This is a genomic window from Frondihabitans sp. PAMC 28766 (assembly GCF_001577365.1).
Taxonomy (GTDB): domain Bacteria; phylum Actinomycetota; class Actinomycetes; order Actinomycetales; family Microbacteriaceae; genus Frondihabitans.
This window is the reverse complement of sequence record NZ_CP014513.1, coordinates 3,453,229-3,677,341: the sequence shown is the minus strand read 5'-3', so window position 1 is coordinate 3,677,341 and position 224,113 is coordinate 3,453,229. Positions and strand designations below refer to the sequence as shown.

The following is a 224,113-nucleotide window of genomic DNA, read 5'->3' as shown; positions in this document are numbered from 1 at the left end:
CAGGCGCGAAAGCTCACGCCCCAAACGATCGGCAAGCCGCCTGGGGGACCGAAGAGGTAGACAGTTGGATCGCTGAGACCGCCCCGATCGTCGAAGACGTGGCTGCCGACGTGGACGCCGCGTTCGCGACCATCGGTGCTGGCTCGGAATTGCGATCCCGACTGCGGGCACGCCTCACTGAGCGCTGAATAGCGATGTCGCTGTCCGTTCCAAAAGACCAATCCGCCACGCGACGGTTCGTTGATGAATCGGCTAGCGGAGCTTGGAGACGGTTGCAGCGATCTTCGTTCCGAGGTCGCTGACCGCTAGCGTGTCGTCTGTTCGGGCAGCGACCACAACTGCGCACTCCCGTTCGGGAATCCGGAGGGTCTTGGATTGCCAGCGTTGCCAGCTGCCGCCGTGCGATGCGGCTAGTAGTCCGCCGATGCGTAGAACGCGCACGCCCCATCCATACTCGACGGTCTCGCCTCCGAGGAGATGACCTGTGTGCATCAGCCGTGTGCCGCTCGGATCCTGGTTGAGGTGCCTGAGAAGGCGGCCCACGTCAGCGACCGTAGTCCACCAACCGCCGTCCCCAATGGTGGAGGGTGGTGCGGGCTCGCCCGCAGGAGACAAATGCGCGTGCCTAGACAAGTGGCTGGAATTCATCCCGAGGGGGATGAACACCCGCTCGGTTCCGAGCTGACCGATGGGGATCCCGGCCGCGCGTTCAAGAATGGCAGCCAGGAGGAAGTAGCCGTCGTTGCTGTACTCGAACCGGGTGCCCGGCGGGCTGGTGGGCTCCTTCAGTGCTTTGATCGCGGCCATGACGGATGTGGCGGAACGTGCCTCGGTCCGACTCGAAAGTTCACGTGGTAACCCGGATGTGTGATGAAGAAGCTGTGCGATCGTCGCGCTCTCGGTCCAGCGAGGAAGAGCCGGTAACCAGCTGCGCAGGGAGTCGTCGGAGCGCAGCTCGCCCGCATCCACGGCGATTCCGGCCAAGACTCCCATCACTTGCTTCGTCAACGAGGCGGCGTAAAAAAGACTTTCGGATGATGGGACCGACCCATTCACCCATCGACCGGACGAGGCCGTTTCATGCTCATCTCCGAGCGACACTTCAACGACCACGCCAGCCAAAGTTGCGCGAACACGACGTAGCTCCTCACCAACCACGGACGCGACGTCGCTCACATGCCGAGGCTACGCGTTGACACAAAAAACGAAGTGGCCGCAGGGCGAACCTTCACCGTTCGCGGTGGCGCGCATGAGGCGAAGCGTCCATCATTCGTCACTTGGCCTGACGGCTCGGTGATGGCTAGGGTAAGCATTGCTTACCTAGTAAACGCTGCTTACCGGAGGACGCCATGCCCCACTTTTACTCTGACCACGTCGGCCTTTCGGTCGCCGACCTCGATCGCCTCTCGACCTTCTATGCCGAGGGCCTCGGCCTGACCGAGATCGAAGAAGAGTTCGCGATGCCCGATGTCGGGGTGCGTTCTGTGATCCTGCGATCTCCAGAGGGGTTCAAGCTCGAGCTGATCGAGCGACAGGGATCGACGCCACAGTCGTTCCCCGACCCGTTCACGGGCGCGTCGATTCAGGGTTTCTTCCACTGGGCGCTGAGCGTCGACGACCTTGACGCGGCGTTCGCGACTCTGGTGGCAGCAGGTGCCGCGGCGGTGTCGGAGCCGGCCGACGCCGTGCGGTCAGGGGCCCGCTTCGCCTACGTGCACGATCCCGAGGGCAACCTCATCGAACTGATTCAGCCGGCCTCGGCGTGACGCTACCGTGAAGTCATGAGCTCCGCCGCCCGCCCCGTGGGTCACCACCACGGAGACCTCCGCAACGCCCTCGAGGAGGCCGCCCTCGAGCTCGTGCTCGAACGCGGAGTCCAGGGGTTCACCCTGGCGGAGGCGAGTCGCCGAGCCGGAGTCAGTCGCGGTGCGCCCTACCGGCACTACGCCCATAGGGAAGCGTTGCTCGCCTCCCTCGCCGAACGCTGCTATCGCCTGCAGCACGAACGCTTCTCGACCGCGATGGCGACGGCCGTCGGCGCGGTCGACAAGCTCGCGACCTACGCGGGAGAGTCGGTGCGGTTCGCCGCTGATGAGCGGTCACTCTTCCTCTTCACCTTCGGCGCCGGACTCGACAAAACGGCGTTCCCCTCACTGGCCGAGGCGGGCGATCGCGTCCTCGAACTCTTGAACGGACCGGCGCTGGATCTGAGAGGCGATCCTGTCCTGGCACAGGACCTCGTGATGGCCGTCGGCGCCGTGGCTCACGGCTACGCGACGTTCCACATCGAGGGCGTCCTGCCCGATCGGGAGGACGCCGCCGATCATGCCGAGTCCGCCGCACGCACTCTGAGTAATGCGCCCGAGGGTTGACCGGGGAGTGGACTCCGCCGGGGTCAGTCGTTGCGACTTTGCGGGCCCGACGCCGGGAACCGAGGTCCCCGGCGTCGGGCTCAGAGGGTCTGGTTACAGTGACGCCGTGAGAGGACCAGCCAGGTATTCGGTGGAGTTGCCCGAGCCGTCGAAGACGACGTTCAGAGCGGTCGGAGCGGTCGTGAAGGCGCTCGTCGGCACGTCCCACTCGTAGAGGCCCCCGGCACTCGACGTCAGAGGGCCACTGGAAAGGGCCACCGGAGTCCAATCCCACGCGTTCGTGTCGTTCGTGTTGCGGTAGAGGGCCCCGTTTTCGATCAGGTAGTCGGCGCCGATCCCGTCGACCTGGTAGCCGGTGCCGGCGTTCTGGTCCGTGTCGATGAACACGTTCTGGAAGTTGTAGGCGAGGTTGTACTGGGCCTGGAAGTGCGCGTTCGTCGACGTGAGCGCGGCCGCTGCCCCCGTGATGGGAGTCGGCGACGGGGTGGTCACCGTGACGCCGTTCGATGCCGCGGACGTCGTGCCCGAGTCACCGTGGGCGACGACCGAGAAGGTGTAGGAGGTTCCCGGAGTGAGCTCGCCGAGGTGCACCGACGTGATGTCACCCTGGAGAGACAGCTGAACCGCACCGTTGACGGAGACGTCGTATGACGCGATCGTGTCGTTTCTCGACGTCGAGGCGCCCCAGGCCAGCTGGGTGCCGTTGGCCGACAGATTCGACGAAGTCAGGGTCGAGGGGGCGCTGGGCGTCGCACCCCAGGCTGAGTCCGTCGTCACCGACAGCGCCGGGCTGCTGGCCGAGAGCACACCGTCGTAACCGCGCGCCCGAACCGTGTAGCTGTAGGTGGTCGACGGCGAAAGCCCGTTGTCGGTCCACTGGGTCGCTGACGGCGTGGCGTTGCCGATCTCGCCGACGTCGGTGCCGTCGCGATAGACCTCGTAGCCCGCGACGGAAGGCGATCCCGAGGCCCAGCTGAGGTCGACGCCGGTCGAGTAGGGCGTGTTCGCCGTCGGCTTCGCCGGTGTGGCCGGAACGGTCGTCGCCGTTGCCGCCGTTGCGGCCAGCTCCTGTGCCCAGAGCGTGCCTGTCGGCGCCGTGTCGTACGGGTTCGGCAGGGTGTCGGGCGTGGCGTAGATGTAGCCGGAGTTGTCGATCTTCGACTGGTTCATGACGGCCGTCAGGTTGGTCTGGTCGACGCCGTAGACGATGTTCCAGAACTTGTCGGGGTCGGCGTTGAGTTGCCAGGTCTCAGGGGCCTCAGCCGCGGTCGGGTTCAGGTAGTCGGTGGCCGAACCCTCGAATGACACGATGATGTCGGCCGCCTGCGCGTAGCAGGACGGCACCGAGATTCCGGGGTTGACGACGGTGAGCGAGCCGGGGTGGTTCGTGTGGATGTACTGGTTCAGGTGGGCGTAGAGGTCGGCGTAGGTGTTGCTTCCGGCGGTCGGGCCGCAAGTGTTCATGCCGTCATCCATGAAGATGCCGTCGATGTTCGAGCCGTAGTAGGAATACCAGCGGTTGATGTCCTGCTCGGCTTGGACCGTCCAGGAGGTGGAGTCCGTGTCGCCGAGGACAGTCTGGCGCGCGGGGGTCGACGCGCCGAAGTAGCCGCTGTCGACGTAGCCGAGAACTTTCTCGCCGTGGGCGTGAGCCGCGGCGATGGTGCTCTGCCACGTCGAATCGACCACACTTCCCGGGCCGTTGGCGACGTTGACGACGACGAAGCCGAGTTGAGAGCTCGAAGAATTGATGCTGTTCCACGACGTCGTGTCGCTCGGCGGGATGTAGGCGGGAACCGCGACGTGCTGGGCGAGGTCGGGAACGGTCGTGGCCTGGGCCGCCGAGGCGCCCAGAGTGGATCCGGCCGCAATGAGGGCGGTGAGGCCGATCGCTGCTGCGAGTCGGCGAGGGAGGGACGACATGGGGCTCCTTCAACGTGATCGTGAACGTGACGACCTTTGTCGTCATGTTGCGATCAGTATGATCAGAAATGACGTCTTAAACAACCATTGAGTCAAAAATGAGCAACCACGGCCGTCGGGCTGAGCAGCTGAAGCAGTCGGGCTGTCTCATCGGCAAACGCCGCACGAGCCTCGCGAACGTAGACGCGAGGGTCCACGACATCGCCCCGCAGGGTCAATGTCTGGCGGACCGACTCCGTGAACAGGCCGTTGAGGTGCGTCGAGATGTTGACCTTGGTCAGGCCGCTCCTCACGGCTCCACGAAGTTCGTCGTCCGACAGGCCGGACGAGCCGTGAAGGACGAGCGGCACCGGGACGGCCTCTCGCAGCCGTTCGACGAGTGGTCTGTCGACGGTGGCCACGCGGTCGGTCATGGCGTGGGAGGTGCCCACCGCGACAGCGAGTGCGTCGATGCCGGTCAGAAGTGTGAAGCTTCTCGCCTCGTCGGGGTCGGTGCGGGCTCCCGGCGCGTGGACGCCGTCCTTGCCTCCGATCTCACCGAGCTCGGCCTCGACGGCGATGCCGCTGGCATGGCACAGCTCGACGATCGCCGCCGTCGCAGCGATGTTGTCGGAATACGCGAGGCGTGACCCGTCGTACATCACGCTGTCGACGCCCAAATCGATGCCCTCGCGGATCAGGTCGGTGTCTTCGATGTGGTCGAGATGCACGAAGACGGGGACGGTCGCCGCCTGTGCGAGAGCGAGTGATGCGAGGACGATGGGTGCCAGACTCCCGTGGTAGCGGACGCAGTTCTCGCTGATCTGCAGGATGACGGGCAGCCGGACTCGTTCGGCGGCGGTGACGATCGCCTCGGCGTGCTCGAGGAGGACGACGTTGAAGGCGCCGACGGCGCCGCCTTGCGCTCGTGCGTCGCGAAGGATTTCAGGCAGGGGCGGGTGGGGTGTCATGTTTTCGCTCCGGACAGCTCTAGGTGTGCGATGAACTTCGGGTAGGCGTCGAGATCGATGTCGCCGGCGGTGGGGCGCAGGACGGCTGCGGCGCCGAGCGCGCTGGCGAGTCGCAGGAGATCGACCGTGGCGATGCCGTCGACGAAGCCGACGGCCGTTCCTGCGGTGGCTGCGTCGCCGGCGCCGGTCGGATTGCCTGCAACTCCCGGCACTGCCTCGACGGTGGTCACTTCGGTGGTGGAGTATGCGGTGAGGCCGTCAGCGCCGCGAGAAACGATGACCAACCCGGCTCCGAGATCGAGCAGAACGTGGGCTGCCACTGACTCGTCGTCGTTGCCCGTGGCCTCCCGAAGCTCCGCCGCGTTGGGCTTGACGATGTCAGCCCCTGCTCGCGCCGCTGCGAGGAGCGGCGGCCCGGAGACGTCGACCAGGATCGGAACGCCACGGGCGTGGGCGTCAGCCACCCATTCGGCCACGAGCTCGGAGTCGGCTGTCGCGGGAAGCGACCCCGAGACCACGACGAGGTCTGCGGCCGGCAGATGTTCGCGGACGAGGCCCCTGTAGTCCTCCCACTCTGTGGGCGAAATGGTCGGTCCTGGTTCGGCGAAGACGGTCGGATGCTGGTCGGCATCGACGACGGTCACGGTTGTCCTCGTCGGGGCGGAGATGAGGGACGACGTGTTCGCGATCCCGGAAGCCTCGAGCTCTGACTCGATCCACCGTCCGCCGTCGCCGCCGAGCGGCGACAGCGCAAGGGTCTCTCGCCCGAGGAGGTGCAGCACCCGCGCCACATTCAGGCCCTTTCCGCCGGGTCGCTTCGCGACGTCGAGGACGCGCTGAGTCTCGCCGATCAGTTGATGGCCGACCGTGTACGTGACATCCACGGCCGGGTTCGGAGTGAGTACCAGAATCACAGCCAGAGCCCCCTCTTCATCACCGCGACGGCCGACCCATCCGGCTGCTGAGGCAGGAGGACGGCGTCGGCGGCGGCGCCGACCGCGAAGCCCCGAGCTTCCCTTCCGAGCATGCGGGCGGCCGATTCGCTCGAGAGCCGCACGGCCTCCTGAATCGTCACCCGTGTCTCGCGCAGCACATGGTGGAGGGCATCCAGGATCGTGATCGTGCTCCCCGCCAGAGAGGAGCCGTCGGTGAGCGTGGCAACGCCTCCACTCACTGTCACTTCCGAGCCGGCGATCTCGTAGGGGCCGTCCGCGCATCCTGTGGCCGCCATGGCGTCCGAGACGAGAACCGCCCGCCCGGCGGCCGATTCGAGGGCGAGGCGCAGGATCGGCTCGGCGAGGTGGTGTCCGTCGGCGATGAGTTCGAGCACGGCCCGCCGGTCCGTCAATCCGATGCCGACTGGCCCCGGGCGTCGATGGTGGAGCGGGGGCATGCCATTGAAGAGGTGCGTCATGAGTGTTGCTCCCCGATCCAGGGCGCGCGAGGCCGTCTCCGCATCGCAATCGGTGTGACCGATGGCGACGATGACGCCGTTGGCCACGAGGTGGGTGATGAGCCCGAGGGCACCTGGCAACTCGGGTGCGAGGGTGACGACGGAAATGGCACCGTCTGCTTCTTCCAGGAGGGCGTCCATCTCGGATCGATCAGGCGGGCGCAGAAGGTCGGCGGCATGAGCACCTCTCCGTCTACTCGAAAGGAACGGGCCCTCGAGATGGATCCCGGCGATCTCCTCACGCTTCACGAGGGGAACCAGGCGACCGACGGCGTCGAGCGTGTCAGCGGGAGTGCCCGTGGCGACCGATGCGATCAGCGTCGTGGTGCCTCGTGCCCGATGATGCTGCGTGGCAGTCATCGCATCTTCCGTCGGCGCTCGGGCGAAGTCGGCGCTCAGGGCGCCGTGGCAGTGAAGGTCGACGAATCCGGGGAGGAGGATCCCCTGGATGCGTTCCGCGTTCTCGCCGACGGGGAGCCCGGCACCCCGAGCGACGATGACGCCGTGCCGGATCTCCAGCCAGCCAGGGCTCCAGTCGATTGTCCCGTCGACGATCCGGTCCGCCGCGACGATGCGGCGAGAAGGTGCGCTGTCGGTCATCGGTCGATGTGCTCGAGAAGGTCCTGAGCCAATAACACGGCTCCGGCTGCGGCCGCACCATCGCGGTGGAGGGCTGGCAGGAGCTTCGGGCTCGATCCGCCGGAAAGACGGATGCGGAGGGCCTCGGTCAGGGGCTCGAAGAGAAGAGGGCCCGATTCGGCAAGCCCGCCGCCGAGGACGACGGTGGTGCAGCCGCTGCGGCGAACGATCGACGCGACGGCATCGGCGAGGACCTCGATGCACTCGCCCCACACCGCTGCTGCGCGCGCGTCGCCGGTGCGCACGAGTTCCGCAGCGGCTTGCGCGTTCGGGGCGCCTACGCGTCGAGCGACGGCGGACGCGGATGCGATCTCTTCGACTCGTGACCCGGCGTGCGGCCCGACCTCGATGAGGACCTGTCCGTCTTCGCCCGGCCATTCCTGGCCGGACACGAGAATGCCGTCGACGACGAGGGCGCTGGCCAGGCCGGTTCCGACGGGGACGAAGGCTGTCGTTCCGGTCAACCCGGCGGCTGCTCCCGACCGGCTCTCGGCGAGGGCTCCCGCCCGGACATCCTGTCCGAATGCGATGGCCAGGGGTGACCCGGCTTTCGCCAGATGGTCTCGCACGATGTCACGAAGAGGAAGATCGTGCCAGCCGATGTTGACGGAGAGGACTGCCTCGCCTCGAGCGTCGTCGACGATGCCCGGGACGACGAGACCGATGGCCTCGATCTCACCGCAGCTCCTCGCGGCCTCGGAGGCGATTTCGGCGACGAGCTGTCCCAGTGCGCACCCGTCCGCGTCCTGCTGAGGCGTTGGGTCCCGTCGTTCCCAACGGATGACATCCCCGGAGACGACCCGTGATTTGACGCTGGTGCCACCGACATCGATGCCGAGGACGGCGGACATCAGCTGAGGATCACCGAGCGGGTGAGGGATCGTGGGTTGTCGGGGTCGAGACCACGGGCGAGGGCGAGGGCTACGGCGAAGCGATGGACGACGACGAGACCGGCGAGAGGGTCGAGGTCGTGTTCGACGAAGACCGCGCCGGTGAGGGCTACTTCTTCGGCGAGACCACGAGGCGACGGCCCCAGCGACCAGACGAGGCGACCCGGCTGTGCGATGGCGATGGGGCCGTGTCGGTAGTCCATCGCAGGATACGACTCCGCCCAGAATTGGGCGGCTTCACGTGTCTTGAGCGCTGCCTCGTAGGTCAGCCCGATCGCGGAGCCCCGCCCGATGAACGTGACCTGCTCGGCTGCGAGGAGGTCATCGATCGGAAGGCCGAGGGCAATCTCGGCCTGCTCGGCCAGGGCGTCGACGTCGTGACCGAGGTGCGCCCTCAAGAACGCGAGCGTCGTCGTTGCGAAGCGCGTCTGCACGACGGATCGCTCGTCGGCGAAAGGCAGCGCGATGGTGCTCTGGGCGACTGCCGCGGCGGGGCTGTCGGCGACGGCGGTGATGAGCGTGGTCGTCGAGCCGTTGAGCTCTTCGAGCAGCTGAACGATCTCTGTCGTCGTGCCCGACCGCGAGATCGTGATGACGCGGTCGTAGTCGCGGCCGCGGGGGAACTCCGACCCGGCGAAGGCGTCGGTGACGCCGAGGCCGGCTGACTCGCGAGCGACGGCATAACTCATTGCGATGAACCAGCTGGTGCCGCAACCGACCACGGCCACACGTTCACCGGCCTGCGGCAGTGAGTCGAGGAAGGTGGGGACGAGCCGAGCGGCCGCGCGCCAGGTCTCCGGCTGCGAGGCCAGCTCGCTGGCAACAAAGGTGTCGGACATGAAGGCCTTTCGGGTGATCCTCGATCGAACTGATCGATGCTCGAAAGTGTAGACGATCAATTATGACCAATGTCAAGAAATTCGTGCAAAATCAATCATGACTTGTGGGAGAGACACGACTCTAGGATGGCCAGAGTCAATTCCTGAGTGAAAGGCCGATGATGACGCCCCAGCAAAGACTGAACGCTCTCCTCGAACTCGTGAGCGAACGGGGCAACGTGTCGATCTCCGAGATCAGCAAGAGCCTCGACATCTCGCCCGCGACAGCGAGGAGGGACCTGACGACGCTGGCGGAACAGCGACTGGTCACGCGCACTCACGGTGGGGTGGCCGCGCTCGGGACGGGTTACGAGCTTCCTCTTCAGTACAAGATCGCCCGGCAGGCTGACGCGAAGATCGCGATTGCTCGAGCGGCGGCCGGTCTGGTCATGCCTGGCGACTCCGTGGGGCTCAATGGAGGCACCACGACGACAGAGGTGGCTCGCGAGCTGGGCAAGAGCGAGCGATTCATTCGTTCGGATGGTGACTACGGCGTGACGATCGTGACCAACGCCTTGAACATCGGCTACGAGCTCTCCGTCCGCCCGCACGTGAAGATCGTCGTGACCGGCGGGGTCGCTCGCCGGCAGTCGTACGAGCTCGTCGGCGCCGTCGTCGCCACGACCCTGGCGGAGTTCGCCGTCGACGTCGTGATCCTCGGTGTCGACGGCCTGAGTGGACGTTATGGCGCCACGACGATGCACGAGGGGGAGGCGGAGGTGAGCCGTCGGTTCGCCGAGGTCGGGCGGAAAGTCATCGTCGTCGCCGACTCCACGAAAATGGATCGGATGACCTTTGCGCGCATCTGCCCCCTGGAGAGGATCGACGTCCTGGTCACCGATGTCGCCGTCCCGCCGGCCCTGCAGGCCGATCTCGAATCGGCCGGCGTCGAAATCGTCATCGCTGCGTGAACTCGCCTGATCTCCGTGACGGAGGCGCCGCGTCGGTGACGTGGCGCCTTTTTATTTCGATCGTGTAAAACACTCGCCCGACCCTTTCGGCGACGACCTTGTCGTGATCTATTGTGCATTCATGATCGTTTTGGCAAGCTACTCGTCAAGTTCACGCAAGGAGGCGAGAAGGAAATGACAATCAGTCAGGAGCGCACGCTGCGGGTCGGCGTCGTCGGCTATGGCCAGCGCGCTGTCATCGCCCGTCACGTCGCCAGCAGTGGAGTGGACGCCTCTGTGGTGGCGATCGCCGAGCCATCTGTCGCCGGAGTCGAGCGAGCTCGCCTCGACTGGAGCGGCGCGGTCGACCTCTACGAAAGCCACCAGCAGATGATCGCCGAGGCGCGTCTCGACGCCGTCATCGTCACCAGCCCGGACTGGACTCACGCCGACATCGCCATCGACTTCCTGCACGCCGGCGTGGCCGTCTACCTCGAGAAGCCGCTCGCGACGACCCTGGAAGACGCCGACCGCATCCTTGCGGCGGCCGTGTCCACCAGGACGCCCCTCTACGTCGGCCACAACTTCCGCCACGCCGCAGTCGTCCGGCTCATGAACGAGATCGTCCGGCGCGGTGAGATCGGCGAGGTGAAGGCCGTCTGGTGCCGTCACTTCGTCGGAAACGGCGCCGACTACTACTTCAAGGATTGGCACGCCGACCGGGCCAAGGTCAACTCGCTGCTCCTCCAGAAGGCCAGCCACGACCTGGACGTCATCCACCTGCTCGCCTCCGGCTACACCTCGCGCGTCGTCGGCATGGGGAACCTCGCGGTCTACGGCGACATCGACGATCGCCGCGATCGCTCGGGCGAGGTCATGTCGGACTGGTTCTCGTTCGACAACTGGCCGCCCCGGTCGCAGACCGGGCTCAATCCCGTCGTCGATGTCGAGGACGTCTCGATGGTCATGATGACGCTCGACAACGGGGTGCAGGCCAGCTACGAGCAGTGCCACTTCAGCCCCGACTACTGGCGCAACTACACCGTCATCGGAACGGAAGGGCGTCTCGAGAACTTCGGCGACACCGCCGGCGGTGTCGTCAAGGTCTGGAACCACCGACGCGACTGGGCTGACACCGGCGACCGCGAATACACGATCGGCGGTGTCGCCACCGGCCATGAAGACGCCGACCACCTGACCATGACCGAGTTCCTGCGCCATCTCGCCTTCGGTGAACCGACCGCTCTCTCGCCCTTGGCGGCTCGTCAGGCCGTCGCCGCCGGCGACCTGGCCACTCGCTCGCTGCGGAGCGGATCCCAACCCTTCGACGTCCCCGGCCTGCCGGAAGACGTCCTCGCCTACTTCACCTCTCTCCAGCACTAATCCACCTTCGCGACACCGTCCGGTGCGCGTTCCCGAAAGGACACAGCAATGTCGGTCTTCCCCCAGCAGTCCCGACGCCAGAGGACTCGTCTCCTCCTCGGCGTCGCCGCCGCGGTCGCCGCAGTCACGGCCCTCGCCGGCTGCAGCGCCTCCGCGGGCGGCTCCACCACGAGCTCGTCCTACACGGCTCCGTCCAAGAGCACCAAGGCCAATCTCACCTACGCGGTCTGGGACCAGACGCAGGTCAAGGCCATCGATGCCAACCTCGTCGGCTTCAACAAGGAGTACCCGAACATCAAGGTCACGGTGAACGTGACACCCTTCGCCGACTACTGGACCAAGCTGCAGACCCAGGCGTCGAGCAACTCGCTGCCCGACCTGTTCTGGATGAACGGCCCCAACTTCCAGCTCTACGCATCCAACGGCAAGCTCGCCCCGATCACGAGCGAGGTCAAGGCCGGCGCCATCACGCCGAGCAACTACTCCTCGGCTCTCGATGACCTGTACACCTACAAAGGAACCGAATACGGTGTGCCGAAAGACTTCGACACCATCGGCATGTGGGTGAACACGGCCCTCTTCAAGGAGGCCGGCGTGGCGCTGCCCACCAAGAACTGGACCTGGGCGGAGTTCAGCCAGAAGGCCAACGCGATCTCGACGGCGCTCAAGTCCAAGGGCATCTACGGCATCACTGCGGGCATGGACGGGCAGACGACCTACTACCCGACGATCTTCCAGGCCGGCGGCAGTGTCGTCTCGGCGAACGGCAAATCGTCCGGCTACGGATCAGCCGCCACCGCGAACGGCATCGACTTCTGGACGAACCTCATCAAATCCGGCGCATCGCCCAACACGAAGCAGCTCACCGACACCACCGGCGACCAGTGGTTCACGTCCGGCAAGTCCGCGATGTACCAGGGCGGCTCGTGGGCGCGGTCGGAGCTCGGCGCCTCACCCGTCGCGAAATCCCTCGCCGTGTATCCGCTGCCCACGGGGAAAGTCGCAGCGAACGTCATCCACGGCGTCTCCAACGTCGTCGCTGCCAAGGGCAAGAACGTGGCTGCCGCCCAGGCGCTCCAGGTCTATCTCGCCGGCAAGGCTGCCCAGACGCAGCAGGGCGACCTCGGAGCAGTGATTCCCGCCTACAAGGGAGCCCAGACCGCTTTCGCCAAATCCATGCCCGGCGTCGATCTCCAGGTCTTCCTCAACGAGGTCGCCATCGCGAAACCTCTTCCCGTCTCGAAGAACACCGCGGCCTGGAACACGCTCGAGACCAACGACCTGCCCGGCATCTTCGACGGGACGTCGCCTCTCAAGCCGACCCTCAAGTCGCTGTCCACTCAAATGACCGCCGCACTCGCCAAGGAGTGACACGCCTCGTATGTCCGTGAAAATTGACGATCGTCAGAGCTCAGCCCCGGCCCGCATCGCGCTCTCCGCGCGATCGGGCCGGGGCACCCCCCGAGGGATTCCGCCGGTGAAGCGCCGAAAGCGGTTCGACGGGTGGTGGCCGGTGCTGTTCGTGGCGCCGCTGCTCGCGGGCGTGCTGCTGTTCTACATCTGGCCGATCCTGCAGACCTTCTACTTCTCGTTCACCACGTGGGGAGTCTTCGGAGGAGCGACCTGGAGCGGGTTCGCCAACTACGTCCAGCTGATCACGGACCCGCAGCTCTACGTCTCCCTGCTCAACACCGTCATCTACACGGCCGTCGTCCTGCTCGGGGTGCCGATCGCCGTCTGGCTCGCGAACCTCGTGAACACTCCCGGTCTCCGGTTCGCGCAGCTCTACCGCGTCCTCTTCTTCCTGCCGTACGTCGCCATGCCCGCCGCCATCTCGCTCGTCTGGCGGATCATCTTCAACGGCGACTTCGGCATCCTGAACTACTTCATCGGGCTCGTCGGCATCAAGGGGCCCTACTGGATCAGCTCGCCGGGCTTCGCCCTCGCGGCCGTCTCGATCGTGGGTCTCTGGTCGTCCCTGGGCTTCTCGATGATCATCCTCGGGGCCGGTCTCAAAGACATCCCGCCCGAACTGCACGAGGCGGCCGAACTCGACGGCGCCAGCCCGGCCCGACGATTCCGGTCGATCACGGTGCCGCTGCTCACGCCGAGCATCTTCTTCGTGGTCATCGTCACGACCATCTCGAGCTTCCAGCTGTTCGATCTCTTGTACGCCATGCTCGGCGCGAAGAACCCGGTCATGCCCAAGACCATGTCGCTGGTCTTCTACTTCTACCAGTCGGGATTCATCGACAACGACAAGGGCTTCGCGGCCGCCATCGCCATGTTCATCTTCGTGCTGATCGGCATCATCACCCTGTTCCAGTTCCGCTTCCAACGCAGGTGGGTCTCCAATGACTAGTTCGACGCTCAAGACGCGCCCGTCGCGCCCCGCCCGGTCCCGCTCCGGTGCTCGACGCAACGGGTCGCACGCCTACATCCACGTCGTCCTCGGCGTCGGCGGCTTCATCATGGCGTTCCCTTTTCTGTGGCAGATCATCATGTCGCTGTCGACGAACGCCGAGGTCCAGAGCGTCACGCCGACCTTCTGGCCCGCCCACCTCCAGTGGGGCAACTACGTGGCGGTCTTCGAGCGGTTGCCGTTCTTCGACGAGCTGCGCACCTCCATCGAGGTCACGGTCATCCGCACCCTGGCGCAGATCGTGCTGTGCACCATGGCCGGCTACGCGTTCGCCCGGATGCGATTCGTCGGCAAAGGGCCCATCCTCGCGATCGTCCTGTCGATCCTGCTCGTCCCCTCGCAGGTGTACCTGATCTCGCAGTATCAGATCGTGCAGGGATTCGGCTGGCTGGACACCGTTTTCGGGCTGGTCGCGCCGGGGCTCTTCAGCGCCTTCGGCACGTTCCTCATGCGAACCGCCTTTCTCCGGATGCCTGCGGAGCTCGAAGAAGCGGCCCGCATCGACGGAGCCAACCCGTTCCAAATCTTCTGGCGGATCATGCTGCCCCTCGCCCGCCCCTCGATCAGCGTCCTCGCGATCACGACGGTGCTCTGGTCGTGGAACGAGCTGCTGTGGCCCCTCGTCGTGTCGACCGACTCGTCGAAGATGCCCCTGGCCGCGGGGCTGGCGACCATCGCAGGAGACGTCACGATCAACTACCCCGTGCTGATGGCTGCCAGCCTGATGGCGATGGCCCCGATCCTCATCGTCTTCATCGTGCTCCAACGCCGAGTGATCGACGGGCTCGCTTCTTCCGGTCTGAAATAGCTGAGCCGTCGCTCCGGCGCAGGGCCGCAAAAGTCCTACCAGCATCGCCCGGGCACGAACGACCTTCGGACGCCCTCCGTTCGATCTCACCGGATGATCCGGCTGACGAGGCGTTCCCAGTTGTCGGAGGCGATCTGCCGGCGGTCGGTGTCAGTGAGGGCTGCGGTGTCCAAGAAGTCTCGGGCGGCGAAGTCGGTGGCGCTGTTGAAGGGGTAGTCGGTGGCGTGCATGATCCGGTCGGCTCCGATGACTTCGATGGCCCAGTTCAGATACCGGTGGGAGGCGATCCCGCCCGGGGTGATGTGGACGTTGTTCTGGAAGTACTCCACGAGGGGCCGCTGAAGCTTCGCTGCACCGGTCAGAAGCTGGATGCGGTCGAGGAAGAACAGCACCATCTCGCCCCAGTGCCCGATGATCACCTGCAGGCCGGGAAAGCGGTCGAAGACGCCGGCGATGATCATCCGCAGCACCGCGATGCCGGTCTGGTAGTGCCAGCCGGGCGCCCCGGTGCCGAGCAGCCCGAAGCCGTCGTAGTACGCGTCGAAGGCGCCGGACGCGGGCAGGCTGGGATGAAGGTAGATCGGCACTCGGTGCGCCTCGGCCGCGGCGAAGATATCCCAGTACTTCGGCAGGTCGTGAAACTCGTCGCCTGACAGCGTGTGCAGCAGGATCCCGTCGAGTCCGAGCTTCGAGACGGCCCGCTCGACCTCTGCAGCAGCAGCCGCAGGGTCCGGGGTGGCGAGTGTCGCAAATCCGCGAAACCGGTCGGGATGCTGCCGTACGGCCTGAGCGATGACGTCGTTCGTCGGGCCCTGCAGGGCGACGGCCTCGTCGACGGGGAGGTTCTGCAGCCCGGGCGAGGTCAACGACAGGACCGCCAGGTCGACGCCGGCGATGTCCATGTCGCGAAGGCGTTCGTGGCCGAGGTCCAGCAGCGGCCCGGCGACGTTGCCGCTGACCGTCCAGCGCATGACGGGTTCATCGAGTGTCGGGTCATTCTTGCGCCATGCGGCGAACACGTCGGGGTGGCCATGTGCTCCTCGAGGGCTACGACCCGCGTCACTTCTTCGACTCCAGGCGCGCGGTCTCGGATCCTGCCCCACCGAGCGTCTCGCGGAAGCCGTTCCAGGCGCTCTCGTCGATGCCGAGCGCGTGGCGAAGGAACGCGGCGGCGACGGATCGGAGCAGGATGACACGCTCCGGGTTCTCGTCGGTGGTCTCCTTGACGTCGTAGCCCGGAACGCCGCCCAGGGAGTGCTCACCGCCGATCAGGGTGAGCAGATGCTTCTCGCCGGGGCTGTCGGAGTACGGGTCGGCTGACCAGTCGGGGCCGCGAGTGCTCAGGGGCGAGTCGTCCCGGTCGCCGAGCACGACGAGCGCGGGCGCCTCCATGTGGTCGAAAGTCGGTCTCATGAAAGGGAAGTGCTCGGCGGCGAGCGGGGACAGGTCGGCTCCGCGACCGGCCGTCGCCAGCAGAACACCGGCCTTCACGCGTGGGTCGCGGAGGTCGTCGAGGGCAGAGGTCTCGGGGTCGAGGACTCGCAGGCCCAGCAGGATCCCGGTCGTCTGGCCACCGAAAGAATGCCCGGCCGCCGCGATCCTGCTCCGGTCGACTCGCTCGGGCAGACCCGGGATCGCCTCGAGGGCCTCGTCGAGCTGGTCGAGGGTACGGCTCGCGTCGGCAGCGCGCTGCCGCCAGATGCCCGCGCGGCGCCCGTCGTCGTCAGCCAGGCCGATGCTGCGGGAGTCGAGGTAGGTCGGCTGGAGGACGACGAAGCCGTGCGACGCCCAGTAGTCGGTGAGGGGGCCGTAGCCGGAGAGCGATTCTCCGAACCCGTGAGAGAACAGGATCACCGGCAGACCGGCTCCTGATACGGGTGCCGACAAGCGCAGCGTGAGGTCGACGCCTCGCCCGGGTGAGGCGAGGGTGATGGGTTTCACGGAGACGATGGGGTCATCCTCGGCGGTCAGGTGAGTCGTGAGTGTCATGCGTGTTCCTTCCGGTCATCTACTTGCAGAAGCAACCATATGTCGAGGTACTTGTGGGTGCAAGTTCTTTGGTAGAGTGACCAGATGGCACAGCGCATGCACGGGCTCGACCAATCGCAGTCCGACCTGTGGGTGGCCCTGACCGTCTTCTCGCAGCTCTTCACACCCGCCATGGACGCCCGTCTCCGCGAGGTCGGGCTGACCCTGTTCGAGTACGGTGCGCTGATGTCGCTGTCCGACGCCCCGGATCGTGCGCTGCGGATCACCGAAATGGCAACCCGGACCTATGCTCCGGTGCCGCGCATGTCGAAGGTCGTCGGGCGACTGGAAGAACGTGGACTCGTCGCCCGTGGAGCGTCCTCTGCCGACGGTCGGGCAGCCCTGATGACTCTCACGCCGGCAGGACGGCGCGTCCTGCTCGAGGCAGCCGGCATACAGGCGACCGCGGCGCACGATCTCGTCATCGACAGGATCACGGCCGACAGTGCCAGAACCCTGTCCTCGATCCTCAGCCCGCTCGTCGCCGGCCTCGACCCCGCAGGCCCCCTCTCGAACAGGTGAACAGACCCCTAGTCCAGAGGTCAGAGGGTCGGAGCGCGCTCTCAGCGACGCCATCGGCTCGGGCGGGTGAGGGCGTCATGGAATGAGGACGTCGCCCCGATCGATCCGCGAGGTCGCTCTCTTGAGCACCGCGATGGTCGGGACGACTTCGATGTCGCGGATGCCGTCGATCCGGGCGAGCTCGGTGGTGATGAAGCGGAAGATGTCTTCGTGCCGTGCGCACTCGATGAACACGACAAGGTTTCTCGTGCCTGAGACCGCCGCGGCGAACGCGACCTCGGGAAACGCGGCGAGTGCCCGGCCGGACGCCTCGAGTCGATCGGGTGTCGCCGACATCCAGATCTGGGCGGCGACCTTGTTTTCGAGGATGTGGGGGGCGATGTCCACGTCGAGAACGGCGATGCCGCTCGAGAGGAGTCGGGTGACCCGGCGTGTGACGACGGGTTGAGGGAGCCCTGTCGTCCGGGCGAGGTCGGCGTAGCTGGCTCGGCCGTCGATCTGCAGGCCGTGGAGCAGAGACCAGTCGGAGCGGCTCACGGTTCGCGAATCGCTGCTGGCCGAGAGGTTCGGCGCGGGCTCCGGTGCCAGCCGGCTGGTTCAACGAGGGTTACCGGAACGACGACGACCCGCCCCAGCGTCCCCTGAGCTTCCTCGACGCCCGCGCGCTCACGCAGCGGATGTACGACGCCGGGCAGTTGCTCTGCGGCACCGCCGAACAGGTCCACGACCAGCTTGCCGGGACGGCGAGCCTCTACGGCGAAGGCGACCTCGACTGGCTCATCTCGGAGTCGTGGACCCAGTCCATGCCATTCCCGGATTGGGACGCCGTCCAGCGCTACCAGCTCGAAACATACGCCCAGCAGGTCATGCCGGCCTTCCGGTGACCACCCGGCCCGGCGGACGAATGCGAGTGTTCGTCCGCCTCACCGCAGAGGGTTTCTCGACGGTATTTCGCACTGGGCGCCGCCTCTCCGTGTCAATGTCACACGTTCTCGAGGTGCAGGCGACTGTGACTGCGACGCGACACACGATATAACTGGCAGGACGAGACGGCAGCACTCTGCCCGAGCGGCGAGCAGCCACAACACGAGAGACGAGGGCGTCGATGCCTGTTCTGGAGAAGTTCGACATGACGGGGCGCACGTCGGTCGTCACCGGGTCCACGCGAGGGCTCGGTCGCGCCTTCGCCACGGCGCTCGCCGAGGCAGGATCGAACGTCGTGATCGTCGGCCGGGACGCAGCGGCTGCCGCCTCGGTGCAGGCCGAGCTCGAGGCGCTGGGCGTCGGCGTCCTGACCGTGCTTGCCGACGTGACGAAGCGCCCCGACGTCGAGCGGCTTCTGAGCGCGGCGGTCGAACGGTTCGGGCGAGTCGATGTGCTTGTCAACAACGCGGGCACCTGCATCCACAAGCCGGCCCTCGACGTCACCGACGACGAGTGGCGCGACGTGATGAGCGTCAACCTCGACGGCCTCTGGATCGCCAGTCAGGTGTTCGGGCGGCACATGGTCGAACGGGGCGGCGGGTCGATCGTCAACGTGGGTTCGATGTCGGCGTCCATCGTGAACCGGCCGCAGTGGCAGCCCGCCTACAACGCGTCGAAGGCGGCCGTGCACCATCTCACGCGCAGTCTCGCCGCCGAGTGGGCGCCGTCGCACGTGCGGGTGAACGCCATCGCCCCGGGCTACATGCACACCGACATGGCGCCGATCGACGACCCGCAGTTCTACCGCCACTGGATCGAGGATGCCCCGCAGCAGCGCGCCGGCGAACCCGACGAGCTGGGCCCGGCGATGGTCTTCCTTGCCAGCGACGCCTCCAGCTTCATGACCGGCTCCGTGCTCACCATCGACGGCGGCTACACCGTCTACTAGAGGGGCGAACGGGTGATCTTTCTGAGCTGGGTGGTCTTCGCCGTCGGCGTGTTCCTCCTGGTCGTGACCTGGGTGAGCGTCATCGGGTCGCTGATCGTGCCGCGATCCTTCTCCAGTGCGCTGACGCGCACGACGGCGTCGATGACACGGATGATGTTCCGGGCGGCGACCATGGGGTCGATGCCGTACGTGCGCCGCGACAGGATCCTCGCATGGCAGTCGCCGATGACGATCTTCGTGCGCCTGCTGGTGTGGATGGTGCTGCTCGACGTGTCGTTCACGCTGATGCTCGTGCCGTTCGTCGGCGCCGACGGCTGGCGGGCGGCGAGCGAGGCCGGGTCGGCGATGTTCACCCTCGGCTATGCGGCGCCCAGCAGCGTGGGCAACTCGGTGCTGGTGTACGCCGCCGCCTACACGGGCCTCGTCGTCATCGCGCTTCAGGTGGGATACCTGCCCACTCTCTACGCCGCGTTCAACAAGCGCGAGCGGGCGGTGACGCTCCTGGTCTCGCGAGTCGGCTCGCCGTCGTGGGGCCCCGAGCTGCTGGCCCGCACCCGGTTCGGCATGGCCGCGCAAGACAGCACCGACGAGCTCAGCGACCTCTACCGCGACTGGGAGCGCTGGTCGGCCGAGGTCGCCGAGTCGCACAGTTCGTACCTGTCGCTGCTGTGGTTCCGGTCGCCGGCCCCCTACTCGAACTGGCTGATCTCTCTCGTCAGCGTGATGGACGCGGCGGCCCTCCAGCTCGCCCTCAGCCCGAGCACGGCCCCGGGGATGCGCGCGCGACTGTGCCTTCGGATGGGGTTCACCTGTCTCAACCAGATCGCGCGAGCCGCGGGCATCCCGCACGACGACGATCCTGACCCCGACTCGCCCTCGACGTGACCTACGCGGACTTCGAGGTCGCGGTCGAGCACCTGAAGCAGGTCGACTACCCGATCGAGGTGGCCAGCGAGCAGGCCTGGCCGCACTTCCGCGGGTGGCGGGTCAACTACGAGCAGGTCGCCTACGCGCTCGCCTACGCCATCGACGCGCCGCCTGCGTTGTGGAGCGGCGATCGCCGCTTCCCGTCCGAGCCGATGCCGCCGTCGCGCCCGAGCAACCGCACGGCCTCCGGCGTCACGGCCGACGACCCGCAGATGCTGCGGCGCGGCCGCGGTCACTCGCGAGGCGGCCGCGAGCAGCGCTGAACGCCGGCGTCCGTCCCCGTGGGCGCGCGCCTCGCCGCCGCGATAGGTTCCAGGGGACGAGCCCGGCACCCGAAGCCGGGCGACGAGGAGCAACGATGTCTTCAGCGAGCCCGGCCGCCAGTTCGTTCCGCCCGCGTTCGCGCGGGGTGCCCGTCGTGCTGGGGGCCATCGCCCTCGTGCTGCTGGTGCTCGCCCTGCTGGGGCTGCCGTTGATCCCGCTGCCGAGTCGGAGTGGCAACGATCACCAGTTCGCGACGTTCGGCACCGAGTTCGCGCGCTGGCGGCAGTATCACGGCTGGCGGTACACGTCCGACTCGTGGGTCTACTGGGCCGGGTTCGCCGCCTGCCTGTTCGGCGTCGTCCTCTGGTGGCGGCAGGTGCGCGGCTTCACGAAGCGTTACGCCCTCGTCCTGGTTCCGGCTGCGGCCGTGCTGGCTCTCGGCCCGCTCGTGCAGTCGGCTGTGGGCCTCAAGTCGTCCGACTATGCTTCGCGGGTGGCGTTCGGGGGCAACGTCGCCCTCAGCGCCGTGGTCGTGGTGGGCTTGTTCGTCCTCTTCTACTTCACGGAGCGTCTCCGTCGGTACTTCCGGGCTGCCGGCCGCGCGGGTGGCTCGGTCGGCAGCCGCTGACGGCTGAATCAGCTCGCCTACCGAACCCGCAGCCCGTCGATCGCGTCGAGGTTCCAGTCGATGCCGAGGCCGGGGGTGTCGGAGGGGACTCCGGCGCCCGACTCGATCGCCATGTCGCCGTTCGTGAGGGCGCGCAGCTGCGGGATGTGCTCGAGGTAGAGCGAGTTGGGCACCGCGCAGGTCAGCGCGACGTGCAGCTCCATCAAGAAGTGCGGCGCGACGGCGACGTTGTAGGCCTCGGCGAGGTGGGCGACCTTGAGCCAGGGCGTGATTCCGCCGATCCGCGCGACGTCGGGCTGCAGGATCGAGGCGGCGCCCGCGTGCAGATACTCCTTGAAGTGTCCGATCGAGTACATGCTCTCTCCGACCGCGATCGGGATGCTCGAAGATCTCGCGAGCGAGGCATGCCCCGAGACGTCTTCGGCGGGCAGCGGCTCTTCGAACCACGCCAGCCCGATGTCGTCGAACTGTGCTGCGCGCCGGATCGCCTCGGCCGCGGTGAAGGCCTGGTTGGCGTCGACCATGATGTCGAAGCCCCAGCCGACGGCGTCGCGCACGGCCCGCAGGCGCTCGGCGTCTTCGGCACCGCGCGGCTTGCCGACCTTGATCTTGACGCCGCCGAGGCCGTGGCGCTGCGCGGAGAGAGCGCTCTCGACGAGTTCGTCGCCGCTGAGGTGCAGCCACCCGCCCTCGGTGTCGTAGAGCGGGATCGACTCGCGGGCGCCACCGGCGGCGATCCAGAGGGGCGCGTTGCTGGACTTCGCCTTCACGTCCCAGACGGCCGTGTCGATGGCGGCGAAGGCGAGCGAGCTCACCGCACCCACTGTCGTCGCGCGGGTCGACGAGATCATCGCCCGCCAGACGGCCTCGTGGCGGGAGGCGTCGAGGCCCGTGACGGCGTCCAGCAACACCGTGCGGAGGAGGTCGAGGACGGCGCCGCCTCCGGTGCCGATCGTGTAGCTGTAGCCGAGCCCGGTGGCACCCGATGCCGTCTCGATGCGGACGAAGATCGTCTCCTGCGAGAGGAAGCTCTGCATCGCGTCGGTGCGCACGGTCTCGACCGGGAGGTCGCAGAGCCACGCCTCGGCACGGACGATTGCATCTCGCGACGCGGCCACGCCGGTCACACGGGCTCCAGCTCGATGGCGACGACGTCGACGAGGGCGCCGGTCGGCTCTGGCGCCTCAATGCGCAGCTCTCCAATGCGGGCCTTTTCGTCGGCGACGAATTCGTGCACGTTGCGGTCGGCGGTGAAGCCGAGAGAGGTTTCCGCCCCCAGGAGGCGAACGCCGCGGACGCGCCCGACGGGCACGCCCCGCACGGTGAAGGCCTCGACGGGCCGGGCCACGAGATGCAGGTAGATCGTCTCCGGGCGCCGGGTGACCGGCCCGGAGAACTCGATCGCCAGGTCGGGCTCGACGCCGATCACGCTTTCGCCGTGGCCGGCGATCCACGAGCCGATCTCTTTCAGCCGCACCGTCTCCGGCTCGGGGATCGACCCGTCGCCCCGCGGCCCGACGTTGACGAGCAGGTTGCCGCCGCGGCTCGTCGTCTCGATCAGCATTTCGACGAGGGTGCGCGAGGACTTGTAGGCGGTGTCGGTCGGACGATAGGCCCAGGCGTCGCTCATGGTCATGCAGAGCTCCCACGGGCCGGCCGGGGGTGTGCTCGGCAGCCCCTGCTCGGGCGTCGCGTAGTCGCCGGCGTCGGTCAGCCGGTCGTTGATGATCACGTCCGGCTGCAGTGACTTGATCAGCTGCCGCAACTCGCGGGTGTGCCATTCGTCGGCGGTCCGCTCCCACTCGCCGTCGAACCACAAGAGGTCGACGCGCCCGTAGTCGGTCAGCAGCTCGGTGAGCTGGTCTCGCAGGTAGGTGACGTAGCGCGCCCAGGCCTCGGGCGAGGGGCGGCGGTGACGCTGTGTGGCATCCTGCGGGTCGAACTGGGGCTGATGCTCGGCCGGGTAGGGGCGGTCGGCGTCGGTGAAGGCGGGATAGTCGACGTGGTGCCAGTCGGGCAGGCTGTAATAGACGCCGATGCGAAGGCCTTCGGCGCGGGCTGCGTCGACGAATTCGCGCGTGATGTCGCGGCCGTAGGGGGAGTGCTCGACCGAGAAGTCGGAGAACCGGGTGTGGTACATCGCATAGCCCGAGTGGTGCCGCGCGGTGAAGACCACGTAGCGCGCGCCCGAGGCCCGGATCAGGCGCGCGACGGCTGCCGGGTTCCATCGAGTCGGGTCGAAGGTCGCCGCAGACGAGTGGTACTGCTCGACCGTCACCTCGTCTTCGGGTCGATCCCGGCCGGGGATGATCGACTCTCCGACGATCGGCCACGAGATCTCGATGCCCTGCTGGCTGGCGTGGTCCCAGTGCACGAAGACGCCGAGCCCGGCGCCCGTGAACCAGTCGGCCAGGTCGACGCCATCGCGCACGGAGCCAGTCATCGCGAGACGGCTGCCGTCGCGAACGTGACGACGTGCGGACCGGCGCCGGCCGCGCGCGGCGGCAGCGTCACGACGAGAGAGTCGCCGTCGAGGTTCACGGTCACCGCGGCTCCGTCACTGAGAACGGCGGTCGCAGGATCGAGGAGCGCGGCATCGGCATCCAACCGCACCTCGCCGTCGGCATCGACGATCGCGCGCACCCCCGCATCGGTAGCCGTCCAGCGCACCCACGGCTCGTTGCTCGGCCGCGCGACTGCAGAGTCGACGATCACGGACGAGAAGATCGCGTCGCCGTGCGCGGCGTTCCAGTCGCCGAGGGCCTCTAGGCTGCGGCGCTGGATCGGAGGCACAGTGCCGTCGGCCATCAGGCCGATGTTGAGCAGAAGGTTGCCGCCGCGCGACACGACGTCGACGAAATGGCGGATCAGCTCGTCGCCCGAGAGCGTGGTCGTCTCGTCTTCGAGCTGGTTGTAGCCGAACGAGTAGCCGACGCCTCGGCAGTTCTCCCACGGCTCGTCCGAGCCGGTCGTCGCGCCCATGGCGTACTCGGTGGTGCGGTAGTCCCAGTGGGTGTCGCCCCAGCGGTCGTTGATCATGCCCTCCGGCACGGCAGCGTAGTAGCGCTCGAACAGCCTCACGAGGCTGTGGTCGCCGGGCGGCTTGCCCGCGTCGGGCCAGTCGATGTCGTCCCAGAGCACGTCGGGCGCGAACTTCGTGATCAGGTCGTCGACGTGGGTGAAGGCGTAGCGGGCGTAGGAGTCGTCGACGGGGCGCGACGAGAACATCTCGTCGAGGTCGTCGGGCTTGTCGACGAGCGGTGGCGCCGGGGCGAAGTGCCAGTCGAGGCCGCCCGAGTAGTAGACCCCGAACTTGAGGCCCGCGCGGCGCGTCGCATCGGCGAACTCGGCGACCAGGTCGCGCTTCGGGCCGCGGGCCACCGTGTTGAGGTCGCCCGTCTCGGGCGCGTCCCACAGGGTGATGCCGTCGTGGTGCTTCGTGGTCGGCACGAAGTAGCGGGCGCCGGTGTGCTTGACGAGAGCGAGCACCTCGTCGGCGTCGAAGTTCTCGGCCCTCCAGAGGTCGAGGAGGTCGTAGTAGTCGGCGCCTCCGAAGACCTCCCGGTGGTGCTTCCACGCCGGGCTGCCCTCGATCCTGGAGGTGTTCATGTACCACTCGGCGTAGGGGTTGCGGGCGAACGAGTCGGGCACCTCGTCGGTGCCCATGTCGCCGAGGGGCTCGGCCCAGGCGGCGACCGAGTAGGCGCCCCAGTGAACGAAGATGCCGAGCTTCGCGTCGGTGAACCAGGCGGGGCTCTGGTGCGCGAACTTCTCGTAGGGGGCGGGCCGGACGGAGTCGGGCTTGAACATCGCCATGGAGAGCTGCTTTCGTCGGTGAAATCAGAGGGGTGGGCGCGGCGGGACCAGTCTAGACATACGATCAATCACGCACAAATGAGTCAGGAAGTGCCCGTTCGTGTTCTGCAACAGTCAATTCATCAGTTCAATAATGTGCGGATCGGGACTCCGCCGACACCACTCGCCTCATAGGCCGCCTCGACAGTGGCCATTGTGACGAGCACATCGTCGATGCTCGTGGGCAGATTGGGCACCGACCCCTCGAGGTAGCGCATCAGTGCGCCCATCGAGCCCACGAAGGCGTCGGGGAACCAGGTGCCGTCGAACGGCACGGACTGCCACGACGCCGGATCGTCGGAGTCGCGCTGGATCTCGAGGAGGTCTTCTCGACCCTCGGGGTACGCCATGAGCAACCCCATCTGCGCCCGGAGCGCGCCTTTCGTGCCCTCCCACTTGACGTAGCTCTGCTCGTACTTCTCGCCGAAGTGGTGGTCGTGGTTGGTCGTCACGAGTGCGCGCAGGGGCCGGCCGCCGTAGTGGAAGACGATGGCCGAGCGCGAGTTGGCGTGCGTCTTCTCGGGGTGACGAACGGTGACGGCCGACACGCTGTCGGGGTCGCCGACGAAGCTGCGCACGAGGTCGAGGTAGTGCACGCTGTGCATGTTGATCTCGAGGCGGTCGAGGGCGAGCACGCTGGGGAACATCTCCCACGGGGTGTTCACCTCGACCTGGATCTCGAGGTCGTAGAGCTCGCCGATCTCGCCCGACGCGATCAGCGCTCGGGCCACGGCGACGTAGGGCGCGAAGCGCAGCTGCGTGTTGACTGCCGCGACCAGCGATTTGCGGTGGCAGATCTCGACCACCCGCTCGACGTCGGCCCAGGTGTTGCCCAGCGGCTTCTGGATCAGCACGGCCGCCCCGTCGGGCAGCTGCTCGAGCACCTCGGCGTAGTGCTCGGGCATCAGGGCCAGGTCGAAGACGGCGTCGGTCGGCGCGGCGGCGACGGCGTCGCCGACCGAGCCGAAGACGGCTGCCATGCCGTACTGGTCGGCGAGCCTCTGCGCCCTCGGTACGTCGCGGTCGCAGATCCCGGCCACCGTGAAGCCGGCCTTCGCGTAGGCCGGCAGGTGAGCGTCGCGCACGATCCCTCCGGCCCCCAGGATCACGATGGGGCGCGGATGCCGCGGAGCCTCCAGCGTGTAGACCGGATCGGGCGAGAACTCCGGAGTCGCATACAGGCGGCCCGTCACGGCAGATCACTGCGGCGGGTCGCCTCGAGCACCAGCACACCGTGGATGGCGACCGCGGGCAGCGTGACCTGAATCCTGCCGCCCTCGCCCGTGCTCTCGACGTCGAGGCCGGTGCGCGCGTCGTAGACCCGGGCGACGTCGAGGGGTAGGTCGAGCTCGACCGGAACGCCCGACTGGGGCACCACCTGGTCGAAGTACTCGGTGTGGTCGCGCCCGCGCCGGGTCGCGCCCGCGAAGTTGACGGCGTGCAGGATGAAGCGCTCGCCGTGGGTCGCGGTCTCGGGCTGGTGCGTGAGGCCGAGCTCGAGGCTGGATGGGGCCGACGAGCGCACCAGGCGCTCGGGGTGAACCGAGTCGAGCACGCGGCGGAAGAGCTCGGCGTAGAGCCAGTAGCCGTGGGCGTAATAGCCGCTGGCGACGGGGAAGGCGAAAGCGGCGAGACGGTCGCCCACCAGCACCACCGGCTTGCCGGTCTGGGTGGCGACCGGGCTCTGGTGATGGCTCGTGTAGTGCTCGGGTGAGCGCTGGAAGAGCGGCTCGCCGAGGGTTGCGGCGACCTGCACCGAGTCGCTCGGGGCGTCGCCGCCGAGAGTCCAGCGGTCGGCGCCGTCGTAGAGCGCGAAGTCGTAGCCGTCGACCGTGTCGCCGAAGCCGTCGGCGATACGCAGGTAGGCGGGCGTGAAGGGTGAGGGCTCGCTGTGCGTCACACCCAGGTCGCGCAGCCACGGAGCCTCGTCGAGGGTCGTGCCCGGCACGGCCGAGTGCACGAGCGTGCCACCCGCCTCGACATACGCTTCGAGTTCGGCGGTCACCGCGGGCGTGAGCTCGTCGCCTTCGGCCACGATCACGAGCGGGTAGCGGTCGAGGTCGACCGTGCCCGCCTCGACCACGTCGTACTGCACCCCGAGCTCGCTCAGCATCTTCGCCGCGCCGCTCGCCCCGTCGCTGATCGCGTGTGTGCCGTGCCGCTCGGTGCGGCCGTAGTCGGCGAGCTGCAGCCCGGAGACGACGAGAGCGGCTTCGGCCACACCCACCGCGCCCTCGAGCACGTCGTCGATGGCGGCGAGGCTGCCGTAGGCCGCCCCGATCGTGCGGTAGACGCCCGGCTCGAGCCGCGCCGACGGGGGCGCCTGGTCGCCGATGCAGACCGCCGAGCCCGTCGCGGCGATCCACGCGGTCTCGAGGGTCAGCTGGTTCTCCGACTTGAGGCCGCCGAAGTCGGCCCAGGTGAGGAGGAACCGGCCGGTCATGCCCGTACTCGGGAGGTCGAGCGAGCGCACATAGCGCGCGTTGAGCGGGAAGTAGCCGTAACCCCACTCGCCGCTGGGCAGCGCCTCGATGTCGACGTTGTAGAGATACTCGGCTCTCTCGGCCAGACCCAGCCGCGTCTGATTGTTCTGCTCGAGCTCGACACCCGGCGCCACCTCGTCGACGACCTCTTTCGAGCGCCGCAGCCACATGGTGAGCAGCTCCTGCATGCGCTCGCGCTGGACCCGGATGTCGAAGGGGTCTTTGCCCTCGGCCCGGATGGCCTCCAGGCAGTTGTGGCAGAAGCACTCGACCTCGGGGTTCGGCATCGGCATGTCGTACCAGACCCCGTCCGGTCGGCAGCGCGACAGGATCTCGCGGGTGTGGTCGAGCATCAGCTCGACGTAGTCGTCGTTCGAGAGGCAGAGCGCCGTCCAGTTCGGCGTCTCGTCGAAGGCGGGCAGGTAGGTGTCGCGCTCGCGGCGAAAGCACAGCCACTCGGGGTGGTGCTCGGCCAGGTAGTTGTCCCAGGTGACGCAGTAATACGTGTAGACCTTGATGCCGGCCCGGCGACAGGCCTCGACCTGCTCGCCCATGAGATCGAGGCCCTCGAGCCCCGGGTGCACCGGGCCGTGCTCGGACGGGTAGTAGAAGTAGCCGTGCATGTCTTTGGCGAACACGACGATCGAGTCGATCGACGCCTTCTTCAGCGTCGCGACGAACTCGTCGGGGTCGAACGCGTAGCCGACCCGCGGCTCGAACTGCGAGTTGTGGTAGTCGAGGTGCACCTTGCGGCGAGGCCGCGGGGCGATCGCCTCGAGGTCGGGATGGAGCCACGCGCTTCGTGAGTGAACGCCGGTGGTCACTGGTTCTCCTTCAGGGGTGCTGGTCGCCGAAAGCCGCGGCTGTCGGCCAGGGGTCAGGTCGATCGGGGTGTTCGGTGGAGGGGGCGACGGAGAGCCCGGGTCGAGTCGCGAGCGACGAGCAGCGGCTCAGGATCGGAGATCGTCTCGTCGCGTGCCTCCTGCCCGGACATCGCGCCGAGCAGCGCTTCGAGCCCGGCGCGCCCCAGCTCGTACAGGGGCATGCGCACCGTCGTCAGCGCCGGTGAGGTGTTCTCGGCCGTCCAGGCGTCGTGGATCGCGATCACCGAGAGGTCGTCGGGCACGTTCACGCCGACCTGGCGGGCCTCGGCGAGCAGCCCGATGGCGGCGTTGAGGTTGGCCACGACGACGGCGGTCGGGTGCCGGGGCAACGACCAGAGCTGCTGCAGGGCGGCCCGGCCCTGCACGGCCGTGTAGCCGAGGTCGGTGACCCACTCGTCGCGCGTGTCGATGCCTGCCGCCGCGAGCTCGTCGCGGAAGCCACGCTCGCGGGGGAGCGCGGTGCCGGCGAAGGGCGTGCCACCGACGAAGGCGATGTCGCGGTGCCCCAGGTCGAGAAGGGCGCGGGTCGCGACGCGAGCGCCCTCGCGGTCGGGCAGCGAGACCGACGAGCGGCCCGCGCCCCGGATCGAGTTGATGAAGACGACGGGTGACTCGCTGTCGAGCAGCGCCTCGATCTCGCGCGGGTAGATCTCGTCGCTCGCCTGCAGCAGCATGCCGTCGACGCGGCCCTCGCCGATCAGCTTGGTCAGCGTGGGGCCGCCGGGCTGCATGTCTTCGCTCCGCCCGAGCAGCACGAGGTGGTCGTGCTCGATGCCCGCGTCCTCGACCCCGCGCATCAGCTCGCTGAAGATGGCGTTGGTCAGATCCGGCACCACCATGGCCACGACGTTCGACCGCGAGAACTTCAGGGCGCGCCCCGCGAAGTTCGGGCGGTAGCCGAGCTCGCGTGCCGCCTCCTCGATGCGCTCGCGCGTGGCCTGGCCGACCCGGGCCGAGGGCGCATTGGTCAGCACACGCGAGACGGCCGAGACCGAGACGCCCGCCTTCTCGGCGACGTCGCTCAGGGTCACGGCCATCAGGATCCTGCTCTCTCAGCGACGAGCAGCAGCTCGGCGGCCGCCTCGTCGAGACGCCTGCCGAGCTCGTCGTCGCTCAGCTCCCGCGCCAGCGCCTCGGTCACCCACGGGGCCACGAGATCCTGAAAGGCCAGCCACCCCGTGGTCGACGGGCGCACCCAGGCGCGATCGAGGGTCTCCCACGTGTCGCGGAAGAAGTCGAGGGTGAGGCCGTTGGCACGGTCGTCGTCCCACGCCTCGGCGTTGCCCGGCTGGCCGCCGGCGTCGAAGTACGAGCCCCGCTGGGCTTCGGCGGAGGCCACCCAGAACGCGAAGTCGAGCGCCTCGCGCTCGTGGGGCGTCGCACCGGAGACGGCGATGCCGGCCCCGCCGAGCAGCGAGCCGGCGATACCGTCTGGCCCCGCCGGGGCGTCGTGGTACCGCAGGCGATTGCCGCGAAAGCCCGCGCGGGCGTAGTTGCTGTAGCCGAAGAGCAGCGGCGCGTAGCAGTGCCGATCGGAGTGCGCGAGGGCCTCGGCCACCTCGATAGGGTTCTGGGCGAGACAGTCGGCGGGCACGGCGTCGGCCAGCCGGTGCATCAGGTCGAGAGCCTCGAGCAGCTTCTCGCGGCGCAGGAAGACACCTGGCTCGTCGACCGGCGACGCCCCGTGCGCTCCCGCGATGGTGATGAGGCTGGAGAGAGCGTCGATCGGCTTCGCCGGCCAGAGCACACGCCCCTCGCGAGCCAGCTCGAGCACGCCGTCCCAGTCGTCGGGAGGGCGCGCGATGAGGTCGGGACGCGACGCCGAGACCTGCGCCGCAGCGTCGGTCGCCAGGCCGTACTGGTGGCCGCCCGACGCGTAGCTCGCATGCGATCGACCCACCGACTGCTCGGCGAGCAGCTCGAGATCGTCGTCGTGGTTGCGCCCGTCCAGTGTCATCAGGAGGCCGTCGCGAGCGGCAACAGGGACGTGCGGATGGTCGATCACGAGCAGGTCGTACTCTCGCGCCAGCGTCTCGAGGGGGGCGTCGGCGAAGGCCTGCAGCGACCGCGCGGCCCACTCGATCGTCGTGCCGGGATGCGCCTCGGAGTACACGGCCGAGGCTGCGACGAAGCAGTCGAGGCCGCGGGGGTGCTCCCAGGTGATGCCGCGCAGAGTGCTCACGCGAAGAACTCCTTCGCGACCGCGGCGTCGTGCTGCCCGAGCAGCGGCGCGGCCGACGCGGCCCGGAGCGGCTGCCCGTCGATGCGGATCGGGCTGCGCGTCGTACGCAGTGTCAGTTCTTCGCCGTCGCGCGTGAGCGAAGCGTCGCGGACGATCTCCTGCGTCATGCCGATCGACCGGAAGCCGTCGTGCTCGATCAGCTCGTCGAGCGTGAGAACGGGCGCGCACCAGACGTCGGCGGCATCCAGGATGCCGAGCCAGTGGTCGGTCGTCTCGCCACGGAAGCAGTCTGCCAGAACCGCCTCGATGCGATCCTGTTGCCCCCACCACGCCTCCGGGTCGGTGAGCGCCTCGAGCTCGGGGAGTGCCAGGAGGCCCCCGATGCGGTCGACCGGGTTCATCGCGAGTGCGATGTGGCCGTCCGCCGTCGGGTACGTGCCGTACGGCGCCGATAAGAACGCGTGCGCCGAGTGCGGGCCGCCTCGCCGGACGTGGATGGAGTCGTCGTTGAGCTTCGTCGTGAGCAACTCGAACTGCAGGTCGAGCATGGCCTCCAGCAGGCTCGTCTGAACGAGGCCGCCCCGGCCGGTGCGCTCGCGGCGGAAGAGCAGCGCGGTCACGCCTTCGGCGAGGTGGCAGCTGGTGAGGTGATCGGCGATCGAGAGGCCCATCGGCACGGGGCCGTCGTCGCGTGAGCCATTGAGCCAGGGCAGGCCGGTGACCGCTTGAGCGAGGAGATCCTGCCCGGGGCGGTGCTTCCACGGGCCCTCTTCGCCGAACCCCGAGGCGCTGGCGTAGACGAGCCGCGGGTTGAGGTCTTTCACCGTGGCCCAGTCGAGACCGATCCGCTCCATCACGCCGGGGCGGAAGTTCTGGATGAGCACGTCGGCCTTCTCGACGAGCGAGCGCACCCGTGCGAGGTCGTCGGCGTCCTTGAGGTCGGCGGTCACGCCCTCCTTGTTGCGGTTCATGGCGTGGAACGAGAGCGTGTCGCCGTCGGCCCGGGCGCCGGCGAAGGCCAGGGTGCGGCCGATGTCGCCGGTGACCGGCCGCTCGATCTTGATCACCCGCGCACCCAGGTCGGCGAGACGCATGGCGGCGACCGGGCCGGCGAGGAACTGGCTGAAGTCGAGCACCAGGACGCCTTCGAGGGGCAGGTCGATCTCGGTCGCCATCGTGTCGCCCTTCCGCCTCGTCGTCGGTGCTCGTGGCATCGATGCTACGAAGTCGAGTCGTGATGGTCAATCGTTTGCGCAGAGTTGCCCAGAAAGTGCTCAATCGATTGACTGAGGGGCTCACGCTGGCTAGCTTGGCTGGCACCCGGCAGAAGGAGGCCCCGTGCAGGTTGCAGAGCGACGGTTCGACGACTACGAGGTCGGCGACGAGCGGCGGACGACCGGCCGCACCATCACCGAGGCCGACATCGTGCTGCACGCCGGCCAGACGGGCGACCTCTACCCTCACCACATGGACGCCGAGTGGGCCGCCACCCAGCCGTTCGGTCGCAGGATCGCGCACGGCACGCTCGTCCTGTCGGTGGCCGTCGGCATGACGGCCGGCGACATCAACCCCCGTGCCATGAGCTACGGCTACGACCGGGTGCGGTTCGTCGCCCCCGTGTTCATCGGTGACACGATCACCTCGACCGCCGCGATCACTGCCGTTCGCCCGCATCCGAAGCAGCCCGAGAGGTACGGATTCGTCGACGAGCTCGTCACGACGACCAACCAGCACGGCGAGACGGTCATGGTGCTCACCCACGTGTACCTCGTCGAACGCTGACTCGCGCGACACGCTCGCTTGACTGCTCTCACGGGCCTCCCTACACTCGAGGGCGAAACGTTTCGCCGTGGCGGCGTGCGGGGTCGAGAGGTCGTTCGATGGGGTCCATTCCGGCAGAGCAGTGCGCGAGCGTCGATCCGTCGCGGGTGCCCACGCTCGCCCTGGCATCCGGCGCTCGTATCCCCGCCATCGGCATGGGCACGTTCGGCTCGGACACCTACGGGCCCGACCAGGTGGCCGCAGCGGTCGCCGGCGGCCTGCGGGCGGGTTACCGCCTGATCGACTGCGCGGCCGTCTACGGCAACGAAGCCCAGGTCGGCGCGGTGCTGCAGGATGCACTCCGCGGGGGCCTCGACCGCGACGACCTGTTCGTCATGTCGAAAGTGTGGAACGACGCCCACTCGCCGGAGGACGCTCGGGCCTCGGTGCGACGATCCTTCGCCGACCTGCGGCTCGACCATCTCGACGCCGTGTTCGTGCACTGGCCCTTCCCGAACTCGCATGCGCCGATGGCCGACGCCGACGCCCGGGACCCCCACGCCCGGCCCTACCTGCACGACGAGTTCCTCGCCACCTGGCGGGCTCTCGAGGCGCTCGTCGCCGAAGGGGTCGTCAGGCACCTGGGCGTCTCGAACGTCACCCTGCCGAAGCTCCGGTTGATCCTGCGCGACGTCGAGACCCGGCCCGCGCTCATCGAGATGGAGCTGCACCCCGGCTTCCAGCAGCCCGAGCTCTTCCGGTACGCCGTCGACCAGGGCATCCAGCCCGTCGGCTACTCTCCGCTCGGCTCGCCGTCGCGGCCCGAACGAGACCGCACCGAGGGTGATCTCGTCGACTTGGACCATCCCGTCGTGAGGCGCATCGCCGAGGCGCACGGCATCCACCCCGCTCTCGTCTGCCTGAAGTGGGCCGTCGCCCGGGGGCAGATCCCCATCCCCTTCTCGGTCAAAGAGAGCCAGTATCGGGCCAACCTCGCGGCGGTCGTGGACGATCCACTGACCCCGGCCGAGATCGAGGCCATGCGCTCGGTCGAGCGCAACAACCGACTCATCAAGGGGCAGGTCTTCCTCTGGCCGGGGTCGCGCTCGTGGCTCGATCTCTGGGACGTCGACGGGACGATCCCCGGCTGGCAGGGGTACGAAGCCGATGCGCGGCCCGTTGCGCGCGCCGTCGACGAGGCCGCGGCGCATCCGGCATCCTGAGACGTCATGGCCACCTACAAGGACATCCAGCAGGCCACCGGGCTGTCGCTGTCCACGATCTCGAAGTACTACAACGGCCGCACCGTGCTCGACGAGAACCGCGCGGCGATCGAGGAGGCCGCCGAGAGGCTGGGATTCCGTATCAACGGCTTCGCGCGCAACCTGCGTGCCCGACGGTCGCGCACCGTGGGCGTCCTGCTGCCCGAGCTCGACAACGACTTCCACCTCTCGATCATCGCCGGGGTCGAGCAGGCTCTCGGCGGCGAGGGCGTCAGCGTCCTCGTGTCGTCGAGCCACGCCGGCGGGCGCCCCCGCAACGACGCCGTCGACCTCATGATGAGCAAGATGGTCGACGGCATCATCGCCGTGCCGTCGGCCAACGTCGTCGACGCGCTTCGCGGGGTCGCCGACCGGGGCGTGCCCGTCGTGATGGTCGACTGGGTCGTCGACCGGCTCACGGCCGACGCCGTAGTGCTCGACAACGTCGGGGCAGGGGCCATGGCCGCGCGCCACCTCGCCGACCACGGCCACCGACGGATCGCGATGGTCGGCGGGCTCGAGGATATCTCGACCATGCGCGAGCGGGCGGCCGGGTTCGAGAGCGCTCTCGCCGACCGAGGGCTGTCTCCGGCCGACGTCCTCGTGTCGTCGGGGCCGCTCACCGTTGATTCGGGCCACGCCGCCATGCAGGCCTTCCTGGCCCTGCGCGACCGCCCCACGGCCGTTTTCTGCGCCAACTACGAGCTCACCCTCGGCGCGCTGATCGCTCTCAACGAGTCGGGGCTCCGCATCCCGAACGACATGTCGTTCATCGGCTTCGACAGCACGGAGCTCGCGCAGGTCGCACGCCCGCCGCTCACCGTCGTGATCCAGCCCCTCGAGGCGATCGCCCGGGAGGCAGCCGCCCTCATGAGCGCGCGCCTCAGCGGCGAGCAGAATGACTCCTGGGAGCCCTCCGTGGTCACCCTCCCGGGGAGGCTCGTCATCGGAGGGTCGGTGGCGTCTCTCCACTCGTCGTGATCCGCTGCGCGACGGCGGCGTCGACGCGGGCCTGAGCGATTCCGTAGAAGCTCTGCGCAGTGGTTCCGAGGATCGCCCGTCGTGCGTCCGCGTCGACGTCGGCGAGAATCTGCGACAGCCCCGACCAGACGCGCTGATATCCGCCGTTCGGCACCGAGACCGGCCAGTCGCCTCCGTACATCAGCCGGTCGGCGCCGAACAGCTCGATCGCGCGCTCGACGAACGGCCGCACCTGGTCGACGGTCCAGGCGCCGCCGTCGGCCGTGGCCGAGTACAGCCCCGAGACCTTCGCCGACACCAGCGGGTTGTCGGCCGCCGCGGCGATGAGCGACCACCACGGCTCCCGCTCGGACAGACCGATCGGAGGCTTGTTCAGGTGGTCGACGACCATCCGGAGGCGAGGGTGCCGCTCCGACAGGATCGGGATGATCTCGAGGTGGCGGGGGAGGACGCCGACGAGATCGAACGGCACGTCTGCCTCCTCGAGCAGGCCGAGACTCTCGTCGACGTCCGGGCGGAGCAGCCAGTCGGGGTCGGGCCGATCGTGCACGAGGTTGCGGATGCCGACCACCAGCGGATCCTGGCGCAGCGACTCGAGACGGCGCGCGGCGTTCGCAGGCTCGTGCAGCGGCGCGTACGCGACCACACCGACCACCTCCGGGTGCGCGGCCGCGACCTCGAGCATGTGCGCGGTGTCGCCGGCGTCGTCGTCGGCCTGCACCAGCACTGTCGCATCGATGCCGGCCGCTCGCAGCTCGGGCACGACCGCGTCGAAGTCGATCGTCCGATTCAGACTGTCGGGGGCCGACGTCAACCACGCGTAGGGTGAGCGCGAGAGATCCCAGACGTGCTGGTGCGCGTCGATGACGGCCATCTCAGGCGACCTGGGTGCCCGCCTCGGCGGAGGTCCAGTAGGCGCCGTTCGGAAAGCTGTAGGTCTCGACGCTCTCCTGGAACATCTCGGCGCTGTACCCCGGCGCGGTCGGCAGCACGTAGGCCCCGTTCGCGACGACGCACGGCTCGACGAAGTGCTCGTGGAGGTGGTCGACGTATTCGGTGATCCTGCCCTCGAGGTCGCCCGAGAGAGCGACGTAGTCGACGATCGAGAGGTGCTGCACGAGCTCGCAGAGCCCGACCCCGCCGGCGTGCGGGCACACCGGCACGTCGAACTTCTTGGCCATCAGATAGACGGCCAGGATCTCGTTGATGCTCGCCAGCCGCGCCGAGTCGAGCTGGCAGTAGTCGATCGCCCCCGCCTGGAACATCTGCTTGAAGAGCACCCGGTTCATGCCGTGCTCGCCGGTCGCGACGCCGATGGGCGCGACGGCGCGCCGCACGGCGGCGTGGCCCAGGATGTCGTCGGGGCTCGTCGGCTCCTCGATCCAGAGCGGCTTGAACTCCTTGAGCTTGAGCACCCACTCGATGGCCTCGGGCACGTCCCACACCTGGTTGGCGTCGATCATGATGTTGGCGTCGGGCCCGACCACCTCGCGGGCGATGCGGAGGCGCCGGATGTCGTCGTCGACGTTCGCCCCCACCTTCAGCTTGATGTTCGAGTAGCCTTCGTCGACGGCCTCCTGGGCGAGGCGCCGGAGCTTCTCGTCGGAGTAGCCGAGCCAGCCGGCACTCGTCGTGTAGCAGGGGTAGCCGGTGCGGTCGAGCTGGGCGATGCGCTCGGCACGGGTGGGGGCGAGTTCTTCGAGCATCGAGATCGCCTCCTCGCGCGTGAGCACGTCCGACAGGTAGGTGAGGTCGGCCACGTCGACGAGCTGCTCGGGCGTCATGTCGACCAGGAGGCGCCACAGCGGCTTCCCGGCCCGGCGGGCGGCGAGATCCCAGACGGCGTTCATGACGGCCGCCATCGCCAGGTGCTCGACGCCTTTCTCCGGGCCGAGCCAGCGCAACTGCGAGTCCGACTTGAGACCGCGGTAGACGCCGCCGAGATCGGCCACCATCTCGTCGACGTCGCGACCGACGAGGGGAGCGCCCGCTGCTGGGCGGCGAGCACGCAGATGTCGTTGCCCCGGCCGATCGTGAACGTGAAACCGAACCCAGAGAGGGCCGGATCGTCGGTGTGCAGCACCACGTAGGCCGCCGAGTAGTCGCCGTCCTTGTTCATGGCGTCCGAGCCGTCCATGCTCTTCGAGGTGGGGAACCGCACGTCGTAGACGGTCGCTCCGGTGATCTTCGTCATTTCGTCTCCTTGCTCGCAGGGCGTTCGGCGATGAAGCCCTGGGTGATCAGGTCGTCCCACAGCTCTTGTGGCAGGGGAGCTCGGTAGCGCCCGACGTTGCTCGTCACCTGCGCCGCGTCGCGGGCCCCGAGAACGACCGAGAGCACGGAGGGGTGGCGGAGCGGGAATGCGACGGCCGCCTCGGGAAGGGTTGCGCCGTGCGATTCGGCGATGTCGGCCAGAAGGTGGGCGCGCGAGACGAGGTCTTCCGGCGCGTCTTCGTAGTCGTACTTGGCGTCGGTCGTCGGGCGGTCCGTCGCCAGCAGCCCCGAGTTGTAGACGCCGGCGGCGACGATGCCGACGCCGCGCTCCTCGGCCAGGGGCAGCAGCTCGTCGAGACCGCTCTGGTCGAGGAGCGTGTAGCGGCCGGCCAGCATGACCAGGTCGACATCGGTCTCGCGGATGAACCGAGCCGGCAGCTCGGTCTGGTTCATGCCGACCCCGATGGTGCTGACCACGCCCTGCTCGCGCAGTTCGACGAGGGCCGGCACGGCTTCGAGAGACGCCTCGAGGTAGTGGTCGTCGGGGTCGTGCACGTAGAGGATGTCGATCCGGTCGAGGCCGAGGCGCTCGAGGCTCTCGTCGACCGAGCGAAGGACGCCGTCGCGGCTGAAGCCCCAGACCCGTTTCGTCGTCGCCGGCACGTCGAAGCCCTGCCCGTCTCGACCGGTCGCGCCAGGGTCGGCGGCGAGCAGTCGTCCGACCTTCGTCGACAGGAAGTACTCGTCGCGGGGGTATCGCGCGAGAAGTGCACCCAGGCGCCGCTCACTGAGCCCGACACCGTAGTGCGGTGCCGTGTCGAAGTAGCGGACGCCGCTCTCCCAGGCGGCTTCAACGGCACCTGCGGCCTCCTCGTCGGTCACCTCGGTGTAGAGATTGCCCAGGGGAGCCCCGCCGAAGCCGAGCTCGGTGAGAGCCAGACCGGTTCTCGTCGTGCGAGTCTGCATCGGAGGCCTTTCTTCAGATGACGTGCTTGTTAGTATAGACATATGATCAATCCTGGTGAGAGGCACTCTGTGCGGCGGAAATCGGGGCGAGTTTGACTTGAATTTGCAAATACATCAGTTCTATTCGATCAAAGGGTGATCATGGACGAACACGAGCTTCTTCTCGGGCAACCCCCCGAGAGGTTCCTGACGGGTGACGAGAGCGCCACTCTCGACGACGACGGTGCGGTCTTCGTCGTGCTCGACGACGACCCGACCGGCACGCAGTCCGTCCGCGACCTGCCGGTGCTGACGACGTGGGCCGTCGCCGACTTCACGTGGGCGTTCGAGAGCGGGGCCCGGGCGGTCTACGTGCTGACCAACACGCGCAGCCTCGATCCTGCGGCCGCGGCAGCGCGCGACGCCGAAGTCGTCCGTCACGCCCTGGCGGTCGGCGGCACCCGCCGACTGGCCTTCGTCAGCCGCAGCGATTCGACCCTGCGGGGGCACTTCCCGCTCGAGACCGACGTCATCGCCGAGACGCTGCGACACGAGCGCGGCACGACGGTCGACGGCATCCTGATCGTGCCCGCCTTCCCCGACGCGGGCAGGATCACCGTCGACGGGGTCCACTACGTGCGGGCAGGATCCGAGATGGTCGAGGTGGCAGCGACCGACTACGCCCGCGACGCGACGTTCGGGTACACGCACTCCGATCTGGCCGACTGGGTGGCCGAGAAGTCGGGTGGCCGCTATGCCGCCGGCGCCGTCGTGCGGCTCGGCCTCGGTGTCGTTCGCCACGGCCCGGCGGCTGTCGCCGCCCTTCTGTCGCAGGTCGACGGCGGGTCGCCCGTCGTCGTCGACGCGGTGACCGACGACGACCTTCGCGTGGTGGCGGCCGGGCTCGCTCGCGCGGAGGCCGCCGGCAAGGTGTTCCTCTACCGGGTCGGCCCGCCGTTCGTCCGTGCGCGGATCGGACAGGGCGCGGCCGGGCCCCTGACGGAAGCCCAGCTGGCCGGGCTCAGCACCGACGATCGCGGCGGCCTGATCGTGGTCGGCTCGCATGTCGAGCTCACCACGCGGCAGCTGGCGCGGCTCATCGCGGCGCGCCCCGATCTCACCGCCGTCGAGCTCGATGCGGCGACGGCGGATTCCGACGCGGCCGACTACGCAGCGACCATCTCGGCGAGCGTGGCCGACGCGCTGACCCGCGGTGACGTAGTGCTCTTCACCAGCCGCAGCCTCATCCGCGGCGCCGATGCCGACGAGAGCCTGCGGCTCGCACGCCGGGTCTCCGAGCTCGTCGTGTCGGTCGTTCGAGGCGTCAGTGAGATCACCACGCCGCGGTTCGTGGTCGCGAAGGGCGGCATCACGTCGAGCGATGTGGCCACCGAAGGGCTCGGGATCCGGCGTGCGATCGTGCGCGGATCGCTCCTGCCCGGGCTCGTCTCGCTCTGGCAGCCCGCGGAGGGGCCCGCCCGAGGGGTGCCGTTCGTCGTCTTCGCCGGAAACGTCGGCGACGACGACTCTCTGGCGGTCGTCGTCGACCGCCTCAGCGCTCGGCCGACCGGCCGCGGTGGTCCCGAAGACGAAGAGAAGGAATGACGGAATGAGCGAACACGAATACACGGTCGGGGTCATCGGCCTCGGGGCCATGGGCCTGCCGATGGCGAGCCGCCTCGCCAGCGGGCTGACGGTGCACGGATTCGACATCGCGGAGGATCGGCTGGCGCTCGCCGAGACGCGCGGGATCACGACATTCGCATCCGCTGTGGAATGCTCGCAGGGGGTCGACGCGGTGCTTCTGGCCGTCCGCGACTCCAGCCAGCTCGAAGAGGCCCTGTTCGGCGCCGACGGCATCGTCGAAGCGCTCCCGAGGGGCTGCGTAGTCATCCTGACCAGCACCGTCGGAATGGACGGCATCGTGTCGATCGCCAGCCGCCTCGACGAGAGGGGGGTAAGCCTCGTCGATGCGCCTCTGAGCGGCGGTCCGGTCCGGGCCGGCGAGGGCGATCTCCTGGTCGTCGTCGGGGCGACCCCGTCAGCGGTCGAGCGCTCTCGGCCGGCGCTCGACCTCCTGGCCTCGACGCTGACGATCGTCGGCGACCACCCGGGGGCCGGGCAGGCGTTCAAGACGGTCAACCAGCTGCTCTGCGGCGTGCACATCGCAGCCGCCACCGAGGCGCTCGCCCTCGCCGGTCGCCTCGGCCTCGACGTGCCGAGCGTGCTCGCCACTCTCTCCACCGGGGCTGCCGAGTCGTTCATGCTCGCGAACCGTGGGCCTCGCATGCTCGAGGCCTACGACGACGCCGGCGCCGAGGTGCTGAGCCGCCTCGACATCTTCGTGAAGGATCTGGGGATCGTCACACGGTCGGCCAAGGGCCTGGGGCTGCCGACACCGGTCGCATCGGCCGCCGAGCAGCTGTTCCTGATGGGGGCCGCGGCCGGCCTCGCCACCGCCGACGACTCGGCGGTCATCACGGTCGTCGCCCCGAAAGAATGAGGCCGGCCGAGGTCACCGGAACACCCCGCCGAGAGCGATTCCCTTGGTGATGAAGCGATTGAAGATCAGGTAGATGACTATGACGGGGATCGAGGCGATGCTGAGCCCTGCGAACAGCGGCCCCAGGTCGGATGTGAACTGCCCCTGGAACCCGAGGAGGCCGACGGTGACCGTCTGCGACTGCGGCGACTGCAGCAGGACGACGCCCAGCTGGGCCTCACCCCAGACGTAGATGAGAGCGAGCATGCCGACGGCGGTGATGGCGCCCTTCGAGAGCGGCAGCACGATGCGCAGGTAGGCCGAGAACTCTCCCAGGCCGTCGACCGTCGCCGCCTCGATCAGCTCCTGCGGGAAGTCGGTGAAGAAGGAGTTGAGCACCAGCACCGTCGTCGGCAGCGTGAGCACGCCATAGGCGACGCCGAGAGCAGCCGGGTTGCTCAGGATCGACAGGGCGTTGAAGACCTGGAAGTACGGCACCAGGATCAGCACGAACGGCACGACCTGACCGCCGAGGAAGACGGCGAGGAAAGCCGACCGTGACCGCTGGCTCAGCTTCGTCGCGAAGTAGGCCGCCGTCGTGCCGAACGTGAGGGTGACGAGCAGCGCCACCACGGCAGCGAGCCCCGTGTTGCGGAAGTACGTCACCATGCCGGTCGTGCCGCTCGGGCCCTTCCAGGCGGTGGCGTAGTTGCTCGCGTGGTAGGTCCCGCCGATGCCCAGCGGATAGTTGAACAGCCCCGCGTTGTCGCGGAGCGACGAGACGGCGATGAGCAGGAAGGGCAGCAGGGTGAGCAGGGTCCAGGCGATGAGCAGGATCTGCCCGACGGTGAGCCCCAGGCGTCGCTTCAGCATCAGATCTTCTCCTCTTGCTTCGACCGGCTGAGCCGGATGCTCACGAGGCCGACGACGATGAGGATCGCCCCGCCCATGACGGCCATCGCGCTCGCGAGCCCGAAGTTGACCTGCTGGAAGGCCTCCTTGTAGACGAGCACGGGCAGCACGCTGGTGGCGTACCCGGGCCCGCCCTGCGTCATCGCGAAGATGATCGTGAAGCCGTTGAACTGGAAGATCAACTCGAGGATGGCCGTGACGGCGAGCACCGGCCGGATAAGCGGAAGAGTGATCGAGAAGAACGTCCGGACCGCGCTGGCACCGTCGATCCTGGCCGCCTCGTAGGTCGAGATCGGGATCTGCTCGACCGCCCCGAGCAGCAGGAGGAAGGCGAACCCGACGTTCGCCCAGATGGTGACGAAGATCGTGGGGTAGATCGACAGGTTCTCGCTGGCGAGCCAGGCGTGATTGCTGCCGAGGCCGATGGCGCCGAGGAAGACGTTGACGATTCCGGTGCGCGGCTGGAAGGCCACCGACCAGAAGACACCGGCGGCGGCCACCGGGGCGATGCCGGCAGGAACCAGACCACCCGGTAGAAGGGCGAGCCCTTCATGCGCGAGCTGACCGCGACGGCGAGCAGCGTGGCCAGCACCACGATGCCGACCATGCTCGACAGCGAGTAGATCGCGGTGGTGCCCAGCGAGCCAAGAAAGGGGGTGTTGTTGAAGGCGTCGACGAAGTTGCCGAAGCCGATGAAATCGACTGGCCCGAATCCGCGCCAGTCGGAGAACGCGATCCGGATGCCCTGGATCGCGGGGACGCCCACGAAGCCGACCATCAGGACGACCGCGGGGAGGACGGCGATGGCCAGTGTCGAGCGCTTGCTTCCGACGATGCCCGGTCGGCGGGAGGGCCGGGGGGTGCCCGTGGTCGGGCTCGCCGCTCTCGGTCGCCGAGCGGCGCGTCCGCTGTCGATTGTGGCCACGATGTCTTCCTTTCGGTTGCAGGGGCGACCGGAGGGGGCGGGTCATGTCGCCCGCCCCCGGGGCCGCAGCGGATTGCTAGTTGGCGTTGCCGGAGCGGACGGTCTGGAGCTCGGAGTCGACCGCCTGGCCGATCGCCTGAGCCGAGCCGTTGCCGTTCAGCAGCTCCTGGATCTTCGGGTCGACGAGCTGCTGGCCGAGGCCGCCGGGCACGACCGAGGTCCAGCCGGGCTGACCGCCGTTCTTCGCCTCGTCGGCGAGGATCTCCTGCACCTGGACGGCGGTGCCGCTGAAGGCGCTCTTCGGCACGTTGTTCGTCGCGGGAAGGCTGCCCGAGGCGATCGTCGTCGTCTGGCCCTCGGCCGACATGACCGACTCGAGGAACTGCTTCGCGACGGTCGGGTTCTTGGCGCGGGCCGGGATGGCGTAGGCGTCGCCGTTGTACAGCGAGACCTGCGTCTTCTTCGACGAGTCGATCGGAGGCAGGAGCGCCCAGTCGTAGTCGAAGTTGATGCCGTCCTTCTTGAACGTCGCCGGGCTGTAGCTGCCGTCGAGCACCATGCCGGCGCTCTGCTGCACGAAGTTCGACTCCGACTGCGGCACGGTCTGGCCGAGGTAGCCGGTCTGGAAGACGCCGGCCTTGCCCATCGCCTGGATGCGCGAGATCGAGTCGACGAAGGGGGCGTCGGTGTACTTCGCCGTGATCTTCGTCTTGCTCGACTCCCAGTTCGTCAGGTAGTTCTGCAGCTGGCTGGTCGACGACGCCGTCGGCAGGAAGGCGTCGATCATCCAGCTGGACTGGAAGTTGTCGCCGGGCCCGATCGACAGACCCTGCTTGCCGATCCCCTTGAGCTTGGTGACCATCGACTCCAGGTCGGAGAGCGACGCGATGCGGTGATCGGTCGGGGTGGCGATGCCGGCCTTCTTGAAGAGCGCCTTGTTGTAGTAGACGATGTTGTAGATCGTCGAGTCGATCGAGACGACGTAGGGGGTCCCGTTCGTCTTGAGCGAGTTCGCGAGGGAGTTGCCGTAGAGCTTCTGAAGGTCGGCCTTCTTCCAGACGTCGCTGAGCGAGAGCAGCTGCTTGCCCTGCGTCAGGCGCGAGAACACCTGGGTGTTCGTCGGCACGATCGCGACGTCGGGGGCGTTGCTCGACGTCAGGACCTGCAGGTTCGAGCCCGTCTTCGCGGTCTGCGAGACGGACACGGTCTTCACAGTGTCTCCCGGGTGCTGCTTCTTGAAGACCTTGATGAAGGCGGCGACCTCGGCCTCCTGCCCGGTCTGCACCTGGACGGTGATGCTCTTGGAGGCGGTGCCGTTGCTGCTCGAGCCGGAGCACCCGGTCAAAACGAGTGCTGTGGCGGAGGCGAGGGCCGCTGCTGCGAGCAGCGTCCGCCTCTTGGTGGTGATGTGCATGGTGTTTCCTCTCGGATGGGAGACGTCGGCGGTGACGTCGGTTGTCACGCTGTTGCCGCGTCGACCGCGTAGTCGACGACGACCATGGCGTGGCCGTTCAGGATGGTCGGAGCGATTTTCAGGTAGCCGTCTTCGACCGTGTGGTCGAGCGGGAGGCCGTCCGGTTGCAGGTGGACGGCGGCGATCTCTTGGTCGACGCGCAGGGCGACGTCGACCTCGACGAGGGGGAAGGGATCCTCGACGAGGTCGAGACCCGTGTGGCGCACTTTCGCTGCGCCGCTGATCTCGGCCGACCGTGTCGAGACGAAGCTCGTGAGGTGCAGCACGGCCCGAGAGGGCGTCGTCATGACGCTGGTCTCGAGGTGGACCGGGCCGCCGGCACGGACGAGCGGGCGGGGGAGGAGTCGGTCGACGAGCGCGCGGAGGAGGTCGCGGAAGGCCGGTGCCGCGTCGGTGGCGATCGACGACAGCAGCGGGACGCCGGTGACGATCACGCTGCCGACCTGCACGACGGCGGGCGACGAGAAGACCTCGCCGCTCGACGGCGTGTACGAGTGGCCGCTGAAGTGGTCCCACTCGCGCTCGAAGTAGGGCGTCACGATCTGGCAGAGCACCTCGGCGTCGCCGGTCGGCTCGAGGGTCACGCCGCGCCGGTAGATGACGTGGTCGAAGCCGTTCGACCCGCCGATCGCGGGCGTAGGTCGGAGGAAGACGTGCGAGTACGGCAGGTCGTCGCCGAGCAGCACGCCGAGCGCGGACAGTTCGTCGCGCTCGCCGCTGCCGGAGTCGGCGCCGCGCGAGATCAGGATCGACGCGCCCGCCGCGGCCCGTGCGGCCAGGCTGTCGGCGAGGGGGCCGGTGACGGCCGTGGTCTCGGGCACCACCACGAGCTCGTATCTCGACAGGTCGGCCGAGGGCGGCACGATGTCGAACTGCACCCGCAGCTGCTGAAGCCCTCGGAGCGCCCCGATGCCCGACGGCCCCGGGGTGTCACCGAGTGCCGGGTCGATCACGAGCGCCGCCTCGGTGCGCACCGAGGCGCCCTCGATGAACGGCTCGCACGCCTTCACATGGTGATAGGCGCTGCCGACGAGGTCGTAGATGGCGGGGTTGAGTTCGCCCGAGGGGGCGAGGAGGTCGCCGACGCCCGAGGTCAGGCCCTGCGAGAGGATCTGGCTGGTCTCGTAGTGGAGGGCCGCTTTCGGCTTGAGGCCTCCGTTGTCGCCCCAGCTCATGTGGAACCGGCCGGTGTGGCTGAGGGTCGGTTTGCCCAGGGGGCGCACGAACCGCGCCGTGTACGGGAAGAACGAGTAGCCCCAGCCGCCCGACGGCAGCGCCTCGATCTCGATGTGGCGCAAGAACTTCTCCTCGACGTCGAGAGCGGTCTTCGGCCGGCTGTTGAACCAGACGCCGGAGGCGACCTCCGGGTCGAGGTGCGGCTCGACCATCGCCTGGAAGCGCTGCATGTACTGGTGGGCGACCTGGCGCGCGTAGACGGCCCGGTCGTCGACGGATTCAGGATCCCGCCCGGCATCCTGCATCCCGCGCTTGGCCCACACGGAGGTGCTCGGCTGGTCCCAGCACATGTCGAGGAAGAGCCCGTCGAGAGGGGCGAACCGGTCGATGACCTCCTGCACCTGCTCGGCGAGGAAGTCCTGGTACGGGCTCGACATATCGAGGATCTGCCAGCCGGCGTCGAACGTGCCGTCGGACCATTTGACCTGCTCGAGGCCGTCCATCGCGATCCAGTCGGGGTGGAGGTTCGCCGCGTACTCGTCGCACTGGACGCTGACGTAGATCGGCGCCCGGATGCCGCGCGAGTGGAGGGCCTCGATCTGCTGCTCGAGCAGATCGAGGTCGCGGGCGAGGCCGGGGTGCCGCTCGGGCCGGTCGGTGTCGTAGTAGAGGTGCCCGTGGTGGCACTTCGCGAAGACGGTCACGCTGTCGACGTCAGCACGCGCGAAGGTGTCGGCGAAGGCCTCGGGGTCGAACTTCGCGCCCACGCCGGGCACCTGGGGCCCGGTGTGGAAGTCGAGGTGCACCGTGCGTTTGGGGAAGAACAGTTCTGTCATCACTACCTCAGTCCGATGGTCAGCAGCAGGTTCGCGAAGAGCCGCTGGTCTGCCGTCGCCACAATGAGCCCGACGTCGTCCGAGCGGGCGACGTCGTAGAACGCGAACCGGTCGACGAGGTCGAACGGGACGTCGTCGCCGAGGAGTGAGCGGTAGTCGCTGTGCGCCTCGACGACGGTGCCGTCGCCCGGGCCCATGAGGGTCGCCGATTCGAAGTTGACCGCCCCGAGAAGGGTCGACAGCACCTCGTTCACTGTGAGCACCCCGGGTCGCAGATTCAGGTGGACGAGCTCTGCGCGCGGGTTGCGGACCGTGAGGTACGGGTAGTTGCCGTCGGCCAGCAGGATCTTCGAGCCGTGGCCCGCGGCGCCGAGGGCCGAGAGCAGCGGCGGGTGGAGCAAGTCGTATCTGAGCACATCGTCACCTTTGTCGAAGTCCTGCTGGGAAACGCCGGTCAAAACGTTTCGCCCTGATGCTATGAAGGTCTGAGATCGCTGTCTAGCGGTGGCGACGAAATAGCCGCGTAACGTTTCGCTGTCAACTGGTCAGGAAGAGCTCGACGACGGGCACGGCGACGTCCGGGCGGACGACGGGCAAGGTCAGCGTCAGGGTGCCGGGCGGCTGAGCGCCCATGCCGGTGTGGAATCCGACGGCGTCGGGATCGATCTCCTGCATGAAGACCTCGGACGCGTCGTTCAGCAGCTGGGCGTACTCGACACGGCCGGCGAGGCCGGGCAGGTGGACGTGCTCGAACGGCCACGCGAAGAGGTGCAGGTAGAGGCGGTCTCCGCGCTGCGTGTAGCGTGCGTCAGGCGGCGGCGTGAACGACGAGGCGCCGGCTCCGTAGATCGAGCGCGAATGGAACCTCATCCAGTCGCCGATCTGCGAGAGCGAGTCGACGGCCTCGGCCTCGAAGACGCCGCGGGCGGTCGGGCCGACGTTGAGCAGGAGGTTGCCGTTCTTCGAGACCCCGTCGATCAGCATCCTGACCAGCAGGTCGGGGCTCTTGTAGTTGTCGTTGTCCCGGAAGTAGCCCCAGCTGCCGTTGAGCGTCTGGCACGCCTCCCACAGCACCTCTTCGCCGCCCTCCGTCATCGGGCCGGCCGGCTGGTACTGCTCGGGAGTCACGAAGTCGCCGGGGATGTCGAGGCGGTCGTTGACCAGGATGCCGGGCTGCAGCTCGCGGCACATCGCCAGGAGCTTCTCGGAGTCCCAGTCGTCGCGGCCCTTCGCGCCCCAGACCTCGCCGCGGGGGTCGCCCTTGTACGAGAAGTCGAAGAAGAGGTAGTCGATCCGGCCGTAGTCGGTCAGCAGCTCGCGCACCTGCCCGTGGAGGTATTCGCGGTACTTCGCCATGTCGCGGCCGACGTTCTGCTCTTCGGCATCGGGGTCGTCGCGGTTGGGGTGGCGGCCGTCGACCAGGAAGTCGGGGTGGTGCCAGTCGATCAGCGAGTGGTAGAACCCGACCTTGAGGCCCGCCTTGCGGACCGCATCGACGAACGGGCGGACGAGGTCGCGCCCGGCCATCGTGTTCGTCGACTTGTAGTCGGTCAGCGCGGTGTCCCAGAGGCAGAACCCCTCGTGGTGCTTTGTGGTGAGCACGACGTACTTCATACCGGCGTCCTTGGCGGCCTGCGCCCACGCATCCGGGTCGTAGAGATCGGGTTCGAAGTGGTCGAAGTACTTCTCGTAGTCGCCTGTGGTGATGCGCTCGTAGTTCATGACCCACTCGTGACGGGCGGGCAGGGCATACAGGCCCCAGTGTACGAACATGCCGAAGCGGTCGTGTGTGAACCAGGCCGAGGATTCGGTCGCCATTGATGCGTCTCCTTTGGTTGCGGCCCAATAGTAACCACAGTCATCTGCTCATTCGCCAGAAAAAATGACAAATCAGCCCACAAACTGCCAGAATGACGACAATAGAACTGATGATTGAGAGGTTTTTCTGGTGCGAGTCGCTTTGCATTCGATCATTCGCGAGGGGTCCGAAGCCGACTACGAGAAGACTCACGGCGCCGTGCCCCACGATCTCGTGGAATCCTTCGACCGCGTCGGGATCACCTCCTGGACGATCTGGAGGTCGGGCCGCGACCTCTTCCACGTCGTCGTCGCCGACGACTACGCCGCGGCCGACGCCCGCCTGGCGGACGATCCGGCGAACAGGCGCTGGCAGGCGATGATCGGCCCGTTCGTCGAACGGTTCGTGGAGGGCGAAGATGGAGGGTCCCCGCTGCTCCGGCAGGTGTGGGACTTCGAGACGCAGAAGCAGCACGAAGGAGACGCACGATGAAGTTCGCTCGGTTGGGCGCGAAGGGTCACGAGACGCCCGTCCTCATGACTGACGACGGGGTCTACGACCTCCAGGGCATCACCCCCGACATCGACGGGCGCTTCTTCGCCGGCGGCGGCCCCGCGGCCGTCCGGTCCGCGCTCGAGGCGGGCGAGCTGCCGTTGCTCGAGGGCGCGGAGTCGCTTCGCGTCGGCGCCCCCATCGCACGCCCGAGCGCCGTCATCTGCATCGGCATGAACTACGCGGCGCACGCGGCCGAGTCAGGATCCGAGCCGCCGACCTCGCCCGTCATCTTCTTCAAGACGCCGAACACCGTCGTCGGCCCGAACGACCGTGTCGCCATCCCTCGCGGCAGCACCAAGACCGACTGGGAGGTCGAGCTCGGCGTCGTCATCGGCCGGAACGCGACGTACCTCGGGTCGCCGAGCGACTCCGCCGCGCACATCGCCGGGTTCGTGGCAGCCAACGACGTCTCCGAACGTGAATTCCAGCTCGAGATCTCGGGCGGCCAGTGGTCGAAGGGCAAGTCGGCTCCGGGCTTCAGCCCGACCGGCCCCTGGCTCGTCACGCCTGACGAGGTCTCGCACGAGAACCTGCGCCTGCAGAGCTTCGTCAACGGCGACCCGCGGCAGGATTCGACGACGGCCGACCTCGTCTTCGGCGTCGACCACCTCGTCTGGTACCTCAGCCAGTTCATGGAGCTCGAGGCCGGCGATCTCATCCTGACCGGCACCCCTGCCGGTGTCGCTCTGTCGGGCCGCTTCCCCTACCTCACCTCGGGCGACGTGGTCGAAATCGAGATCGCGGGTCTCGGCCGCGCGCGACAGGAGTTCTTCGATGCGTGACCGCGCACCGGACGGCACGACAGAAAGGCAGTCAGCATGACCAGCGAATTCGACGGGCTCACCGCACTCGTCACCGGCGGGGCATCCGGCATCGGCGCCGCGATCGTCCGCGCCCTCACCGACGGCGGGGCCGACGTGGCGGTTCTCGACCTCAACCCCGAGGGGGCCCAGGCCGGCACCTTCGCCATCGCCACCGACGTCAGCGACGACGCCTCGGTCACGGCCGCTGTCGAGGCCGTCGTCGAGCACTTCGGGCGGCTCGACATCGTCATCAACAACGCGGGCATCGGCGCCCAGGGCACCATCGAGGCCAACTCCGACGAGCAGTGGCACACGGTCTTCGACGTGAACGTCGTGGGCGCCGTCCGGGTGAGCCGCGCCGCTCTGCCGCACCTCCGGCAGTCGCCGGCCGCAGCCATCGTCAACACCTGCTCGATCGCCGCGACGGCGGGCCTGCCCGAGCGCGCTCTCTACAGCGCGACCAAGGGGGCGGTCCTGTCGCTCACACGCGCCATGGCGACGGATCACCTGCGCGAAGGGATCCGGGTCAACTGCGTGAACCCCGGGACGGCGGACACGCCCTGGGTGCAGCGCCTCCTCGACAGCGCCTCCGACCCGGTCGCCGAGCGGGCGGCCCTCGAGGCTCGCCAGCCGCACGGTCGCCTCGTGTCGGCCGACGAGGTCGCGGGGGCAGTGGCCTATCTCGCGAGCCCGCGGTCCCGCTCGACGACCGGCACGAGCATCGCAGTCGACGGCGGCATGCAAGAGCTGCGGCTCCGGCCGGTCGAGGCGCCGTGAGCGCCGAGAGCGAGGCCGTCTCCGAGGCCCCGGAGGGTGCAGCGCCCGCACCGCTGCCGAACCTCCAGTCGCGCACCGACACCGTCGTCGACGGCATCAAAGGCATGATCACGAGCGGTTCGCTGCGGGCCGGATCACGGTTGCCCGTCGAGAAAGACCTGGCGCTCGAACTCGGCGTCTCTCGCAGTTCGCTGCGCGAGGGAGTGCGCGCCCTCGCGAGCATGGGCGTGCTCGAGACCCGGCAGGGCGACGGCACCTACGTCACCTCCCTCGATCCGAGCCTGCTGCTGGCACCGATGAGCTTCCTCGTCGACCTGCAGGACGTGTCCGACATGTCGCACGTGCAGGCGGTGCGCCGGGTGCTCGAGACGGAGGCCGCCGGCCGCGCGGCCATCACTATCGGCGACGAGGCCCTCGACGAGGCCGAGTCGATCCTCGCCTCCGTCGACCCGCTCACCACCACGGGGTCGCCCCCGAGCTACGACGCGTTCATCGAGGCCGACATCGCCTTCCACCGTGTGGTCTCGCACGCGGCGGGCAACCCCGCGCTCGAAGCGCTCATCGAGGCGCTGTCGTCGCGCACCCTGCGGGCTCGCACCTGGCGCGCGATCACCGAGCAGGGTGTTCTGGCGGTCACGCACGGCGAGCACCGGGCGATCCTGCACTCGCTGCGGCTCCACGACCCGGAAGGGGCGCGCCTGCGCATGGGGACGCACCTGCTCGCGGTGCAGGACTTCATGCACGAGCACCCGGGGTCGCCGCCCGTCGGCTGAGCCCGGCGACGCCCTCGGTAACGCGGGGTCGGCGTCACGCGCCCGGCAGCACCCGCGGCTCGATCCGCGTCTCGACCACGCTGCCGTCGGCCGTCCGCTCGACCCGGTAGGCCCCGGCGCCCTCGCGCTCGCTGAGCGCCTCGACGAACTCGGTGCCCTCGTAGAGCAGGCCCACGCCGTTGTCGGTCGCGTACGAGAGCGGCAGCGTGCCATCGCCCACCAGAGAGTGCAGCAGCGGTCGCCGCTGCTCCTCCGCGTCGTAGTGCACCCCGTTGCCGTAGGGCAGCAGCGCGAGCGCGTTGTCGATGCCCCGCAGCTCGGGCCCGAACGAGTCGGTCGGCCCGCCGACGTGCCAGCAGATCGACCCGGCCGAGACGCCCGCGAGCACCACGCCCGCCTCCCACGCCTCGCGCAGGATCACGTCGAGCCCGTGCAGTCGCCACAGGGCGAGCAGGCCCGCGACGGACCCGCCTCCGACCCAGATGACATCCTGCGCCAGAAGGTGTTCGCGGAGGTCGGCGACGTTGGGGTGCGGCATGACGCTCACCACCGACACCTCGGTCGACGTGCCGGCGAACGCCTGCGTGATGTTGAAGCCGTCGTCGGGGCGATCGCCCATGGCCGTGCCGAGGTAGGCGAGGCGGGCGGCGCCCGGGTGGGCCGACAGGGCGATCGCCTCGAGCATCAGCGGGGCGGGGGCCCAATACGTCCACTTGCCGGGTCGGATGCCTCCGGAGGTCGCCAGGATGCGCGGTGTCGTCATCCTCCGATGCTAACGACCGTGCGGGGTGCCGCCCGGCTAGCGGAAGTTGCGCCGCCGCCGGATGTCGCGGATGACGAGGAAGGCGACGAGCGCAATCACGACGGGCCACGCGATCTCGGGGTAGTCGATGAAGAGACGGCGCAGCAGGCTCCAGATCGCGAGGTGCAGGATGATGGAGCTGATGCGACCGCCGCCGAAGCCGCCGAGGTGGCCGAGGCCGATCGCCGTGATGGTGTTCACCCCGTGACTATGCGCCTTCAGGCCGTGAATCCGCCGGTTCTTCGTTCGCAGCAGGCTCGCGCGCGTCGAGTGCCTGCGCCAACCGCCGGAAGAGCGAGCTCACCGCCTCGCGCTCTGCCTCGGGCACGACCCTCTCGAGGACCTCGGCATAGAGAGCGCCGGCTCCGCTGACAGCGGAGCGCCCCTCGGCGGTCAGAGTGAGGCGAGTGCTTCGGCGGTCGGTGGGGTGCGGTCGACGCACGACGTAGCCCGCACCCTCGAGCCGGTCGATGAGAGCGGTCATCGCCCCGGTCGTGATGCCCAGGATCGCGCCGACCTCTTTGGGCGCCATGCCGTTCTTCTCCGAGAGGAAGACGAGCGCCTGGAAGTCGGTCAGCGACACGTTCGCGCGAGCGGCGAAGCTCTCTCGGGCATGGCGGCTGGCGAGCTCGAGGCCCTGCCACGCCAAGAGGACGTCGATGGTGACGGCGTCGAACGGCGACGCGGGGGAGTCGCCACGGGGCGCGGGGTCGGGCATGCGTTCAGCATGGCCGACGGCGCCCCGGGGCGACACCCCCACTACGCGCGAAGGAGAGCGTCGATCAGGCCCCGAACGACCGTGCCCCGGCGAGCAGGCGCTCGAACGCCTGGTTCGCACCCTCGTCGATCGCCTGCCGGGAGGCGTCGGCGTCATACCACTCGACGATCTCTCGCGCGCCGGCCCACCACGGGGTCGTCGCCTTCCAGCCGGGCACGAACGCCTTGACCTTGCTGTTGTCGAACACCACCGAGTGCGCCTTGTCGCCCAGGATGCCGGGGCCCCACTCGGGCGCGACCCGGGCCACGCTCTCGCTGGCCACGTGCACCAGCTTCGGGTCGTCGACACCTGCGGCCGCGGCGAGGGTCGTGTAGATCTGGTTCCACGGCAGGGCCTCGTCCGACGTGATGTGGAAGACGTCGCCGATGGCCGACGGGAGGCCGAGAAGGCCGACGAACGCGCGAGCGAAGTCGGCGTGGTGCGTCAGAGTCCAGAGCGACGTGCCGTCGCCCGGCACGATGACCTCGAGGCCGCGCCGGAAGCGGTCGATGGCAGTCCAGCCACCCGTGATCGGGATCGACGTGCGGTCGTACGTGTGCGACGGCCGGATGATCGTGACCGGGAATCCTGTCGACCGGTAGGCGCCCACCAGCAGGTCTTCGCAGGCGATCTTGTCGCGCGAATACTGCCACCACGGGTTGCGGAGCGGCGACGACTCGCGGATCGGCAGGCTTGCGACGGGCTTCTGGTAGGCCGACGCCGAGCTGATGAAGACGTACTGGCCGGCCCGGCCGGTGAAGAGGTCGATGTCGGCTTGCACCTGGGCGGGCGTGAACGCGACGAAGTCCACGACGACGTCGAACGAGCGGTCGCCGATCGCCGACCGGACGCTCGCGGGGTCGGAGACGTCGCCCGTCAGCACCTCGGCGCCGGCCGGCACGGGCCGGGTGTGCGAGCTGCCCCGGTTGAGCAGCGTGACCTCGTGGCCGAGGTCGATCGCGCGGGCGGCGGCGGCCGAGCTGATGATTCCGGTGCCACCGATGAAGAGCAGTGTCAGGGCGGACATGGTCAACGGCCTCCGGTGAGCTTGCGGCTCCGCTGTGCGACGCCTGCGGTGCCGTAGGGGTACTCGTCGACTCGCGGCGTGCTGGCCTCGTCGAGCTTCGCGACGTCGTCGGCCGACAGCTTCACCGACGACGCACCCAGGTTGTCGACGAGCTGGTCGACGGTGCGGGCGCCCAGGATCACGCTGGTGACGGCCGGCTTGGCGAGCAACCAGGCGATCGCGACCTGCGAGGCCGTGGCGCCGTGATCCTGCGCCGCCTTGGTGACTGCGTCGAGGATCGTCCAGGTGCGCTCGTCGGCGTTGCGGGCCTCCCATGCCTCCATGCCGCGCGTGGGGTTCTCGCCGAGACGGGATGCGCCGGTGGGCGACTCGTCGCGCTTGTACTTGCCGGTGAGCCAGCCGCCGCCGAGGGGCGACCAGGGCAGGAGGCCGATGCTCGCGTCGAGCGAGGCCGGCACGACCTCGTGCTCGATGTCGCGCACGAGCAGGCTGTACTGCGGCTGCAGAGTGACCGGCGGGGCGAGGTGCAGGGCGATCGCGCGGTGCACGGCCTTCGTCAGCTGCCAGCCGAGGTAGTTCGAGAAGCCGTAGTAGCCGATCTTGCCGGCGGTGACGGCGTCGTTCAAGAAGGTGAGCGTCTCGTCGAGGGGCGTGATCGCGTCCCACGCGTGCATCTGGTAGAGGTCGATGTGGTCGACGCCGAGGCGCGTCAGCGACGCGTCGAGGGCGGTGCGGAGGTGGCGGCGCGAGAGGCCGACGTCGTTCGGCCCGTCGCCCATGGGGAATCGGCCCTTCGTCGCGATGACGACCTGCTTCGCCTCCTCGGGGTGGGTGGCGAGCCAGCGGCCGATGATCGTCTCCGAGACGCCTGCCGAGTAGACGTCGGCCGTGTCGATGAAAGTGCCGCCGTGCTCGACGAACGTGTCGAGGATCTGATGAGAAGTGGGTTCGTCGGCCTCGTTGCCGAAGGTCATGGTGCCGAGTGTCAGCTCCGACACGATTGCGCCGCTGTTTCCGAGGGTTCTGTAGTCCATGAGATCAACGCTAGACCCTCTTTCCTATAGGATCGAGGGGTTGACGTCGCCAATGGAGGATTCGTGAACTCACGCACCAACGACCAGAACTGGGACGCTGCCACCTGGACGGCCGACACCTGGCCCATCGCCACCTGCCTCCACGGCTTCGCTCCCGTCGACAAGCAGGGCACAGCCCTCCACGACGCCGCACCCGAGGTGTGGGACGACATGTTCGCCCAGATCGAAGACGTCGGCTTCACCCTTGCCGAGATGGCCGACAGCCACATCCGCCCCGCCGACCTGTCGCCGAGCCGGCGCGACGAGCTGCTCTCGATCGCCGCCTCGCACGGCGTCGGCGTCCCGTCGGTGCATCTGCAGCGCCGCAGCGTGATCCAGCCCGGCCACGAAGACGAGAATCTCGCCTACGCCCACGCCACCATCGACGGCGCGGCCGCGTGGGGAATGCAGGTGTTCTCGACCGGGCTGCACCAGCCGTTCAGCGACGCGCAGCGCCGTGCCCTCTGGTTCTGGACGGCAAAGGGGCCGCAGGATCCCGACAACGCCGACGTCTGGAACCACGCCGTGAAGTCCATCCGCGAGCTCGGCAAGCACGCGTCCGACGTGGGCCTCCCGCTCGCCCTCGAGATGTACGAAGACACGTACCTCGGCACGGCCGAGAGCGCCGTCCGCTTCGTCGAGGCCGTGGGCCTCGACAACGTCGGCCTGAACCCCGACGTGGCGAACCTGATCCGGCTGCACCGCCCGGTCGAGAACTGGCGCGACGTCTTCGCGGCCACGCTGCCCTACGCCAACTACCTCCACGTCAAGAACTACTCGCGAGACGAGGCCGGCGACGGCAGCTGGGCGACGTCGGTGCCGACGAACATGGAGGACGGCCTCATCAACTACCGGCAGGTCTTCCGCGAGGCGATGGACGCGGGCTTCCGCGGCATCATCATGACCGAGCAGTACGGCGGCGACAGCCTCGGCGTCTGTGCGACCAACCAGGGGTACATCCGCGGCCTCCTGCCGAAAGCCCCGCTGCCGGTCGCGTGACCCCGAACACCCCCACCACGAAGGAGAACCCGACGATGAGTCCACTGAAGACAGCCGTGGTCGGCTCCGGCTACATGGGCGGCGGCATCGCGCAGATGCTCGCGCTCTCCGGCGCGCAGGTCGCCCTGGCCGACGTCACCGCAGAGATCGCCGCGAGCAACTATGAGCGACTGATCGCCGAGGCCCGCCAGTTCGTCGCGGACGGCCTCTTCCCCGCCGACGCCGTCGAGCGCATCTCGTCACTCGTGTCGCCCGCCGAATCGGTCGAGGCCGCAGTCGCCGACGCGGACTTCATCGAAGAGGCCGTGCCCGAGAAGATCGCCATCAAGCACGAGACCCTGCGCCGCATCAGCGCGGCGGCTCGGCCGGACGCCGTGATCGGCTCCAACACCTCGACCATCCAGATCGGTGCGCTCGCCGAGGCGGTCGACAAGCCGGAGCGGTTCTTGGGGGTCCACTTCTCGAATCCTGCGCCCTTCATCCCCGGGGTCGAGCTCATCCCGCACCAGGCCACCGCCGAGTCGGCCTTCGCGCTGGCCGAGGGCGTCGTGCAGGCGACGGGCAAGCAGACCGCGCGCGTGAACGACAGCGTCGGCTTCGTGCTCAACCGCCTGCAGTACGCCCTGTTCAGCGAGGCGAGCGAGATCGTCGACGAGGGCATCGCGACCGCGGCTGACGTCGACAGGATCGTCCGCACCACGTTCGGATTCCGACTGCCGGTGTTCGGGCCGTTCGCGATCGCCGACATGGCCGGGCTCGATGTCTACGCGTTCTGCTACGAGTCGCTGCAGACCCGCTGGCCCGAGCGCTTCGCGACACCGCCGTCGCTGGCCGCCCACGTCGAGGCGGGGGAGTTCGGCACGAAGACAGGGTCCGGCTACCTCGACGTGCCCGCCGACAAGACCGCCGAGTTGGTCGCCTACCGCAACCGCGCCTACGTGGCGATGGCGAAGATGCTCGCCGAGCTGGGCCCCGCACCCCTCGGCTGAAGCCGGGTCAGCGCGTCGAGTCGAGCCGCGATCGCTCGCGCACGTTCTCGATGTGCGAGCGCATCGCGTCGGCGGCGGCAGCCGGGCCCACGCCAAGCGCGTCGATGATGGCGCGGTGCTCGACGATGGCGTCGTCGGCGTCGCTGATGCCGGTCTTGAGGGTCTGCCGCATGCGGTGCACCCGGGTCGAGATCGCCTCCGACATGTCGACCAGGAAGGGGTTGCCGGTCGACTCGAAGATGACGTGGTGGAAGTTCCAGTCGTCGGCGAAGTAGGTGCGCAGCAGCTCGACGGGGAGGTCGCCGCGAGCGACGGCCTCGTCGACGGCGGCGGCCGTCTCGGCGTGGCGGGCGAGGGCCTTCTCGAGTCGGGGCACGAGAGCCGACGCGTGAGCGGCGGCCAACTCGGTCGCTCCGCCTTCGAGCAGGGCTCGGGCGTCGAAGAGCGCGTCGAGCTGTTCGGCGGCGAGCGGCGGCGAGACGCGGTAGCCCTTGTTGGCGACGCGGGTCACGAGCCCGGTGCGTTCGAGCTGCACGAGCGCTTCGCGGACGGGTGTCGGTGACACGCCGAGTTCGCGGGCGATGGAGTCGATCGACAGCCTCGCCCCGGGCTCCACGTCAGGGCCGAGCAGCACGTCGAGCACCCGGTCGTAGACGTGGTCGCGGAGGCCCCGGCGCTCGATCGAGCGCACGGCCGCGAGGGGGAAGAGGGGGTCGCTCATGAGGCTCTCAGCCTAGGGACCTCGATGACGAAGCCGCGGACGGCAGACGGATCGCGGGCGAATCGGCCCTGAACACGGGTCGTCAGCGCGCCTCGTAGGCGCGGATCTCCTCGACCTTGTCGTTCGACGCGCTCGATGGGTCGAACTCGTAGGTGAGCCACTCGCGCACGTTGCGCCGCGCGACCTCGAGCCCGACGACGCGCTGGCCCTGACAGAGCACCTGGGCGTCGTTCGACAGGATGCTGCGCTCGACCGAGTAGCTGTCGTGCGCCGTCACCGCGCGGATCCCGGGCACCTTGTTCGCCGAGATGGCCACGCCGAGGCCTGTGCCGCAGAAGAGGATGGCCCGGTCGGCTTCGCCGCGGGCCACGATCTCGGCGGCGGCCGTCGCGACGGTCGGGTAGTTCGTGCCGCCCGACGCATCCACGCCGACGTCGACCACGCTCGCTACGCGGTCGTTCGCCTCGAGATCCTTCTTGATCGCCTCTTTGTAGTCGTAGCCGGCGTCGTCCGAGCCGATCACTATGCGAAAGGTCGTCATGATGTCTCCTTGTCGTGCTGGTTGTCGTGCTGGTTCTCGTGCTGTTCTGAGAGCGTGGCCGCGACGGCAGCCGCGAGGGCTGCGAAAGACACGGCACCAGGATCAGGAGACCCCACCGCCTTCTCGCCGTGCGTCTTGGCGCGCCCGAGCTTCGGCGACAGGGCGGTCGTCGACTCGGCTCCGCGCGCCGCGGCCTCCGCGGCGTCCGCCCACGCCTCGGCGAGCGAGGTGCCTGCACCCACCTGCGCGGCGAGGGTGTCGGCGAACGGCACGAGGGCGTCGATCATGGTCTTGTCGCCGAGCCCGGCGCCGCCGACCCGCATCACCGACAGGCGGCCTTCGTCGACACCGATGGCGACCTGCTCGGCCGTCGGCACCACGGTGTCGGACAGCTGATTCGCGATGCTGCGGAGGATCAGCCCCCACAGGGCACCCGAGGTCCCGCCTGCCCGGTCGGCCCAGGCGGCCGCCGCGCGCTCGAGGAGGGTGCGAGCGCCGGCCCCTGCGGCGAGAGCCTCGCGGGCGGCGTCGAGGGCGGCGTTCGCCCCGCGCTGCATACCGATGCCGTGGTCACCGTCGCCGGCGATCGAGTCGAGGTGGCCCCACTCGGAGGCGGAGTCGGCTGCGATGTCAGCGATCTTCTCGAGGACGGTGGCGAGGCGTGACGCTGCCGCGTGGGAGTCGGTCGATGCCTCGGGCACGGACTCCTGTACGTCGTCACGGCCTTCGGTGGTGGCGGCCGCAGCCGTCTCTGCCACAGGGTGGGCGGCGACCGCGCCGCGACGGAACGCGGGAGTGTCGGTCGGAGCCAGCCAGAGGCGCTCCAGCTCGTCGTCGACCCAGAGCAGCGTCAGCGAGGCCCCGGCCATGTCGAAGCTGGTGCAGAACTCGCCGATCTGCGGATCGACGATGACGAGCCCGCGGTCGCCGAGCAGACCCGCCAGCGACCGGTAGACGACGAAGAGCTCTTCGCTCTTGACCGAGCCCAGCCCGTTGAGGATGGGCACGACTCGGGCGCCGTCGACGCTCACCCCCGCGGGGATCTCGGCGTCGGCCAGCAGGTGCTCGACGAAGAGCCGGGCGAGCCCGTCGGCCGTCGGGATGTCGGTCTCGTCGATGCCCGGCTCGCCGTGAATGCCGAGCCCGATGGCCATGCGCCCCTCGGGCACCGAGAAGAGCGGCTCGTCCGCCCCGGGCAGGGTGCACCCGGTGAAGGCGACGCCCATGGATCGCGTGCGCTCGTTGGCCAGGATCGCGAGGCGTTCGACGTCGTCGAGGCTCTGCCCCTCCTCGGCGGCGGCGCCCGCGACCTTGAAGACGGTGAGGTCGCCGGCGATGCCGCGGCGGGTGTCGCGCTTGTCGGGGGTGGCGCTGAAGATGTCGTCGGTGACGAGCACGGTGCGGCAGTCGATGCCGTCTGCCCGCACCGCCTCCTGCGCCGCCGTGAAGTTGATGACGTCGCCGGCGTAGTTGCCGTAGCTGAGCAGAGTGCCCTTGCCGCGGTCGCTCGCGCGGATGACCGACTCGACCTGGGTGGTCGAGGGCGACGCGAAGAGGTTGCCCATCGCGGCACCGTGAGCGAGGCCCGGCCCGACGAGCCCGGCGAACGCGGGGTAGTGGCCGGAGCCGCCGCCGATCACGAGCGACGGGCCCGCCTCGGGCGAGCGCGTCGTGCGCGTCACGCCGCCGCGCACCTGCCGCACGTAGCCGGGGTTGGCGAGGGCGAACCCGTCGATCATCTCGTCGACGAACCGTTGCGGGTCGTTCCATAGACGTGTCACGTGTGCTCCTCCATTGGACCAGCTGTGTCGTCGAAGATCCTACAGGATCTATGAAGCGGCGCGTCGAGAGGAAACGGCGTCCGGGAGTCAGAACGCCAGCAGGTTCTCCCGGAAGGTGTCGTGCTCGTAGCCGTCGCGGATGAGGCCGCGACGACGCAGCTCGGGGGCCAGCCCGTCGCAGACCTCGGTGATGTTCTTCCGGGTCACCGGGAGGCCGATGAGGAAGCCGTCGCCGCCGACCTCCTGCATGACCTCGTCCATCTTCGCCGCGACCGTCGCCGGCGTGCCGATGAGCTCGACCGAGTTGCTGGTGAGGCGCTGCGCCGGGAGGGCCTCCCGCAGCGTCTTGCCCGTCGCCTGCTTCATGAAGGCGTCGACGACGCTCTGGTGGCCGTTGCTCCTGCCGGTGAGGTCGGGCAGGGGCTCGTCGAGGTCGAACTTCGAGAAGTCGAAGCCGCTCGCGTACGAGAGGGCGGCGAGGTCGACCTTCACGTTCTCGCGGCCGGCCTCGTCCATGCGTGCCTTCTTCTCGTGCGCCTCGGCGTCGGTGTCGGCGAGGATGGGCGAGACGAGGAAGAGCACCTTGGCATCGTCGGCGTCGCGGCCGAACCCGGCGGCCCGGCGGCGGATGTCGTCTCGGTACTCCTTCATCCTGTCGACGCCGGGAGCCGTGGCGATCAGCGTGTCGGCGTTCTTCGCTCCGAGGTCGCGGCCGGCGGGTGACCCGCCGGCCTGGCAGATGACGGGATAGTGCTGCGGCGACGGCACGGTGTTGAGCGGGCCGCGGGTCTTGTAGAACTGCCCCTCGAAGTTGGCGTGACGCACCTTCGACGAATCGGCGAAGACGCCCGAGGCCTCGTCGAGCACGAGCGCGTCGGCGTCCCAGGAGTCCCAGAGCGCCTTGACGGCCTGCACCCACTCGTCGGCCATCTCGTAGCGCAGGTCGTGTTCGAAGTGCTGGTCGTAGCCGTAGTTCTGGGCGGCCGCGTGCGGGCTCGCGGTGACGAGATTGATGCCCACCCGCCCGTGGCTGAGGTGGTCGAGCGTGTTCATCAGCCGGGCCGCGAGGAAGGGCGGGTAGAACGGCGTTGCGGCGGTGGCGATGATGCCGAGCTTCTCGGTGGCCGCCGCGAGCAGCGGCACGAGCGGCATCGGGTCGTGGCGGACGGTGCCGACACGCAGCGCGTGCTCGAACGAGCCGCCCAGGACGTCGGGCAGCACGCTCGAGTCTTCGAGCATCATGTAGTCGAACCCCGCGCGCTCGAGCGAGGTCGCCATGTCGATGAAGAGCTGGGGGTTGGCGACGTCTTTGCCGACGTTGCCCGACCACTGCTGGTTCCACGCGTATGCGCCGAACCCGTAGCCGAGGAACCAAGCCATGTGGAACATGTGTGTCCTGTCCGCCCCACCGCGCGGGGCCGTTGCGAAGAGAAGAAGGGGAGCGACTCAGAACGCGAGGAGGTTCTCGCGCAGGGTCGCGCCCGAGTAGCCGTCGCGGATGGCCCCGCGGCGACGCAGCTCGGGGGCGAGCCCGTCGGCGACCATCGCCATGTTGAAGCGTGTGGTCGGCAGGTAGAAGAGGAATCCGTCGCCGCCGATCTCGTCCATCAAGTCGTCCATCTGCGCTGCGACCGTTGCGGGCGAGCCGACGAGCCCCATGTTGCCGGTCTGGCGGTTGGTCGAGACGACCTCGCGCAGCGTCTGGTCCTCGCGCCCGTCGAAGAGATTCGAGATCGAGGTGTGCTCGCCGTTCTGCTTCGAGAGGTCGATGTCTCTGACCTTCGTGTCGGGGTCGATGCCGCCGAAGTCGATACGCCCGCCGGAGGTGTACGACATGTTCCAGAGGTTGTACTCGACGGCCTTGTCACTGGCCATGGCGAGGCGGGCCGCCTCGGCGTGATCCTGCGCCTCGGAGTCGGTGGCCGCGATCGTCGGGGTCACGATGAACAAGAACTTCACGTCGTCGGGGTTGCGCTCCTCGGCCACGACGCGGGCACGCATGTCTTCGCGGTAGGCACGGGCCTCGGCGGCGGTCTTGACGGCGGCGAGCATCGTGTCGTCGTACTTCGCGGCCAGGGCTCGGCCGGGGCCCGAGCTTCCGGCCGAGCACACCGGCACCAGTCGCTGCGGCCCCGGGATCGTGTTGAGCGGGCCGCGGCTCGTGAAGTACTCGCCCCGGAAGTCGATCGGCTGCACCTTCGTGTGGTCGGCGTAGACGCCCGAGATCGGGTCGGCGATCACCGCGCCCTCCTTCCACGAATCCTGCAGCTGCGTCACCACGTCGATCCACTCCATCGCCATGAGGTAGCGCTCGTCGTGGTCGAGGTGGCGCTCGTAGCCGAAGTTCTGCGCCACGCGATCGGTCACGCTCGTCACGACGTTCATCCCCACTCGCCCGTTCGTGAGGTGGTCGAGCGTGGTGAAGAGCCGTGCCGCGAGATACGGCGGGTACTGGATCGTCGACACCGTCGGGATGATGCCGATGTGCTTGGTCGCCCCGGTCAGGAGGGGCACGAGCGGCATCGGGTCGCTCTTCGGGGCCATGAACGCCCGCCGCAGACTGGTCTCGGCCGACTGCTGGTACGTGTCTTCGACCATCGAGGTGTCTTCGATCAGGATGTAGTCGAACCCTGCGCGCTCGAGACTCGTGGCGAGGTCGATGTAGATGTCGGGCTTCATCCAGTCGGTGACGTTCGAGCCGACCCAGGGGCCGTCGCCGTTGGTGGCGCTCCAGGGCTGAATGCCGTAGCCGTTGCCGAGGAACCATCCGAGGTGGAACATTCAGTGCCTTTCGTGGGGAGGGGTGGTGCTACTTGCCGGAGACGCTGAGCTGCGAATAGTCGATGACGCTGTCCGACCGGAAGACGTAGCCGTCGACGTTGTTCGCGAAGGCGTTCAGCGGCTGCACGTAGTTGATGTAGATCGTCGGCTGCTGGTCTTGCAGCACCTTCTGGGCCGCGTTCCAGTGCTTGCCGGCTGCCGCCTGAGTCGGGTCGCCGGCGTCGTTGCCCGCCGCGATGTCGTTCGTCAGTGTCGAGTCGGTGAAGTCGGGGAAGTTGACGGGCGAGTGCGGCGTGTAGAACAGCGAGAGCACGTAGGGCGGCGACTGGACCACCGCATAGTCGCGCTGCAGGTCGGCCTCGAAGGTCTTCGCCGTGAGCCCGGCCTGGAAGGTGGCCGAGTTGACCGAGTTGATGGTCACATCGAATCCTGCCGCTTTGACCGCCGACTGGATCTGCACGGCCGTCTCGTCGAGGTCGGGCACCGAGTTGTTGACCGTCAGGGTGAAACTGATCGGCGACTTGTAGCCCGCGGCCGCCAGGATCGACTTCGCTTTGGCGACGTCCGTCGTGTTGGCCTTCAGCCCCGACCCGTCGAAGCCCGGATCGGTCGACGAGAGGATCGTCGAGTTCGACGTGGCGCGGCCGGCGTAGACGTTCTTGTTGATCTCGTTGTACGGGATCGCGGCGGCGAGGGCGCGGCGCACGTTGACGTCTTTGAACACGCCCTTGGTCGTCAAAAGGGGCATGTAGACCCACGCGTTCGTCGGCACCGTGAAGATCTGCGCCTCCTTCGCCTTGGCGAGGGCCACCTGGTCGGCCGGGCGAAGCTGCACGGCGATCTGGGCGCTGCCCGACTTCAGCAACTGTGAGCGGGTGCCGGCGTCGGCCACGACCCTCTGCACTATGCGCTTCACTTTCGGCTCGCCGAGCGGGTAGCCGGGGTTGGCGTCGTAGATCATCTGCTCGCCCGGGGTGTAGCTGACGAGCTTGTAGGCGCCGAAGCCGTAGTCGGCGTGGGTGTTCGTCCACTTGACGGCGTACGGGTCGGCGGCCGTGATGTGGCTCTTCAGCGCCTTCAGGTCGTAGATGTTGTAGAGGGCGTTCGAGAGCAGCGACAGCATCGTGTAGCCGTAGCTCGCCTTGGCCACCTTCACCTGCACGGTCGCGTTGTCGACCTTCGTGAACTGCGTCGGCGAGGTGATGAAGGGGGCGCTCGCGAACGGGATGATGCTGGTCGCGGTGCCGAACTTCCGCTTCATCGAGAAGATCACGTCGTCGGCCGTCAAGGCGTTGCCGTCGACGCTCTTCGCCTTCGTGTCGAGATGGAAGGTGTACGTCAGACCGTCGCTCGAGACGTCATAGCTCTTGGCGAGCAGCGGCGTGAACGAGTTGTAGTCCTCGTGGCGGGCCTGGCCGCCCGTGCCCGCGACGTACTTGTTGCGGATGAGGGTCGAACCGGTGTTCGTGAAGAACTCGGCGGCCTCGTAGCCGGTGGCGCTCGTCTCGTACGAGAAGCTCTGCGGCTGGGCTGCCGTGACTATGACGAAGGTCGAGGCCGGGGTGGACGCGCTGCCCGACGAGCTGCAGGCGGCGAGGGCGAAAGTGCCCGCGGTGAGGAGCGCAAGTGCGGCGATGATCCTGCGAGGTTTTCTCATGGCGCAATGCTGGCGGCCGGACGTTTCGACCGATCGCCGAAATCGTGACTCTCCGATTACGCATGCCAGATCGGCTCGGGTTCTCTGAAAAGTGCTGATCAGAGGCGGTGGGTTCGTTTGTAACGCAACCTCGTCACGGTGCCGTCGGAGCGACCGGCCTGCTAATCTCGTGCCACACCTCAGGCGTGCGGGTCACTGATGACGCGAGAAATGTGCGAACGCACACCTCGACGTTCTCCCTGGAGTCGCTATGACTGAAGTGGTCCCCGACCGGCCCCGAGCCCCCGAGCAGCCCCAAGCCCCCGAGCACCCTCGGGCCAAGGGCGGCACTGCCCATGGCCGCCAGCTCTCAGCGCGACGCGTGCGAGACCTGATCAGCCTGTCGATCCGCGAGGGGCACATCAACCCCGACGCCCCGCTCGCCGAGGACGACCTCGTGCGGCTCTTCGATTCGAGCCGGAGCTCGGTGCGGACGGCTCTCACGCAGCTCAGCGACAGCGGCTTCGTCGAGCGCAAGAGGCGGGTCGGCACGACGGTGACGAGCCTCGGCGTGCGAATCCCGCTCACCGACATCCGGGTCAACGGCGGCACGCAGAGCATCGACCTGCGCGTGCACGAAGACCGGCTGGTGCCGAGCTTCCCGCTCGTGCGCGAGCGTCTGCAGATCGACGACGGGACGGTGCGGATGATCGAGAACACCTTCGTGACCGAGGGGGAGGTGTTCGGCCTCCGCACCGCGTACTTCTCGGAGGTCTACGCGAGCGACCCGTGGGCGAAGCACGGGCCGGTGTCGATGTTCGACGTGATGACGGGCTTCTTCGACACGACACCCGGGCGCGTGGAGGTGTCGATCGGCAGCGACAACGCCGACGCACACACGGCCAAGACGCTCGGCATCGCAGAGGGCCGCAGTCTGATCGTGCGCGAGATGACCTACTTCTCGGACGAGGGCGTGCCGATCGAGCTGGTCTTCGACCGGTTCTGCGGCGACCGAGTGCGGCTCGACGCGTCGGTCGCCATCGCCTGACCGGGCGTCGATAGGATCCAACCGTGTGGCAGACCCTCCGCAGAGAGCTCGGCAGGATCCCCGCGTGGTCCAGTCGCCGGGCCGTCCGCGCCGCGATCACGGCCCCGATCGCATTCGGGCTCGCCGGTCTCGTCATGCCGCCCTCGATCGCGCTCTTCGCGGCGTTCGGGTCGGTGATCCAGCTGCTCTTCGTCGAGTTCACCGGCCCCGGGCGGCAGGCGCGCACGGTGCTGTTCACCATCACGACGACAGCGCTCGTCGCGCTCGGCTCGCTCATGTCGACCGACATCGTCGTGGCTGCACTGGGGATCGCGGTGATCGCGTTCTGCATCTCGTTGACGGGCGTCGTCAGCCCCGCGATCGCCACCGGCACGCCGGCGGCGCTGTTCGTGCTGACGCTGGCCGGCACGGTGCCGGCGAGCATCGACACCGCTCTGCCGCGACTCGCGGCGTGGGGGATCGCGTCGGCGGGCGTCATCGTCGCGACCACCGTGATCCTGCCGGCACCCGACATCGACCCGCTGTGGTCGACGGCCATGGGCGCGCTGGACCGCCTTCGACGCGGCGTCCGCGGTGGGCCGACCGCGGATCGTGTCACCCCCCTTCGAACGGCGCTGCTGACCACCCCGCACCAGCCGGGTGCGCTGAGCCGGCGGCAGCGGCGGCTCGTCGGCCTGACGGACCGCGTGCTGCACCTGACCGAGGCGCTCGACCGGGTCGCGGTCGCCGTGTCGGGCAACGACGCCCTGCCCGCCTGGATAGCAGCCCAGCTCGACGCGCTGTCGTCCACTGTCGGCGCCGGCGTTCCGGCGATCGAGGCGCTGCCGCTGCGGTGACCGGGCGTCACCGCACCGTGCACGAGGCCCGGAGGATGGCGACCATCACACCGAACGGCGCGAGGTCGACGGAGGTGACTGCGTCGCCGTCGAGGGTCTCGAGCGAGCCCGAGGGCAGGGCCGGGGTGACTGTGACGGCGGCGTCCGACTGGCTCACGAACCAGACGTAGCGCGTGCCGTCGTCGTGCACCATCTCACTGGCCGAGACGATCGGATCGGGCACCGTGACGTCGCGCCGAACTCCTGCCTCAGTGGCGAGTGCGTCGTACAGCCGCCAGGTCGGTTCGGGGTTGACGAACGGCGCTGCAGAGGCGAAGTACTCGATCGGGTACGTGCCGAGCACCATCCAGCCGTCGCCCACGCGGTTGCGGAGGAACGCGGGCCGGCCGCGCTGGTCGACGGCGAGCACCTCGGCAGTCGTCGGCACGACGGGCAGGTACGCCCGTGAGTTCGCAGTGCCCGCGACCGGGAAGACGAGCTCGTCGCCGACCGAGAGGCCACCGAACGCCGACACCACCGTCACCCGCAGCTCGTCGTCGACGACCGGATCGACCAGGCCGTAGCGGCTCTGCTTCGTCACCCCGAACGTCTCGTCGAGGTCGGGCCACCACGGGCCGCGCTGGGTGCCGTGCTCGCCCAGGAAGACCGACGCGTAGACGGTCGCGCCGGCGGCGGCCAGGCGGCGCAGCTCGACCCACGACGGCGCGAGCAGCTGCTTCGCCGACGGCAGGATGTAGAGCGCGGCGTCGGTCGGGATCCCGTCGAGCTCGCGGGCCACGCCGAGGGGCAGATCGGCCTCGCGGGCGGCGATGTACGCCTGCCGCCCCGTCTCGAAGACGATCGTCGCATCCTGCGGCTGGGTGAACGGGTAGTCGGCTTCCTGGAAGGACGACACCACGAGCACCGCCTCGGCATCGGGCCGGGTGAGCCGGCCGAAACCGACGCGCTCGGACAGCTCGGCGAACCGTTTGACCTCGCGCGCCTGCTCCTTCGGCCGGCCGTCGCGATCGGTGACGCCGAAGTGCATCTCGAACGGGTGGTGCGAGTACGGCTCTGCCTCGACCAGCGCGTCGTAGTCCGTGTTGTTCCAGACGAGCCAGCCGGTCGCGCCGCCGAGCAGGGTGTTGTGAAGCACCTGCCGGTAGTAGTCGGCCGCGTGGGCTTCGCTCACGTAGTCGCTCGTCAGGCCGAACTCCTCCATGATCACGGGTTTGCCGCCGATGTCCAGCAGCTCGGCGATGAAGGCCGCGCCGAGGTTCTGCCTGATCTGGTCGGTCTCCATCCGGTAGACGTGCGGGCCGTGGAAGTCGACGAGAGGTGCGAGGTCGCGCACGCGGAATCCGTTGTCGGTTCCGGTGACCTCGCGGCCCCACGCGCCGTCGCCGATCGAGATCGGCTGCGTCGCGCCGCCCAGCTTCACCGCGTCGATCAGGATCTGCGCCCAGCTGTTCACGGTCTCGAAGTTGTTCGTGCCGATGCCGCGCGACCGCCAATCGCCGTAGATGGGGATCTCGTTGCTCAGCAGCCAGCCGGCGACGGCAAGATGCGACGCGAACCGGCTGGTCAACTCTCTGACGTACCACGCCTGCTTGGCCACGAACCAGACGTCGCTGTAGAGCTCGCGGTCGCCGCGCCACGCCGGGTCCCAGTTCTGGCCGGACATGTGCCCGACGAGGAAGGTCGGGATGGTCGTCATGCCGCGGGCCTCGTGCTGGTCGAGGAAGTCGCGGAAGCGCTCGACGAGCGTCTCGTCGAGGGCGTCGGGGGTCGGCATGAAGTCGTGCCAGTAGAAGAAGCTGCGCGTCACGGTCATGCCGTGATCGCGCATCACGTCGAGCTCGTTGCCGACGACTTCCGGGTCGTAGTCGCGCCACATCCGGGGCCCGCCGACTCGTGACCAGAAGTTGACACCGATCCAGGTGACGGGTTCGCCATCTCGGATCAGCTTCGCCGAGTGCCTCTTCATGTGCGGGTCCTTTCGCCGGTGGAGGTGCCGACGAACAGCTTATCGGAGCCCGAAAAACTTTCTTACAATTTGATTGTAATTTGGTTGAGCCGTCTTTAGACTCAGAAAACGCAGCGCTGCAGAGCCTGAGCGCCGCCACACCGCAGTGTCCCGACTCCAAGGAGAAACAATGTTGTTTCGTAGAAAAACTCTGACGCGATCTCTGGCGGCCCTCGGCGCGCTGGCAGTCGTGGCAGGGGCTCTGACAGGCTGCTCGAGCGGCTCGTCATCGAACACCGGCTCGGCCGACTCCGGCAACATCACCTGGTGGGGCTGGACGCCCGACACCAATGTCGCGGCCCGCGCCATCACGGCGTTCGAGAAGAAGTACCCCAAGATCCACGTCACCTACAAGAAGATCCAGGACCAGACCTTCGGCGCCGCCCTCCGCCCGGCTCTCGCCTCCAACGACGGCCCCGACGTCTTCAACACGCTCGTCGGCGGATCGGGTGCGGCGATCAGCATCTACGGCACGGACGCCGTGAACCTCACCCCGGCCATGGTCAAGCTCCGCGGAGCCGACTGGAAGAAGGGTCTCTACGCCGCGGGCATCAAGGACTTCACCGTCGACGGCCAGCTGAAAGGCGCCCAGGTGGGCAAGGTCGCCGCCGGCATGCTCTGGATCAACAAAGACCTGTTCGACAAGTACAAGCTGAAGCCGCCGACAACCCTCAAGCAGTGGATCTCGGTCTGCAAGACCTTCCGTGCGAACGGCCTCGGCTGCCTCAAGGAGGGCGTCGACACCGCCGGATTCGAGGTCGACACCCTCCACTCGATCGCCGACAGCATTCAGCCCGGCTGGTGGACCAAGGCGACCGACGGCAAGGTGAAGTGGACCTCCGCCACGGGAGTCGAGATGCTGAAGGACTGGAAGGCCCTCGACACCGACGGCATCCTCGACCCCGGCGCTCTCGGCATCCAGCAGTACCCGGACGCCAACAACGCCTTCCTGTCGGGCAAGGCCCCGATGGTGCAGATGGGCACCTGGTACCGCCAGTACACCGAGCAGAGCGACCTCAAGGCCGCACTCTCGGCCGCCGGCGTGCCGAGCAGCACGAAGCTCATCACGATGGTGCCGATCCCGTTCCCGTCGCTGACCAGCGCGAACAACAAGCCCGGCCTCTTCGGCGACCCCGACTACGCGCTGAGCGTCAACAAGAAGTCGAAGCACATCGCCGCAGCGACCACCTTCGCCCTCTGGTTGAGTTCCACCACCGAGGGTCAGCAGATCATCGCCAACAACCTCGACGAGGACCCCGTGCTCTCGAGCGTCTCGGCCGACCTCAGCCAGGTCAAGCTGGTCAACCCGACGGTGCAGACCCCGTATCTGCAGGCCTCGGCCAAGCAGTCGAGCAACGTGACGCAGCCCCGCCTCGCGAACATCTCGGCCGCACTCGACCAGGCGATCGAGGACGCCGCGTCGACAGTGCTCGGCGGGCAGGCGACACCGCAAGCCGCCGCCTCGACACTGCAGGGGGCCTCGGGTCAGTAGTCGATCCGCAGCCCGCGGGGCGCACGCCGAGAGTCGAACACCGGCTCTTGCGCCCCGCGGGCTGCTCCCTGCCCACCCCTGTTCTCCGATCGGAGTTGATCTCTCGTGAACCGCGCCATCCGAACCTCGGGATTCATCTGGATCCTGCCCGCACTGGTCGTCTCAGTCGGCCTCATCTACTACTGCATCATCTACACCGGCTATATCTCGACCCTCAACTGGGACGGCGTCAGCCCCGACAAGATCTCGGTCGGCCTCAAGAACTACGTCATGATCTTCGGCGACCGGGTGTTCTGGAAGGCGATGATCCATACGATCATCTTCTTCGTCGTCACGTTCGTCTTCCAGGTCTTCCTCGGCCTGCTCTTCGCCGTGCTGCTGCACTCGAAGGTCAAGGTCGCCGCCGTCTACAAGGTGGTCGTGTTCTTGCCCGTCGTGCTCGCTCCGGCGACGATGGCCCCGGTCTTCCGGCAGATCTACTCGCCGACAGGTGAGTTCAACACGCTGCTGTCGCACATCGGCCTCGGCTTCCTCCAGCAGCCGTGGCTCGGCCAGTCGTCGACGTCGCTCTCGGTGATCATGTCGATCGCGATCTGGAGCGGCACCGGTATCTCGTTCATCCTCTACTTCGCGGCGATGAGTCAGATCGAGAACGAGATCCTCGAGGCGGCCAGGATCGACGGGGCCGGCAACATCCGCACCATCGTCAGCATCGTCTGGCCGGGGCTGCGTGGCACGACCGTCGCCATCGCGATCCTGACGGCCATCGGGTCGCTCAAGACCTTCGACATCCCCTGGCTGGTCTCGCAGGCCGGCCCGAACTACTCGACCGAGTTCCTCGGCACGTTCATCTACCGCGAGGGCGTCCCGCTGAACGCGGTGGGCTTCGCCGCGGCGCTGAGTGTCATGCTGCTGATCCTCGCCGTCGCCATCGCCATCATCCTGCGCCTCGGTGGGCGCGAGAGAGGAATCGTCGAAGATGTTTGAGACCCGGAGGTGGCCGTCGAAGGTCATCCTGCAGATCGTCATCACCCTGCTCGTCTTGCCGTTCATCTTTCCGCTGATCTCGATGATCCAGGGGTCGCTGGCCGGCACGGGGTGGAACAACTACCGCGTGGTGCTCGGCATCTCGCAGCTGCCGCTGTTCTTCCGCAACAGCGTCATCATCTCGGCCTCGGTCATCGCGATCGTCTACGTCTGCACGATGCTCGCGGCGTTCGCCTTCTCGAAGCTGCACATCCGCGCGAAAGAGGTCTACTTCTGGCTGCTGCTGGCAGCACTCACGCTGCCCGAGGTGGTGCTGCTGGCACCGCTGTTCGCCACGGCGACGGCGATCGGGATCTACGGGACGTACCTCTCGGTGATCCTGCCGCTCGCTGCCCTGCAGATCCCGTTCACCGTGCTGCTCGCCCGCAACTTCATGGACGGCATCCCGAACGAGCTGATCGACGCTGCCCGCGTCGATGGCGCCGACACCTGGAAGGCCTTCCGCTACATCGTGCTGCCGCTGACCTCGCCGATCGCCGCCGCGCTCGTCGTGCTGACGCTGATCGGGTCGTGGAACGACTACCTGCTGCCGCTGGTCTTCCTGCAGGATCCGAACCTCCAGACGATCACGCAGGTGCCCGACTTCTTCATCGGCGAGTTCAACAACGACCAGACGAAGATCCTCGCGGCGGCCGTGCTCACCGCGATCCCCGAGGTCGTCGCGTACCTGCTGCTGCAGCGGTTGTTCGAGCGGGGACTGTCGGCGGGGGCGCTGAAGTAGAGGAGGAAGTATCGTCGAGGAGTGCCACTCGTCCTGAAAGGACACTCCCATGCCCCCATCGTCTTCCCACGGCTTCGATCTGCGGAATGCGGCCGACAGGTTGCGTAACGCATTCAGCACAGTCGCCTCGGCGAGCACGCGCAGTGACGGCCGGGAAGGCGGCGACATCCGCACGGCCGTTCTGGTCGAGCTCGGCGAAGAGCCGATGCACGGCTACCAGATCATCCGTGCGATCGAGACCCGCTCCGGCGGGTTGTGGACGCCGAGTCCCGGCACGGTCTACCCGACTCTCCAGTTGCTCGTCGACGAAGCACTCGTAGTGGCCGAGCAGGTCGGCGAACGAAAGGTCTACACGCTGACAGACGCCGGACGTCGCGCTGCCACAGAGGTTTCCGACGCGGAGCCGCCACGGGAGCAGCCGCGTCGTCAGGGCGTCCAGAGCGCCGTCATCCTCGCCAAGTCGGGCGTCGCGCTCGCCCAAGCGCTGACGCAGATCGCGCAGTCCGGGGCACCTCAGCAGTCCGAGCGCGCGGTCGCCATCGTCGACGAGGCGCGCCGCAAGCTCTACGCGATCCTCGCCGAAGGCTGACAGCATGCCGCAGGCCGGCAGCACGCCTTCCGCACCCCAGACCAGTCGAGCCTCGCGGTCGCGCTACCGGAAGATCGTGCGATTCGCCGCGATCTTCCTGGCGCAGGCCTGGTGGTACGAGCTCGTCCTTCCGCGCATCGGCCTCCGCCGATTCTCGGCTCGAGGAAGGACCGCGAGACTGCAACACCTTGCCCGCCGGTTCCGGGCCCTCGCGGTCGATCTCGGTGGGCTGATGATCAAGGTCGGGCAGTTCCTGTCCGCGCGACTCGACATCCTGCCCCCCGAGATCACGAGTGAACTCGAAGGGCTGCAAGACGAGGTGGCAGCGGAGCCATTCGACAAGATCCGTGCGCAGACCGAGGCCGAGCTGGGGATGCCGCTGAGCCAGGCGTACACCTCGTTCGAACCGACGCCGATCGCAGCGGCATCCCTCGGCCAGGCCCACCGCGCGCGCCTGTCGCCGACCCTTGCCGCGGATCTCGGTTTCGACGACGTCATCGTCAAGGTCCAGCGACCGGGCATCGACGAGATCGTCGCCGTCGACCTCGCTGCGCTGCGCCGAATCGCCGGATGGCTGTCGCACGTTCGCCTCGTATCGAAACGGGCGGACGCACCCGCGCTCGTCGAGGAGTTCGCGGTCACGAGCCTGGAAGAGATCAACTACCTGCACGAGGCCGGGAACGCCGAGCGATTCGCGCGCGATTTCGCCGCCGACCCGCTGGTGGAAGCACCTGTCGTCGTCTGGGAGCGCAGTTCGCTGCGGGCACTGACCCTGTCCGACGTCACTGCGATCAAGATAACGGACGTCGCAGCACTGGCCCGAGCCGGCATCGACCCGGCTGCAGTCGCCGGACAGTTGGCTCGCGTGACGTTCCAGCAGATCTTCGTGTCCGGGTTCTTCCACGCCGACCCGCATCCGGGAAACATCTTCGTCACTCCGACGAGCAACGATTCAGCGTCGGGCGCGGGCGAGAGCTGGCACCTGACTTTCGTCGATTTCGGCATGATGGGCGAGATCTCGGACACGCTCCGCGGGGCCTGCAGAAGTTCATCCTCGCCGCCGTCGGACGAGACAGCCGAGCTCTGGTCGCCTCGCTCGAAGAGCTCGGCGTGCTCTTGACGTCGGCCGACACGGACGAACTCGAACGTGCCATGACCACGCTCTTCGAACGTTTCGGAGGGATGGGGATCGCCGAGATACAAACCATCGACCCGCGCGAGCTGGAGGCGTTCGGCCGCCAGTTCGGAGAGACGATCCGGGGCCTTCCCTTCCAGCTGCCGGAGAGCTTCCTGCTCTTGATTCGCACCATCTCGCTCGTCTCGGGCGTGACGAGCGCCCTCGATCGCGACTTCAACATGTGGGACTCCGTCGAACCCTTTGCGCGCACTCTGCTGAGCTCCAACGGCCGGGATGCCCTTCGCGACCTGCCGCAACAGGCCCTTTCGTACGGTGCCACGATGGCCCGGCTCCCGCAGAGGCTGGACGAGCTCGCAACTCGCCTCGATCGTGGGCAACTCGCCGTTCGCACCCCCGAGGTCGACCGGCGCCTCCGCGCCGTCGAACGTTCGGTGAACCGGCTCGGTTCAGCAATCGTCTTCGCGGCTCTGCTCGTCGGGGGAGTGCTGGCGCACCCGACCGACGAGGTGTTCGGCTGGATTCTCGTGGCAGCCGCCGCTCTTCCGCTGCTGCATCTCGTCGTGACGCTTCGGAGGCGTTAGCGCACAATTCGGCCTCGTGCGACGACGCGCTCGCCCAGGCCGAGCACCTAGCCGAGCAGCGCAACGCCGAAGCCGGCGACGACGGCCCGAACCTCAGCGAGGTAGCGCTGCCCCTGATCGGTGAGGGGGATGGCGGAGTGGCCGATCCAGCCGATCTCGATGTGCTCGTCGACGTCGAGGGGCACAGCGACGATCTCCGGGTCGAGGTCGTCGCTGATGATGCCCGTCGAGATGGTGTAGCCGTTGAGCCCGATCATGAGGTTGAAGATCGTCGCCCGGTCGGACACACGGATCTCGCGCTTGCTCGACAGTGTCGAGAGGATCTCCTCGGCGAAATAGAACGAGTTGTTCGTCCCCTGGTCGAACGTGAGCCGCGGCAGGTCGGCGAGATCGGCCAGGGTCGCGCGATCCTGCGACGCCAGCGGGTTCTTGCGCGAGATGAAGATGTGCGGTTCTGCGACGAAGAGAGGGTGGAACACGAGCCCGGAGTCTCGGAGCAGTTTGTCGATGACGTTCCGGTTGAAGTCGTTCCGGTAGAGGATGCCCAGCTCGCTGCGCAGCGTCCGGACGTCCTCGATGATGTCCCAGGTGCGGGTCTCGCGCAGCGAGAACTCGTATTCGGCCGCCTCGGACGTCTTGACCATCTGGACGAACGCATCGACTGCGAACGAGTAATGCTGCGCCGACACCCCGAGCAGGCGTCGCGACGGCGGCCGACCGAGGTAGCGCTGCTCGAGGAGCGCCGCCTGCTCGACGACCTGCCGTGCATACCCCAGGAACTCCGTCCCGTCGGTGGTGAGCGTGACCCCGCGAGCGGAGCGGAGGAGGAGCGAGCGGCCCACTCGGGTCTCGAGATCTTTCATCGCCGAGGACATGGTCGGCTGGGCGACGAAGAGCAGGTCGGCTGCCGCGGTGATCGATCCTTCCGCGGCCACTTCTATGAAGTAGTGGAGTTGCTGCAGCGTGATGCCGCTCGTCTGCCGGGCCATAGGGAAAGACTATAGGGCGCCATCGAAGCTGCGAATTACTCGATGCCCCCTGTGCTCGGGCACGATGGACACATCGACTTCCACCAGGCCATCGCGGCCCATCAGCCACCGGATTGGCCGCTCATGGCGAACGAGTTCACGTTCAGTATCACCACCACCCGCTTCGACGAAAACTACACGCCGTCCGAGAGCTCGCGCGCCACGACGAACTTCGCCAACCTGGCTCGAGGCGAGCACCGCCAGCAGAACCTCCGCAACGCCCTGACGATGATCGACCGTCGATTCAACGACCTCGCGCACTGGGACAACCCCACCGGAGATCGCTACACCGTCGAACTCGAGATCGTCACCGTCGAGCTGCAGTTCACGGCGGGAGGCGAAGACCAGGAGTTCCCGCTGCTCGAGGTCCTCGATATCCGGATCGTCGACCGGCAGACCGGTGCGCGTCACCAGGGGATCGTCGGCAACAACTTCTCGTCCTACCTGCGCGATTTCGACTTCAGCGTGCGTCTGCCGGAGGTCAACGACGGCGCCACGGGATTCACCGTCCCCGACGACTTCGGCGCTCTGCACGGCCGGCTGTTCCAGCATTTCCTCGACTCCGGCGTGTACCAGGAGCGCTTCCCGACGTCGCCCGTCATCTGCATCAGCGTCTCGACGAGCAAGACCTACCGTCGCACCGAGAACCACCACCCGATCCTCGGTGTCGAGTATCGACAGGACGACTACTCGCTGACCGACGACTACTTCGCGCGCATGGGGTTGACCGTCCGGTACTTCATGCCGCCGGGCAGCGTGGCGCCGCTCGCGTTCTACTTCAAAGGCGACCTGCTGAACGACTACTCCACCCTGCAGCTCATCGGCACCATCAGCACGATGGAGACCTTCCAGAAGATCTATCGACCGGAGATCTACAACGCGAACTCGGCCGCCGCGAGCATCTACCGACCGAGCCTGACCGAGGAGGACTTCTCGCGGACAGGCATCGCCTACGACCGCGAGGAGCGCAACCAGCTCGCGGTCAGGCAGGGCAGGTTCACCGAAGAGCACTTCGTGAAGCCGCACGGCGAGGTGCTGCAGCGCTGGGCCGCCACCTACCCCACCCCCGTCCGATGACCGACGGAGAATCGACGATCATGAACAGCCTCCTCCCCACCTCCATTGTCGGCAGCCTGCCGAAGCCGTCGTGGCTGGCCGAGCCAGGGACTCTCTGGTCTCCCTGGAAGCTGGAGGGGGATGAGTTGGTCGAGGGCAAGCAGGATGCGCTGCGCCTCGCAGTCCACGAGCAGCAGAGGCGCGGCATCGACGTCGTCAGCGACGGCGAACAGACCCGCCAGCACTTCGTCACGACCTTCATCGAGCACCTCGGCGGAGTCGACTTCGAGCGACGCGAGACGGTCCGGATCCGCGACCGCTACGACGCGAGCGTGCCGACCGTCGTCGGGCCCGTGAGCCGCGACAAGCCCGTGTTCGTCGACGACGCGAAGTTCCTGCGTCAGCAGACCGACCAGCCGATCAAGTGGGCTCTGCCGGGCCCGATGACGATGATCGACACCCTCTACGACAACCACTACAAGAGCCGAGAGAAGCTGGCGTGGGAGTTCGCCACGATCCTCAATCAGGAGGCTCGAGAGCTCGAAGCCGCGGGGGTCGACGTCATCCAGTTCGACGAGCCCGCATTCAACGTCTTCCACGACGAGGTGCAGGACTGGGGAGTGGCGGCTCTCGAACGAGCGGCGGAAGGCTTGCGTGCCGAGACCGTCGTGCACATCTGCTACGGCTATGGGATCAAAGCGAACAACGACTGGAAGTCGACGCTCGGGCCGGAGTGGCGCCAGTACGAGAAGTCGTTCCCGCTTCTGCAGCAGTCGATCATCGACACTGTCTCGCTGGAGAGTCACCACTCTCACGTGCCGATGGACCTCATCGAGCTCCTCCGCGGCAAGAAGGTCATGATCGGGGCCATCGACGTGGCAAGCGACACTGTCGAGACGCCCGAGGAGGTCGCCGACACCCTTCGCAAGGCGCTCGAGTTCGTCGACGCCGACAAACTCGTCGCGAGCACGAACTGCGGCATGGCGCCGTTCGTCCGCGACCTCGCGCTCGAGAAGCTGAGCGCGCTGAGCGCGGGTGCGGACATCGTCCGCGCAGAGCTCACTGTCGTTCGGCGCTGACCGCTCGTCGTCGTGAGGCGCTCGACGATCGACTTCCGGACGCCGAGTCGTGCGGTCTCCTGCGAGGTGTCGAAGCCGACTCCGTCGTCGGCGATGACCACGACGAACTCGTCGTGCGCTCAGGATGCCGAGACCTGGCGGGCCACGGGGCCTGGGCCGGCGTGCTGTGCGCTGTTCATGAGGGCCTGAAGGGCGGCTGCGAATTCCCCTTCCCGCTCGAGGCAAGGACGTCCGGGTCCGGACGCGCTTCATCACTGCGACCGCCTGATGGTCAAAGGCGTCGATCATCGCGAGCAACGGTTTCAGGTGCCGAATCGTATAGTCGTCAGGCTCGCGCAGCTCAAGGCCGCCCGTGCGACGGCCATCGGTACGGCCTTCTGCGCCGACATCAGCCCGGAGTGAGGTCAACCCGCGTCGTGTCGTCAGCGCTCGCCGCGGAAGAGTGCAGCAGCGTTGTCGAAGGCGATGGCCCGTGCAGCCGCGGGGTCCAGCTCGCCGAGCACCTGCCTCGTGTACTCGTCGGATGCCCACGGGAAGTCCGTCCCCGATAGCAGGTGCTCGACTCCGACGACGCGGATCGCGTGCTCGATGTCGACGGCGGTCGCATTGTTGCAGTCGTAGTGGATCTTCGCGAGGTAATGGGATATCGGATGCGGCAGATTTCTCGTCTGTCCGTCGTTCGCGATGTACCACTGGTCGTCGGGAAACCTCAGCGACAGTTGCTCGAACCGGCCCAGGCTGGTGAGGATGCCGCCGCCGAGATGTGTGGCGACGATCGTGAGATCGGGATGATTCTCGAGCACACCTGCTTTGACGATGTCGAGCAGTGTCGTTCGCTGGTCGTCGAGGTACCCCGAGAAGGTCGGGATGTTCTTGCGTGGAACAGCCGAAAACTCGACGGGCTCCCACGACGGGTGGATGACGACCGGGATTCCCAGTTCGTCCGCCGCGGCGAAATAGGGCTCGAAGGCCGGATCGCCAAGGAGCACGCCTCCGTAGTTCGACATGAAGATGACGGCGGCGAGGCCGAGCTCATCGATGGCACGGCGCATCGCGCCGACGCCCTTGTCGCTCCAGAGCTGGCCGTCAGGGGCGGTTCCCGCTCGCACGAGCGCCGGAGGGGGCGCGATCGACGCGACTCCGAGCAACTGGGGGTGGTCGGCGACGCGTCCCGCGAGCCAGGTGTTCGTCCGGTCCGCCATTCCAACGAGCTGCTCGGGGGGAAGGTCGGGAAAATCGAGAGTGATGCTCACGATTTGACGCGTGCCACCCTCCAGGGCGGCGATTCTTCTCGCACCCGTCAGGTCGTCGGCCGCCGTCGCGAGAACATCAGAGACGATGATCTCCTTCGTCCCCTCGGAGAGGCCCGGCACCTCCCTGATTCCCGAGGATGCGGTTGCAAGCCCGCGAGGATCGATCGCGTGAGCCTGGACATCGAAGAGGGGCCCCGCGTATCCGGTCATCGGTCGTTCTCCTTGCTGCTGGCCTGCATTTCCGGCGTCTCGAAGGCGAGACGATTGCGCGCCACCCAGTCGGCGAACGTCCGCGGCGATCGACCCGTGACCTGCTCGACCGTGGCCGTCAGCTCCAGTTCGTCGGGCTTCGGGCTGCCCGTGAGAGCCGAGAGGTAGTCGTGCAGGTCGGGCCCCATCTGCGGGCTCGCCGCGCGGAACTGCTCGTCGGTCACCTCGGCGAAGTCGACCCGGCGCCGGATCGCCTCGGCGAGCACCTCGACCTTCTGCCGAGGGCTCAGCCGCTCGGGCCCGGTGAGAGTGAAGGTGGCACCGACGTGCTCGTCGCCAACCAGGGCGACGGCGGCGACGGCGGCGATGTCGATCGGGTCGATGACGGGTATCGCGACGTCTCCGTACGGCGCACGGACCGTACCGGCCTGGACCATCGACTGCCACCAGAGGGCATTTGACGCGAACTGCCCGGGGTGCAGGATCGTCACACCGGGCACGGCGGCGCGAACGAGCGTCTCGTTCTCGCGCAGATGCCGTGCGTAGGCCAACTCCGGACGCGTCCGAGCCGTGATGGACGAGACGAGAACAGCCTTCCGCGTCTGCGACTCCGTCAATGCGCGTCCCAACTCCTTCGCATCGCCGGGAACGACGAGCAGCACCGACTCGACACCGTCGAGCGCTGCGACGAGGCCGGCGTAGTCCGAGGGGGCACCCTGGACCACCTCGACTCCGGTCGGCAGAGCGGCACGCGCAGGATCCCGAGACAGGGCTCTCACCTTCTCTCCCGCCGCGAGCAGGAGGTCGACGACCTCTCGACCGATCGGTGGCACCCGTCACGAGAATCATGCGTACTCCCTAGAATCAGTTATCTGTTTCTAGACTAGCCACCTACGCTGGGAGCATGTCTCAGCAAGCGCTGCTCTCGTCCGGTGATGTCGACGCGGTCCTGCCGTGGAGCCTCATCCGTGCCGCGCGGAAGGTGAGCTACCTCGTGACGGATGCGCTGACGCAGTTCGATCTGAGCCCTGTCGACTTCGGGATCCTGACCCACCTCGACGTGAACGGATCCGCAACGCAGGCCGAGCTGGCGCGGATGATCTACGTGCGACCCCAGAGCATTTGCGCAAGTTCAGAGCGGTGAACTGCGCTGGCAGAAGTATGCAGAAGACTTTGTTGCGAAGCAAGACAAATTACTTTGCGCAAATTGCAGGATCTCGATATGGTGGCCTCATGCCCGTCCCCGACCGACTCTGGAGGTCGTTGCGCGGCTCGCGGGCATAAGCGTCCCGACCGTGTCGAAGGTGCTTCGGGGCGGTACGGATGTCTCCGCCGCGACTCGCCAACATGTGCTCGACGCCGTGGCCCGCACGGGGTACCAGCCGCGTGTTTCAGCCCGGCAGCGCTCGGAGACGACTTCGATGCCGGCCCTGGTAGACCTCGTCCTGACCGCCGTCGACAACGCTTGGGCGACTCGCGCGCTGAGCGGCATCGAGGCCGAGGCGACCGACGCCGGAATCGGCGTGGTCATGACGATCGCGCGCGACACGGACGAATGGATGACGCGGCTGATGCGCCGTCGCTCGGAGGGGGCCGTCATCGTCGGCCTCGGGCCGACCGGGGTGCAGCTCGGCGCTCTGGCGGCCGCCGGCATTCCCGTGGTGCTCGTCGACCCTGTGATCAAGCCGCCCGACGACGTCTCGAGCGTGGGCTCGACGAACTGGGAAGGGGGCGCTCGGCCGGCGAGCACCTCGTCGGCCTCGGGCATCGCCGCATCGGGATCGTCGACGCGGGGCCTGGCACCCTGTACAACGCCGCCCGCGTCGACGGCTTCCGCTCGGCACTCACGAATGCGGGGCTCGACCTGCCGACGTCGAGGATCGTGCACGGAGACTGGTCGCGCGACGCGGCCGGCGAGGCCGTCCTCCCGGTGTTGGCCGGTGCCGACCGCCCGACGGCTCTCTTCGCATGTTCGGAGAGCATGGCGTTCGGCATCTACGACGCGGCCGCGTCGCTCGGCTTACGGATCCCGCAGGATCTCAGCGTGGTCGGCTTCGACGACCTGCCCGAGGCGCAGTGGGCGACGCCGCCGATGACGACCGTGCAGCAGCCGACGGCCGAGATGGGATCGGTGGCACTACGGATCCTGCTGGATCTGATCCGAGACCGGCGGGCTCCGCGTGGTCGACCGCGTGGTGTCACGCGGATCGAGCTCGCCACCCATTTCGTGGTGCGCGGCTCGACCGCGCCGCCGGAAGCCTGAGCGCGGGAGGAGTCAGTCGAGCTCGCAGGCGATGCCGTCTTTGTCGGCGTCGAGCTTCGAGTTCGCGTTGTAGAGGGTGAGGTCGGACTTCGGGGTGCCGGTGATCTTCTTGTCGGTGTTCGCTTTGGCGGTTGCGAACCGCATCGGTTCTCGTCGCAGGGGCATGGTCAGGCATCCGGGCATCCTTGATTAAGTGGGCAGGGTCTCCGTATTATGTGAGCACCCTCCCGTTTCTAGGTGGAACGATACCAACCTCATGAAGGATCCGCCATGACCACTACGAACTCCTCCGCCCGGCCCCAGACTTCTGGCCCCTCGCGTCCTGTGCGCCGGTGGCTGGTCCTGGCCATCTGCTGCATGAGTGTGGGTGTGACCGGAATCAACCTCACCATCGTCAACGTGGCACTGCCCTCGATCGGCCGAGACCTCGACGCGTCGGTCAGCAGCCTGCAGTGGACCGTGTCCGCCTACTCCCTCGTCATGGCGTGCCTCCTGCTGCTGTCCGGCTCGATGGCCGACAGGTTCGGGCGGCGACGCATCTTCCAGCTGGGCCTGGTGCTCTTCGCCGCCGGTTCTCTCCTGTGCGGTCTGGCACCCAGCGTCGGGTGGCTGATCGCATTCGTCAGCGTGCAGGCCGTCGGCGGGTCGATGCTGAACCCGGTCGCCCTGTCGATCGTCGCCAGCGTGTTCACCGACCGCGCCGAGCGTGCCCGTGCCATCGGCGTCTGGGGATCCGTCATCGGCATCACCATCGCGGCCGGCCCCGTCCTCGGTGGCCTCCTGGTCAGCGGACTCGGCTGGCGGTCGGTGTTCTGGATCAGCGTGCCGATCGCGATCATCGCCCTCGTGCTCACCCGAACGTTCGTCCCCGAATCCAAGGCCGCCACGGCACGTCGGTTCGACCCGTTCGGGCAGGTGCTCATCGTCGTGCTCTTCGCGTCGATCATTGCTGCAACGATCGAGGGCCCCCGCCGCGGCTGGAGTGACCCCTGGATCATCGGACTGTTCGCCCTCGCCGTCATGGCCCTCATCGCCCTGCTCGTCGTCGAGCCGCGCCGCTCACAGCCTCTGATCGACCTCCGGTTCTTCCGCAGCCCGCCATTCTCGGGGGCCAATGGCATCTCCGTCCTGATGTCGGCCAGTCTCGGCGGGTTTCTCTTTCTCAGCACGCTCTACCTTCAGGATGTCCGAGGCTTGACCCCGCTTCGTGCCGGGTTGATGATCATCCCTCTCGCCCTCGGCCAAGCCGTCGCCGCCAACCTCTCCGGGCGCATCGTCGCCGCGCGCGGCCCGCGACTTCCTCTCACGGTAGGCGGCGCACTCCTCGCCGCCGGCGGCTTCCTCCTGGTCCCTCTCACACCGCACACCGGCACCGCGTACCTCATCGTCGCCTACGCGGTCTTCGGCCTCGGCGTCGGCATGATCAGCCCCACGATCACCAACATCGCCGTCTCCGGGCTCCCCTCCGACCAGGTCGGCGTCGCCGGTGCAATCGCCGCCAGCGCCCGTCAGTTCGGCTCCTCCATCGGCGTCGCGGTCACCGGATCGCTCGTCGCCAGCACCGGCCCCGGCTTCACCGCCTCCAGTCACGTCGCCTGGGCCATCCTCGGCGGCTGTGGCGTCGCAGCCCTCGCCCTGGGGCTCCTCTCCACCAGCCGATGGGCTATCGGCGCGGCCACCCGAGACGGTCAGCGCGCGGCCGCCCAGGCAAGGTAACCCCCTTCAGCAACGTCGATGTCAGCCGTCCACGCGTCCACGCCGCCGCGGTGACCACGACGCCACCCGTCGGCCGACGCCCTGTGGCGACCCTGGCATCCTCAGTGAGCGCGAAGGCAGACGTTCGCCGCACGCCTTGGCAGATGTGCACGAGGGAACCGCCCGAGTGGGAACCGCTTGCGGGACGGGGCGGTTCGTCCATGGCATCAGGGAGTGCCCCGGAGGAATGCCTCCCCAGAGTGGAGAGGCTTGACGATGACGAACGCCACGAATCCGACGACGAAGACCGGGTGACTTAATTCTTTGGCCCTCGGCTGTCGCAGGCGAAAGGCACGAGGCGCAGCTTTCAAATCCAATGCCCTGTCTTCTTTATGGCCAGGCGCCGCAGGATCAGTATGGTGCCGACGCCTCCCGCGAAAATGAGGCAGCTTATGGCGCCGACAATAGGCCACACCACCACGCCAGGATGCCCCGCTGTATTGATGAAGCAGATAACCCCAAGAACACCGACGACAGCGATAGGAATGCCCGGCGAGATTAGTTTCTCCCAGATCCGCAGCACTTGTTTCGTGTTCACTGCCAGCTCCCATTTCTCTCAAACCACTGCACGCCGTGAGAGCGACCCAGCGGCAATCGTGGCCAATGAAATCTGAAAGCGAGGCTTAGTTCGAGGCCGCTCCCGACATATGATTTGGAAAATGAGCGACGGCCCAGACGGAAACACGGAGCCGCCTGACGCTGTAAGCACGAGTAGAAACGTCCCGAGGTCGCCTTGATAGCGGACCGTCGACGATGAGGCCGCATCACCAGATCCAACGCCGCCCGGGCGCCCGCAAGCCGAACGGCGGATTCTGGCGGTTATTGCAACAGGAGCTTCTCGATCGCTTCGATCGGTTTCTCGAAGGCTAATCGTTTGCGGGGTCGGTCGTTGAGTTCGGCGGCGACCCGGTCGAGGTCTTGCTCGGAGTGGATCGAGAAGTCGCTGCCTTTAGGGAAGTACTGCCGGAGGAGGCCGTTGGTGTTCTCGTTGATGCCACGCTGCCAGGGCGAGTGGGGGTCGCAGAAGAAGATCTTGATGTCGGCGTCGATGGCGGTCTGTTTCCATTCCCGCATCTCGACCCCCTGGTCCCAGGTCAGCGTTCCGCGGAGAGCAGCAGGCAGCGTCTTGATCTTCGCCGTCAGCGCGTCCCGCATCTTCTCAGCCGTGTAGCCGTCGGGCAGATGGACGAGCATGGTGTAGTTCGTCGACCGTTCCACGAGGGTGCCGATCGCGGTCTGGTTTCCCTTGCCGATGATCAGGTCCCCTTCCCAGTGGCCGGGGATGGCGCGGTCGTCGGCGTCCGCGGGCCGCTGGGAGATGTTGATCATGTCCGGGATCCGGTTCTTCCGCTGCCCTGTCTTCCTCGAGGGGTGGCGGAGCCCGCGGCCGGTGCGCAAATACCTGGTCAGCTCCTGCGTCAACGCGCCCCGGGACTGGACGTAGAGGGATTGGTAGATGGTCTCGGGTGACACCCGCATCTCCTCCTGGTCCGGGAACTCCCGTGTCAACCGTCCCGCGATCTGCTCCGGTGAGTACCTCTTCCGAAGGTCCTCCTCCACCTTCGCACGCAGGCGCAGATTCACGTGAAGCTTCGCCGGCTTCGGCCTCGACGCCCTCCGATACGCCAACACGTGAGCGGTCGTTAAACGATAAGGCGACCCTTGAGGGGTGTTCCAAGATAACTCCCGCGACACCGTCGACGTCGACCTCCCGATCACGGCCGCGATCTCACGCAACGACTTCCCCTGCGCCCGCAAGACCGCGATCTCTTCCCGGTCAGCAAACGTCAAACACCGCCCCTTGAGATCCCTGCCCCGCCGGGGTCGCACTCCGCCCGCAGCCATGAGGATCCGCGTTCCCGTCGTCCTATTCACGTCCAACGGCAGGACCGCGTCGGTGATGAAATCACCCGCCTGCATCCTCGCCCAGAACAGCTGGAGCAAATCAGGTCGAACACGAAGTGAATACGTCGCCACAGCACACCATCCATCAGGTGTTGCAACCACCGCAAGAACCCAAGGAACCTTCATCGTTCGCCTCGACCGACGTTCGGCAGGGAACGTCCGCTACGAAAACTTCCGAGGGTGGGCTGGACAGACCGGTGACGAGATCCTTCGTCGTGCCGCAGTCCTTGCATCGAAAGTGATGAAAGACTACTTTCGAAACATGTCTTTCGAGAAGAATGATTCCGCCGCGCCCATCCGTGCAGTTACCGACGCGCGAGCTTTGCGGGCTTTGGCTCATCCGATTCGACTGGCGCTCATCGAGATCCTCTCCATTGACGGGCCGATGACGGCGACCGAGGCGGCCGACAAGGTCGGTGAGTCCCCGAGCACATGTTCGTTCCACCTGCGCCAGCTGGCACAGTTCGGATTCGTCGAGGAAGCGGGCGGAGGGAAGGGGCGCGCTCGGCCTTGGAAGATGACGTCCATCGGCCTGGCCTTCGACCCCGAGGCGGCGGGAAACGAGGCCAAAATCGTGACAGCGACAGTCACTCGTCTTGTCCGGGATCGGCAGCTCGAGCGATACCGGGCGTGGCAGGTGAATCGCGAGAGCTATCCGGTCAAGTGGCGCAAGGCAGCGATCGACAACGAGTTCGCGTTCTGGATGACGGCCGATGAACTGGACGTACTCGGTCAGGAACTCGAGACGCTCTTGACGGATCGATTCCGGGAACGACTCAGTGACCCGAGCAAGCGTCCGGATGGTTCGGTTCCCGTGGAGCTGCTCACCCTCGGGTATCCGATGCGCGGTCTTGAAGGCGGCGACGATAAGTGAGATCGCTCTGGAGTCTGCCGAATGCGCGAAATTTCCTCATCGGTCAAAGCTTTTCTATCCTGGGTGACTCTGCGCTCTGGCTGGCCGCAGGCGTCTGGGTCAAAGTCCTCACAGGGTCCAACGCGGCCGCGGGGCTGACGTTCTTCTTCCTCTCGGTCCCTTCACTCGCATCCCCCCTTGCCGGCATGCTTGTCGACAGGGTCAGGCGGCGGCCACTGCTCATCGTCACGAACGCGGTCACTGGGGTGGCGCTGCTGCCGCTGGTCTTTGTTCATGATGCAGGCGAGGTCTGGGTGATCTGGGTCGTCATGACCCTCTACGGCTGCTCCAATACGGTGCTTGGCTCGGCGCAGTCAGCCCTCTTGACCGTCATCGTGCCCGACGATCTCCTCGCCCACGCCAACGGTGTGCTGCGTACCGTCCGGGAGGGGCTCCGGCTCATCGCGCCTCTCCTGGGTGTGGGACTTTTCACGCTCGTCGGCGGGGGCGTCGTTGCCGTGGTCGACATGGGCACCTTCGCCATCGCCCTCATCTCTCTACTTCTCATCAACACTCACGAGAAAACCCCCGATCCATCGCAACGAGGACACTGGCGAGCCGAGGTCTCCGCCGGATTCCGGTACGTCTGGCACACCGCGATCCTGCGGCAGATTACCGTGTCGACAGGCCTGGTTCTTCTCGTCGTCGGGCTCTTAGAGACCGTCGTGTTCGCCCTCGTCAGTCGAGGGCTCCACGAACCAGCATCCTTCGTGGGCGTAGTCATCACCATCCAAGGCGCCGGCGCCATTCTCGGCGGGCTGACGGCCGCATCTGCCATGAACCGCTGGAACGAGCGCTTCGTCGTGGCCGTGAGCATGCTCGTCCTCGCCATCGGGGTGGGCCTGTGGATCGTGCCCCAGGTCGCCGTCGTGCTGGCCGGCAGCGTCATCGTCGGGGCCGCTCTGCCTTGGCTCGTCGTCGGAACCTCCACCATCGTCCAGCGCCGCACCCCAGAAGCCCTCCAGGGCCGCGTGTTCTCCGCCTTCGATACGGCCACCACGGTGCCGCAGACCATTTCCATCGCCCTAGGTGCCGCACTCGTGAGCGTTATTCCTTACACGACACTGCTCGCGGTCACCGTGGTCGTCACTGGCGTCTCCGGTCTCTGGCTCTTCACCAGACGCGCCGAGGGGGCCGCCGCCTTGAATGCGGCACCGGCCTCGAGAGGAACCTGATCCTGAAGGAAACGGCTCGCGGGAACGCCAACGACGTCCGGAGGGGAACCTCTATCGTTCAGACACAGTCTTCTAGCCCCAGGAGGAATGGCATGACCGATTGGTTGGCGAGCTACACGTTTCCAGATACTTGGAGGGATCTCAGGCACCATGTCTCAAGTCGGGCAGTCGTTGACAGGCTAGAGTCGGAACTTCGGCACGAACTACATGACGAGCACCTCCTTGTCAATAGGACTAGCACCGTCATTTCACTATCTCTCGCCCGAGACGACGTCGTTCTCGCTCTTGATCGGGCGACTGCTGTGATAGTCCACCTCACCTACACGCGCACGCCACCGGAATCTCCGCCTTGGCCGCTAACACAATTAGTTGAGAACGCGGCAGAGCTGGACACGTTGCTTTCGGCGCGAGAATAGCTAGTCGGGACCAACCTCCAGCGTGCATTTTGCTGGAGTCCGCCGAAGGATGAGTAGTCCTTATCGCGTAGATTGGGCTGAGGACCTGCCCTAGTCGGTTATCCGCACCACCGGCACCGGCCTGTTTTGGGAGAGGGAGGTAGCCCGTTCGAGCCGGGCCAGGTCGTGCACAATCTAATGTGCTTCGTGGAGTCCCGATTGGTCAGGCGGTCGGCTTGAATTCATAGAGCCAGATCGTTCGGCCCTCGTGGTCGATCTCGGGCGGCAAATCCGATCTCACGTAGTGCGCATCGTCCTCGTCACCTTCGAAGTCGGGATTCTCGTCCAACGGTTCGAGATCAAGATGGCCCGGCAGGGAAGGGCTTCGGTGAAGCGCTCCATCCCGCGGATCATCTCGAGTCGGAGCCCCCGTAGTCCGAAGCCAGAACTCTTCTGCGTAAGCCATGAACTCAAACTAGTAGAGCGTCGTGTCTAATGTTGTGGGTATAGTCGTCGAAGTTTGGTGCGGGCGTCGGTTGTGGTGAATTGCCAGTCGACTTGTCGCTGGTCGGCGTTGGTGGCGTTTTGCCAGGCGGCGAGTTCGGTGTTGAGCAGGTCGAGGTCGTCGATGCGCCGGGTGAGGCATTGCCGTGTCAGCGCGGAGAGCTCGATCTCGGCGATATTGAGCCAGGAGCCGTGTTTGGGCGTGTAGTGGATCTCCAGGCGGCGGGCGAGCGCGCGGGCCTTGCCGGGTTCGAATGCCTCGTAGAGCGACCCGAGGGTATGGGTGTTGAGGTTGTCCATGACCAGTACGACCCGTTCGGCGTGCGGATAGTCGACGCTCAGGAGCTGGTCGATCTCAGCGGCCCAGTCCACTCGGGTCCGCCTCGGCCTCGCGTCGACACGGCGGCGCCCGGCGAGTGGTTCAACCCAGACGAAGATCGAGCAGGTGCCGTGACGGACATACTCCGAGTCCTCTCGCAGGTCGCGGCCCGGCGCGGCGGGGATCGGGTCGCGGGCGTGGGCGAGCAGCTGGTAGGGCTTCTCATCCATACACACCACCGGTACCGCCGGATCGAACGGGCGATGGTAGACCTCTAGCACGTCCTCCATCCGGGCCACGAACTCGCCGTTGGCGTGCGGGGGGATCGTCCAGCACTTCTTCAGATGAGGACGAAGCCCCCTTTTTTGAGGGTCCGGCCGATCGTGGAATGATCCAGCGGCGGCAGGCCCTCGGTGAGCAGCACGTGTTTCTCCAGCAGCCGCAGCGACCACCGGTCGAAACCTGCCGGGGGCTTCGTGCACGCCAGCGCGATCACCCGCGCCTCAACATCCCCAGTCACCTTCGCGGGCACCGGCGGGCTTGCGCGTTTGCGGCGGCCGATCACCTCCTCGATACGGCCGGCGGACTCCGTGAACCGCTTCGCGACCAGATACACCGTGCCCTCACTGACCCCTGCCCGCTCGGCCACCACCCGACGATCCGGCACCGGGCCGGGTGCCTCGTCCAAAGCCAGCAGAATCCGTGCCCGGGCGATCATCCGTGCCGGATGCGTTCCCCGCGACACCACCCTCGTCAGCTTCACACGATCAGCGGCCATCAACACGACGACATGACCCTTCGGTCTCGGCATGGCAACGACTCCTCCCGATCAAGTATTAATCGGAAACAGCCAACCCCTTCAATACCCAAACAGTTAGAAGCGACACGCTACTAGACGTTGTCTCAAACGGCGATGCTGGCGAATCAGGACTCACTCGCTCACGGAAGCCGGACCTCTCGCGTGCGGCACCGCAGGCGCCCACATGGGAACCTCAATCGCTCCTTCGCGGTCCTAGCCATGGCTTAGTTGAGTTAACTACGCTCAAGTTCATGGTTGCGAAGCACTCTGGAGTCACTCGGCTGCCGCGCTCGTTCACGAGCTGGGCGATCACAGCCTCGCTATCGGACGTCGGCGACAACGCCATGTACTTCGCGCTTGTCTGGGCGGCGACCGCTCACGGAGGCGCATCGGCCGGTCTCGTCGTCAGCGCCATCACGATTCCCCGAACGGTGCTGCTGCTTCTGGGTGGCGTGATGGCTGATCGCACAGGGCCGCGCGCTGTCATGCTCGCCTGCGATGCGGCCTTGTTCACCGCCACGGCCGCTCTGGCTATTGCATCCTGGAGGCTCGGATCGCCGTTGTGGCTGTTGCTCACGGGCGCTTTTGCCGTTGGCGTGGTGACCGCGTTCTATCTGCCCGCTTCGTCATCGATGCCCCGGCGACTGGTGTCGGATTCGCTCGTGCCACGCGCAGTAGCGGTGCGACAGTCTGGTCTACAGCTGGCCGAGCTGTCCGGTGGTCCTCTCGGCGGGGTACTGGCCGCGGGGCTCGGCTTCGCTGCGGCCGCAGGCATCAACGCGTTCAGCTTCGTGCCGGTGCTGGTCGTCATGGTGAAGTCCCGCACGATTCGAGCTGCACCGGCAGCCGAAGGTCCACGACGATCCGTTCCGCGCGAGGTGGCGAGCGGGTTGGCTTTGGCCGTCTCTCAACCCCTCATTCGAGTCGGGCTCCTCTTGTCGGCCGCAGCCGTCATCGTCGTGACGCCCACGGGGTCGGTCCTGATCCCCCTCCTCGTCCGCCAGCAGCACTGGGCCGCTGCCGCTGCCGGGCTGACACTCGGCGCGGAAAGCGTCGGTGGCGTCGTCGTGGCACTCGCTGTCGCTCGGGTCGGAACGTTCAGCCGCCCAGGAGGCGCCGCCGCCGCGGGCCTGGCCGTCGCCGCGGTCGGAGTCGCCCTCCTAGCCGTCTCGCCCTCGCCCGCCGGTGTCGGAGCCGCCCTCGTTCTCGGGGCCGGAGTGGCTCTGTTCACCAGTCACGCGTTCCCTCTGATCCTGACGGGCACACGACCCGATCACCTCTCGCGGGTCCAGTCGCTGCTCAGCATCGTTCAGGCTGTCGTCCTCATTCCTGCTGCACCTCTGATCGGGCTCTCCGCCAACGACGCCGGCGTCGCTTCGACGCTCGTCATCTGCGCCGGAGTTCTGGCCGCCGCCGCCGGCGTTGCCCTGCTCGTCTCGTCCTGGCGTGACAGCCGAGCCGCGTCGGCAAGTGACTCGACCGCCGATTGAAGCTTGCTTTGGATTCGCTCGAGCTGGGGCTCCCGGTCGATCTGCACCCAGACGACAATGAACCCGACACCAACCTCCTCGCCCGATTACTCCATCCAGCGTGAGAGTCAGACGTCAAAGAGGATTTCGGCCGAGACCGCGGACCATTTGAATGAGGTCGTCGACGTTCTGATCGGGTTCACCCGCCCACCGTGGGTCGGACGGGTTCATGGCACCCGATTGCACGCCCTGGCCGTCCCAGAATCCGCCGTTCGACACGGTCACGGCGAACCCCAGCAGGCCTGTGCTGAGCATCCGCTCGACCCGCGGGATCGCGAATTCGTCCACACTGGCATCGCGGAGGACGCCGTACATCTCGTCCATGACCGTGATCGCCTCCGGCGCGACGTACGAACGTTCGAGAACGAGCCGAAAGACACCAGGGCGTACGACCGCGACTTCCAAGAGTGCGCGTGCGATCGAGTGCAGTCGTGTCTCCCAGTCGAGGCTGCGGTCGGGAAGACGGCGGGGATCGTGATCATCGGGCTCGCTGCCGCGGTGACACTGCGGTGCCACTCCCGCCATCTCGAGGCTAGGAATAGGTTCACGAGGTGAGGTCACGCTCTAGCCAGCCCATGCGACTTCGGCGCAGTCGTCGTAACAACTCGATGGCCGGTGCGGGGCAAGCCTTACCCTGACGTCATGCGGCGCACGCCGGGGAACCTTTTCGTGCATTAGCTACTCTGGCCTTATGGCTTTGTTCTGTGGCGGGTCCCTGAAGTTGTTCCAGAGCCGGCTCGCCACGGATGGCTTAGGAAGGTCTCGCCCTCACGGTGGTTCACGTGAGTGATCTGCCGACTGTGTCGGAGGTCCGGTTGGTCCTGTCGCACATGTTGTCTCGGGCGCACTTTGCAGGTGCGGGGGAGTTTCTGGCACAGGTTGAGTTGGTTGAGGGGGTGTCCGGGCAAATCGACTATGTCGATTTGTCTCTCAGTTCGTCTGTTGCCGCTGCACCGGCGCCGTCGAACCCGCTACCGGTTTGTGGGTACGTGAATGACTTAGCGGGAGAACCGCTAGGCGAGCTCCTAATCTGGGTCACGGACGGAAAGCTTGACTGCCTCGAATATGCCGAGTACCTCCACGAATACAAGTCCTGGCCACGCTTGGACCAGGTCGTCGCCGTAAGGACGTCTTAGCGAGCTTGGTTAGCCCGCGTCGATTTCAGGGGACGTCTCCCGGCTGCGACACTTCGTCGCCCGCAGTCGCTGCCGGATGTGGACCTTCACCGTTCATTCTGGCTTGGGACGATCTGTTCCGGCTCACGGCATCGGCACGGTGCTTTCAGCTGCTGCGTAAGTCGGCAAAACTGCCTGACCAGGATGGCATCGGAGCCCCACCACCGAAGTAAAACACGTGAGCTTGGCGGCCCAGCTCTTCTTGAATGGTGCCCGCCAAGCGAGCTCCCAATGCCCGGACGCGCCCGCCGGCTGGAACCCCCATGGCTCCGGGGTGGTCAATGACTCGACCAATGGAGTTGCTCCATGCGGTCGCCGCCAGTGACACGGACGGGGACAGCGGGAGGTCCTCGAACCGCAGGAGCGAACTGCCAATGGTGTAGTCGGCCCGTTTTTCCCACTGGATGACGTCGCCGACTGCGCCGAGCCCGCTTGGTGCCACAAGCACGATCGAGTCACCTGGATCTTCGAGGTATTGCGCTTCGAGAGTGCCGAGGCCGCCACCTCCCGCGCACCAGACGACGCTTTCGTCGCCGATTTCCAGTTGTAGCTCGGCCGCGAGTTCGAATGACCGGGTGACGAGGTGGAGCGGCCAATCTGGGCCGCGAAATCCGTGCTCGTCTTCCGAATCCACACATTCGACGTTCCATCTGTCGAGGCGAATGCGAAGGTCGCTGGAAAGCTCAATATTCGTTGTCTCGACGTGACCGTGCATCCTCCCGGACTCATAGGCCCATAGAGGCAAGTCTCCCTGAGCGACGACCTCGGACATGAGAAGGATTTGAGCGGGAACCGAGATCACGCGCTCACATTACCGAGACTCAATCGACCGAGACAGCGACCCTCCTCGTACGTGCCGGCGACGTTCGCAGGGGCAACCCTCACCGTTTGCTTCCGCCGACGTCCGAGGAGGAACCATGAGCGGGAGCGGCGAGGAGGGCACGGGCGAGGTCGCCGATGCGTCTGCCGCGGTGATCGTCGTCCCTAGCCACGGAAACGACCAAACCACCGGCGCTTCTTAGGTTCAGACGTCACCGGATACCACTCTGCGAGGGAAGCAGACTCCCGCAAATTCGCCTGCAAAACTTCGTCCTCTCGTTCCTGCGCCACAAAGCCCAGGAAGGCCTCGCGGGCAGCCTTGTTCGACGCTGGTGATTGCGACCGAATCGACCTGTCCGCGCGTCCATCGACTTGGAAGTCGACCTCGAACTCCCCACCCAGCTCGTCGGCCACGCGACAAGCCAACCCAAAACCCTCCAAATCAGAATCGGGATCGCTGAGTTGCTTCCCTTTCCACTCTTCAAGGTCGCGAACCAGCTCAGGGGAAAGGGCCGACTCCCCGTAGTCGACCATTCCCGGAAACCAGATGACAGACTCCGCATAGTCCGCGAAGAGACGGACTGTTCCAAGGGGCGGCTCGACGGCGTCCATGGAGAGATGCTAGCTGCCGCCGCCCAGCAGGCGTCGAGGTCGAGAAGCTGCCGAGCCTGGTTGCGGTACTCGTGATGACTCGTGAGGCAAATGCAGATCATCGTCAACTAGACATCGAATGGCATACGGTCGGCATCGAGCCCGAGGCGGCACTTGCCGTCGCCCTCAGTGTGTGAGGCCGATGGTCCAGTCGCCATTGCGGTCCTCCTCATTGCCGGCTGCCCGCTCAGCGAACACAGCCTCAGCCGCCGCGTTGATCGCCGGTCCCGCAGCACGGAAGCGCCGCGGCGACCGAAGGCGCTCGTCGGGGTCGAACTCGACGACGAACCTCGAACCGATCTCGTTCGCGAGGCGCGTCGCCAAACGAATACCCTCGTTCCGGAAGTACGGCATGGACTCGGCATCAACGACGTACAGGTTGGTCTTCGTATGTGAGAGGAAGAACCGCACCCACTCCAGCAACTCTTTGATGAAGGCATCGCTCAGCTTCGAGTCTTCGAGGTCAACGGGACCGGAGAACCAGATCACGTCGCTTTCGTCCTCTGGCGCCAACGAGACCAGGTCTGCCTCGTGAATCTCCTCCTGGCGTCCCATGGCGACAGGTTAGTGCCGACTCAATCCTCGGACTTCGGCCGAGCATGGCCGCCCGCAAGCCGGACCCGCAGCGTGCGCTTGGGATGTCGTCCGGGGAACCCTTTGCGTCACACTTGCCACATGGCATTCGATGAAGTTGTCTATGAGTGGCGCGGCTCGGTAGCCGACCAGGAATTATCGGCTCTTCACGCGGCGGCGTTTGACCACAAACTAGTAGCGTGTCGCTTCTAACTGTTTGGGTATTGAAGGGGTTGGCTGTTTCCGATTAATACTTGATCGGGAGGAGTCGTTGCCATGCCGAGACCGAAGGGTCATGTCGTCGTGTTGATGGCCGCTGATCGTGTGAAGCTGACGAGGGTGGTGTCGCGGGGAACGCATCCGGCACGGATGATCGCCCGGGCACGGATTCTGCTGGCTTTGGACGAGGCACCCGGCCCGGTGCCGGATCGTCGGGTGGTGGCCGAGCGGGCAGGGGTCAGTGAGGGCACGGTGTATCTGGTCGCGAAGCGGTTCACGGAGTCCGCCGGCCGTATCGAGGAGGTGATCGGCCGCCGCAAACGCGCAAGCCCGCCGGTGCCCGCGAAGGTGACTGGGGATGTTGAGGCGCGGGTGATCGCGCTGGCGTGCACGAAGCCCCCGGCAGGTTTCGACCGGTGGTCGCTGCGGCTGCTGGAGAAACACGTGCTGCTCACCGAGGGCCTGCCGCCGCTGGATCATTCCACGATCGGCCGGACCCTCAAAAAAGGGGGCTTCGTCCTCATCTGAAGAAGTGCTGGACGATCCCCCCGCACGCCAACGGCGAGTTCGTGGCCCGGATGGAGGACGTGCTAGAGGTCTACCATCGCCCGTTCGATCCGGCGGTACCGGTGGTGTGTATGGATGAGAAGCCCTACCAGCTGCTCGCCCACGCCCGCGACCCGATCCCCGCCGCGCCGGGCCGCGACCTGCGAGAGGACTCGGAGTATGTCCGTCACGGCACCTGCTCGATCTTCGTCTGGGTTGAACCACTCGCCGGGCGCCGCCGTGTCGACGCGAGGCCGAGGCGGACCCGAGTGGACTGGGCCGCTGAGATCGACCAGCTCCTGAGCGTCGACTATCCGCACGCCGAACGGGTCGTACTGGTCATGGACAACCTCAACACCCATACCCTCGGGTCGCTCTACGAGGCATTCGAACCCGGCAAGGCCCGCGCGCTCGCCCGCCGCCTGGAGATCCACTACACGCCCAAACACGGCTCCTGGCTCAATATCGCCGAGATCGAGCTCTCCGCGCTGACACGGCAATGCCTCACCCGGCGCATCGACGACCTCGACCTGCTCAACACCGAACTCGCCGCCTGGCAAAACGCCACCAACGCCGACCAGCGACAAGTCGACTGGCAATTCACCACAACCGACGCCCGCACCAAACTTCGACGACTATACCCACAACATTAGACACGACGCTCTACTAGTCGTTGAGCCCTGGGGTCACCGCCTCGAGAACCATTCGCTGGGTTGGGTAACCGCTCGTCAGAACGACACTCTTATCGGCTTTGTCAATGTGGTCGGAGACGGAGGCCGACATGCTTTCCTGCTCGATACCTCGGTCGCTCCGGAGCAGCAAGGTAGTGGCATTGGTGGCGCTCTCGTGCGCAAGACGATCACGGCGTGCCAACTGGCCGGCGCGGAGTGGCTGCACGTGGACTTCGAATCAGACCTGGAAGCGTTCTACCTAAGCCTGAATCCACCGATGGACGTTTAGTTGGGGTCGGCGCGTTAAACGGAGAATGCCTTTCTGATCAGGGAAAATAGAGCTTGTTCAGAGTCCTATTCGCCCGATAAGGAAGGCATCTCGCAGGTGCAAGTTTCTCACGCCGCCAGGACTGCTGCTGCGTCATTTGATGACCCGAATCTCGTGTCGACCGCCGGGCTGCTCCCGGTCATGCGCTTGGCCGAGACCGCCGGTCTTCGCAGCCTGGCCGATCAGTGGTTGACGGTTCCGTCGGACAAGGGTGCCAACGCCGGGTTGAAAGTCTCCTCCCTGGTGGCGGGGATGGTTGCCGGTGCGGACTCGATCGATGACATGGCGCTGCTGCGTCACGGTGGCACGGGCAAGCTCTTCACCGCCTGTTATGCGCCGTCGACGTTGGGATCGTTCCTGCGGGAGTTCACGTTCGGGCATGTCCGCCAACTCGACGCCGTCGCCTCCCGGCTCCTCGTGGGCCTCGCCCGGGAAACACCCCTTGTCCCGAAACCCTCCGGCGCAGGCATGGTCTTCGTGGATGTGGACGACACGATCATCGAGGTGCACGGGCATCAGAAGCAGGGCGCCGGGTTCGGATACTCCAAGGTCCGCGGCCTCAACGCACTCCTGGCGACCGTGTCCACCGACACCAGCGCCCCGGTGATCATCACCCAACGGTTGCGGAAGGGCGCGTCCGGATCGCCGCGCGGTGCTGCCCGGATCGTCGCCGACGCCCTGAAAACCGTCACAAGACTCCCCGGGACATCGACGGCCCCGGTGCTGCTGCGGGCGGACTCCGCCTATTACGGCTTCGCGACCATCAACGCGGCCCGGAAAGCGGGAGCGGCGGTGTCGGTCACGGCCCGGCAAGATCCGGCCGTGAAACGCGCGATCGCCACCATCCCGGAGAACGCGTGGACCCCGATCGACTACCCCAACGCGATCATCGATGAGGACACCGGCGCGTTGATCTCCCACGCGGAAGTCGCCGAGGTCCCCTTCACCGCATTCACCTCGAGGGCGAAGAAAGACCACACCCCAGGTCGGCTCGTGGTGCGGCGCATCCCGGAGCTGAACAAGAACAACCTTCAGCATCCGACGCTTTTTGACACGCACCGGTTCCACGCGTTCTTCACCACCAGCGCCCTGGACACGGTGACCGCGGACCAGGTGCACCGCCGGCACGCGATCATCGAGCAGGTCAACGCCGATTTGAAGCATTCCGCCCTGGCGCACCTGCCGTCGGGGATCTTCACCGCGAACGCGGCCTGGCTGGTCCTCGCCGTCATCGCCTTCAACCTCACCCGCGCCGCCGCCACCATCACCGGGCAGGCCCTGGCGAAAGCGACCACCGCCACGATCCGCCGGAAACTGATCACCGTCCCGGGCAGGGTCGCGTCCTCCGGACGCCGCATCCGCCTGCACCTGCCCCATGCCTGGCCCTGGGAGGCCGCCTGGACCGCGCTGTTCGCTCACACGACAGGGCCACCCCGACGCTGATCAACCCCTCCGACCAGCCATCACGGCGCGACTAGGAACCAACAGTGGAACGATCAGGGCAGCAAGGCCCCAGGCTTCACCGCGCCCACCCGCACCCCGACGCTCACCCACCCCGCGACCCCACCCACCCCAGAAACATCGGTGGATTCAGGCTAAGGCAAGACAGCTTTCGCTCGACGGCCGCCGGAATCCTGCACCTGCCTGGCGTCCACTAGCGGGACCTCTCGCGTGCGGCTTCGCAGGCGCCCACATGGGAACCTCTAGCGGACGCTGGCGCTCCTCGACGCTCGAATTCCCACAATGACCCCGCCGACAAGAAGAACAACGCCGAGCGCAGCCACCACGAACTCCAGCCCGGAACCGGGCATCGTCTGCGAAACGGTCGCGTGTTCGTCGGCCCAGGACCCAAGTAGAGCGCCCTGAATATAGGTCAAGACGATCAAGATGAGTCCAACCCCGGCTGTGGTCCAGGCCCACACCTTCATGACATCTCCAGTCGCTCAATGCGTGCCCAGTGGCGGCGAAGCACGTTTGAAGGTTAGAGGCCTGGCAGGCCGCGGTCTTCATCCCGAAGTCGCAATTGCCCAACCACTTACGGGACATGCCGCCTCGCCGCATCAATGGACCCCGGTGACGTCCCCGGGAATGGTGTAAATCTTCGGGCTCTGAGCGTTGCTTCGGCGACGTGAAGAGCCGCCGTGTGATGGTCAATGAGAACCGACTAAAACTCTCACACGAAGGACACCACACGATGGCTCTGGACCAGTCTGCCCTGCTCGACCAGCTCGGCCAATTGAAACTCACCGACGTCACCGACCGAATACGCACCGCGACCGAAACGCTCTACCAAGAGCTGATCGACGCGGAAGCTTCCGCGTTCATCGGCGCGGAACCCTACGAACGCAACTCGGAGCGGACCGCTCTGCGGAACGGCTCGCGACCGAGAACACTCACGACGACGGTCGGGGACCTCTCGTTGAAGATCCCAAAGCTGCGGCAAGGGTCGTTCTTTTCAGCACAGCTGGAACGGCGGCGGCGCATCGATCAAGCTTTGTTCGCCGTCGTCATGGAGGCCGACCTGCATGGCGTCTCGACGAGGAAAATCGACGACCTCGTCAAGGCGCTCGGCGCCGACACCGGGATCTCGAAGTCCGAAGTGTCCCGGATCTGCGCCGACCTCGACCAGGAAGTCGGCGCGTTCCGCGACCGCGATCTCAGCTCGGTCGAGTTCCCGTATGTGTTCCTCGACGCGACTTACTGCAAAGTTCGGGTCGATCACCGGGTCGTGTCCCAAGCCGTCGTCGTCGCCGTCGGAGTCGCCAGTGACGGCCACCGGGAAGTCCTCGGGTTCGACGTCGGTGACCGTGAGAACGAGACTTTCTGGACCACGTTCCTCCGCAGCCTGAAAAGCCGCGGTCTTGCCGGGGTGAAGCTGGTCATCACCGATGCTCACACCTGGTTGAAGAAAGCCATCGGCACCGTTTGCGCACCGGCCGCGGGCTCCGCCACCCCTCGAGGAAGACAGGGCAGCGGAAGAACCGGATCCCGGACATGATCAACATCTCCCAGCGGCCCGCGGACGCCGACGACCGCGCCATCCCCGGCCACTGGGAAGGGGACCTGATCATCGGCAAGGGAAACCAGACCGCGATCGGCACCCTCGTGGAACGGTCGACGAACTACACCATGCTCGTCCATCTGCCCGACGGCTACACGGCTGAGAAGATGCGGGACGCGCTGACGGCGAAGATCAAGACGCTGCCTGCTGCTCTCCGCGGAACGCTGACCTGGGACCAGGGGGTCGAGATGAGGGAATGGAAACAGACCGCCATCGACGCCGACATCAAGATCTTCTTCTGCGACCCCCACTCGCCCTGGCAGCGTGGCATCAACGAGAACACCAACGGCCTTCTCCGGCAGTACTTCCCTAAAGGCAGCGACTTCTCGATCCACTCCGAGCAAGACCTCGACCGGGTCGCCGCCGAACTCAACGACCGACCCCGCAAACGATTAGCCTTCGAGAAACCGATCGAAGCGATCGAGAAGCTCCTGTTGCAATAACCGCCAGAATCCGCCATTCCTTCCGCGGTCACGGCTCTTGTTTCGCCTCGGGTTGCTACCTAGCGGAAATGGGATTGGACGGCTTCGGCTGCGCGCGATGCGAGGGGGTAGCCGGCGTAGCCGGCGAGGACCGTCATGAGCACTTCGAGGGCTTCTTGGTCGATGCCCGCGCGGACGGCCCTCGCGAGGTGCGTCTCGAGTCGATCTCCGTCGACGACGCCCTGCGCCACGAGGGCGGAGATGATGGCGATGCTGCGGTCACGGCCAGACAGTGCCGGGTGCGACCACATGGCTCCGCCGGCGGATTCCATGGCCTCCGTCGCGAACACGGCGCCGACTCGTCGGGCGAACTCAGCGGGAACGTCCGGTTCGGTCAGGCCAAACGTCTCGGCGTACACGCGAGCTCCTCGGCCGAGTCGTGAATCGTGACCGAAGCCCCTGTCAGACACGGGAGGTACCGCGCGCTTCGACGACGAGCGCGGCGACCGCCGTGGGTATCCACTCACGCCCGGCCCATGCCGGGTGGTGCGAGACCATCGCCCCGACGACCGCCGAGGTCACCGTTGCGTCGGAGAGCCCCGCATCCAGGGAGGTGAGAGTCTCCGAGCGGAGTTCGGCCAAAGCGCCGCGAACCTGGGCGAGGAGCTCGACACCCCGGATGTCACCATGTCCGGGAACGACGATCTTCGGGTCGAGGCTGATGAGGGAGTCCATGACGGCGATCCACTTGGAGCCGTTCACGTCGACGTCGTAGGGCGGGAACCAGGGGAAGATTGGGAACTGGTCGGACTCGACCAGGTCACCTGTGAAGAGCACACCGACGTCGGGGACGATCACGACCTGGTCGCCGAGGGTGTGGCCTTGACCGGTGGGCCGGAGTTGGACGATGCGGCCGCCGAGATCGAGGTCATGGACGCCGTCGAAGACGATGTCGGGGGTAGCGGGCACCACTCCCGCGAGCCGTGTGGCGATGACGGGTGACAGCCCGGCGAACATCTGCAGGTAGCCGGCGCTCTTTTTTTCGAGATCGATCGCCTGGGCTCGGTTGACGAGGTAGGTGGCGTGCCCGGTGAAGACCTGGGCGCCGAAGGCGTGCTCGGGATGGAAATGCGTCGTCGTCAGGTAGAGGCGCCGGCCGGCCGCGAACGACATTGCGAAGGCGAGGACGGCGGTCGCGTTCTCGATACCCATTCCCGTGTCGACGACGAGGACGGCGTCGGATCCGCCGATGACCCCGATGTTCGGCACGAGATCCACGCCCCGGTTCTCGATCACCACCAGGTCGGAGGCGATCTCTCGGGCATTCTCGACCCGCACTTCCGGGTCGATGATCGGCGGGGCATCAGCAGAGAAATCGGCGCCGGTGGACGGAGCAGGGGTGGAATCCGACATGGTGTTCCTTTCGTCGGATCCAGTTCAGTCGAGCTGCGCTGTTCCGTCCAACACCGTTTGCGCATCGGCGATACCCGATCGGTATGTCTCGGCCGCCACTGCCGCAAAAGACCGGACGAGCGGATTGCGGTTACCTCGACGCCAGGCCACCACGAAGTCGCTTCGAGTCGCACCCTTGAGGGGGGCCGTTGCCATCCCATCGGGGAGTGCGTGAGGCATCGGCATCAGCCCGATGCTGCCATTCCAGAGGACGGATTGGAGGCACTCGCTCGCCGTTCGGACGACGGGCCCTCGGCCTGCTGCTCCCGCGGCGACGGCGGGTGCTGTCCAGAAGTCACGCCACACCGGGTCGGTGCCGTCGGGGAACCGGAACCACGTCCGACCGGCGAGTTCGCCGGCGCCCACCTCGGCCCGGCCGGCCAGGTCGTCGTCGGATCGGACGACGACGAAAACCGGGTCGGAACGCAGGATGCGCGTGGTGATTCCTGCCGTCTGGAACGGAGTCCGCGTGAGGGCGACGTCCACGACGCCTGCACGCAGGCCCGCTGTCGGGTCCGTGAGATCCTTCTCGCGAATTCGGATGCTCACGTGCGGATGCCTCGAACGAAAGGCATCCGCAAGGGCAGTGTGCTCGGCACTGTCGGCCAGTGACCCGATCGTCAACGAGGCCGGCCCGGTCGCGTCCACGACGCGCTGTCTCACAGCATCCGCCTGCGCAAGGAGTGCCCTCGCCTCATCACGCAGAACATTGCCGGCCGTGGTCAGGGCTACACCGGCGGACGACCGTGAGAACAGTTCGGTGCCGAGGTCCGTTTCCAACTGCTGGATCGCCCGACTCAGCGGCGGCTGCGTCATGTGCGGCCTTGCGGCCGCCCGCCCGAAATTCAGCTCGTCGGCTAGGACGACGAAGTACCGGAGCGTACGAAGTTCCACGGGCGCAGGCTACCCCTCACACCATCTCGCCTGTGAGCGGCAGCAAGCCCAGCTCCCGCAGCCTTTATCGAACAGCCGGATTGCAGGCCCACAGTCGGGGTTCCCCTCCGAACCAATGCGAGGGCGCACGATGAGGGTCCGGCTTACGGACGGTGAGTTGACTTCCTGTCGGACGCGAAGAATGACGGCAGGCCTACTCTCGACCGGGTGTCGACGTGGCGACAATCGGTCGCACCGGAGCGTGCCGGGAAGGAAGCCAGGCTATGGGAGCGAGTGTCTTTGGCTCGTATTGGTGGGTGGCGCTGGTCGTCATCGCGGCCATCGTTGGATTCGCGATCTACAACTCGATTAGGCACAGGGGCCGATGAAGCCCGTGGGCTCCGGGCCGGACAATATGAAGGGCCTTCTGTGAGGGCTGAGTCGAAGGTCGTCCTGGCTCCCCCTCGATTCGCTTTCTCAATTTCGGCGCAGTGATCTTGATCGTTCTCGTCACGGCACTTCTTGCGGTCTATCCACCGTTTCGGCTCGTGCAGACAATTTTGTCCGGTGCCGTAGCTGTCGTGGCACCGACAAGGTGTCCGAAGAGATGGCGACCTGGTCCAACCGGCCCTTGACGGCGTGTCGGCGGCGATCTTCATCGTCCCTGGCCGGGAACACCGGCCATGGGCCCAGCGATCGTGGTGAAGATCCGCGATGGGCAGGTCGCCACTCCCCGGGCGGGAAGACCGCCCGTGGGCCCAGGCCCGTCTATGCCGCGATCGGCGTCTCCCTAGAGGGGAGAAGGACGTCCTGGGCTTGTGGGCCGGGACCGGGGGTGAGGGGGCGAAGTTCTGGATGAGTGTCCTGACGGACATCAAGAACCGTGGCGTCCAGGACACGTTCTTCCTCGTCTGCGACGAGCTGAAAGGGCTGCCGGAGGCGGTGTCGAATGTGTGGCCCCTCGCCACGGTTCACACGTGCATCATTCATCTGATCCGGAACACGTTCCGGCTGACGTCGAAGAAGGACTGGGACGCGCTCAAGAAAGACGTCCGCCCGATCTATACGGCCCCGAATGCTGCCGCGGCCAGGGTGGCGTTGGAGGACTTGACGGAAAAATGGGGCCGGCAGTATGGGGCCATCATCCGGTTGTGGGAGAACGCGTGGGAAGAGTTCGCACCGTTCCTTTCCTATGACATCGAGATTCGCACCGTGATCTGTTCCACGAACGCGATCGAGTCCCTGAACGCCCGCTATCGGCGGGCCGTCAGGGCCAGGGGCCATTTCCCGACCGAGCAAGCCGCGCTCAAGTGTCTGTACTTGGTGACGCGGTCGCTTGACCCGACAGGGGCCGGCAGGACACGCTGGACCGTGAGGTGGAAGCCAGGGTTGAACGCGTTCGCGATCACCTTCGCCGACCGCCGGCCGGCAGCCGAAACCTACTAACCAAAAATGCTGGAAACACTGAAGACGTTACAGACCCGGACGAACCGGTTTGCGTCGTCGCTCGCTAGTGACTCAGCGGCTTGCTTAACGGAGCAGTGCTACGGATAATGGGAGCACCGCTCCGTCTGGGGTGGCTCTCCCTTCAGAAAGTGGACACCCCATGAGTAGCATCAGTTTCATCGGCCTCGGCGGCATGACTCGTGCGATCGCCACCCGGGCCCTAGCGGCCGGCCACCCGGTCGAGCTCGTCGGCCGCGACGCGGCGAAAGCGACAGACCTGGCCGTCACACTAGGCGACGGCGCAACCACCGCACCGTTCGGCGCCGCGCCTGCCGGCGACATTGTTATCCTGGCGGTCCCATTCACCGGAGCTATCGACGTAGTGACGCAGTACGGTGACGCCCTGGCCGACAAGATCGTCATCGACATCTCGAACACGTTCAACGAGGACGCTTCCGGAGTCGTCACCCCGGACGGCACATCCGGGGCTCAGCTCATCGCCCACGCCGCACCGTCAAGCACCCGCATTATCAAAGCGTTCAACACCGTCTTCGGCCACGTCCTCACTTCCGACCGCACGCTGGACGTCCTCTTCGCCGGCGACGATGCGGATGCCAAGGCGACTGTCTCCGCCTTCATCGAAAGCCTTGGCCTTCGCCCGTTCGATGTCGGCGGCCTGGCCATGGCCCGTTGGCTGGAGGCCGCCGGCCCGCTGCTGATGGGTCTGGCACAGAACGGCGCCGGCTTCGACATCGCCCTCCGCGTCGAGCAGGTGGCTTGACCATGCGCATTCTCGTCGCCGGCGGCACCGGCCACTCCGGATCCCACATCATCCCCGAGCTCGTGTCCGCTGGACACGAGGTCATCGGTCTCGCCCGGTCAGACGCTTCCGCGGCCGCCCTTGAAGCACTCGGTGCAACCCCACGCCGCGGCGACATCCTGGACCTCGACGGCCTGAAGGAAGTCGCCGCCGACGCGGACGGCGTGATCCACGTCGCCCACCGGCAGGACCTCTTGCCGACAGGCGGCATGGATGCGGTCGCCGCAGCGGAGATCCCGATCGTGCAGGCCTACGGTGAGGCCTTGGCCGGCACCGGCAAAGCGCTCGTCGTCGCCGGGAGCATCGGTTCGCCCGGGCAGCTGGGCAGGCCCTCGACCGAGCGGGATCCTGCACTCCACGTCAAGGACGAGCACCGCGGCACCCTCCGGGTCCGCAACGACGTTGAGACCGCCGTCATCGACCTCGCCCAGCGCGGTGTCCGGTCGTCGGTCGTGCGGATCGCGAACATCGCGCACGGGACGACTGATGTCGCTGGCTTCTTGCCGATGCTCATCGCCCTCGCGAAGGAACGTGGCTTCGCCGGTTACCCCGGCGACGGGTCGAACCTGTGGACGGCCGTGCACATCCGCGACGTCGCTCCGCTGTTCCGGCTCGCTCTCGAGAAGGGCGATGCCGGCCGGTACTGGCATGCCGTCGAGGACGAGGGCACCCCTTTCCGGAAGATCGCCGAGGCCATCGGCAACCGCCTGGGTGTGCCCGCCGTCAGCATTCCGCTGGATGAGCTGGTACTGCCCGGCCACTTCGGGTTCCTGGCCAACATCGTCACCCAGAGCTACCCCGCCTCGAACCTCATCACACGAGAGACCCTCGGCTGGACCCCGATGATGCCCGGCCTCGTCACCGATCTGGACAAAGGCCACTACCTGCGGGAGGTCCACGTATGACGACCGTTGGGATCATCGGCAGCGGGCAGATCGGTATGACCGTCGCCCGGCTCGCCGTCCGGGCGGGCCACCGGGTGGTGCTCAGCAACTCTCGGGGCCCTGAGACACTGGTCGGAGCGGTCGCTGAGCTGGGCGCGCAGGCGACCGCAGCGGCGAGCGTGGACGCGGCCTCCGCCGCGGATATCGTTGTGATCAGCGTGCCCGTTACCGCGTTCGGGAATCTGCCCGTCGCCGCGCTCGACGGTAAGACGGTCATCGACACCTGCAACTACGGCCCGGAGCGAGACGGACCCATCCCGGAGCTCGACGACGCATCGATCACCTCCAGCACCCTGCTGCAGCAGCGCCTGCCCGGGGCCGCCGTCGTGAAGGCGTTCAACAGCATCTTCCACAAGCACCTGTTCGCACTCGCCCGCCCGGCAGGGGCTGACGACCGATCGGTCATCCCCATCGCGGGTGACTCGGACGCGGCGAAGTCCGCGGTGACCGGTCTCTTTGATTCCATCGGTTACGACACGTTTGATGCGGGTTCTCTGGCCGACAGCTGGCGCCAGGAGACCGGCACGCCCGTGTGGGGAACGCCCTATGGACCGTACTCGGACGAGCAGGGCGCATCCGCCGGTGCGGACGCCATCCGGGCAGCCCTTGCTGCGGCGACTCGATAGTCTTTCGACCTATGCGAGCCGACGCCCAAAGGAACTACGACCGCCTCCTCGAGGTCGCCCGGGAAGTCGTGACCGAGAACGGAGCCGAGGCATCGCTTCGGGACGTCGCTCGACGGGCGGATGTCGGACTCGGCACCCTCTACCGCCACTTCCCCACCCGAGAGGCGCTCCTCGAAGCGCTCCTCCGCGAGGACGTCGATCGACTGACGGCCGAGGCCGTCGACCTCGAAACGTCACGCGCCCCCGACGAGGCGCTCCTCACCTGGCTGCGAGGCTGCGTCGCACTCAACCATGAATACCGGGGCATCTCTGGGCTACTGAGCGCAGCGCTCGAGGACCCAGAATCGGCCCTCTACGACTCGTGTATGGCGCTGCACGACATCGGCGAACGGCTCTTACAGCGGGCCCACACCGCAGGCGTCGCCAGGCCCGACATCGACGGGACCGACCTGTTCGCGCTCGTTGGGGCGCTGGCCTGGCTCTACGACCAGCCCGCCTTCGCACCTCGAGCCGATCACCTCGTCGACTTCATAGCAGGCGCGATCGCACCCTGACGCACTCATGTCTGTCACTATCCGCGTGGGATGAATCCCATGAGTTGCGGGAGCAACTGGTCGCCTCCGTTCGGCTCAACGGCCATGCTGGCGTGCTCGATGGCGCCTGCTTCATTTCGGCCTTGAACACCGAGCACTCGTGAGTCATCACCGGAGAACGGACGTACTGGTCAGGATGCTTCGGACGTCCTCGGAAAATCCATCGATGTCGGTGAGGCCGAACGCAACGCGCTGCAGGATGAATCCGTGGAGGAGCGCCATGACCACTCGGGTGCTGCGGTCGGGATCGAGATCGACGGGCACCGTCCCTTTCGCCTGACCACGCCGGAGGGCGTCGGCCATGCGTGCCCGCACCGATTCGAAACCCTGATTGGCGGTCTCTCGGAGCGAATCGTGGCGAAGCAACTCCGCCCAGGCCTGGACGGCGCAACGGAGCAACTCGTCGGAGGAGACTTGGTTTCCGGCCGCGTCGATGTTGGCGGAGTCATTGACCGGAGCGATCGATGCTGCGACGAGTTCGGCGACACCGACGGATTCTGCCCGGTCGAGGAGTGCAATGACGGGCTCGAAGATCATCCGGAAGGCGTCACCGGCGATCTCCAGGATCATCTCCTCCTTGCTCGCGAAGTAGCGGTAGGCCGCTCCCGTCGAGAGGCCGGCCTCGGCCGCGATGTCGGGCATGGACGTCTGATGGAACCCGTCTCGCGAAAAGCAGCCACGAGCCGCCCCGATGATCACCGCCCGATTCGCGTCACGTCGCTCCTGAGTAATGCGCGGCATGGGCCACCTTCTCCCGTTCCTTACAATGAATGACCATTCGCCTTGACAGATCGGCGAGCCTCACGCAATCATATAAGTGAATAATCGTTCACGGAAGCGATCTGGAGGAAGACGAACCCATGAGCAACCGCAGACTTCGCATCGGTGGCTATCGTTACGAGCACACCGAGGCCCTCTTCGACGGCAGCGTCACGATCGATGGCGTCGACGCCACGTTCGACTCGTCGCCGTTGATCTCGGACACGTTCTTCAAGATGGCCCAGGCTGAGTACGACGTCGCCGAGTACGGATTGACATACTTCCTGCGCAGCTGGGACACCGAGGAGTCCCCCTTCCTGGCTTTGCCCATCTTCCCGAACCGGAACTTCCGGCACTCGGCCATCTACGTCAACGTCGAGGCGGGAATCACCAAGCCCGAGGACCTCGCGGGCAAGACGATCGGCGAGTTCGCTCTCTACGGGCACGACGCCGGGGTCTGGCCGAAGGGCATTCTTTCTGACGAATTCGGCTTCGACCCTGCGTCGTGCAAGTGGGTCATCGGTGGAACCGATTTCCCGATTCCGGCATTTGACTGGATCCCGCAGCCTGTCTCGGAGGGCGTCGACGTCCGCCACGCCGCCGACGGGCAGACCTTGTCCTCGATGCTCGAGTCCGGTGAGATCGACGCGCTGATCTCCGTCGACGTACCCAAGGCCGTTCTTGAAGGGTCGACGAAGATCCGTCGGCTTTTCCCGGACTACGAGGCGGTGGAACGCGACTACTACAGCCGCACCGGCATCTTTCCGATGATGCACGTCATCGCCATCCGCAAGGAGCTCGCCCAGGAGCCTGGTCTCGTTGAAACGATCTACAAGGCCTACACCGCGGCCAAGGATCAGGTCGAGCACCGCTACCGCAGCCACGCCGCGAAGCAACACATGTCGGTGATCACCCCTTGGTTCAGCCAGTTGTTCGACGAGAACCGCGCCCTCCTCGGTGAGGACTGGTGGCCCTACGGTCTCGAGGAGAACCGTAAGGCCGTCGACACGTTCCTCCGATACCACTACGAGCAAGGCTTGTCGAAGACCCTCCTGACCAGCGAGGACATCTTCGTTCCCGCCCTCCATCAGTCATGAACTCACCGGACGCGAAGAGCACGTCGTTACGGCCGAGGGACCACCTATCCGAGGTGGATGCGCGACGGTCACGCACAGTTGGTCGTGTTCGCGTAGGCGAGCGGAATCCTTTTGCCGGGTGTCCCAGACTTGACCCGTCAGGCGCCTCGGCCAGTCGCGGGCGTCAGCGCCGACTACCTCACCCGGATCGAGCAGGGTCGAGAGCGACACCCGTCCGCGCAGATCCTCGACGGCCTCGCGCGCGGGCTCCAGCTGGACGAGGATGCGCGTCGTCACCTGTTCGCTCTCGCTGACCTCGTAGCCCCGGGGCGGGGTCATCGACCCCGCGGCACCGTGTCGCCCGAGCTTCTACAACTGCTCGACGCGTGGCCGGCGACCCCGGCCATGATCCTGACCCCGACTCTCGACGTCCTGGCGCGCAATGCCCTGGCCCGTGCGCTCTACTCCGGGTTCATCGCCGACGACAACCTGTTGCGGATGACGTTCCTCGATCCCGAAGGCCGGCGGTTTTATGTCGACTGGGACCGGGCCGCCGAGGCGTCCGTCGCAAACCTCCGTGCCGCCTCCGTCGCCGATCCCGACGACCCGGCTCTCGTCGCCCTCCTCGACGAACTGACCGCAGGCAGCTCGGACTTCGCCGGCCTGTGGCACTCGGTACGGGGCAAGACGCATGAGGCGAAGGCGTTCCACCACGCCGCCGTCGGCTCGCTGACCCTCTCGTACCAGGCGTTCGACGTCAGCAGCGCCCCGGGCCAGCAACTCGTCGTCTACCAGGCCGAGCCCGGCTCGCCCAGCGCCCACGCCCTCGTGCTTCTCGGAAATATCGATGCCACCAGTCGCGCCGAAGTCACTCACTGAGTACTGCGCTTCGGCCGAATCATCTTCTGAGTACATGCGGTAGAGCCGGTGCAAGCGTTTGCCCGGCGCGTCCGGTGATGGTGTGAATCCATGGAACGTGGCAAGCGGGATTTGGCCTTCGACATGCAGTCGAAGGACGCGCCACCGCTCGACCGGGTCCACGAGTCACCTACACGCTGGTGCATCCGCGGGCCGCGAGGGCCTGCTGACGCCGGTATAGAGCAGCGCGGCCCCATCCGACGAGCTTTGCGGCCTCCTTGGCCGGGCGTCCTTTGCCTTCGCCGCTTCGGCGAGCTTGAGCTTGTCGGACACGACGACGGGATCCGATACAGGCCACCGAACTTGGCTCCGCCCTGCGACCCGGGTTTGCGGGTCAGCCGACGGGCGTCCCCAGCCCGTCCCGCTCGAGGTCAGCGCGGAGCCGGGCCAAGACGGAGGCTGTTGCGGCCAAATCAGACGGCGATGCGGCGGCGCTCAGGATCTGAACGAGTCGTGTTTCGAACGACGCCTCGGCCGCGTCGACCAGCGCGAGCCCTTCGTCGGTCAGGGCCAGGATCGATGAGCGCCGGTTAGCCGGGTTCGGCAGCCGCGTGATGAGCCCGTGCGCCTCGAGGCGGTCCATCCCCTTGCTCACGGCTCCGACGCCAATGGCAAATTCAGCGGCCATGTCGGTCGTGCGAGGGCTGTCGTGGTCGCGAATGAATCGCATGAAGTCCAGTTGCGAGGTGACGATGCCGTGTGCCGCTCGCAATTCGTCGTTGAACTGGTTGTAGAGGCGTACCTCGCAGCGGACGAGGTCGGCGAAGAAGGCCATGGCGACTTCCGTCGCGCCGGGGGATTGTGTTGCCATGGCATGAACTCTACACTGTTGCCACGGCATGAACTGCCTGGGCACGTACCCGGGGAGAACACGAAGGAGATCTCATGACGCGTGAACAACGCCAGGCCATCGACGCGCAGATGCGCCGCTTCACACCACTCTTCAGCAATCGGTCGCTGGACGAGGTGCGAGCCTCGATCGGAGACGCCCGAGCCGGGTTCGCCACCTTCATGAGCACGCTGAAGGTGCCCGACGGCATCCGCACCTCGGAAGTCGAACTCGGGGGAAGCCGCAGCCTCAAGATCGAGCCGACGGGCGAATCTCGACACGGAACGATCCTGTACTTCCACGGCGGCTCGTTCGTCGTCGGCTCGCCCGAAACGCAGCTCGGTCTCACAGCAGAGCTCGTCGTCCGCACCGGCTACACGGCCTACTCCGTCGACTATCGGCTCGCCCCAGAGCACCCGTTCCCCGCTGCCATCGACGACACAACGGCCGCCTACCGAGCCCTTCTCGACGACGGACATGCACCGTCGAGCATCGCGTTCGCCGGCGACTCGGCCGGCGGCGGCCTGACCATCACGACGCTGCTCCGCGCGCGCGAGCTGGGGCTCCCGATGCCGGCAGCAGTCGCCGCTTTCTCGCCGGGCCTCGACAATGAAGGCACGGGAATGAGTAACGAGACCAAGGCCACTCTCGACCCGATCATTACCCGGGAAAGTGTTGCGCCCAACCGCGCGCTCTACCGGGGTGACGCCGACCCGAAACAGCCGCTCCTGTCGCCCGCGGTCTACGCCGACCCGACCGGATTCCCACCCCTGCTATTACAGGTAGGGACGAACGAGGTGCTGCTCGACGACTCCACGCGCATGGCCGAGCTCGCTCGCGACGCGGGAGTTGACGTGATCCTCGATGTCACGGCCGACGTGCCGCACGTGTTCCAGATGTTCGCTGGCTCGTTGGACGAAGCTCATGAGGCACTCGATCGCGCCGGACTGTTCTTGACACAGCGGATAAGGCCCTAGGAACTAAACCCAGGCCGATTCATTTCGACGCCAACGCGAACATCAACCCAGCCACCATCAACACTCTTGCCACCGGCGAGTGGGTCCGCCGAGGTCAGCCGCTTTGTCTCATCGGTGACTCCGGGACAGGCAAAAGCCACCTCCTCATCGGCCTTGGGAAGGCGGCCGCGGAGAAGGGGTTCCGGGTCAAATACACGCTCGCGACCAGGCTCGTGAACGAACTCGTCGAGGCGGCCGATGAGAAGAACCTCGCCCGAACGCTCGCCCGCTACGGGAGAGTCGACCTGCTCATGATCGACGAACTCGGCTACATGGAACTCGACCGCAGAGGCGCCGAACTCCTCTTCCAGGTCCTCACCGAACGGGAAGAGAACAACTCCATCGCGATCGCTTCCAATGAGTCGTTCTCCGGCTGGACGAAAACCTTCACCGACCCGCGTCTTTGCGCCGCGATCGTCGACCGGCTCACGTTCTACGGCACCATCATCGAAACCGGCACCCACTCCTACCGCCTCGCACACAGCCGAGAACAACGTCAACTGTCCGGTTCGAGCCAAGGGTCCGACTGACTCAAAAAAAAGCTCTTGCCAAGGTTCACACGACGATGACATCGTCACCGTTCCAAATCTGGAAGCTCTCGTACTGCACCGAATTGTCGACGGCCTCAAGCGCGCGACTGTCTCCAAACTCTATGCGAATCGCATATTCGTCCAGGCGATAGGCGTTGGTCACAACCATGTCCAGGAGAGCAACAACCTCGGCGGCACCACCCCTGATCTCGTCATAGGACAAAGCGCTTCCATCCTTGTCGATCCGATAGACGGACTCGATGGACAACCACACCTGGTCGTCGAAAAGCAACTGGAGTTGGAACTGAGTGAAAGATACGGACTCAAGCCTCTTGCCGTGAAGGAACGACAAGTCGATGTCGACGGGGACGCCATTCATATCGCGAGCCTAGTTTGCGGCGGGACGTCCTCCCTCTGCAACGAGAGCCGCTACTTCACGGAACCACCACCGCACAACGACTCGGAAGTCCCCTATTTCAAAGGATTGGACCGCTCTCAGTGGGGCCAACTTCCACCGTCATCCCGGCGCCAGAAATCCTTGACATAGACAAACCGGTAGCTCCCAACCAACTCACAAAAGGAACGCCTGAGGCGACCAGCACACGTCCGCAAGGGAAGAGCCACAGGGGGCTCCTTCAGGACACAATGAGCCATGCTGCTGCTGCAGTGATCATTGCGGCGGTGCCCGTGTCCAGGGTGGGTTGTATGACCGGAGCGAAGTTCGGGGAGTGATTGACGGGGATGTCCTCGTTGACGCGCCCGGCCTTTTCGGCCTTTGCGTAGAGGCTGGTATCGGTCCCTCCAATGCCCCAGTACGTGTACGGCACACCGAGCGCGTTCGGGATGTCGCTGAAGTCTTCGCTGGCCGTCTGCTGGCCGAGCGTGATGGCGCGGTCGCCGAATGGCTGCGCGAATGCGTCGGCCACTTTGGCGGTGATGTCGTCGTCGTTGCTGGTCAGCGGGAACCGGTCGAAGTATTCGAATTCGGGTGGTTTCGGGCTGTCCGAGGCTTCGCACTCGGCTTTCACGATTCGCTCGATTGCCGCGATCATCCGCGTCCGTGTGGCGTCGTTGTAGGTGCGGAGGTTGAGTTGCAAGATCGCGTGGTCGGCGATGACGTTGCTCTTGGTCCCCGCGACGAGACTGCCGACGGTCAGAACGGCGGTGTCGGTCGGTGCTACCTCGCGGGAGACGACGATGTTGAGGCGGATCGCTATGAGCGCACCGAGCACGACGGGGTCGATGGTCGCCTGCGGCATCGAACCGTGCCCGCCCCGCCCGTAGACGGTCACGCGGACACTGTCAGCCGCGGAAAGCACAGGCCCGGGCTGGGTGCCGACCTGGCCAGAGGGGAACGCGAGAACATGCTGGGCGAGCGCGACGTCCGGTTGGGGCACGATCCCGGCGAGGTTGTCATCGACCATGCCGCGCGCACCATCACCGGTTTCTTCGGCCGGCTGGAACAGCGCAATCAACGTGCCATGCCAATCAGCGGTGTGGTGGGAGAAAATGTCGGCGGCGCCAAGCAAGCATGTGACGTGCACGTCGTGGCCGCAGGCGTGGGCGACGGGCACTTCGTCGCCCTCATCGTTTGTTGAGGTGACGTCACTGGCGTAGTCCAGTCCGGTCGTTTCGCGAACTGGCAGCGCGTCCATGTCGGCCCGGAGCAGCACCACGGGCCCATCGCCGTTCTCGAGCACACCGACAACACCGGTCCCGCCGATGCCCGACGTCGTGGTGAAGCCCAACGCCTTCAGGCGTTCCGCAATCTTCTCGGACGTGCGATGCTCCTGATGGGAAAGCTCCGGGTGTGAATGCAAGTCACGGTAGAGGTCTTCTTGCCAAGCCCGGGTGTCATCCACCCCGGATAGCAAGTTCTCGATTGCACTCATGCCTTCACCTTCCTCGCCCTGCGACGGCTGTCGCGGCTGACCGCGACAGTAGTCCCGCACGCAAGCAGGAGGCTAGGGCCTCTCACTCATCGGGTCGTGTTTCTTCGTCGCTGTCTCAGGGCTGCCACCGCCGATGTCGTGGCCCCGGGGTACGGGAGCGCCCCACCCGCGTCGAAGGCCGACCATCCGAAAGGCAAAGCAGGCGGCAGCTGCGACCGTGAGAAACGGCCACGCCCCGAGTCCCGCACTCATCAACCCCACAGCGCCGCCGGAGGCAACTGCGGCGGGTACCGCGTACAGCCCCGAGGAGAGCACGGTCGGCACCTGGCCAATCATGACGTCCCGAATCGTGCCGCCACCTACGGCGGTGACGACACCCAGCAGCGTCGCCTGGAGTGGCCCAGCGCCTGCAGCGAGAGCTGTAAGGGCTCCGTTGACCGCGAAGAAGCTCAGCCCGATGGCATCGAACAGGTCAATAGCGCCCGACAACCGTTCCAATCGTCGACCGATCAGGAAGGCAATCAAAGAGCCGGCTGCCGCGGTCGCCAGGTACCGCCAATCAGTGAATGTCGAGGGCGGCAGCCGGCCAAGAAGGACATCGCGGACTATGCCACCGCCGGTGGCGGTTACCAGGCCGAGAACGAGCACTCCCACGATGTCGACACGCACCGTCCGGATCGCCGTCAAGGCCCCATTCAGTGCAAATGCGAACGTGCCGACTAGATCCACGACGAGCAAGACCACTTCCTCTGCGCGCACCAGTCACCTCGAGTCCTTGGCGGTGATGAAAACGACCGCGAGTCATCGTACGACCACCCAAGAAGCAGATTAATCAGTCTTTCCGCTTTCGTTGCCTATGAGGACGTCGACCATCGTTGGCCGAAATGGAGCGCCAAAGGGCAAGTCATGCCGATTGGAGCCGCAACCTCGTTTCTGACTCAACGTTTTTCGGTGCCAGCCATTAGCCGAACCATGGACGGACCTCAGACGTCCGCGGCCGACGTCGCAGCAGCTTCGCAGGGCTGCAGAGCGCCGAGGGGGCGTTTGGCCCGGGCGTTGAGTTCGCACGCTGGGGGGCGGTATCCGCACGTGGGTTCGCGCGGCCCGGGATCCGAGACCGTCGACGCGGCGCACGACAGCGCCCGGCAGATCGGAGCCGGCCCGCGCGAACTGCCGGGCACGGCGCGAACTGCCGGGCACGGACGATCGAGGCGAGGCGAGGCGAGGCGAGGCGAGGCTAGAGGTAGGCGTAGCTGACGAACGCGAGGCGCTTGCCGTCGGGCGACCACGAGGGCACGTTGATCGTGCCCTGGCCACCGAAGAGGCGGGCGAGCGTCGTCACCTCGCCGGTCGCTGTGTCGAGGAGCCGCAGTGCCACGTCCTTGCCGGCCGGGTGGCCGTCGACATCGGCATCGTAGGCCAGGAACGACATCAGCGAACCGTCGGGCGACAGGTGCGGGAACCAGTTGCCCGAGCCGTCGTCGGTGACCTGCTCGAGGGCGGTGCCGTCGGCGTGCATCCGCCAGATCTGCATCAGACCGGTGCGGTCGGAGTTGAAGTAGATCCACTCGCCGTCGGGGGAGTACTCCGGGCCGTCGTCGAGCTTCACCGCCGTGGTCAGGCGCACCTCGTCGCCGCCGCCGGCGGGGATCGTGAAGATGCCGAAGACGCCGTCACGCTGGCCGCAGAAGGCGATCGTCGAGCCGTCGGGCGACCAGCCGTGCCAGTAGGAGGGCGCGCCTTCGGTGAGGAGCGTCGGCGTGCCGCCGCCGATTGGCAGCGTGTAGACCCTCGAGTGGCCGTCGCCCTGCGACTGGTCGCTGATGGCGATGCGGGTGCCGTCGGGCGAGAGGCCGTGGTCGTTGTTGCAGTGGTCGGCGAAGGCGGTGTCGATCGGCGAGACGTCGCCGCCGACGGCAGGGATCGCGAACAGCTTGCCGCCGCTGTTGAAGATCAGGCGGTCGTCGTCGGTCCAGTTCGGCGCCTCCATGTGCGTGTCGAAGACGTGCACGGTGCGGCGGTCGGTCGAAGCGATGTCGATCGTCTCGAGAGTGCTGACGAGAGCGCCGGTCGATTCGACCGGGGCCAGTGTCACCTGCGAGAAGAGCGCGCTCTCGGCGACCCCGCGTGCGTGCGAGCAGACGCCGAGGCCGATGTAGTACGGCTCGTCGAGCTCGAGGCGCACCGATCCGCCCGAGGGCACGCCGTCGACCGTGGCCGAGACGTACTTGCCGCGGCGCTCGATCGCGACGCGCGACGGTGCCGTGACGTTCGACTGCACTTCCTGCGTCGGCACGCCGACCGACGGCCGATACTGCAGGCTGGTCAGACCGTCGCCGTGGACGGCGATGTCCGCGTAGACCGATTGGGGCTCGAGGTTCTGGCGGATCACGAGGCACGCCTTGCGGTGTTCTTCGTGCCCGTCGCCGAGGAAGGCGATGTCGGCTGCGAGCGAGAGGTCGCCCTCGACCTTGCGCCAGACGTAGTGGAAGGCGTCTTCGCCGAACCACATGTTCTGACCGCTGCCGACCACCGTGTACGTGGAGCCGTCGAACGTGACGGAACCCGCCACCCCGACATCCCCGATGTCCTGGTTTGCGTGGAACAGTCCACGTTGAGATGAGTTCACAGAGTCAGCGTAGCACCGGAAAAGAAACTTACTAAGGTATTGTTAGAGAGTTCGATCCGCGTCTTCATGGGAATCCGAGGCGGTGGCGAACTCCCATCACAGCGACAGAGAGGTCACCGATGATCCGCTCCACCCTGACAGACGGCTGGCGCCTGACGCTCGTCGACGGCCCGATCCCCGACGGCCTGTTCCCTGCCGGCTCCGCGCGCACCGTGCCGGCGACCGTGCCAGGCACCGTGCACACCGACCTCCTGGCCGCGGGGCTCATCGCCGACCCGTACATCGACCTGAACGAGCAGGGCGTCCAGTGGATCGGCCGTACCGACGTCCGCTACGATCTCGACCTCGAGATCGACCGGGCAGGCCACGAGCGAGTCGACCTCGTCGCCGAGGGGCTCGACACCATCGCGACGCTCACCCTCGACGGCACCGAGATCGGCCGCACGCGCAATCAGCACCGCTCGTATCGCTTCGATCTGCGATCCGTTCTGGATGCGAACGACCGCGACAGCCGGCAGAGCAAAAGCAGTCACCTCTCGATCGACTTTGCCTCGGCCCTCACCTACGCCGAGCAGGCGCAGGATCGACTCGGGGCGCGCCCGTTCGTCGGCAACGCCTACCCCTACAACGCGATCCGCAAGATGGCCTGCAACTTCGGCTGGGACTGGGGGCCCGTGCTGATCACGGCGGGCATCTGGAAGCCGATCCGGATCGAGGCGTGGTCGACGGCGCGCCTCGCTTCGGTGCGTCCCGTGGTCACCGTCGACGGCGCCGGTCGGATCGACCTGCACGTCGAGCTCGAGCGGACGGGAGCCCACGACGTCGAGATCGACGTGGAGGTCACCGATCCCGCTGGTCGCCGGGTGGCGACCGCACGGAGGACCCTCTCGGCCGACACCGGCACGGTGACACTCGACGTCGCCGACCCCGCACTCTGGTGGCCGCGCGGCCACGGCGACCAGCCCCTCTACGAGGTGACCGCGGTGCTCTCGACAGACGGCGCCGAACTCGACCGCTGGAGCCGCCACATCGGGTTCCGCACCGTCTCGGTCGACCTGACCCCGACGCGATCGGCACCGGCTTCGCCATCACAGTCAATGGCGAGCCGATCTGGATCAAGGGCGCCAACTGGATCCCGGAGGACTGCTTCGTGCCTCGGGTCACGCCGGGCGACTACGCCCGTCGCATCGCCGACGCCACGGACGCCGGCATGAACCTCCTGCGCGTCTGGGGCGGCGGCCTCTACGAGAGCGACGTCTTCTACGACGTCTGCGACCGCGAGGGTCTCCTCGTCTGGCAGGACTTCGCGCTCGCGTGCGCCGCCTACGCGGAGGATCCCGAGATCTGGGACGAGGTCGAGGCCGAGGCGCGCGAGAACGTGACGCGGCTCGCGTCGCATCCTGCGCTCGCCATGTGGAACGGCGGCAACGAGAACGTCGAGGGCTACTGGAACTGGGGCTGGAAGGAGACGATGGGCGAGGGCGAGACCTGGGGCAACGGGTACTACGAAGGGCTGCTGCCCTCGATCCTGCTCGAGCTCGACCCCACGCGCGGCTATGTGCCGTCGAGCCCGTTCAACCCGGCGGTGCCCTCCGCACCGCGCGATCCCGACGACGGAACCGTGCACGAGTGGGAGGTCTGGAACCGGCAGGACTACCGCACCTACCGCGACGCCGTGCCGCGCTTCGTCGCCGAGTTCGGATTTCAGGGCCCGCCGGCGTTCTCGACGATCGAGCGCTCGATCCACGACGACGCGCTGAGCCCGACCTCGCCCGGAATGATGTGGCACCAGAAGGCGGAGGACGGCAACGCGAAGCTGAAGCGCGGGCTCGGCGAGCACCTGCCCGAGCCGGCCGAATTCGACGACTGGCACTTCGCCACTCAGCTCAACCAGGCGCGGGCGATCACGTACGGCATCGAGCACTTCAGGTCGTGGTGGCCGCGCACCACGGGGTCGATCATCTGGCAGCTGAACGACTGCTGGCCGGTCGCCTCGTGGGCCGCGGTGGACGGCGACGGTCGCCGCAAGCCGCTCTGGTTCGCGCTGCGCGACGTGAACGCCGAGCGTCTCGTGACCGTGCAGCCGCGTGACGGCGGGCTCGCGGTGATCCTGTCGAACGACACGAGCGAACGCTGGGCCGAGCCGATCGAGGTCGTGCGCGTCGGGCTCGACGGCGAGACGTTCGCTCGCCAGCTGATCGCGGCCGATGTGGCTCCCCGCTCGAACGAGACCATCGTGCTCGAGGATGCGATCTGGCAGCCGGATGCAGGCCGCTCGGAAGACCAGCTCATCGTGGTCACGGCCCCCTCGGCCCGCCGAGCGCTCTGGTATTTCGTCGAGGACACGGCCCTCGATCTGCCCGAGCCGGACGTCGACTTCACGGTCGACGAAGTCGAGGGCGGCTACGTCGTCACGGCGACCGCGCGGGCCTTCGTGAAAGACCTGACCGTCGACGTCGATCGCCTCGATCCGGCCGCTGTCGTCGACGAGCCCCGCGTGACTCTGCTGCCCGGCGAGTCGGCCACGATCCGCATCACGACGACGATCTCGCTCGGTTCGGCGGGCCTCACTGCGCACCCCGTCGTCAACAGCGTCAACAACTTGCTGAAGACCCGACCGGCCAATAGGCTCAGGTCTTCATGAAGGACATTGGGCTCGTTCTGGTCCAAAGTGCCCGACGAGCCGCCCACGACCCCCTGATCTCGAGTCTGGGCCACGGTCTGGAAGAGACCCTCGTGAAGTCCGACATGCGGCTCGTCACCCGCGTCGTCACCGACGCGAAGGCCGAGGCCCAGGTGTACCGCTCGTGGGCGGCCTCGACCGCCGTCGACGCCATCGTGCTGCTCCGCCTCCAGGGGAAAGACAGCCGAGTCGGCCTGCTCGACGGCCTCGGGCTGCCGTTCGCGGCCATCGCCGACGAAGAGCAGGTGGGCGACTTCTCGGCCGTGGTCGTCGACAACGCGGCCACCATGCGCACGGTGCTCGACCATCTCGTCTCGCGGGGGCACGACGACGTCGCCTACGTGAGCGCCGCCAGCGGTGTTTCGGCCCGATCGTGCGCCTTCACTGCCGAAGCCGAGCGTCGGGGCGTGCGCGGGCGCACGCTCGAGGCCCCGCTCACGCGCGAGGGTGGCGCGCACGCCGCCGCGCAGCTGCTGACCCTCGAGCCGCGACCGACGGCCGTCGTCTTCGACGACGACGTCACGGCGCGCGCCGGCCTCGACCTCCTCGTCTCGCGAGGCATCGACGTGCCGGGCGAGATGGCCGTCGTCGCCTGGAACGACTCGGTGCTCTGTCAGGCCGCGACCCCGCCGCTGACGGCGGTCAGCAACGAATCGCACGCCGTCGGTCAGTTGGCCGCTCGCTGCCTCATCGAGATGAACGAGACCGGCGAGATCACTCAGGTGCGTTCTCCGGCGGCGTTCATCGTCGAGCGGTCGAGCTCGTGAGCCGCGTCATCGGGCCGTCGTCCGAGAACACTCGCAGCGCCGTCCTCGACCTGATCCGGTCGGGCGGCGTCGTCAGCCGGGTCGACCTCGTCGAGGCCTCCGGGCTGACGGCCGCCTCGATCACGCGCATCGTCAAGACCCTGATCGCCGAGGGCATGGTCGTCGAGTCCGGTTTCGGCGACTCGACCGGAGGCAAGCGGCCGACGCTCCTCGAGCTCAACTCCGCCTCGCGCTTCGCCGTCGGGCTCTCGCTCGACGACGCTCGGTTGACGTACGTCGTCACCGACCTCGCCGGCAACCTCGTCGGTCGCCTGGTCTCGAAGGGCATCGGCGGCACGCTGCCCTCGGTCGTGGTCGGCAGGATCCGCGATGAGCTCGAGGTGCTCCTCCGGCAGCTCGACATCGATCGTGGCGACGTCATCGGGGTCGGCGTGGCCGGTGCCGGGCGTCTCGACGCAACCGGTGGCATCCTGCGCTCGTCGCTGAGCGCGACCGATTGGGAGGATTTCGACGTCCAGGAGGCGTTGGAGGCCGCGTCGGGCTTCGGCGTGATCCTCGAGAAGGACTCCGCGTGCGCCGCCCTCGGCGAGTTCTGGGTCGGGCGCATCCCCGCGTCGAAGGATTTCGCGACGCTCTACATGGCGACGGGCATCGGGCTCGGGATCGTCATCGAGGGCAAGGTCTACGGCGGCAGCTCGTCGAACGCCGGCGAGATCGGCCACATGATCCTCGACGTCAACGGCCCCGACTGCTGGTGCGGCTCGCGCGGCTGCCTCGAGATGCTCGCGGCGCCCCTGAGCGTGGTCCGCCACGCCCTGACCGACCCTCAGCTCGTCGAGACGCTCGGGCTGAGCGGTGACCCGTCCGAGCTGCGCCTCGACTTCGCCCTCATCGGGCGGGCTGCGGCCCAGGGCGACGAGGCCTGCGTGGCCCTGATCGAGGAGTCGGCGACGTACCTCGCCAAGGCGCTTGTCTCGATGGCCAACCTGATGGACCTCGACCACCTCTACCTCGCGGGGCCCGGTTTCGCCGACGCCGGCGCGATCTACTACCGCATCGTGCGAGACCACCTCGACCGGCTGACCTTCATGCGCTCGGTCCACTCGGTGCACGTCGAGCTGTCGGAGGTCGGCCTCGAGTCGGCCGCGCTCGGTGCCGCGGCCGTGGCCCTGCAGACGCGGCTGACACCCCACCAGGCGTCGGCCAGCAAGGTGCGCCGGGCCGTCTGATCCTGCGCCGCCCGGTGGTGAGAGGTGGCGGTTCGCATCTTCGTTACAATAAGATACAAAGACGAGCCCTCGACGATGAGAACGGATCACGATGCCCCACGAGCCCGCCGACCAGGCACCCGACTGGATCCGCCCCGTGGGCTCGACCGGCCTCAGCGTCTCGGCGCTCACGCTCGGCGCCGGGCCCCTCGGCAGCATGCCAGAGAACTTCGGCTACGAGGTTGCCGAAGACGCCGCGGTCGAACTCGTCGAGGCCGTGCTGCAGAGCCCCATCCGCGTCATCGACACGGCCAACGGCTACTCGAACGGCCAGAGCGAGACACGGATCGGCCAGGGGATCGCCCGTGCGGGCGGCCTGCCCGGCGACTTCGTCGTGATCACCAAGGTCGACGCCGACGGGGCCGACTATTCGGGCGAGCGCGTGCGCCGATCCGTCGCCGAGAGCAAGGCCCGGCTCGGCCTCGAGACACTGCCGCTCGTGCACTTGCACGACCCCGAATTCCACGACTTCGACATGATGACGGCCCCGGGCGGCGCGGTCGAGACGCTTCTGAACCTCCGCGACGAGGGCGAGATCGAGCACATCGGCCTCGCCGGCGGCGACACGATCGAGATGAGCCGGTACCTCGACCTGGGCATCTTCGAAGTGTGCCTCGTACACAACCGCTGGACGCTCGTGGACCGCAGCGCAACGGCTCTGCTGGCGCAGGCCGCGTCGCTCGGGGTCGCCGTCGTCAATGCGGCCGTCTACGGCGGAGGCATCCTGGCGAACCCGCAGGGCGGATCGACGTCGTACGGGTACCGCCCGGCGACCCCGGCCACGCTCACCGCCATCGGCGAGCTCGACGCCCTCTGCCGGGCCTGGGGCACCGACCTCGCCACCGCCGCCATGCTCTTCTCGCGCCGCGACCCGCGCATCGCCACGACGATCGTCGGCTTCAGCCGCCTCGCACGACTCGACGTGGTGCTCGCATCCGCGGCCACCGTGCTGCCCGAGGACTTCTGGCACGAGGCCGAGCGCCTCCTGCCGGCGCAGTCGAACTGGCTCGATTTCCAGCCGGCCCCGGCCGGCTCCTGAAGAAGAGGACACCATGAGCTTCACACGAGACGCCCTGCCCGCCGACTTCGTCATCGGGTCTGCGACCGCCGCCTATCAGATCGAGGGGTCGCCGACGGCGGGCGGCCGAGGCCCCAGTATCTGGGACGACTTCACCACCGTGCCGGGCGCGATCGCCGACGGCAGCACCGGCGAGCCCGCCGACGACCACTACAACCGTGCCGGCGAAGACATCGCCCTGATGGCGGGCCTCGGGCTCGACGCGTACCGCTTCTCGATCTCGTGGTCGCGCATCCAGCCCGACGGCACGGGGCCCGCGAACGCCGAGGGCGTCGCGTTCTACCGCCGCCTCGCCGAAGAGCTGATCGCCCAGGGCATCACGCCGTACGCGACGCTCTACCACTGGGATCTCCCGAGCGCGCTCGAGGCGAAGGGCGGTTGGCTCGCCCGCGAGACGGCCGACCGATTCGCCGAGTTCGCCCGGGTCACGGTCGAAGCGCTCGGCGACCTCGTCACCCACTGGATCACCCTCAACGAACCCTGGTGCTCGGCCTTCCTTGGCTACGCGTCCGGCGTGCACGCCCCGGGCCGTCGCCTCGGCAGCGAGGCGTCGCATGCGGCGCACCACCTCCTTCTCGGCCACGGCCGGGCTGTGGCTGCGATCCGCGAGGTCGCCCCGACTGCGACCGTGGGCGTCACGCTCAATCTGTACTCGGTGCGGGCGGCGACCGAGAGCGACGCCGACCGTGACGCGGCTCGACGCATCGACGGTCTGCAGAACCGGCTCTTCCTCGATCCTGTGCTTCGCGGCTCGTATCCGCGCGACGTGCTCGACGACCTCGGCGAGACCGCGTGGTTCGACGAGCAGCCGATGACCGATGCGGTCGAGATCGCCGCCGCTGTCGACTTCTTGGGCATCAACTACTACAGCCGGCACACCGTGAGGGCGGGCGCAGGATCCGACGGCTCGCTCGCCGCGGGCGACGCCAGCTCCAACCCCGGCTCGGAGTTCGTCGAGATGGTCGACACCGGCGCCCCGAAGACGCAGATGGGCTGGGAGGTGCACCCCGACGGTCTCCTCGACGTGCTGCGCATGGCGAACGCGCTGGCGCCGTCGATGCCTCTGTACGTCACCGAGAACGGCTCGGCCTACGACGACGCCGTCGTCGATGGGGCCGTCGACGACCTCGACCGCCGGTCCTATCTCGAAGCCCATCTCGCCGTCTGCGCGGCCGCAGTCGACGAGGGGCTGCCCCTCCGCGGCTACTTCGCCTGGAGCCTGATGGACAACTTCGAGTGGGCCTACGGCTACACGCGCCGGTTCGGCCTCGTGTACGTCGACTACGCCACGCAGCAGCGCACGGTCAAGACGAGTGGGCGCTGGCTCGCCGGTCTGCTCGGCGGGAGCCTCGCATGAGCGACCGGGCGGTCCCTGACCAGTCGGTCTCCGTCCGGTCGGTATCGCCGGGAACGGTGCCCGTCGCCACCCGCACGAAGGGCCTACCGACCCCTCCGCTGACGACCTACGCGATCGTCGGCAGCGGCTGGCGCTCGTCCGTCTTCCTGCGCCTCGCCTACGCTCTGCCCGAGAGGTTCCGCGTGACCGGTGTCGTGACCCGGCGTGCCGAGCCAGGAGCCGAGGTCGAGGCCTCCTGGGGCGTCCCCACCTACCGCTCGTTCGACGACCTCCTCGCCGTCGAGCGCCCCGACTTCGTCGTCGTGAGCGTGCCGTGGGCGGTCACGCCCGAGCTGACGCGCGAGCTCGTCGCCCGCGGCATCCCGGTGCTCTCGGAGACGCCGCCCGCCCCGGATCTCGACGGCATGCGGTCGCTCTGGGCGGACGTCGGCGCGAGCCGCCTCGTGCAGATCGCCGAGCAGTACGAGCTGCTGCCGTCGAACGCGGCTCGCCTGACTCTCGCGCGCGACGGCGTCATCGGCACTCCGACGGGGGCGCACGTCAGTTCGACGCACCTTTACCACGCTGTGGCGCTCATGCGGGCGGCCCTCGGGGTGGGCCTCGAGCCGGCCACCGTCGTCTCGCACGCCTTCACCGCGCCGCTGGTCGACCCGATCACCCCGGCGGGGTGGACGCAGGACTCGACGCCGAAAGACGCGCGCTCGATCCTGAGCACGATCGATTTCGGCGCGGGCCGGACGGGCGTCTACGACTTCACCGACAACCAGTGGTGGAACCCGCTGCGGCCCGACCACCTGCGAATCAGGGGGAGTGCCGGCGAGATCGACGACGACGACGTGGTGCGGCTCGCCGACCCCGTGACGCCCGTGATCTCGCGGCTCGAGCGCGCGATGTCGGGGCAGGGCATGAACTACGAGGGGCTAGACCTCACACACGTGTCGTTCGACGGACGCGTGGTCTTCCGCAACGAGTTCGAGGGGGCGCGCCTCATGGACGACGACATCGCCGTCGCCACGCTGCTCGCTCGTATGGGCGCTTGGATCCGCGAGGACGGGGCACCCCCGTATCCGCTGGCGCAGGGCCTCCACGACCACCAGATCGGCCTGGCGATCGACGAAGCCACCGCATCGGGGCTGCCGGTCACGACGACCCGCGAGCCGTGGGCTCTCGCCGACCGGACCGACTCATGAGCCGGGCACTGTTCGACGGCCACTCGCTCGCCGGCTGGCACGCCGTGCCGCGGCTGCCCGTGCCGGTCGCCCCGGGTGGTGTCGAGCCCGATCACGACTCGCCTCGCTATCGGGCTGCGGCAGCGACATCGGGCCGGTGGACGGTCGACGACGGCGCGATCGTCGGCGGGCAAGAACCACCCGGGGGCTTCGGCGGCTACCTCGTCACCGACGACGTGTTCGCCGACTTCGAGTTGACCCTCGAGGTGCGACCCGACTGGCCAGCCGACACCGGCTTCCTGGTGCGCACGACCGACATCGCGTCCCAGGGTCTGCAGGTGCTGGTCGACCACCACAAGTCGGGCAGCATCGGCGGCTTCTACGGCAACGGCGTCAGCGGCTTCCACGCGATCGGGCACGTGCTCGACGTGCACCGCGACGCCGACGGCCGCCCGAACGGTCTTGTCGAGGAAGACCCTGCGACCACCCTCGAGCCGGTCACGCAGGCCAAGATCGACCTGCTCTCGTACCGGGCGACGGCGTCCGACTTCCTCGACGCGTGGCGCTGGGGCGACTGGAACGAGATCCGGTTGCGCTGCGTCGGTGCGACGCCGACGCTCACCAGCTGGGTCAACGGCACGAAGCTCTACGAGGTCGAGACGGCCACGATGTCGTGGCCGGGCTACGACGCCGACCAGGTGGCCGCCCTCCTCGGGCGGGCCGGTCACATCGCCCTCGAGGTGCACGACAACGACGAGCGCATGGGCGACGACCGGTGGGCGCCGGGCGCTGTGGTGCGGTGGCGCGACCTCGTGGTGGACGAGGTCCTGCCCGAGGTCTGACGCTCACACGGCGTCGAGTGCCACCCACCCGTGCCGCCGGCGCAGCTCGTGGCTCACGCGGACGGGACGCGCGGGTCTCTCGGAGGTCAGCCGAGCCGGGGTGGCCGATCTGCGGCTCGCCGGGGTCTCGGACGCTGCCGTCGACGCGTACCTCGCGCGGATCGCCGACGTGGGGGAGGAGTACGCGCAGAGCGTGCTGGCCGTCGAGCAGATGTTCCGCGGCCCCGCAATGCATGTCCGGGCGCTGCGCGAAGCCTCCGGCTCGGCCGCTGCGACGTGGCTGTTCGACTTCGCCTACCGGTCGCCGGTCACGGGCACGGCCGCCCACTGCCAGGACATCCCGTTCGCGTTCGACCTGCTCGACGCGTCAGGCGTGAACGAGCAGTTCGGCGCGAACCCGCCGCAGGCTCTCGCCGACGCGATGCATGCAGCGTGGGTGCGGTTCATCACGACCGGTGCCGTCGACTGGCCGTCCGTCGAGTCGCACGCGTCGGGTGCCCAGGTGTTCGACGTCTCGTCGGCGTACGACCCGGGCGACTACCGGTTCGACTCCGAGGTGGCCGGGGTCTAGCGGCCGGATGCGCCGGCGGGCTCGCCCGCGCGCAGCGGTTCGAGCGTCGCCCCGAGCTCGGAGGCGCGGTTGCAGAGCGCCTGATCGATGGCGTGGAGGTGGCGCGCGACCCCGGTGAGGGCCCGGTAGCGACGGGAGCCGTCGAGGTCGGTGTGGTCTTCGAGCAGGTCGATGACGTCGCCCGCCGGTCGGAGGGTGACCTCGGACATCCTGGTGTCGAGAGCGCCTACGAAGGCGTCGATGTCGGCCCGCACGGCGGCGACGGCCCGGTCGAGCGCCTCGCGCAGGGCGGGTGTGTCGGCTGCGCCCAGAGCACCGTCGGCCAGGCGCATGAGGGCCCGCCCGTGGTACTCGCAGGCCCCCAGGATCACCAGTGTGCGACGGGATCCTGACCGGTTCGACACCCCCGACCAGCCCTGCGTGACCGGCTTGCTCGTCGTGGTCAGCGCCAGGTAGGAGTCGCGGAGCGCTCGTGCGTCGTCGGGGGCGGCCGCGGCCCCGCCGACGGGCCGGGTCGGCATCGAGAGGCGCCGGACGGCGGTGCCGAGCGACGACGACAGTGCCCCCAGGAAGGTGCGGGTGCCCGCACGCATCGCGTCGCGCGTGCTGTTGGGGAAGACGAAGTAGGAGACCAGGATGCCGATCGCGGCGCCGAGGGCCGTCTCTTCGAGTCTCAGCAGCAGCAGGCCGACGCTGAACTCGCCGAGCAGGCCGTAAAGCAGCGCGAGCATGGTCGTGATGCCGAAGATCATCCACACCTGCGACACCTGCATGAAGTAGAAGCCGAGGAACAGGCAGATCACGATCAGCACGATCGACACCACGAAGTTGCCGCTGACGACCCCGGCGATCAGCACGCCGAACACGACGCCGCCGAGCGTGCCGACGACCCTCAGCCAGCCCTTCGACAGGATCTCGCCGCGCGTCGACGTGCCGATGTAGACGACGAACGCCGCGATCGACGCCCAGAACCAGCGGGTCGGCGAGAGCGCCGTGCCCGCGGCGAGGGCCAGTGCCCCGGCGAGCCCGACCTGCACCGCCGTGCGCGCGAGCTGGGGGAGGGCGTCGCGGCGACGCTGCCGCGGTGTCGGCGACGGGTCGTCGGCAGGATCAGCGGGCTCCAGCGCCTCGAGATCGTCGACCGTCTCGGCGGCCTGGGCGGCTTGCGCGGGGTCGCCGTCGGGGCCGCGGGCGACGATGCCCTGCCAGGACGCGAACCCGAAGCTGATGAGGCGGCCCATCGTCTCGAGCCGTTCGTCGCTCTCGGAGACCCCGTCGGGCGACACGTGGGCGCCGTGCCCGGCGACCACCGGGATCGACGAGGTGAACGGCTGTGCCTCGTCGCCCAGGGCTTCGGCGCGCACCTGCTCGCGGCTCATCTGCGCGGGGGCGTGCACGGCACGCCGCAGTCGACGGAGGCGCTGCGAGAGATCGAGACGTTGATCGTCGGTCAGAGTCTTGTCGACGAGCACCCGGCGGACGACGCTGTGCAGACGCTCGAGGGTGAGCTGGAAGTCGAAGATGCGCACGCTGAGCTCGGCGTTGGCGAGGCCGTCCACCAGGGGGTGGTCGGCCGTGCCGAGGGCCTGCTCGGCCCCCGAGGCCGTCGAGCTGCTGGCCGCGAGCCGCGAGGCGACCGAGCGGTGCAGTTTCTCGTCGATGCCTCCGGCGCGGACGCCCTCGTCGACGGCGTCCAGCACCCGCCCGGCTCGCACGCCGAGGGCCCCCAGCATCCGCCGGAGATCGCGGTCGGGGTGCCGCGGACGCAGCAGCCACCGCAGCGCGATCACGACGAGGGCGGCGATGACGATGGCGCCGTAGATCTCGGGCAGTTCGCCCCGATCCACCTTCGTGAAGATCGAGATGAAGTACGTCATGAACGCGATCATCCCGATCGGCACGCCGCGCTGGCCGATCACGCGCACGAAGATCGCGGCCATGGCGACGGCCACGAACACGATGTCGGCCACCAGCGTCACGTCGTTCGTCAGCGACGCGAGGGTGACGCCTATCATCGCCGACGGGATCATCAGCAGGATCGTGACCGCTCGCGGCTTCGCCCTCGGCTCGCGGACGGCGTTGTTGGAGATCATCGTCAGCATGAGCCCGGGGATGATCCCGATGGCCGACAGGTGCGTGATCGCTGCGAGAGCGAACAGGACGATCGCGACGACGATCAGGCACGTGATGGTCGTGGTCGCCGTGCGGAGCCGCGACAGGTCGGGGTCGGACGTCGCGACGACGCGAATGGCGCGCCGGACGGGCCTCGTGACCGTGCGTCGCGCCCGTGCGAGCGAGGACTCGCCGAGGGGTATCGACACCGTCGACGTGTCTAGCGCCATGGCTGCCTCCGTGCCTCGAGATTACCGGTCCCGCCCGCGGTCTGGCTATGTCAGACGCGAGAGGCCGCGACACCGCGGACGAGCAGGTCGGCCAGACGATCCGCCTGCGGTCGCTGAGCCGGTCGCCCGGCCACGACCGCGATGCCGGCCAGCGCGGCGAGCACGTCGTCCGCGCGAGTGCCCGGCACCACCGCGCCCGACGAGCGCCCGGCGCGGAGCAGCAGCTCCACCGCGGCGAGCAACCGGTCGAGGGTGTGCACGCGGCTGTCGACGTCGTTCGAGAGGAGGGCGCGAACGGTGTCGGCCATGCCCGCTTTCGTGCTCATGTAGTCGAGGTAGCGCCCCATCCACGCTCGGGCGGCGTCGAGGGGTGGCATCCGCGCTAGAAGTTCGTCGGCGGCCGCGCAGAGGTAGTCGATCGACTCGCTGTAGGCGGCGATCATCAGGTCGTCCCTCGTCGGGAAGTGCCGGAAGAGCGTCGCGATCCCGACGCCGGCGTCACGCGCGATGGAGTTCAACGTGGCGTCGGCGCCATCGACGGCGAAAGCGCGAGCCGCCGCCTGGAGGATCTTCGCGCGATTCTCCCGGCCATCGGACCGGGGCGCGCGGCGGCTTGTGGGGCGAGCCTCCTGCATCGTGTGACCTCTGTCTTCGGGGATGGTTGCTTAACGGAGTCTACTTCGTTTAGTCTCGATTTTAACGGAGCTTACTCCGTTTAAGACGAAAGAAGGCGTCCGAACGATGAAACGCAGGATCCTGGGCGCGAGCGGCATCTCAGTCAGTGAGATCACGCTCGGCGCGATGATGTTCGGCGCGATGGGCAATCGAGACCACGACGAATCGGTCGGGATCATTCGCACGGCCCTCGACGCGGGCATCAACTTCATCGACACGGCCGACGTCTACTCGGCGGGCGAGTCGGAGGTGATCGTCGGCAAGGCGATCCGCGGGCGGCGGGACGACGTCGTGGTCGCGACGAAGTTCGGCCTCGCGATGGGCGACGATGCCAACCAGAGCGGGGCGTCGGCGCGCTGGATCCGACATGAGGTCGAACAGAGCCTCCGCCGCCTCGGCACCGACTGGATCGACCTCTACCAGCTGCACCGGCCCGACCACGAGACTCCCGTCGACGAGACCCTCGCCGTGCTGAGCGACCTCGTGCGCGAGGGCAAGGTGCGCGCGATCGGCTCGTCGACCTTCCCCGCCGATCTCATCGTCGAGGCGCAGTGGGCGGCCTGTCGCGGCGGTCATCGACGCTTCGTGACCGAGCAGCCGCTCTACTCGATCCTGACCCGCAGCATCGAGCGGGCGGTGCTTCCGACCGCCCAGCGGCACGGTATGGGTGTGATCAGCTACAGCCCGCTGAACGCGGGGTGGCTGTCAGGGCGCGCCGATCCGTCCGGCGCGCACCGCGCCTCGAGCCGTCCGAGCATGTACGACGTGTCCGTCCCCGCCAACGCCTCGAAGGCCGACGCGGTCCGTCGACTGACGACGCTGGCGCAGGAAGCCGGTCTCCCGCTGCCGCATCTCGCCCTGGCCTTCGTCCTCGCTCACCCCGCTCTCACGAGCGTGATCATCGGCCCCCGTACCCTCGACCAGCTCACCAGCCTGCTGCCCGCGGCCGACGTCGTCCTCAGCGCAGAGACACTCGACCGCATCGACGAGACCGTGGCGCCCGGCACCGACGTGAACCCCGACGACAACTACGACGCGGCGCCGCCGGCGCTGCTCGACGCGACACTGAGGAGGCGCTGACCATGGCGGAAGGTCGAATCACGAGCCCGTTCGGAGCGGACACGACTGCTCTGCAGGTGGTCGAGGCAATCGACCTGACCGGTCGCAGAGCCATCGTCACCGGCGGATCGTCGGGCATCGGGGTCGAGACCGCTCGCGCGCTCTCGGCCGCGGGGGCTGCCGTCACGCTTGCCGTGCGCGATCCTGCCACCGGCCACGAGACTGCCGCCGACATCACGGCGGCCACGGGCAACCCGGTCGACGTCGCCCGGCTCGACATCGCCGATCTCGAGTCGATCGAGGCTTTCGTCGGCGGCTGGCGCGGCGCCCTAGACATCCTGGTGGCGAATGCCGGGATCATGGCGCTGCCCGACCTCCACCGCACGGCCGCGGGCTGGGAGCTGCAGTTCGCCACGAACCACCTCGGGCACTTCCACCTCACAACGGGGCTCCACGACGCGTTGGCCGCTGCGGGCGACGCCCGTGTGGTCGCCGTCAGTTCGGTCGGTCACATCGACGGCGGCGTCGACTTCGACGACCTGATGTTCGAGAGGCGCCCCTACGACCGGTGGGCGGCCTACGGCCAGTCGAAGACGGCCAACATCCTGTTCGGGGTCGAGGGCTCACGCCGCTGGGCGGCCGACGGCATCACGATCAATGCGCTCAACCCCGGCAGGATCCCGGCTACCGGCCTGATGAGGCACCTGGGCTCCGTGCCGCCCGCCGCCGCCCCGGGCGTGGCGAGCAGCACGGGCGTCTCGGTGAAGACCGTCGAGCAGGGCGCGGCGACCTCGGTCTTCTTGGCTGTCTCGCCGCTGGTCGAGGGCGCAGGCGGCCGCTACTTCGAGGACTGCAACGAGGCGGCCCCGCATCAGCCCGGCATCCGCCGTGGCGTTGCCCCGTACGCGCTCGATCCTGACGACGCTGCCCGGCTCTGGAGGGTGTCCGAGGAGCTCGTGGCTGCTGCTCGTCGCTGAGTGGCGCGTAAATCGACCGGAGTCGGCGGCCCTGGCGGCTCAGGCCCCGGCGACGTGCACGTACGTCGGCTTGCCCCAGACGGCCTGCACCTCGACGTCGCGGCCGACGTTCGGCGCGTCGACCATGTAGCCGTCGCCGATGTAAATGCCGATGTGCTGGTGCGGGTAGACCACGAGGTCGCCGGGCTGCACCTTGTCGGCGGCGATCGGCGTGCCGAGGGCGGCGATGCCGTCGACGTCGTGAGGCACGGCGATGCCGAACTTCGCGTAGACGTACATGACGAGGCCCGAGCAGTCGAAGCCGGTCTTCGGGTCGGCCCCGTCGTGCACGTAAGGCACGACGCCGACGTACTTCACGGCGGCGGCGACGATCTCGTCGGCAGTGGCCGACGCGGAGTCGAGCGTCGCGGCCGCGACCTTGTCGGCGACGGTGCCGGAGGTGACCGTCGTGACACCGGTGGTGCTGAGGGCGGTGTCGGTGGTCGTGGTCGAAGTCGAGGCGGTGGCGCCAGGCTTCGAGGGGGTAGCGGCAGTCGTGGCAGCGGTCGTGCCGGCGGCAGCCGCCGTCGCTGCAGCGCTGTAGGTGACGACCGTCACGGGCGCCGCCAGGATGGCCGCGATCGCCGCCGCCTTTGTCAGCGCGTCCGGCGCGCTCACCTTGAGCGCCCGCGCTTTCGCGGCCTCAGCCGCGGCGAGCACGGCCGGAGGTGTCGCGGTGTAGTCGTCGCGGGCCACCTGATCGACGGCCACGGTGCTCGGCACCGTGAACGACTGAGCCGCGGCGTGGACGTGAGCCGTGGTCTGGCGGGCGTGCGACGTGCTGTGCAGGGTCGCCGCTTCGGCGGGCAGGATCATCGAGATCGACAGCCCGGCCACGGCGACGACGGCCGACGACGAGACGACGGCGCAGCGAAAGCTCAGCCCGCCGGCCTGCACGGCTGCAGTCGGGGCGGAGATGTGATGCACGGCGTGACGCCCCCGGGGCACGGGCGTGGCGCGGTGTCGTGCGGTCATGTGTCCACAGTAGGTCGAAGGTCGCCGGTGCACGAGCCCCCCTTCGGTCGGCACCCGTTCGGGGCATGACCGAGGGAGGCCCGAGCGGGCTATTCCGGTCGCGAGAACAGGTTGACGAGGTTGCCGTCCGGGTCGCGGAAGAGGGTCGACCGGTTGCCCCACGGCATCGTCGTCGGCTCGAGGACGACGTCGTCGAGGCTGCCGCGGAGGCGCTCGAAATCAGCGTCGACGTCATCGACGGCGAACTCGATGATGACGGAGTCGTTGCGCCCGGGTATGGGTGCACCGTCGCCGAGCATGGCGACGGTGGCCGTGCTGCCGATGGCGAGCACGCCGGTCTCGGTGCGGAACTCTGCGAACACGGGCGCCGGGCGGGAGGCGCTCGACTCGGTGACCGCCTCGTAGAAGCGGGCCAGACGGTCGACGTCGTCGGTGATGATCCTGATCGATGCGAGATTCATGGCTTCATCGTGACCGGCGTCGGCGACACCGTCCTGTCGGTGTTTAGCGAACTCTCGTGGCGGCACCGCCCGCACCGTCTGCAGGGTCTGCAGGGTCTGCAGGGTCTGCAGGGTCTGCAGCGACGGTGCGCAGATCGCCGTAGGGGATGTCGAGGTCCTCGGCCCGGAGGGTGCGCCGAGGCGGCCTCTCGCCCGTCGGCTCGGCGCGGAGGATGCGGTCGCCGCGGAAGGCCCTGACCCCGTCGCGCAGCCGGCACCACGCGATGAGATACCACGACTGGCCGCGCCCGACGTAGCCCATCGGCTCGACGTCGCGAGTCGTCTCGGCGCTGTCACGGCCGCGGTAGGCGATGCGCAGCACCTGGCCGGAGTGCAGGGCCCCGGTCAGCGCGGCGGGTGACTCCAGCGGCGGGCCGTCGGCCAGCAGGTGGATGCGGGTCGCCAGCTCGATGGTCTCGGTCAGGCTGCGGTCATCGGTCACGGCTACGACCTTTTGCAGCGCCGACCGTGCCGAGTCACGAAAGGGGCTGCTCGACAGCATCTCGAGCGAGATCAGGATCGCCAGGGCCTCGTCGACGGTGAACCCCAGAGGCGCCAGCGTGTGCGACGCGTCGAGGCAGTAGCCGCCCGTCCGGCCCGGTTCAGCCCAGATCGGCACGCCCGACTGCTGCAGGGCGTTGAGGTCCCGTTCGATCGTCCGAGAGCTGACCTCGAAGCGCTCGGCGAGCCACCTTGCGCTGCGGGGCCGGGGTGCGACGGCACGCAACTCTTCGACGAGGGCGTACAGCCGATCGGTGCGGTTCACACCACGACCCTAGAGCGTTCCGTCAGGCGGCCGGAGCCCGCTTCTTCGTCTCGAAGAGAGCCCGATAGCCGAAGCCGGCGATCAGGGCGCCGACGATCGGGAAGACGATCAGCAGCAGCAGCAGCGTCAGAGTGAAGCCGATCGCGATCGGCGCGAACCCCCGGCAGAGGGGAACTTCGCTGAGAAGATCGCCGTCGACACGAGGCCGAAGACGAGCAGGAAGGTGCCTGCTGCCTCGGCCGTCCAGCGGCCGAGAGTGGTGGGGACATCGGGTTCGGGTACGTCCGGATACGACGTGATCCTCCTTGTGGTGATGGTTACTCACAGTGAAAACCCGAATCACCCTCATGGTTATCGTGGCGCGCCGACTTCGGCGGGCATTCGCCGTCGACGGTGGCAGGATGATCGGAGCCGCCACCTGCACGGCCGGATCTGGAGTGATGACGCGTGACCGAGACCCGTACGCCTGCGCCCGCAGCGACACAATCGGACGATGCCGGATCCGGCGGGCACGGGCACAAGGGAGTCACGGGCCTGGCGCTCGTCGCTCTCGGCGTCGTGTTCGGCGACATCGGGACGAGCCCCCTCTACGCGCTCCGCACGGTCTTCACCATCGACGGCGGCGCGGTGCACGCGGTTCGCGAGGACGTCTACGGCGTCATCTCGATGATGTTCTGGAGTATGACGATCGTCGTCTCGTTCAAATACGTCCTCGTGCTCATGCGAGCCGACAACAACGGCGAGGGCGGGGTCATGGCGTTGGCAGCGCTGGCTCGCCGGCTCTACTCGAAACGGCGCGGTGGAGCCGCGATCTTCCTCGTCATCGGCATCGTCGGGGTCTCGCTCTTCTACGGAGACTCGGTCATCACGCCGGCCGTCTCGGTGCTCTCGGCGGTGGAGGGGCTCGGGACGGCTGCGCCATCGATCGGCCATCTCGTCGTGCCGATCGCCGCGGTGATCCTGATCCTGCTGTTCCTGGTGCAACGCTTCGGAACCGGCAAGGTCGGGGCCGCCTTCGGCCCGATCATGCTGCTGTGGTTCGTCGTGATCGCCGTGGCCGGCGTGCCGATGATCGTCAAGCACCCCGACGTGCTGCAGGGCATCTCGCCGACCTGGGCCATCATCTTCGTCTTCGCCCACCCGTACATCACCTTCGTGGCCATCGGCGCCGTCGTCCTCGTCATCACGGGGCCGAAGCCCTGTACGCCGACATGGGCCACTTCGGTCGGGTGCCCATCCGCCGCGCGTGGTTCTTCGTCGTGTTCCCCGCTCTGGTCATCAATTACCTCGGGCAGGGCGCTCTCGTGCTCAACGAGCCGGGGGCCACGAAGGATCCGTTCTTCATGCTGTTCCCGAACGGGCTCCAGCTCCCCGTCGTGATCCTGGCCACGGCCGCGACGGTCATCGCCAGCCAGGCCGTCATCTCGGGCGCCTTCTCGCTGACGCGGCAGGCCGTGCAAGTGGGGCTGCTGCCGCCGCTGACGATCCGGCAGACCTCGAAGGAGGAGGGCGGCCAGATCTACCTGCCCGCTGTCAACCTGTTGCTGTTCATCGGCGTGATGGCCATCATGCTCGCGTTCCGCTCGTCCGCTGCGCTGACCACCGCGTACGGGTCTCGGTCACCGGCGCGCTCGTCGTCGACACGCTGTTGCTCCTGCTCGTCTCGCGGCAGCTCTGGCACTGGCGCCTCTGGAAGACGATCCTCGCGGCGGTGGTCTTCGGCGGGCTCGAGCTGACCTTCCTCGCGGGCAACCTCTCGAAGATCGTCCACGGCGGATGGGTGCCGTTGCTCATCGCCCTGTCCGTCATCACGGTCATGACGACCTGGCGTCGCGGACGGCAGCTCGTCCAGGATCAGCGCGAAGAGCTCGAGGGGCCGCTCGAGGACTTCATCGAGCAGGTCAACACGACGCGCGTGCCCCGGGTCCAGGGCGTCGCGATCTTCCCGCACCCCAACAAAGACACGACGCCACTCGCCCTCCGGGCCAACGTCGAGCACAACCACGTGATGCACGACCGCGTGATCATCGTGTCGGTGCACACGGCCAACGTGCCGCATGTGCCGCATTCGAAGGCGTTCACGCGTGACGACCTCGGCTACACCGACGACGGCATCGAGCACGTGACCGTGAAGTTCGGCTTCTCGGACGACCAGGATCTGCCGTTCGCCCTGCACGCGGCGTGCCTCAGCGAGGTCCTCGACGTCGAACCGGACGCCATGGACGACGCGTCGTACTTCATCTCGCGCGGCGGCCTTCGGCTGACACGTGGCAGCCACGGCATGGTGGCGTGGCGCAAGAAGCTCTTCGTGGCCCTTGCGCACAACGCGGCCGACCCCGCGGCGCGGTTCATGCTGCCGCCCGGGCGCACCGTCACGATGGGCAACGACGTCGAGATCTGACATCGCCGCGTCGGCCTGACGTCGACGCTGCGGCCTGACGTCAGTCGCGCTCGCGGCGCGTGAACGTCAGGTGCGTCACGCCGCTGGGCGAGGAGACCGCTTCCGTCGTGAATCGCTCCTCCAGCCCTTCGAGGCCGTCCCAGAGCCGCTCGCCACGACCGAGCACGATCGGCACGACGACGAGGTGCAGGTGGTCGACGAGGTCGGCGGCCAGGAACTCACGGACGGTCTCGACTCCGCCCCCGATCCTGATGTCGGCGTCGCCCGCTGCTTCGCGCGCCTGGGCGAGTGCGTCCGCGGGCGTGGCGTCGATGAAGTGGAAGGTCGTGCCGCCCGCCATCTCGAGGCGCGGCTTGGGGAAGTGCGTGAGCACGAAGACCGGGGTGTGGAAGGGCGGGTCGTCGTCCCACCAGCCCTTCCAGCCGTCGTCGGGCCATTCGCCGCGCTGCGGGCCGAACTTGTTGCGGCCCATGATCTCGGCGCCGATGCCGGTGGCCCACTGGCTGGCGAACTCCTCGTCGACACCCTCGGTGCCGCCGGGCTGACCCTGCATGGCCCGAAAGGTCGGCGTGCCCATGAACCACTGCATGAGCCGGCCGTCGGCGTGGCCGAACGGTGCTTCGAGCGACTGGTCGGCGCCCGTGCCGAACCCGTCGATCGAGATGGCGAAATTGTGCACGCGGACTTTCGACACGGGTCCTCCTCGGTTCGTTGTCGTGCTGCCACTGTAGGGCTCCGGCGCCACGCGGCGCGTGCGCCGAGAGGACAGCTCGGCGCAACCCTCGAGGCGTAGCCTGCAACCGATCGCGAGGGCCGCCCGACCCCCGCCAGAACAAGGAGACCGCAGTGACGCTCACCGTTCCATCCACTCTTCTCTCGGCAGGGCCCGTTCTCTTCGCGCCCGACCTCGCCGCCGACGGCACCGCGGTGCTCTTCGCGGCAGACGTCGCCAAGGCGACGGTCTTCGCCTTCCAATTGCCTGCCGAGACGCCTGCGGCCGACGCCGAGGTGCGCGTCGACCACCTCGGCACGAAGGTCGCTTCGCTGCTCGGGGTCGAACCCGCCGATGCGCTCATCCGCGGAATCACGGTGCACCCCGCGTCGCACGCTGTCTACCTCTCCGTCTCGCGCGGCCACGGCGCCGAAGCCGCCCCGGCCGTCGTCCGCGTCGGCACCGACGGCGAGTTCAGCGTCGTCGAGCTCGACGCCCTGCCCGCCACCTCGTTCGAGCTCGACGACGCGCCTGCCGCTGACGACGAGCGCATGGACGTCTACCTCACCGGCACCGAGCCGAACTCCACCCAGCGCGAGTTCAACGGCGTGACCCTCGACATCGCCCAGGTGCCGCTTCAGCGCTCGACGATCACCGGCCTCGCCTGGGTCGACGGCACCCTGTTCGTCGCGGGCCTCAGCAACGAGGAGTTCACGTCGCGGCTGCGTCAGATCCGCTATCCGTTCGACGGCGCCGCGACGGAGACGAGTGTCGAGATCTACCACGTCGACCACGGCAAATACGAGACGCAGTCCCCGATCCGTGCACTGACGTCGTTCGACGACGGTGCGAGCATCCTCGCCACCTACACGTGCACGCCCGTGGCCCAGTTCTCCGTCGCCGACCTCACCGGTTCGGGCCTCGTCCGCGGGCGCACAGTCGCCGAGCTCGGCCCGATGAACCAGCCGTTCAGCATCGTCTCGTACGACCGCGACGGCGAGGAGTACCTGCTCGTCTCGAACACCCGCCACCCGCTGCTCAAGATCCCGGCGTCGTCCATCGCCGGGCAGGAGGCGCTCGACCTGCCGCTGTCCGACGACGGGGCGTCGCGCGGCGTGCCCCGCGACGAGCTCGACCACCCCGGCGTCACGTGGATGGCCAACCTCGACCGCTCGCACATCGTCGTCGTGCAGGACGAGGGCGGCGACACGAACCTGCGCACGTTCAGCGCCGCCGAGCTCTGAGCGGCGTCCGGGCCGAGTGGGTCGGAGGCGACTGGGTCGTCTCCGGCCCCGGCCTTCCGGCGGTCCTCGCGCTGGCCCCGGTCTCCGCGCTGGCTGTGATCTCCGCACCGGGTCGAGGGCAGGATCTCGTCGCCACGGCCGGGTCATGGGCCCGCGAGCCCGGCGCGTCCCGGTTCACGCCGCGCTTCCGAGCGGTGCCGGGTGCGATCTATACCCTGCTCGGTCGCGAGGGCTCGGACGACGAGTGGCGCGAGCTGGCTCGGGTCGTCGTGCCCGGTGCCGATCCCGAACGGCGCGCCGTGGTCGAGTCGATCGACCCCGGGGCGCCCGAGGTGCCTGCGAACCTGCTGCGATTCGCGGTGACGTTCTCCGTGCCGATGGAGGACGGGTCGGCGGCGGGGCACCTGCACCTGCTCGACGAGTCGGGGGCGGAGCTTCCCGGCACGGTTCTCGAGACGCCCGAGCTCTGGAGTCGAGATCGCCGCCGCCTCACCGTGCTGCTCGAGCCGGGGCGCGTCAAGCGAGGGCTGCAGCCCAATGCTCAGGCCGGGGCGCCGATGCACGACGGGGGAGAGGTGACCCTCGTGGTCGACTCGGCCGTGCGAGACGCCGACGGCGCATTCCTGGTCGAGGAGGCTCGCCGAACGTTCAGGGTCGGCCCCGCGGTGCGCGCCCGGGTCGACCCGGCTCGGTGGCAGGTGGCCTGGCCCGAGGAGGCCAGCGGCCGGCTGATCATCGCCTTCGACCGCCCGCTGGACCGGGCCCTCGTGCAGCGGTGCCTGCGGGTCATTGATGCCGACGGCGGCCGCGTGACGGGTGCGGTTTCTCTCGATCCTGAGACCACGGTCTGGACTTTCACGCCCGCGCCCGGCGCCTTCGTCGGCGAGCTGCACGTCGACACCCGTCTCGAAGACCTGGCCGGCAACTCGGTGCGGCGCGTCTTCGACCGCGACCTCGACTCGCCTGCCGACGCCACCCTCGACGCACCCTTCGTCGTGCTCCGGCGCTGACACCGCGCGCGAGATCACACCTGAGCCGCCGTCACTCGGCCGCGGCGGGCCGAACTTCGATCTCGTCGCGCAGGTGCAGTCGCGCCTCCTCCTCGGTGCGCCCGAGCTGCTGACCGATCGAGTGGGCGAGAATGTGCGCGAGGAAGGTCGTCACCATGGTCGCCAGCACGGCGATGAGAGCCGACCAGTGCAGGATGCTCGACCGACTCGCCCCGACGACCGACGCGAGCACGAGGATGTCGCCGTAGATGATTCAGATGCCGGCGACGAGGCGCACGCCCGCAGCCACTTTCGAGACGATGTACGACGGCAGATGCCCGACCGGGTACGGGTCGAGGTACTCACGGCTCACGGGGCCGATCTGCGAGACGACTGCCACCGAGTCTCTCTCTAGCCCCGACGCCTCGATCGGCACCAGCACATTGCCGGGAAACGCCTCGAGCGCCGTGTTCGACGTCAGCGGCACGACCAGGACGGTGGCGATGTCGGTGGCCAGCAGCCAGTTCTCTTGCGCGACGACCGCCGGGCGGACCTTCGCGGGCTCCGAACCTCGCGGTGAACCGAAGTCCACCCAGACCACGTCGCCGTGGGCGATTACCACTCCGTGCTTCGAAGGAGGTTCTGCTCTGACGCGCGGAGAAAAGCGCTGTCTTCCGACGGTTGTCCGGCCCGTGCGATGGCGGCGTTGGCCTGCGCGGTGAGCTCGGCGTCGCCTTCGAGCTCGCGGGCCAGCTTGTCCGCCGCCAGCCGGTAGAACTCCGAGCGGTTCATGTGGTTGCGGGCCGCGACACGCTCGAAGCGCTCGAAGTCGCCGTCCGGAAGCGAGATAGCAGTTCTCATGCAACGAGTATAACTAGTTATACCGAGGCGCGGCACCCGTCGCGTCGACCAAACCGAGGTGTGGCCTCTAAGGCACTACTGGATCGAGCGGGCCGCCGCGATGCGCTCCTTGACGGCGTCGAGCTCGGACGCGGGGCGGTAGCGCCCCGCGCGCACGACGCCCACGATGTCGTGCAGGGCGTCGACGCTCTGCAGCGGGTCGCTGCCCAGCAGCACCAAGTCGGCGTCGAAGCCCTCGGCCACGTCGCCCTGCGTGGAGGAGGTGCCGAAGAACGCCGCGGCATTCGAGGTCGCCGCCCTCAGCACGCTGAGAGGCGAGAGGCCCGCGGCCGCCAGCTCGTCGAACTCCTGGTGGATCGCGTGGCCCGGGATCACCCAGCCCGCGCCGCCTGAGTCTGTGCCGACGAGCAGGGGCACGCCCTCCTCGTCGAAGATCTTCGTCAGGCGCAGCTGCAGCGAGTAGGTGCGTCGGTAGGTGGCGTGAGCCGAATCTCCTTGGGCGGCGTACTTCTCGTTCGACTTCTGCCACACAGCCACGGTGCCGGGCGAGACGAAGCGCAGCTCGGGGTCGCCCGTATGCCGGGGGTCGTCGGCGAGCTGCTGCGTCCGCACGCGGATGAGAGTCGGGCACTGCCACGTCTCGTTCTCGACGAAGAGGCGGGCGACCGCGCGCGCCTTGTCTTCGTCGAACGTGGCGTCGGCTCGCGAGAGAAGGTCGATGTCGACCTCTTTGTTGGCCGTGACCGGGTTGACGATGATCTTCTTCAGCATGTTCTCGACCATCCGGCCCATGCCGGGCAGCTTGATGGGGGGAGCCTTCAAGGTGCGCGCACCTGCGGCGGCTTCGGCGAGGATCGCCGGCTCGTCGTCGGCCGTGGCCGCCGTGATTCCGACACCGGGGCCGAGGTGCTCGATGCAGCGCATGCCGCGCCTCGACACCTCGCGCACGTCGATGCCGTTCGGCAGGTGCCCCGCGACCGGCAGCGACAGGCGTGCGGCCTCGTCGAGCACGTCGAGCAGCACCGCGGGCGAGACCGAGACGACCTTGACGAAGTCGGCGCCCTGATCCTTCTGAGCCCGCAGCGTCGCCACGGCCGCCTGCGACGTGCCGGCGTTCATGGGTGTCAGAAGGTCTCCCGGCAGGGCCAGGAGGCTCGGCCCGTCGGAGGGCAGCCCGAGTCGGCCGGTGGCACGGTCGTCCAGCAGACGGGGCGACCCGCTCATCTGCCGGAAGCCGGTGATGCCGAACGCCCCCATCAGCTCGAGGTTCTCGGTCGCGCTCTCGCGTCCGATCGGGTGCGCGTGGGCGTCGACGAAGCCCGGCACGACGAATCGGCCCTGTGCATCGACGACGTCGGCGCCCTGGATGGCGAGGGTGCCGGTCGGGGCGATGCGCTGGATCCTGCCTATCTCGATCAGGACGTCGACGTCGCGGCGCAGAGTGCCGCGGCTCACGTCGACGACCGTGGCAGCGCGCAGGATCACGGGGCGGGTGGGTGTCGAATCCGGCATGGTGCCCTCCGAGAAGCGGTCGATGAGACGAACGGGTCGGACGTTACGCGCCGACCGCCGGGCCGAGGGCTCGGCTTCCACCCAGTGGTAGTCGAAGTCCTGACGTGCCAGACTCGGCGACCATGAGCGAGCCGCAGGCCCCGACCGACGGAATGGCCCGCTCCGGTGTCGTCGATCGTGCGTTCTCGGTGCTCAGCGCTTTCGACGAGCGACACCTGGCTCTCTCGTTGACGGCCATCACCCGCCGCACGGGCCTGCCGATCAATTCGGCCCTCCGCATCATCCGCTCGCTCGTCGATGTCGGCGCCCTCGAGCGCCGCGACGACGGGCTCTACGTGGTCGGCCTCCGGCTCTTCGAGATCGCCGCCCTCGGCCCGCGCAGCCAGGGGCTGAGACGCATCGCGATGCCCTTCCTGCAGGATCTCCACGCCGTCACCGACGAGCACGTGCTGTTCACGGTGCGCGAAGACGACGAGGCCGTGCTGATCGAGCGCCTGTCCGCTCGCGGCGCCGGCCCCGTCTCCTACCGCATCGGCGGGCGGCTGCCACTGAGTGGCACCGGCGCGGGGCTCGTGCTGCTCGCGCACGCTCCGAGCGAGCTGCAGGATGCCATGATCGCTCGCATCGGCACCTCGACCGCCGTCTCAGCCCAGGTGGCGTTCACCAGCGGCGACGAGCTCCGCCACAGGCTGGCAGCGATCCGGCTCGAAGGCTCGCTGATGGTCGCGACCTCGACCGCCGACGGCATGGGCACGGTCGCCGCGCCGGTCTTCGCCCAGCAGCGGGAGGCCGTCGCCGCGGTCTCGGTCGTGGCTCCCGCCGACGAGCGGGTGCTCGGCGCCCTCGTCCCCGCGGTGCGACTGTCGGCCCGCGCCATCTCGGCCGCTCTCGCGCCGCGCCGCACGACCCGATAGACCGTTCGGCGGCTACCGCTGAGTGGAAGTCGGTGCCCCCTCCGCCGGCTGCCGACCTAGCGTCGCAGGCATGACAACTCCGCTCGTCGACGTCCACGCCCACTTCGTCACCGACCACTACGTCGCCGCCGCGAAGGCCGCCGGGTTGGTCAGCCCCGACGGCATGCCGGGCTGGCCTTCGTTCGACATCGCCGACCAGCTCGCCTCGATGGACCGCCGCGGCATCGCCCGCGCCGTGCTCTCGGTGTCGTCGCCGGGCGTGCATTTCGCGACGGGTCAGGATGCCGAGGCCGTCGCCCTCGCCGAGCACGTCAACGACACGGCGCTCGGCTTCGTGCGCGACCATCCCGACCGGTTCGACTTCTTCGCGTCGGTCACCCTCCCCGACGTCGATGCCGCCGTCCGCGAGCTCACGCGGGCGATGGATGCCGGTGCCGTCGGCATCACCGTCGAGTCGAACGCGCACGGGCAGTATCTGGGTGACTTTGCACTCGAGCCGCTCTGGGCCGAGCTCGACCGGCGCCGTGGCATCCTGTTCATCCACCCGACGTCGCCGGTGATGTGGGAGTCGACCGCTCTCGGGCTGCCTCGGCCGCTCGTGGAGTTCATGTTCGAGTCCACCCGCACCGTGGTGGACATGCTGCGGGCGAAGGTCGTCGACCGGCACCCCGGCATGCGGGTGATCGTGCCGCACTCAGGCGCCACCCTCGGCGTCCTGGCCGATCGGGTCAGCACGCTCCTGCCCCTGCTCGTGGGGGAGGACCCGGCGAGCCTGCGGTTCACCGAGCAGTTCGAGGCGCTGTGGTTCGATACGGCAGGCACACCCTTCCCGCGCGCGATGCCGACACTGACGTCGCTCGTCGGCACCGATCGCATCCTGTACGGCAGCGACTCGTGCTGGACCCCGCCGGCCGGCGTCGACGCGCAGCTCGCCTCGATCGACGCCGCGCCAGCGCCCGCGGGCGCCTCGTCGTGGCGCGAGCTCGCGGCGACGAACGCCGCTCGGCTGCTGACGCCCCCTTCGTAGACTCGAGGCATGCGGTTCACGTTCACGAACGAGCTCTGGCGCTGGGCGGCGCGCCGCGAACTGTGGACCTTCGTGACGCTCTCGCCCGAGGCCGACGACCAGATCGTGGCCATGGTCGGCGACATGACCAACGGCTGGGGCTCGATCCGCGTCGATGCGCGCGTCGGGCAGACGAGCTTCCGCACGTCGATCTTCCCCGCCGGCGATCAGGGCGCCTACGTGCTGCCCGTCAAGCGCGCCGTCCGCGACGCCGAGGGGCTCGAGCTCGGCGTCCGGGTCACGGCGGAGATCGTGCTCGTCGACTTCTGACTCGCCGAGTGGCCCCCGTTGTGGGGGAGGACCCCACCGTCTAGTGTTGCTATCCGACAACGCTGTCAATCGATGGGGAAAGGACGGCCATGCGCTCGTCTGCAGCACCACTCACGGCTTCCGGCGGCGCGATCACTCGCCGCCGCGGTCGCCGCGTCATTCCACTCGCCATGCTCTCGGTGGCCCTCGCGGCCGTCGCCGGGGTCTCGGGCACCGGCTTCGCCACGAGCGCGAGCGCGACCCCGGCGACCACCGCGACGTCGACCGTGCCGGGCGCGAAGACCGACCTCACGGGCCTCGTCAATCCGTTCATCGGCACCGAGAACCAGGGCCTCGACTTCCCGGCCGCGGGCGCGCCGTTCGGCATGGTGCAGGAGAGCCCGCTGATGGAGAGCGGCTCGGGCACCGGCTGCGACTCGCAGGCCGCGACGACCGTCACCGGCTTCAGCCAGACCACCATCAACGGCTGCCGGTTCAACTACCTGCCGTTGATGCCGACGACGGGTGCGGTGACCTCCACCGACTCGTCGCAGTACGCCTCGACGTTCAGCCACAGCACCGAGACAACGTCTCCCGACTACTACCAATCGACCCTCGACAAGTACGGCGTGAAGGTCGGGCTCACGGCGACCGACCGCACGGGGTGGCAGCAGTACACCTTCCCGCGCACCTCACAGGCGAACGTCATGTTCAATGCGGGCGCCGGGGTGACGAGCTCGTCGATCCAGGTCGTCGGCAAGAACACCGTCCAGGGCTGGGTCGACGACGGCAAGAAGACGTACTTCGTCGCCGAGCTGAGCCGCCCGTTCACGTCGTTCGGCACGTGGAAGGGCACGACGAAGACGGCAGGATCGCGCGAATCCTCCGCGACCGGGGCCAACGGCGCCTGGGCGTCGTTCGACACCACGAAGGACGACTCGCCGATCGTCGCCAAGGTGGCGCTGTCGTTCACCGGTCTGGCCGGGGCTCAGAAGAACCTGGCCGCCGAGACCTCGCACCTCGGGTTCGACTTCGACGCGGCGCACGCGGCGCTCAAGGCCGAGTGGAACACGATGCTGCACAAGGCCGCCGTCGCCGGTGGCACGCACGACCAGCAGGTCGCCTACTACACGGCGCTGTACCACTCGATGCTCGACCCCAATGAGATCGGCGATGTCGACGGCCAGTACGTCGGGGCCGACAAGAAGATCCACACCGCCGAGGGGTATACGCCCTATAGCAACTTCTCGCTCTGGGACACCTATCGAACCCAGAACCAGCTGCTCGAGACCCTGGTGCCGAAGGTGGCACACGACATCGACCTCTCGCTGATCGCCATCGCCCGGGAGGGCGGTGCCCTGCCGCGCTGGTACCTCGAAGACCAGGAGGGCAACATCATGACGGGTGACCCGATCACTCCCTTCCTCGTCGAGGGGTGGTCGAAGGGGCTGTTGACAGGAGCCGACGCTCAAGAGGCCTACAAATACCTCCGCGCCAATGCCACCAGCGTCCCTCCGGCGAACGTGCGGGAGAACGGGCGGGCGGGTGTCGCCTACTATGCCTCGCGCGGCTACATCCCCTACGGCGTCAACATCTCGACGAACGCCGACTGCCCGAGCAACGGGACGAGCGGCACCTGCTGCCCGACCAAGAGCAACGACAACGACTGCTACTACGGCACCTCCGCGACACTCGACTACGCACTCGCCGACGCGTCACTCTCGCTGATGGCGAAGGGTCTCGGCCACACCGCCGACGCCAAGATGTTCGCCCAGCGCGGCCAGTCGTACCGCAACGTCTACGACTCCCAGATCGGGCAGTTCCGGCCGCGCACGCAGGACGGCACCTGGTTGTCTCCGTACGACCCGGTCACGAGCGACCACGCCTTCCACGAGCAGAACGCGAGCCAGTACCAGTGGCTGGTGCCTCAGGATCCTGCCGGCCTGGTCGGGATGCTCGGCGGTGCGAGCGCCACGACGTCGAAGCTCAACACCTTCTTCGACTACAGCGGCCTGCTCACCGACCCGAACGGCACCGCGAAGAACACCTGGGTGAGCGACCCGCTGACCTACTACTCGTCGAACTACTACAACCCGAACAACGAGCCGAACCTGGTCGCGCCGTACATCTACGCGTGGGCCGGTCAGCCGGGCAACACGTCGACCGTGGTGCACGCCCAGGAGACGCTGTACACGAACACCCCCGGCGGCATCCCCGGCAACGACGACATGGGCGAGATGTCGGCCTGGTACGTGATGAGCGCCCTCGGGCTCTACCCGACCACGGCAGGCGGCAACTTCGACGTCCTCACCACGCCGCTGTTCCCGGCCGCCCAGGTGCAGGTCGGCGCCTACGGTCGCACGCAGGGCGGGACGCTGAAGATATCGGCCCCCGGCACCAGCATGAGCAACCGGTACGTCGCCACGGCGACGGTGAACGGGCGATCGTCCGACAAGGCCTGGGTGTCACAGGCCGACATCGCCCACGGCGGCAGCATCGCGTACACGCTCAGCACGGCTCCGACGCGCTGGGCCACGAATGCGAAAGACGCCCCGCCGTCGATCGACACGGTCTCGAGCACGCAGAACCAGGTGAGCGCGTCGCTCTCGCCGACGCAGAGCACGGTCGAGCCGACCGCGCAGGCCTCGTCGACGCAGAAGATCGCGCTGAGCCTCAACGCGACGTCTCCACGGACTGCCCGTGTGGCGGTGAGCGCCACGGCGCCGCGGGGCTGGTCGGTGACGCCGAGTCGCACGAACGTGACGCTGCGTTCGAACAGCCTGCCGCAGCAGGTCGAAGTGCCGATGACGGTCACCGCCCCGGCGGGCACAAAACCGGGCACGTACTCGATCGCCGTCACAGCCAGGATGGCCGGGGCCGCGTCGGTCCGCAAAGAGGCGACGGTCGTCGTGTCTGCGGGAGCCGACTGCGCCATCCAGTCGAGCAGCTCGTGCGCCGTCGACCTGAGCCACTTTTATAACAACGACGGGACGGCGACGCTCGCAGACCCGGCTCAGGGCGACTTCGACGGGACCGGCCTCAGCTACGCGGCCGACCTGCTGCCGGCGCCCGGCCCGGTCTCGCTCGGGGGAGTGACCTACCAGGCGCCGCCTACGGCGGGCACCCAGCCGAACTTCGTCAAGTCGACGGGGCAGGCGGTGGCTCTTCCCAGCGGACGCTACAGCAGCCTGCACATCGTCGGGGCGTCGGACAACGGCAGCACGGGTGCCGCCTCGGCTACCGCCGTCGTCACCTACAGCGACGGCAGCACGGCCACCGTGCCGCTCGAGCTGACCGGGTGGGCGAACGCCGCCCCTGACTTCGGCAACACGGCGGTCGTCACGACGCCGTACCAGCTGAAGGCGGGTGCCGGCAAGACGACGACGGGGGCCTCGCTCTACGAGACCACCGTGCCGCTTCAGCCGGGCAAGACCGTCCGGTCGCTGTCGCTGGCGACGCCGTCGGTGCCCGCCTGGGTCGCACCGGGCTCGGGCGGCCTCGACTGGGCTCGAGACAGCGCCGTGAACATCTACGCGATGACGCTGACGCGGTAGATCGCAAAACGACAGGACGACGGGAGTCGGCGCTTCGGCGTCGGCTCCCGTCGTGCGAGTCGGCTCCCGTCGTGCGAGTCGACTCTGGCGTGTCAGACCTTCGAGGGCGTCAGCAGGCCGTCCACGAAGACGTCGACCATCCGCCCCGGGCGCGTCTCGTCTTTCGTGATCGGCGAGTAGATGCAGAGGTTGGCCACCGACCCGAGCACTTCGATGGCGTCGACATCCGTCCGGGCGAGGCCCGCCCGGGCGGCGTTCGCGAGCAGGTCGCGAAGCACCGGCCCGACCTTCCCCTCGAAATAGCCAGGCAGAGCGTTGTAGGCAGGATCACCGGAGTGCAGCGCGTTCGCCAGACCGTGCTTCGTCGCGACGAACTCGGTGTACCGCTGCAGCCAGACCCGCAGAGCCTGGTCGGGCGGATAGGCCTCCATGATCGTCGGAGCCTCGGCCGCGCAGGCATCGATCTCGTGCCGGAACACGGCCGAGATGAGGTCGGACCGCAGCGGGAAATGACGGTAGAGCGTGGCTGTTCCGACGCCGGCTCGAGCAGCGATCGCCCGGACGTTCACGTCGACACCGCTCAGCGCGAACTCCTCCTTGGCCGCGGACAGGAGTGCGTCGAGATTGCGTTCTGCATCGGCACGTGCCACGGGGTGATCCTGTTCTGCTGGTCGATCGGGCTGCGGACGTCGATCGGGTTGCTAAACGGGACAATGTCCCATATGGTCGAGACCACCGGGACGATGTCCCGTTTCACCCACTGTACGGCACCGAGCCCGGCGCCATAAGGAGAGCACCTCATGCAGTACCGCACCCTCGGCCGCACCGGAATCAAGGTCAGCCCTTACGCCCTCGGCGCCATGAACTTCGGTCAGATCGGCAACGTCACGCAAGACGACTCGATCGCAATCATCCACAAGGCCCTCGACGCCGGCATCAACTTCGTCGACACCGCAGACATGTACTCGCACGGCGAATCGGAAGAGATCGTCGGCAAGGCGCTCGTCGGTCGCCGCGACGACGTCGTCCTCGCCACGAAGCTGAACCTGCCGATGAGCGACGACCCGAACCACCAGGGCAACTCCCGTCGCTGGATCGTGCAGGAGGTCGAGAACTCTCTGCGCCGCCTCCAGACCGACTACATCGACCTCTACCAGATCCACCGCCCAGACCCCTCGACCGACATCGAAGAGACCCTCTCGGCGATGTCCGACCTCGTCCACGCCGGCAAGATCCGCGCGTTCGGCTCATCGGCCATGCCGGCTTCAGAGATGGTCGAGGCGCAGTGGGTCTCCGAGCGGCGCGGGCTCGAGCGCTTCCGCACCGAGCAGCCGACCTACTCGATCCTCAACCGGGGCATCGAGAACGAGATCCTGCCCGTCGCCGAGCGGTACGGCATGGGCACGCTCGTCTGGAGCCCGCTCGCGGGAGGCATGCTGACGGGGCGCATCCGGAAGGGTCAGGAGACCGATCTCAACCGGGCCAAGTACTTCACCTACTTCTCCGACGAGCGCCGCATCGACGCCGTCGAAGAGGTCGCCGCGCTCTCGGACGAGACCGGTATCCCGATGACCCACCTGGCCATGGCCTTCGTGATCGCGCACCCTGGCGTGACGTCGGCGATCATGGGGCCGCGCACGATGGCGCAGCTCGACGACGTCCTTGCGGGATCAGACGTGGTGCTGTCCGACGAGATCCTCGACCGCATCGACGCCATCGTCGCTCCCGGTGCGGACATCGGCCAGCTCGACATGGCCTACAAGACCCCCGCCATCCTCACCCCGGCGCTCCGCCGCCGCCCCGTCTCGCTGCGCGCCGCCGCCTGACCTGTCTCCGCTCGGTGAGTGGCACATTTTCGCGGCATTTCGGCCTGAATGCCGCGGGAATGTGCCACTCACCAACGAGAGTGGTGAGGGGACCCGCGATGTACCCCGAACCGATCGCATGTGTTTGTACAAATGGGGCACAAGTGCCTACATTCGTCCCCCATTCGGGAGTTGGTGACACGCCGCGATGGCTTGTATGGTCGTGGGTGCGTGGTCGTCTCATCGGGGGAACCAGCCTCCGCGCGGCACGCCCGACGAAGGGTTGCATTCTCATGCCTCAGTACAAAGTTTCTTCCGAGAGCCTCGCCACGACGGCTTCGCAGCTGCAGTCGGGCTCGAGCGACGTGCAGTCGACCCTGTCGCACCTGCGCAGCCTCGTCGAGAGCCTCGGCGGCGAGTGGGAGGGCTCCGGTTCGGGCGCCTTCAACGAGCTCTACACCGAGTTCAACACCGCCGGGCTCAAGCTCAACGAATCGCTCGCCGGCATCGCCGACCTGCTGTCGAAGGCGGCTTCGTACTACGCGGAGTCGGAGGCGAACGTCACCAACGCGTTCCGCAGCTAGAACACACTCTCATGGTCGATGTGCGGGTCTCGTCCGAGGCCGTCGAGCAGGCCTCGTCGCGCGTCGCGGCGATGGTCGAGGAGTTCGCCGGGAGGCGTGCTCTCTGCGAGCAGACCGTCACCGGCCTCGTCTCCGGGCCGTGGACGGGGGCCGCGTCGACGACCTTCCACGAGGGTTGGGGTGAGTGGGCCCAGGGGGCTGCCGAGGTCAGCGAGGCGCTGAGCGGCATCGCCGCCCTCCTCGCCGAGGCGTCGGTGCAGTACGCCGAGACCGAGGGGCACGTCACGAGCGCCTCGCAATCATCGGCCGTGGTCTCGGCGACGCCCGCTGTCCGCGGTTCACAGAGGGCAGGATCCTGATGGCCCGCTTCCACGCGGAGGTCGCCGAGATCGACCAGACAGTGGTGACTCTCGCCCAGATGGCCGAGTTCTGCGAGACCCTGCTCGCCCAGATCGACCTGATCAAGAACACCGTCTCGGCCGAGTGGACGGGCGAGGCCGCTTCGCAGTTCGCCGCGCTCCATGCGGAGTGGGCTCGGGGCGCGGCGTCGATGAACGAGGGCATCCAGGTGATGCACCGGGCGGCGTCGACGTCGAGCAGCAACTACTCGGCGGGCCACGACGCCTCCCGGGGAGTGTGGGGCTGATGGCCGGCGTGCTGCTCGACGTCGAGCCGGAGGACTTCGTCACCTCGTCGTCGAGCGCGTCGTCTGCGGCGCGTGCGGCAGCGTCCGCCGGCTCTCGCCTGCGGTCGGCCCTCTCGGGGTCGACGCAGATGGCCGGCTCCGACCCCGCCGGGCTGAAGTGGGCGGCGCAGTACGACCAGGTCGCCGCCGACGCCGTCCGGGGCCTCGACTCGCTCGAGACCGTCCTCGGCCAAGTCTCGGCAGGCCTTGCTGTCACCGGCCTGAACTACGCAACGGCCGATTGGCTCTCCGCCGGTCACTCGGGCTACGCGCCCGGCTACTCGGTGCCGTCGCTGCCTGGGGCCATCTGCTCGTCGCCTCCGCCGTCGTCGGCGGGCGGGTCGCGTAAGTCGTCGATCCCGGGGTTCGAGTACGTCGCGAACTTCATCGGCGAGATGTGGCCCGACGGCGACACCGGCAAGCTTCACGCGGCCAAATCCGCGTGGGGTTCCTTCGCCGACGACCTCGACTCGATCCGGTCGGGCGACATCACCCGCATCAAGTCGGGCCTCGACGGCAATCACACGCCCGAGCTGCCGACCATCGACTCGACCATCACGAGCATCGGCACCGCCGCCGGCAAACTTGCCGACGAGGCGCGCAACCTCGCGACGGCCTGCGGCAAGCTCGCCACCGAGATCGACCACGTCCACCAGCAGACCGAGCAGGTGCTGAACAGCCTGGTCGAGCAGCTCGCCGCGACCGCGGCCGTCGGAATCGGTCTGACGATCTTCACGGCCGGTCTGTCGGACGGCGCCGCGGCCCTCGCCGGCGGGGGAGAGATCGCGGCCGCGGTCGCTCGCATCCTGGGCTTCATCGCCGAGCTCGGCACGAACGTCGCCCGCGTCGTCGACGACATCGCGGTCTCGGCCGGCTCCATCGCCAAAGTCGCGGGCATCAGCGAGCAGATCACCATCCGCGTCGTCACCATCGCCGGCAAGAGCGTCGTGACCGGCGTCGGCGGGGCGTTCACCAACGTCGGCGTGCAAGAGATCGTCGACCCCGGCACCGACATCAACGCGGCCGCCGTCCAGGGCTTCGTCGGCGGTGCTGCCTTCGGCGTGCTCGCCGACGGCGCCAGGCTCGCCGGGACCGCGCTTGGTGCTCGCGACGCTGCGAAAGCCGTCGAGACCGCGCGGGTCAGTGATTTCAAGGCGGACATCAAGTCGTGGTCGGCAGCACGAGGTTCGGCGGGCTATAAGCCGTATGGTGACCTCGGCGAGAAAAAATGGTTCAAAACTTACTTTCAGGGTTTTGACTCGCACGGTTATGCCGAGTGGAAGTGGCCGGATGGGTGGAAGGGGTTCCTCAACGGCGATAGCGTCCCCAATCAGTTGCAGGTCGGTGACCGCATCACGAGGTTGAGCCCAGTCGGGCGGGACGGAAGTTTCGCGACAGACCCGGGGACGGCCTTTGAAGCTATGTCTCTTCCGCCTGACCGGCTGGCACCGAACTATGTGCAGACCGAGTACGAGGTCCTCAAACCCCTCCCGCCTTACGTGCGAGAAGGTGCCATCGACCCGGGTTTCGAGCAATCGGGCCTTGGAAAGCAGTATTTTTTCCCCAACAAGATGAAGCCGCTCGTGAACGCTGGTTACCTCAGGGAGGCCCCATGACCCCTTTCGAAGATTTGGTCGTCGCTGTGTCATCGATCGGACTGGAGGCGCGGTCTCTCGTCGCTTTCTGGGATGGTGCAAGGGGCGAACAACCCCTGGCAAGTGTCGCCTACAACATCGTCCATACCCACAACGGTTATGGCGTGTGGATGGGCGTTGGTCGTGGCGAGCTCGCCGAAGGGCCCTACGAAGGCTTTCGTTTTTCGGACGAGGCCAGTGCCTGTGCCTATGTGTGGCGATCGATCCGTTCTGACGCCGCGCCTGAACTGTTGTCTCCCGACGAAGAAAAGGAAGTAGCACGCGAGGCGGAAGATATCGTCGCTCACCAGATGGCGACGTACGTAGCCAACGGTGGCGAAGACGCATACCCCTCTAGTCGTGAGGGAGGGGATGGTTGATCGCACACCGTCGAACGCCTGAAGGTTCGACGCGATCGTGCTCATGTTGACCCTGATGACCACAACATCGGCGGCTTTGCCGAGGGTTGCTACTGCCTTGCACAGGGCGATAGCGGCATTTGGGAATCATTTATCGGCCAACGCGGACAGAAGGAGAAAATCTGACTTTGACGGCACTCAACTACCGAGGAACTCATGGACTTCAAAGACCTCTACCGCCTAGTGTTCGGGCACTTCGGTCTCCGGGCCACCGGGCAGACGGCTGACTCGGCGACGGGCGTTCTTTCGTGCGTCCTCTACGAGACTTTCGAATTGCAGTGCCGGATCGATCCGCAATACAACACTTTCGGAGCCGTGATCCTCGTCGGTTCGAACCAGGCGACCTCTGAGTTTTTTGGCCGCGGCGTCTCCATGTCGCTTGATGCGACGTCCGTGGCAGCAAGCCTGGACACAATCGATCGCTGGTGCCGTCTTCACTTGCCTCAGGCGTTCCTTGAGGAGTACCAGCGTGGCCTCGATACTGTGCCCGGTCAGCCCGGAGTGCGAGCCCTCCAGTAGCAGGCAGCGAGGGGAAGGTGAAGTCGCTACTGATTGCTCGTTGCGTCATGAGGCTCCCATGACGGCATTCCAAGAACTTGTGGTCGCTGTGTCGGCGATCGGGCTGGAGGCACGGTCTCTAATATACATCACGTAATCATGCCGGATTACGATAAAAATGATCCATCTGTAGTGGCTGTTTGGGACGACGCGTCACGACGGATTGCAGAAGGCGCGAAGGGTGGCGTCCATGTCATGTCTGGTGCCGGGCGGCGCCATGGCACACATGGGAACGGATAGAATTTCCCGCTTTGATCGCCAATCCGGAAGTCACCAGCATCACGACTGTAGATCCGCTGACGGGCCTTATGGCAAAGATTTGGAAAAGGTAGGGATTAGACATGGCTCAGCTAAGCGTCGTAAGTCAGGCGGTCATCCAATATGTGGGAAAAGGTCGGTCCGCAGCACCCACCGGAGCGTGGCCGTCGGAAGGGAGCAGTTTTGATGCGGAAACGCGTTCGCGTGCTGAAGCCATCGTGGGTTTTCTCAATCGTGTTCCAGTCGATTGGGGCGTCGAGGACTGGGCCTCAGCTGACGCAGAGGTGCGATCTTCTTTGCACCGACAATTCCCGGAGTTGAACGATGATGCCGTCTCTGCGCTGGTCTGGAAATTCGATTACGACTGGAAGTAAGTTTGGCCAGAAACACTTTTGAAGAATTGGTCGTCGCTGTGTCGGCGGTCGGGCTGGAGGCGCGGTCTCTGGTCGCTCTCTGCGATGGTGCGACGGGCGAACAGCCCGTGCCGAGTGTCGCGTACAACATCGTCAAGACGCATTCCGGCTATGGCGTGAGGATGGGCGTCGGTCGCGGCGAGCTCGAACTCGTCGACGTCTTCGCGCCCGCCGACCTGGCCCTGGTCACGACCGTCGATCGTCAACTGCAGCATGCGCAGCTGAGACTCGGCAGCGGCTTGAGATGAACACGAGGCGCAGCGACCGAGATGCCTGCGGCTTCGAGAGGGTCGGGCCGGCGGCCTGAATCCCTAGCGCGCCTCGGACACAGTGCCCTTCTTGATCAGGAGGCGACGCTCGGCGCGCGCAGCCACAGCCGAGTCGTGCGTGACGATGACGAGCGTCAGGCCGCGGTCGCGCCAGACGCTCTCGAGCAGGGCCATGACCTCGTCGCGAGTGGCCTCGTCGAGGGCGCCCGTCGGCTCGTCGGCCAGCAGCACGGAGGGCTCCTTGACGAGCGCCCGGGCGATGGCGACGCGCTGCTGCTGGCCGCCCGACAGCTCGCCGGGCAGATGGTCGCCCCGCTCGCCGAGCCCGACCGATTCGAGGGCTGCGAACGACCGCCGGCGCCGTTCGTCGCGAGGCAGCTCGGAGGTCGCGAACGCCGTCTCGACGTTCTCGGCCGCCGACAGTGTCGGGATCAGGTTGAAGCTCTGGAAGACGAAGCCGATCTCGGCGCCGCGGATGCGAGCCAACTCGCGGTCGCCGGCCGTCGAGAGGTCGTGCGCGCCGAGCGTGACCGAGCCACCCGAGGGCCGGTCGAGCGCGCCGAGCATCTGCAGCAGCGTCGACTTGCCGCCGCCGGTCGGGCCCTGGATCGCGACCATCTGGCCGGCCGGGATCACCAGGTCGACGCCGTCGAGGGCCGTGACGGTGCGCTTATTCTGCTCGTACGTCTTGCTGACGCCGCGAAGCGTGTACGCGGTGACGGGAGCCAGTGCCGGTTCGAGGGGAGTGACGAGGTTCGTCGTGTCGGTCATAGGGTGCTCCTTGCTGTCGATGTCGGATCCTGCGGTGCCCTGAAGGGAGGCGGGCGAGACGGGGCTCACGCGACGCTCCGCAGGGCGGCCGCGGGGCGGAGCCGAGAGGCGCGCCACCCGCCGAACGCCCCGGCGATGAGCCCGCCGAGGATCGCGAGGCCGACGGCGAGCAGGATGATGCCGGCCGTCAACGGGATGTGCAGGGCGATGCTCGACGCGGTGGAGGCTGCCGACGAGAGCGCGCCGCCGGGGCCGCCAGTGCCACCAGCGCCGCCGGGGCCTCCGGTCGACCGGCTCGCCGTCGCCGTGCCCGCCGAGAGGGTGGGCGCGATGACGTTGATGACCAGGATGCCGACCACGCCGACGACAGCGCCGATCACGCCTCCGATCAGCCCGTTGACGAGCGACTCGCCCGCCACCTGCCGCACGATGCGGCCGTTCGACCAGCCGATGGCCTTCAGCGTGCCGAACTCGCGGGTGCGGCGGCTGACGCCCGAGATGGTGAACAGGATCGCGATGGCGAACGCGGCCACGAGGACGAGCAGCGACAGCCACGTGCCGAGCTTCGAGACGAGGTTCGACACGGTCGACAGCGAACCGGAGATGGTCGACGCGAGATCGGCCTCGGTGCTCACGGTCGCGCCGGAGAAGACCTTCTCGATGCCGCTCTTGACGTCGGCGACGTCGTTCGACGACGTGGCAGTGACGTCGATGGTCGAGATCTTGCCGGTCAGACCGGAGACCGTCTGCGCCGTGTCGAGGGGGATGTAGCTGTCGGCGGCGGTCGACGACGACGACGAGGTCGACTTCACCAGCCCGACGACGGTGAACTTCGTGCTGCCGATCGTGACGGTCTTGCCGAGGGTGAGGCTGTTGGTCTTGGCGTAGGTCGAGTCGAGCACCACCACGTCTTTGCCGTCGTCGGCGGAGGTCAGGTAGCGGCCGCTGGTCAGAGTCGTGGCGCTCATCGGGCCGACGGTGGTGCTCGCGGTCGAGATGCCCGTCACGGTGAAGGAGTCGACGCTGAACGAGCTCGGGCCCTGGCCGGTGCTCGTGCTGCTGCCGCTCGAGGTGCTGCCCGAACCGGTGGGGGCGGATCCTGCCCCCTGCGACGTCGAAGTGCCCGACGAGCTAGACGGACCGGAGCCCGACGACGGCGCACTCTGCACCGACCCCGAGAAGCTGCTGTCCGTCAAATTCAGAGTCGCCGTCGCCGCCTTCACGCCGCTGACCTTCTGCACCGTGGCCAGCTCGCTCGACGCGTAGGTCGCGGTGCCCATCGTGGCCGACAGGTTGTTCTTCGAGAGGTTCGTTTTGCTCGTGCCGCCGGAGGTCGAGGTCGAGCCACCGCCCGAGCCGAACGCGAACCTCTGGCCGCCCCCGGTGCCCGCCGCGACGGTCTTGGTGACGGTGATGTCCGTGCCGACGCCGTAGACCGACGACAGGGCCGTGGTCTGGGCCGTCTTGACACCGGCCGCGAAGCCGTTGACGATCACGACCAGGGTGATGGCGAGTGCCATGCCGAGCGCGATGATGAGCGTCTGTTTTTTGCGGTTGCCGATTTCTCGCCGCAGGTAGGTGAAGAACAAAGGGGGTCTCCTCGAGTCGGGTCGTTCAGGCCGACGACGATGCGCGGCCCGGGGAACTGCTCGAAAAGGTATGGCTCGACTCTGGCGGCAGGCACTCGGGAAGCCCTGCGACTCCCCAGACCGACTATGCGGTTGCTATGACGCGAGAGCTAGGACTCGCGAGCTAGGACGCGAGAGCTAGGACGCGAGAGCTAGGACGCGAGCGCCTGCACCTTGGCCTGCGTGTCGGCGTCGGCGGGTGTGTAGACGACGAGCCGCGCGCCGGCCGACGGGGTGAGCCAGGTGATCGAGAGGTCGAACCGCATGAGGCCGACGGCCCCGTTGAGGATCGGCTTGTGCTCCTGGGTGAACTCGGTCACCTCCTGGCGATCCCACATCCGGGCGAAGTCGACGGACGCCGCGAGCAGACGCGACAGCAGGCCCTGCCACGACGGGTCGCTCGAGTGGGCCGGCCATCTCGACCGGAACCGCGCGACCGCCTGGCCGGCGAAGCTCTCCCACCCGACGAGCGCGGCCCTCCATTCGGGGTCGGTGAACATGAGCCACAGGGTGTTGCGCTCGGCCTCGGGCACCCGATCCAGGTCGCCGACCAGGCGCGCGTAGGCCGTGTTGTAGACGAGCAGATCGAATTTGGCGTTCTGCACGCAGGCCGGCCACGGCATCACGGCGTCGAGCACCCGCAGGGTGGCCGGGTCGACGGCGTGCTCGTGCACGGACGCGGGGGCGGCCGATCCGGCCAGGGCGAAGAGGTAGGCGCGCTCGTCACGATCGAGGCGCAGGATGCGAGACACCGCCTCGAGCACCTGGTCGGAGACTCTGATGTCGCGACCCTGCTCGAGCCACGTGTACCAGGTCACCCCCACGCCGGCGAGTTGCGCGACCTCCTCCCGCCGCAGGCCCGGCGTGCGGCGCCGCCCGCCCGCGGGCAGCCCGACGAGCTCGGGTGTGACCCGGGCGCGGCGATCGCGGAGGAACTCGGCGAGCTCGGTGCGCCGCGTCGGCCGGTCGTCAGCAGAGCTCAGGCTGGTGGTCTCACTACCAGTATCAACAGGCTTCTGGTACCCGGTTGTCATGACCTCGATGCTAGACCCATGACCGCTTCGACCGACACTGCGCCCGCTGTCACCACGATCTCCCGGCTCGGCACACTCGTGCTGCTGGCCGGGCCCTTCCTGGCCGGCCTCGACTTCTTCATCGTCAACGTGGCGCTGCCGACCATCCAGAAGTCGCTCGGCGCGTCCGGCGGCACGCTCGAGCTCGTCGTCGCCGGCTACGGCACCGCCTACGCGGTGCTACTGGTGCTCGGCGGGCGACTCGGCGACGAGCGCGGGCGTCGATTGATGTACGGCATCGGCATCGCCGCCTTCACTCTGACCTCTCTCGCGGCGGGCCTGGCGCCGTCGGTGCCGATCCTGCTGGCCGCCCGCGTGTTGCAGGGTGCGTCCTCAGCGCTGATGACCCCGCAGACCCTCGCCACGTTCCAGAGCGTTCTGCGAGGCCCGGCTCGGGGCCGCGCCATCGCCACGTACGCGGCGGCCGGCGGGCTGTCGTCGGTCGTCGGTCAGCTGCTCGGCGGGGTGCTCGTCTCGACCGTCTCGTGGCGTGCGATCTTCTTGGTCAACGTGCCCGTCGGCATCCTGGCGCTCGTGCTGCTGCGCCGCAGCGTGCCGGTGTCGCGATCGACGACCCGGGTGGGTGTGGACGTGCGCGGCACCGTGCTGCTGGGGCTCTCGATCGCGGGGCTGCTCGTGCCGCTGTCGGAGGGTTCGACGCTCGGCTGGCCCTGGTGGACGTGGGCGTCGCTGGCCGTGTGCGTCGTCTGCGCGGCGCTCTTCGTGCGGTGGTCGGCCCACGCGCCGAGGCTAGGCGTGACGCCGTTGCTGCCCCTCGCTCTCGTCTCTCGGGCGCGATCGATGCGACGGGGCCTGCCCGTGCTGATCCTGTTCTTCATCGTGTTCGGCGCCTTCATGTTCGTCTTCGCCATCGCCGTGCAAGACGGGCTCGGGCTGTCTCCGCTCGCAGCCGGGCTCGCCATCGCGCCGGTGTGCGTGGCGTACTTCATCACCCCCTTCCGGGTGCCGGGGCTGCTGCAGCGGTTCGGGCGGCGGGTGCTGACAGTCGGGCTCGCCGTCGAGGGCGTCGGTCTACTGGCACTCGTCGTCATCGTCCGCGTCGGCTGGCACGCGCTGGGTGGCGCAGGATCGGGCGCCTCACGCGGCTCGACCCTCGTCGCTGCGATCTTCGCCGTCGTCGCCCTGATCATCGTCGGCATCGGCCAGTCGCTGGGTGTCGGCTCGCTCTTCCGGCTCGTGCTCTCCGAGGTGCCCGTCGAGTCGGCGGGGGTCGGCGGGGAGTGCTCGTGACCACGCAGCAGACCGCGCTCGCCCTCGGGGTGGCCTCGCTGGGGTCCGTCTTCACCTCGGTCGCGACCCACTCGATGCTTGACGCCGCGACGGTCGCGGGCGTCGTGATGGTGGTCATCCTGGCCGTTCTGGTGACTCTCAGCATTCGTCTCCCTGCCGTCAGGAAACTGTGACGCCTTCGGAGCGCCGCCCGCGCGATCCTGATCCGCTCGGTGCCGCCCCTGATGGTGCAGACCGACGCTAGCCGGGCTTCCCCACGGCATGCCGACCACCGAGGCCGACACCATCGAGGCCGAAATCCTGGAGGGGTTGGAGGCCTGACGCCGGCGGGTCACGCTCTCAGCGGCCCGCGAACCCGTCCGTCGCCTCGAGCAGCGCGTCGCGGATCCCGGGCTCGTCGGCCGAGTGCCCGGCGCCGTCGACCATGCGGAAGACGGCGTCGGGCAGCGCCCGATGCAGATCCCACGCCGTGACGGGCGGCGTGCACACGTCGTAGCGGCCCTGCACGATCACGGTCGGGATGTGCGCGATCCTCTCGGCGTCACGGAGCAGCTGGCCCTCCTCGAGCCAGCCGGCGTGCGTGAAGTAGTGATTCTCGATCCGGGCCACCGCCAGCGAGAAGTCGGGGTCGCTGAACCGCTCGACGACCTCGGGGTGAGGGAGGAGTCTGATCGTGGAGGCCTCCCACCGGGCCCACGCGAGGGCGGCAGTGCCGTGGACCGCAGGATCCGGGTCGGCAAGCAACCGCGAGAACGCATCGACGTACCCGCCCGGGCGTCGCTCGTCGGCCGGAACAGGGGCGACGTACTCCTCCCACGCGTCTGGCAGGATGTTCTCGGCTCCGCCCTCGTACAGCCAGTCGACCTCGCTCTCGCGGACCGTGAAGATGCCGCGCAGCACGAGTTCGGTCACGCGCTCGGGGTGCGTCTGGGCGTACGCGAGGGCCAGCGTCGAGCCCCACGACCCGCCGAAGATCTGCCAGGCGTCGATCGACAGGTGCTCGCGCAGCCTCTCCATGTCGGCGACCAGGTGCCAGGTCGTATTCGCCGTCAGGTCGGTGGCGTGATCGCCGGCGTGGGGCAGGCTCCGACCGCAGCCCCGCTGATCGAAGAGCACGATGCGATAGCGGGCAGGGTCGAAGAGACGCCGCGAGTCGGGGTTGCAGCCGCCGCCGGGGCCACCGTGTAAGAAGACGACGGGCTTGCCGTCGGGCGACCCGCACTCCTCCCAGTAGACCTGCTGCCCGTCGCCCACGTCGAGCATGCCGTGGCGGGTCGGTTCGAGCGGCGGGTAGAGCTGGCGCATCGGGCTTCTTTCGGTGAGGGGGCGGTCGACCCACGCTACCGGCCCCTGTTCGCCAAAAGCTTCGGCCGCTCACAGCCACTCCCAGCCGGTCCGCTCGGAATGCAGGGCGAGCGGCGATATGCTCAGCCGTTTCCTCCACACGACGAAAGACCTGATGACCACCCGCGCTCTGCCCGACACCGATTCACCCCGCACCGCACCCCAGCGTCGTCACCCGGTCGCACTCAAGGCCGTCGGCCCGGTCCTCGCCGCCATGGGCGTCGTGTTCGGCGACATCGGCACGAGCCCGATCTACGCCGCCAGCACGACGTTCGGCGTCGGTGGCGGCAGCTCGGCCGGGCCCTCCCGCGAATTCGTGCTGGGCTCGACGGCGACGCTCATCTGGTCGCTCTTCCTGGTCGTGACCGTTCTCTACGTACGCTTTCTCATGCGCGCCGACAACCGCGGTGAGGGCGGTCTCCTCGCCCTGTTCGGTCTGCTTCGGCGCAGCAGCCTGAAGGCGCGCACCATCGGCGTCTTCACCGTCGTCGCCATGTTCGGCGCCGCCATGTTCCTCGGCGACAGCGTCATCACTCCCGCGATCTCCGTGCTCTCCGCAGTGGAGGGCCTGGAGGTGGTGCAGCCGGACTTCGCCAAGTTCGTGGTGCCCATCGCCCTCGTGATCCTGATCGGCGTCTTCGCGATCCAGAAGCTCGGGTCGAGCTTCATCGGCAAGCTCTACGGCCCCGTGATGGCGCTGTGGTTCGTGGCGTTAGCTGTGGCCGGCGTGTTCTCGCTGGCCCTGGACCCGTCCGTGCTGCAGGCGCTGTCGCCCACCTGGGTCGTCGCGTTCTTCGTCGACCAGCCGAAGGTCGCCTTCGTCGCGCTCGGCGCGGTCGTGCTGGCGGTCACGGGCGCCGAGGCGCTCTACTCCGACCTCGGTCACTTCGGGCGCAAGGCGATCACCCGCGCCTGGCTCTTCGTCGTCTTCCCCGCGCTGGTGCTCAACTACCTCGGGCAGGCGTCGCTGGCGCTTCGCCACCCGCAGGATGCCAGCACCTCCTTCTTCGGCCTCGTGCCATCGTGGGCGCTGCTGCCGATGGTGATCCTGGCCACCCTGGCGACCATCATCGCGTCGCAGGCGGTCATCTCGGGCACGTACTCGGTGATCCACCAGGCGTGGCGCCTCGGCGTCTTCCCGCCCCTCAAGGTCGTGCACACCTCGGAGGACAGCGAGGGGCAGATCTACGTCCCCGCGATCAACGTGCTGCTCGCCGTCGCAGTGCTGGCGGTCGTCATCGGCTTCCGCAGCAGCGCGTCGCTGGCCTCGGCCTACGGCATCGCCGTGACGACCACGATCTCGATCACCACGATCATCTACCTGGCCTGGTCGTGGGTGACGAAGAAGAAGGTGACCGTCACGATGGTCGTGGCCTTCGGGATCCTGCTCGTCGTGCTCGGCTTCCTCACAGCCAACCTGCCGAAGGTGTCGTCGGGTGGCTGGCTGCCGCTCACGATCGGCGGGCTCGTCTTCGTCGTGATGGCGACCTGGTGGGTCGGGCTGCGCCGGATCGCCTCGGGCCGGCGACGCAACGAGGTCTCGCTCGACGAGCTGCCGGCGATGCTCGCGAAGGCGAAAGGCACTCTCTTCCGGGTGCCGGGCGACGCGGTCTTCATCACCCGCAACCCGACGATCGTGCCGATCGCGCTCCGCACCATGGTGTCGACGAACCACTCGCTGCAGAAGCGCGCCATCCTGCTCAGCTACAAGACGATCGACGTGCCGTCGACGGTCGGGTCGCCGCACCGGATCACCGTCACGTCGTATCCCGACGGGATCGTGCAGGTCGTCGCGAAGATCGGATTCCGTGAGCATCCGCGGATGACGGCACTCTTGACCGAGGCCAGCAAGGTCGACGACGGGTGCCTCGACGACTTCGCGGCGTCGCGCGCGACGTTCTTCATCTCGACGCCGGTGCCGCGCTACAACAGGGGCAGCAAGATGTTCCGCTGGGCGCAGATCCTCTTCCTCGCCCTCGATCGTCTCGCCCCCGACCCCCTCGACGTCATCGAGCTGCCCCGCGACCGCACCATCGTGATCGGCCGCGAGATCCCCCTCTAGCGTCGTCGGGCCCGGGCCGCCGGATCCGGAGGCCCGAATCTGGGGCGTTTCTGATGGCGCGCCTGCTCTCCTGGTCTCATGACCAGTGACCGCGAGCAAAGACGTCTCCGATGAAGTTCGACCTTCCTGGGGGCCGGCGGCAACCTCGAGCCTGGCGCTGGGTTCTGGCGACCATCGTCGCCGTCGGCGTCTCGCTGGCGGCGTGCGCTGCGCTCGTCGCCGTGGGCAAGGCCGTGTATCCGTCGACCGTCGGGTATCAGCACTATGCCTTCGGCGACTACGGCAAGCTGACGATCATCGGTGTCGTGGTCGCCTGCAGCGCCTGGCCACTGATGACGCTCGTGAGCTCGCGTGCCCGGGCCCCGTTCTTCCTGCTCACGATCATCGTCACGGTCGTGGGTCTGGCCCCCGACGGTTACATCCTCTTCCGCGGGCAGCCGGCGGACGCCGTGCTCGTGCTGGTGTGGATGCATCTCGCGCTGGCGATCGTGACGTATCCGGCGCTCGTCCTCATCGCTCCCCAGCGGCAACATGATTCGACGACCGTGCGCGACGAGGTCGTCGCCTAGAGGCGTTCCGGCCGATCGTCTGGCGGCAACGGCACGGATGGCGGGGAGCGAGAGTCCGTGGATGAGTGCGGCCTGACTGTGGCGGTCAGGAAGCGGGAGACTCGCCTCATGGCCGGGATCGCCTCGGCTCGAAGGGAACGCGCCATGCCTCGTACACCTCAGATCAGCGTCCCCGACCTGGCCGGCACGCTCGCCGTCGTCACGGGGGCCAGTGACGGCATCGGCTTGAACATCGCGAGGCGGCTGGCCGAGGCCGGCGCCGAGCTGATCCTGCCCGTCCGCAACCCGACGAAAGGCGCGGCCGCGGTCGAGCGGATCACCGCAGCGGCCCCGGGCTCGACGGTGTCGACCCGCGAACTCGATCTGTCGTCGCTCGAATCGGTCGCGGCGCTCGGCGCGACGCTCGTCTCGGAGGGGCGACCCATCCAGATCCTGGTCAACAACGCCGGCCTGATGACCCCGCCGACGCGGCAGCTGACGGTCGACGGTTTCGAGCTGCAGTTCGGCACGAACCACCTCGGTCACGTCGCCTTCGCCGCCCACCTGTTGCCGTTGCTGCGCGCAGGCAAGGCCCGCGTGACGACCCAGGTGTCGCTCTCGGCCAACCAGAACGCCGTCAACTGGGACGACCTCGAGTGGCAGCACGACTACAACCCCATGAAGGCCTACTCGTCGTCGAAGATCGCGCTCGGCCTCTGGGCGCTCGAGCTGAACCGTCGCAGCATCGCCGAGGGCTGGGGCATCACGAGCAACCTCGCCCACCCGGGCATCTCGCCGACGAACCTGCTCGCCGCTCAGCCCGGCATGGGCCGGCCGAAAGACACCACCGGCGTGAAGATGATCCGTGCGCTGTCGCGCCGAGGCATCCTGTTCGGCACGCCCGAGTCGGCCGCCCTGCCGGCCGTCTACGCGGTGACGAGCCCCGACGCGAAGGGCGGTCGCCTGTACGGCCCCTCCGGCATCGGCCACCTTTCGGGCGCACCGGCCGATGAGAAGATGTACTCGCGCCTGACATCCGAGCAGGATGCGACGCGCATCTGGGATCTTTCGGCCCGCCTCGCCGGCGTCTCGGTCGGCTAGCTCGTGCCGCGCATCATGACGGCGCGGAGGATCTCGACGTCGTGGTCGTCGAGTGGGACCAGCCCGAGCCGCAGCTGATAGCCCCAGTTCGGCCCCGCCGTCAGATGCAGTCGGTCGGTGACCTCCGCGAGGAGTGCAGGGCGCGTGTCGGCCCAGTCGACCCGCCGCCGGTAGGGCGTGAACTCGCCTTCGTCGGCCTGCCAGATCTCGTCGTCGGCGATGGTTCCGAGCGCGGTGAATTCGCGCAGCGGCTTCTTGTCGCCCCGCTGTTCGGTGGGCGAGTAGTAGACGAGCGTGTCGCCGACGCTCATTCGAGCGAGGCCCGCGCGGCTGCCGTGGTTGATCTGACCGATACCGAGCGACAGCGCGCGGCGCACGTGGTCGGCGGCGATGACACCGAGCCAGCCGCTCACCGGGAGTCCTTCGGGTCCACCTTGACATGCGACATGAGCGCCTCGAACACGGCGTCGGCCGAGAAATCGTCGTTCGTCGCGCCGGGCCCGAGGCGCAGCAGGATCATGCCGAGCATGAGCTGGGTGAGCGATGCCACGGAGATCTCACCCGGGGCGAGGGGGCCGGGGCCGGCCGCACCCGCCCGCTCATGGAGAAGCAGCTCGAACGGCCTCATCAGGTGCGTGTTCATCTGCTCGGCGATCACCGGATCTTCGAACGCGGCGGCCGCCAGCCCGCTCAGCAGGGGCTTGTTCGCATCGACGTAGTCGAGTGCGATCCGGAACACGCCGACGACGTCGATGTGCGAGCCGTCGGTCGGCGTGACGTACTCCGCCGTCGGCAGCATCTCGCCGCGGACAACGCACTCGGCGAGGATGGCGTTCTTCGACTGCCACCAGCGGTAGATCGTCGGCTTGCCGACATGGGCGCGCGCCGCGATCTTCTCGATGGTGACGTGGGCGAAGCCGGCTTCGTTCGTCAGATCCCGCGTGGCGTCGAGGATCGCGGTGCGAGACGTCTCGCTGCGCACACGCCCGCGTCTGGCCCCGACGGTTTTCTCCATGGGTCGAGGCTATCTTTCTCAGCAAATCACCACAATACGAAACGGAACGTTTTGCTAAGGTCGAACACGACACCGCGGTCCGTCTCTCTTCGGGCCTCTGCGAGCTGCCCTTCGACGGTGCGGATCCTTGACGCCCCGCACGCTCGTCTCCCCTCGAAAGGCACTTGACCATGGCCACACTCCTGCAGCGACTCGGGCTGTTCTCTTCGCGGCGGCGGTGGTTCGTCGTCATCGCGTGGATCGTGATCCTGGGTGGCGTCGCGACCGCGTACGAGGTCGCCGGAGGCACGCTCACGTCGACGTTCTCGATCCCCGGCACCCCGGCGCAGAAGGTCAACGACCAGCTCGCGAAAGAGTTCACGAGCGCGAGCGGCGGCTCGGGCCAGATCGTCTTCTCGACGAAAGACGGCACGGCGTTCACCGCGACCGAGAAGGCCGGCGTCGCCGCCGCCTTGACCCGCGCGTCCAAGGCGCCCGCGGTCAGTGGCACGGTCAACCCCTTCACCTCCGCCGTTCAGCGCGACGCCGCGGCGACGAAGCTGAGCGACGGGCAGAAGCAGCTCACCGCAGCGAAGGCCCAGATCACTGCGAACCAGGCGAAGCTCGACGCCGCGAAGGCGCAGCTGCAGGCGGCAGGCTCCGCAGCCCCGGCGGGCGCCTCGGCCCAGCTCGCCACCCAGCAGGCCGCTCTCGACAAGGCGTCTGCAACGCTCGTGTCCTCACAGCAGCAGCTCACGGACGGCCAGCGCCTCCTGAAGGACGCCGCCGCGATCAGGACCGTGTCGACCGACGAGTCGACCGCGGTCGCGACCGTCGAGTTCTCGAAGGCCATCACCGACATCACACCCGACCAGCTCACGACGCTGCGGGGCGACGTCGACAAGCAGTCCATCGCCGGCGTGAACGTGAACTACAGCACCGCGCTCGCCGCGGTCTCCATCGGCGGCGGCGCCTCCGAGGGCATCGGCATCGTCATCGCGGCGATCGTGCTCTTCATCATGCTGGGGTCGCTCGTCGCCGCGGGCCTCCCCCTGCTGTCGGCAATTGTCGGAGTCGCGGTCGGCGCCGTCGGCGTCCTGTCGTTCTCAGGCGTCGTCAGCGAGTCGTCGACCACGCCGACCCTGGGCCTCATGCTGGGGCTGGCCGTCGGCATCGACTACTCGCTCTTCATCCTGAATCGGCACCGGCGGAACCTCCGCGCGGGCATCCCGATGCGGCAGTCCATCGGCCTGGCGACCGGCACCTCGGGCAACGCCGTCATGTTCGCCGGCATCACCGTGATCATCGCCCTCGTGGCCCTCAACGTCACCGGGATCGGGTTCCTCGGGCTGATGGGCTCGGCCGGCGCCCTGTGTGTCGCGATGGCCGTGCTCGTCGCACTGACCTTCACGCCCGCCATGCTGACTTTCGCGAACACGAAGGTGCTGCCCAAGAAGCAGCGTCACCTCATCCGCACCGAGGGCGTCGTCTCGCCCGCCGAGGCGGCCGAGAAGGTCGAGCACGCCGTCGCCACCCCGAAGAAGAGCGGCAACGTGGCGACCCGTCACCCCGTCGTGATCCTGATCGCCGGCGTCATCGCGTTGCTCATCATCGCGATCCCCGCGACCGCCATGCGGCTCGGTCTCCCCGACGGCTCGAGCGAGCCCGCCAGCTCGACGCAATACAAGGCGTACACGCAGATCGGCAAGGCGTTCGGCGAGGGCACCAACGGCGCCATCATCGTCGTGGCGAACGCGCCGAAGACCGCGAACGCCGCGGCCCTCACGCACCTCGAGGCGAACATCGCCGACAAGATCATGGACGTGCCGAACGTCGTCGCTGCGGCGGCCGGCGGGGCATCGACCGACAAGCGCACGCTCATCTTCCAGGTCATCCCGAAGGACGGCCCGAGCGCGGCCACCACCGAGCAGGTCGTGAAAGACCTGCGCAATCTGTCACCGACGCTCGACAAGCAACTGAACGTGACCCTCGGCGCCACCGGTGTCACGGCCATCAACATCGACGTGTCGCAGAAGCTCGCCGACGCGCTGCCCATCTACCTGATCGTGGTGCTGGGCCTGTCGATCCTGATCATGATCCTGGTGTTCCGTTCTATCCTGATCCCGATCATGGCGACGGCCGGATTCCTGCTGAGCGTGCTCGCGACGCTCGGCGCCGTCACCGCGCTGTTCCAGTTCGGCTGGGGCGAGCAACTGCTCGGTCTCCACACGCCGACGCCCATCCTGAGCTTCTTGCCGACGCTGCTGATCGGCATCGTGTTCGGGCTCGCGATGGACTACCAGTTGTTCCTGGTGTCGGGCGTGCGCGAGGCGCACGAGCACGTGCACTCGGCTCGTGCGGCTGTGCGTGAGGGCCTCGACGGTGCGAAGTCGGTCGTCATCGCGGCCGGTCTCATCATGATCGGCGTGTTCAGCGGGTTCGCGACGTCGGGCAACTCGACCATCGTGCCGATCGGCTTCGGCCTCGCATTCGGTGTGCTCGTCGACGCGTTCGTGGTGCGCATGCTGCTCATCCCCGCCGTGATGACGCTGCTCGGCGAGGCGGCCTGGTGGCTGCCGAAGTGGATCGACCGCATCCTCCCCGATGTCGACGTCGAGGGCGCCTCTCTCGCTCGCGAGGAGGCCGACCCCGCCACCGGCGAGGTCAGGGTGCTGGTCGGCGCAAGCTAGGTCGCTGCGGCTCCGTCCGTCGCCGGTGAGTGGCACTTTTCCGCCGCAATTCGGGCGGTTCTCCGCGGAAATGTGCCACTCACGCCTGGGTGAGGTCGGGGCCAAGCGGCGACGTAGGGGCGCGGGCCGCTAGGCGGAGAGGCCGTAGAAGGCGGCGGCGTTGTCGTGCAGGGCGGCGCGCGCGCCAGTGGGCAGGGCCTCGGTGAGCAGGGTGATGTCGGCGGGGCGGAAGGGCGTGCGGGCGCGCGTGCTGGGCAGGTCGGTGCCGAACATGAGTGCCGCCGGGTTCGCGGCGTGGATCTCGGCGACCGTCGATGCGACGTCGAGGTCGACCCGACCGAATCCTGTCGCCTTGACGTGCACCCCGGCCGAGACAAGGCGCAGCAGCGCGTCGCGGTTCGCGCTCGTCATGCCGAGATGGTCGATGCTGACCTTGGGGAGGGAGGCGAGCAGGGGCTCGAGGGTGTCGAGATCGTGCGCGTCGAGGTAGAACTCGGAGTGCAGGCCGGCGACGTCCCAGGCGCGGCGGCCGAGCGTCGCGACGCTGTCGAGGCCGGCGGAGCCGCCGCGGTACAGGTTGAAGCGGACACCGCGGACGCCGGCGCTCGCGAGACGCAGGAGGTCGTCGTCGGTCGCATCGTCGGCGACGTTGACGACGCCGACGAACGACTGGCCGAGGGTCTCCAGCGCATCGACCAGGTAGGTGTCGTCGAACTCCTGGAAGGACCCGGAGACGACGACACCGCCCGTGATGCCCAGCTCGGCCGAGTGTGCCCTGTAGTCGGCGACGCTGAACTCGTCGGGCATGAAGCCGTTGTTCGCGACCAGGGGGAAGCGCTTGTCGATGATGTGGAAGTGGGCGTCGAAGACGTCGTCCGCCGGGGGTGTGGGCACGCATCAAGAGTAGGACGACTCGTCGACTGAACACCGACACACAGCTGTCGCGAGGGGTCTCGAGACTCGAGTCATGACTGAAAACGACACCATCACAACCACGACCGCCGCCGCCGACTCCCTCGCCGTGTGGCTCGAGATGTGGAACGGCGACGCCGACATCGCCCGCCTCATCTGCAGCGACGACTTCCGCATCCACTTCGGCACCACCGAGACCGACGGCTCGAGCCCGGGTGACGACGTGCGCGGGGGCGACGCCTTCGCAACGTACCTCGGCGGGTATCACGCCCAGCATCCCGACGTCGTCTTCTCGGAGGTGGCCCAGGCCATCGACGGCGAGCACGGCAGGATGCTGTGGAACGTCGCGATCGGCGACCGTCACGCCGGCGGCGTCGACATCTTCGACTTCACGGCCGAGGGCCTCGTCAACGAGGTCTGGTCGGTCACCGGCAGCCGCCCGATGACTGTCTGACGTGCCTGGCACACTCGCCGTATGAAGAGAGCCGAGCGGCTGTACGCGGTGGTCGACCTGCTGCGCGGGTCGCATCTGCCGACGTCGGCCGCCCGGCTCTCGCGCGAGTTCGACGTCTCTGCGCGCACGATCGAGCGCGACATCCAGTCGCTGCAGGTCGCCGGTGTGCCGATCTACGCCGACCACGGGGCGGCCGGGGGCTACTCCATCCTGAAGGAGTTCTCGCTGCCGCCCCTCAACCTCACCGCATCGGAGTCGCTCGCCGTGCTGGCCGGCCTGGGGCTGCTGGAGTCGTCGCCCTACGGCGCCGCGGTTCGCCGCGCGAGGGCCAAGATCCTGGCCGTGATGGACGACGACCGGCTCGCGCCGGTGCAGAGCGTCCTGTCGACGATGCACGTGATCGAGGCGCCGGCGCCCGACCCGGTGCCGGGCGAACCGGGGGAGGTGCCGACCGACCTGTTGTCCGACGCGATCACCGCGCGCCGGGTGGTCCGGTTGGGCTATCTCGGTGACGACGGGGTCTCGACGACCACGCGCGACGTCGAGACCATGGGCCTCCTGCGCGGCGGCGACTCGTGGCTGCTCGTCGGCTGGTGTCGTCTCCGCGACGGCATCCGGGGCTTCCACCTCGAGCGGATCACGAGGCTCGAGATCACCGACGAGGTGCCGCCCACGCGCGACCCCGCCCTGCTCGACACCGACCTCGCCCGGTGGCCCACTCGCCGACTCGGCTCGAGGCCGGGAGCACAATGAACCATGGACCCTCTCGCCCTCGCACCCAACCAGCCGGCCGACCGCGCCTATCGAGGTGGCGCCGGCATCCTGGCCCTCCGTGGCATCGGCTCGACCGACGACCACGTGCCCGAAGACTTCATCGCCTCGACGACGAGCGTTCACGGCACGGACGGCATCGGTCTCACCGTGCTCGACGACGGGATGACGCTGAAGGATGCGATCTCGCTCGACCCGATCGGCTACCTCGGCCTCGACCACGTCAACCGATACGGCGCCGACACGGGCCTCCTCGTCAAGATCCTGAGCACCGGCGAGCGGCTCTTCAACCACGTGCACCCCGATGCGGCGTTCGCCGCAGCACACCTGGGGTCGCCGCGCGGCAAGACCGAGGCGTGGTTAATCACCGATACGGGCGCAGGATCAGGCACCGTCTGGCTCGGGTTCCGTGACGAAGTCGATCTCGCGACCCTTCGTCGGCTCGTCGTCGACCAAGACACGTCCGCGCTGCTCGGCGCGCTCAACGAGCTCACGGTCACGGCAGGTGACTGGGTCTTCGTGCCGGCCGGCACGCCGCACGCGATCGGCGACGGCATCACGCTCGTCGAGCTGCAGGAGCCGAGCGACCTGTCGATCCTGCTCGAATACAGAGGGTTCCCGGGCATCGACCCTGCCGGGGCGTTCCTCGGTCTCGACCTCGACACGGCCTTGGGCGCCGTCGACTTCCAGCCGCTCGTGGGGCCGATGCTCGCCGCTGTCCACGGTCACGCCGAGGAGGGCAACCGTGTCCGCCTCCTTCCGACGGGCACCGACGCGTTCTTCCGGGCCGAACTCGTCGCGCCTGCCGAACCAGTGATCCTCGAGCCGTCGTTCGCCGTGCTGATCGCCCTCGACGGCGTCGGCGAGCTCGCGTGGGAGGGCGGGTCGCGCGCTCTCGGCCGCGGCGACGTGATCCTGGTGCCGTATGACGCGGGCTCCACCGTGATCAGCGGCTCCGTTCGGGCGATCCGCTGCCTCCCGCCTGTCTGACGTCCCCGAGCCGACCGGCGTCACGCCGCGCTGATGCCGCCGTTCACGCTGATCGCCTGACTCGTCAGGCGTCGCGCGCCGGGGTCGGCGAGGAACACGACGAGGTCGCCCGGGTCGTCGGCCTCGGACACACCCAGGTGGGCCTGCTCGGCGGCACGACCGAAGAGGTTGGCGCTGAACCCGTCGCAAGCTCGGCTGCCGCCGCATGGCCGATGCCGGCGGAGGCTCCGACGATCAGGGCAGCGCTGTCGTCCAGGTGCTCCGGGCCGGGCACTTCTTCGTTCACGAGACGCTCCTCGTCAGCATCCTCTCTCGCGACGACGAGGCGACGAGGGCGACGATCACTCGCTGATCGACTCGATCGTCTGGATGAGGCTGGCCGAGGCGTGCTTGCTGTGGCGGCTGAGCAGCACGGCGGCGATGAGGGCGGCGACGAGAGCGATGATGGCGAACCAGGCGGCCAGGCTGTAGCCGCCCTCGGTCGGCGTGCCGCCGCCGCGCGGGATGGAGCCGACCAGGAATGTCGCGCTGAGCGCCGTCCCGAGCGAGTAGCCGATGTATCTCAGCACCTGGTAGAAGCTGTTGGCGCTGCCGGTCTCGTGCGCCGGCACCCCGGCGTTGATCTGCGCCGGGTTGATCGCGAAGACCGCCCCGGTACCGAGCCCGGCCAGGATGAGGGCGATCAGCAGCGGTATGAGCAGCTGTCGCGTGAGCAGGAACATCACCATCGAGGCGATGAGCACGACGCTCGACACCACGACGAGCGCCTCCAGCGAGTAGCGCTTCAGGAGTCGCTGCACGATGCGGCTCGCGGCGAAGCTGGCGAACGAGTAGGGCAGCAGCAGGAGGCCGGCGAGAGCGGCGGAGTAGCCGTAGCCGTATCCGTTGCTCGCGGGCGTCTGCGCGTAGCGCACCACGAGCGAGAGCAGCGGATAGATGCCGGCGCCGACGAGGACGACCACGATGTCGGCGGCGAGGACGGACGGGTGGGCCAGCAGGCGGAGGTTGACCAGCGGCGCAGGGCTGCGGAGCTCGTAAAACACCCAGACGACGCCGGCCGCGACACCGATCACGAGGCAGCCGATCAGCTTGATCGAGCCCCAGCCCCAGTCGCTGCCCTCGGCGCACACGAGCAGCAGCCCGGCGACCGCGACACCCAGCAGGAGCGTGCCGCCCAGATCGAGGCGCGCATGCGGACCCGGGACGGACGTGGGGATGATGACGATCGCTGCCACGATGGTTAGCACGGTGATCACGGCCCCCACCCAGAACGCGGTGGAGAGGCTGAAGAACTGCACGACGAGGCCCGCCAGCGGGTAACCGATGCCGAGCCCCGCCACCGTCGTGACGCCGAGCAGGGCGATGCCGTTGGCCGCCCGGTCGTGGGGGAGTGCGTGGCGAGCCACGGTGATCGCCAGAGGGATCAGCCCGAGGCCGACGCCCTGCAGCGCACGGCCGGCGAGGAACCAGCCGAAGCCGAGCGGGAGAGCCGCGAGGATGCAACCGAGGGCGACGAGCACGAGCGCGGTCGAGATGACCTCTTTGCGGCGCCCGCCGTCGGCCACCCGGCCGAGGATCGGAGCAGCGATCGCCCCGGCGAGCAGTGAAATGGTCAGGGCCCACTGCCCTTCGCCGACCGAGACGTGATAGTCGGCGTCGATCGTCGGCAGCAGCGGCGCACCGAGGCTCCCCACCGCCGTGGTCACCAGGCCGACGAACATCAGGCCGGGGAGGACGAGCTTCTGACGGGGAGTGCGGCCCGAAGGCACGGCCGGGGTGCGGGAGGTCGGGATCGCTTCGGTTGTCACGACAAAGAGGCTATCACTATTACGCACATGTATAAGAAAACCCCGTCGCCTACTCTGGCACGATGAGCACCTCGACGATGCGCGTGGATCCACGGGCTGCGCGCAGTCTCACGGCCCTGCGCGAGGCAGTCCTCGATCTGGCCTCGAGGCAGGAGCCGTCGGCGATCCTGGTCACCGACCTCGTCAAGGCCGCCGGGGTCAGCCGCAAGACGTTCTACAACCACGCGACGAGCCCGATCGACCTCCTCCGGCAGGCGCTGACCGACGAGCTCGACGCGGCGAGGGATCACGCCGAGTCGCTCTTCCCCATGGCGGCCGATGACCTGGCGGCGGCTGTCCGCACACGGCTCGGTGGCATCCTGCGCCATGTGTCCAACCGCCGGGCCGTCTACCTGTCACCCTCGGGCGACGGGCTCTCGCCCGAGCTCTTCCAACTGCTCAGCACGAGGTTCCAGGCGGCGGTCGAGACGTCGATCGCCGAGTCGTACCGGGTGGCGCCGGTCGTGCCCGGGTTCGACGACGAGGCGCACCGCGCCGTCGCCGTCGAGATGTACGCCTCGTTCGTCGGGCACGCCTACGCCGGGGCGATCCAGGCGTGGCTCCAGCACCCCGAGACCGACGAGGTCGAGTTCGTGCTCGACCTGATCGTGTCGGCGCTGCCGCCGTGGATGACGGTGCGACCGGCGACGGGGCCGTGACGCAGCATCCCGACGTGGGCCGTCACCCGGCATCCTGACAGCGGCGGCCTTTCACACCTCGGCCCACTGGTGGTAGTGGTTCGCCCGGAGAACTCGAAGGCGTGGCCCCTCGACTCGGGCGCGCGATCGGGGTTCGTCCCCTGGGCACGGACGTGGGGTGAGTCTCCGGCGACGACCTGCTTCTGCCCTTGACGGGGCTGCCGATTGTCGTCAGGGTGTACGCAATCGATTCGAGAGCGACGACAAGGAGTCGGCGATGCCTCAGATGTTCGTCAACCTGCCCGTGACCGATCTGGACCGCGCCAAGGCGTTCTACACGGCCGTCGGATTCACTATCAACCCGCTCTTCACCGACGACAAGGCGGCCTGCGTCGTGGTCGAAGAAGACCACAACTACTTCATGATCCTGGCGCGCGACTACTTCCAGACCTTCAGCGACCGGCCCATCGGCGATCCTGCCGTCACCGTGTCGGCTGCGACGTCGATCATGCTCGACAGTCGCGACGCGGTCGACAAGGCGGTCGGTGACGGTCTTGCCGCCGGCGGCTCAGAGGCGCGACCCGCGACCGACCTGGGTTTCATGTACCAGCGGCAGCTGACCGACCCCGACGGCAACGTGCTCGAGCTCGGCCACATGGACCCGACTGCCGCGGCGCAGGGCCCCGGCGCCGCCTGACCCGCAGGTCCCGCTTGCGCGGCTCGGGGGCGCCGGCCTGAACCTCCATCCGGACACATTTCGGCTCGCAATGTGTCCGGTTGGACGTTCACGCCTGCGAGCCGGGCGACGGAGACGCGAATGCGGGGCGCAGCCGGCGCTGCATCTCGAGCACTCGACCGTCGGGCACGAACCCGTGCGGCCGGCTTCGGCCGGTGAGCTCGTAGCCGTGCCGGCGGTAGAACCGAATCGCCGGCTCGCTGCCCTCGAAGACCCACAGCCGAATCGTGGGAGCCAGCGCAGCGGCCCACGACTCCACCGGCCCGAGAAGGGTATCGGCGATGCCGAACGTGCGGCCTCGGTAGGCGGCCGAGACGTACACACCTGTCAGCACGGGATCCTGGCCGAATTCGTCGCCGAGTCGGCCCGCCATCATCCCGACCCAGTCGCCGCTGACCTCGTCGATCGCGACGAAAGACGCCTGATCGGCTTGGTCGCCCCGCCGGGCACGCATCCGCCATGCCTCCTCCTCGAACCCGAGCACCGTGTCGAGGGTCGCGCCGTATGAGATCGGATGTTCGGCGGCGTTCTCGAGCCGGAAAGCGCGCACCTCCGGCCAGTCGCTCTCAGTAGTGCTCCGAATCACGATGCGCGGGGTCGGCGTGGGCACCCGTTCAGCGTAGTGAGTCGTCGCCGCCCTCTGCCCATCTAGTGCACCTGGTAGCGCCGAGCGGGATCGTGAGCGAATCGCGTCGCATTGCGCAGCCGCCTCGCTTGGAGGGGTACTCCGACGAAGACTGCTATGACGCCTGCGACAACAGCCACGAGGTGAAACCAGCTCCACGGGTCCGATACTCGCACATTCAGCGAGAATGCCAGAAGGATGGTGGTGCCCGCCGACGTCAGCGTGGTGCCGCTGACGGTCGCCGGAGTCACGTCGATGTAGACGTCGGCGTACTCGTAGGCGAGCGCACGCTCGTCGGGCGAGAGTCGACCGGCGTCGCCACGAGCGACCGCCCGGCGGATCCGCGACTGGCTGCTGCGCGGGGCGCGACCGATCACCTCCGTTCGGAGGTCGAGCTGCATGTTCGTGAAGATGCAGGCGAGCCCGGCCGCGAGGAGGCCCAGGCCGATGGCGACGGCGACCACGACCGGAATCACGAGGGCCGACGGGTGCTTCGGGTGGATGGAGCCGAAAAGAGCGGCACCGACGACGAACGCCGCGACGAAGGTGATCCAGACGGGTCGGCGCCTCAGCGGGCGAAGCAGCTCCCTCACGACCGACCGCCGCCCCGCCGAGGCACCTCCGGTCGGACGGGATTGCCCCGTTTCGGGCCGTGTGTGGGTCTGATCGGTGGTGCGTCGAGGCACGTCGACGAATGGGCGGGCACAGGAACTCCATCGTTCGGGCGAGGGGGAACAGCTTGCGATCATTTTGCTCGCATCGTGCGCCGAGTGCTCGACCGGGCGCGATGCGACCGGTCGCGATGCGACCGGTCGCGATGCGACTGGGCGCCACGCGACCGGGCGCACCGGCGCGGACGGGCGTTGGCTGGGACGAGCGCCCCACCCGCGGCGCGCAGACGAAGGAGTCGATGATGACCGACGCGACAGAACCCACCGAACACGACCCGAAGGCCACCGAGCCCGTCGTGGGCTTCGACCAGACCAACGGCCTGGCCGGCGACCTGGTCGGCGACAGCGAAGAGACCTCCGGTGAGCACGATGACGACCAAGAGACCGACGTGGGCTCGATCTACACCGGCGGGCTCAGCCGCGGTGTCGGCGGCGACGCAGACACGGACAGCAGCGACAGCAGCGACGGTGAGGAGCCGATCTAGTCATGGAATATCGTCATCTGGGCAACACGGGCCTGCAGGTCTCGACCGTCAGCCTCGGCACGATGGGCTTCGCCGGTACCGGCTGGGCGAGCCCCATCGGGCACATCGACGTCGACGGGGCCAGGCGGCAGATCGACATCGCCAAAGGCGCAGGAGTCAACCTGATCGACACCGCCGATGTCTACTCGGAGGGTGCCTCCGAGGAGATCCTGGGTCAGGCCCTCGGCTCGAAGCGCGACGAGGTGCTGATCGCGACGAAGGTGCGCGGCGGCATGGGGGAGGGCCCGAACGACGGCGGTCTCTCGCGCCACCACATCGTGAAGGCCGCCGAAGACAGCCTGCGCCGCCTCGGCACCGACTACATCGACCTGTACCAACTGCACGGCTGGGACGGCTCGACCCCGCTGGAGGAGACGCTCGGCGCGCTCGACGACCTCGTCCGCTCGGGTAAGGTGCGCTACGTCGGGGCCTCGAACTTCTCGGGCTGGCACCTGATGAAGGCGCTCTGGGCCTCCGACGCGAAGGGGTTCGAGCACTTCGCCAGCCAGCAGATCTACTACTCGCTGCAGTCGCGCGACGCCGAGAACGAGCTGGTGCCGATCTCGCTCGACCAGGGTCTCGGGATCCTGGTCTGGAGCCCCCTCGCCGGTGGACTGCTGACCGGCAAATACCGCCGCGGGCAGGACGTGCCGGAGGGCTCGCGCCGCTTCGAAGGCTGGTCGGAGCCGCCCATCTACGACGAAGACCGCCTCTACGACACCATCGAAGCGCTCGTGCAGATCGCCGAGGATCACGGCGTCTCGGCCACGCAGGCGGGCCTGGCCTGGACACTGGCCAAGCCGGGCGTGACGAGCGTGATCGTCGGTGCCCGGACGGAGGAGCAGCTCACCGACAGCCTCGGCGCGGCCGACGTGCAGCTGACCGCCGAGGAGATCGCGCGCCTCGACGCGGCGAGCGCAACGCCCCTGCCGTACCCGTACTGGCATCAGGCGAACACCGCGGACGGCCGCTCGAGCGCCGCCGACCTCAGCCTGATCGGCCGGCACATCCAGTAGGACGACCCCGGTGACCGCTCGCTAGGCGATGCCGCCGTTGACCCGGATGATCTGGCCGCTGATCCAGGCCGCATCGTCGCCGCTGAGCAGAGAGACAGCGGCGGCGATGTCGTCGGGCGAGCCGAGACGGCCGGCAGGATGCGAGCGGGTGATCGTCGCCACCTGCTCGTCCGTCTTGCCGTCGAAGAACATCGGCGAGGCGATGGCCCCGGCGCGATGGCGTTCACGGTGATGCCTCGAGGGGCGAGCTCTTTCGCGCCAGTGCGAGTGAGTGACTCGACGGCGGCCTTCGCGGCCATGTAGACGCCCATCCCGGGTGTGGTCGCCGCCAGCGACGTCGTCGAGAGGGTGATCACCCGCCCGCCGTCGCGCAGTCGGTCGGTCGCTGCTCGGAGGCCGTTCAGGGTGCCCCGGGCACTCGCGTCGAACACGGCGTCGTAGTCGGCGTCCGACGCGGCCGCGAGGGGCCCGAGACGGCTGAGCCCGGCGTTGTTGACGAGCACGTCGGCCCCGCCGAAGTGGGTCTCGGCGGCGTCGAAGAGTCTCTCGAACGTGGCCGACTCGGCGACGTCGCCGCCGACGGCGACGGCTCGGCCCGCGGCGCCCGCGATCTGGTCGACCAGATCGAGGGCAGGCCCTTCGTTTCTCGCGAAGTGCACGATGACGGCGAGCCCGTCGTGTGCAAGCCGGCGGCTGATGGCGCGGCCGAGTTCGCCGGAGGCTCCGGTCACGATGGCGACCTTGGGTGCGACGTGAATTGAGGTTGTCATGTCAACCACGATGCACTGGTACGGTTGTCATGTCAACCTGAAGGGCGTTCGCCATGGATTCCACCCCGCCGCTGCGCGACGACGAGCTGGCCCTGTGGCACGCGTTCAAAGGCGCGTCCGAGGCCGTCACGGCTGCCGTCGAGAAGGAGATTCAGGATGCAGCAGGGTTGACGGGCGCGGAGTTCGGCGTGCTCGATCGGCTGCGCCTGCACGAGGGTGCGATGCGCCAGGTCGACCTGGCGCGCTCACTGGGCTGGCAGAAGAGCCGCCTGTCGCATCAGCTGGCGCGAATGCAGGAGCGTGATCTCGTCGTGCGCCATTCGTCCGGCCCGTCGAACGCGATGGCGCAGCTGACCGCCCCGGGCAGGGCGGCGATAGCGGCGGCGTTGCCGGCGCACGCCCGCGCCGTGCGGGCTCACCTCGTCGAGGCGGTCGCCCCGGAGCTGCGCGCGACGGTGCTCGAGATCCTGCTCGCCGCCGGCCGCGCGTAGGCGGGTGAGCGGTTCGGGGCAACCGGGTCTCACCACGTCGTGGGGAGGTTGGCCCGCGGGTTCGTGGTCGGCGGGATGCTGAAGTGCTGGATCACGTCGGACGCGATCTCGCGGAAGGCCGGCCCGACCCCGGCCGAGGTCTTGTTGACCGTCGGCTTGGTCATCGTGACGAGCACGACGTACTGCGGGTTCACCGCGGGGATCATGCCGGCGACCGACGTGATGTAGTCGTCGCCGTAGCCGCCGCCCGGTGCGTCGGCGACCTGCGCCGTGCCCGACTTCGCGGAGAGCTGGTATCCGGAGATCGGTGTCATCGAACTCAGGGTGCCGGTGGTGAGGGTGCTCTGCAGCATCTGCACGACCTGGTCGGCGGCGCTCGCCGAAACGACCTGCGTCCCCGTGCTCGACGGCGTTTCGGTCACCGTCCCGTTGCTGCTCGTGCACTTCTGCACCAGCGTCAGCGGCATCTTCACGCCGTGGTTCGCAATCGCCTGGTAGGCACCGGCCATCTGGATCGCAGTGGCCGAGACGCCCTGCCCGAACATGCTGTTGTAGTCGGTCTGCTTGTCCCACTGCGAGACCGGCTTGAGAGGCGCGGTGGGCTCGCCGGGGAAGCCGACCGCCGAGGGGGAGCCCAGCCCGAACTTCTCCATGTAGTCGTAGCGCGTCTGTTCGCTCAGGGCCTGGCCGAGCAGCGAGATGCCCACGTTCGACGAGTTCGCAAGGACGCCGGTCAGGGTCAGGTGCTCGACGGGGTGCGTCTCGGCATCGTCGATCACGCCCCCCAGGGGAAGGTGCGCTGGTCGGGCACGGTCGCCTGGGTGGTCGGAGTGGCCTTGCCGGTGTTCAGCAGGGCCGATGCGACGAGGCCCTTCATCGTCGATCCTGGTTCGTACAGGTCGGTGAAGGCCTTCGAGTAGAGGTCGCTCGACGAGCTGCCGTCGACGTTGTTCGGGTCGACGCTCGGCCAGTCGGCGACGCTCTCGAGGTCGCCGTTCGAGACCTTCACGACGATCGCCGTGGCCGACTGGGCGCCCAGGGCCTTCGCCTGGGTGGCGAGGTCGTTCTGCACGAGATACTGCAGCGTGCCGCTGATCGTGGTCGTGACCGTGCCCCCCGCGACGGGCTTCTTGGTGACGGTCGCCGTGCCGGGCAGCTCGACGCCGTCGGCTCCGGTCTCGTAGGTCTCCGACCCGTTGGTGCCGGCGAGGCACTTGTTCTGCTGCAGCTCGAGGCCCGCCTGGGCGCCGGAGTCGCCGACGAAGCCGACGAGGTTGCCGGCCACTGCGCCGTCCGGGTACGACCGCGTGGAGTCTTTCACGAGATAGACGTAGGGGATGTGAAGGGCCGTGACGGCCTGATACTGCGCCACGGTGATGCTCTTGACGAGCGAGGCGAAGTCGGCCTTCTTGTTCGCCGTGATGTCGGAGGTGAGCGTCTGTGCAGTGGCGCCCGTGGCCGCGGCCACCTCGTTCATGGCGGTTGCGACGGTCACCTTCGTGGTCTTCTTGCCGACCGTCCGCGTGAACGTCGAGGCGTCGACCGGTGCCGCCGTGACGTCGTAGCGGAGGACGGTCGCAGCCAGAGGCGTGCCGTCGCTGGTCGTGATGTCGCCTCGGTCGCCTGTGATCGTCTGGTGAACGGTCAGCGACTGCGACGACTCGGCGTCGAGGGCCCGAGCTCGGACGACCTGGAAGTCGACGAGCCGGAAGGCGAACGCGATGACGACGACGAACACCACGATCGACACGATCGTCAGCCGACGGTTGCTGCGACGCACCATACCCGGGGGTCCCTTCCGACGGCGCGCCGGATGCGGGCCGTCGAACCGGACGCTACGGGGGCCGTGCGCCGCCGGGCGGTCGGGCTCGCGGTCGTCTCGCCGGAATGCCAGGTGATTGGGGGCCGAATCATTGGTTCGTGCGCGGCACCAACCGGGTGGCGCTGGTCGGGGTCAGCCGGGCCCGTCGCTCGCGGCGGCGAGAAGCGGCACGAGCACGTCGCTGATGGGCGTCAGGATGCCACGGGCCCGCGCCCGACGCTGCACCACCCCGTTGCGGATGTCCCACTCGAGCGGCCGACCCTGCTCGCGGTCGACCAGGATCGACGTGCCGACGTCGGGCGGGAACGCCTGGAAGTAGGCGACGATCTCGTCGGGCACGTCGTCGGTCAGCACGGCGCCGTCGGCGCGGGCCACCTCGAGGCACTCGCGGAGATAGGCCAGGGAGAGCTCGGTGATGTCGGCTCGCGCGTACATCCCGGCGCGGCGACCCGTCAGGGCCTGCAGCCCCGCAACGGCGTTCTGCAGCAGCTTGCGCCAGGCCACCGACGGGAAGTCTGCGGCCAGCTCTACCGTGCACCGGGTGCCCTCGAGGGCGTCGCGCACCACGCGGCCGGCGGCCGTGTCGGGCACCGTCAGCCGGGCAGGGCCGCGCAGCCAGACGGAGCCGTCGGGCTGGGCCTGGGCCGGGAACCAGACGACCGACGGGATCACCTGCGCACCGGCTGCGTGAGGCGACACCATCGCCTCCTGCTCGACGCCGTTCTGGAGGGCGCAGACGACGGTATCGGGCCCGCACAGCGCGGCGAGCCAGGGAGCCGCTGCCTCGATCTGCGTGGTCTTGACGGCGAGGAAGACGAGGTCGACCGGGCCGCCCGCGCGCCCCGGATCGGTCTCGACGGGCCCTGGCACGAGGATGTGCCGGTCGTCGACGTCGAGCTGCAGGTGATCGCGCGCAGTGCGCCCGAAGAGCCTCGGTGTGCGCCCGACCTCGTGCAGCGCCGCCGCCACGGTCGTGCCGATGGCACCGGGGCCCACCACGGCGATCGTCGGGGTCGTCGTTGCGCTCATGCCTCCATTCTGGCGTGTGGGCAACCGCAGGGTGCTGGTGGTAGACCGAGCGCATGGGGATTTGGGGAAAGATCGGAATTGCCGTCGTCGCCGCGGGAGTGGTCGTCGGGGCGGCAGGATGCACGTCGTCGACGAAGACGGCGACGCCCACTCATACGACGACTGTGACGGTGCCTGCGTCGCCCTCGCCCTCGCCCTCGTCGAGCCCGGTCTCGTCGCCCGCCCCGACCACCGCCAAGACCGCGGCGCCTGTCGCCGAGTGCGCGACAGCCGAACTGACCGGCTCGCTCGGGCAGGGTGCTGGCGCGGCCGGGACCGACACGGTGCCGATCATCCTGGCCAATCGCGGCTCGGTCTCGTGCACCCTGCAGGGCTGGCCTGGTGTGTCTGCCGTCGGTGGCGGCGACGGCGCGCAGATCGGCCCGGCGGCCACGTTGGATCGATCGACGCCGCACGCGACGGTGACTCTGGCGCCGGGAGGCTCGGCTCAGGCGACGGTGACCAGCCGCGCCTCCAACGCGCCGAACTGCGACCCGAAGCCCTCAGACGGCTTCCGCGTCTACCCGCCCGGCCAGAAGGCGTCGCTGTTCGTGACGAATAAGAACTCGGCCGCGACCGCCTGCTCGGGCACGCAGGATCTGTCGGTCGGCGCCCTGCATTGACCCCGTCACCCTGCGCTGGCCATCGCCCTGCATTGACCAGCAGCAGGTCTTGTCGGAGGCGTTGGGCGAGTCGCATACTCGACTCAGCCACAGTGCAGTGGCCCGACCAATGGAGGTCACCTTGTCCGACACCGTCCTTCGTGTTCCGCCCTTCGACCCCGAACTCGGCGCGGTGCTCGCCGCCATCGGCGATGCGATGCCATCGACTCTCACCCCCGAGATGATTCCCGCCATGCGCGGCGGCATCCCCATCCCGGAGGTCTCCGACCTCTTGCAGGGTCGCGCGATCGAGCACGACGAGCGCTCGATCCCCGTTGAGGGCGGCGAAGTCACGCTGTCGATCTTCCGCAAGGCCGACCACGTGACCGGGGGCCCGGGAATCTTCCACACGCACGGCGGCGGCATGATCATCGGCGACCGTTTCACGGGCGCCGACGAGTACCTCGACTGGGTCGAGCACTTCGACGCCGTGGTCGTCTCGGTCGAGTACCGCCTCGCCCCTGAATTCCCCGACCCGACACCGGTGAACGACTCGTACGCGGGGCTGGTGTGGATGTCGGAGCACGCCGACGAGCTCGGCTTCGCCCCCGACAAGCTGGTCATCGCGGGCGCGAGCGCCGGCGGCGGGCTGGCCGCGGGAGTCAGCCTCAAGGCCCGCGACGAGCACGGCCCTGAGCTCGCCGCGTCGCTCCTCATCTACCCGATGATCGACGACCGCAACGAGACGGTGTCGAGCCATCAGATCGACAGGATCGGCGTCTGGGATCGCGGCAGCAACGACACCGGCTGGGACGCCCTGCTGGGCGATCGGCGGAAGACCGACGCCGTCTCGATCTACGCAGCCCCCGCCCGAGCCACCGACCTCACCGGTCTGCCTCCGACGTTCGTCGACTGCGCCTCGGCCGAGGTGTTCCGTGACGAAGACGTCGCCTATGCGACAAGGATCTGGGAGCAGGGCGGCGTCGCCGAGTTGCACGTCTGGCCAGGGGGGTTCCACGGCTTCGACGCGCTGAGCCCCCAGGCCCGGCTGTCGCTCGAGGCGCGGGCAGCGCGCGTCGCGTGGCTGCACCGAGTGCTCGGGGTCTGACGCCCAGGGCCCCGCCCGGCCTCAGGGCCTCGGCAGGCCGCGCACGCTGTTGTCGCGCGGTTCGTGGGTGAGCTCGGCGAGGCCGAGCTCTTCGAGCAGCGGCGGCAGGTACATGCCGAACCGCCCGCGGTAGCCCTTGCGCAGCCCGTACCAGCCGCCGACCGGGTTGCTCTCCGACCGCCCCCAGGCCTCGACGGTGCCGGCGGTCGCCTCTTTCTTCTCGTCGGCCGCGCCGAGCGGAACCCAGTCGTCGGCGTCGAGCAGCCAGGCGTGGAGATCGTCGATGGCGCGGAGGTCGTAGCGCAGAGTCGTCGAGCCGACCTGGCAGACCAGCTCGTGCGGCTCGGCGGCGTCGTCGACGCGCATCGTGTACTCCGACGAGCCGGGGGCCGTGCGCAGTCGCCAGGGGTCGGACTCGGTGCCTGCGGCCATGGCGCGCCTCCATCATCGGTGTGTGGTCACAGTGGCCTCGAACCCGCGCGGCGTCAAGCCTCGCTACGATGCGACTGGTCGTTTCTTTTCGCGGCGACCGGTCGACAGAGGAGCAGCCCATGCCCAGGCGTTACGACAGTGCTGCCACTGCGCGGCTCGTGCTCGACGCGGCCGCGATCGAGTTCGCGGCGAGCGGGATCGACGGCGCTCGCGTCGACAAGATCGCTGCCCGGGCCGGCGTCAACAAGACGGCGATCTACTCGTACTACGGCAATAAGGAGAGCCTCTTCGCCGCGGCCCTGCAGGATCGGCTCGGACAGCTTGCCGAGAGCGTGGCGCTCACCCCCGAGGATGTGCCGGGTTACGCCGGAGCACTCTTCGATTTCGTCACCTCGCACCCCGACATCGTGCGGCTCTACGAACACGAGGGCATGCACTTCGAACCAGCGGCAGCGCCCGGTTTCGACGACCGCGAGCAGTACCACCAGCGCCGGGTCGCGGTGATCCGCGAAGCCACCGGCCCCGGATCCGATGCCGAATCGATCTTCCTCAGCCTCATCTCGATGGCGTACTGGTTCGTCGCGGCGCCCCAGGTCGTGCGCATGATCTACGGCACCCTCGACGAGGCACAGGTCAAGGAGCGCTACCGGGCACGTGTGGTCGAGACTGCACGTATTCTCATCGCCGGGACGGGCGCCGGGTCCGGGAGCTAGAATAGAACCATTCAGTTGGTTCTATTCGAAGGGAACAGGCCATGACTACGGCTTCTATCGACATCTCCACTCACCGAGGCTCCCGCCAGGCGGCTCGCCGTGCGGCAGCCCGTCGCGCAGCGACCGGTCGAGTCTCCGGTCACGGCATCCGCCGCGCCGCCGCCGACCCGGCGATCGCTCGCCCGGCTCGAGGCGCCGGTCGCGTCTCGGGTGCCGGCATCGTGCGCCTCGAGGCCGACCCGACCGTCTCGCGTCCTGTTCGCGGTGCCTCTCGGGTGACCGGCTCGGGCATCGTTCGACGAGCCGCCGGCGCAGGGGCCCTCGCCGCGCCGCGCACCCCGGGTCGCGTCGATGGCATGGGCATCGTCCGCTAGCTCGGCGCATGCCCGTCGCTGCAGGAGCAGAGTGGCCTCACGAGAGAAGGTAGGGCCGCGATGTGCAGGCTGTTCGGGCTTCATGCCGGTGAAAACGTGGTCCGTGCCGACTTCTGGCTGGTGGAGGCGCCGGACAGCCTCGAACGGCAGAGCGCGCGCAACGCCGACGGATTCGGCATCGGGGCCTTCGGGATCGATGGCGCGGCGACCGTCGACAAGGGTGTTCTGCCCGCCTACGAAGACCCGGGCTTCGTTCGCGAGGCCCACGAGCTGATCGGCACCACCTTCGTCGCTCACGTGCGCCACGCGACGACCGGCGCGGTCGCGGCGACGAACTCGCACCCCTTCACCCAAGACGACCGTCTCTTCGCCCACAACGGCGCCCTCGGCGACCTACCGCGCCTCGAAGCCCGTTTGCAGGATCTCGACGCGATGGGTCTCGTGCACGGCGACACCGACAGCGAGCGCTTCTTCGCTCTCATCACCGCGCTGATCCGCGCGCACGACGGTCACGTCGAGGCGGGCATCACCGAGGCCGTCGCCTGGGTGGTCGCCCACCTCACCGTCGTCTCGCTCAACTTCGTGCTCGCCACGGCGACCGACCTGTGGGCCTTCCGCCATCCGGCGCTCGACACGCTCTTCGTGCTCGAGCGCCCTGCCGGCGGCACAGGCGCGCAGGACGCCGAGGCGGGCCGCACCGTGCCCGGCGACGGGCTCGACGCCCGCGGCTCGCACCTCGCGGTGCGCTCCGCCCCTCTCGACAGCACGCCCAGCGTGGTGGTGGCGAGCGAGCGCATGGACGACGAAGACGGCTGGCGGGCGGTGGAGCCCGGCCACCTGATCCATGTCGACCGGCGTCTGCATGTCGCGACGACGTCGATCCTGCCGTGATCGGCTACGCCCGAGCGATCACTCTTCGCCCTCGCGCAACCGTGACGCCTTCGCCTGGCGCACCACTGTGGCGGCCGCGATCAGCGCCGTCGCCCCGACGAGCATGGCGAAGGCCAGCGCGAAGGCGATGATCGGCGGCGCCGTCGGCACGAAGTCGAGGTGCACAGGGGTGGTCGTGGCGAACCCGGGCAGAAGCGGCAGGGCCACGAGCGCCGCGACGATGCCCGCAGGAAGCCCGATCACGGTCGCCCCGCCGAGGAGGATCGCCTGCTCGAGGACAGCCGCCCGGTAGAGCGCGGCCCGAGGGATGCGGAGCACGCGCAGCGCCGCCATCTCGTACGAGCGCCGACGCGAGGTCGCTGCGATCGACACCGCGGTCGCCCCCATCGCGAGGAAGGCCCCGATGAACGACGCGAGCAGGAGCAGCAGGAGGGAGAGCCCCGGGGCCTGGCGGGCGTAGTCGGCCTCGCGCGCGCTCGTCGTCGAGACACTCTCGACCGTGAGGCCCTGCCTCTTCAGCAGCGTCACCGCATCAGGTGGTGCGTGCGGGCCGAGCCACACCTGCCAGCTCGCCTCGCCGTCGAACTCGGGCAGCTGTGTTCGCAGCGCCGTGAGGTCGGCCACGACCCCGAAGTCGAGGACGACCGGCAGCACGGGGCTGTAGCTCTTCACCTCGACGGGGGCCGTGTTGTTGTAGCCGTCCATGACGCCCCGCGCGTGCGACACCTGGCCCGCGACCATCCCCGTGGGGGTGGCGACGAGAGGGATCGGATACGGGGTGGAGGCGTACACGATGCCCCCGAAGCCGCCGTTGTACGCGGCGAACCGATCGTGGACGCCGTCGCGATCGACCGTCACGTGGTCGGTCGCCTGGCCCTGTGGCACCTTGAGACGCCAGGCCTCCGGCTGCGTGAGCCGGGCGGCGAGCGGGTGGAGCGCTCTGCTGCTGCCGGTGCCGGCGTCGAGACCGTGGAGCGTGAGCGTGCCCTTCATCGTGCCGGGCAGCGTGATCGGGCGGTCCCAGGTCAGGCCGACGAACGAGCATCCCTTCGCACAGGGGATCGTGGCGGCGTACTGGTGTGTCCCTTCGACGACACCGGTCGACTGCACGTCGATCTCGGTGCCCGCTTTGTCGAGCAGATTGAACTGCACGATGGGGGCGGCCGCCGGGGCGATGCCCGAGCCGGTGATCGTCGCGCGGATCCTGGTGCCTGTCACGGTCAGGGCGGGCACGACGTCGGAGTGGATGTCGCGGTAGATCTCGTCGACCGAGGGGCCGCCGCGGGCCGCTTCGCCGACTGCTCGGATCCGCGACGCGTCGACGCCCAGCACCGTTCCGTTGACCGCGCCGCCGTCGGGCAGCCAGGTCGCCGCAGCGGCCGCCCAGGTGCCGTCGGGGTCGGCCCGGCGGACGGCGTTCACAGGGTCGACGGCGGGGCTGTACTGGATCGAGACCGAGGTCTGCGCGCCGACTTCAGCGTCCGAGCGCACCGCGCGGTTGTTGGTCGCCACCGACTCGCCGGCTACTCCGAAGCACGCCAGGCCGACGGCAGCGGCCAGCAGCACGGCGAGACGCAGGCCGGCGGGGCGTCGAGCCACCTGGCGCGAGGCCAGGAAGGTGCCGATGCGCCGCGTCGCCCGTGTCGGCGCCACGAGCACACCGGCTGCCCGGGGGATGAGACGACTGCCGAGAAGGGCCGCCGCCACGACGAGCAGCGCCGGGGCGAGCAGCGTGAGGGGCCCCGCACCCGGGTCGACCGCGAGCACCACGAGCCCGCCGACCGCGAGAGCGGAGACCAGGATCTCGACGACGAAGACGGCCCGCGACGACCTGACGTTCTCGGTCGTGCGCCGCCACTGCGCCAGCACCGGCCGCGTCACCACCCGCCTTGCTGCCACGACGGCCGCGATCAGGCCGCCTGCGAACGCCGCGACGACCGCAGCCGGAGCCTCGGCCGTGACGACGACCGGCGTGCCCGGCAGCAGGGCAGAGCCGCAGAAGATCCTGGCGATCACGTAGCCGAGCCCGAAGCCCACGGGCATCGCGACGGCCAGCACCGCGAGCGGCTCGGCCAGCCCGAAGCGCCAGATCGCGGGCGGCGAGAGCCCCCGCAGCTTCGCCAGCGCGATCTCGGCGCCGCGGGCCTCGACGGCGTCGATCATCATCAGAAAGAGCACCAGCCAGCCGAGCAGCGTGAGCTGCGCCGTCACGATCAGGGCGCTCACGTTCACCAGAGCGCGCTGGTGCGCCGCCTCGTCGAGCACGTGCGTGATCTTCGTGCCGATGGTGACTTGCGACTCGTCGGCGAAGCGCTTCTGCAGTGCGGTGACCTGAGCCCGCAGCGCCGGGACGTCTTTCAACCGGATCGACGACGGGTCGAGCGGGTAGTCCTCGGAGCCCTGCAAGAAGGCCGACGGGTTCGTCGTCAGCGTGCGGCGTGCCACGAACAGGGTGTCGACCGAGGGCGGGGGTTTGGCATTCGCGTGCGCCTCGAAGTAATCGCGCCCCGACCAGTAAGGCGACTGCAGGTCGTCGGCCTGGTAGACGCCGACGACCCGCACCGTGCCGCCGGTCGCGAGGCTGAGAGTGTCGCCGACTTTCCAGTCATCGCCGGCGCTCGCCGCCGTCCGTGCTGAGACAGCGGCCTCGCCGACCGCCGTCGGGCAGCGCCCCGCGGTGAAGCGCACCTGGCCGCAGAAGCCCTGCCGCCAGACGAGCGCCGTCTGCCCGACACCCTGCGAGGCGGATGCCCCGTTGATGCTCTTCTCGTAGAGCGACAGCGTCGAGATCTTGCGCGAATAGCCGGGAATGGAGCCGGCCGCCGGCGCGTCGGCGAGCGACGAGTCGATCTGGGCGAGGCTCAGCGTGTTCTCCGTCACGCCGCCCGACACGCGCGACGCCTCGAACTGCAGCCCGCTCTCGGCCGGGGCCGCCTGCGTCAGCCCGTCGCGGAGGGTCGACTCCGAGGCGGCCTGCGCGTACAGCGGGCCGAGCGCGGCCCCGGCGGCGGTCACCACGGCGGCGACGAAGAGGGCGGTCGACATCGGCCAGCGCCAGCGGAGCCCGCGCGCGGCCAGGCCGAAGCGGCTCACGGGGCGGCCCCGTCGGATCCTGGGCCCGTGTCGGATCCAGCGGCCCCGTCGTGCCCTGCGCCCGTGTCGGCCGCGTGCCGGCCCCGTCGACGGCCCGCGAGCCCAGCCAGATCGTGCACGCGATCGGCGCGCCCCGCGAGGTCGGTGTCGTGCGTCGCGACGAGCACCGTGCCGCCGTCTCGGGCGATCTGCTGCAGCAGGCCGAACATGCGATCGCGGGTGGCGTGGTCGAGCTCGGCGGTGAATTCGTCGGCCACCACCAGCCGAGGGCGGCTCACGAGCGCCCGCGCCACTGCGACTCGCTGCTGCTGGCCGCCCGACAGCGCCTCGGCGAGGTGGTCGGCCACCGCCGTGAGGCCGACGAGCTCGAGGGCATCGGCGGCTCGCGCCCGGACCTCCCGCACCGAGAGCCCGGCGTCGTGCTGCACCGCCATCTCGACGTTCTCGGCCGCCGTGAGCAGGCTCACCAGCCCGTAGGCCTGCAGGATAAGCGACGTCGCCTCGGGTGGGTACGGGTTGTCGACCGAGCCGCTGTCGGCCTGTTCGAGACCCGTCAGGATCGCCAGCAGGGTCGACTTGCCCGACCCCGACGGCCCGGTGACAGCGGTCACGGCGCCGGCCGGGGCGCTGATCGAGACGCCGTCGAGGATCACGCGGCCGTCGCGCTCGTAGCGGATCCCGGTGCCGACGAGTGGCGCGGAGGTGGAGAACGCCGGCTCGCTCATGCTTCGCTGATCCGCCCGCTGTCGATCGTCACCGTGCGCCCCAGTCGCGACGCGAGGTCGCGGTCGTGGGTGACCGCGACGACCGTAATCCCGCGGCCGGCGCAGATCGCGACCAGGAGGTCGGCCACGGCGGCGCGGTTGACGTGGTCGAGCTGGCTGGTCGGCTCGTCGGTGACGAGTGCGGTCGGCCCGGTGGCGAGGGCTGCCGCGAGGGCGAGCCGCTGGCGTTCGCCCCCTGAGAGCCGGTCGCAGCGGGTGCCCGCGAGGTGGGCGAGCCCCAGCTCGTCGAGCAGGGGCAGCAGCGCGGGCAGGTCGCGGCGGCCGTGGCTGCGGGGGGCGCGCTGGGCGAACTCCAGGTTGTCGAGGCTGCTGGCGTAGGGGAGGAGGTTGCGATACGGGTTCTGCGCCACGACGGCCAGGCGTGTCGCCCGGACTCGCAGCAGCTCACGCTCGCTGAGTGCCGTGAGATCGGTCTCGCCGAGGTGGATGGTGCCGGAGGTGGGCCGTTGCAGGCCCGCGAGCAAAGTCAACAGTGTCGACTTGCCCGAGCCCGACGGCCCGGCGATCGCCGCCGACGTGCCGCCCGGAACAGTGAGCTCGATGCCGTCGAGAGCCGGCACGGGCTCGCCGTCGACCACGTACTCGTGCCGCAGCCCGGCGCACGTGATCGTCTCGCCCGGCCCCATGAGGTTCGATCATGCCACGGGCGGTCCGTTCAGCTGGCCGACCTCGATACCGCGGGCGCGCCATCCGGCACCGCCGCTGTGGCGTCGTGGTTGAACGACGCCCCCTCGCCCGGCGCGAGAGACCGCGACGGCGGCCGCGAGTCGAGCTTCGCGATCGCGGCCGCGAGGTCGACGAGCAGCAGATCGGCCATGTCGACGCTGAGGCCGTGCCGCACGACGATCCGCTGCAGCACGACCTCCTGCTGGTCGGCCGGAAGCGTGTAGGCCGGCACCAGCCAGCCGCGGGTGCGCAGCTCTTCGGCCAGGTCGAAGAGATTCCAGGCAGGATCGGCGCCGCCGTCACCCGACCGCAGCGTCCACGCGACTGCCGGGATGCCCCGCTGCGGGTCGCCGCCGAACGCGATGTCGAAACGCCCCGTCGCCTCCACCCCCTCGGCGAGGTGCTGGGCGACGAGGTAGCACGCGCGCTGCACCTTCTCGTAGCCCTCCCGCCCGAGCCGCACGAAGTTGTAGTACGACGAGATCACCTGCCCGCCGGGCCGCGAGAAGTTGAGGTTGAAGGTCGGCATCTGGCCGCCGAGGTAGTTGACGTCGAAGACGAGCTCGTCGGGGAGGTCAGCGGTCTCGCGCCACACGATCCAGCCGCTGCCGAGGGGTGCGAGCCCCGTCTTGTGGCCGGAGACGTTGATCGACTTGACCCGTGGCATCCTGAAGTCCCACACCACGTCGGGGGCGCAGAACGGCGCGACGAAGCCGCCGCTCGCCGCGTCGACGTGGATGTCGACGTCGAGCCCCGTGCGGGCCTGGAGGTCGTCGAGTGCGGCGCTGATCGCGACGACGTCTTCGAAGAGGCCGGTGAACGTCTGGCCGAAGGTGACGACCACGGCGATCGTGTTCTCGTCGACACGGTCGAGCACCTGGGCCGGAGTGAGCACGTGGCCCGAGTTCATCGGCGCCTGGCGCATCTCGACGTCGAAGTAGCGCGCGAACTTCTCCCAGCAGACCTGCACCGGCCCGGTGACGATGTTGGGCGACGCGGTTGGGAGACCCTCTGTGATCCTGTGCGCCTTCCACCGCCACTTCGCCGCGAGGCCGCCGAGCATGGCTGCCTCGCTCGAACCCGTCGTCGACGTGCCGCGCGTCGTCGCCGCCTCGGGGGAGTGGAAGAGGTCGGCGAGCATGTGCACGCACCGCGTCTCGAGCTCGGCCGTCTGCGGGTACTCGTCTTTGTCGACGATGTTCTTCTCGAGCGACTCGGCCATCAGCCGCCGCACCTCCGGCTCGACCCACGTGGTCGTGAAGGTGGCCAGGTTCATCCGGGCCACCCCGTCGAGCAGCAGTTCGTCGCGCACCAGCTGGTACACCTCGCGCGGCTCCTGCTCGGGGCCGGGGAAGCGCAGCTTGGGTGCGCCGCGCTCGAGCACGCCCGAGGCGAAGACGTCGGTGTCGGGGTCGTCCGTAGGAGAGGTCATGCCCCCACTATCCGCCCTCGGCCTATTCCCTCCTGAGGGGTACTGATGCAACCCCGTTCTTCACAACAGCTGTCGGTAACGTGGAAGCATGGAAAAGACCACGACCACCGTCGCTGCCTGGGCAGCTCCCTCCGCCACCGAACCCGTCGCCCTGACCACCATCGAGCGCCGCGCCGTCGGCCCCAAAGACGTCCTGATCGCCATCGACTACGCCGGCATCTGCCACTCCGACATCCACTTCGCCCGCGGCGAGTGGGGCCCCATCTCGTACCCGCAGGTCGTCGGGCACGAGATCGTCGGTGTCGTGACCGAGACAGGATCCGAGGTCTCCCGCTACAAGGTCGGCGAGCGCGTCGGCGTCGGCTGCATGGTCAACTCGTGCCGCGAGTGCGCCAACTGCCTCGCCGGGCAAGAGCAGTACTGCCTGAAGGGCAACATCCAGACCTTCGGAGGCGTCGACCCCGCCGACGGCACCATCACGCAGGGCGGCTACTCGACCCACGTCGTCGTGACCGAGGACTTCGTCCTCCGCATCCCCGAGAACCTCGACTACGCCGCCGTCGCGCCGCTGCTCTGCGCCGGCATCACCGTCTACTCGCCGCTCAAGCACTGGAACGCCGGCCCCGGCAAGAAGATCGCCGTCGTCGGAATGGGTGGCCTCGGCCACATGGCCGTCAAGATCGCGCACGCTCTGGGCGCCGAGGTCACCGTGCTCTCGCAGGGCCTGTCGAAGAAGGAGGACGGCCTCCGTCTCGGAGCCGACCACTACTACGCCACCGGCGACGGCACCGTGTTCACCGAGAAGGCGAACACCTACGACCTGATCATCAACACCGTGTCGGCCCTCATCGACATCAACGCCTACCTCGGCCTCCTCACCTTCGACGGCACCCTCGTCAGCGTGGGCGCCCCCGCCGAGCCGCTGCCCGTCCAGGCGTTCACCCTGTTCAACAACCGCCGCTCGTTCGCCGGCTCGAGCATCGGCGGCATCCTCGAGACGCAGGAGATGCTCGACTTCTGCGCCCAGCACGGCATCGTGCCCGAGACCGAGCTGATCTCGGCCGACTACGTCAACGAGGCGTGGGAGCGCGTCGTGGGCTCTGACGTGCGCTACCGCTTCGTCATCGACGCGAAGACGATCGGCGTCACCGCCTGACCCCCGGTGTCAGGCGGCGGGTGCTGACACCCGCACGATCAAAGAAGGACGGAAGACGCTCGTCGCATGGCGATGGGCGTCTTCCTTCTCTTCGATCTCGCCCATGAGCATCTCGACCGCCGCGCGTCCGAGCGCGTACTTCGGCTGGTCGATGGTGGTCAGCGGGATCGGCGCGTCGGCGGCGATCGCCAGATCGCCGTAGCCCACCACCGACACGTCGCCCGGCACCGAGATGCCGTGCTCGGCGAGCCCGCGGATCACACCGATTGCGAGTTGGTCGTTTGTGCACATGATGCCGGTGGGCCGGGGGCCTGAGGTGCTCAGGATGCGATCGACCACCTCGACACCCGCCTCCGTCGTCATCTCGGGCACCTCGTATTCCACGAGACCGTCGTCGTCTCCGGTGACTGCCGCGAGAGCGGCCTGCGCGCCCCGACGGCGATCGGCGCACTGAGGGATCCCGTGCGGTCCGTTGACCACGGCGAACGCGGTGCCGCGGGTATCGAGCAGGTGCTGCGCCGCGATCCTGCCGCCCAGCACGTCGTCGATCGACGTGGAGCAGCCGTCGTCGCTCGTGCGGTCGATCAGCACGAGGTGCGTGCCGAGGCTGCGAAGCCGCGCCAGGCGCTTCTCGTCTGCGGTGAGCGGTACGACGAGGGCTCCGGCCGCCCGGTGCTCTGCCAGCATCTCGAGCTGGTCGCGCTCGCGCCGAGGGTCGTCCTGGCTGTTGCACAGGATCATGCCGTAGCGGTGGTCATCGCAGGCGGCGGCCACGCCCCGGGCGATCTCCGAATAGAACGGGTTCGTGATGTCGGGCACCACCAGACCGATGAGGCGGTTGTTGCCGCGGCGGAGCGTCGCGGCGGCGACGTTCGGCACGAAGTCCATCCGGTCGATCGCCTCGAGAACGCGGGCTCGGGTCGCCGGCGAGACGATGTCGGGCCGGTTGAGCGTGTTCGACACGGTGGCGATCGAGACGCCCGCTTCTTTGGCGACGGCGGTCAACCCGATCTGACGCGGCTTGTCGGGGCTCATCCGGCCATCTTAAGTCGTGGCGGGGCGCCAAGTACCCGGCTCGGCGCGATTGCCTTCAGGTTGTCGAGGGCGCATAATTCAAACGATTAAAGACAGGGACGACGATGACCACCACCACGACCACCTCTCCGACCGCCGAGCTCGAACGCCTGCTGCCTGCCCATAGCCGGCGCCGCACCCGCATCGGCCTCGTGGCCGGTGGCCTCGGCACCTACTGGCCGCAGTTCCCCGGGCTCCTGCCGCAGCTGCAGCAGTGCGCCGCCTACGTCGGCGACCGGTTCGAGAAGCTCGACGCCGACGTCACCGACGTGGGGTTCGTCTCGGACGACCAGGAGGCGGCCCTGGCGGCGGAGAGGTTGCGGCTCGTCGACTGCGACCTCATCGTTGTCTACCTGACCACCTACCTCACCTCTTCGATGGTGCTGCCGATCGCGCAGCGCACCGGCGCTCCGGTGCTCATCATCGACCTGCAGCCGAGTCCCAAGATGGACCACGCGTCGTTCGACACGGGGCTCTGGCTGGCATACTGCGGGCAGTGCCCTGTGCCCGAGGTCGGCAACGTCTTCCGCCGTGCGGGCATCCCGTTCCGCTCCGTCTCGGGCTGGCTCGAAGAGGACTACTCGTGGCGGCGCATCGAGCGGTGGGTCACCGCAGCCGGCGTTCGGGCCGGCCTGCGGCACGCCCGGCACGGCCTGATGGGGCACCTCTACCCGGGCATGCTCGACGTCTCGACCGATCTCACCCTCCTGCCGACGACGTTCGGCTCGCACGTCGAGGCGCTCGAGTTCGACGACCTCCGTGTGCGGGTCGAGAAGGTGACCGACGCCGAGACCGAGGCGCGAATGGAGCTCGCTCGTGAGATCTTCACCATCGACGACTCGGTGGACGACGGCGACTTCGCGTGGGGCGCGAAGGTCTCGGTCGGTCTCGATCGACTTCAGGAGGACTTCGACCTGGATTCTCTCGCCTACTACCACCGGGGTCTCAACGGCGAGCAGCACGAGCGGCTCGGCGCCGGCATGATCCTGGGCGCCTCCTTGCTCACCGCTCGCGGCGTGCCGACCACCGGCGAGTACGAGCTCCGCACCACGGTCGCGCAGATGATCACGCAGAGCGTCGGCGCCGGCGGTTCGTTCACCGAGATCCAGGCGATCAACTTCGAGGACGGCGTGGTCGAGATGGGCCACGACGGCCCGGCGCACCTGGCCGTGTCGTCGCACGACCCGCTGCTTCGCGGGCTCGGTGTTTACCACGGCAAGCGCGGCTGGGGCGTCTCGGTCGAGTTCGACGTGCAGCCCGGGCCGGTCACCCTGCTCGGTCTCGGGCAGGATCGCGACGGGGCGCTGGCCCTGGTCGCCTCCGAGGGCGACGTCGTGCCCGGGCCTCTGCTCGCGATCGGCAACACGACCAGCCGGGTCGACTTCGGCATGCACCCCGGCGAGTGGGTCGACCGCTGGAGCCAGACCGGCATCGGCCACCACTGGTCGCTGTCGATCGGGCACCGATCGGCCGACTACGCCGCTGCGGCAGAGCTGCTCGGCATCGACTTCCGCCAGGTCTGACCTCTCCCCCCTTCCGTTTTACCTATGGGTAGCGCCCCGCCGCACAGAAATAACTGTGCGGGAGGGCGCTACCCATAGGTAAAACGGGCGGGGAGGGGAGCGGCGTCAGTCGAGGTGGAAGTACTCCTCGAGTTCCACGATGTCGCCGGGGGCCGTGCGCTCGTCCACGGGGGCGAACCAGTCGCCCATGGCTGCCTGCCAGCGCGTGTTGACGTCCTCATCGGCCATCCTGGCCTGGGCTGCGGCGAAGTCCCCCGACCGGAGGGTGCCGACGACGAGCCCGGTCGCACGGTCGACGAAGAGGGCGTAGTCGCGCCAGCCGGCCCGCCGCAGCGCTTCCTGCATCTCGGCCCAGACGTGCTGGTGGGCCTCGAGGTACGGCTCCAGGCGGTCGAGTCGCACGCGCATGAGGAAGCAGGCGCGGCCCGCAGCCGAAGCCGCGGGCCGTCCTTCGGTGTCTCTTGGCGTCATGCGACCGGGAATCGGACGCAGGCGACGGCGTAGGGGCCGAGCTCCACGGTCTCCGAACCGACGGTCGCCGTGCCGATGGGGTCGCCGGCAGTAGCCGTGTCGACCACGCGCAGGGTCCCTCCGACGGCCCCGGGCAGCTCGGTCGTGGCCGTCTCGCCGGTGCGGTTGACGAGCAGTACGCGCCGCTCGCCGTCGTGCACGAACGGCAGGCGGTCGGGCACGCCGAGGGTTGCCGCGCGACCGCCGGTCGCTGCCTCGAGGGGATCCTGAATCAGGATGTCGCCGGGCACGATCGACTCGCGCAGCAGCTGGAGTACGCGGAACCGCGCATTCGGCGACCCGTCGTTCCAGTCGACCATCGAGACGCTGGGGAATTGGCCGGGGTAGCCGACGAGCTGCGATTCGCCGATCGCGTCGATGCCGAGGCGTGTGAGCTCGACGACCAGGTGCGCGTAGAGCGCGCCGGCGAGGTTCCAGTACTCGACGGGGAAGTCCGGCTCTCCCATATCGGCGCCGTGGGCCGTCAACTCGTCTTCGGCCAGGATGATACCGACCTCGTTGATCATCGTCTTCGTGGACGGCGAGAGGCGCTTGCGCACCGACTCGATCCATCGCACGGTCGTGACGAACCCGTCGGCCTGGGCGAAGAGGCTGTGCTGCCACTCGTCGAAGGTCTCGGCGAGCACCGGGTGCGCATAGAAGTGGTACGAGATCCAGTCGAGGGGGATGCCGTCGCGGTGGTTCGCCGGGTCGAGGAAGTACTCGAAGTATTCGGGGTCTTGGCCGGGCCGGGCGAGGCCAAGGCCGACGAACTTCGTCTCGGGGCTGACGCGGCGGATCGCCTCGACGATGATGTCGTAGCGCTCGGTGTACGACTGCGGGGTTGTCTCGTGCTCGAAGTCGGCCTCGTTGAGCACTTCCCAGAACGGCAGCTCGTAATGATGCCCGGACTCGTGCCAGACGCCGTGCTCGTCGGTCAGGCCGCCCTTCGTGTACCAGGAGACGAGGCGCTCGAAGTAGTCGCCGAGCTGCTTGCCGGTCGGGTCGACGAGGTCGACACCGAGGTTGTAGGGGAAGAAGATCTCGCGCGGGTCGGCCGGGTAGTCAGGCTGGCCGTCGACGAACATCCAGCCGGGGATCGTCGAGAAGTTGAGGATCGGGTTGCGACCCTTCGTCGCCTCCAGGAAGTCGATGGTCGGCGGGTCGACGTGCGTGAAATCCCACGACGTCGTCGTCTCGGTCGGCGGCTCGAGCTCGGCGACGGACTGGTGCGGGTAGGGGAACCACGGCACGTAGCGGACATGGTCGGCGTCGAGCTCGCGGAAGGCGCGGTAGGCGCCCTCGCGGACGGCCTCGCCGGGCATGAGCTTCTCGTTGACGACGACCTGCAGGGTGGCGGTGGTCTTGGAGACCCCGGCCGCTTTCGACCAGTCGATGGCGACGCGGGGGATGAGCTGCGGGGCGCGCTTGCGGGTGAAGGTGCTGAGAGACATCGGTGTCCTTTCTGGGGTGATGGAACGAGGTCAGTGGTCTGAGTGGGCGCGCTGTCGCCGAGGAACCCTGACGACGGGCACGACGCTCGAGATCGGCGACGGGCCCGAGCCGCCTTCCAGTTCGGCGACGACGACGGCGGGTGCGTTCGGCACGAGGCGGCGCACGATCACGGCACCGATCGCCGACGACCCGGCGATGCAGATCACCAGACCCCAGAGGAGGAACGACGGGTTCCAAGCCAGGATCGCGGGAGTGAAGAGCGCGACGACCGCGAACACCCCGCGGGCAATGGAGTAGGTCAGGCCCTGGGCGGTGCCGCGCGTGTCCGGCGGGAAGAGGAGCTGCGACCAGACCTTGTAGTTGGCCTCGCCCGCGAACGTGTTGACGATGTTGTAGAGGATGTAGAAGACCAGCATCGCGAGCAGCAGCGCACCTCCCGAGATGGCGCCGATGAGGAACGCGATGATCTGGAGGGCCGCGGCGAAGAAGAAGATCCGGTCGCGCCATTTGGAGTCGGCGAATCGGACGAAGACGAGCGATGTGATGATTCCCAGCGGCACGACTGCCAGGCCGATGCCGGTGGCGAGCGTCTGAGAGGCACCGCTGACCGTGACGAAGAAGTACGTGCCGAACTGGCCGAAGGTGTTGGCGGCGATTCCCCAGAGCACGTAGAAGCCGAATGTCGCGATCATGGGGATCATGACCGAGCGGGTCAGCAGGTTCTTCAGCGAGATGCCCTTCGGGACTTCGAGGCCGATCGTGTCGGCGACGGCTTGTTCCTGCTCGGCGCTGTGGTCTTCGAGCTTCAGGCGGGAGCGCAGGATCCAGGTCGCGATCGCCACGACCGCCAGCTGACCGATCACGATCTTCGTGCCGACGAAGCCCATCTTGGAGGTGACGAGACCCAGCCCGATCGCGACCAGGATTCCGATCGTCCACATGGTCTGGGTGAAGCTGATGAGACGACCTCGCGCCCACGTGGGCACGGCGTCGGACACGACGGCGAGCGACGTCGGGAGGTCGGCTCCCGCAGCGAGGCCGACGATGATGATCCCGATGAAGAGCACGACTGCGTTGGGGGCCAGCACGATGACGACGGCACCGAGCGCATAGAAGGCGATGTCGAAGCCGTAGACGAGCCTGCGGCCGAACACGTCGCCGAGGCGGCCTCCGAACAGAGAGCCGATTGCGATGCAGACGGTGAGGATCGCGCTCATGGAGCCGAGTGCCCACACCGACAGGTCGTAGTGGGTGGCCCAGATGGCGAGACAGACCGAGACCCCGACGAGGATGCCGGAGTCGAGGTACGACGCCATCCCGGAGAGAGCGGCGATTCTCCAATAGCGGCCGGGAACCCGCTGACGTGGGCCAGGTGCGGTGGGTGCTTCGGAACTCATTACGTGACTCCTTCGTCAGTGTGGTTCGTGCGTCACCGCCGACTTTAGAAGGATTGAAACGTTTAAGCAAGATCCCCGTCAGGATGGTGCTCGATCGGGTCGGCGGTGCGGTCGGCGAAGATCATGGGCTTTCGGGTCGCAGGAGTCGACCTGCTCGAGGGCCGTGACGAGCCGCTGGTCATGGAGGTGAACTCGTCGCCGGGGCTCGAGGGCATCGAGCGGGCGACTGGATTGGGCGGGGCCGGCGAGAGCTGCTCGTGGACGCCAGCGCCGAGCTTGCGGGCAAGACCTTGAAGGAGCCGCCGCCGTCCGTCGTCTCGCCGATGCGCAACAGGAGTCGGATTTTAGCGGAGTGAACGCTCCGCTTCTGCTACAGTCAGAAGCGGAGCGATCGCTCCGCAAACTTTTCCCAGGAGACACATGACCACCACAGCCAAGCGGGCACACCACCAGGTGACCTTCGCCGTCCTCGCGGTCGGGGTCGGCGCCTACGCCCTCCTCCAGTCGCTGGTCACCCCGGTGCTGCCGACCATCCAGACGGCGCTCCACACCTCGCAGACCAACGTGACCTGGGTGCTGACGGCCTACCTGCTTTCGGCGTCGATCTTCACGCCGATCCTCGGCCGCCTCGGCGACATGCGCGGCAAGAAGAAGATGTTCGTGATCGCGCTCGTCGCCCTCGCCGTCGGTTCGCTCCTCGCAGCCCTCGCGACGACGCTGCCGATCATGATCGCGGCGCGCGTCATCCAGGGCGTCGGCGGCGGCGTGCTGCCGCTCGCGTTCGGCATCATCCGCGACGAGTTCCCGAGCGAGAAGGTCGGCGGGGCCGTGGGGCTCATCGCCGCGCTCACCGCGATCGGCGCAGGCCTCGGCATCGTTCTGGCCGGCCCGATCGTGTCGGCGCTCAACTACCACTGGCTGTTCTGGATCCCGCTCATCATGATCGCAGCGGCCGCGGTGGCCGCCGTCGCCCTCGTGCCCGAGAGCCAAGAGAAGACACCGGGCCGGATCAACTGGCTCACCGCGACGCTGCTGTCGGTCTGGCTCGTCGCGCTGCTGATCGCCGTGAGCGAGGCGCCGACGTGGGGCTGGGGCTCGGCGAAGGTGCTCGGCCTGCTCGCCGCGGCCGTCGTGTTCGGCGTCGTCTGGGTGCTCGTCGAGCGTCGCAGCTCGAACCCTCTGATCGACATGCGCATGATGGCGATCCGCGCCGTGTGGACGACCAACCTCGTGGCCCTCATGTTCGGCGTCGCGATGTACGCGCTCTTCGCGTTCCTGCCCGAGTTCTTGCAGACGCCGTCGGCGGCCGGGTACGGCTTCGGTGCGTCGATCACCAAGTCGGGCGTGATGATCCTGCCCCAGGCCGTGTTCATGTTCTTGGTGGGCCTCGTCGCCGGGCGTCTCGCCCAGCGGTTCGGGTCGAAGCTCGTGCTGATCGTGGGGTCGCTGATCGGCACCGCCGCCCTTGTGATCCTGGCGTTCGCCCACATCCAGGAGTGGGAGATCTATCTGGCGACGGCCCTCACCGGCATCGGCTTCGGCCTCGCCTTCTCATCGATGTCGAACATCATCGTGAGCGCCGTGCCCCGCGAGCAGACCGGCGTCGCCAGCGGCATGAACGCCAACATCCGCACCATCGGCGGCTCGCTCGGCGCCGCCGTCATGGCGAGCATCGTCACGGCCAAGGTGGCGCCCTCGGGCCTGCCGGTCGAGTCCGGCTACACGAACGGCTTCTTGATGCTGGCCGGCGCCGTCTTCCTCAGCGCCGTCGCCGGGGTGTTCATCCCGAAGATCACGCGCCACGTCGTCAAGCACCACACCGAGGAGCCCGACGTGGCGCTGCGTCACGGCGAGCTCGCCATGGTGCCCGGAGGTACCGTGGTGGGCGACGAATCGGAGTAACCCCACCATGACGACCACCCAGCCCGCCCCGCACAGGGCGCTGCGAAAAGACGCCACCGAGAACCGCCGGCGCCTCATCGACGCGGCCAAGGGCGTCTTCGCCGAGCACGGGCTCGAGGCCGGCGTCGAAGAGGTCGCGCACGTGGCGGGCGTCGGCATCGGCACGCTCTACCGCCGGTTCCCGACGAAAGACGCCCTCATCGCCGAGCTCGTGCGCGAGCTGCTCGAAGACGTGGTGCGGCTGGCACACGAGGCGCAGGATCTCGGGGCGGGCCGTGGTCTCGAGTGGTTCCTCTACGGCATCGGCGAGACCCAGGCTGCCAATCGCGGCTGCCTCGCCCGGGTGTGGAGCGACGACACGAGCAACGCCCTCCGCGACGAGTACCGCGGCCTGATGCTGCGCTTGCTCGCCGACGCGCGCGAGCACGGCACGGTGCGAGACGACGCGACGCTCACCGACATCGACCTGCTGTTCTGGTCGCTGCGCGGGGTGCTCGAGGCGACGGGCGACGCGTCGGGCCCGGCCTGGCGGCGGCAGGTCGCCGTCTCGGTGGCAGGGCTGCGGCCCTCGCCCGAGGCGCTGGCGCAGCCGCCGGTGCCGGATGCACTCGTCGCCGCCGTGCGGGTGGCGGCGCTGAAGCACTAGCTGCCGACCTGGTCCGAGGTGACGCCCCGGCTTTCGGCCGAGGTCCCCGCGCCGCGGCGCGGGGAGGTCGACCGAAAGACGGGGTCTCGCGGGGGCGCAGCGTCAGTTGAAGCTGAACACCTGAGCCGCGTTGCCGTTGCAGTCGTACAGCTGCAGCGCCGTGTTGTTGGCGGTGTTGCCCGACGGGTCGTCGAGGCACCGGCCCGACTGCGGGTTGAGCAGCGACCCGTTGGCCTGCGGGACCCACTGCTGGCCGCCGACCCCGTTGCACGTGTACAGCTCGACGTGCGTGCCGTTCGCGGTGCCGTTGCCGTCGATGTCGAGACAGCGGCCGAGCGTCTGGATCGTGCCGTTGGCGGCTAGCGTCCACTGCTGATCCTGCGCCGCCGGGTTGAACGAGGCGATCGTGAGGCAGTTGTAGAGCTGCACCTGCTGGCCGTTCTGGTTCAGGTCGTCACCGGCGACGTCGACGCACTGGCCGCCTGGGCCGATGATCGGCACCGCGACGCGGAAGACCTGGGCGGCGTTGCCGTTGCAGTCGTAGAGCTGCAGCGCCGTCTGGTTCGCGGTGTTGCCCGACGGGTCGTCCAGGCAGCGCCCCGACTGCGGGTTCTTCCACGATCCGTTGGCCTGCTGGATCCACTGCTGGCCGCCCGCCCCGTTGCAGTCGTACAGCTCGACATGGGTGCCGTTCGCCGTGCCGTTGCCGTCGATGTCCAGACACCGCCCGAGCGTGCCCAGCGTGCCGTTGCCGTAGGCGCTGCCCGACCAGTGCTGATCGGCGGCGAGGTTCTGGCAGTCGTAGAGCTGCACGACGGCGAGGTCGCCGCCCGTGTCGTTGCCCGCGACATCGACGCACTTTCCGCCCGGCCCGACCATCTCGGATCCTGGGCCCCCACCGGTGGAGACGGCGCTGTAGCCCTGCGCGACGATGTTCGACTGCACGGCGTTGTCAGCGGCGTCCGTCGAGTAGCCGGCGGTCATGACGCCCTCGTAGAACGTCTGCGTGCCGCGGTTGCTGTTGTCGCCGCCGGTGCCGAGCACGATCGAGCCCTCCTGATGCATGGGGGAGTAACCGCTCGGGAGGTTGCCGCTGTAGTACGTCGACAGCGATCCTGTCTGCGAGTTGCCGCCCTTCAACGCCATCGTGTTCTGCCCGTTGTTCTTGAGCAGGGCGGTGACGAAGGGGCTGGAGTTGCCGGTGTTCGCCGTGTCGACGGCCGTGCCGCCTTCGAAGACGCCGTTCTCGAGGTCGGCTTCGACCCACGGGCCGTGCCCGGCGCTGCCGGGGGCGTTGAGCAGGGCGAGGTTCAGCGCGTCCATGTGGCTGGCGCCGGTGTCGTGCTCCTGCGTCTCGACGTTGCCGAAGTCCGAGCAGCAGCCGTTGTTGACGTTCGTGCCGCTCGCCACCTCGTACATCGACTCGGGCTGGCCATTCACCGCGATGCCGGTCGTGCCGGCGCGGCGGTAGCCCGTGTCGGGTGGAAGGTAGATTCCGTAGGCGGCGTGGCCGGCGACGGTCACGGGCAGGGCGTTGGCGATCGCCCCGACGTTTGCCGGCCCCTGCACGCCGGCCGGCTCGATCGTGAGGTCGTTGTGCTGCGGCGACTGGTCGTAGATCGTGGTGATCGTACAGGTCGTGCCCGAGCAGAACGAGTCCTGCCCCGCGGCGTTGGCGTAGCCGCCCGCGCTCAGCACCCCGACGTCGTAGGTGGCGCTGTCGGAGGCACGCTGCACCTGGTAGAGCGGCCCGTTGTAGCTCGTGTACAGCGCCCGAACCGAGCTGTACGCGGCCACGCACGAGGTGCCGGCGCTGCCGTAGATGTCGCAGGGCAGCTGGGTCGCGGCCTGAGCCTGCCCGGCGATGCCGAACAGCGACCCGATCGCGAGGGCGCCGGTGCCGATGACGGCGGCGAGGAGTCGCCGCCAGGGCTTTCCTCGCGCGGATCTCGGCCGACGCGAGGAGGGAGATGTGGTCATGGTGGCTGCTTTCTCCGGGCAACGCTGCCCGGCGTCGAGCGAGGTGGTGACAGTGCCCTAGCGACACCGCTTTATCGATTAAGCACGACAACAAAAAAGTTGTGGGGCGACTTCTGCGTCGCACCCGACCGATGCCCTGGAACATACGCGTGTTCGGCCGAGAGCGCCAGAAAACTTTCGCCCCCGAGATGGTTGACCGAGCGACGTGGGCTGGCTATAGTCCGATTTATCGATTAAGCACCTGATCCGCTTGATCGATTAATCACTCGCTTCTCATCACCACGCAGCACCACACGCACAGCACGGAACTCAAGGGAGAGTCATGTACAGGAAGAAAGCAATCGCACTCGGCGCCGTCGCAGTGCTCGGGCTGGGGATGGGCCTCGCCGGCTGCTCCTCCAGCAGCGGGTCGTCCGCCTCCGGCGGCACCGTCGACTTGACGGTCTGGACGGGCTTCACCGGTGGCGACCGCCCCGGCTACGCCCAGATCGTCAAAGACTTCAACGCCTCGCAGAAGAAGATCCACGTGACGATGACCGTCCAGCCGTGGGACACCATCCAGCAGAAGCTGCCCTCGGCCTGGCTCACCGGCACCGGCCCCGACATCGCGGCGCCCTCGTCCGACCCGAACGTCATCGCCCAGTACGTCAAGACGAACTCGGTGCTGCCCATCACCGACACCGGCTCGGGCAACTCGAAGATCAACACCAGCGACTTCGCTTCGGCCCTCACGAAAGAGTTCACCTACAACGGCAAGCTCTACGCCGTGCCCGCCAACTACGCGACACTGAGCCTCTACTACAACAAGAAGCTCTTCAAGGCGGCCGGCATCGCCTCTGCTCCCACCACCGTGGCCGAGTTCCAGCAGGATGCCAAGAAGCTCACCACCGGGGGCACCTACGGCCTGTCGCTGGCCGACAACAACACCATCCAGATGTGGCCGGTGCTGCAGTGGCTGTCGGGCGGCGACATCGTCAATTCGAAGAACTGCAGCGTCGTGCAGACCGCCGCCGGCATCAAGAGCCTCCAGCCGTGGGTCGACCTCGTGAAGAACGACAAGATCTCGCCCGTCGGGCAGTCGGGCGCCGTCGCCGACTCGCTCTTCTCGGCAGGCAAGGCCGCGATGGAGATCAACGGCCCGTGGGCGGCCCCCGGCTACAAGTCGGCGGGCATCGACCTCGGCATCGCCAAGCTGCCAGTGTCCGTGACAGGCCAGGCCACCACGCTCGGCAGCACCGCCCCCCTGGCGATCTCGGCCAAGACCAAGCACCCGGCCGAGGCGCAGCAGTTCCTCGCCTACTACACGAGCAAGGCAGCGCAACTGAAGTTCTCCGAGACGACCGGCTTCCCGCCGCTCCGCACCGACCTCAGCGACAACGCCACCCTCAAGGCCAACCCGACGGTGTCGGTCTTCGCCAGCCAGGTGCCGGATGCGCGCCTCTACCTCCCGCAGGTTCCGAGCGCCACGCAGGTCGACGCCAACGGCTACGTACCGCTGATCCAGAAGGTCACCCGTGACGGCGACGTCGCCGGCGACACCAAGGCTGCGGCCGCGACCATCAACTCGCTCACCGGCTGCAAGAGCTGATGACGGCACTCAACGAAGCGCGGGGCGCCACTTCGGCGCCCCGCGCCCGGGGCGGCACGACCGACGGGCCCCGGCCCACCCGGGGCCGGCCGCGCTGGCGCTCGAAGGCCGCGTGGATGTTCATGGCGCCGAGCCTCGTGATCCTGGGCGTGTTCGTGCTCTGGCCGATCGTGCAGTCGTTCTGGTACAGCCTGCACACCTGGACGATCGGCGCCGCCACCCAGCCGTTCATCGGCCTCGGCAACTACATCGCCCTGACGAAGGACGCGCAGTTCTGGGGCGCCCTCCTCCACACCGTCGAGATCACGGCGATCTCGGTGGTCGTGCTGGTCGCCCTCGGGTTCTTCCTCGCCTTGGCGCTGTCGTCCGAAAGCGTGATCAGCCGGGTGATCCGGTCGGCGTTCTTCTTCCCGTACGTCGCCTCGCTGACCGCGGTCGGCCTCGTCTGGCGCTTCCTCCTCGACCCGAACATCGGCATGGTCGACGGGCTCCTCCACCAGCTCGGGCTGCCTTCGCCGGCCTGGCTCGAGTCGACCAGCCTCGCTCTCCCGACGATCATCTTCGTGTCGATCTGGAAGAACGTCGGCTTCGTCATGATCATCCTGGTCGCCGGCCTCAAGGGCGTGCCAGAAGACCAGTACGAGGCCGCTCGCCTGGACGGCGCGTCGCGCAGCCAGCTGGTCCGCTACGTCAGCCTGCCCGCTCTCCGCCCGACGATGCTCTTCGTCACCGTGATCCTGACGATCCAGTCGCTGCAGCTCTTCGACCTCGTCTACGTCATGACCGACGGCGGCCCGGAGTTCAAGACCGACACTCTGGTCACCCTCCTGTTCCGCGACGGGTTCGTCAACTTCCAGACCGGCTACGCGTCGGCGATCTCGTGGGTGCTCTTCCTGCTGATCGTGATCGTGTCCGCTCTCCAACTCAAATTCTTCAGGTACAACGATGTCGACTAGAACCCTTGATCCGGCCCCGCCCCGGAGCCCCGCCCGCCGCCATCCGACACCCGGCCGCCCGGCGCGTCGCCGCAAGGCGGCACGTCACGTCGACGCCGTCGATGTCGTCAAGTGGGTCGCCGTCGGCATCGGCGTCATCGTCGCGATCGTGCCCTTCATCTGGATGATCGGCACCTCCTTCCGCAGCGAGGCCGACCTCTTCGGGCACCCGGCGAACCTGCTGCCGACGCACTGGACCCTGCACGGCTACGAGGGCGTGTGGCAGCAACTGCCCTTCCTCCGCCTCCTGCTCAACACCGTGATCTTCGCCGGCGTCACGACGCTCGCGACGCTGTTCTTCGACTCGATGTGCGCGTACGCGCTGGCCCGGATCGAGTTCCGCGGCCGCACGATCGCCTTTTGGCTCGTGCTCGTGACGCTGATGGTGCCCTTCCAGGTCACGCTGATCCCGGTGTTCATCGAGCTCTTCCACCTCGGCTGGCTCAACTCGTACCAGGGCCTGATCATCCCGCGTGCCACCAGCGCCTTCGGCATCTTCCTGTTCCGGCAGTTCTTCGTGTCGATCCCCAAAGAGCTCGACGAGGCCGCGCGTCTCGACGGCGCGGGCCACTTCAGGATCTACTCGCGCATCATCCTGCCGCTGGCGAAGCCGGCCATCGCGACCGTCGCGCTGCTCAACTTCACGGCCCTGTGGAACGACCTGCTGTGGCCCCTCGTCGTGACGTCGTCGCCGACCCTGCAGACTCTGCCTGCCGGGCTCGCGCTCTTCGGCGGCCAGCACGTGACGGACCACGCCGTGCTGCTCGCAGGCGCTGTCATCTCGCTGGTGCCGATCGCCGTCGCCTTCTTCCTCGCCCAGCGGTTCTTCGTCGCTGGCATCTCGAACACCGGATTGAAGTGATCGCGTGAGCGCCTATTTCGACGCCGACCGCCTGCAGTGGCTGCTCGGCATCGAAGACACCTGCGTCTATCCGCCGGAGGGCTCGGCCATGGGCCAGCTCGACGAGCATCGGCTGACCGGCCACGACGACCACTGGCGCGAGGACTTCGACCGCGTCGTCGCCCTTGGTGCGACCGGCGTCCGCTACGGGGTCAGCTGGCCGCTCACTCACACCGGCCCTGACATGTTCGACTGGAGCGTGCTCGACGAGCGGTTCGACTACGCCGTGAACACCCTCGGGCTCACGATCGTCGCCGACCTCGTGCACTACGGCACGCCGACCTGGCTCACCCGGTCGTTCGACGACGAGGGCTACCCCGAGGCGATCGCGCTCTTCGCGGGCAGGTTCGCCGAGCGCTACCGCGGTGTCGTCGACCACATCACCCCGCTCAACGAGCCGATCACGACGGCGTCGTTCTGCGGCCTGCGCGGTGTCTGGCCACCGGCACTGAGCGGCTGGAGCGGCTGGACGCGCGTCACGCTGCAGATCGTCGACGGCCTGCGGCGCAGCATCGCGGCCATCCGAAAGGCCAACTCCGACGCGACCATCGTGCACGTCGAGGCGTCGGCGATCTACGAGACCGAAGACCCCGCTCTGGTGCCCGACGTGGCGCATCACGAGGCCATCGCGCGGCTCCCCACCGAGCTGCTGCTGGGCCGCGTCGACGAGCAGCATCCGCTGTGGCCGTGGCTCGTCGACCAGGGCGCCCCGCCGCTGCGCCTCCTGGAGTTCACAGAGGGCGTGCCCGAGATCGATGTGCTCGGCGTCAACTACTACCCGGATCTCACTCCGCGGATCCTGCGCCCCCTCGACGGTGGGATCGCGCAGGTCACCGCGAACCGCGGGGTCGACGGGCTGCGGGCGGTGCTCGAAGACGCGGGCCGCCGCTACGGTCTGCCGATGGTGGTCACCGAGACGAGCATCGAGGGCACCGCCCTCGTCAGACAGGAGTGGCTCGAGTCGTCGATGGCGCTCGTGCAGGAGATGAAGGCGTCAGGATGCGACATCCGCGGCTACACCTGGTGGCCGCTGTTCGATTTCGTCGACTGGTCGTACGCCTCGGGCGGGCAGAACGTCGAAGAGTTCGTGCTCGACGCCAGTGCCGGGCTGCAGGCGTCGGAGGAGAGGTTCGCCGAGAAGAGCGACGACCTCACGCCCTTCTTCCGCCGCATGGGCCTCGTGTCGATCGCCGACCGGCAGCTGACCCGGGTCGAGACGAGCGCTGCGGCGAGTTTCGCTCTCGGGGCGCGGGTGTCGTCGTCGGCAGGCTGAGACCGCTACGGTTTCGGTGAATCGATCAATCAGACGGGCGGGGAGGACCATGCCGAAAGTGTCGAAAGGCGGGGTCACCCTCCGCGACGTCGCCGAGCGCGTCGGCGTCACCCCGGCGGCGGTGTCGATGGCGCTGCTCGGGCGGGGTCGCATCAGCGAGCAGAAGCGCCTCGACATCCAGAACGCCGCCGCCGAGCTCGGGTACGTCGGTTCGTCGGCCGCCCGGGCGCTGCGCAGCCAGCGCGCTGACACGATCGCGCTGATCGTGCCGACGACGGCGACCCACGTCTTCGGCCACGCGTACTTCACGCACGTGCTGCAGGGGGTGATCGAGGCCGCGAACGAGCGCAACATCCAGGTGCTGATCTCGACGAACGCCGACCAGGATAATGGGCTGACCGCCTACGAGCGCGTGATGCGCTCGAACATGGTCGACGGCGCGATCGTCACCAGCGCGGCGATCGACGACTCGACCGTCGAACGGCTCAACGAGGGCGGCGTGCCCGTCGTGCTCATCGGCAACTTCCCCTACCTGCAGGATCCCGTGACCGTCGGCGTCGACGACCGGGCCGCGTCCGTCCTCGCGACCGACCACTTGATCGGGGTGCACGGGCGCACTCGGCTGCTGCACGTGGCAGGGCCGCTCGACCACCAGACCGGTCTCGACCGCAGCATCGGCTTCACGTCGGCGGTGGAGGCGGCGGGCATCTCTTCGGGCTCGATGATCGTGGAAGGCGACCTGAGCGAAGGCGGTGGAGCGGACGCGATCCTGCGGCTCGGGGCATCGGTGACGGACTTCGACGGGATCTTCTTCGCCAACGACGACATGGCCTACGGCGCGATCCAGGAGCTGCGGCGCCAGGGCGTGCGGGTGCCCGCCGACGTCTCGATCATCGGATTCGACGACTTCGGCCTGTCGCGGGCGGTCAGCCCCAGCATCACCACGATCCACGTGCCCGCCGAGGAGATGGCGCGCGCCGCCACCGGCCGCTTGCTCGACATCGTCGAGGGCATCGCGGGCTGGAGCCGCCGCGACTTCGAGGTGTCGCTCGTCGCGCGGGAGTCCTGCGGCTGCGGGCCGCTGCGCGTTGCCGCCGCGGCACCTGCGGCTGGCAGCTCGCACCACACCTAGGCGCGGTGCGACCCGTCACCAGGAGGTGCCGCAGCCACGCTCGGGCGAGCGGCGCGACATAATCGAGTGTCGCCCGCATTCGAGCCGTTCCGCCACGAAGGGACCCGTGAGCCCGAAGATCCGCACACCGAAGCCTCCGCTGCTGCACCTGGCCGACCAGGTCGGCGAGGGGCCGCCGGTCGTGATGCTGCACGGAATCGCCTCGTCGTGGGTGACCTTCCAGAACGTCATCCCACTGCTCAAAGACACGCACCGGTGCATCGCCGTCGACCTGCTGGGGTTCGGCGACTCGCCCATCCCCGAAACCGGCGACTACACGATCGGCGAGCACGCGGAGGCGATCCACCAGACCCTCAAGAAGCTGCACCTGAAGGAGCCCGTGATCCTGATCGGCCACTCGATGGGAGCCCTGATAGCGGCGCGGCTCGCCGCGACCTACCCCAAGAAGATCAGCAAGGTGGTGCTCGTCAGCCCGCCGATCTATCTGACGCCCGATCAGCTGACGTCGCGCCGCGACCGGCAGATCATGGACTTCTACCTGCGCGCCTATCACTACCTGCGCGAGAACCCGCGCTTCACCCTTCGCGCTGCGCGCACCGTCGAGCGGTTCCTGTCGATCCCGAAGGCGATGGACATCAACGAGCGCACCTGGGTGCCGTTCATCAAGTCGCTCGAGCACTCGATCGAGTCGGAGACGACCATCAACGACATCGCCGCCACGAAGGCGCCGATCGAGATCGTCTACGGCAACTTCGACCAGTTCCACTCGGAGGGCGTGCTGCGCATCGTCGGCAGGATGCACGGCGTGCGCGTGCACCGCGTCATGGGCAGCGATCACCTGATCGGCAAGCGTCTCGCCCGCGCGGTCGCGGTCGCCGCCGCCTCCATCCGCACCTGAGACGACGCCCGGCGCTCAGGCGTCGCGACCCACTCGCGACGTCGGTCGCCACCAGTAGAGCACGGTGGGATCGTCGGGCCACGGCTTCGCCTTCTCGCGAGAGAAGTCGTCGAGCCGCGGGTCGATCGGCCGCCAGCCGAACTCGCGGACGTCATCGCCCGTGGGCTGTCGCACGAACTGCGCGAGGCGCGGCTCGGAGGTGCCGTGCGCCCAGTAGTTCGCCTGGGCCTCGACGAGAGAGACCCGATTGGCGCCCCCGCCGTTGACGGGGTCGGCGAGCTGTGCCGCGTCGTCCTCCCAGAAGCAGATAGGGCAGATCGCATAGCTGCCGGGCACGTCGTCGAGGGTGAGGTAGCCGCAGCAGACGCATGGGTACGAGTGCGCGCGCGCGGTGCTCGCATCCTGCCCGCCTCGGCGATCCTGGCCGAAGGGTGTCTGGTCGACGGCGGCCCGAAGGGATCGTGTCATGAGGCCTCGCGGCAACCACAGGTGCGTGAGGGCGACAGCGAGGAGGCACCAGCCAACGGCGAAGATCGTCTCGTTCGGGTAGAAGCCGGCGGACGCCGGCACAGCTTCGTCGGGGATGGCGGGATTCTCCTGCCAGCCAGAACCGATGGTGGTGTAAGAGAGCATGATGACGAATCCCGCAAGGGTCAGCACTGCGATTGTCACATCCCCGTGGCGCAGCCAGGCGCGTCGGAGGGGTGGGATGGCCCGGAGAATCAGACCGACCACGATTGCCGCGATCGTCGTGACGGCTGCGATCAGGGCTGCACCGAATAACGTATCCAGGCCGTCATAGACGCCGCCTGCCGCGAAGAAGACCATCGCGACGCAGAAAAGCACGAACCCGCAGATGACCGTCTGGGCGGGTAGTGCGATCCACGCCAGGAGGGCGACTGTCCTCGGTTTCGCCGCGGGCATCACCACGGGTTGGAGCCCAGGATGCCGGTCAGGCCGGTGATCCAGGTCGCGTGCCGCGAAAGGCCGTGGGCGAAGCCGCGCCCGTCGAGTTCGTGCAGGTCTCGGCCCGCCGCGATGTAGTTGGCACCGGCCGCTAGGCCGTTGGCGGCGGTGACCGACTGCTCGAGGCGCGCGGGCGCGGCGGCAGCCCACGCGCGCGCCGCGGGAGAGTCCAAGTCCACCGTCCCAACGATACGAGTGACGGGCTGCCCGCCGAACGCCCCACTTCTGGGCGCATCCGCCGGCCCGGGTCAGGCCACTGGCTCGAGTGTCCTCCGGATCTGCGCCGCGAGGGTCTGGACCTCGGGCTCGCGGAGGAGCGACGTGTGGTCGGTGTCGATCGACGCGACGATCAGCTCGCCGGTGATGAGCTCCTCCCAGGCGGCAGTGCCGTGCTCGTTGGTCTCGGCCATCACGTAGAGCACCCGCCCGTCGAAGCTCTGCGGCACGTAGTGGCGCAGCGTCAGGTTCGCGTGGTCGGTGTGAGCCTCGAACTGCTTCTGCGCGTCGAGAGGCACCAGGCCGACGAGGTGGGCGCGCAGGTGCCGGGCTATCTGATCGCGCGGCGGCAGACCGTCGGGCAGGACGCGCTGAAGCTGGCGCTGCAGCACCGAGCGGGGGCCGGTCCGCGGGGCGCGAGCGGCCTCCGGTGCGGCGCCCTCCGGCACGGCGCTGTCCGCCGCGGGCGCGTCCCGAGGGAAGGTGTCGAGGAGCACCAGAAGCTCGACCTCTTCGCCGGCGGCCCGCAGCAGCTGCGCGATCTCGAGCGCGACGAACCCGCCGAAGCTGTGGCCGACGAGCACGTACGGCCCGTGCGGCTGGACGATGCGCATCGTGCGGATGACGCGCTCGGCGTGAGCGCGGACGGTGCGGTCGGGCAGCGCCCGCTCTTCCATTCCGTGGGCCTGGAACGCGTAGACGTCGCGGTCGGGGAACTGGCGGGCGAGCGGCAGGTAGGTCAGGCCGAGAGCGCCGCCTCCGGCAATGCAGAACAGCGGCCTTGTGCCGGTGCCGGTGTTCAGCGGCACGACGTCGGGGTCGCCGGGCAGCGCGGCTTCGTTGTTCTGCACGCGCTTCGTGAACTCCGCGAGCGTGGGGGCGCTCAGGAGGTCCGACGACGACAGGGAGACGCCGTAGCGCTCACGGACGACGGCGAGCAGCTCTTCGGTCGAGAGCGAGTCGCCGCCGAGAGCCATGAAGTCGTCGTCGGCGTCGAGCCCGGGGATCTCGAGCACGCTGCACCAGACCTGCGCCATCACGTACTCGTACTGGTCGAGGGCCTCGATCGAGACGGTGCGCTCGGGCACGGGCGGCAGCGCCAGGCGATCGACCTTGCCCCGCTCCGTCCGGGGGAGGACGGTGAGCTGCAGGATCTCCGCGGGGATCATGTACTCCGGTAGCGTGTCTCGGAGGACACGGCGGAGCGCCGGAGTCGACGGGGCGCGCATGTCGGCCGCGGGCACGATGTAGGCGACGAGCCTGGCCGGTTTCTCGGCATCCTGCTGAGCGATGACGACGGCGTCGCGGACGCTGTCGAGGTCGGTCAGCGCGGCTTCGATCTCGCTCGGCTCGACGAGGTAGCCGCGCACCTTGACCGCGTTGTCCGAACGACCCGCCATGCGGAGGTTGCCGTCGTCGTCGATGCGCCCCAGGTCGCCGGTGCGGTAGCGGACCCGGCCGTCGCCGGTGGGCGAGAAGCGTTCGGCCGTGCGCTCGTCGTCGTGCCAGTAGCCGCCGCTGAGGCCGTCCGAGACGAAGACGATCTCGCCGAGCTCTCCGGTGGGCACGTCGTCGCCGTCGTCGCCGATGATCCTGATCTCGGTGCCGACCACGGCCCGCCCGCCCGGGATGACCCCCGCCGGGACAGGCGCGCCGCCGGGGAGCGCCCACGCGGCGGCGGTGCCGCCGGCCTCGCTCGACCCGGCGCCGTTGATGTAGAGGGCGTCCGGCCGCAGCATGCGGCGAATCGTGGCGATGCCGGTGCCGGTGATGGCCTCGCCGCCGGTCAGCACGAAGCGGATGTCGTCGAGCACGGTGCCGGCCGGCAGCGACTCGGCCAGCGACTTCGCGAGGTACGGCGTGCTGTAGTACGCGGTCAGGCGATTGATCCGGAGCCAGTCGGCGAGGGCTGCGGTGCCGCCCTCTCGGGCGTCGAAGCACCAGAGCCCGGCGCCGTTCAAGAGGGGCCCGAGACCCGTGGCGAATCCGCCGACGAACCCGAGGGGGAACGTCAGGAGGGCCCTGTCGTCGGGGCCGACGCCCGTGAGCTCTCTGTGGAGGTCGACCTGTCTCACCAGCGAGCGATGCGTCTGCACCACACCCTTGGGGTGGCCGGTCGAGCCCGAGGTGAAGACGATGCTGATCGGATCGCCGCCGCTTCGATCGCGACCCGCGGTGAGCCCGTGTTCGGCTGCGGCCTCGAGACCGTGCGGGGTCATCGTCGACGCGGCGGCACGGTCGGCGATGTCGTCGAACGAGACGAGCGAGAGCAACGTGGCGGCGTCGTCGGCGAGCTCGGCCCCTGTCGGCGCGGTTGCCGCCGTGGTGAGGCACGTCGAGAGACCGGAGGCGGCGACGTAGTGGCGAAGCCGATCGACGGGCACGTGCGGGTCGAGGAAGACGTGCACGCGCCCGGCCTTCAGCACCGTCAGGATCGCCAGGAGCGCGCGGGCAGAGTGCTCGGCGAGGATGCCGACCGGGGCGTCGGAGTCGTCCAGCGTCGCGACGAGCTCGAGGGCGGCGAGATCGCTGAGCCGCTCGGCCTCCGCGAACGTGAGGCTCACCCCGGGCGAGGTCAGGGCGGGGAGGTCAGGAGTCTGTCTCGCGATCAGTCGCCATCGGTCGAGGGCGGAGATTCGGGAGTGTGGCAAGCGGTCGGAGGCGCGCGGGCGCGACGTCATCGTCATGGGGGTCTCTATTCGGGTTAGAGAGGGTGTTCGGGAGGGGGTTGACGACGCGGTGGGAGGGCAGGGTGCCGAGTCGTCTTGCTCAACGGTACGCCCCGACCTGCCGAGCACTACGAAAGTTAACCCAGGGGTGACGGGTGCCCCGCCCGCAGGCGCACGGCTCGGCCCCCGAGCCTGGCAGGATGGCGAGATGGACTTCGATGGGGAATCGTCTCTGGCCGGGCGCGTGGCCGTGATCACGGGGGTGAGCCGACGCCGGGGGATAGGCTTCGCGGTCGCGCAGCGGCTGGCGAGCATGGGCGCGAGCCTGTTCCTCCAGCATTACGCACCCCACGACGCGCAGCAACCCTGGGGCGCCGACTCTCTCGACGCCCTGATCGCCGAGCTGAGCGGCAGCCTCGTCGGTGAGGCCAGCATCGACCACGCCGAGATCGACCTCGAGTCGGCCACCGGGGGCGAGGAGCTGATCAGGGCGGCGGCCGCTGCGTTCGGGCACCTCGACATCCTGGTCTGCAATCACGCTCGAAGCGGCGGCGACGGGCGATTGGCCGACATGACGGCCGAGATGCTCGACGGGCACTGGCACGTCAACGCCCGCTCCACCCTTCTGGCCACGCGTGATTTCGCTGCCCAGCACGACGGCAGGCCCGGCGGCCGTGTGATCTGGATGACGTCGGGCCAGGTCAGCGGGCCCATGTCGAACGAGATCGCCTATGCGACGTCGAAGGCCGCGCTCGCCGGAATCACGCCGTCCGTCGCCGAAGACCTCGCCGAGCGTGGCATCGTGCTGAACACGGTCAACCCAGGCCCGGTGAACACCGGCTATCTCGACGACCTCACCGGCGACCGCGACCCCGAGACGATTCGCGACGTGCTGTCGCACTTTCCCGGTGGTGAGTTCGGCGAGCCCGACGACCCTGCGCGGCTGATCGCGTGGCTGGTCAGCGACGCCGGGCGCTGGATGGTGGGCCAGGTGCTCACCACCGATGGCGGTTTCAGGCGCTGGTAGCGGCGCGATGAGATCCTGCGCCGAGGGCCACCCCCAGCGCGTCATGTCGGCGTGCTACCGTCCGCGCGTGATTCCGAAGCAGAGCGAGAGCGACACCAACGTGAGCGCTCGTCGAACCCGGTGGAACGAGTCGAGAAGCCCGCAGGATCAAGAGACGCTCGAGCGCGACGCATCGGCCTACCTCAAGCAGGCGGTCTCGACACCGTGCCTCACCTCGATCGTCGGGGCCGAGGGGCCCTACCTGTTCGCGTCGGACGGCACGCGCTATCTCGACTTCCACGGCAATTCGGCGCACCAGATCGGCTATGCCCACCCGCGTCTCGTCGACGCCGTGACGAAGCAGCTGACGACGCTCCCGTTCGTTCCGCGGCGCTTCACGAGCGACATCAGCGTGGAGTTCGCCGAGTCGATGATCGCGCACGCCCCCGCGGGCCTCGACCGGATGCTGATGACGACCGGCGGCTCGGACGCGGTCGAAGTCGCCCTCCGGATCGCTCGCGCGGCGACCGGCCGGTTCAAGACCGTGTCGTTCTGGGAGTCATTCCACGGCGCAGGATTCGGGGCGTCGAGCGTCGGCGGCGAGCAGATGTTCCGCGCCGGCCCCATCGGCCCGCTTCTGACCGGCACCGAGCACGTGCCGCCGATCGGCTGCTACGGCGACCGATTCGGGGCGGGCCACCGGTTCGACGAACCGCACACGGAATCCTGCGGCCGCGCCCTCGCCGAGCTGATCGACTACACGCTGAGGGTGCAGGGCGACGTGGCCGCGGTCATCGCCGAGCCGATGCGCGCCGTGCCGGCCATGGCGGCGCCCGGCTTCTGGAAGGCCGTTCGCAAGAGCTGCGACGAGACCGGCACGCTGCTGATCTTCGACGAGATCCCGACCGGGCTCGGTCGCACCGGCTCGTTCTCGGTCTCGCAGCAGGAGGGCGTCGTGCCCGACCTGCTCGTGTTCGGCAAGGGCCTCGGCGGGGGCATGATCCCCATGGCCATCGTGCTCGCCCGGGCCGAGCTCGACGTCGGCGAAGAGTGGGCGTTCGGGCACTACACGCACGAGAAGAACCCCGTGATGAGCCGCGCGGGCCTCACCACGCTGCAGATCATCGACGAGGAGGGACTCGTCGAGCGGTCCGCGGCGCTGGGGCAGCACGCGCTAACGCGAGCACGCGGCCTGCGCTCTCGCTTCGGCGACGTGGTCGGCGATGTGCGCGGCCGCGGGCTCATGCTCGGGGTCGAACTCGTCGACCCGCACACCGGCCTCGCCGACGCGGATCTCGCCGAGGCCGTGCTCTACGGTTCGCTGCGTCGCGGCCTGAACTTCAAGACGACGATGGGCAACGTGCTGACGCTCTCGCCGGCCCTCACCATCAGCTCGGACCAGCTCGACGAGGCCTTCGACACCCTCGAGCTCGCTTTCGCCGAGGCCCTCGGCGCCTGACCCGGGCCGCCTCTGGCCCGCCACCGCGGGCGTGGTGGAATGGACGCGTGACCATCGCGGCGAAGCAGTTGGGGAGCCCCGCCCCGGCAGGCGGCTGGCCCGACTGGGTGTTCACGGTGCCCTACTCGGCATCGGCACACCCGCAGCCGATTGATTTGGAGCCCATCGCCGACGGCGCGAACTGCCAGCGGTTCGCCTACGCCGTGCTCGAGCTCTTTGGCCGCCACATTGCCCCACATCGATCGAGCGAGCTGTGGGCCGACCGAAGCCTGCAGCACATCGAGGCGACGGAGGCGCAGCGGCTCGACCTCGTCCTCTTCAACAGCACCGCGGACGCCTGGGGCGCTCATGTCGCTGTCGCGCTCGGTGGGGAGCTCCTGCACCTGTGCGCCGAGGTCGGGCGCCCGGCCGTCTGGAGGTGGTCGGACTTCGCCGCGCGGGATCGGTATCGCGTCATCGTCGGTGTCCTCCGAGTCGCCTAGAGCCTCTGCTAGAGGGTTCGCTTCAGCCAGGCAATGGATGCCTGGATCGTCTCTTGCGTGAGCTGGTGGCCGGATGCTGTCTCGCGGAACTCGCAGACGCCCGGGGGGAAGGCGTCGATCACCTCGTGGACACCTTGGATCGGGAACCACGGGTCGTCCGAGCCTGCGGACACGAACAATCGACGGTCTTCCATGAGCGCGGCGATCGCGGGGATATCTCCGCGCCGGGTCAGGTCAGGCACGAACCAGGCCGGATTGTGCGGGATCTGGCGTTCTCGAAAGGAGGCGAGTGTGCCGATCCCGCACGAAATGACGCCGACGGTCAGGCGCGAGTCGAACACGAGAGCGAAGAGCGCGACCTGACCGCCGAGCGAGTGGCCCATGATGCCAATGGGCCCGTCGACGTTGTCCTCGAGCCAGGATGTCGCAACGGCGAGATCGCTCGTGTGCTTGGCCTGCAAGCTCGAACCCTCTGCGATACGCCAGAGGGCGTCAAAGCGCTCGGCAGTGGATGCGTCGTCCTGAGAGCGCTGGCGATCCTCGAACCCGACGAGGTCGGGGATGAGAGTCGGCAGGCCCGCTTCCGCCAGGCGCAGGCCGAAAGCCAGCGCGGGGTCACCGCGGAGCCCGGCCGGCTCGCTCTTGCCGAGGTCGAACCGGTCGGCGTGCTGGTGGACGGCGATCATTGCTCGGGGCCACGGTGGCGGTGTGGCGGGCGTGAGGTAGAGGCACGGGATCAAGTCGCCGTCTTGGCTGCCGAGGACGACCGACTCCAGGCCGATGTCCCCGATCGGGTCGAGCGGTCGTCGTTGCACGGTCACGGGCCGGATGGATCGCGGGTTGGGGAGGCGGAGCAAGTCGGCGACGAGACCCGAGCCGCGCGTGTCTGTCATCCTGCGATCCTGGCACCGATCAGGACGCGAGGAGGGCCGCCTCGTCGGCTCGAGTGAGGCCGGCGCGGCGGGCGCGGTCGAGACCGCGGGCGAGCTCGTCGGCGAGGGTGCGGGCGATCGTGTCACGCAGGGGGCGGAGGCGGCCGCCGGCGGCGAGGTAGGCGGCGTTGCTGCGTCGGGCGAAGCCGGTGTCTTCGGCGGGCAGCCAGAGGGGGAGGGAGCGCGGCCCGGACCAGTACTCGACCCCGTGGTCGACGAGCCAGGCGTCGTCTCGGGCGATCGTTTCGCCGTCGAAGCCGGTCGCAGCACGGATGCGGTCGAGCACCTCGTCGAACGGGTGCGAATCGCCGACCGCGTTGATCGTGCCGACCCGGCGACCGTGCCCCGCCGTCACGATGAACGCCGCGAGGTCGGCGACGTCGATGACCTGCACGAAACGGCCCGTGGCGGTGGGGGAGAGCACAGCGCCGCCGCCCTGCAGTCGGGCGGGCCAGTAGCCGAACCGGTCGCTCGGGTCGCCGGGGCCGGCGATGAGGCCGGGGCGCACGGTCAGCAGCCGGTCTCCGAGACGCGCGGCCGTCGTCTCCTCGACCGCGACTTTGACCTTTCCGTAGCCCCCGGTCTCGTCTGGTGCCTGGAGGGCCGCCGACTCGTCGGCCCCGGGTTCGTCGTTTCGGGCATTGACCGAGACCGTCGAGACGAGCGTCCAGTGGCGGGCCTTGTCGGCCAGGGCGTCGAGCGCCGAGCGCACCCACGTCGGGTCGTAAGTGATTTCGATCACGTCGTCCCACTCGCCTCCGAGGTCGCCCTTCAGCTCGTCGTAGGCGCGCGGGTCGCTGCGGTCGGCGCGGACGAGGCGGGCACCGGCAGGCACCGAACCCGAGGCACCGCGCGCGAGGCAGACGACCTCCGCCCCGGTCTCGAGGGCAGCCCGCGCGACCTCGTTGCCCAACCAACCCGTCCCGCCCAGCACCAGAATTCGTCGCATGCGAACAGCCAACCAGGATGCGAGAGCCCGCGCCGTGCATCCGCTATCAGCAGCGCCGCGTGGCGGTTCCTTCGGCCTGGCGCAGCCCCCTAGGCTCCGGTGAGGAAAGTTCACGACTCAATGAGGAGCCCCCCGTGTCATATGCACCGCCGCCCGCTTACCAGCCGCCCGCTTCCCTGTCGCAGGGTGAGCCTCCGCTGAATCAGCCCTACTACGGCGCGCCTTTCTCGGTGGCCGTGCGGCGCTACGTCGCCAAGTACGCCACCTTCTCGGGCCGTGCGAGTCGGTCCGAATACTGGTGGTGGCAGCTCGTCGCCGCTGTCGTCGGCATCGTCTACTCGATCCTCAACTCCGCGCTGCGGGGTGCGCACGCCGGCCCGACGAACGTCTACTTCACGAGCCCCGGGCAGTCCGTCGTCGAGATCCTCTACTTCATCTGGGCGTTGGCGAACATCGTGCCGTCGCTGGCCCTCGCCTGGCGCCGCCTCCACGACACCAACCGTTCGGGCGCGTGGTACTTCATCGCGCTGATCCCGATCGTGGGCGGCATCATCCTGCTCGTCTGGTTCTGCAGCGCCGACAAGGGCGAGGGGCGGCGGTTCGACCGGTAACGCGGCAGCCCTGTCGCCGATAGCCTGCGCTGATGAGCGAGGCGGGCAAGACGACCGGGTCGGGTGCGGCCGAGGCCGCGAACGCGATCGGCGATGCAGCCGACAAAGCGGGAGACACCGCCGACAGGGCGGCAGACACCGCCCAGGACGTCGCCGACGACGCATCCGCGAGCAAACCCTTCCGCATCGCGGCGCGCAGCGGGTACGTCGTCAACGGCGTGCTGCACGTGTTGATCGGCGTCATCGCCATCAGGATCTCGACGGGCAACGGCGGCACGGGCCAGGCCGACCAGTCGGGGGCGCTGCGTCAGATCGCCCGGGCTCCCGGTGGCGTCGTGATCCTGTGGCTGCTCGTCGTCGGTCTCGCAGCCCTCGGTGTCTGGCAGATCGCTCACCTCGTGCGGTCGCGCGGTAGTCAGCGCGAGCACCTGTGGTCGCATCGCTTCGGCGACGTCAGCCGGGCCGTGGTGTTCTTCGCCATCGCGGTGACGGCGTTCACGTTCGCGCGCGGCAGCTCGACCGACTCGACGAAGGCCTCGAAGACGCTCAGCGCGCGGATCCTGCAGGCCCCCGGCGGCGAGCTGCTGCTGATCGCGGTGGGCCTCACCGTGCTCGGCGTCGGTGTCTACTTCGTCGCTCGCGGCGTCTCGCTGAAGTTCCGCAACGACCTGTCGGTGCCCGCGATGCCGATGGGTGCCGTGGTGACGGTGGCCGGGCCCGTCGGTTATATCGCCAAGGGCGTCGCGCTCGGTGTCGTCGGCGTGCTGTTCGTGGTGGCGGCGTGGACCTTCGACCCGCAGAAGGCGACGGGCCTGGACGGCGCGCTGCTCACCCTCGCGCACCTGCGATTCGGTCGGGTCATCCTGCTCGCCGTCGGCATCGGCGTGATCGTCTACGGCCTCTATCTCGGGGCGCGGGCGCGGTGGGGGAAGCTCGACTGAGGGGTTGTTCTGCTCGGCCGGGGTACAGGCGATCGGGCAAACATGCAGACTCTGCAGTATTCCTTCCGAACGACCCGGTTCGCTGATATGTTCCGATCGTCGGGGTTCAACGTGAGCCTTCGACGCTTTTGCCGTCAGGATTCGAACAGGGTCGGAGACGACGGGCAATGACGCTCATCTCTACCCGAAAGAGCCATTTTCCAGTGAACAGAACTCTCTGGCGGAGGGGTCTGGCCGTTCCGGTCGTCCTCACGCTTTCTCTCGGCGGCGCCCTCGTCGCGACGATTCCCGCGAACGCAGCTACCGCCGATCCCAGCGCGACCAGCGCGGCGGCTCCCGCGGCGACCGGTACCCCGGCCCCCGCGGCGACCGGCACCCCGGCTCCCGCGGCGACCGGTACCCCGGCCCCCGCGGCGACCGGCACCCCGGCTCCCGCGGCGACCGGTACCCCGGCTCCGACCGGCACGCCAGCGCCGGCCAGCACGCCGACGCCGACCACCACTGCGACGCCCGCTCCCACGGCCACCGCGGCTCCCACCAGCAGCCCGGCGCCCACTGCCGCGTCCGCGCCGGCACCCGCCGCCGCGACTCCCACCGCTCCGGTGACGGCCGACGCGCCTGCGACGTTCGCGGTGACGAGCCCGGCCGACGGCAGCACGGTGGCCTCGCGCACGGTCACCTTCGCCGGGACGGGCACCACGGGGGAGCCCGTCAACGTCCTGACCGCTGACGGCACCAGGATCCTGCAGGCCAACCCGGGTGCGGACGGCGCCTGGTCGGGCAGCTACACCTTCTCGAACACCGCGGCCACCACCGAGGTGCTCTCGGCCAACGAGCCCAACGTCGGGCCCGATGGTGCATCCAGGACGTTCACGATCACACTGCCGGCGCCGGCCCAGACGCTCAGCGTGACCAGCCCGACGAACGGTGCCAACGAGACCTCGCGCACCGTGACGTTCATGGGCACGGGCTTCACGGGCGAGCCAGTCAACGTGTTGGATGCTGCGGGCAACCGTCTCTTCCAGGCCGACCCGGGCGCCGACGGCACCTGGTCGTCGACCTACACGTTCGCCGACAGCGACGCGGTGACGCAGGACCTCAGCATCAACGAGCCCAACGTCGGTCCTGCCGGTGCCGCGCAGAACTTCACGATCACCCTGCCCGCCGCCACCACGGTCGCCCCGACGTTCACCGTCACGGCGCCGACCAATGGGGCGACGGAGACGTCGCGCACGGTCACGTTCACCGGCACCGGCACTGACGGAGAGCCCGTCAACGTGCTCGCCGCGGACGGCACGCGCCTCTTCCAGACGCTGCCCGACGCCTCGGGAAACTGGTCGGAGACCTACACCTTCCCCGACTCAGCAGCCGTGACGCAGAACCTCTCGGCGAACGAACTGAACGTCGGGCCCACCAACCCGCCGATCTCCTTCACGATCACCCTCCCGGCCGCGACGACGTCGGTGCCGACCCTGGCGACTCCCACTATCACCTCGCCGACGAACGGTCAGCACCTGACCGGCGGCCAGGTCACCTTCACGGGTACCGGAACCCCCGGGGCGAACATCGTTCTCGCCGTGGTCCCCACCGCTGAGGTCCAGGCCGCTGAGGCCCAGGCCGCGAAGGCGCAGACCGAGCAGGCCAAGCTCGCCGCCCCGAAAGCTGCGACGCCGGCAGACCCGCAGGCACCGATCGTCGTGAACAGCAAGGGCACCTGGAGCGTCACCGTCGCCCTGACGCCGAACGACTACACGGTCGAGGCCGAGTCTCTGCTGCTCGACGCCTCCGGCCAGCCGGTCGTCGACGCCAACGGTGACCCGGTCGTCTCCGGCCCGTCGAACGACGTCGAGTTCGTGCTCGCCGCCGCGGTCACCACGACTGCTGCGACCGGGCCGACGACGCCCATCGCGACGACGCCCACTACGACCACCACGGCAGCTGACGGCAGCCTCGCCTTCACCGGCTCGAACCCGGCCCCGGCCGTCGGCTTCGCAGCCCTGCTGCTCGCCCTCGGCGGAGCGTTCACGTTCATCGCGCGTCGTCGCCGTCGCCTGAACGGCTAGTCCAACCCCGAGGAAGGCCCCGGCGTGTCGTCTGCGTCGGGGCCTTTCTGGCTGGTGTGGGCCGCTGCTACTGCGGGTGCGCCGCCTGCCAGAGGTCGTCTACCTGCTCGAACTCGCGCGGGTAGCAGACCGTGTCGGATTCGGCGATGCCGTCGCCTGGAATGCCGTACTGGAAATTCGTCTCGTTGTCGGGGATCTGCCCGAGGTCGTAACCAGCAGCGCTCATGCACTTCTCGTAGCGGTGGAAAGCGGCCACGTACTCGGACCGGGTGATTTTGTGATCCGCGATCTCGGCGAGTTGGGCGGGCGATGGCTTGGCCGGCGTCGGCACCTTCGCCCAGGACGCCCACACGGCGTAGCGGGCGTCGGCCGCAGCGACGATCTTCACGACGCCGCCCTGGCTCGGGTCGACGCGAAGCGAGTATCCGGCGGGCGTCGTCGTGGACGGCTCGTCGTCGGAGCTCACCCGGCATCGGCCGTTCGTGACAGGGAGGCCGGATGCGAACGTGAGGGTGAAGCGCCCGGCCGTCACGCACTGAAAGCCGATGGCCACCGCGTTCGCGCCGGGAGGCGCATCGCCGAGCGAGAGCGAGTCCGGGCCCGAGGTGATCTCCGACACAGGGGCGCCCAGCAAGGTCCCGTGCTGCCCCTCCGTCATGTCGTACGCGCCCGTCGTGGCGACTCCTCCGGCCAGGACCGCGTCGTCCCGCGTGCCGAGCGCGGCGGCCGCGGTCAGGCCCCCGGAGATCCCTCCGGCCAGCACGAATGCGGCGAGGAGTGCGCAGAAGGCCTTTCGCGTGAGGCGGCGATGTGGCCGGGCTGCCTCCTGCATCACGGTCTCGACGAGGGCGTCGCGCATCATGGTCAGCCGTGGCGAGTGCGGCGCGTCGCCAGGGGCGGTGATGTCGATGTCGTTCATGACGATGCTCCTATGGGTGACGTGGATGCCGTGTACTGCTGTTTGAGTCGGCTCTTCGCGCGACTCAGGCGCGACTTGACCGTGCCCGGCGGCACGCCCAGAGTCGCGGCCGCCTCGCGTTCGCTCAGGCCCTCCACGACGCAGAGCACCAGCACCTCCTGGTCACGAAGACTCAGGCGGGCGAGTGAGGTGCTCAACGCGTCGTCGGCAACGGTGTCGGCGGTGTCGGGCACAGGTGAGTCGACGGGGAATCGGGCGAGAAAGGCGCGGTAGCGACGTTGCGCGCGCGTCAGGTTGTGGGCGGTGTTCGTGGCCGTGACGAGCAACCACGGCAGGATCGACGCGTCGACGAAGCGCACGCCGGCCCGCTTCTCCCAGGCGGTCGCGAACGTGATCGCGACGACGTCGTCCGCGTCGGCGGCTGTCGGCACGAGCGCGCTGACATGTCGTCTCAGGCGGGGCGCGTGCCGGTCGAAGATGCGGCCGAACGCGCGGCCGTCTCCGGCGACTGCCAGCGCCCACTCTCGTTGATCCCCGGTGATCGTGTCCATGCCCTGTACTGTCCGGCGGCCGCCCGTCGGTTCCACCCGCCTCTAACATAGTCGCGCTGTGGTCGGCTTCTCGCGTTCGCCGACCGCCCCGTCGCGCGCTCGGCGTGACGGTGGCCGGTGCTAGACCTGGGGCCACCGACCGATGGAGGACACCGATGCCCGGAACCGAGAGAAACGAAGACGCGCTTCCGCCCCGCACCTATCCGCAGGGAGTGCCGAGCTGGATCGACGGCCGGCATGCCGACGTCGATGCCGCCGAGGCGTTCTACAGCGCGCTGTTCGGCTGGTCGCTCTCAGAGCGGCTCCCGCCGCAGGCGCCGGGGTCGTACCGCATCGCCACGCGCGACGGGCTCGACGTGGGGGCGCTGGCCTCGCTGGCCGACGGGGCAGCGTCAGGCTGGGTCACGTACTTCGCGGTGGACGACGCAGACCAGACGGCGCAGACCGTGCGCGATGCCGGAGGAGAGGTCTTCGGCCTCGAGGACGCGGGGCGAGGAGGGGCTGCCGGCCGCAGCGCGTTCTGTCGTGATGACCGCGGCGTGCTGTTCGGGCTCTGGCAGGCGCGGGAGCGCCTCGGGTCGCAGTACATCAACCGACCCGGAGGGTGGGTGTTCAGCGACCTGCGCACCCCGGATCCTGAAGCCCACCTCGCCTTCTACCGGAAGGTGTTCGGCTGGGCCGTCATGGACATGGGGCCGGATTCGGCCCGCATGCTGGGCGTGCCGGGCTACGGCGATCACCTCGCGGCGACGAGCGACCCGCACATTCGTGAGCGGCAGGCGGGTGCTCCCGCTGGTTTCGCCGACGTGTTCGGGGCCGCACGTTCGACCGACGGGCCCGCCACCTGGCAGGTCGGCTTCAGCGTGGCCGACCGCGACGCCGCGGCGCAGACGATCGAACGGCTCGGCGGCAGGATCGTCGCAACGGCCGACGAGAAGTGGACGCGTCTCGCCGACGCCCTCGACCCGCAGGGAGTGGCGTTCACGATCACCCAGTTCGTGCAGCAGAGGTGACCTCGCCGATGGTCAGTCGCGGACGGCGGCGACGGCCACGTCGTCGATCCTGGCCCCTGCCTCGCGCAGCGCGACGACCATGTTGTCGAGGCACTTCGCGGCCTGCCCGGCGTAGTCGCCGACACTCGCGGTCGAGCCGTCGTCGTTGAGGGGCAGGCTCCGGCGAGGAAGATCAGCCGCGCCTCGGCCGGTGCCGTCGCGGCGTAGGCGTACTCGGCCACGCTCGACAGCGAGGCCGAGCGGATGAGGGTCACGGTCTTCGGCATGTCGCTCCTTCGCGTCGTGTGCATTGCCGCTGCCAGTGTCGCAGGGTCGCGGTCGTGCGGCTCGTCTCGGATCCTCCGCGCGTAGTCGTCGCGTCCCGGCCCGGCCGGGCCCGCCGGCGTCACGTCCTGACCGTGAGGATGAACTCCGACGAGATCTCTCCGACGAGGCGCTCCGACCAGGGATCACGTAGCAGCCCGTCGTCATCGTCGTCGAAGTGACGGAGGGCTGCGCCACTGGGCAGCCGCAGGATCGCGCGGGTCGACCCGTCATCGAGCACCATGGCGATGTCCGTGATGCGGCCCCGAACACGTCGATCGGGCACGGTGACGTGGTGGACTTCGGAGAAGCAGTTGCGGCCGTCGCCGCCGAGGTAGCTGACGCAGTTCAGGTCGACGAGCTGCCCGCGCTCATAGGCCGCGCCGCAGCACTCGTGCTCCCAGCCCCCGACCTCCACGACCACGTCCACACCTGCACGATAGTGCGATCCCGACTGCGCCTCCCGACTGACCCTGCATGGTGGCGCGGCGGCCCGGCGTCGCCTCGGATCAGGGCGTGAGCACGATCCGCCCGAAGACCGTCCCCGCGTCCATCCGGCGGTGGGCCTCGGCGGCATCGGCGAGAGGCAGGATCCCGTCGACGACGGCGCGGAGCTCACCCCGAGCCGCGCGGGCGAAGATGTCGGCCCGGGCGGCGTTGCGCTCGGCCATCGGCACGGTGTCGAGGCTGAACGTGGCGAACGAGAGCGAGCGCTGGAAGAGGCGCATCAGGGTCATCCCGAAGTCGGCCGGCGGGTAGCCCCCGACGACTCCGATCGAGACGAACCGGCCGTTCGGGGCGAGCAGCTCGACGAACGACGGCAGCTCGGGGCCGCCCACGATGTCGATGACGACGTCGAAGGCGCCGGGAGCGTCGTCGCCCTCGGCAGGCTGCGCCGTGCGATCCAGGATGCGGGTCGCCCCGAGATCCCGCAGGCGCCGGCCCCGCTCGGGCGACGAGGTGGTCACGCCGATTGCGCTCGCCCCGGCCGCTGCCGCGAGCTGCAGGGCCATGATGCCGAGGCTTCCCGCCGCACCGCGCACGAGCACCGACTGACCTGCTTCGAAGCGCGCGTGCTCTAAGGCGAAGTGCGCGACCGGGCCCGCGCCGCCGAGCGCGACGGCGTCGCTCGACCTGAGGGCATCGGGCAGCTCGGTCACGTCGTCGAGATGTGCCACGGCCCGTTCGGCGTAGGCCCCGCTGGTGCCGGTGAAGGCCCAGACCCGCTTGCCGACCCATGATCCTGCAACCCCCTCGCCGGCCTGAGTGACCCTGCCGGCGACCTCGCTGCCGGGCACCATCCCGACGGGGAAGGAGCTGCCGAGGGTGCCGCGGCGGATCACGGCGTCCACCCCGCCGACGCCGATGGCCTCCACCTCGATCAGCACCGAGCCGGCGACCACGGCGGGCTCGGGTCGCTCCGACAGGGCCAGGCCCTCGGCGGGGCCGAACTTCTCGATCGTGATGGCGCGCACTGGGCTCTCCTCGTTCGTCTGGCGGGCCGAACGGGAGCCGCCGAAACCGACGGTAGTGGACACCCCCGTCCGCTTGACTAAAGTGAGGCAGATGCCCGACTCTTTGCCTCGCTTGCTGCGCTCCGACGCCCTCGACAACCGCGACCGGCTGCTCGACGCCGCGCGCGGGCTGTTCGCCGAGCAGGGCCTCGGCGTGCCGATGCGCGAGGTCGCACGCCGCGCCGGCGTCGGCCCCGCGACCCTCTACCGCCGCTTCCCGACCAAGCAGGATCTCGTCGGGGCGGCGTTCGACGACGAATTGCGAGAGTGCCGTGCGGTCGTCGAGACGGGGGCCTCCGACCGTGATGCCTGGAGAGGTTTTCGCTCTGTCATCGTCGGCATCAGCGAGCTGAACGCGCGCAACCACGCCTTCGTCGAGGCCTTCACGAGCGACTTCCCCGACGCCGTCGACTTCGCGGCGCATCGTGCCGAGTTGCTGCGCCTGCTGGCCGGGCTGGCGAAACGGGCGCAGGATGCCGGCGGGTTGCGCTCCGACTTCGTGCTCGACGACCTCGTGCTGGTGCTGCTCGCCGGCCGGGGCGTGTCGCAGGCCCCCGTCGCGACGCGGCTCGCTGCCGCCCGCCGTTTCGCAGCGCTCGCGATCGACGGCCTCCGTGCTGCCGGCCAGCGCGAGCCCCTGCCGCCGCGGGCGCGGCTGCTCGCGTCGTGACCGCCCGGGGCCGGTGCCGGCTCGGGTAGGTCGGCCTCAGATGTCGACGCGATACCCGAGCGCGAGGTCGGCGGCGTTGACGCCTCGAATGCCCCAGTTCACCTTGGGCGTCTCGGTCAGCGTGATCTCGACGCTGTGCGGCAGGATGCCCGCCGTCGACTCGATTCGCGCGAAGAGCGCGGCGATGAGCGCTCGTTTCGCCGCCTCGGTGCGACCCTCGAAGAGCGAGATCTCGACGATCGTGTAGTCGGGCCCTCGATCGTCGGGGTGGATGAAGTCGTCGGCGTCGAGGGCGACGAAGCGATGGAACTTCTTCTCGGCGGGGTAGTCCAGAGCCTCCATCACCGCGGCATGGATGGCTTCGGACAGCGCGCTGCGGTGCTGCCGGAGAGACTCGCGGTGCCCGTAGACGACTACCTGTGCCATGGGGAGCAACCTATCGGCGAGGCTCGAACTTGCCAAGGGGGAGGGGTCCCGTTGAGCTCGCGACTCGTCAGTGCTCGTCATAGGCTCGGCTCACGGCGATGCGGTGGCTCGATTGGGATTACCACTTCGGCGAGTTGACGATGAGTATCCGATTCCACGACGTCGAAGTGACGACCACTGCCTCCACCGCGAGCGAGCGGAACATGTTGGCGATCGCCGGCAAGAAGGGCAGTGCGTCCCGTCGGGCGGACAAAACAAGCACGTGAGGGGCCTTGAGGCGCCTCGGGCGCCGGTTCTTCTCAGTAAGGGTCGGCGCGAAGCCAAACGCCCGACAGCTGATCGCCCGCGCCGGCGCGAGAGTC

Annotated in this window: 223 protein-coding genes and 8 pseudogenes (2 of these 231 running past the window's edge); 123 read left to right on the top strand and 108 right to left on the bottom strand. The window is 68.2% G+C overall.

The features are described from left to right. On the top strand, positions 1-188 hold the final stretch of the coding sequence (locus AX769_RS17635) for a tyrosine-protein phosphatase (RefSeq protein ID WP_066281926.1). Its footprint begins 535 nt before the window's first position; the window shows 188 of its 723 coding nt (coding positions 536-723); the start codon falls outside the window, past its left edge; the stop codon is at positions 186-188. 64 nt (positions 189-252) lie between these two features. On the opposite strand, the gene AX769_RS17630 is transcribed toward AX769_RS17635, so the two are convergent. Beyond that, on the bottom strand, positions 253-1,176 hold the full coding sequence (locus AX769_RS17630) for a serine hydrolase (protein ID WP_157887708.1): 924 nt from the start codon (positions 1,174-1,176) through the stop codon (positions 253-255). Between the two features lie 173 nt (positions 1,177-1,349). On the opposite strand from AX769_RS17630, the gene AX769_RS17625 reads away from it, so the two are divergent. Next, on the top strand, positions 1,350-1,766 hold the full coding sequence (locus AX769_RS17625) for a VOC family protein (protein ID WP_066281921.1): 417 nt from the start codon (positions 1,350-1,352) through the stop codon (positions 1,764-1,766). A gap of 15 nt (positions 1,767-1,781) precedes the next feature. After that, positions 1,782-2,372 carry a TetR/AcrR family transcriptional regulator gene (locus AX769_RS17620; RefSeq protein ID WP_066281920.1) on the top strand — a complete coding sequence of 197 codons (591 nt, stop codon included), beginning with the start codon at positions 1,782-1,784 and terminating at the stop codon, positions 2,370-2,372. Between the two features lie 93 nt (positions 2,373-2,465). Here the strand turns inward: AX769_RS17620 and AX769_RS17615 are convergent, their stop codons facing one another. From AX769_RS17615 to AX769_RS17590, 6 genes are all read right to left on the bottom strand, one after another. Then, on the bottom strand, positions 2,466-4,295 hold the full coding sequence (locus AX769_RS17615) for a spherulation-specific family 4 protein (protein ID WP_066281918.1): 1,830 nt from the start codon (positions 4,293-4,295) through the stop codon (positions 2,466-2,468). Between the two features lie 92 nt (positions 4,296-4,387). Continuing rightward, positions 4,388-5,245: a class II fructose-bisphosphate aldolase gene (locus AX769_RS17610; RefSeq protein WP_066281914.1), complete on the bottom strand. Its 858-nt coding sequence runs from the start codon at positions 5,243-5,245 to the stop codon at positions 4,388-4,390. Further along, on the bottom strand, positions 5,242-6,159 hold the full coding sequence (locus tag AX769_RS17605; protein ID WP_066281913.1) for a 1-phosphofructokinase family hexose kinase: 918 nt from the start codon (positions 6,157-6,159) through the stop codon (positions 5,242-5,244). The genes AX769_RS17610 and AX769_RS17605 overlap by 4 nt, the downstream gene beginning before the upstream one ends. Then, a complete protein-coding gene (locus AX769_RS17600) occupies positions 6,156-7,298 on the bottom strand; it encodes an N-acetylglucosamine-6-phosphate deacetylase (RefSeq protein WP_066281912.1) in 1,143 nt (380 codons plus the stop codon). Before AX769_RS17600 ends, AX769_RS17605 begins: the two co-directional genes overlap by 4 nt. After that, positions 7,295-8,188 carry an ROK family protein gene (locus tag AX769_RS17595; RefSeq protein ID WP_066281911.1) on the bottom strand — a complete coding sequence of 298 codons (894 nt, stop codon included), beginning with the start codon at positions 8,186-8,188 and terminating at the stop codon, positions 7,295-7,297. Before AX769_RS17595 ends, AX769_RS17600 begins: the two co-directional genes overlap by 4 nt. Further along, complete coding sequence (locus tag AX769_RS17590; protein ID WP_066283942.1) at positions 8,188-9,066, bottom strand: SIS domain-containing protein; 879 nt, start codon at positions 9,064-9,066, stop codon at positions 8,188-8,190. Before AX769_RS17590 ends, AX769_RS17595 begins: the two co-directional genes overlap by 1 nt. Positions 9,067-9,266: 200 nt before the next feature. On the opposite strand from AX769_RS17590, the gene AX769_RS17585 reads away from it, so the two are divergent. The 5 genes from AX769_RS17585 to AX769_RS17565 all read left to right on the top strand — a co-directional run bounded on the left by AX769_RS17585 (position 9,267) and on the right by AX769_RS17565 (position 14,608). Continuing rightward, positions 9,267-10,016, top strand: a complete 750-nt coding sequence (locus AX769_RS17585; protein WP_239451842.1) for a DeoR/GlpR family DNA-binding transcription regulator — start codon at positions 9,267-9,269, stop codon at positions 10,014-10,016. A 174-nt stretch (positions 10,017-10,190) separates the two neighbouring features. Further along, positions 10,191-11,378, top strand: a complete 1,188-nt coding sequence (locus AX769_RS17580; protein ID WP_066281909.1) for a Gfo/Idh/MocA family protein — start codon at positions 10,191-10,193, stop codon at positions 11,376-11,378. Positions 11,379-11,426: 48 nt separating this feature from the next. Next, positions 11,427-12,749, top strand: coding sequence for a sugar ABC transporter substrate-binding protein (locus AX769_RS17575; RefSeq protein WP_066281906.1), 1,323 nt, complete (start codon positions 11,427-11,429; stop codon positions 12,747-12,749). Between the two features lie 106 nt (positions 12,750-12,855). After that, positions 12,856-13,740: a carbohydrate ABC transporter permease gene (locus AX769_RS17570; protein ID WP_239451841.1), complete on the top strand. Its 885-nt coding sequence runs from the start codon at positions 12,856-12,858 to the stop codon at positions 13,738-13,740. Continuing rightward, positions 13,733-14,608: a carbohydrate ABC transporter permease gene (locus AX769_RS17565; RefSeq protein ID WP_066281904.1), complete on the top strand. Its 876-nt coding sequence runs from the start codon at positions 13,733-13,735 to the stop codon at positions 14,606-14,608. Before AX769_RS17570 ends, AX769_RS17565 begins: the two co-directional genes overlap by 8 nt. A gap of 86 nt (positions 14,609-14,694) precedes the next feature. Here the strand turns inward: AX769_RS17565 and AX769_RS17560 are convergent, their stop codons facing one another. After that, complete coding sequence (locus tag AX769_RS17560) at positions 14,695-15,579, bottom strand: amidohydrolase family protein (RefSeq protein ID WP_157887707.1); 885 nt, start codon at positions 15,577-15,579, stop codon at positions 14,695-14,697. An 88-nt stretch (positions 15,580-15,667) separates the two neighbouring features. After that, positions 15,668-16,597: a chlorophyllase gene (locus AX769_RS17555; protein WP_066281903.1), complete on the bottom strand. Its 930-nt coding sequence runs from the start codon at positions 16,595-16,597 to the stop codon at positions 15,668-15,670. 84 nt (positions 16,598-16,681) lie between these two features. On the opposite strand from AX769_RS17555, the gene AX769_RS17550 reads away from it, so the two are divergent. Further along, positions 16,682-17,158 (top strand): MarR family winged helix-turn-helix transcriptional regulator, encoded by a 477-nt coding sequence (locus AX769_RS17550; RefSeq protein ID WP_066281898.1) that lies wholly within the window; start codon positions 16,682-16,684, stop codon positions 17,156-17,158. A gap of 75 nt (positions 17,159-17,233) precedes the next feature. Here the strand turns inward: AX769_RS17550 and AX769_RS17545 are convergent, their stop codons facing one another. Then, on the bottom strand, positions 17,234-17,695 hold the full coding sequence (locus AX769_RS17545) for an Lrp/AsnC family transcriptional regulator (RefSeq protein ID WP_066281896.1): 462 nt from the start codon (positions 17,693-17,695) through the stop codon (positions 17,234-17,236). Between the two features lie 44 nt (positions 17,696-17,739). Here AX769_RS17545 and AX769_RS17540 point away from each other — a divergent pair, with 44 nt between their 5' ends. The 5 genes from AX769_RS17540 (at position 17,740) to AX769_RS17520 (ending at position 20,850) form a co-directional block, all read left to right on the top strand. Next, positions 17,740-18,042 carry a hypothetical protein gene (locus tag AX769_RS17540; RefSeq protein ID WP_066281894.1) on the top strand — a complete coding sequence of 101 codons (303 nt, stop codon included), beginning with the start codon at positions 17,740-17,742 and terminating at the stop codon, positions 18,040-18,042. A gap of 221 nt (positions 18,043-18,263) precedes the next feature. Beyond that, entirely contained in the window at positions 18,264-19,031 is a 768-nt protein-coding gene (locus AX769_RS17535; RefSeq protein ID WP_066281893.1) for an SDR family NAD(P)-dependent oxidoreductase, read from the top strand. 12 nt (positions 19,032-19,043) lie between these two features. Beyond that, positions 19,044-19,916 (top strand): hypothetical protein, encoded by an 873-nt coding sequence (locus tag AX769_RS17530; protein ID WP_066281890.1) that lies wholly within the window; start codon positions 19,044-19,046, stop codon positions 19,914-19,916. Further along, positions 19,913-20,221 carry a hypothetical protein gene (locus AX769_RS17525; RefSeq protein WP_066281888.1) on the top strand — a complete coding sequence of 103 codons (309 nt, stop codon included), beginning with the start codon at positions 19,913-19,915 and terminating at the stop codon, positions 20,219-20,221. Before AX769_RS17530 ends, AX769_RS17525 begins: the two co-directional genes overlap by 4 nt. A 95-nt stretch (positions 20,222-20,316) precedes the next feature. Continuing rightward, positions 20,317-20,850: a hypothetical protein gene (locus AX769_RS17520; protein WP_157887706.1), complete on the top strand. Its 534-nt coding sequence runs from the start codon at positions 20,317-20,319 to the stop codon at positions 20,848-20,850. A gap of 17 nt (positions 20,851-20,867) precedes the next feature. Here the strand turns inward: AX769_RS17520 and AX769_RS17515 are convergent, their stop codons facing one another. From AX769_RS17515 to AX769_RS17480, 8 genes are all read right to left on the bottom strand, one after another. Then, positions 20,868-21,977 carry a mandelate racemase/muconate lactonizing enzyme family protein gene (locus AX769_RS17515; protein ID WP_082763904.1) on the bottom strand — a complete coding sequence of 370 codons (1,110 nt, stop codon included), beginning with the start codon at positions 21,975-21,977 and terminating at the stop codon, positions 20,868-20,870. Next, positions 21,974-23,293 (bottom strand): alpha-L-fucosidase, encoded by a 1,320-nt coding sequence (locus tag AX769_RS17510; RefSeq protein WP_066281882.1) that lies wholly within the window; start codon positions 23,291-23,293, stop codon positions 21,974-21,976. Before AX769_RS17510 ends, AX769_RS17515 begins: the two co-directional genes overlap by 4 nt. Further along, positions 23,290-24,666 carry an alpha-L-fucosidase gene (locus tag AX769_RS17505; protein WP_066281881.1) on the bottom strand — a complete coding sequence of 459 codons (1,377 nt, stop codon included), beginning with the start codon at positions 24,664-24,666 and terminating at the stop codon, positions 23,290-23,292. Before AX769_RS17505 ends, AX769_RS17510 begins: the two co-directional genes overlap by 4 nt. Before the next feature lie 122 nt (positions 24,667-24,788). Next, positions 24,789-25,898 carry a Gfo/Idh/MocA family protein gene (locus AX769_RS17500; RefSeq protein ID WP_239451840.1) on the bottom strand — a complete coding sequence of 370 codons (1,110 nt, stop codon included), beginning with the start codon at positions 25,896-25,898 and terminating at the stop codon, positions 24,789-24,791. After that, on the bottom strand, positions 25,895-28,012 hold the full coding sequence (locus AX769_RS17495) for an alpha-L-fucosidase (protein WP_066281880.1): 2,118 nt from the start codon (positions 28,010-28,012) through the stop codon (positions 25,895-25,897). The genes AX769_RS17500 and AX769_RS17495 overlap by 4 nt, the downstream gene beginning before the upstream one ends. Before the next feature lie 53 nt (positions 28,013-28,065). Beyond that, on the bottom strand, positions 28,066-29,109 hold the full coding sequence (locus tag AX769_RS17490) for a LacI family DNA-binding transcriptional regulator (RefSeq protein WP_066281878.1): 1,044 nt from the start codon (positions 29,107-29,109) through the stop codon (positions 28,066-28,068). Then, the gene (locus tag AX769_RS17485; protein ID WP_066281877.1) at positions 29,109-30,254 is read right to left on the bottom strand and encodes an extracellular solute-binding protein; all 1,146 of its coding nucleotides are present in this window, start codon (positions 30,252-30,254) and stop codon (positions 29,109-29,111) included. Before AX769_RS17485 ends, AX769_RS17490 begins: the two co-directional genes overlap by 1 nt. Further along, entirely contained in the window at positions 30,251-31,429 is a 1,179-nt protein-coding gene (locus AX769_RS17480) for a CaiB/BaiF CoA-transferase family protein (protein ID WP_066281876.1), read from the bottom strand. Before AX769_RS17480 ends, AX769_RS17485 begins: the two co-directional genes overlap by 4 nt. Positions 31,430-31,592: 163 nt before the next feature. Between AX769_RS17480 and AX769_RS17475 the strand changes: the two genes are divergently transcribed. The 3 genes from AX769_RS17475 to AX769_RS17465 all read left to right on the top strand — a co-directional run bounded on the left by AX769_RS17475 (position 31,593) and on the right by AX769_RS17465 (position 34,258). Beyond that, positions 31,593-32,036, top strand: coding sequence for a MaoC/PaaZ C-terminal domain-containing protein (locus tag AX769_RS17475; protein WP_066281874.1), 444 nt, complete (start codon positions 31,593-31,595; stop codon positions 32,034-32,036). A 98-nt stretch (positions 32,037-32,134) separates the two neighbouring features. Next, on the top strand, positions 32,135-33,238 hold the full coding sequence (locus AX769_RS17470; RefSeq protein WP_066281873.1) for an aldo/keto reductase: 1,104 nt from the start codon (positions 32,135-32,137) through the stop codon (positions 33,236-33,238). Positions 33,239-33,244: 6 nt separating this feature from the next. Next, a complete protein-coding gene (locus tag AX769_RS17465; RefSeq protein WP_066281871.1) occupies positions 33,245-34,258 on the top strand; it encodes a LacI family DNA-binding transcriptional regulator in 1,014 nt (337 codons plus the stop codon). On the opposite strand, the gene AX769_RS17460 is transcribed toward AX769_RS17465, so the two are convergent. The 3 genes and pseudogenes from AX769_RS17460 to AX769_RS17450 form a co-directional block, all read right to left on the bottom strand. After that, a complete protein-coding gene (locus tag AX769_RS17460) occupies positions 34,221-35,132 on the bottom strand; it encodes an amidohydrolase (RefSeq protein WP_066281870.1) in 912 nt (303 codons plus the stop codon). The genes AX769_RS17465 and AX769_RS17460 overlap by 38 nt on opposite strands. Before the next feature lies 1 nt (position 35,133). Then, positions 35,134-36,452: pseudogene (locus AX769_RS17455) on the bottom strand (L-fuconate dehydratase). Then, positions 36,449-37,438, bottom strand: coding sequence for an aldo/keto reductase (locus AX769_RS17450; protein WP_066281868.1), 990 nt, complete (start codon positions 37,436-37,438; stop codon positions 36,449-36,451). Before AX769_RS17450 ends, AX769_RS17455 begins: the two are co-directional and overlap by 4 nt. A gap of 141 nt (positions 37,439-37,579) precedes the next feature. On the opposite strand from AX769_RS17450, the gene AX769_RS17445 reads away from it, so the two are divergent. Both AX769_RS17445 and AX769_RS17440 read left to right on the top strand, forming a co-directional pair. Further along, entirely contained in the window at positions 37,580-39,022 is a 1,443-nt protein-coding gene (locus tag AX769_RS17445; protein ID WP_082763903.1) for a four-carbon acid sugar kinase family protein, read from the top strand. Positions 39,023-39,026: 4 nt separating this feature from the next. Beyond that, positions 39,027-39,920 carry an NAD(P)-dependent oxidoreductase gene (locus tag AX769_RS17440; RefSeq protein ID WP_066281867.1) on the top strand — a complete coding sequence of 298 codons (894 nt, stop codon included), beginning with the start codon at positions 39,027-39,029 and terminating at the stop codon, positions 39,918-39,920. 12 nt (positions 39,921-39,932) lie between these two features. On the opposite strand, the gene AX769_RS17435 is transcribed toward AX769_RS17440, so the two are convergent. The 6 genes from AX769_RS17435 to AX769_RS17410 form a co-directional block, all read right to left on the bottom strand. Further along, complete coding sequence (locus AX769_RS17435) at positions 39,933-40,772, bottom strand: carbohydrate ABC transporter permease (RefSeq protein WP_066281866.1); 840 nt, start codon at positions 40,770-40,772, stop codon at positions 39,933-39,935. Beyond that, on the bottom strand, positions 40,772-41,311 hold the full coding sequence (locus AX769_RS17430; RefSeq protein ID WP_204249232.1) for a carbohydrate ABC transporter permease: 540 nt from the start codon (positions 41,309-41,311) through the stop codon (positions 40,772-40,774). Before AX769_RS17430 ends, AX769_RS17435 begins: the two co-directional genes overlap by 1 nt. A 501-nt stretch (positions 41,312-41,812) precedes the next feature. Continuing rightward, positions 41,813-43,150 (bottom strand): ABC transporter substrate-binding protein, encoded by a 1,338-nt coding sequence (locus AX769_RS17425; protein ID WP_157887705.1) that lies wholly within the window; start codon positions 43,148-43,150, stop codon positions 41,813-41,815. 44 nt (positions 43,151-43,194) lie between these two features. After that, positions 43,195-45,222 (bottom strand): alpha-L-fucosidase, encoded by a 2,028-nt coding sequence (locus tag AX769_RS25850; protein ID WP_066281864.1) that lies wholly within the window; start codon positions 45,220-45,222, stop codon positions 43,195-43,197. A 2-nt stretch (positions 45,223-45,224) separates the two neighbouring features. Beyond that, complete coding sequence (locus tag AX769_RS17415; protein ID WP_066281862.1) at positions 45,225-45,638, bottom strand: RbsD/FucU domain-containing protein; 414 nt, start codon at positions 45,636-45,638, stop codon at positions 45,225-45,227. A 121-nt stretch (positions 45,639-45,759) separates the two neighbouring features. After that, positions 45,760-47,040, bottom strand: coding sequence for an alpha-L-fucosidase (locus tag AX769_RS17410; protein ID WP_066281860.1), 1,281 nt, complete (start codon positions 47,038-47,040; stop codon positions 45,760-45,762). Positions 47,041-47,170: 130 nt separating this feature from the next. On the opposite strand from AX769_RS17410, the gene AX769_RS17405 reads away from it, so the two are divergent. The 4 genes from AX769_RS17405 to AX769_RS17390 are packed head-to-tail and all read left to right on the top strand — an operon-like array spanning position 47,171 to position 49,928. Next, the gene (locus AX769_RS17405; protein ID WP_066281859.1) at positions 47,171-47,512 is read left to right on the top strand and encodes an L-rhamnose mutarotase; all 342 of its coding nucleotides are present in this window, start codon (positions 47,171-47,173) and stop codon (positions 47,510-47,512) included. After that, entirely contained in the window at positions 47,509-48,357 is an 849-nt protein-coding gene (locus AX769_RS17400; RefSeq protein ID WP_066281857.1) for a fumarylacetoacetate hydrolase family protein, read from the top strand. Before AX769_RS17405 ends, AX769_RS17400 begins: the two co-directional genes overlap by 4 nt. A gap of 36 nt (positions 48,358-48,393) precedes the next feature. Then, positions 48,394-49,155, top strand: a complete 762-nt coding sequence (locus AX769_RS17395) for an SDR family NAD(P)-dependent oxidoreductase (RefSeq protein WP_066281856.1) — start codon at positions 48,394-48,396, stop codon at positions 49,153-49,155. Beyond that, a complete protein-coding gene (locus AX769_RS17390; protein ID WP_239451839.1) occupies positions 49,152-49,928 on the top strand; it encodes a FadR/GntR family transcriptional regulator in 777 nt (258 codons plus the stop codon). The genes AX769_RS17395 and AX769_RS17390 overlap by 4 nt, the downstream gene beginning before the upstream one ends. A gap of 34 nt (positions 49,929-49,962) precedes the next feature. Here AX769_RS17390 and AX769_RS17385 read toward each other — a convergent pair whose 3' ends face one another. The 5 genes from AX769_RS17385 to AX769_RS17365 all read right to left on the bottom strand — a co-directional run bounded on the left by AX769_RS17385 (position 49,963) and on the right by AX769_RS17365 (position 53,548). Further along, positions 49,963-50,691: a peptidase E gene (locus AX769_RS17385; protein WP_066281855.1), complete on the bottom strand. Its 729-nt coding sequence runs from the start codon at positions 50,689-50,691 to the stop codon at positions 49,963-49,965. A 36-nt stretch (positions 50,692-50,727) separates the two neighbouring features. Then, positions 50,728-50,931 (bottom strand): hypothetical protein, encoded by a 204-nt coding sequence (locus AX769_RS17380; RefSeq protein WP_066281854.1) that lies wholly within the window; start codon positions 50,929-50,931, stop codon positions 50,728-50,730. Positions 50,932-50,938: 7 nt separating this feature from the next. Further along, positions 50,939-51,448 (bottom strand): MarR family winged helix-turn-helix transcriptional regulator, encoded by a 510-nt coding sequence (locus AX769_RS17375; protein WP_157887704.1) that lies wholly within the window; start codon positions 51,446-51,448, stop codon positions 50,939-50,941. 64 nt (positions 51,449-51,512) lie between these two features. After that, entirely contained in the window at positions 51,513-52,514 is a 1,002-nt protein-coding gene (locus tag AX769_RS17370) for an NAD-dependent epimerase/dehydratase family protein (protein WP_066281850.1), read from the bottom strand. 2 nt (positions 52,515-52,516) lie between these two features. Then, the gene (locus tag AX769_RS17365; protein WP_066281848.1) at positions 52,517-53,548 is read right to left on the bottom strand and encodes an aldo/keto reductase; all 1,032 of its coding nucleotides are present in this window, start codon (positions 53,546-53,548) and stop codon (positions 52,517-52,519) included. Between the two features lie 63 nt (positions 53,549-53,611). On the opposite strand from AX769_RS17365, the gene AX769_RS17360 reads away from it, so the two are divergent. Both AX769_RS17360 and AX769_RS17355 read left to right on the top strand, forming a co-directional pair. Next, on the top strand, positions 53,612-54,586 hold the full coding sequence (locus AX769_RS17360; RefSeq protein ID WP_066281844.1) for a sugar phosphate isomerase/epimerase: 975 nt from the start codon (positions 53,612-53,614) through the stop codon (positions 54,584-54,586). Between the two features lie 35 nt (positions 54,587-54,621). Beyond that, positions 54,622-55,575 carry a 3-hydroxyacyl-CoA dehydrogenase family protein gene (locus AX769_RS17355; RefSeq protein ID WP_066283924.1) on the top strand — a complete coding sequence of 318 codons (954 nt, stop codon included), beginning with the start codon at positions 54,622-54,624 and terminating at the stop codon, positions 55,573-55,575. 7 nt (positions 55,576-55,582) lie between these two features. On the opposite strand, the gene AX769_RS17350 is transcribed toward AX769_RS17355, so the two are convergent. The 6 genes from AX769_RS17350 to AX769_RS17325 all read right to left on the bottom strand — a co-directional run bounded on the left by AX769_RS17350 (position 55,583) and on the right by AX769_RS17325 (position 63,056). Then, positions 55,583-56,296: a GntR family transcriptional regulator gene (locus tag AX769_RS17350; protein WP_066281843.1), complete on the bottom strand. Its 714-nt coding sequence runs from the start codon at positions 56,294-56,296 to the stop codon at positions 55,583-55,585. A gap of 82 nt (positions 56,297-56,378) precedes the next feature. Further along, on the bottom strand, positions 56,379-56,837 hold the full coding sequence (locus AX769_RS17345) for a ribose-5-phosphate isomerase (protein ID WP_066281842.1): 459 nt from the start codon (positions 56,835-56,837) through the stop codon (positions 56,379-56,381). Continuing rightward, positions 56,834-58,618, bottom strand: coding sequence for a dihydroxyacetone kinase family protein (locus AX769_RS17340; protein WP_066281841.1), 1,785 nt, complete (start codon positions 58,616-58,618; stop codon positions 56,834-56,836). The genes AX769_RS17345 and AX769_RS17340 overlap by 4 nt, the downstream gene beginning before the upstream one ends. Positions 58,619-58,705: 87 nt before the next feature. After that, positions 58,706-60,007 carry an NtaA/DmoA family FMN-dependent monooxygenase gene (locus tag AX769_RS17335; protein ID WP_066281840.1) on the bottom strand — a complete coding sequence of 434 codons (1,302 nt, stop codon included), beginning with the start codon at positions 60,005-60,007 and terminating at the stop codon, positions 58,706-58,708. Between the two features lie 57 nt (positions 60,008-60,064). Then, positions 60,065-61,399 (bottom strand): NtaA/DmoA family FMN-dependent monooxygenase, encoded by a 1,335-nt coding sequence (locus AX769_RS17330; RefSeq protein WP_066281838.1) that lies wholly within the window; start codon positions 61,397-61,399, stop codon positions 60,065-60,067. Positions 61,400-61,427: 28 nt separating this feature from the next. Then, on the bottom strand, positions 61,428-63,056 hold the full coding sequence (locus tag AX769_RS17325) for an ABC transporter substrate-binding protein (protein ID WP_066281837.1): 1,629 nt from the start codon (positions 63,054-63,056) through the stop codon (positions 61,428-61,430). 250 nt (positions 63,057-63,306) lie between these two features. Between AX769_RS17325 and AX769_RS17320 the strand changes: the two genes are divergently transcribed. Beyond that, on the top strand, positions 63,307-64,083 hold the full coding sequence (locus AX769_RS17320; RefSeq protein WP_082763901.1) for a GntR family transcriptional regulator: 777 nt from the start codon (positions 63,307-63,309) through the stop codon (positions 64,081-64,083). 23 nt (positions 64,084-64,106) lie between these two features. Then, positions 64,107-64,919 carry a hypothetical protein gene (locus tag AX769_RS17315; protein WP_066281834.1) on the top strand — a complete coding sequence of 271 codons (813 nt, stop codon included), beginning with the start codon at positions 64,107-64,109 and terminating at the stop codon, positions 64,917-64,919. 7 nt (positions 64,920-64,926) lie between these two features. On the opposite strand, the gene AX769_RS17310 is transcribed toward AX769_RS17315, so the two are convergent. Beyond that, positions 64,927-66,885 carry a cellulase family glycosylhydrolase gene (locus AX769_RS17310; RefSeq protein ID WP_066281833.1) on the bottom strand — a complete coding sequence of 653 codons (1,959 nt, stop codon included), beginning with the start codon at positions 66,883-66,885 and terminating at the stop codon, positions 64,927-64,929. 169 nt (positions 66,886-67,054) lie between these two features. Here AX769_RS17310 and AX769_RS17305 point away from each other — a divergent pair, with 169 nt between their 5' ends. From AX769_RS17305 to AX769_RS17285, 5 genes and pseudogenes are all read left to right on the top strand, one after another. Further along, positions 67,055-68,416, top strand: coding sequence for an ABC transporter substrate-binding protein (locus AX769_RS17305; protein WP_082763900.1), 1,362 nt, complete (start codon positions 67,055-67,057; stop codon positions 68,414-68,416). Between the two features lie 105 nt (positions 68,417-68,521). Next, positions 68,522-69,403: a carbohydrate ABC transporter permease gene (locus tag AX769_RS17300; protein ID WP_066281830.1), complete on the top strand. Its 882-nt coding sequence runs from the start codon at positions 68,522-68,524 to the stop codon at positions 69,401-69,403. Beyond that, positions 69,396-70,184 carry a carbohydrate ABC transporter permease gene (locus AX769_RS17295; RefSeq protein WP_066281829.1) on the top strand — a complete coding sequence of 263 codons (789 nt, stop codon included), beginning with the start codon at positions 69,396-69,398 and terminating at the stop codon, positions 70,182-70,184. Before AX769_RS17300 ends, AX769_RS17295 begins: the two co-directional genes overlap by 8 nt. 49 nt (positions 70,185-70,233) lie before the next feature. Beyond that, positions 70,234-70,773: a PadR family transcriptional regulator gene (locus tag AX769_RS17290; RefSeq protein ID WP_082763899.1), complete on the top strand. Its 540-nt coding sequence runs from the start codon at positions 70,234-70,236 to the stop codon at positions 70,771-70,773. A 4-nt stretch (positions 70,774-70,777) separates the two neighbouring features. Then, positions 70,778-72,492: pseudogene (locus tag AX769_RS17285) on the top strand (ABC1 kinase family protein). A 47-nt stretch (positions 72,493-72,539) separates the two neighbouring features. Here the strand turns inward: AX769_RS17285 and AX769_RS17280 are convergent. Further along, complete coding sequence (locus tag AX769_RS17280; protein ID WP_066281827.1) at positions 72,540-73,481, bottom strand: LysR family transcriptional regulator; 942 nt, start codon at positions 73,479-73,481, stop codon at positions 72,540-72,542. 123 nt (positions 73,482-73,604) lie between these two features. On the opposite strand from AX769_RS17280, the gene AX769_RS17275 reads away from it, so the two are divergent. The 3 genes from AX769_RS17275 (at position 73,605) to AX769_RS25770 (ending at position 76,057) form a co-directional block, all read left to right on the top strand. Then, positions 73,605-74,597, top strand: coding sequence for a DUF1852 domain-containing protein (locus AX769_RS17275; RefSeq protein ID WP_066283910.1), 993 nt, complete (start codon positions 73,605-73,607; stop codon positions 74,595-74,597). 20 nt (positions 74,598-74,617) lie between these two features. Further along, the gene (locus tag AX769_RS17270) at positions 74,618-75,655 is read left to right on the top strand and encodes a methionine synthase (RefSeq protein WP_066283913.1); all 1,038 of its coding nucleotides are present in this window, start codon (positions 74,618-74,620) and stop codon (positions 75,653-75,655) included. Between the two features lie 267 nt (positions 75,656-75,922). Further along, positions 75,923-76,057: a hypothetical protein gene (locus AX769_RS25770; RefSeq protein WP_255359404.1), complete on the top strand. Its 135-nt coding sequence runs from the start codon at positions 75,923-75,925 to the stop codon at positions 76,055-76,057. Positions 76,058-76,077: 20 nt separating this feature from the next. On the opposite strand, the gene AX769_RS17265 is transcribed toward AX769_RS25770, so the two are convergent. Then, on the bottom strand, positions 76,078-77,118 hold the full coding sequence (locus AX769_RS17265; RefSeq protein ID WP_066281826.1) for an amidohydrolase family protein: 1,041 nt from the start codon (positions 77,116-77,118) through the stop codon (positions 76,078-76,080). After that, positions 77,115-77,951 carry an SDR family oxidoreductase gene (locus tag AX769_RS17260; RefSeq protein ID WP_066281824.1) on the bottom strand — a complete coding sequence of 279 codons (837 nt, stop codon included), beginning with the start codon at positions 77,949-77,951 and terminating at the stop codon, positions 77,115-77,117. The genes AX769_RS17265 and AX769_RS17260 overlap by 4 nt, the downstream gene beginning before the upstream one ends. 71 nt (positions 77,952-78,022) lie before the next feature. Between AX769_RS17260 and AX769_RS17255 the strand changes: the two genes are divergently transcribed. Both AX769_RS17255 and AX769_RS17250 read left to right on the top strand, forming a co-directional pair. Further along, positions 78,023-78,262: a hypothetical protein gene (locus AX769_RS17255; protein WP_066281823.1), complete on the top strand. Its 240-nt coding sequence runs from the start codon at positions 78,023-78,025 to the stop codon at positions 78,260-78,262. A 411-nt stretch (positions 78,263-78,673) separates the two neighbouring features. Further along, positions 78,674-79,381 carry a substrate-binding domain-containing protein gene (locus AX769_RS17250; protein ID WP_157887703.1) on the top strand — a complete coding sequence of 236 codons (708 nt, stop codon included), beginning with the start codon at positions 78,674-78,676 and terminating at the stop codon, positions 79,379-79,381. Positions 79,382-79,393: 12 nt separating this feature from the next. Here AX769_RS17250 and AX769_RS23225 read toward each other — a convergent pair whose 3' ends face one another. Then, positions 79,394-79,525 carry an excalibur calcium-binding domain-containing protein gene (locus AX769_RS23225; RefSeq protein WP_157887702.1) on the bottom strand — a complete coding sequence of 44 codons (132 nt, stop codon included), beginning with the start codon at positions 79,523-79,525 and terminating at the stop codon, positions 79,394-79,396. 126 nt (positions 79,526-79,651) lie between these two features. Between AX769_RS23225 and AX769_RS17245 the strand changes: the two genes are divergently transcribed. After that, on the top strand, positions 79,652-81,097 hold the full coding sequence (locus AX769_RS17245; RefSeq protein ID WP_082763896.1) for a DHA2 family efflux MFS transporter permease subunit: 1,446 nt from the start codon (positions 79,652-79,654) through the stop codon (positions 81,095-81,097). 346 nt (positions 81,098-81,443) lie between these two features. On the opposite strand, the gene AX769_RS24230 is transcribed toward AX769_RS17245, so the two are convergent. Further along, complete coding sequence (locus tag AX769_RS24230) at positions 81,444-81,674, bottom strand: hypothetical protein (RefSeq protein ID WP_157887701.1); 231 nt, start codon at positions 81,672-81,674, stop codon at positions 81,444-81,446. A gap of 281 nt (positions 81,675-81,955) precedes the next feature. Continuing rightward, positions 81,956-82,981 carry an IS30 family transposase gene (locus tag AX769_RS17240; RefSeq protein WP_157887825.1) on the bottom strand — a complete coding sequence of 342 codons (1,026 nt, stop codon included), beginning with the start codon at positions 82,979-82,981 and terminating at the stop codon, positions 81,956-81,958. 55 nt (positions 82,982-83,036) lie between these two features. Here AX769_RS17240 and AX769_RS17235 point away from each other — a divergent pair, with 55 nt between their 5' ends. Both AX769_RS17235 and AX769_RS17230 read left to right on the top strand, forming a co-directional pair. Then, a complete protein-coding gene (locus tag AX769_RS17235) occupies positions 83,037-83,915 on the top strand; it encodes a helix-turn-helix domain-containing protein (RefSeq protein WP_239452060.1) in 879 nt (292 codons plus the stop codon). Beyond that, entirely contained in the window at positions 83,912-85,129 is a 1,218-nt protein-coding gene (locus tag AX769_RS17230; RefSeq protein WP_066281819.1) for an MFS transporter, read from the top strand. Before AX769_RS17235 ends, AX769_RS17230 begins: the two co-directional genes overlap by 4 nt. A 618-nt stretch (positions 85,130-85,747) precedes the next feature. Here AX769_RS17230 and AX769_RS24225 read toward each other — a convergent pair. The 3 genes from AX769_RS24225 to AX769_RS24785 are packed head-to-tail and all read right to left on the bottom strand — an operon-like array spanning position 85,748 to position 87,158. Continuing rightward, the gene (locus AX769_RS24225) at positions 85,748-85,990 is read right to left on the bottom strand and encodes a hypothetical protein (RefSeq protein ID WP_157887700.1); all 243 of its coding nucleotides are present in this window, start codon (positions 85,988-85,990) and stop codon (positions 85,748-85,750) included. A gap of 26 nt (positions 85,991-86,016) precedes the next feature. Further along, positions 86,017-86,799, bottom strand: a complete 783-nt coding sequence (locus tag AX769_RS24220) for an IS630 family transposase (protein WP_204249216.1) — start codon at positions 86,797-86,799, stop codon at positions 86,017-86,019. Continuing rightward, positions 86,688-87,158, bottom strand: a complete 471-nt coding sequence (locus AX769_RS24785; RefSeq protein ID WP_066274926.1) for a helix-turn-helix domain-containing protein — start codon at positions 87,156-87,158, stop codon at positions 86,688-86,690. Before AX769_RS24785 ends, AX769_RS24220 begins: the two co-directional genes overlap by 112 nt. A gap of 239 nt (positions 87,159-87,397) precedes the next feature. Here AX769_RS24785 and AX769_RS17215 point away from each other — a divergent pair, with 239 nt between their 5' ends. Further along, complete coding sequence (locus tag AX769_RS17215; RefSeq protein WP_066281818.1) at positions 87,398-88,636, top strand: MFS transporter; 1,239 nt, start codon at positions 87,398-87,400, stop codon at positions 88,634-88,636. Between the two features lie 114 nt (positions 88,637-88,750). On the opposite strand, the gene AX769_RS17210 is transcribed toward AX769_RS17215, so the two are convergent. The 4 genes from AX769_RS17210 to AX769_RS17190 form a co-directional block, all read right to left on the bottom strand. Then, positions 88,751-89,200 carry a TetR/AcrR family transcriptional regulator C-terminal domain-containing protein gene (locus AX769_RS17210; RefSeq protein WP_162269020.1) on the bottom strand — a complete coding sequence of 150 codons (450 nt, stop codon included), beginning with the start codon at positions 89,198-89,200 and terminating at the stop codon, positions 88,751-88,753. A 756-nt stretch (positions 89,201-89,956) separates the two neighbouring features. After that, positions 89,957-90,622, bottom strand: coding sequence for a hypothetical protein (locus AX769_RS17200; protein ID WP_157887699.1), 666 nt, complete (start codon positions 90,620-90,622; stop codon positions 89,957-89,959). A gap of 212 nt (positions 90,623-90,834) precedes the next feature. Then, on the bottom strand, positions 90,835-91,281 hold the full coding sequence (locus tag AX769_RS17195) for a hypothetical protein (RefSeq protein ID WP_066281812.1): 447 nt from the start codon (positions 91,279-91,281) through the stop codon (positions 90,835-90,837). A gap of 165 nt (positions 91,282-91,446) precedes the next feature. Beyond that, positions 91,447-91,875: a hypothetical protein gene (locus AX769_RS17190; protein ID WP_066281810.1), complete on the bottom strand. Its 429-nt coding sequence runs from the start codon at positions 91,873-91,875 to the stop codon at positions 91,447-91,449. A gap of 294 nt (positions 91,876-92,169) precedes the next feature. Here AX769_RS17190 and AX769_RS24780 point away from each other — a divergent pair, with 294 nt between their 5' ends. The 6 genes and pseudogenes from AX769_RS24780 (at position 92,170) to AX769_RS17155 (ending at position 97,161) form a co-directional block, all read left to right on the top strand. Further along, positions 92,170-92,640 carry a helix-turn-helix domain-containing protein gene (locus AX769_RS24780; protein ID WP_066274926.1) on the top strand — a complete coding sequence of 157 codons (471 nt, stop codon included), beginning with the start codon at positions 92,170-92,172 and terminating at the stop codon, positions 92,638-92,640. Continuing rightward, entirely contained in the window at positions 92,529-93,311 is a 783-nt protein-coding gene (locus AX769_RS24215; protein ID WP_204249216.1) for an IS630 family transposase, read from the top strand. The genes AX769_RS24780 and AX769_RS24215 overlap by 112 nt, the downstream gene beginning before the upstream one ends. After that, positions 93,307-93,618 carry a GNAT family N-acetyltransferase gene (locus AX769_RS26090; RefSeq protein WP_082763894.1) on the top strand — a complete coding sequence of 104 codons (312 nt, stop codon included), beginning with the start codon at positions 93,307-93,309 and terminating at the stop codon, positions 93,616-93,618. Before AX769_RS24215 ends, AX769_RS26090 begins: the two co-directional genes overlap by 5 nt. A 96-nt stretch (positions 93,619-93,714) precedes the next feature. Continuing rightward, complete coding sequence (locus AX769_RS17170; protein ID WP_082763893.1) at positions 93,715-95,100, top strand: IS1380 family transposase; 1,386 nt, start codon at positions 93,715-93,717, stop codon at positions 95,098-95,100. A 751-nt stretch (positions 95,101-95,851) separates the two neighbouring features. Then, positions 95,852-96,574 (top strand): annotated as a pseudogene (locus AX769_RS17160) (IS256 family transposase); the annotation flags it as partial. Between the two features lie 8 nt (positions 96,575-96,582). Beyond that, complete coding sequence (locus AX769_RS17155) at positions 96,583-97,161, top strand: IS30 family transposase (protein WP_157887698.1); 579 nt, start codon at positions 96,583-96,585, stop codon at positions 97,159-97,161. Positions 97,162-97,220: 59 nt separating this feature from the next. Here the strand turns inward: AX769_RS17155 and AX769_RS17150 are convergent, their stop codons facing one another. Genes AX769_RS17150 through AX769_RS17140 form a run of 3 tightly spaced genes read right to left on the bottom strand, consistent with a single transcriptional unit; the run spans position 97,221 to position 99,486 of the window. Continuing rightward, positions 97,221-97,559, bottom strand: coding sequence for a carboxymuconolactone decarboxylase family protein (locus AX769_RS17150; RefSeq protein ID WP_066281804.1), 339 nt, complete (start codon positions 97,557-97,559; stop codon positions 97,221-97,223). A gap of 43 nt (positions 97,560-97,602) precedes the next feature. Beyond that, entirely contained in the window at positions 97,603-98,553 is a 951-nt protein-coding gene (locus tag AX769_RS17145) for an MBL fold metallo-hydrolase (RefSeq protein WP_066281802.1), read from the bottom strand. A 24-nt stretch (positions 98,554-98,577) separates the two neighbouring features. Next, on the bottom strand, positions 98,578-99,486 hold the full coding sequence (locus AX769_RS17140) for a LysR substrate-binding domain-containing protein (RefSeq protein WP_066281801.1): 909 nt from the start codon (positions 99,484-99,486) through the stop codon (positions 98,578-98,580). Positions 99,487-100,045: 559 nt separating this feature from the next. Here AX769_RS17140 and AX769_RS17135 point away from each other — a divergent pair. The 5 genes and pseudogenes from AX769_RS17135 to AX769_RS17115 all read left to right on the top strand — a co-directional run. Next, positions 100,046-100,911 (top strand): annotated as a pseudogene (locus AX769_RS17135) (IS256 family transposase); the annotation flags it as partial. A gap of 160 nt (positions 100,912-101,071) precedes the next feature. Continuing rightward, complete coding sequence (locus AX769_RS17130; protein ID WP_066281800.1) at positions 101,072-101,692, top strand: NADPH-dependent F420 reductase; 621 nt, start codon at positions 101,072-101,074, stop codon at positions 101,690-101,692. Between the two features lie 2 nt (positions 101,693-101,694). Next, on the top strand, positions 101,695-102,636 hold the full coding sequence (locus tag AX769_RS17125) for an SDR family oxidoreductase (protein ID WP_066281799.1): 942 nt from the start codon (positions 101,695-101,697) through the stop codon (positions 102,634-102,636). Beyond that, positions 102,633-103,301 carry an NADPH-dependent F420 reductase gene (locus AX769_RS17120; protein ID WP_066281797.1) on the top strand — a complete coding sequence of 223 codons (669 nt, stop codon included), beginning with the start codon at positions 102,633-102,635 and terminating at the stop codon, positions 103,299-103,301. The genes AX769_RS17125 and AX769_RS17120 overlap by 4 nt, the downstream gene beginning before the upstream one ends. Positions 103,302-103,312: 11 nt before the next feature. Next, entirely contained in the window at positions 103,313-103,855 is a 543-nt protein-coding gene (locus AX769_RS17115) for a TetR/AcrR family transcriptional regulator (protein WP_066281795.1), read from the top strand. A gap of 147 nt (positions 103,856-104,002) precedes the next feature. On the opposite strand, the gene AX769_RS17110 is transcribed toward AX769_RS17115, so the two are convergent. After that, positions 104,003-104,536, bottom strand: coding sequence for a TetR/AcrR family transcriptional regulator (locus AX769_RS17110; RefSeq protein ID WP_239451838.1), 534 nt, complete (start codon positions 104,534-104,536; stop codon positions 104,003-104,005). A gap of 329 nt (positions 104,537-104,865) precedes the next feature. Between AX769_RS17110 and AX769_RS17105 the strand changes: the two genes are divergently transcribed. Then, positions 104,866-105,750, top strand: coding sequence for a hypothetical protein (locus AX769_RS17105; protein ID WP_204249229.1), 885 nt, complete (start codon positions 104,866-104,868; stop codon positions 105,748-105,750). 129 nt (positions 105,751-105,879) lie between these two features. Next, positions 105,880-106,608 carry a helix-turn-helix transcriptional regulator gene (locus AX769_RS17100; protein ID WP_066281790.1) on the top strand — a complete coding sequence of 243 codons (729 nt, stop codon included), beginning with the start codon at positions 105,880-105,882 and terminating at the stop codon, positions 106,606-106,608. Between the two features lie 373 nt (positions 106,609-106,981). Here AX769_RS17100 and AX769_RS17095 read toward each other — a convergent pair whose 3' ends face one another. Further along, on the bottom strand, positions 106,982-107,422 hold the full coding sequence (locus tag AX769_RS17095; RefSeq protein ID WP_239451837.1) for a MarR family winged helix-turn-helix transcriptional regulator: 441 nt from the start codon (positions 107,420-107,422) through the stop codon (positions 106,982-106,984). 110 nt (positions 107,423-107,532) lie between these two features. On the opposite strand from AX769_RS17095, the gene AX769_RS17090 reads away from it, so the two are divergent. Beyond that, a complete protein-coding gene (locus AX769_RS17090; protein ID WP_066281786.1) occupies positions 107,533-108,453 on the top strand; it encodes an alpha/beta hydrolase in 921 nt (306 codons plus the stop codon). 23 nt (positions 108,454-108,476) lie between these two features. Beyond that, positions 108,477-109,022, top strand: a pseudogene (locus AX769_RS17085) (ATP-binding protein); the annotation flags it as partial. A gap of 25 nt (positions 109,023-109,047) precedes the next feature. On the opposite strand, the gene AX769_RS17080 reads toward AX769_RS17085, so the two are convergent. From AX769_RS17080 to AX769_RS17065, 4 genes are all read right to left on the bottom strand, one after another. Further along, the gene (locus tag AX769_RS17080; RefSeq protein ID WP_066281784.1) at positions 109,048-109,401 is read right to left on the bottom strand and encodes a hypothetical protein; all 354 of its coding nucleotides are present in this window, start codon (positions 109,399-109,401) and stop codon (positions 109,048-109,050) included. 256 nt (positions 109,402-109,657) lie between these two features. After that, positions 109,658-110,914, bottom strand: coding sequence for an amidohydrolase (locus tag AX769_RS17075; RefSeq protein WP_066281782.1), 1,257 nt, complete (start codon positions 110,912-110,914; stop codon positions 109,658-109,660). Between the two features lie 72 nt (positions 110,915-110,986). Further along, a complete protein-coding gene (locus AX769_RS17070) occupies positions 110,987-111,658 on the bottom strand; it encodes a trimeric intracellular cation channel family protein (protein WP_239452059.1) in 672 nt (223 codons plus the stop codon). A 493-nt stretch (positions 111,659-112,151) separates the two neighbouring features. Continuing rightward, the gene (locus AX769_RS17065) at positions 112,152-113,486 is read right to left on the bottom strand and encodes a TolB family protein (protein WP_066281781.1); all 1,335 of its coding nucleotides are present in this window, start codon (positions 113,484-113,486) and stop codon (positions 112,152-112,154) included. 176 nt (positions 113,487-113,662) lie between these two features. Between AX769_RS17065 and AX769_RS25430 the strand changes: the two genes are divergently transcribed. From AX769_RS25430 to AX769_RS17025, 9 genes are all read left to right on the top strand, one after another. Next, positions 113,663-114,757: a hypothetical protein gene (locus AX769_RS25430; RefSeq protein ID WP_239451836.1), complete on the top strand. Its 1,095-nt coding sequence runs from the start codon at positions 113,663-113,665 to the stop codon at positions 114,755-114,757. Then, positions 114,694-116,187: a hypothetical protein gene (locus AX769_RS25425; protein WP_239451835.1), complete on the top strand. Its 1,494-nt coding sequence runs from the start codon at positions 114,694-114,696 to the stop codon at positions 116,185-116,187. The genes AX769_RS25430 and AX769_RS25425 overlap by 64 nt, the downstream gene beginning before the upstream one ends. Beyond that, positions 116,184-116,993 (top strand): LacI family DNA-binding transcriptional regulator, encoded by an 810-nt coding sequence (locus AX769_RS17055; protein ID WP_066281780.1) that lies wholly within the window; start codon positions 116,184-116,186, stop codon positions 116,991-116,993. The genes AX769_RS25425 and AX769_RS17055 overlap by 4 nt, the downstream gene beginning before the upstream one ends. Further along, a complete protein-coding gene (locus AX769_RS17050; protein WP_066281778.1) occupies positions 116,990-118,222 on the top strand; it encodes an ROK family transcriptional regulator in 1,233 nt (410 codons plus the stop codon). The genes AX769_RS17055 and AX769_RS17050 overlap by 4 nt, the downstream gene beginning before the upstream one ends. Before the next feature lie 91 nt (positions 118,223-118,313). Then, the gene (locus AX769_RS17045) at positions 118,314-119,300 is read left to right on the top strand and encodes an aldo/keto reductase (RefSeq protein WP_066281777.1); all 987 of its coding nucleotides are present in this window, start codon (positions 118,314-118,316) and stop codon (positions 119,298-119,300) included. Positions 119,301-119,313: 13 nt separating this feature from the next. After that, positions 119,314-120,696 (top strand): GH1 family beta-glucosidase, encoded by a 1,383-nt coding sequence (locus AX769_RS17040; RefSeq protein ID WP_066281775.1) that lies wholly within the window; start codon positions 119,314-119,316, stop codon positions 120,694-120,696. Then, a complete protein-coding gene (locus AX769_RS17035) occupies positions 120,693-121,886 on the top strand; it encodes a Gfo/Idh/MocA family protein (protein ID WP_082763887.1) in 1,194 nt (397 codons plus the stop codon). Before AX769_RS17040 ends, AX769_RS17035 begins: the two co-directional genes overlap by 4 nt. Continuing rightward, positions 121,883-122,707: a DUF1080 domain-containing protein gene (locus AX769_RS17030; protein WP_066281773.1), complete on the top strand. Its 825-nt coding sequence runs from the start codon at positions 121,883-121,885 to the stop codon at positions 122,705-122,707. The genes AX769_RS17035 and AX769_RS17030 overlap by 4 nt, the downstream gene beginning before the upstream one ends. 100 nt (positions 122,708-122,807) lie before the next feature. Next, entirely contained in the window at positions 122,808-123,278 is a 471-nt protein-coding gene (locus AX769_RS17025) for a carboxylesterase family protein (RefSeq protein WP_066281772.1), read from the top strand. Here the strand turns inward: AX769_RS17025 and AX769_RS17020 are convergent. Together AX769_RS17020 and AX769_RS17015 are read right to left on the bottom strand one after the other, a co-directional pair. Beyond that, positions 123,275-125,620: an FUSC family protein gene (locus AX769_RS17020; protein WP_066281770.1), complete on the bottom strand. Its 2,346-nt coding sequence runs from the start codon at positions 125,618-125,620 to the stop codon at positions 123,275-123,277. The two genes, AX769_RS17025 and AX769_RS17020, sit on opposite strands and share 4 nt — an antisense overlap. Before the next feature lie 50 nt (positions 125,621-125,670). Beyond that, positions 125,671-126,255 carry a TetR/AcrR family transcriptional regulator gene (locus AX769_RS17015; RefSeq protein WP_066281768.1) on the bottom strand — a complete coding sequence of 195 codons (585 nt, stop codon included), beginning with the start codon at positions 126,253-126,255 and terminating at the stop codon, positions 125,671-125,673. Positions 126,256-126,361: 106 nt separating this feature from the next. Between AX769_RS17015 and AX769_RS17010 the strand changes: the two genes are divergently transcribed. Together AX769_RS17010 and AX769_RS17005 are read left to right on the top strand one after the other, a co-directional pair. Then, positions 126,362-127,375, top strand: coding sequence for an aldo/keto reductase (locus tag AX769_RS17010; RefSeq protein WP_066281766.1), 1,014 nt, complete (start codon positions 126,362-126,364; stop codon positions 127,373-127,375). A gap of 2 nt (positions 127,376-127,377) precedes the next feature. After that, a complete protein-coding gene (locus AX769_RS17005; protein WP_066281765.1) occupies positions 127,378-128,331 on the top strand; it encodes an SDR family NAD(P)-dependent oxidoreductase in 954 nt (317 codons plus the stop codon). Between the two features lie 39 nt (positions 128,332-128,370). On the opposite strand, the gene AX769_RS17000 is transcribed toward AX769_RS17005, so the two are convergent. The 4 genes from AX769_RS17000 to AX769_RS16985 all read right to left on the bottom strand — a co-directional run bounded on the left by AX769_RS17000 (position 128,371) and on the right by AX769_RS16985 (position 130,936). After that, positions 128,371-129,345: a C40 family peptidase gene (locus AX769_RS17000; RefSeq protein WP_066281763.1), complete on the bottom strand. Its 975-nt coding sequence runs from the start codon at positions 129,343-129,345 to the stop codon at positions 128,371-128,373. Between the two features lie 89 nt (positions 129,346-129,434). Beyond that, positions 129,435-129,806, bottom strand: a complete 372-nt coding sequence (locus tag AX769_RS16995; protein WP_066281762.1) for a VOC family protein — start codon at positions 129,804-129,806, stop codon at positions 129,435-129,437. Positions 129,807-129,849: 43 nt separating this feature from the next. Further along, positions 129,850-130,611 carry a YafY family protein gene (locus tag AX769_RS16990; RefSeq protein WP_082763886.1) on the bottom strand — a complete coding sequence of 254 codons (762 nt, stop codon included), beginning with the start codon at positions 130,609-130,611 and terminating at the stop codon, positions 129,850-129,852. A gap of 22 nt (positions 130,612-130,633) precedes the next feature. After that, a complete protein-coding gene (locus AX769_RS16985; protein ID WP_066281760.1) occupies positions 130,634-130,936 on the bottom strand; it encodes a hypothetical protein in 303 nt (100 codons plus the stop codon). 122 nt (positions 130,937-131,058) lie between these two features. Here AX769_RS16985 and AX769_RS26085 point away from each other — a divergent pair. Further along, a pseudogene (locus AX769_RS26085) lies at positions 131,059-133,012 on the top strand (potassium transporter Kup). Positions 133,013-133,052: 40 nt separating this feature from the next. Here the strand turns inward: AX769_RS26085 and AX769_RS16975 are convergent. Beyond that, on the bottom strand, positions 133,053-133,706 hold the full coding sequence (locus AX769_RS16975) for a dihydrofolate reductase family protein (RefSeq protein WP_066281759.1): 654 nt from the start codon (positions 133,704-133,706) through the stop codon (positions 133,053-133,055). 152 nt (positions 133,707-133,858) lie between these two features. Between AX769_RS16975 and AX769_RS16970 the strand changes: the two genes are divergently transcribed. Both AX769_RS16970 and AX769_RS16965 read left to right on the top strand, forming a co-directional pair. Beyond that, on the top strand, positions 133,859-134,968 hold the full coding sequence (locus tag AX769_RS16970; protein ID WP_066281758.1) for a hypothetical protein: 1,110 nt from the start codon (positions 133,859-133,861) through the stop codon (positions 134,966-134,968). 95 nt (positions 134,969-135,063) lie between these two features. Next, positions 135,064-135,978, top strand: coding sequence for a hypothetical protein (locus AX769_RS16965; protein WP_066281757.1), 915 nt, complete (start codon positions 135,064-135,066; stop codon positions 135,976-135,978). A gap of 31 nt (positions 135,979-136,009) precedes the next feature. Here AX769_RS16965 and AX769_RS16960 read toward each other — a convergent pair whose 3' ends face one another. The 4 genes from AX769_RS16960 to AX769_RS16945 form a co-directional block, all read right to left on the bottom strand. Next, the gene (locus AX769_RS16960) at positions 136,010-136,210 is read right to left on the bottom strand and encodes a hypothetical protein (RefSeq protein WP_066281756.1); all 201 of its coding nucleotides are present in this window, start codon (positions 136,208-136,210) and stop codon (positions 136,010-136,012) included. Positions 136,211-136,231: 21 nt separating this feature from the next. Continuing rightward, positions 136,232-136,579: a type II toxin-antitoxin system PemK/MazF family toxin gene (locus tag AX769_RS16955; RefSeq protein ID WP_066281754.1), complete on the bottom strand. Its 348-nt coding sequence runs from the start codon at positions 136,577-136,579 to the stop codon at positions 136,232-136,234. Next, positions 136,573-136,818, bottom strand: a complete 246-nt coding sequence (locus tag AX769_RS16950; protein WP_066281752.1) for a CopG family transcriptional regulator — start codon at positions 136,816-136,818, stop codon at positions 136,573-136,575. The genes AX769_RS16955 and AX769_RS16950 overlap by 7 nt, the downstream gene beginning before the upstream one ends. A 75-nt stretch (positions 136,819-136,893) precedes the next feature. Then, positions 136,894-138,330: an amidohydrolase family protein gene (locus AX769_RS16945; protein ID WP_157887697.1), complete on the bottom strand. Its 1,437-nt coding sequence runs from the start codon at positions 138,328-138,330 to the stop codon at positions 136,894-136,896. 122 nt (positions 138,331-138,452) lie between these two features. Between AX769_RS16945 and AX769_RS16940 the strand changes: the two genes are divergently transcribed. From AX769_RS16940 to AX769_RS16925, 4 genes are all read left to right on the top strand, one after another. After that, a complete protein-coding gene (locus AX769_RS16940; RefSeq protein ID WP_066281746.1) occupies positions 138,453-139,244 on the top strand; it encodes an IclR family transcriptional regulator in 792 nt (263 codons plus the stop codon). A 70-nt stretch (positions 139,245-139,314) separates the two neighbouring features. Continuing rightward, the gene (locus AX769_RS16935) at positions 139,315-140,271 is read left to right on the top strand and encodes an amidohydrolase family protein (RefSeq protein WP_066281743.1); all 957 of its coding nucleotides are present in this window, start codon (positions 139,315-139,317) and stop codon (positions 140,269-140,271) included. Positions 140,272-140,280: 9 nt separating this feature from the next. Then, the gene (locus AX769_RS16930) at positions 140,281-140,580 is read left to right on the top strand and encodes a DUF1905 domain-containing protein (RefSeq protein WP_066281741.1); all 300 of its coding nucleotides are present in this window, start codon (positions 140,281-140,283) and stop codon (positions 140,578-140,580) included. Between the two features lie 89 nt (positions 140,581-140,669). Further along, positions 140,670-144,113, top strand: a complete 3,444-nt coding sequence (locus AX769_RS16925) for a GH92 family glycosyl hydrolase (RefSeq protein WP_066281739.1) — start codon at positions 140,670-140,672, stop codon at positions 144,111-144,113. 92 nt (positions 144,114-144,205) lie between these two features. Here the strand turns inward: AX769_RS16925 and AX769_RS16920 are convergent, their stop codons facing one another. Then, positions 144,206-144,763, bottom strand: a complete 558-nt coding sequence (locus AX769_RS16920) for a TetR/AcrR family transcriptional regulator (protein ID WP_066281738.1) — start codon at positions 144,761-144,763, stop codon at positions 144,206-144,208. A 150-nt stretch (positions 144,764-144,913) separates the two neighbouring features. On the opposite strand from AX769_RS16920, the gene AX769_RS16915 reads away from it, so the two are divergent. From AX769_RS16915 to AX769_RS16880, 9 genes are all read left to right on the top strand, one after another. Continuing rightward, positions 144,914-145,939 carry an aldo/keto reductase gene (locus AX769_RS16915; RefSeq protein ID WP_066281736.1) on the top strand — a complete coding sequence of 342 codons (1,026 nt, stop codon included), beginning with the start codon at positions 144,914-144,916 and terminating at the stop codon, positions 145,937-145,939. A gap of 272 nt (positions 145,940-146,211) precedes the next feature. Continuing rightward, positions 146,212-146,502: a WXG100 family type VII secretion target gene (locus AX769_RS24210; RefSeq protein WP_066281733.1), complete on the top strand. Its 291-nt coding sequence runs from the start codon at positions 146,212-146,214 to the stop codon at positions 146,500-146,502. Between the two features lie 11 nt (positions 146,503-146,513). Next, positions 146,514-146,861, top strand: a complete 348-nt coding sequence (locus AX769_RS16905; protein ID WP_066281730.1) for a WXG100 family type VII secretion target — start codon at positions 146,514-146,516, stop codon at positions 146,859-146,861. Continuing rightward, positions 146,861-147,148 (top strand): WXG100 family type VII secretion target, encoded by a 288-nt coding sequence (locus AX769_RS16900; RefSeq protein WP_066281728.1) that lies wholly within the window; start codon positions 146,861-146,863, stop codon positions 147,146-147,148. Before AX769_RS16905 ends, AX769_RS16900 begins: the two co-directional genes overlap by 1 nt. Next, the gene (locus tag AX769_RS16895; protein WP_157887696.1) at positions 147,148-148,803 is read left to right on the top strand and encodes a TNT domain-containing protein; all 1,656 of its coding nucleotides are present in this window, start codon (positions 147,148-147,150) and stop codon (positions 148,801-148,803) included. The genes AX769_RS16900 and AX769_RS16895 overlap by 1 nt, the downstream gene beginning before the upstream one ends. After that, entirely contained in the window at positions 148,800-149,201 is a 402-nt protein-coding gene (locus tag AX769_RS24205; protein WP_157887695.1) for a hypothetical protein, read from the top strand. The genes AX769_RS16895 and AX769_RS24205 overlap by 4 nt, the downstream gene beginning before the upstream one ends. 195 nt (positions 149,202-149,396) lie before the next feature. Beyond that, the gene (locus AX769_RS16885) at positions 149,397-149,759 is read left to right on the top strand and encodes a hypothetical protein (RefSeq protein WP_066281720.1); all 363 of its coding nucleotides are present in this window, start codon (positions 149,397-149,399) and stop codon (positions 149,757-149,759) included. 380 nt (positions 149,760-150,139) lie between these two features. After that, positions 150,140-150,430, top strand: a complete 291-nt coding sequence (locus tag AX769_RS24200; protein WP_157887694.1) for a hypothetical protein — start codon at positions 150,140-150,142, stop codon at positions 150,428-150,430. A 26-nt stretch (positions 150,431-150,456) separates the two neighbouring features. Beyond that, a complete protein-coding gene (locus AX769_RS16880; RefSeq protein WP_066281715.1) occupies positions 150,457-150,717 on the top strand; it encodes a hypothetical protein in 261 nt (86 codons plus the stop codon). Between the two features lie 63 nt (positions 150,718-150,780). Here the strand turns inward: AX769_RS16880 and AX769_RS16875 are convergent, their stop codons facing one another. From AX769_RS16875 to AX769_RS16865, 3 genes are all read right to left on the bottom strand, one after another. Next, positions 150,781-151,509: an ABC transporter ATP-binding protein gene (locus AX769_RS16875; protein WP_066283894.1), complete on the bottom strand. Its 729-nt coding sequence runs from the start codon at positions 151,507-151,509 to the stop codon at positions 150,781-150,783. A gap of 65 nt (positions 151,510-151,574) precedes the next feature. After that, positions 151,575-153,098: an ABC transporter permease gene (locus AX769_RS16870; RefSeq protein WP_066281712.1), complete on the bottom strand. Its 1,524-nt coding sequence runs from the start codon at positions 153,096-153,098 to the stop codon at positions 151,575-151,577. Positions 153,099-153,289: 191 nt separating this feature from the next. Further along, positions 153,290-154,171 carry a helix-turn-helix transcriptional regulator gene (locus AX769_RS16865; RefSeq protein WP_066281710.1) on the bottom strand — a complete coding sequence of 294 codons (882 nt, stop codon included), beginning with the start codon at positions 154,169-154,171 and terminating at the stop codon, positions 153,290-153,292. A gap of 18 nt (positions 154,172-154,189) precedes the next feature. On the opposite strand from AX769_RS16865, the gene AX769_RS16860 reads away from it, so the two are divergent. Together AX769_RS16860 and AX769_RS24775 are read left to right on the top strand one after the other, a co-directional pair. After that, complete coding sequence (locus tag AX769_RS16860) at positions 154,190-155,461, top strand: MFS transporter (RefSeq protein WP_066281706.1); 1,272 nt, start codon at positions 154,190-154,192, stop codon at positions 155,459-155,461. Next, entirely contained in the window at positions 155,458-155,634 is a 177-nt protein-coding gene (locus AX769_RS24775; protein ID WP_204249228.1) for a hypothetical protein, read from the top strand. Before AX769_RS16860 ends, AX769_RS24775 begins: the two co-directional genes overlap by 4 nt. Before the next feature lie 166 nt (positions 155,635-155,800). Here the strand turns inward: AX769_RS24775 and pip are convergent, their stop codons facing one another. Next, positions 155,801-156,766, bottom strand: coding sequence for a prolyl aminopeptidase (pip, locus tag AX769_RS16850; RefSeq protein WP_066281699.1), 966 nt, complete (start codon positions 156,764-156,766; stop codon positions 155,801-155,803). A gap of 154 nt (positions 156,767-156,920) precedes the next feature. Between pip and AX769_RS16845 the strand changes: the two genes are divergently transcribed. The 3 genes from AX769_RS16845 (at position 156,921) to AX769_RS16835 (ending at position 160,516) form a co-directional block, all read left to right on the top strand. Then, complete coding sequence (locus tag AX769_RS16845) at positions 156,921-158,867, top strand: KUP/HAK/KT family potassium transporter (RefSeq protein WP_157887693.1); 1,947 nt, start codon at positions 156,921-156,923, stop codon at positions 158,865-158,867. A gap of 110 nt (positions 158,868-158,977) precedes the next feature. Next, positions 158,978-159,436 carry a DUF6069 family protein gene (locus tag AX769_RS16840; RefSeq protein ID WP_066281695.1) on the top strand — a complete coding sequence of 153 codons (459 nt, stop codon included), beginning with the start codon at positions 158,978-158,980 and terminating at the stop codon, positions 159,434-159,436. 144 nt (positions 159,437-159,580) lie between these two features. Beyond that, entirely contained in the window at positions 159,581-160,516 is a 936-nt protein-coding gene (locus AX769_RS16835) for an SDR family oxidoreductase (protein WP_066281688.1), read from the top strand. Here AX769_RS16835 and AX769_RS16830 read toward each other — a convergent pair. Both AX769_RS16830 and AX769_RS16825 read right to left on the bottom strand, forming a co-directional pair. Beyond that, positions 160,513-160,929 carry an EVE domain-containing protein gene (locus AX769_RS16830; protein ID WP_066281686.1) on the bottom strand — a complete coding sequence of 139 codons (417 nt, stop codon included), beginning with the start codon at positions 160,927-160,929 and terminating at the stop codon, positions 160,513-160,515. The genes AX769_RS16835 and AX769_RS16830 overlap by 4 nt on opposite strands. Then, a complete protein-coding gene (locus AX769_RS16825; RefSeq protein WP_066281684.1) occupies positions 160,926-161,531 on the bottom strand; it encodes a TetR/AcrR family transcriptional regulator in 606 nt (201 codons plus the stop codon). The genes AX769_RS16830 and AX769_RS16825 overlap by 4 nt, the downstream gene beginning before the upstream one ends. 170 nt (positions 161,532-161,701) lie before the next feature. Between AX769_RS16825 and AX769_RS16820 the strand changes: the two genes are divergently transcribed. Then, positions 161,702-164,200 (top strand): MMPL family transporter, encoded by a 2,499-nt coding sequence (locus AX769_RS16820; RefSeq protein ID WP_066281682.1) that lies wholly within the window; start codon positions 161,702-161,704, stop codon positions 164,198-164,200. A 129-nt stretch (positions 164,201-164,329) separates the two neighbouring features. Here the strand turns inward: AX769_RS16820 and AX769_RS16815 are convergent, their stop codons facing one another. Continuing rightward, a complete protein-coding gene (locus AX769_RS16815) occupies positions 164,330-165,094 on the bottom strand; it encodes an amidohydrolase (protein WP_066281680.1) in 765 nt (254 codons plus the stop codon). Positions 165,095-165,167: 73 nt separating this feature from the next. Here AX769_RS16815 and AX769_RS16810 point away from each other — a divergent pair, with 73 nt between their 5' ends. The 4 genes from AX769_RS16810 (at position 165,168) to AX769_RS24190 (ending at position 167,679) form a co-directional block, all read left to right on the top strand. Beyond that, a complete protein-coding gene (locus AX769_RS16810) occupies positions 165,168-165,566 on the top strand; it encodes a nuclear transport factor 2 family protein (protein ID WP_066281677.1) in 399 nt (132 codons plus the stop codon). Between the two features lie 21 nt (positions 165,567-165,587). Next, the gene (locus AX769_RS16805) at positions 165,588-166,319 is read left to right on the top strand and encodes a YafY family protein (RefSeq protein ID WP_066281675.1); all 732 of its coding nucleotides are present in this window, start codon (positions 165,588-165,590) and stop codon (positions 166,317-166,319) included. Between the two features lie 3 nt (positions 166,320-166,322). Then, positions 166,323-167,327 carry a class I mannose-6-phosphate isomerase gene (locus AX769_RS16800; RefSeq protein WP_066281673.1) on the top strand — a complete coding sequence of 335 codons (1,005 nt, stop codon included), beginning with the start codon at positions 166,323-166,325 and terminating at the stop codon, positions 167,325-167,327. A gap of 205 nt (positions 167,328-167,532) precedes the next feature. After that, positions 167,533-167,679: a hypothetical protein gene (locus AX769_RS24190; RefSeq protein WP_157887692.1), complete on the top strand. Its 147-nt coding sequence runs from the start codon at positions 167,533-167,535 to the stop codon at positions 167,677-167,679. Here the strand turns inward: AX769_RS24190 and AX769_RS16795 are convergent. Further along, entirely contained in the window at positions 167,669-169,135 is a 1,467-nt protein-coding gene (locus tag AX769_RS16795; RefSeq protein WP_204249227.1) for an MFS transporter, read from the bottom strand. The genes AX769_RS24190 and AX769_RS16795 overlap by 11 nt on opposite strands. Positions 169,136-169,197: 62 nt before the next feature. Between AX769_RS16795 and AX769_RS16790 the strand changes: the two genes are divergently transcribed. Both AX769_RS16790 and AX769_RS16785 read left to right on the top strand, forming a co-directional pair. Further along, positions 169,198-169,833, top strand: coding sequence for a TetR/AcrR family transcriptional regulator (locus AX769_RS16790; protein WP_066281671.1), 636 nt, complete (start codon positions 169,198-169,200; stop codon positions 169,831-169,833). A 256-nt stretch (positions 169,834-170,089) separates the two neighbouring features. Beyond that, on the top strand, positions 170,090-170,509 hold the full coding sequence (locus tag AX769_RS16785) for a VOC family protein (RefSeq protein ID WP_066281669.1): 420 nt from the start codon (positions 170,090-170,092) through the stop codon (positions 170,507-170,509). An 88-nt stretch (positions 170,510-170,597) separates the two neighbouring features. Here the strand turns inward: AX769_RS16785 and AX769_RS24185 are convergent, their stop codons facing one another. Both AX769_RS24185 and AX769_RS24180 read right to left on the bottom strand, forming a co-directional pair. Beyond that, positions 170,598-171,158, bottom strand: a complete 561-nt coding sequence (locus AX769_RS24185; RefSeq protein ID WP_066281667.1) for a GNAT family N-acetyltransferase — start codon at positions 171,156-171,158, stop codon at positions 170,598-170,600. Positions 171,159-171,196: 38 nt separating this feature from the next. Continuing rightward, positions 171,197-171,766 (bottom strand): hypothetical protein, encoded by a 570-nt coding sequence (locus tag AX769_RS24180; RefSeq protein WP_066281664.1) that lies wholly within the window; start codon positions 171,764-171,766, stop codon positions 171,197-171,199. Positions 171,767-172,086: 320 nt separating this feature from the next. On the opposite strand from AX769_RS24180, the gene AX769_RS16770 reads away from it, so the two are divergent. Together AX769_RS16770 and AX769_RS16765 are read left to right on the top strand one after the other, a co-directional pair. After that, the gene (locus AX769_RS16770) at positions 172,087-172,329 is read left to right on the top strand and encodes a hypothetical protein (RefSeq protein WP_157887691.1); all 243 of its coding nucleotides are present in this window, start codon (positions 172,087-172,089) and stop codon (positions 172,327-172,329) included. Between the two features lie 2 nt (positions 172,330-172,331). Then, complete coding sequence (locus AX769_RS16765; RefSeq protein ID WP_066281659.1) at positions 172,332-173,384, top strand: aldo/keto reductase; 1,053 nt, start codon at positions 172,332-172,334, stop codon at positions 173,382-173,384. A 21-nt stretch (positions 173,385-173,405) separates the two neighbouring features. Here AX769_RS16765 and AX769_RS16760 read toward each other — a convergent pair. After that, positions 173,406-174,154: pseudogene (locus AX769_RS16760) on the bottom strand (SDR family oxidoreductase). Positions 174,155-174,207: 53 nt separating this feature from the next. On the opposite strand from AX769_RS16760, the gene AX769_RS16755 reads away from it, so the two are divergent. Further along, positions 174,208-174,645 (top strand): MarR family transcriptional regulator, encoded by a 438-nt coding sequence (locus AX769_RS16755; RefSeq protein ID WP_066281657.1) that lies wholly within the window; start codon positions 174,208-174,210, stop codon positions 174,643-174,645. A 29-nt stretch (positions 174,646-174,674) separates the two neighbouring features. Here AX769_RS16755 and AX769_RS25765 read toward each other — a convergent pair whose 3' ends face one another. The 3 genes from AX769_RS25765 to AX769_RS16740 form a co-directional block, all read right to left on the bottom strand. Next, positions 174,675-175,424 (bottom strand): penicillin-binding transpeptidase domain-containing protein, encoded by a 750-nt coding sequence (locus AX769_RS25765; protein WP_066281655.1) that lies wholly within the window; start codon positions 175,422-175,424, stop codon positions 174,675-174,677. Beyond that, on the bottom strand, positions 175,421-176,428 hold the full coding sequence (locus AX769_RS25760) for a penicillin-binding transpeptidase domain-containing protein (RefSeq protein ID WP_066281653.1): 1,008 nt from the start codon (positions 176,426-176,428) through the stop codon (positions 175,421-175,423). Before AX769_RS25760 ends, AX769_RS25765 begins: the two co-directional genes overlap by 4 nt. A 171-nt stretch (positions 176,429-176,599) precedes the next feature. Next, positions 176,600-177,496, bottom strand: coding sequence for an oxidoreductase (locus AX769_RS16740; RefSeq protein ID WP_066281648.1), 897 nt, complete (start codon positions 177,494-177,496; stop codon positions 176,600-176,602). 53 nt (positions 177,497-177,549) lie between these two features. Between AX769_RS16740 and AX769_RS16735 the strand changes: the two genes are divergently transcribed. Beyond that, positions 177,550-178,158: a DUF4232 domain-containing protein gene (locus tag AX769_RS16735; protein ID WP_082763883.1), complete on the top strand. Its 609-nt coding sequence runs from the start codon at positions 177,550-177,552 to the stop codon at positions 178,156-178,158. Positions 178,159-178,279: 121 nt separating this feature from the next. Next, on the top strand, positions 178,280-179,245 hold the full coding sequence (locus AX769_RS16730) for an alpha/beta hydrolase (protein ID WP_239451832.1): 966 nt from the start codon (positions 178,280-178,282) through the stop codon (positions 179,243-179,245). Between the two features lie 21 nt (positions 179,246-179,266). Here the strand turns inward: AX769_RS16730 and AX769_RS16725 are convergent, their stop codons facing one another. After that, entirely contained in the window at positions 179,267-179,677 is a 411-nt protein-coding gene (locus tag AX769_RS16725; RefSeq protein ID WP_066281642.1) for a DUF6855 family protein, read from the bottom strand. A 119-nt stretch (positions 179,678-179,796) separates the two neighbouring features. On the opposite strand from AX769_RS16725, the gene AX769_RS16720 reads away from it, so the two are divergent. The 3 genes from AX769_RS16720 to AX769_RS16710 all read left to right on the top strand — a co-directional run bounded on the left by AX769_RS16720 (position 179,797) and on the right by AX769_RS16710 (position 181,655). Beyond that, positions 179,797-180,390, top strand: coding sequence for a TetR/AcrR family transcriptional regulator (locus tag AX769_RS16720; RefSeq protein WP_066281640.1), 594 nt, complete (start codon positions 179,797-179,799; stop codon positions 180,388-180,390). Positions 180,391-180,431: 41 nt separating this feature from the next. Beyond that, positions 180,432-180,764, top strand: a complete 333-nt coding sequence (locus AX769_RS16715) for a hypothetical protein (RefSeq protein ID WP_066281638.1) — start codon at positions 180,432-180,434, stop codon at positions 180,762-180,764. Positions 180,765-180,860: 96 nt separating this feature from the next. Continuing rightward, positions 180,861-181,655 carry a class II glutamine amidotransferase gene (locus tag AX769_RS16710; RefSeq protein ID WP_157887690.1) on the top strand — a complete coding sequence of 265 codons (795 nt, stop codon included), beginning with the start codon at positions 180,861-180,863 and terminating at the stop codon, positions 181,653-181,655. 18 nt (positions 181,656-181,673) lie between these two features. Here AX769_RS16710 and AX769_RS16705 read toward each other — a convergent pair whose 3' ends face one another. From AX769_RS16705 to AX769_RS16690, 4 genes are read right to left on the bottom strand one after another with little or no spacing between them, the layout of a single operon-like run. Next, a complete protein-coding gene (locus AX769_RS16705) occupies positions 181,674-184,748 on the bottom strand; it encodes an FtsX-like permease family protein (RefSeq protein ID WP_066281633.1) in 3,075 nt (1,024 codons plus the stop codon). Next, complete coding sequence (locus AX769_RS16700) at positions 184,745-185,473, bottom strand: ABC transporter ATP-binding protein (protein WP_066281631.1); 729 nt, start codon at positions 185,471-185,473, stop codon at positions 184,745-184,747. Before AX769_RS16700 ends, AX769_RS16705 begins: the two co-directional genes overlap by 4 nt. Further along, entirely contained in the window at positions 185,470-186,159 is a 690-nt protein-coding gene (locus AX769_RS16695; RefSeq protein ID WP_066281629.1) for an ATP-binding cassette domain-containing protein, read from the bottom strand. The genes AX769_RS16700 and AX769_RS16695 overlap by 4 nt, the downstream gene beginning before the upstream one ends. A gap of 29 nt (positions 186,160-186,188) precedes the next feature. Next, positions 186,189-187,631: a glutamate decarboxylase gene (locus AX769_RS16690; protein ID WP_066281627.1), complete on the bottom strand. Its 1,443-nt coding sequence runs from the start codon at positions 187,629-187,631 to the stop codon at positions 186,189-186,191. Between the two features lie 88 nt (positions 187,632-187,719). Between AX769_RS16690 and AX769_RS16685 the strand changes: the two genes are divergently transcribed. Then, a complete protein-coding gene (locus tag AX769_RS16685; protein WP_066281624.1) occupies positions 187,720-188,787 on the top strand; it encodes an NAD(P)-dependent alcohol dehydrogenase in 1,068 nt (355 codons plus the stop codon). Between the two features lie 9 nt (positions 188,788-188,796). On the opposite strand, the gene AX769_RS16680 is transcribed toward AX769_RS16685, so the two are convergent. Next, a complete protein-coding gene (locus AX769_RS16680) occupies positions 188,797-189,822 on the bottom strand; it encodes a LacI family DNA-binding transcriptional regulator (RefSeq protein ID WP_066281623.1) in 1,026 nt (341 codons plus the stop codon). Positions 189,823-189,926: 104 nt separating this feature from the next. Between AX769_RS16680 and AX769_RS16675 the strand changes: the two genes are divergently transcribed. Next, positions 189,927-191,384: an L-fucose/L-arabinose isomerase family protein gene (locus AX769_RS16675; RefSeq protein WP_066281622.1), complete on the top strand. Its 1,458-nt coding sequence runs from the start codon at positions 189,927-189,929 to the stop codon at positions 191,382-191,384. A 105-nt stretch (positions 191,385-191,489) separates the two neighbouring features. On the opposite strand, the gene AX769_RS16670 is transcribed toward AX769_RS16675, so the two are convergent. The 3 genes from AX769_RS16670 to AX769_RS16660 are packed head-to-tail and all read right to left on the bottom strand — an operon-like array spanning position 191,490 to position 194,746. Beyond that, on the bottom strand, positions 191,490-191,855 hold the full coding sequence (locus AX769_RS16670) for an L-rhamnose mutarotase (RefSeq protein WP_066281621.1): 366 nt from the start codon (positions 191,853-191,855) through the stop codon (positions 191,490-191,492). Next, complete coding sequence (locus AX769_RS16665) at positions 191,852-193,348, bottom strand: hypothetical protein (protein ID WP_066281620.1); 1,497 nt, start codon at positions 193,346-193,348, stop codon at positions 191,852-191,854. Before AX769_RS16665 ends, AX769_RS16670 begins: the two co-directional genes overlap by 4 nt. Before the next feature lie 30 nt (positions 193,349-193,378). Then, positions 193,379-194,746, bottom strand: a complete 1,368-nt coding sequence (locus AX769_RS16660) for an MFS transporter (protein WP_082763881.1) — start codon at positions 194,744-194,746, stop codon at positions 193,379-193,381. A 99-nt stretch (positions 194,747-194,845) separates the two neighbouring features. Here AX769_RS16660 and AX769_RS24175 point away from each other — a divergent pair. The 3 genes and pseudogenes from AX769_RS24175 to AX769_RS16645 all read left to right on the top strand — a co-directional run. Next, positions 194,846-194,992, top strand: a pseudogene (locus AX769_RS24175) (30S ribosomal protein S6--L-glutamate ligase); the annotation flags it as partial. A gap of 174 nt (positions 194,993-195,166) precedes the next feature. Next, entirely contained in the window at positions 195,167-196,648 is a 1,482-nt protein-coding gene (locus AX769_RS16650; RefSeq protein WP_066281613.1) for an MFS transporter, read from the top strand. Between the two features lie 7 nt (positions 196,649-196,655). Next, positions 196,656-197,294: a TetR/AcrR family transcriptional regulator gene (locus AX769_RS16645; protein WP_066281611.1), complete on the top strand. Its 639-nt coding sequence runs from the start codon at positions 196,656-196,658 to the stop codon at positions 197,292-197,294. A gap of 102 nt (positions 197,295-197,396) precedes the next feature. Here AX769_RS16645 and AX769_RS16640 read toward each other — a convergent pair whose 3' ends face one another. Then, the gene (locus AX769_RS16640; protein WP_066281609.1) at positions 197,397-199,274 is read right to left on the bottom strand and encodes an arabinofuranosidase catalytic domain-containing protein; all 1,878 of its coding nucleotides are present in this window, start codon (positions 199,272-199,274) and stop codon (positions 197,397-197,399) included. A gap of 322 nt (positions 199,275-199,596) precedes the next feature. Here AX769_RS16640 and AX769_RS16635 point away from each other — a divergent pair, with 322 nt between their 5' ends. From AX769_RS16635 to AX769_RS16610, 6 genes are all read left to right on the top strand, one after another. Further along, positions 199,597-200,862 (top strand): ABC transporter substrate-binding protein, encoded by a 1,266-nt coding sequence (locus AX769_RS16635; RefSeq protein ID WP_066281607.1) that lies wholly within the window; start codon positions 199,597-199,599, stop codon positions 200,860-200,862. After that, complete coding sequence (locus AX769_RS16630; RefSeq protein ID WP_066281605.1) at positions 200,862-201,818, top strand: carbohydrate ABC transporter permease; 957 nt, start codon at positions 200,862-200,864, stop codon at positions 201,816-201,818. Before AX769_RS16635 ends, AX769_RS16630 begins: the two co-directional genes overlap by 1 nt. Further along, a complete protein-coding gene (locus tag AX769_RS16625) occupies positions 201,808-202,719 on the top strand; it encodes a carbohydrate ABC transporter permease (RefSeq protein WP_082763880.1) in 912 nt (303 codons plus the stop codon). The genes AX769_RS16630 and AX769_RS16625 overlap by 11 nt, the downstream gene beginning before the upstream one ends. A gap of 4 nt (positions 202,720-202,723) precedes the next feature. After that, positions 202,724-204,031, top strand: a complete 1,308-nt coding sequence (locus AX769_RS16620; RefSeq protein WP_066281604.1) for a hypothetical protein — start codon at positions 202,724-202,726, stop codon at positions 204,029-204,031. A 58-nt stretch (positions 204,032-204,089) separates the two neighbouring features. Further along, a complete protein-coding gene (locus tag AX769_RS16615; protein ID WP_162269019.1) occupies positions 204,090-205,163 on the top strand; it encodes a LacI family DNA-binding transcriptional regulator in 1,074 nt (357 codons plus the stop codon). Positions 205,164-205,269: 106 nt separating this feature from the next. Continuing rightward, positions 205,270-206,061, top strand: coding sequence for an alpha/beta fold hydrolase (locus tag AX769_RS16610; protein ID WP_066281599.1), 792 nt, complete (start codon positions 205,270-205,272; stop codon positions 206,059-206,061). A gap of 15 nt (positions 206,062-206,076) precedes the next feature. On the opposite strand, the gene AX769_RS25400 is transcribed toward AX769_RS16610, so the two are convergent. From AX769_RS25400 to AX769_RS16595, 3 genes are all read right to left on the bottom strand, one after another. Next, positions 206,077-206,985, bottom strand: a complete 909-nt coding sequence (locus AX769_RS25400) for a CPCC family cysteine-rich protein (protein ID WP_239452058.1) — start codon at positions 206,983-206,985, stop codon at positions 206,077-206,079. After that, complete coding sequence (locus AX769_RS16600) at positions 206,985-207,206, bottom strand: hypothetical protein (RefSeq protein ID WP_157887689.1); 222 nt, start codon at positions 207,204-207,206, stop codon at positions 206,985-206,987. Before AX769_RS16600 ends, AX769_RS25400 begins: the two co-directional genes overlap by 1 nt. Before the next feature lie 69 nt (positions 207,207-207,275). Beyond that, complete coding sequence (locus AX769_RS16595; protein WP_066281593.1) at positions 207,276-209,930, bottom strand: non-ribosomal peptide synthetase; 2,655 nt, start codon at positions 209,928-209,930, stop codon at positions 207,276-207,278. A 190-nt stretch (positions 209,931-210,120) separates the two neighbouring features. Here AX769_RS16595 and AX769_RS16590 point away from each other — a divergent pair, with 190 nt between their 5' ends. From AX769_RS16590 to AX769_RS16580, 3 genes are all read left to right on the top strand, one after another. Next, positions 210,121-210,939 carry an SDR family oxidoreductase gene (locus AX769_RS16590; RefSeq protein ID WP_066281591.1) on the top strand — a complete coding sequence of 273 codons (819 nt, stop codon included), beginning with the start codon at positions 210,121-210,123 and terminating at the stop codon, positions 210,937-210,939. A 67-nt stretch (positions 210,940-211,006) separates the two neighbouring features. After that, positions 211,007-212,377, top strand: coding sequence for an aspartate aminotransferase family protein (locus AX769_RS16585; RefSeq protein WP_204249225.1), 1,371 nt, complete (start codon positions 211,007-211,009; stop codon positions 212,375-212,377). A 47-nt stretch (positions 212,378-212,424) separates the two neighbouring features. After that, the gene (locus AX769_RS16580; protein WP_239451831.1) at positions 212,425-212,859 is read left to right on the top strand and encodes a hydrolase; all 435 of its coding nucleotides are present in this window, start codon (positions 212,425-212,427) and stop codon (positions 212,857-212,859) included. An 8-nt stretch (positions 212,860-212,867) separates the two neighbouring features. Here AX769_RS16580 and AX769_RS16575 read toward each other — a convergent pair whose 3' ends face one another. Beyond that, entirely contained in the window at positions 212,868-213,752 is an 885-nt protein-coding gene (locus AX769_RS16575) for a dienelactone hydrolase family protein (RefSeq protein WP_066281586.1), read from the bottom strand. Between the two features lie 19 nt (positions 213,753-213,771). After that, a complete protein-coding gene (locus AX769_RS16570; protein WP_066281585.1) occupies positions 213,772-214,740 on the bottom strand; it encodes an NAD-dependent epimerase/dehydratase family protein in 969 nt (322 codons plus the stop codon). Positions 214,741-214,874: 134 nt separating this feature from the next. Between AX769_RS16570 and AX769_RS16565 the strand changes: the two genes are divergently transcribed. The 3 genes from AX769_RS16565 (at position 214,875) to AX769_RS16555 (ending at position 218,355) form a co-directional block, all read left to right on the top strand. Then, complete coding sequence (locus AX769_RS16565; RefSeq protein ID WP_066281584.1) at positions 214,875-215,351, top strand: DUF805 domain-containing protein; 477 nt, start codon at positions 214,875-214,877, stop codon at positions 215,349-215,351. A gap of 32 nt (positions 215,352-215,383) precedes the next feature. Beyond that, a complete protein-coding gene (locus AX769_RS16560) occupies positions 215,384-216,292 on the top strand; it encodes a DUF1206 domain-containing protein (protein WP_082763877.1) in 909 nt (302 codons plus the stop codon). A 203-nt stretch (positions 216,293-216,495) separates the two neighbouring features. Further along, positions 216,496-218,355 (top strand): hypothetical protein, encoded by a 1,860-nt coding sequence (locus AX769_RS16555; RefSeq protein ID WP_066281583.1) that lies wholly within the window; start codon positions 216,496-216,498, stop codon positions 218,353-218,355. 67 nt (positions 218,356-218,422) lie between these two features. Here the strand turns inward: AX769_RS16555 and AX769_RS16550 are convergent, their stop codons facing one another. Both AX769_RS16550 and AX769_RS16545 read right to left on the bottom strand, forming a co-directional pair. After that, complete coding sequence (locus AX769_RS16550; protein WP_066281579.1) at positions 218,423-219,274, bottom strand: hypothetical protein; 852 nt, start codon at positions 219,272-219,274, stop codon at positions 218,423-218,425. Further along, positions 219,271-219,825, bottom strand: a complete 555-nt coding sequence (locus AX769_RS16545; protein ID WP_066281576.1) for an RNA polymerase sigma factor — start codon at positions 219,823-219,825, stop codon at positions 219,271-219,273. Before AX769_RS16545 ends, AX769_RS16550 begins: the two co-directional genes overlap by 4 nt. Positions 219,826-219,980: 155 nt before the next feature. Between AX769_RS16545 and AX769_RS16540 the strand changes: the two genes are divergently transcribed. Next, positions 219,981-220,838 (top strand): VOC family protein, encoded by an 858-nt coding sequence (locus AX769_RS16540; RefSeq protein WP_066281574.1) that lies wholly within the window; start codon positions 219,981-219,983, stop codon positions 220,836-220,838. A 385-nt stretch (positions 220,839-221,223) separates the two neighbouring features. Here AX769_RS16540 and AX769_RS16535 read toward each other — a convergent pair whose 3' ends face one another. After that, positions 221,224-221,571, bottom strand: a complete 348-nt coding sequence (locus AX769_RS16535; RefSeq protein WP_066281571.1) for a hypothetical protein — start codon at positions 221,569-221,571, stop codon at positions 221,224-221,226. A 79-nt stretch (positions 221,572-221,650) separates the two neighbouring features. After that, positions 221,651-222,679 (bottom strand): zinc-binding dehydrogenase, encoded by a 1,029-nt coding sequence (locus AX769_RS16530; protein WP_239451830.1) that lies wholly within the window; start codon positions 222,677-222,679, stop codon positions 221,651-221,653. Between the two features lie 28 nt (positions 222,680-222,707). On the opposite strand from AX769_RS16530, the gene AX769_RS16525 reads away from it, so the two are divergent. After that, the gene (locus tag AX769_RS16525; RefSeq protein ID WP_157887688.1) at positions 222,708-223,325 is read left to right on the top strand and encodes a TetR/AcrR family transcriptional regulator; all 618 of its coding nucleotides are present in this window, start codon (positions 222,708-222,710) and stop codon (positions 223,323-223,325) included. Positions 223,326-223,361: 36 nt separating this feature from the next. On the opposite strand, the gene AX769_RS16520 is transcribed toward AX769_RS16525, so the two are convergent. Further along, positions 223,362-223,751 carry a tautomerase family protein gene (locus tag AX769_RS16520; protein WP_066281565.1) on the bottom strand — a complete coding sequence of 130 codons (390 nt, stop codon included), beginning with the start codon at positions 223,749-223,751 and terminating at the stop codon, positions 223,362-223,364. Between the two features lie 98 nt (positions 223,752-223,849). On the opposite strand from AX769_RS16520, the gene AX769_RS24170 reads away from it, so the two are divergent. Then, the gene (locus AX769_RS24170; protein WP_157887687.1) at positions 223,850-224,017 is read left to right on the top strand and encodes a hypothetical protein; all 168 of its coding nucleotides are present in this window, start codon (positions 223,850-223,852) and stop codon (positions 224,015-224,017) included. A 94-nt stretch (positions 224,018-224,111) separates the two neighbouring features. On the opposite strand, the gene AX769_RS16515 is transcribed toward AX769_RS24170, so the two are convergent. Beyond that, positions 224,112-224,113 carry a 2-nt sliver of a hypothetical protein gene (locus AX769_RS16515; RefSeq protein WP_066281563.1) on the bottom strand. Its footprint extends 286 nt past the window's final position, so only 2 of the gene's 288 nt are visible here; the start codon falls outside the window, past its right edge; its stop codon straddles the right edge of the window (only 2 of its three bases are visible, at positions 224,112-224,113).

Coding starts and splice junctions, on each gene's coding strand:
- AX769_RS16690 (WP_066281627.1), bottom strand. CDS start 187,631: ATGACCTCTCCTACGGACGACCCCGACACCGACGTCTTCGCCTCGGGC.
- AX769_RS25400 (WP_239452058.1), bottom strand. CDS start 206,985: ATGCCCGCGGCGAAACCGAGGACAGTCGCCCTCCTGGCGTGGATCGCA.
- AX769_RS25850 (WP_066281864.1), bottom strand. CDS start 45,222: ATGACAGAACTGTTCTTCCCCAAACGCACGGTGCACCTCGACTTCCAC.
- AX769_RS17520 (WP_157887706.1), top strand. CDS start 20,317: ATGTCTTCAGCGAGCCCGGCCGCCAGTTCGTTCCGCCCGCGTTCGCGC.
- AX769_RS17190 (WP_066281810.1), bottom strand. CDS start 91,875: ATGGGACGCCAGGAGGAGATTCACGAGGCAGACCTGGTCTCGTTGGCG.
- AX769_RS24190 (WP_157887692.1), top strand. CDS start 167,533: ATGGCCGATGCCGGCGGAGGCTCCGACGATCAGGGCAGCGCTGTCGTC.
- AX769_RS16765 (WP_066281659.1), top strand. CDS start 172,332: ATGGAATATCGTCATCTGGGCAACACGGGCCTGCAGGTCTCGACCGTC.
- AX769_RS17055 (WP_066281780.1), top strand. CDS start 116,184: ATGAAGGACATTGGGCTCGTTCTGGTCCAAAGTGCCCGACGAGCCGCC.
- AX769_RS16545 (WP_066281576.1), bottom strand. CDS start 219,825: ATGGACACGATCACCGGGGATCAACGAGAGTGGGCGCTGGCAGTCGCC.
- AX769_RS17095 (WP_239451837.1), bottom strand. CDS start 107,422: ATGGCCTTCTTCGCCGACCTCGTCCGCTGCGAGGTACGCCTCTACAAC.
- AX769_RS16640 (WP_066281609.1), bottom strand. CDS start 199,274: ATGACCACATCTCCCTCCTCGCGTCGGCCGAGATCCGCGCGAGGAAAG.
- AX769_RS17480 (WP_066281876.1), bottom strand. CDS start 31,429: ATGGCGACCGAGATCGACCTGCCCCTCGAAGGCGTCCTGGTGCTCGAC.
- AX769_RS25770 (WP_255359404.1), top strand. CDS start 75,923: ATGGTCAAAGGCGTCGATCATCGCGAGCAACGGTTTCAGGTGCCGAAT.
- AX769_RS16845 (WP_157887693.1), top strand. CDS start 156,921: ATGACCACCCGCGCTCTGCCCGACACCGATTCACCCCGCACCGCACCC.
- AX769_RS24225 (WP_157887700.1), bottom strand. CDS start 85,990: ATGGCTTACGCAGAAGAGTTCTGGCTTCGGACTACGGGGGCTCCGACT.
- AX769_RS17320 (WP_082763901.1), top strand. CDS start 63,307: ATGACTGAAGTGGTCCCCGACCGGCCCCGAGCCCCCGAGCAGCCCCAA.
- AX769_RS17335 (WP_066281840.1), bottom strand. CDS start 60,007: ATGTTCCACATGGCTTGGTTCCTCGGCTACGGGTTCGGCGCATACGCG.
- AX769_RS16685 (WP_066281624.1), top strand. CDS start 187,720: ATGGAAAAGACCACGACCACCGTCGCTGCCTGGGCAGCTCCCTCCGCC.
- AX769_RS16625 (WP_082763880.1), top strand. CDS start 201,808: ATGTCGACTAGAACCCTTGATCCGGCCCCGCCCCGGAGCCCCGCCCGC.
- AX769_RS16935 (WP_066281743.1), top strand. CDS start 139,315: ATGACAACTCCGCTCGTCGACGTCCACGCCCACTTCGTCACCGACCAC.
- AX769_RS16520 (WP_066281565.1), bottom strand. CDS start 223,751: ATGGCACAGGTAGTCGTCTACGGGCACCGCGAGTCTCTCCGGCAGCAC.
- AX769_RS16550 (WP_066281579.1), bottom strand. CDS start 219,274: ATGAACGACATCGACATCACCGCCCCTGGCGACGCGCCGCACTCGCCA.
- AX769_RS24780 (WP_066274926.1), top strand. CDS start 92,170: ATGCCGAGACCGAAGGGTCATGTCGTCGTGTTGATGGCCGCTGATCGT.
- AX769_RS16525 (WP_157887688.1), top strand. CDS start 222,708: ATGCCCGACTCTTTGCCTCGCTTGCTGCGCTCCGACGCCCTCGACAAC.
- AX769_RS16660 (WP_082763881.1), bottom strand. CDS start 194,746: ATGAGTTCCGAAGCACCCACCGCACCTGGCCCACGTCAGCGGGTTCCC.
- AX769_RS17265 (WP_066281826.1), bottom strand. CDS start 77,118: ATGACCGGATACGCGGGGCCCCTCTTCGATGTCCAGGCTCACGCGATC.
- AX769_RS17355 (WP_066283924.1), top strand. CDS start 54,622: ATGAGTCCACTGAAGACAGCCGTGGTCGGCTCCGGCTACATGGGCGGC.
- AX769_RS17565 (WP_066281904.1), top strand. CDS start 13,733: ATGACTAGTTCGACGCTCAAGACGCGCCCGTCGCGCCCCGCCCGGTCC.
- AX769_RS17345 (WP_066281842.1), bottom strand. CDS start 56,837: ATGACGACCTTTCGCATAGTGATCGGCTCGGACGACGCCGGCTACGAC.
- AX769_RS24785 (WP_066274926.1), bottom strand. CDS start 87,158: ATGCCGAGACCGAAGGGTCATGTCGTCGTGTTGATGGCCGCTGATCGT.
- AX769_RS17240 (WP_157887825.1), bottom strand. CDS start 82,981: ATGGCTGCGGGCGGAGTGCGACCCCGGCGGGGCAGGGATCTCAAGGGG.
- AX769_RS17595 (WP_066281911.1), bottom strand. CDS start 8,188: ATGTCCGCCGTCCTCGGCATCGATGTCGGTGGCACCAGCGTCAAATCA.
- AX769_RS17215 (WP_066281818.1), top strand. CDS start 87,398: ATGGTTGCGAAGCACTCTGGAGTCACTCGGCTGCCGCGCTCGTTCACG.
- AX769_RS17045 (WP_066281777.1), top strand. CDS start 118,314: ATGCCCCACGAGCCCGCCGACCAGGCACCCGACTGGATCCGCCCCGTG.
- AX769_RS17510 (WP_066281882.1), bottom strand. CDS start 23,293: ATGACTGGCTCCGTGCGCGATGGCGTCGACCTGGCCGACTGGTTCACG.
- AX769_RS17575 (WP_066281906.1), top strand. CDS start 11,427: ATGTCGGTCTTCCCCCAGCAGTCCCGACGCCAGAGGACTCGTCTCCTC.
- pip (WP_066281699.1), bottom strand. CDS start 156,766: ATGCGCCAGCTCTACCCGCCGCTCGAACCGACCCGCCACGGCATGCTC.
- AX769_RS17560 (WP_157887707.1), bottom strand. CDS start 15,579: ATGCGCTGGACGGTCAGCGGCAACGTCGCCGGGCCGCTGCTGGACCTC.
- AX769_RS17625 (WP_066281921.1), top strand. CDS start 1,350: ATGCCCCACTTTTACTCTGACCACGTCGGCCTTTCGGTCGCCGACCTC.
- AX769_RS23225 (WP_157887702.1), bottom strand. CDS start 79,525: ATGCGGTTCGCAACCGCCAAAGCGAACACCGACAAGAAGATCACCGGC.
- AX769_RS17015 (WP_066281768.1), bottom strand. CDS start 126,255: ATGCAGGAGGCTCGCCCCACAAGCCGCCGCGCGCCCCGGTCCGATGGC.
- AX769_RS16575 (WP_066281586.1), bottom strand. CDS start 213,752: ATGACAGACACGCGCGGCTCGGGTCTCGTCGCCGACTTGCTCCGCCTC.
- AX769_RS17580 (WP_066281909.1), top strand. CDS start 10,191: ATGACAATCAGTCAGGAGCGCACGCTGCGGGTCGGCGTCGTCGGCTAT.
- AX769_RS16670 (WP_066281621.1), bottom strand. CDS start 191,855: ATGACGCCAAGAGACACCGAAGGACGGCCCGCGGCTTCGGCTGCGGGC.
- AX769_RS16725 (WP_066281642.1), bottom strand. CDS start 179,677: ATGGCCGCAGGCACCGAGTCCGACCCCTGGCGACTGCGCACGGCCCCC.
- AX769_RS16570 (WP_066281585.1), bottom strand. CDS start 214,740: ATGCGACGAATTCTGGTGCTGGGCGGGACGGGTTGGTTGGGCAACGAG.
- AX769_RS17440 (WP_066281867.1), top strand. CDS start 39,027: ATGAGCGAACACGAATACACGGTCGGGGTCATCGGCCTCGGGGCCATG.
- AX769_RS16930 (WP_066281741.1), top strand. CDS start 140,281: ATGCGGTTCACGTTCACGAACGAGCTCTGGCGCTGGGCGGCGCGCCGC.
- AX769_RS17040 (WP_066281775.1), top strand. CDS start 119,314: ATGAGCTTCACACGAGACGCCCTGCCCGCCGACTTCGTCATCGGGTCT.
- AX769_RS16895 (WP_157887696.1), top strand. CDS start 147,148: ATGGCCGGCGTGCTGCTCGACGTCGAGCCGGAGGACTTCGTCACCTCG.
- AX769_RS17505 (WP_066281881.1), bottom strand. CDS start 24,666: ATGGCGATGTTCAAGCCCGACTCCGTCCGGCCCGCCCCCTACGAGAAG.
- AX769_RS16595 (WP_066281593.1), bottom strand. CDS start 209,930: ATGACGATGACGTCGCGCCCGCGCGCCTCCGACCGCTTGCCACACTCC.
- AX769_RS17000 (WP_066281763.1), bottom strand. CDS start 129,345: ATGACCGCACGACACCGCGCCACGCCCGTGCCCCGGGGGCGTCACGCC.
- AX769_RS17075 (WP_066281782.1), bottom strand. CDS start 110,914: ATGAGTGCAATCGAGAACTTGCTATCCGGGGTGGATGACACCCGGGCT.
- AX769_RS16945 (WP_157887697.1), bottom strand. CDS start 138,330: ATGCCGGATTCGACACCCACCCGCCCCGTGATCCTGCGCGCTGCCACG.
- AX769_RS17435 (WP_066281866.1), bottom strand. CDS start 40,772: ATGCTGAAGCGACGCCTGGGGCTCACCGTCGGGCAGATCCTGCTCATC.
- AX769_RS16800 (WP_066281673.1), top strand. CDS start 166,323: ATGGACCCTCTCGCCCTCGCACCCAACCAGCCGGCCGACCGCGCCTAT.
- AX769_RS17235 (WP_239452060.1), top strand. CDS start 83,037: ATGAAATCACCCGCCTGCATCCTCGCCCAGAACAGCTGGAGCAAATCA.
- AX769_RS25430 (WP_239451836.1), top strand. CDS start 113,663: ATGATCCGCTCCACCCTGACAGACGGCTGGCGCCTGACGCTCGTCGAC.
- AX769_RS17425 (WP_157887705.1), bottom strand. CDS start 43,150: ATGCACATCACCACCAAGAGGCGGACGCTGCTCGCAGCAGCGGCCCTC.
- AX769_RS16825 (WP_066281684.1), bottom strand. CDS start 161,531: ATGGAGAAAACCGTCGGGGCCAGACGCGGGCGTGTGCGCAGCGAGACG.
- AX769_RS16695 (WP_066281629.1), bottom strand. CDS start 186,159: ATGGGGCCGGGCGAGACGATCACGTGCGCCGGGCTGCGGCACGAGTAC.
- AX769_RS16785 (WP_066281669.1), top strand. CDS start 170,090: ATGCCTCAGATGTTCGTCAACCTGCCCGTGACCGATCTGGACCGCGCC.
- AX769_RS16635 (WP_066281607.1), top strand. CDS start 199,597: ATGTACAGGAAGAAAGCAATCGCACTCGGCGCCGTCGCAGTGCTCGGG.
- AX769_RS24200 (WP_157887694.1), top strand. CDS start 150,140: ATGGCTCAGCTAAGCGTCGTAAGTCAGGCGGTCATCCAATATGTGGGA.
- AX769_RS16995 (WP_066281762.1), bottom strand. CDS start 129,806: ATGAATCTCGCATCGATCAGGATCATCACCGACGACGTCGACCGTCTG.
- AX769_RS17620 (WP_066281920.1), top strand. CDS start 1,782: ATGAGCTCCGCCGCCCGCCCCGTGGGTCACCACCACGGAGACCTCCGC.
- AX769_RS16720 (WP_066281640.1), top strand. CDS start 179,797: ATGCCCAGGCGTTACGACAGTGCTGCCACTGCGCGGCTCGTGCTCGAC.
- AX769_RS17445 (WP_082763903.1), top strand. CDS start 37,580: ATGGACGAACACGAGCTTCTTCTCGGGCAACCCCCCGAGAGGTTCCTG.
- AX769_RS17465 (WP_066281871.1), top strand. CDS start 33,245: ATGGCCACCTACAAGGACATCCAGCAGGCCACCGGGCTGTCGCTGTCC.
- AX769_RS16820 (WP_066281682.1), top strand. CDS start 161,702: ATGGCCACACTCCTGCAGCGACTCGGGCTGTTCTCTTCGCGGCGGCGG.
- AX769_RS17125 (WP_066281799.1), top strand. CDS start 101,695: ATGCGCATTCTCGTCGCCGGCGGCACCGGCCACTCCGGATCCCACATC.
- AX769_RS17030 (WP_066281773.1), top strand. CDS start 121,883: ATGAGCCGGGCACTGTTCGACGGCCACTCGCTCGCCGGCTGGCACGCC.
- AX769_RS16915 (WP_066281736.1), top strand. CDS start 144,914: ATGCAGTACCGCACCCTCGGCCGCACCGGAATCAAGGTCAGCCCTTAC.
- AX769_RS16680 (WP_066281623.1), bottom strand. CDS start 189,822: ATGAGCCCCGACAAGCCGCGTCAGATCGGGTTGACCGCCGTCGCCAAA.
- AX769_RS17080 (WP_066281784.1), bottom strand. CDS start 109,401: ATGAATGGCGTCCCCGTCGACATCGACTTGTCGTTCCTTCACGGCAAG.
- AX769_RS17550 (WP_066281898.1), top strand. CDS start 16,682: ATGGCACAGCGCATGCACGGGCTCGACCAATCGCAGTCCGACCTGTGG.
- AX769_RS17555 (WP_066281903.1), bottom strand. CDS start 16,597: ATGACACTCACGACTCACCTGACCGCCGAGGATGACCCCATCGTCTCC.
- AX769_RS17460 (WP_066281870.1), bottom strand. CDS start 35,132: ATGGCCGTCATCGACGCGCACCAGCACGTCTGGGATCTCTCGCGCTCA.
- AX769_RS16675 (WP_066281622.1), top strand. CDS start 189,927: ATGACCACCACCACGACCACCTCTCCGACCGCCGAGCTCGAACGCCTG.
- AX769_RS17450 (WP_066281868.1), bottom strand. CDS start 37,438: ATGCAGACTCGCACGACGAGAACCGGTCTGGCTCTCACCGAGCTCGGC.
- AX769_RS17090 (WP_066281786.1), top strand. CDS start 107,533: ATGACGCGTGAACAACGCCAGGCCATCGACGCGCAGATGCGCCGCTTC.
- AX769_RS17325 (WP_066281837.1), bottom strand. CDS start 63,056: ATGAGAAAACCTCGCAGGATCATCGCCGCACTTGCGCTCCTCACCGCG.
- AX769_RS17280 (WP_066281827.1), bottom strand. CDS start 73,481: ATGGCCCGGCAGACGAGCGGCATCACGCTGCAGCAACTCCACTACTTC.
- AX769_RS17145 (WP_066281802.1), bottom strand. CDS start 98,553: ATGTCGGATTCCACCCCTGCTCCGTCCACCGGCGCCGATTTCTCTGCT.
- AX769_RS17330 (WP_066281838.1), bottom strand. CDS start 61,399: ATGTTCCACCTCGGATGGTTCCTCGGCAACGGCTACGGCATTCAGCCC.
- AX769_RS17250 (WP_157887703.1), top strand. CDS start 78,674: ATGGATGACGCGGCTGATGCGCCGTCGCTCGGAGGGGGCCGTCATCGT.
- AX769_RS17035 (WP_082763887.1), top strand. CDS start 120,693: ATGAGCGACCGGGCGGTCCCTGACCAGTCGGTCTCCGTCCGGTCGGTA.
- AX769_RS17590 (WP_066283942.1), bottom strand. CDS start 9,066: ATGTCCGACACCTTTGTTGCCAGCGAGCTGGCCTCGCAGCCGGAGACC.
- AX769_RS17410 (WP_066281860.1), bottom strand. CDS start 47,040: ATGGCGACCGAATCCTCGGCCTGGTTCACACACGACCGCTTCGGCATG.
- AX769_RS17305 (WP_082763900.1), top strand. CDS start 67,055: ATGTTGTTTCGTAGAAAAACTCTGACGCGATCTCTGGCGGCCCTCGGC.
- AX769_RS24205 (WP_157887695.1), top strand. CDS start 148,800: ATGACCCCTTTCGAAGATTTGGTCGTCGCTGTGTCATCGATCGGACTG.
- AX769_RS17130 (WP_066281800.1), top strand. CDS start 101,072: ATGAGTAGCATCAGTTTCATCGGCCTCGGCGGCATGACTCGTGCGATC.
- AX769_RS17535 (WP_066281893.1), top strand. CDS start 18,264: ATGCCTGTTCTGGAGAAGTTCGACATGACGGGGCGCACGTCGGTCGTC.
- AX769_RS24170 (WP_157887687.1), top strand. CDS start 223,850: ATGCGGTGGCTCGATTGGGATTACCACTTCGGCGAGTTGACGATGAGT.
- AX769_RS17245 (WP_082763896.1), top strand. CDS start 79,652: ATGACCACTACGAACTCCTCCGCCCGGCCCCAGACTTCTGGCCCCTCG.
- AX769_RS17195 (WP_066281812.1), bottom strand. CDS start 91,281: ATGGACGCCGTCGAGCCGCCCCTTGGAACAGTCCGTCTCTTCGCGGAC.
- AX769_RS17600 (WP_066281912.1), bottom strand. CDS start 7,298: ATGACCGACAGCGCACCTTCTCGCCGCATCGTCGCGGCGGACCGGATC.
- AX769_RS17490 (WP_066281878.1), bottom strand. CDS start 29,109: ATGGCCGTGACCCTGAGCGACGTCGCCGAGAAGGCGGGCGTCTCGGTC.
- AX769_RS17210 (WP_162269020.1), bottom strand. CDS start 89,200: ATGGCGGGAGTGGCACCGCAGTGTCACCGCGGCAGCGAGCCCGATGAT.
- AX769_RS17120 (WP_066281797.1), top strand. CDS start 102,633: ATGACGACCGTTGGGATCATCGGCAGCGGGCAGATCGGTATGACCGTC.
- AX769_RS17115 (WP_066281795.1), top strand. CDS start 103,313: ATGCGAGCCGACGCCCAAAGGAACTACGACCGCCTCCTCGAGGTCGCC.
- AX769_RS16905 (WP_066281730.1), top strand. CDS start 146,514: ATGGTCGATGTGCGGGTCTCGTCCGAGGCCGTCGAGCAGGCCTCGTCG.
- AX769_RS16790 (WP_066281671.1), top strand. CDS start 169,198: ATGAGCACCTCGACGATGCGCGTGGATCCACGGGCTGCGCGCAGTCTC.
- AX769_RS16860 (WP_066281706.1), top strand. CDS start 154,190: ATGACCGCTTCGACCGACACTGCGCCCGCTGTCACCACGATCTCCCGG.
- AX769_RS17375 (WP_157887704.1), bottom strand. CDS start 51,448: ATGCCCGACCCCGCGCCCCGTGGCGACTCCCCCGCGTCGCCGTTCGAC.
- AX769_RS17110 (WP_239451838.1), bottom strand. CDS start 104,536: ATGCCCGACATCGCGGCCGAGGCCGGCCTCTCGACGGGAGCGGCCTAC.
- AX769_RS17255 (WP_066281823.1), top strand. CDS start 78,023: ATGTCTCAGCAAGCGCTGCTCTCGTCCGGTGATGTCGACGCGGTCCTG.
- AX769_RS16700 (WP_066281631.1), bottom strand. CDS start 185,473: ATGAGCGAGCCGGCGTTCTCCACCTCCGCGCCACTCGTCGGCACCGGG.
- AX769_RS16810 (WP_066281677.1), top strand. CDS start 165,168: ATGACTGAAAACGACACCATCACAACCACGACCGCCGCCGCCGACTCC.
- AX769_RS17295 (WP_066281829.1), top strand. CDS start 69,396: ATGTTTGAGACCCGGAGGTGGCCGTCGAAGGTCATCCTGCAGATCGTC.
- AX769_RS17275 (WP_066283910.1), top strand. CDS start 73,605: ATGGCGAACGAGTTCACGTTCAGTATCACCACCACCCGCTTCGACGAA.
- AX769_RS17020 (WP_066281770.1), bottom strand. CDS start 125,620: ATGGCGCTAGACACGTCGACGGTGTCGATACCCCTCGGCGAGTCCTCG.
- AX769_RS16925 (WP_066281739.1), top strand. CDS start 140,670: ATGCGCTCGTCTGCAGCACCACTCACGGCTTCCGGCGGCGCGATCACT.
- AX769_RS16950 (WP_066281752.1), bottom strand. CDS start 136,818: ATGAGAACTGCTATCTCGCTTCCGGACGGCGACTTCGAGCGCTTCGAG.
- AX769_RS17270 (WP_066283913.1), top strand. CDS start 74,618: ATGAACAGCCTCCTCCCCACCTCCATTGTCGGCAGCCTGCCGAAGCCG.
- AX769_RS17470 (WP_066281873.1), top strand. CDS start 32,135: ATGGGGTCCATTCCGGCAGAGCAGTGCGCGAGCGTCGATCCGTCGCGG.
- AX769_RS16900 (WP_066281728.1), top strand. CDS start 146,861: ATGGCCCGCTTCCACGCGGAGGTCGCCGAGATCGACCAGACAGTGGTG.
- AX769_RS17290 (WP_082763899.1), top strand. CDS start 70,234: ATGCCCCCATCGTCTTCCCACGGCTTCGATCTGCGGAATGCGGCCGAC.
- AX769_RS17005 (WP_066281765.1), top strand. CDS start 127,378: ATGGCGGAAGGTCGAATCACGAGCCCGTTCGGAGCGGACACGACTGCT.
- AX769_RS16770 (WP_157887691.1), top strand. CDS start 172,087: ATGACCGACGCGACAGAACCCACCGAACACGACCCGAAGGCCACCGAG.
- AX769_RS16540 (WP_066281574.1), top strand. CDS start 219,981: ATGCCCGGAACCGAGAGAAACGAAGACGCGCTTCCGCCCCGCACCTAT.
- AX769_RS16885 (WP_066281720.1), top strand. CDS start 149,397: ATGGACTTCAAAGACCTCTACCGCCTAGTGTTCGGGCACTTCGGTCTC.
- AX769_RS16805 (WP_066281675.1), top strand. CDS start 165,588: ATGAAGAGAGCCGAGCGGCTGTACGCGGTGGTCGACCTGCTGCGCGGG.
- AX769_RS16875 (WP_066283894.1), bottom strand. CDS start 151,509: ATGACCGACACGACGAACCTCGTCACTCCCCTCGAACCGGCACTGGCT.
- AX769_RS17615 (WP_066281918.1), bottom strand. CDS start 4,295: ATGTCGTCCCTCCCTCGCCGACTCGCAGCAGCGATCGGCCTCACCGCC.
- AX769_RS17365 (WP_066281848.1), bottom strand. CDS start 53,548: ATGGACTACAGAACCCTCGGAAACAGCGGCGCAATCGTGTCGGAGCTG.
- AX769_RS17200 (WP_157887699.1), bottom strand. CDS start 90,622: ATGTCCGAGGTCGTCGCTCAGGGAGACTTGCCTCTATGGGCCTATGAG.
- AX769_RS25760 (WP_066281653.1), bottom strand. CDS start 176,428: ATGGTGCGTCGCAGCAACCGTCGGCTGACGATCGTGTCGATCGTGGTG.
- AX769_RS17395 (WP_066281856.1), top strand. CDS start 48,394: ATGACCAGCGAATTCGACGGGCTCACCGCACTCGTCACCGGCGGGGCA.
- AX769_RS16715 (WP_066281638.1), top strand. CDS start 180,432: ATGACTACGGCTTCTATCGACATCTCCACTCACCGAGGCTCCCGCCAG.
- AX769_RS16835 (WP_066281688.1), top strand. CDS start 159,581: ATGCCTCGTACACCTCAGATCAGCGTCCCCGACCTGGCCGGCACGCTC.
- AX769_RS17370 (WP_066281850.1), bottom strand. CDS start 52,514: ATGTCCGCCCTGACACTGCTCTTCATCGGTGGCACCGGAATCATCAGC.
- AX769_RS17385 (WP_066281855.1), bottom strand. CDS start 50,691: ATGACGACACCGCGCATCCTGGCGACCTCCGGAGGCATCCGACCCGGC.
- AX769_RS16590 (WP_066281591.1), top strand. CDS start 210,121: ATGGACTTCGATGGGGAATCGTCTCTGGCCGGGCGCGTGGCCGTGATC.
- AX769_RS16940 (WP_066281746.1), top strand. CDS start 138,453: ATGAGCGAGCCGCAGGCCCCGACCGACGGAATGGCCCGCTCCGGTGTC.
- AX769_RS17310 (WP_066281833.1), bottom strand. CDS start 66,885: ATGAAGAGGCACTCGGCGAAGCTGATCCGAGATGGCGAACCCGTCACC.
- AX769_RS17350 (WP_066281843.1), bottom strand. CDS start 56,296: ATGAGCGACCCCCTCTTCCCCCTCGCGGCCGTGCGCTCGATCGAGCGC.
- AX769_RS16840 (WP_066281695.1), top strand. CDS start 158,978: ATGAAGTTCGACCTTCCTGGGGGCCGGCGGCAACCTCGAGCCTGGCGC.
- AX769_RS17010 (WP_066281766.1), top strand. CDS start 126,362: ATGAAACGCAGGATCCTGGGCGCGAGCGGCATCTCAGTCAGTGAGATC.
- AX769_RS16560 (WP_082763877.1), top strand. CDS start 215,384: ATGAGCGAGGCGGGCAAGACGACCGGGTCGGGTGCGGCCGAGGCCGCG.
- AX769_RS16650 (WP_066281613.1), top strand. CDS start 195,167: ATGACCACCACAGCCAAGCGGGCACACCACCAGGTGACCTTCGCCGTC.
- AX769_RS17400 (WP_066281857.1), top strand. CDS start 47,509: ATGAAGTTCGCTCGGTTGGGCGCGAAGGGTCACGAGACGCCCGTCCTC.
- AX769_RS24210 (WP_066281733.1), top strand. CDS start 146,212: ATGCCTCAGTACAAAGTTTCTTCCGAGAGCCTCGCCACGACGGCTTCG.
- AX769_RS16865 (WP_066281710.1), bottom strand. CDS start 154,171: ATGACAACCGGGTACCAGAAGCCTGTTGATACTGGTAGTGAGACCACC.
- AX769_RS17610 (WP_066281914.1), bottom strand. CDS start 5,245: ATGACACCCCACCCGCCCCTGCCTGAAATCCTTCGCGACGCACGAGCG.
- AX769_RS16735 (WP_082763883.1), top strand. CDS start 177,550: ATGGGGATTTGGGGAAAGATCGGAATTGCCGTCGTCGCCGCGGGAGTG.
- AX769_RS16630 (WP_066281605.1), top strand. CDS start 200,862: ATGACGGCACTCAACGAAGCGCGGGGCGCCACTTCGGCGCCCCGCGCC.
- AX769_RS16645 (WP_066281611.1), top strand. CDS start 196,656: ATGACGACCACCCAGCCCGCCCCGCACAGGGCGCTGCGAAAAGACGCC.
- AX769_RS16665 (WP_066281620.1), bottom strand. CDS start 193,348: ATGTCTCTCAGCACCTTCACCCGCAAGCGCGCCCCGCAGCTCATCCCC.
- AX769_RS16740 (WP_066281648.1), bottom strand. CDS start 177,496: ATGAGCGCAACGACGACCCCGACGATCGCCGTGGTGGGCCCCGGTGCC.
- AX769_RS16755 (WP_066281657.1), top strand. CDS start 174,208: ATGGATTCCACCCCGCCGCTGCGCGACGACGAGCTGGCCCTGTGGCAC.